The organism is Streptomyces sp. NPDC088810, assembly GCF_044750305.1.
GTDB lineage: Bacteria > Actinomycetota > Actinomycetes > Streptomycetales > Streptomycetaceae > Streptomyces.
In genome coordinates this window covers 1,226,534-1,452,639 of record NZ_JBIVJQ010000001.1, presented here as the reverse complement: position 1 = coordinate 1,452,639, position 226,106 = coordinate 1,226,534, and the positions used below count along the sequence as shown (strand labels likewise).

At 71.9% G+C, this 226,106-nt stretch carries 199 protein-coding genes, 3 pseudogenes and 1 riboswitch (2 of these 203 running past the window's edge); of the genes and pseudogenes, 85 read left to right on the top strand and 117 right to left on the bottom strand.

Annotated features, from left to right (window positions below):
* The 3 genes in view from ACIP4Y_RS06640 to ACIP4Y_RS06630 are tightly spaced (each overlapping or abutting the next) and all read right to left on the bottom strand, a layout consistent with a single transcriptional unit that may run on beyond the window.
* On the bottom strand, positions 1 to 2,674 hold the 5' portion of the coding sequence (locus ACIP4Y_RS06640) for an Eco57I restriction-modification methylase domain-containing protein (protein ID WP_401388519.1). 1,745 nt of this gene lie to the left of the window's left edge; 2,674 of the gene's 4,419 nt are visible here — the first part of the coding sequence; the start codon lies at positions 2,672 to 2,674; its stop codon lies off the left edge, out of view.
* Positions 2,671 to 5,670: a helicase-related protein gene (locus ACIP4Y_RS06635; RefSeq protein WP_401388516.1), complete on the bottom strand. Its 3,000-nt coding sequence runs from the start codon at positions 5,668 to 5,670 to the stop codon at positions 2,671 to 2,673. Before ACIP4Y_RS06635 ends, ACIP4Y_RS06640 begins: the two co-directional genes overlap by 4 nt.
* Complete coding sequence (locus ACIP4Y_RS06630) at positions 5,667 to 10,907, bottom strand: DEAD/DEAH box helicase (RefSeq protein ID WP_401388513.1); 5,241 nt, start codon at positions 10,905 to 10,907, stop codon at positions 5,667 to 5,669. Before ACIP4Y_RS06630 ends, ACIP4Y_RS06635 begins: the two co-directional genes overlap by 4 nt.
* Before the next feature lie 279 nt (positions 10,908 to 11,186).
* On the opposite strand from ACIP4Y_RS06630, the gene ACIP4Y_RS06625 reads away from it, so the two are divergent.
* From ACIP4Y_RS06625 to tyrS, 3 genes are all read left to right on the top strand, one after another.
* Positions 11,187 to 12,710 carry a TldD/PmbA family protein gene (locus tag ACIP4Y_RS06625; RefSeq protein ID WP_401388510.1) on the top strand — a complete coding sequence of 508 codons (1,524 nt, stop codon included), beginning with the start codon at positions 11,187 to 11,189 and terminating at the stop codon, positions 12,708 to 12,710.
* Positions 12,707 to 14,101, top strand: coding sequence for a metallopeptidase TldD-related protein (locus tag ACIP4Y_RS06620; protein ID WP_401388507.1), 1,395 nt, complete (start codon positions 12,707 to 12,709; stop codon positions 14,099 to 14,101). The genes ACIP4Y_RS06625 and ACIP4Y_RS06620 overlap by 4 nt, the downstream gene beginning before the upstream one ends.
* Before the next feature lie 66 nt (positions 14,102 to 14,167).
* Positions 14,168 to 15,436, top strand: coding sequence for a tyrosine--tRNA ligase (gene tyrS, locus ACIP4Y_RS06615; RefSeq protein WP_401388505.1), 1,269 nt, complete (start codon positions 14,168 to 14,170; stop codon positions 15,434 to 15,436).
* Between the two features lie 70 nt (positions 15,437 to 15,506).
* On the opposite strand, the gene ACIP4Y_RS06610 is transcribed toward tyrS, so the two are convergent.
* Positions 15,507 to 15,788, bottom strand: a complete 282-nt coding sequence (locus ACIP4Y_RS06610; protein WP_401388502.1) for a GlsB/YeaQ/YmgE family stress response membrane protein — start codon at positions 15,786 to 15,788, stop codon at positions 15,507 to 15,509.
* Between the two features lie 241 nt (positions 15,789 to 16,029).
* On the opposite strand from ACIP4Y_RS06610, the gene ACIP4Y_RS06605 reads away from it, so the two are divergent.
* Together ACIP4Y_RS06605 and ACIP4Y_RS06600 are read left to right on the top strand one after the other, a co-directional pair.
* Complete coding sequence (locus ACIP4Y_RS06605; RefSeq protein ID WP_401388499.1) at positions 16,030 to 16,482, top strand: DUF3099 domain-containing protein; 453 nt, start codon at positions 16,030 to 16,032, stop codon at positions 16,480 to 16,482.
* 228 nt (positions 16,483 to 16,710) lie between these two features.
* On the top strand, positions 16,711 to 16,935 hold the full coding sequence (locus ACIP4Y_RS06600) for a hypothetical protein (protein WP_401388496.1): 225 nt from the start codon (positions 16,711 to 16,713) through the stop codon (positions 16,933 to 16,935).
* 3 nt (positions 16,936 to 16,938) lie between these two features.
* Here ACIP4Y_RS06600 and ACIP4Y_RS06595 read toward each other — a convergent pair whose 3' ends face one another.
* The 8 genes from ACIP4Y_RS06595 to ACIP4Y_RS06560 form a co-directional block, all read right to left on the bottom strand.
* Positions 16,939 to 17,931: a beta-ketoacyl-ACP synthase III gene (locus ACIP4Y_RS06595; protein ID WP_401388494.1), complete on the bottom strand. Its 993-nt coding sequence runs from the start codon at positions 17,929 to 17,931 to the stop codon at positions 16,939 to 16,941.
* Positions 17,932 to 18,187: 256 nt separating this feature from the next.
* A complete protein-coding gene (locus ACIP4Y_RS06590) occupies positions 18,188 to 19,405 on the bottom strand; it encodes a beta-ketoacyl-[acyl-carrier-protein] synthase family protein (RefSeq protein WP_401388491.1) in 1,218 nt (405 codons plus the stop codon).
* Complete coding sequence (locus tag ACIP4Y_RS06585; protein ID WP_358648154.1) at positions 19,402 to 19,656, bottom strand: phosphopantetheine-binding protein; 255 nt, start codon at positions 19,654 to 19,656, stop codon at positions 19,402 to 19,404. Before ACIP4Y_RS06585 ends, ACIP4Y_RS06590 begins: the two co-directional genes overlap by 4 nt.
* Positions 19,657 to 19,729: 73 nt before the next feature.
* Positions 19,730 to 20,773: a TauD/TfdA family dioxygenase gene (locus ACIP4Y_RS06580; protein WP_401388488.1), complete on the bottom strand. Its 1,044-nt coding sequence runs from the start codon at positions 20,771 to 20,773 to the stop codon at positions 19,730 to 19,732.
* On the bottom strand, positions 20,770 to 21,768 hold the full coding sequence (locus ACIP4Y_RS06575; RefSeq protein WP_401388485.1) for a ThiF family adenylyltransferase: 999 nt from the start codon (positions 21,766 to 21,768) through the stop codon (positions 20,770 to 20,772). Before ACIP4Y_RS06575 ends, ACIP4Y_RS06580 begins: the two co-directional genes overlap by 4 nt.
* The gene (locus tag ACIP4Y_RS06570; protein ID WP_401388482.1) at positions 21,765 to 22,649 is read right to left on the bottom strand and encodes a hypothetical protein; all 885 of its coding nucleotides are present in this window, start codon (positions 22,647 to 22,649) and stop codon (positions 21,765 to 21,767) included. Before ACIP4Y_RS06570 ends, ACIP4Y_RS06575 begins: the two co-directional genes overlap by 4 nt.
* Positions 22,646 to 23,857, bottom strand: a complete 1,212-nt coding sequence (locus tag ACIP4Y_RS06565; protein WP_401388479.1) for an acyl-CoA dehydrogenase family protein — start codon at positions 23,855 to 23,857, stop codon at positions 22,646 to 22,648. Before ACIP4Y_RS06565 ends, ACIP4Y_RS06570 begins: the two co-directional genes overlap by 4 nt.
* Before the next feature lie 23 nt (positions 23,858 to 23,880).
* A complete protein-coding gene (locus ACIP4Y_RS06560; protein ID WP_401388477.1) occupies positions 23,881 to 24,201 on the bottom strand; it encodes a hypothetical protein in 321 nt (106 codons plus the stop codon).
* Between the two features lie 127 nt (positions 24,202 to 24,328).
* Between ACIP4Y_RS06560 and ACIP4Y_RS06555 the strand changes: the two genes are divergently transcribed.
* On the top strand, positions 24,329 to 24,760 hold the full coding sequence (locus ACIP4Y_RS06555; RefSeq protein WP_358648160.1) for a helix-turn-helix domain-containing protein: 432 nt from the start codon (positions 24,329 to 24,331) through the stop codon (positions 24,758 to 24,760).
* A gap of 88 nt (positions 24,761 to 24,848) precedes the next feature.
* Here the strand turns inward: ACIP4Y_RS06555 and ACIP4Y_RS06550 are convergent, their stop codons facing one another.
* From ACIP4Y_RS06550 to ACIP4Y_RS06540, 3 genes are read right to left on the bottom strand one after another with little or no spacing between them, the layout of a single operon-like run.
* Complete coding sequence (locus ACIP4Y_RS06550; protein WP_358644316.1) at positions 24,849 to 25,013, bottom strand: hypothetical protein; 165 nt, start codon at positions 25,011 to 25,013, stop codon at positions 24,849 to 24,851.
* A gap of 39 nt (positions 25,014 to 25,052) precedes the next feature.
* Entirely contained in the window at positions 25,053 to 26,411 is a 1,359-nt protein-coding gene (locus tag ACIP4Y_RS06545; RefSeq protein ID WP_401388473.1) for an amidase, read from the bottom strand.
* A 13-nt stretch (positions 26,412 to 26,424) separates the two neighbouring features.
* Positions 26,425 to 27,867, bottom strand: coding sequence for an MFS transporter (locus ACIP4Y_RS06540; protein WP_401388470.1), 1,443 nt, complete (start codon positions 27,865 to 27,867; stop codon positions 26,425 to 26,427).
* Positions 27,868 to 27,948: 81 nt separating this feature from the next.
* Here ACIP4Y_RS06540 and ACIP4Y_RS06535 point away from each other — a divergent pair, with 81 nt between their 5' ends.
* Positions 27,949 to 28,362 carry a MarR family winged helix-turn-helix transcriptional regulator gene (locus tag ACIP4Y_RS06535; RefSeq protein WP_401388467.1) on the top strand — a complete coding sequence of 138 codons (414 nt, stop codon included), beginning with the start codon at positions 27,949 to 27,951 and terminating at the stop codon, positions 28,360 to 28,362.
* Positions 28,363 to 28,541: 179 nt separating this feature from the next.
* On the opposite strand, the gene moaA is transcribed toward ACIP4Y_RS06535, so the two are convergent.
* The 3 genes from moaA to ACIP4Y_RS06520 all read right to left on the bottom strand — a co-directional run bounded on the left by moaA (position 28,542) and on the right by ACIP4Y_RS06520 (position 31,682).
* Entirely contained in the window at positions 28,542 to 29,531 is a 990-nt protein-coding gene (gene moaA, locus ACIP4Y_RS06530) for a GTP 3',8-cyclase MoaA (RefSeq protein WP_401388465.1), read from the bottom strand.
* A 172-nt stretch (positions 29,532 to 29,703) separates the two neighbouring features.
* A complete protein-coding gene (locus tag ACIP4Y_RS06525; protein ID WP_401388462.1) occupies positions 29,704 to 31,329 on the bottom strand; it encodes a cation acetate symporter in 1,626 nt (541 codons plus the stop codon).
* Entirely contained in the window at positions 31,326 to 31,682 is a 357-nt protein-coding gene (locus tag ACIP4Y_RS06520) for a DUF485 domain-containing protein (protein ID WP_358644304.1), read from the bottom strand. Before ACIP4Y_RS06520 ends, ACIP4Y_RS06525 begins: the two co-directional genes overlap by 4 nt.
* Before the next feature lie 284 nt (positions 31,683 to 31,966).
* On the opposite strand from ACIP4Y_RS06520, the gene ACIP4Y_RS06515 reads away from it, so the two are divergent.
* Both ACIP4Y_RS06515 and ACIP4Y_RS06510 read left to right on the top strand, forming a co-directional pair.
* Positions 31,967 to 33,493: a S8 family peptidase gene (locus ACIP4Y_RS06515; protein WP_401388459.1), complete on the top strand. Its 1,527-nt coding sequence runs from the start codon at positions 31,967 to 31,969 to the stop codon at positions 33,491 to 33,493.
* Between the two features lie 71 nt (positions 33,494 to 33,564).
* Positions 33,565 to 34,941, top strand: coding sequence for a CoA transferase (locus ACIP4Y_RS06510; protein ID WP_401388456.1), 1,377 nt, complete (start codon positions 33,565 to 33,567; stop codon positions 34,939 to 34,941).
* A 63-nt stretch (positions 34,942 to 35,004) separates the two neighbouring features.
* Here ACIP4Y_RS06510 and ACIP4Y_RS06505 read toward each other — a convergent pair whose 3' ends face one another.
* The gene (locus tag ACIP4Y_RS06505) at positions 35,005 to 36,048 is read right to left on the bottom strand and encodes a zinc-dependent alcohol dehydrogenase family protein (protein ID WP_401388453.1); all 1,044 of its coding nucleotides are present in this window, start codon (positions 36,046 to 36,048) and stop codon (positions 35,005 to 35,007) included.
* 166 nt (positions 36,049 to 36,214) lie between these two features.
* Between ACIP4Y_RS06505 and ACIP4Y_RS06500 the strand changes: the two genes are divergently transcribed.
* Positions 36,215 to 39,283, top strand: coding sequence for an NACHT domain-containing protein (locus ACIP4Y_RS06500; RefSeq protein WP_401388451.1), 3,069 nt, complete (start codon positions 36,215 to 36,217; stop codon positions 39,281 to 39,283).
* 8 nt (positions 39,284 to 39,291) lie between these two features.
* Here the strand turns inward: ACIP4Y_RS06500 and ACIP4Y_RS06495 are convergent, their stop codons facing one another.
* On the bottom strand, positions 39,292 to 40,002 hold the full coding sequence (locus ACIP4Y_RS06495; protein WP_358644323.1) for a VIT family protein: 711 nt from the start codon (positions 40,000 to 40,002) through the stop codon (positions 39,292 to 39,294).
* 194 nt (positions 40,003 to 40,196) lie between these two features.
* Here ACIP4Y_RS06495 and ACIP4Y_RS06490 point away from each other — a divergent pair, with 194 nt between their 5' ends.
* The 5 genes from ACIP4Y_RS06490 (at position 40,197) to ACIP4Y_RS06470 (ending at position 44,969) form a co-directional block, all read left to right on the top strand.
* A complete protein-coding gene (locus tag ACIP4Y_RS06490; protein ID WP_358644297.1) occupies positions 40,197 to 41,180 on the top strand; it encodes a DEDDh family exonuclease in 984 nt (327 codons plus the stop codon).
* A gap of 79 nt (positions 41,181 to 41,259) precedes the next feature.
* Positions 41,260 to 41,493: a hypothetical protein gene (locus ACIP4Y_RS06485; RefSeq protein WP_358644295.1), complete on the top strand. Its 234-nt coding sequence runs from the start codon at positions 41,260 to 41,262 to the stop codon at positions 41,491 to 41,493.
* Between the two features lie 16 nt (positions 41,494 to 41,509).
* Positions 41,510 to 42,340 (top strand): SURF1 family protein, encoded by an 831-nt coding sequence (locus ACIP4Y_RS06480; protein WP_401388447.1) that lies wholly within the window; start codon positions 41,510 to 41,512, stop codon positions 42,338 to 42,340.
* 83 nt (positions 42,341 to 42,423) lie between these two features.
* Entirely contained in the window at positions 42,424 to 44,208 is a 1,785-nt protein-coding gene (locus ACIP4Y_RS06475) for a glycoside hydrolase family 15 protein (protein WP_401388444.1), read from the top strand.
* A 5-nt stretch (positions 44,209 to 44,213) separates the two neighbouring features.
* Positions 44,214 to 44,969: an SDR family oxidoreductase gene (locus ACIP4Y_RS06470; RefSeq protein WP_401388441.1), complete on the top strand. Its 756-nt coding sequence runs from the start codon at positions 44,214 to 44,216 to the stop codon at positions 44,967 to 44,969.
* A gap of 168 nt (positions 44,970 to 45,137) precedes the next feature.
* Here ACIP4Y_RS06470 and ACIP4Y_RS06465 read toward each other — a convergent pair whose 3' ends face one another.
* From ACIP4Y_RS06465 to ACIP4Y_RS06450, 4 genes are all read right to left on the bottom strand, one after another.
* Positions 45,138 to 45,941: an enoyl-CoA hydratase/isomerase family protein gene (locus ACIP4Y_RS06465; protein WP_358644288.1), complete on the bottom strand. Its 804-nt coding sequence runs from the start codon at positions 45,939 to 45,941 to the stop codon at positions 45,138 to 45,140.
* A 117-nt stretch (positions 45,942 to 46,058) separates the two neighbouring features.
* Positions 46,059 to 46,280: a helix-turn-helix domain-containing protein gene (locus ACIP4Y_RS06460; protein WP_004002281.1), complete on the bottom strand. Its 222-nt coding sequence runs from the start codon at positions 46,278 to 46,280 to the stop codon at positions 46,059 to 46,061.
* Positions 46,281 to 46,615: 335 nt separating this feature from the next.
* Positions 46,616 to 48,214, bottom strand: coding sequence for a ribosomal protection-like ABC-F family protein (gene abc-f, locus ACIP4Y_RS06455; protein WP_401388437.1), 1,599 nt, complete (start codon positions 48,212 to 48,214; stop codon positions 46,616 to 46,618).
* Between the two features lie 93 nt (positions 48,215 to 48,307).
* Positions 48,308 to 49,009 (bottom strand): hypothetical protein, encoded by a 702-nt coding sequence (locus ACIP4Y_RS06450; RefSeq protein WP_401388434.1) that lies wholly within the window; start codon positions 49,007 to 49,009, stop codon positions 48,308 to 48,310.
* 213 nt (positions 49,010 to 49,222) lie between these two features.
* Here ACIP4Y_RS06450 and ACIP4Y_RS06445 point away from each other — a divergent pair, with 213 nt between their 5' ends.
* Positions 49,223 to 49,639, top strand: coding sequence for a VOC family protein (locus tag ACIP4Y_RS06445; protein ID WP_358644283.1), 417 nt, complete (start codon positions 49,223 to 49,225; stop codon positions 49,637 to 49,639).
* A 16-nt stretch (positions 49,640 to 49,655) separates the two neighbouring features.
* On the opposite strand, the gene ACIP4Y_RS06440 is transcribed toward ACIP4Y_RS06445, so the two are convergent.
* The 3 genes from ACIP4Y_RS06440 to ACIP4Y_RS06430 form a co-directional block, all read right to left on the bottom strand.
* A complete protein-coding gene (locus ACIP4Y_RS06440; protein ID WP_401388431.1) occupies positions 49,656 to 51,074 on the bottom strand; it encodes a hypothetical protein in 1,419 nt (472 codons plus the stop codon).
* Between the two features lie 175 nt (positions 51,075 to 51,249).
* Entirely contained in the window at positions 51,250 to 52,377 is a 1,128-nt protein-coding gene (locus ACIP4Y_RS06435; RefSeq protein ID WP_401388708.1) for an alpha/beta hydrolase, read from the bottom strand.
* Between the two features lie 202 nt (positions 52,378 to 52,579).
* Complete coding sequence (locus tag ACIP4Y_RS06430) at positions 52,580 to 53,281, bottom strand: class II aldolase/adducin family protein (protein WP_401388428.1); 702 nt, start codon at positions 53,279 to 53,281, stop codon at positions 52,580 to 52,582.
* 201 nt (positions 53,282 to 53,482) lie between these two features.
* Here ACIP4Y_RS06430 and ACIP4Y_RS06425 point away from each other — a divergent pair, with 201 nt between their 5' ends.
* The 10 genes from ACIP4Y_RS06425 to cobI all read left to right on the top strand — a co-directional run bounded on the left by ACIP4Y_RS06425 (position 53,483) and on the right by cobI (position 67,179).
* Positions 53,483 to 54,355, top strand: a complete 873-nt coding sequence (locus ACIP4Y_RS06425) for a lysozyme (RefSeq protein ID WP_401388426.1) — start codon at positions 53,483 to 53,485, stop codon at positions 54,353 to 54,355.
* A gap of 143 nt (positions 54,356 to 54,498) precedes the next feature.
* Positions 54,499 to 55,752, top strand: a complete 1,254-nt coding sequence (locus ACIP4Y_RS06420; RefSeq protein ID WP_401388423.1) for an anion permease — start codon at positions 54,499 to 54,501, stop codon at positions 55,750 to 55,752.
* A gap of 31 nt (positions 55,753 to 55,783) precedes the next feature.
* Positions 55,784 to 56,011 carry a hypothetical protein gene (locus tag ACIP4Y_RS06415; RefSeq protein ID WP_358644273.1) on the top strand — a complete coding sequence of 76 codons (228 nt, stop codon included), beginning with the start codon at positions 55,784 to 55,786 and terminating at the stop codon, positions 56,009 to 56,011.
* Between the two features lie 125 nt (positions 56,012 to 56,136).
* Positions 56,137 to 56,279, top strand: a riboswitch (cobalamin riboswitch).
* Between the two features lie 100 nt (positions 56,280 to 56,379).
* Positions 56,380 to 57,324: a cobalamin biosynthesis protein gene (locus ACIP4Y_RS06410; protein WP_358644271.1), complete on the top strand. Its 945-nt coding sequence runs from the start codon at positions 56,380 to 56,382 to the stop codon at positions 57,322 to 57,324.
* Positions 57,321 to 58,829: a cobyric acid synthase gene (locus ACIP4Y_RS06405; protein ID WP_401388419.1), complete on the top strand. Its 1,509-nt coding sequence runs from the start codon at positions 57,321 to 57,323 to the stop codon at positions 58,827 to 58,829. The genes ACIP4Y_RS06410 and ACIP4Y_RS06405 overlap by 4 nt, the downstream gene beginning before the upstream one ends.
* Positions 58,826 to 62,476 (top strand): cobaltochelatase subunit CobN, encoded by a 3,651-nt coding sequence (gene cobN, locus ACIP4Y_RS06400; protein ID WP_401388416.1) that lies wholly within the window; start codon positions 58,826 to 58,828, stop codon positions 62,474 to 62,476. The genes ACIP4Y_RS06405 and cobN overlap by 4 nt, the downstream gene beginning before the upstream one ends.
* The gene (locus ACIP4Y_RS06395; protein WP_401388413.1) at positions 62,473 to 64,464 is read left to right on the top strand and encodes a putative cobaltochelatase; all 1,992 of its coding nucleotides are present in this window, start codon (positions 62,473 to 62,475) and stop codon (positions 64,462 to 64,464) included. Before cobN ends, ACIP4Y_RS06395 begins: the two co-directional genes overlap by 4 nt.
* Positions 64,464 to 65,063: a cob(I)yrinic acid a,c-diamide adenosyltransferase gene (gene cobO / locus ACIP4Y_RS06390; RefSeq protein WP_356150824.1), complete on the top strand. Its 600-nt coding sequence runs from the start codon at positions 64,464 to 64,466 to the stop codon at positions 65,061 to 65,063. The genes ACIP4Y_RS06395 and cobO overlap by 1 nt, the downstream gene beginning before the upstream one ends.
* Positions 65,057 to 66,433: a cobyrinate a,c-diamide synthase gene (locus ACIP4Y_RS06385; protein WP_401388410.1), complete on the top strand. Its 1,377-nt coding sequence runs from the start codon at positions 65,057 to 65,059 to the stop codon at positions 66,431 to 66,433. The genes cobO and ACIP4Y_RS06385 overlap by 7 nt, the downstream gene beginning before the upstream one ends.
* Complete coding sequence (gene cobI / locus ACIP4Y_RS06380; protein WP_401388407.1) at positions 66,430 to 67,179, top strand: precorrin-2 C(20)-methyltransferase; 750 nt, start codon at positions 66,430 to 66,432, stop codon at positions 67,177 to 67,179. The genes ACIP4Y_RS06385 and cobI overlap by 4 nt, the downstream gene beginning before the upstream one ends.
* A gap of 11 nt (positions 67,180 to 67,190) precedes the next feature.
* On the opposite strand, the gene ACIP4Y_RS06375 is transcribed toward cobI, so the two are convergent.
* Complete coding sequence (locus ACIP4Y_RS06375) at positions 67,191 to 67,919, bottom strand: ZIP family metal transporter (protein ID WP_401388404.1); 729 nt, start codon at positions 67,917 to 67,919, stop codon at positions 67,191 to 67,193.
* Positions 67,920 to 68,001: 82 nt separating this feature from the next.
* Between ACIP4Y_RS06375 and cobM the strand changes: the two genes are divergently transcribed.
* From cobM to cobC, 5 genes are all read left to right on the top strand, one after another.
* Positions 68,002 to 68,820: a precorrin-4 C(11)-methyltransferase gene (gene cobM, locus ACIP4Y_RS06370; RefSeq protein WP_358644256.1), complete on the top strand. Its 819-nt coding sequence runs from the start codon at positions 68,002 to 68,004 to the stop codon at positions 68,818 to 68,820.
* A complete protein-coding gene (gene cbiE / locus ACIP4Y_RS06365; protein WP_401388401.1) occupies positions 68,817 to 70,052 on the top strand; it encodes a precorrin-6y C5,15-methyltransferase (decarboxylating) subunit CbiE in 1,236 nt (411 codons plus the stop codon). The genes cobM and cbiE overlap by 4 nt, the downstream gene beginning before the upstream one ends.
* On the top strand, positions 70,049 to 71,752 hold the full coding sequence (cobJ, locus tag ACIP4Y_RS06360; protein WP_401388398.1) for a precorrin-3B C(17)-methyltransferase: 1,704 nt from the start codon (positions 70,049 to 70,051) through the stop codon (positions 71,750 to 71,752). The genes cbiE and cobJ overlap by 4 nt, the downstream gene beginning before the upstream one ends.
* Before the next feature lie 61 nt (positions 71,753 to 71,813).
* Positions 71,814 to 72,725 carry a sirohydrochlorin chelatase gene (locus ACIP4Y_RS06355; protein WP_401388395.1) on the top strand — a complete coding sequence of 304 codons (912 nt, stop codon included), beginning with the start codon at positions 71,814 to 71,816 and terminating at the stop codon, positions 72,723 to 72,725.
* Positions 72,715 to 73,809 carry an Rv2231c family pyridoxal phosphate-dependent protein CobC gene (cobC, locus tag ACIP4Y_RS06350; protein WP_401388392.1) on the top strand — a complete coding sequence of 365 codons (1,095 nt, stop codon included), beginning with the start codon at positions 72,715 to 72,717 and terminating at the stop codon, positions 73,807 to 73,809. The genes ACIP4Y_RS06355 and cobC overlap by 11 nt, the downstream gene beginning before the upstream one ends.
* Positions 73,810 to 73,843: 34 nt before the next feature.
* Here the strand turns inward: cobC and ACIP4Y_RS06345 are convergent, their stop codons facing one another.
* From ACIP4Y_RS06345 to ACIP4Y_RS06325, 5 genes are all read right to left on the bottom strand, one after another.
* Complete coding sequence (locus tag ACIP4Y_RS06345) at positions 73,844 to 74,752, bottom strand: SCO1860 family LAETG-anchored protein (RefSeq protein ID WP_401388389.1); 909 nt, start codon at positions 74,750 to 74,752, stop codon at positions 73,844 to 73,846.
* Between the two features lie 143 nt (positions 74,753 to 74,895).
* Positions 74,896 to 75,987, bottom strand: a complete 1,092-nt coding sequence (locus ACIP4Y_RS06340; protein WP_401388386.1) for an amidohydrolase family protein — start codon at positions 75,985 to 75,987, stop codon at positions 74,896 to 74,898.
* A gap of 18 nt (positions 75,988 to 76,005) precedes the next feature.
* Positions 76,006 to 76,800: an amino acid ABC transporter ATP-binding protein gene (locus ACIP4Y_RS06335; RefSeq protein ID WP_401388383.1), complete on the bottom strand. Its 795-nt coding sequence runs from the start codon at positions 76,798 to 76,800 to the stop codon at positions 76,006 to 76,008.
* Positions 76,797 to 77,630, bottom strand: a complete 834-nt coding sequence (locus tag ACIP4Y_RS06330; protein WP_358644240.1) for an amino acid ABC transporter permease — start codon at positions 77,628 to 77,630, stop codon at positions 76,797 to 76,799. The genes ACIP4Y_RS06335 and ACIP4Y_RS06330 overlap by 4 nt, the downstream gene beginning before the upstream one ends.
* Positions 77,627 to 78,475: a transporter substrate-binding domain-containing protein gene (locus ACIP4Y_RS06325; protein WP_358644238.1), complete on the bottom strand. Its 849-nt coding sequence runs from the start codon at positions 78,473 to 78,475 to the stop codon at positions 77,627 to 77,629. The genes ACIP4Y_RS06330 and ACIP4Y_RS06325 overlap by 4 nt, the downstream gene beginning before the upstream one ends.
* Before the next feature lie 138 nt (positions 78,476 to 78,613).
* Between ACIP4Y_RS06325 and ACIP4Y_RS06320 the strand changes: the two genes are divergently transcribed.
* The 5 genes from ACIP4Y_RS06320 (at position 78,614) to thpD (ending at position 83,176) form a co-directional block, all read left to right on the top strand.
* Positions 78,614 to 79,714, top strand: a complete 1,101-nt coding sequence (locus ACIP4Y_RS06320; RefSeq protein WP_401388379.1) for a pyridoxal-phosphate-dependent aminotransferase family protein — start codon at positions 78,614 to 78,616, stop codon at positions 79,712 to 79,714.
* A gap of 330 nt (positions 79,715 to 80,044) precedes the next feature.
* A complete protein-coding gene (gene ectA / locus ACIP4Y_RS06315; RefSeq protein WP_401388376.1) occupies positions 80,045 to 80,563 on the top strand; it encodes a diaminobutyrate acetyltransferase in 519 nt (172 codons plus the stop codon).
* 13 nt (positions 80,564 to 80,576) lie between these two features.
* Positions 80,577 to 81,848, top strand: coding sequence for a diaminobutyrate--2-oxoglutarate transaminase (gene ectB / locus ACIP4Y_RS06310; RefSeq protein WP_401388373.1), 1,272 nt, complete (start codon positions 80,577 to 80,579; stop codon positions 81,846 to 81,848).
* A gap of 23 nt (positions 81,849 to 81,871) precedes the next feature.
* Entirely contained in the window at positions 81,872 to 82,276 is a 405-nt protein-coding gene (locus tag ACIP4Y_RS06305; RefSeq protein WP_401388369.1) for an ectoine synthase, read from the top strand.
* Positions 82,277 to 82,282: 6 nt separating this feature from the next.
* Positions 82,283 to 83,176, top strand: coding sequence for an ectoine hydroxylase (thpD, locus tag ACIP4Y_RS06300; protein ID WP_358644228.1), 894 nt, complete (start codon positions 82,283 to 82,285; stop codon positions 83,174 to 83,176).
* Between the two features lie 65 nt (positions 83,177 to 83,241).
* On the opposite strand, the gene ACIP4Y_RS06295 is transcribed toward thpD, so the two are convergent.
* The 5 genes from ACIP4Y_RS06295 to ACIP4Y_RS06275 form a co-directional block, all read right to left on the bottom strand.
* Complete coding sequence (locus tag ACIP4Y_RS06295; RefSeq protein WP_401388366.1) at positions 83,242 to 84,303, bottom strand: aminotransferase class V-fold PLP-dependent enzyme; 1,062 nt, start codon at positions 84,301 to 84,303, stop codon at positions 83,242 to 83,244.
* Between the two features lie 95 nt (positions 84,304 to 84,398).
* Positions 84,399 to 85,118 (bottom strand): DsbA family oxidoreductase, encoded by a 720-nt coding sequence (locus ACIP4Y_RS06290; protein ID WP_358644224.1) that lies wholly within the window; start codon positions 85,116 to 85,118, stop codon positions 84,399 to 84,401.
* A 75-nt stretch (positions 85,119 to 85,193) separates the two neighbouring features.
* Positions 85,194 to 85,700, bottom strand: coding sequence for a GNAT family N-acetyltransferase (locus tag ACIP4Y_RS06285; RefSeq protein WP_401388363.1), 507 nt, complete (start codon positions 85,698 to 85,700; stop codon positions 85,194 to 85,196).
* Positions 85,701 to 86,155: 455 nt separating this feature from the next.
* Entirely contained in the window at positions 86,156 to 86,767 is a 612-nt protein-coding gene (locus tag ACIP4Y_RS06280; RefSeq protein WP_401388360.1) for a DUF1349 domain-containing protein, read from the bottom strand.
* Positions 86,764 to 88,293: an aldehyde dehydrogenase (NADP(+)) gene (locus ACIP4Y_RS06275; RefSeq protein ID WP_358644219.1), complete on the bottom strand. Its 1,530-nt coding sequence runs from the start codon at positions 88,291 to 88,293 to the stop codon at positions 86,764 to 86,766. The genes ACIP4Y_RS06280 and ACIP4Y_RS06275 overlap by 4 nt, the downstream gene beginning before the upstream one ends.
* A 107-nt stretch (positions 88,294 to 88,400) precedes the next feature.
* Here ACIP4Y_RS06275 and ACIP4Y_RS06270 point away from each other — a divergent pair, with 107 nt between their 5' ends.
* The 3 genes from ACIP4Y_RS06270 (at position 88,401) to ACIP4Y_RS06260 (ending at position 91,193) form a co-directional block, all read left to right on the top strand.
* Positions 88,401 to 89,174, top strand: a complete 774-nt coding sequence (locus ACIP4Y_RS06270; protein WP_358644217.1) for an IclR family transcriptional regulator — start codon at positions 88,401 to 88,403, stop codon at positions 89,172 to 89,174.
* 25 nt (positions 89,175 to 89,199) lie between these two features.
* A complete protein-coding gene (locus ACIP4Y_RS06265; protein WP_401388356.1) occupies positions 89,200 to 89,673 on the top strand; it encodes a GNAT family N-acetyltransferase in 474 nt (157 codons plus the stop codon).
* Positions 89,674 to 89,738: 65 nt separating this feature from the next.
* A complete protein-coding gene (locus tag ACIP4Y_RS06260) occupies positions 89,739 to 91,193 on the top strand; it encodes a peptidoglycan D,D-transpeptidase FtsI family protein (protein WP_401388353.1) in 1,455 nt (484 codons plus the stop codon).
* Positions 91,194 to 91,253: 60 nt separating this feature from the next.
* Here the strand turns inward: ACIP4Y_RS06260 and ACIP4Y_RS06255 are convergent, their stop codons facing one another.
* Positions 91,254 to 92,651 carry an NCS2 family permease gene (locus ACIP4Y_RS06255; protein WP_401388350.1) on the bottom strand — a complete coding sequence of 466 codons (1,398 nt, stop codon included), beginning with the start codon at positions 92,649 to 92,651 and terminating at the stop codon, positions 91,254 to 91,256.
* A 247-nt stretch (positions 92,652 to 92,898) separates the two neighbouring features.
* Here ACIP4Y_RS06255 and ACIP4Y_RS06250 point away from each other — a divergent pair, with 247 nt between their 5' ends.
* Positions 92,899 to 93,468 (top strand): SigE family RNA polymerase sigma factor, encoded by a 570-nt coding sequence (locus tag ACIP4Y_RS06250; protein ID WP_358644209.1) that lies wholly within the window; start codon positions 92,899 to 92,901, stop codon positions 93,466 to 93,468.
* Entirely contained in the window at positions 93,465 to 94,322 is an 858-nt protein-coding gene (locus tag ACIP4Y_RS06245; RefSeq protein ID WP_401388347.1) for a hypothetical protein, read from the top strand. Before ACIP4Y_RS06250 ends, ACIP4Y_RS06245 begins: the two co-directional genes overlap by 4 nt.
* Before the next feature lie 73 nt (positions 94,323 to 94,395).
* Here the strand turns inward: ACIP4Y_RS06245 and ACIP4Y_RS06240 are convergent, their stop codons facing one another.
* Entirely contained in the window at positions 94,396 to 95,550 is a 1,155-nt protein-coding gene (locus ACIP4Y_RS06240; RefSeq protein WP_401388344.1) for a right-handed parallel beta-helix repeat-containing protein, read from the bottom strand.
* A gap of 199 nt (positions 95,551 to 95,749) precedes the next feature.
* Here ACIP4Y_RS06240 and ACIP4Y_RS06235 point away from each other — a divergent pair.
* Positions 95,750 to 96,784: pseudogene (locus ACIP4Y_RS06235) on the top strand (glycoside hydrolase family 43 protein); the annotation flags it as partial.
* Between the two features lie 9 nt (positions 96,785 to 96,793).
* Here ACIP4Y_RS06235 and ACIP4Y_RS06230 read toward each other — a convergent pair.
* A complete protein-coding gene (locus tag ACIP4Y_RS06230) occupies positions 96,794 to 97,591 on the bottom strand; it encodes an HAD family acid phosphatase (protein WP_401388342.1) in 798 nt (265 codons plus the stop codon).
* A gap of 212 nt (positions 97,592 to 97,803) precedes the next feature.
* Between ACIP4Y_RS06230 and ACIP4Y_RS06225 the strand changes: the two genes are divergently transcribed.
* From ACIP4Y_RS06225 to ACIP4Y_RS06210, 4 genes are all read left to right on the top strand, one after another.
* On the top strand, positions 97,804 to 98,169 hold the full coding sequence (locus ACIP4Y_RS06225; protein ID WP_401388339.1) for a hypothetical protein: 366 nt from the start codon (positions 97,804 to 97,806) through the stop codon (positions 98,167 to 98,169).
* Positions 98,153 to 102,466, top strand: a complete 4,314-nt coding sequence (locus ACIP4Y_RS06220) for a DUF6531 domain-containing protein (protein ID WP_401388336.1) — start codon at positions 98,153 to 98,155, stop codon at positions 102,464 to 102,466. The genes ACIP4Y_RS06225 and ACIP4Y_RS06220 overlap by 17 nt, the downstream gene beginning before the upstream one ends.
* Complete coding sequence (locus tag ACIP4Y_RS06215) at positions 102,466 to 102,678, top strand: hypothetical protein (protein WP_358646298.1); 213 nt, start codon at positions 102,466 to 102,468, stop codon at positions 102,676 to 102,678. The genes ACIP4Y_RS06220 and ACIP4Y_RS06215 overlap by 1 nt, the downstream gene beginning before the upstream one ends.
* Positions 102,679 to 102,846: 168 nt before the next feature.
* Entirely contained in the window at positions 102,847 to 103,305 is a 459-nt protein-coding gene (locus tag ACIP4Y_RS06210; protein ID WP_358646296.1) for a hypothetical protein, read from the top strand.
* Positions 103,306 to 103,315: 10 nt separating this feature from the next.
* Here ACIP4Y_RS06210 and ACIP4Y_RS06205 read toward each other — a convergent pair.
* From ACIP4Y_RS06205 to ACIP4Y_RS06120, 18 genes and pseudogenes are all read right to left on the bottom strand, one after another.
* A pseudogene (locus ACIP4Y_RS06205) lies at positions 103,316 to 104,217 on the bottom strand (pectinesterase family protein).
* Entirely contained in the window at positions 104,217 to 105,317 is a 1,101-nt protein-coding gene (locus ACIP4Y_RS06200; protein ID WP_401388332.1) for a pectinesterase family protein, read from the bottom strand. Before ACIP4Y_RS06200 ends, ACIP4Y_RS06205 begins: the two are co-directional and overlap by 1 nt.
* A gap of 49 nt (positions 105,318 to 105,366) precedes the next feature.
* A complete protein-coding gene (locus ACIP4Y_RS06195; RefSeq protein ID WP_401388329.1) occupies positions 105,367 to 106,653 on the bottom strand; it encodes a polysaccharide lyase family 1 protein in 1,287 nt (428 codons plus the stop codon).
* A 56-nt stretch (positions 106,654 to 106,709) separates the two neighbouring features.
* Entirely contained in the window at positions 106,710 to 107,489 is a 780-nt protein-coding gene (locus ACIP4Y_RS06190) for a rhamnogalacturonan acetylesterase (RefSeq protein ID WP_401388326.1), read from the bottom strand.
* Between the two features lie 106 nt (positions 107,490 to 107,595).
* Positions 107,596 to 108,939, bottom strand: coding sequence for an ABC transporter substrate-binding protein (locus tag ACIP4Y_RS06185; RefSeq protein ID WP_401388323.1), 1,344 nt, complete (start codon positions 108,937 to 108,939; stop codon positions 107,596 to 107,598).
* Positions 108,940 to 109,099: 160 nt separating this feature from the next.
* Positions 109,100 to 110,647: a family 43 glycosylhydrolase gene (locus tag ACIP4Y_RS06180; protein ID WP_401388320.1), complete on the bottom strand. Its 1,548-nt coding sequence runs from the start codon at positions 110,645 to 110,647 to the stop codon at positions 109,100 to 109,102.
* Positions 110,644 to 111,525, bottom strand: coding sequence for a PmoA family protein (locus ACIP4Y_RS06175; protein WP_401388317.1), 882 nt, complete (start codon positions 111,523 to 111,525; stop codon positions 110,644 to 110,646). Before ACIP4Y_RS06175 ends, ACIP4Y_RS06180 begins: the two co-directional genes overlap by 4 nt.
* The gene (locus ACIP4Y_RS06170) at positions 111,522 to 112,664 is read right to left on the bottom strand and encodes a Gfo/Idh/MocA family protein (protein WP_401388314.1); all 1,143 of its coding nucleotides are present in this window, start codon (positions 112,662 to 112,664) and stop codon (positions 111,522 to 111,524) included. Before ACIP4Y_RS06170 ends, ACIP4Y_RS06175 begins: the two co-directional genes overlap by 4 nt.
* A complete protein-coding gene (locus ACIP4Y_RS06165; protein WP_401388311.1) occupies positions 112,661 to 112,816 on the bottom strand; it encodes a hypothetical protein in 156 nt (51 codons plus the stop codon). The genes ACIP4Y_RS06170 and ACIP4Y_RS06165 overlap by 4 nt, the downstream gene beginning before the upstream one ends.
* Positions 112,813 to 113,697, bottom strand: coding sequence for a carbohydrate ABC transporter permease (locus ACIP4Y_RS06160; protein WP_401388308.1), 885 nt, complete (start codon positions 113,695 to 113,697; stop codon positions 112,813 to 112,815). Before ACIP4Y_RS06160 ends, ACIP4Y_RS06165 begins: the two co-directional genes overlap by 4 nt.
* A complete protein-coding gene (locus tag ACIP4Y_RS06155) occupies positions 113,694 to 114,629 on the bottom strand; it encodes a carbohydrate ABC transporter permease (protein ID WP_401388305.1) in 936 nt (311 codons plus the stop codon). The genes ACIP4Y_RS06160 and ACIP4Y_RS06155 overlap by 4 nt, the downstream gene beginning before the upstream one ends.
* Positions 114,630 to 114,721: 92 nt before the next feature.
* Entirely contained in the window at positions 114,722 to 116,455 is a 1,734-nt protein-coding gene (gene araD / locus ACIP4Y_RS06150; RefSeq protein ID WP_401388302.1) for an L-arabinonate dehydratase, read from the bottom strand.
* Entirely contained in the window at positions 116,452 to 117,363 is a 912-nt protein-coding gene (locus tag ACIP4Y_RS06145; protein WP_401388299.1) for a dihydrodipicolinate synthase family protein, read from the bottom strand. Before ACIP4Y_RS06145 ends, araD begins: the two co-directional genes overlap by 4 nt.
* Complete coding sequence (locus tag ACIP4Y_RS06140; protein WP_401388296.1) at positions 117,360 to 118,016, bottom strand: GntR family transcriptional regulator; 657 nt, start codon at positions 118,014 to 118,016, stop codon at positions 117,360 to 117,362. The genes ACIP4Y_RS06145 and ACIP4Y_RS06140 overlap by 4 nt, the downstream gene beginning before the upstream one ends.
* Positions 118,017 to 118,135: 119 nt before the next feature.
* Positions 118,136 to 118,888, bottom strand: a complete 753-nt coding sequence (locus ACIP4Y_RS06135) for an MBL fold metallo-hydrolase (RefSeq protein ID WP_401388293.1) — start codon at positions 118,886 to 118,888, stop codon at positions 118,136 to 118,138.
* Positions 118,889 to 118,937: 49 nt separating this feature from the next.
* Positions 118,938 to 119,201: a hypothetical protein gene (locus ACIP4Y_RS06130; RefSeq protein ID WP_358646268.1), complete on the bottom strand. Its 264-nt coding sequence runs from the start codon at positions 119,199 to 119,201 to the stop codon at positions 118,938 to 118,940.
* A 38-nt stretch (positions 119,202 to 119,239) separates the two neighbouring features.
* On the bottom strand, positions 119,240 to 119,545 hold the full coding sequence (locus ACIP4Y_RS06125; RefSeq protein ID WP_358646266.1) for a hypothetical protein: 306 nt from the start codon (positions 119,543 to 119,545) through the stop codon (positions 119,240 to 119,242).
* 93 nt (positions 119,546 to 119,638) lie between these two features.
* Positions 119,639 to 120,247, bottom strand: coding sequence for a TIGR03086 family metal-binding protein (locus tag ACIP4Y_RS06120; RefSeq protein ID WP_358646264.1), 609 nt, complete (start codon positions 120,245 to 120,247; stop codon positions 119,639 to 119,641).
* Positions 120,248 to 120,383: 136 nt separating this feature from the next.
* On the opposite strand from ACIP4Y_RS06120, the gene ACIP4Y_RS06115 reads away from it, so the two are divergent.
* A complete protein-coding gene (locus ACIP4Y_RS06115) occupies positions 120,384 to 121,616 on the top strand; it encodes an MFS transporter (protein WP_401388289.1) in 1,233 nt (410 codons plus the stop codon).
* Here the strand turns inward: ACIP4Y_RS06115 and ACIP4Y_RS06110 are convergent.
* The gene (locus tag ACIP4Y_RS06110) at positions 121,553 to 122,716 is read right to left on the bottom strand and encodes a hypothetical protein (RefSeq protein ID WP_401388286.1); all 1,164 of its coding nucleotides are present in this window, start codon (positions 122,714 to 122,716) and stop codon (positions 121,553 to 121,555) included. The two genes, ACIP4Y_RS06115 and ACIP4Y_RS06110, sit on opposite strands and share 64 nt — an antisense overlap.
* Positions 122,713 to 123,654: a 5-dehydro-4-deoxyglucarate dehydratase gene (locus ACIP4Y_RS06105; RefSeq protein WP_401388283.1), complete on the bottom strand. Its 942-nt coding sequence runs from the start codon at positions 123,652 to 123,654 to the stop codon at positions 122,713 to 122,715. Before ACIP4Y_RS06105 ends, ACIP4Y_RS06110 begins: the two co-directional genes overlap by 4 nt.
* A gap of 226 nt (positions 123,655 to 123,880) precedes the next feature.
* On the opposite strand from ACIP4Y_RS06105, the gene ACIP4Y_RS06100 reads away from it, so the two are divergent.
* The 7 genes from ACIP4Y_RS06100 (at position 123,881) to ACIP4Y_RS06070 (ending at position 131,205) form a co-directional block, all read left to right on the top strand.
* Complete coding sequence (locus tag ACIP4Y_RS06100) at positions 123,881 to 124,690, top strand: NAD-dependent epimerase/dehydratase family protein (protein ID WP_401388280.1); 810 nt, start codon at positions 123,881 to 123,883, stop codon at positions 124,688 to 124,690.
* Between the two features lie 283 nt (positions 124,691 to 124,973).
* Positions 124,974 to 125,744 (top strand): DeoR/GlpR family DNA-binding transcription regulator, encoded by a 771-nt coding sequence (locus ACIP4Y_RS06095; RefSeq protein WP_401388277.1) that lies wholly within the window; start codon positions 124,974 to 124,976, stop codon positions 125,742 to 125,744.
* A gap of 87 nt (positions 125,745 to 125,831) precedes the next feature.
* Positions 125,832 to 127,202 carry an ABC transporter substrate-binding protein gene (locus tag ACIP4Y_RS06090; RefSeq protein WP_401388274.1) on the top strand — a complete coding sequence of 457 codons (1,371 nt, stop codon included), beginning with the start codon at positions 125,832 to 125,834 and terminating at the stop codon, positions 127,200 to 127,202.
* The gene (locus ACIP4Y_RS06085) at positions 127,199 to 128,137 is read left to right on the top strand and encodes a carbohydrate ABC transporter permease (RefSeq protein WP_401388271.1); all 939 of its coding nucleotides are present in this window, start codon (positions 127,199 to 127,201) and stop codon (positions 128,135 to 128,137) included. Before ACIP4Y_RS06090 ends, ACIP4Y_RS06085 begins: the two co-directional genes overlap by 4 nt.
* Positions 128,134 to 128,958, top strand: a complete 825-nt coding sequence (locus tag ACIP4Y_RS06080; RefSeq protein ID WP_358646248.1) for a carbohydrate ABC transporter permease — start codon at positions 128,134 to 128,136, stop codon at positions 128,956 to 128,958. The genes ACIP4Y_RS06085 and ACIP4Y_RS06080 overlap by 4 nt, the downstream gene beginning before the upstream one ends.
* A complete protein-coding gene (locus ACIP4Y_RS06075; RefSeq protein WP_401388268.1) occupies positions 128,955 to 129,944 on the top strand; it encodes a zinc-dependent alcohol dehydrogenase family protein in 990 nt (329 codons plus the stop codon). Before ACIP4Y_RS06080 ends, ACIP4Y_RS06075 begins: the two co-directional genes overlap by 4 nt.
* 82 nt (positions 129,945 to 130,026) lie before the next feature.
* Entirely contained in the window at positions 130,027 to 131,205 is a 1,179-nt protein-coding gene (locus tag ACIP4Y_RS06070) for a TerD family protein (protein ID WP_401388265.1), read from the top strand.
* 669 nt (positions 131,206 to 131,874) lie between these two features.
* Here ACIP4Y_RS06070 and ACIP4Y_RS06065 read toward each other — a convergent pair.
* The 4 genes from ACIP4Y_RS06065 to ACIP4Y_RS06050 form a co-directional block, all read right to left on the bottom strand.
* Positions 131,875 to 132,447 (bottom strand): TetR/AcrR family transcriptional regulator, encoded by a 573-nt coding sequence (locus ACIP4Y_RS06065; protein WP_401388262.1) that lies wholly within the window; start codon positions 132,445 to 132,447, stop codon positions 131,875 to 131,877.
* A gap of 67 nt (positions 132,448 to 132,514) precedes the next feature.
* On the bottom strand, positions 132,515 to 134,095 hold the full coding sequence (locus tag ACIP4Y_RS06060) for a TROVE domain-containing protein (RefSeq protein ID WP_401388259.1): 1,581 nt from the start codon (positions 134,093 to 134,095) through the stop codon (positions 132,515 to 132,517).
* 498 nt (positions 134,096 to 134,593) lie between these two features.
* The gene (locus ACIP4Y_RS06055; protein ID WP_401388256.1) at positions 134,594 to 136,045 is read right to left on the bottom strand and encodes an alkaline phosphatase PhoX; all 1,452 of its coding nucleotides are present in this window, start codon (positions 136,043 to 136,045) and stop codon (positions 134,594 to 134,596) included.
* Positions 136,046 to 136,372: 327 nt separating this feature from the next.
* Positions 136,373 to 137,800 (bottom strand): hypothetical protein, encoded by a 1,428-nt coding sequence (locus ACIP4Y_RS06050; protein WP_401388253.1) that lies wholly within the window; start codon positions 137,798 to 137,800, stop codon positions 136,373 to 136,375.
* Positions 137,801 to 138,065: 265 nt separating this feature from the next.
* Between ACIP4Y_RS06050 and ACIP4Y_RS06045 the strand changes: the two genes are divergently transcribed.
* The gene (locus ACIP4Y_RS06045; protein ID WP_401388250.1) at positions 138,066 to 139,892 is read left to right on the top strand and encodes an endonuclease/exonuclease/phosphatase family protein; all 1,827 of its coding nucleotides are present in this window, start codon (positions 138,066 to 138,068) and stop codon (positions 139,890 to 139,892) included.
* Between the two features lie 54 nt (positions 139,893 to 139,946).
* Here ACIP4Y_RS06045 and ACIP4Y_RS06040 read toward each other — a convergent pair whose 3' ends face one another.
* The 4 genes from ACIP4Y_RS06040 to ACIP4Y_RS06025 are packed head-to-tail and all read right to left on the bottom strand — an operon-like array spanning position 139,947 to position 141,800.
* Positions 139,947 to 140,480, bottom strand: coding sequence for a DUF3618 domain-containing protein (locus ACIP4Y_RS06040; RefSeq protein ID WP_401388247.1), 534 nt, complete (start codon positions 140,478 to 140,480; stop codon positions 139,947 to 139,949).
* Positions 140,477 to 140,896: a phage holin family protein gene (locus ACIP4Y_RS06035; protein ID WP_358648278.1), complete on the bottom strand. Its 420-nt coding sequence runs from the start codon at positions 140,894 to 140,896 to the stop codon at positions 140,477 to 140,479. Before ACIP4Y_RS06035 ends, ACIP4Y_RS06040 begins: the two co-directional genes overlap by 4 nt.
* A 53-nt stretch (positions 140,897 to 140,949) precedes the next feature.
* The gene (locus ACIP4Y_RS06030) at positions 140,950 to 141,654 is read right to left on the bottom strand and encodes a hypothetical protein (protein ID WP_401388243.1); all 705 of its coding nucleotides are present in this window, start codon (positions 141,652 to 141,654) and stop codon (positions 140,950 to 140,952) included.
* Entirely contained in the window at positions 141,651 to 141,800 is a 150-nt protein-coding gene (locus tag ACIP4Y_RS06025) for a hypothetical protein (RefSeq protein WP_401388240.1), read from the bottom strand. The genes ACIP4Y_RS06030 and ACIP4Y_RS06025 overlap by 4 nt, the downstream gene beginning before the upstream one ends.
* 172 nt (positions 141,801 to 141,972) lie before the next feature.
* Between ACIP4Y_RS06025 and dapA the strand changes: the two genes are divergently transcribed.
* The gene (gene dapA / locus ACIP4Y_RS06020; RefSeq protein WP_401388237.1) at positions 141,973 to 142,872 is read left to right on the top strand and encodes a 4-hydroxy-tetrahydrodipicolinate synthase; all 900 of its coding nucleotides are present in this window, start codon (positions 141,973 to 141,975) and stop codon (positions 142,870 to 142,872) included.
* A gap of 23 nt (positions 142,873 to 142,895) precedes the next feature.
* On the opposite strand, the gene ACIP4Y_RS06015 is transcribed toward dapA, so the two are convergent.
* The 5 genes and pseudogenes from ACIP4Y_RS06015 to ACIP4Y_RS05995 all read right to left on the bottom strand — a co-directional run.
* On the bottom strand, positions 142,896 to 144,140 hold the full coding sequence (locus ACIP4Y_RS06015) for a WD40 repeat domain-containing protein (RefSeq protein WP_401388234.1): 1,245 nt from the start codon (positions 144,138 to 144,140) through the stop codon (positions 142,896 to 142,898).
* Complete coding sequence (locus tag ACIP4Y_RS06010) at positions 144,137 to 144,688, bottom strand: SigE family RNA polymerase sigma factor (RefSeq protein WP_401388231.1); 552 nt, start codon at positions 144,686 to 144,688, stop codon at positions 144,137 to 144,139. The genes ACIP4Y_RS06015 and ACIP4Y_RS06010 overlap by 4 nt, the downstream gene beginning before the upstream one ends.
* Before the next feature lie 180 nt (positions 144,689 to 144,868).
* Positions 144,869 to 145,855, bottom strand: coding sequence for a 2,3,4,5-tetrahydropyridine-2,6-dicarboxylate N-succinyltransferase (gene dapD / locus ACIP4Y_RS06005; protein ID WP_358648273.1), 987 nt, complete (start codon positions 145,853 to 145,855; stop codon positions 144,869 to 144,871).
* Between the two features lie 64 nt (positions 145,856 to 145,919).
* Positions 145,920 to 146,456, bottom strand: a complete 537-nt coding sequence (locus ACIP4Y_RS06000) for a TetR/AcrR family transcriptional regulator (protein WP_401388227.1) — start codon at positions 146,454 to 146,456, stop codon at positions 145,920 to 145,922.
* Positions 146,456 to 146,593 (bottom strand): annotated as a pseudogene (locus tag ACIP4Y_RS05995) (QacE family quaternary ammonium compound efflux SMR transporter); the annotation flags it as partial. The pseudogene ACIP4Y_RS05995 and the gene ACIP4Y_RS06000, both read right to left, overlap by 1 nt.
* A gap of 135 nt (positions 146,594 to 146,728) precedes the next feature.
* Between ACIP4Y_RS05995 and ACIP4Y_RS05990 the strand changes: the two are divergent.
* On the top strand, positions 146,729 to 147,466 hold the full coding sequence (locus ACIP4Y_RS05990) for an AbfB domain-containing protein (protein ID WP_401388224.1): 738 nt from the start codon (positions 146,729 to 146,731) through the stop codon (positions 147,464 to 147,466).
* A 55-nt stretch (positions 147,467 to 147,521) separates the two neighbouring features.
* On the opposite strand, the gene ACIP4Y_RS05985 is transcribed toward ACIP4Y_RS05990, so the two are convergent.
* The 8 genes from ACIP4Y_RS05985 to ACIP4Y_RS05950 are packed head-to-tail and all read right to left on the bottom strand — an operon-like array spanning position 147,522 to position 154,073.
* Positions 147,522 to 147,854 (bottom strand): metal-sulfur cluster assembly factor, encoded by a 333-nt coding sequence (locus tag ACIP4Y_RS05985; RefSeq protein ID WP_208031583.1) that lies wholly within the window; start codon positions 147,852 to 147,854, stop codon positions 147,522 to 147,524.
* Positions 147,851 to 148,318 (bottom strand): Fe-S cluster assembly sulfur transfer protein SufU, encoded by a 468-nt coding sequence (gene sufU / locus ACIP4Y_RS05980; RefSeq protein ID WP_401388221.1) that lies wholly within the window; start codon positions 148,316 to 148,318, stop codon positions 147,851 to 147,853. Before sufU ends, ACIP4Y_RS05985 begins: the two co-directional genes overlap by 4 nt.
* An 18-nt stretch (positions 148,319 to 148,336) precedes the next feature.
* Positions 148,337 to 149,593 carry a cysteine desulfurase gene (locus tag ACIP4Y_RS05975; protein WP_401388218.1) on the bottom strand — a complete coding sequence of 419 codons (1,257 nt, stop codon included), beginning with the start codon at positions 149,591 to 149,593 and terminating at the stop codon, positions 148,337 to 148,339.
* Positions 149,590 to 150,354, bottom strand: coding sequence for a Fe-S cluster assembly ATPase SufC (gene sufC / locus ACIP4Y_RS05970; RefSeq protein WP_401388215.1), 765 nt, complete (start codon positions 150,352 to 150,354; stop codon positions 149,590 to 149,592). Before sufC ends, ACIP4Y_RS05975 begins: the two co-directional genes overlap by 4 nt.
* Before the next feature lie 7 nt (positions 150,355 to 150,361).
* Positions 150,362 to 150,685 (bottom strand): non-heme iron oxygenase ferredoxin subunit, encoded by a 324-nt coding sequence (locus tag ACIP4Y_RS05965; protein ID WP_358639984.1) that lies wholly within the window; start codon positions 150,683 to 150,685, stop codon positions 150,362 to 150,364.
* The gene (gene sufD, locus ACIP4Y_RS05960; RefSeq protein WP_401388211.1) at positions 150,682 to 151,866 is read right to left on the bottom strand and encodes a Fe-S cluster assembly protein SufD; all 1,185 of its coding nucleotides are present in this window, start codon (positions 151,864 to 151,866) and stop codon (positions 150,682 to 150,684) included. Before sufD ends, ACIP4Y_RS05965 begins: the two co-directional genes overlap by 4 nt.
* Before the next feature lie 54 nt (positions 151,867 to 151,920).
* Positions 151,921 to 153,342, bottom strand: coding sequence for a Fe-S cluster assembly protein SufB (sufB, locus tag ACIP4Y_RS05955; protein WP_358639980.1), 1,422 nt, complete (start codon positions 153,340 to 153,342; stop codon positions 151,921 to 151,923).
* Positions 153,339 to 154,073 (bottom strand): helix-turn-helix transcriptional regulator, encoded by a 735-nt coding sequence (locus ACIP4Y_RS05950; protein WP_401388208.1) that lies wholly within the window; start codon positions 154,071 to 154,073, stop codon positions 153,339 to 153,341. The genes sufB and ACIP4Y_RS05950 overlap by 4 nt, the downstream gene beginning before the upstream one ends.
* A 184-nt stretch (positions 154,074 to 154,257) precedes the next feature.
* Between ACIP4Y_RS05950 and ACIP4Y_RS05945 the strand changes: the two genes are divergently transcribed.
* The 4 genes from ACIP4Y_RS05945 to ACIP4Y_RS05930 are packed head-to-tail and all read left to right on the top strand — an operon-like array spanning position 154,258 to position 157,862.
* Positions 154,258 to 155,073 (top strand): aminoglycoside N(3)-acetyltransferase, encoded by an 816-nt coding sequence (locus ACIP4Y_RS05945; protein ID WP_401388205.1) that lies wholly within the window; start codon positions 154,258 to 154,260, stop codon positions 155,071 to 155,073.
* Positions 155,074 to 155,104: 31 nt separating this feature from the next.
* Positions 155,105 to 156,028 (top strand): ABC transporter ATP-binding protein, encoded by a 924-nt coding sequence (locus ACIP4Y_RS05940; protein ID WP_401388202.1) that lies wholly within the window; start codon positions 155,105 to 155,107, stop codon positions 156,026 to 156,028.
* Positions 156,029 to 156,075: 47 nt separating this feature from the next.
* A complete protein-coding gene (locus ACIP4Y_RS05935; RefSeq protein WP_401388705.1) occupies positions 156,076 to 156,792 on the top strand; it encodes an ABC transporter permease in 717 nt (238 codons plus the stop codon).
* A 59-nt stretch (positions 156,793 to 156,851) separates the two neighbouring features.
* Complete coding sequence (locus ACIP4Y_RS05930) at positions 156,852 to 157,862, top strand: heme A synthase (RefSeq protein ID WP_401388199.1); 1,011 nt, start codon at positions 156,852 to 156,854, stop codon at positions 157,860 to 157,862.
* Position 157,863: 1 nt separating this feature from the next.
* On the opposite strand, the gene ACIP4Y_RS05925 is transcribed toward ACIP4Y_RS05930, so the two are convergent.
* The 4 genes from ACIP4Y_RS05925 to ACIP4Y_RS05910 all read right to left on the bottom strand — a co-directional run bounded on the left by ACIP4Y_RS05925 (position 157,864) and on the right by ACIP4Y_RS05910 (position 161,241).
* Positions 157,864 to 158,604: a nucleotidyltransferase gene (locus tag ACIP4Y_RS05925; protein WP_401388196.1), complete on the bottom strand. Its 741-nt coding sequence runs from the start codon at positions 158,602 to 158,604 to the stop codon at positions 157,864 to 157,866.
* Positions 158,605 to 158,643: 39 nt separating this feature from the next.
* Positions 158,644 to 159,750 (bottom strand): amidohydrolase family protein, encoded by a 1,107-nt coding sequence (locus ACIP4Y_RS05920; RefSeq protein WP_401388193.1) that lies wholly within the window; start codon positions 159,748 to 159,750, stop codon positions 158,644 to 158,646.
* A 132-nt stretch (positions 159,751 to 159,882) separates the two neighbouring features.
* Positions 159,883 to 160,203 carry a hypothetical protein gene (locus ACIP4Y_RS05915; RefSeq protein WP_401388190.1) on the bottom strand — a complete coding sequence of 107 codons (321 nt, stop codon included), beginning with the start codon at positions 160,201 to 160,203 and terminating at the stop codon, positions 159,883 to 159,885.
* A 69-nt stretch (positions 160,204 to 160,272) separates the two neighbouring features.
* Positions 160,273 to 161,241, bottom strand: coding sequence for a heme o synthase (locus ACIP4Y_RS05910; RefSeq protein ID WP_358639965.1), 969 nt, complete (start codon positions 161,239 to 161,241; stop codon positions 160,273 to 160,275).
* Between the two features lie 363 nt (positions 161,242 to 161,604).
* Here ACIP4Y_RS05910 and tkt point away from each other — a divergent pair, with 363 nt between their 5' ends.
* From tkt to pgl, 5 genes are read left to right on the top strand one after another with little or no spacing between them, the layout of a single operon-like run.
* Positions 161,605 to 163,692, top strand: coding sequence for a transketolase (tkt, locus tag ACIP4Y_RS05905; protein ID WP_401388188.1), 2,088 nt, complete (start codon positions 161,605 to 161,607; stop codon positions 163,690 to 163,692).
* Between the two features lie 33 nt (positions 163,693 to 163,725).
* Positions 163,726 to 164,844 carry a transaldolase gene (gene tal, locus ACIP4Y_RS05900; RefSeq protein ID WP_401388185.1) on the top strand — a complete coding sequence of 373 codons (1,119 nt, stop codon included), beginning with the start codon at positions 163,726 to 163,728 and terminating at the stop codon, positions 164,842 to 164,844.
* Between the two features lies 1 nt (position 164,845).
* A complete protein-coding gene (gene zwf, locus ACIP4Y_RS05895; protein ID WP_358639959.1) occupies positions 164,846 to 166,384 on the top strand; it encodes a glucose-6-phosphate dehydrogenase in 1,539 nt (512 codons plus the stop codon).
* Entirely contained in the window at positions 166,381 to 167,445 is a 1,065-nt protein-coding gene (gene opcA, locus ACIP4Y_RS05890) for a glucose-6-phosphate dehydrogenase assembly protein OpcA (protein ID WP_401388182.1), read from the top strand. The genes zwf and opcA overlap by 4 nt, the downstream gene beginning before the upstream one ends.
* Positions 167,442 to 168,224, top strand: coding sequence for a 6-phosphogluconolactonase (gene pgl / locus ACIP4Y_RS05885; protein ID WP_401388179.1), 783 nt, complete (start codon positions 167,442 to 167,444; stop codon positions 168,222 to 168,224). Before opcA ends, pgl begins: the two co-directional genes overlap by 4 nt.
* Positions 168,225 to 168,271: 47 nt before the next feature.
* On the opposite strand, the gene ACIP4Y_RS05880 is transcribed toward pgl, so the two are convergent.
* From ACIP4Y_RS05880 to ACIP4Y_RS05860, 5 genes are all read right to left on the bottom strand, one after another.
* Complete coding sequence (locus ACIP4Y_RS05880) at positions 168,272 to 169,111, bottom strand: carbohydrate ABC transporter permease (RefSeq protein ID WP_358639954.1); 840 nt, start codon at positions 169,109 to 169,111, stop codon at positions 168,272 to 168,274.
* A gap of 24 nt (positions 169,112 to 169,135) precedes the next feature.
* Positions 169,136 to 170,488, bottom strand: a complete 1,353-nt coding sequence (locus tag ACIP4Y_RS05875; protein ID WP_401388176.1) for an ABC transporter permease subunit — start codon at positions 170,486 to 170,488, stop codon at positions 169,136 to 169,138.
* An 11-nt stretch (positions 170,489 to 170,499) separates the two neighbouring features.
* A complete protein-coding gene (locus ACIP4Y_RS05870) occupies positions 170,500 to 171,825 on the bottom strand; it encodes an ABC transporter substrate-binding protein (protein ID WP_401388173.1) in 1,326 nt (441 codons plus the stop codon).
* A gap of 28 nt (positions 171,826 to 171,853) precedes the next feature.
* The gene (locus ACIP4Y_RS05865) at positions 171,854 to 173,500 is read right to left on the bottom strand and encodes a glycoside hydrolase family 13 protein (RefSeq protein WP_401388170.1); all 1,647 of its coding nucleotides are present in this window, start codon (positions 173,498 to 173,500) and stop codon (positions 171,854 to 171,856) included.
* A gap of 131 nt (positions 173,501 to 173,631) precedes the next feature.
* Entirely contained in the window at positions 173,632 to 174,903 is a 1,272-nt protein-coding gene (locus tag ACIP4Y_RS05860; RefSeq protein WP_401388167.1) for an ABC transporter substrate-binding protein, read from the bottom strand.
* 133 nt (positions 174,904 to 175,036) lie between these two features.
* Here ACIP4Y_RS05860 and ACIP4Y_RS05855 point away from each other — a divergent pair, with 133 nt between their 5' ends.
* The 3 genes from ACIP4Y_RS05855 to ACIP4Y_RS05845 are packed head-to-tail and all read left to right on the top strand — an operon-like array spanning position 175,037 to position 178,595.
* Complete coding sequence (locus tag ACIP4Y_RS05855) at positions 175,037 to 175,543, top strand: PadR family transcriptional regulator (RefSeq protein ID WP_358639944.1); 507 nt, start codon at positions 175,037 to 175,039, stop codon at positions 175,541 to 175,543.
* The gene (locus ACIP4Y_RS05850) at positions 175,540 to 176,292 is read left to right on the top strand and encodes an ABC transporter ATP-binding protein (protein ID WP_358639942.1); all 753 of its coding nucleotides are present in this window, start codon (positions 175,540 to 175,542) and stop codon (positions 176,290 to 176,292) included. The genes ACIP4Y_RS05855 and ACIP4Y_RS05850 overlap by 4 nt, the downstream gene beginning before the upstream one ends.
* Before the next feature lie 20 nt (positions 176,293 to 176,312).
* Positions 176,313 to 178,595 carry an ABC transporter permease gene (locus ACIP4Y_RS05845; protein ID WP_401388702.1) on the top strand — a complete coding sequence of 761 codons (2,283 nt, stop codon included), beginning with the start codon at positions 176,313 to 176,315 and terminating at the stop codon, positions 178,593 to 178,595.
* A 69-nt stretch (positions 178,596 to 178,664) separates the two neighbouring features.
* Here the strand turns inward: ACIP4Y_RS05845 and pgi are convergent, their stop codons facing one another.
* The 12 genes from pgi to uvrC form a co-directional block, all read right to left on the bottom strand.
* Positions 178,665 to 180,317 (bottom strand): glucose-6-phosphate isomerase, encoded by a 1,653-nt coding sequence (gene pgi / locus ACIP4Y_RS05840; protein ID WP_401388162.1) that lies wholly within the window; start codon positions 180,315 to 180,317, stop codon positions 178,665 to 178,667.
* A 52-nt stretch (positions 180,318 to 180,369) separates the two neighbouring features.
* Positions 180,370 to 181,647: an MFS transporter gene (locus ACIP4Y_RS05835; RefSeq protein WP_401388159.1), complete on the bottom strand. Its 1,278-nt coding sequence runs from the start codon at positions 181,645 to 181,647 to the stop codon at positions 180,370 to 180,372.
* Between the two features lie 122 nt (positions 181,648 to 181,769).
* The gene (locus ACIP4Y_RS05830; RefSeq protein ID WP_003976875.1) at positions 181,770 to 182,105 is read right to left on the bottom strand and encodes an RNA polymerase-binding protein RbpA; all 336 of its coding nucleotides are present in this window, start codon (positions 182,103 to 182,105) and stop codon (positions 181,770 to 181,772) included.
* 204 nt (positions 182,106 to 182,309) lie between these two features.
* Positions 182,310 to 182,546, bottom strand: coding sequence for a preprotein translocase subunit SecG (gene secG, locus ACIP4Y_RS05825; RefSeq protein ID WP_358639936.1), 237 nt, complete (start codon positions 182,544 to 182,546; stop codon positions 182,310 to 182,312).
* Positions 182,547 to 182,654: 108 nt separating this feature from the next.
* Positions 182,655 to 183,431, bottom strand: a complete 777-nt coding sequence (gene tpiA, locus ACIP4Y_RS05820) for a triose-phosphate isomerase (protein ID WP_401388156.1) — start codon at positions 183,429 to 183,431, stop codon at positions 182,655 to 182,657.
* 6 nt (positions 183,432 to 183,437) lie between these two features.
* Positions 183,438 to 184,649, bottom strand: a complete 1,212-nt coding sequence (locus tag ACIP4Y_RS05815; protein ID WP_401388153.1) for a phosphoglycerate kinase — start codon at positions 184,647 to 184,649, stop codon at positions 183,438 to 183,440.
* A 133-nt stretch (positions 184,650 to 184,782) separates the two neighbouring features.
* Positions 184,783 to 185,790 (bottom strand): type I glyceraldehyde-3-phosphate dehydrogenase, encoded by a 1,008-nt coding sequence (gene gap, locus ACIP4Y_RS05810; RefSeq protein ID WP_358639930.1) that lies wholly within the window; start codon positions 185,788 to 185,790, stop codon positions 184,783 to 184,785.
* A gap of 298 nt (positions 185,791 to 186,088) precedes the next feature.
* Positions 186,089 to 189,043, bottom strand: coding sequence for a M14 family zinc carboxypeptidase (locus tag ACIP4Y_RS05805; protein WP_401388150.1), 2,955 nt, complete (start codon positions 189,041 to 189,043; stop codon positions 186,089 to 186,091).
* Positions 189,044 to 189,195: 152 nt separating this feature from the next.
* The gene (whiA, locus tag ACIP4Y_RS05800; RefSeq protein WP_030583311.1) at positions 189,196 to 190,185 is read right to left on the bottom strand and encodes a DNA-binding protein WhiA; all 990 of its coding nucleotides are present in this window, start codon (positions 190,183 to 190,185) and stop codon (positions 189,196 to 189,198) included.
* On the bottom strand, positions 190,176 to 191,243 hold the full coding sequence (gene yvcK, locus ACIP4Y_RS05795) for a uridine diphosphate-N-acetylglucosamine-binding protein YvcK (protein WP_358639926.1): 1,068 nt from the start codon (positions 191,241 to 191,243) through the stop codon (positions 190,176 to 190,178). The genes whiA and yvcK overlap by 10 nt, the downstream gene beginning before the upstream one ends.
* The gene (gene rapZ / locus ACIP4Y_RS05790) at positions 191,240 to 192,283 is read right to left on the bottom strand and encodes an RNase adapter RapZ (protein ID WP_358639924.1); all 1,044 of its coding nucleotides are present in this window, start codon (positions 192,281 to 192,283) and stop codon (positions 191,240 to 191,242) included. Before rapZ ends, yvcK begins: the two co-directional genes overlap by 4 nt.
* Complete coding sequence (gene uvrC / locus ACIP4Y_RS05785) at positions 192,280 to 194,469, bottom strand: excinuclease ABC subunit UvrC (protein ID WP_401388145.1); 2,190 nt, start codon at positions 194,467 to 194,469, stop codon at positions 192,280 to 192,282. Before uvrC ends, rapZ begins: the two co-directional genes overlap by 4 nt.
* Before the next feature lie 515 nt (positions 194,470 to 194,984).
* Between uvrC and ACIP4Y_RS05780 the strand changes: the two genes are divergently transcribed.
* Positions 194,985 to 195,932, top strand: coding sequence for a hypothetical protein (locus ACIP4Y_RS05780; protein ID WP_401388142.1), 948 nt, complete (start codon positions 194,985 to 194,987; stop codon positions 195,930 to 195,932).
* Positions 195,933 to 196,010: 78 nt separating this feature from the next.
* On the opposite strand, the gene ACIP4Y_RS05775 is transcribed toward ACIP4Y_RS05780, so the two are convergent.
* A complete protein-coding gene (locus tag ACIP4Y_RS05775) occupies positions 196,011 to 196,439 on the bottom strand; it encodes a Rieske (2Fe-2S) protein (RefSeq protein ID WP_401388139.1) in 429 nt (142 codons plus the stop codon).
* Positions 196,440 to 196,778: 339 nt separating this feature from the next.
* On the opposite strand from ACIP4Y_RS05775, the gene ACIP4Y_RS05770 reads away from it, so the two are divergent.
* Both ACIP4Y_RS05770 and ACIP4Y_RS05765 read left to right on the top strand, forming a co-directional pair.
* On the top strand, positions 196,779 to 197,909 hold the full coding sequence (locus ACIP4Y_RS05770; protein ID WP_401388136.1) for a LacI family DNA-binding transcriptional regulator: 1,131 nt from the start codon (positions 196,779 to 196,781) through the stop codon (positions 197,907 to 197,909).
* Complete coding sequence (locus ACIP4Y_RS05765) at positions 197,906 to 198,826, top strand: carbohydrate kinase (RefSeq protein ID WP_401388133.1); 921 nt, start codon at positions 197,906 to 197,908, stop codon at positions 198,824 to 198,826. The genes ACIP4Y_RS05770 and ACIP4Y_RS05765 overlap by 4 nt, the downstream gene beginning before the upstream one ends.
* Positions 198,827 to 198,996: 170 nt before the next feature.
* On the opposite strand, the gene uvrA is transcribed toward ACIP4Y_RS05765, so the two are convergent.
* The gene (gene uvrA, locus ACIP4Y_RS05760) at positions 198,997 to 202,023 is read right to left on the bottom strand and encodes an excinuclease ABC subunit UvrA (RefSeq protein ID WP_358639912.1); all 3,027 of its coding nucleotides are present in this window, start codon (positions 202,021 to 202,023) and stop codon (positions 198,997 to 198,999) included.
* A gap of 224 nt (positions 202,024 to 202,247) precedes the next feature.
* Here uvrA and ACIP4Y_RS05755 point away from each other — a divergent pair, with 224 nt between their 5' ends.
* The 5 genes from ACIP4Y_RS05755 to ACIP4Y_RS05735 all read left to right on the top strand — a co-directional run bounded on the left by ACIP4Y_RS05755 (position 202,248) and on the right by ACIP4Y_RS05735 (position 206,783).
* On the top strand, positions 202,248 to 202,934 hold the full coding sequence (locus tag ACIP4Y_RS05755) for a maleylpyruvate isomerase family mycothiol-dependent enzyme (protein WP_401388130.1): 687 nt from the start codon (positions 202,248 to 202,250) through the stop codon (positions 202,932 to 202,934).
* A gap of 104 nt (positions 202,935 to 203,038) precedes the next feature.
* Positions 203,039 to 203,695: an MBL fold metallo-hydrolase gene (locus ACIP4Y_RS05750; RefSeq protein WP_401388127.1), complete on the top strand. Its 657-nt coding sequence runs from the start codon at positions 203,039 to 203,041 to the stop codon at positions 203,693 to 203,695.
* A 481-nt stretch (positions 203,696 to 204,176) separates the two neighbouring features.
* Positions 204,177 to 205,061, top strand: a complete 885-nt coding sequence (locus tag ACIP4Y_RS05745; protein ID WP_401388124.1) for an ABC transporter substrate-binding protein — start codon at positions 204,177 to 204,179, stop codon at positions 205,059 to 205,061.
* A complete protein-coding gene (locus tag ACIP4Y_RS05740) occupies positions 205,058 to 205,987 on the top strand; it encodes an amino acid ABC transporter permease (protein WP_401388121.1) in 930 nt (309 codons plus the stop codon). The genes ACIP4Y_RS05745 and ACIP4Y_RS05740 overlap by 4 nt, the downstream gene beginning before the upstream one ends.
* A gap of 67 nt (positions 205,988 to 206,054) precedes the next feature.
* Entirely contained in the window at positions 206,055 to 206,783 is a 729-nt protein-coding gene (locus ACIP4Y_RS05735; protein ID WP_358639994.1) for an amino acid ABC transporter ATP-binding protein, read from the top strand.
* 16 nt (positions 206,784 to 206,799) lie between these two features.
* Here the strand turns inward: ACIP4Y_RS05735 and aroQ are convergent, their stop codons facing one another.
* Complete coding sequence (gene aroQ / locus ACIP4Y_RS05730; RefSeq protein ID WP_401388118.1) at positions 206,800 to 207,273, bottom strand: type II 3-dehydroquinate dehydratase; 474 nt, start codon at positions 207,271 to 207,273, stop codon at positions 206,800 to 206,802.
* A gap of 210 nt (positions 207,274 to 207,483) precedes the next feature.
* On the opposite strand from aroQ, the gene ACIP4Y_RS05725 reads away from it, so the two are divergent.
* On the top strand, positions 207,484 to 208,755 hold the full coding sequence (locus ACIP4Y_RS05725) for an MFS transporter (protein ID WP_401388699.1): 1,272 nt from the start codon (positions 207,484 to 207,486) through the stop codon (positions 208,753 to 208,755).
* A gap of 26 nt (positions 208,756 to 208,781) precedes the next feature.
* Here the strand turns inward: ACIP4Y_RS05725 and ACIP4Y_RS05720 are convergent, their stop codons facing one another.
* The 6 genes from ACIP4Y_RS05720 to ACIP4Y_RS05695 form a co-directional block, all read right to left on the bottom strand.
* A complete protein-coding gene (locus tag ACIP4Y_RS05720) occupies positions 208,782 to 209,882 on the bottom strand; it encodes a calcium:proton antiporter (protein ID WP_401388115.1) in 1,101 nt (366 codons plus the stop codon).
* Between the two features lie 160 nt (positions 209,883 to 210,042).
* Positions 210,043 to 211,044, bottom strand: a complete 1,002-nt coding sequence (locus ACIP4Y_RS05715; protein WP_401388696.1) for a TerC/Alx family metal homeostasis membrane protein — start codon at positions 211,042 to 211,044, stop codon at positions 210,043 to 210,045.
* A gap of 224 nt (positions 211,045 to 211,268) precedes the next feature.
* Positions 211,269 to 213,182, bottom strand: coding sequence for a TerD family protein (locus ACIP4Y_RS05710; protein ID WP_401388112.1), 1,914 nt, complete (start codon positions 213,180 to 213,182; stop codon positions 211,269 to 211,271).
* Between the two features lie 65 nt (positions 213,183 to 213,247).
* Positions 213,248 to 213,826, bottom strand: coding sequence for a TerD family protein (locus ACIP4Y_RS05705; RefSeq protein WP_401388109.1), 579 nt, complete (start codon positions 213,824 to 213,826; stop codon positions 213,248 to 213,250).
* A gap of 173 nt (positions 213,827 to 213,999) precedes the next feature.
* Complete coding sequence (gene uvrB, locus ACIP4Y_RS05700; protein WP_401388106.1) at positions 214,000 to 216,138, bottom strand: excinuclease ABC subunit UvrB; 2,139 nt, start codon at positions 216,136 to 216,138, stop codon at positions 214,000 to 214,002.
* A gap of 40 nt (positions 216,139 to 216,178) precedes the next feature.
* Positions 216,179 to 217,057 carry an MHYT domain-containing protein gene (locus ACIP4Y_RS05695; protein WP_401388103.1) on the bottom strand — a complete coding sequence of 293 codons (879 nt, stop codon included), beginning with the start codon at positions 217,055 to 217,057 and terminating at the stop codon, positions 216,179 to 216,181.
* Between the two features lie 277 nt (positions 217,058 to 217,334).
* On the opposite strand from ACIP4Y_RS05695, the gene ACIP4Y_RS05690 reads away from it, so the two are divergent.
* Together ACIP4Y_RS05690 and ACIP4Y_RS05685 are read left to right on the top strand one after the other, a co-directional pair.
* Positions 217,335 to 218,207: a glycerophosphodiester phosphodiesterase gene (locus ACIP4Y_RS05690; RefSeq protein ID WP_401388100.1), complete on the top strand. Its 873-nt coding sequence runs from the start codon at positions 217,335 to 217,337 to the stop codon at positions 218,205 to 218,207.
* A 41-nt stretch (positions 218,208 to 218,248) separates the two neighbouring features.
* Entirely contained in the window at positions 218,249 to 218,803 is a 555-nt protein-coding gene (locus ACIP4Y_RS05685; RefSeq protein ID WP_401388097.1) for a methylated-DNA--[protein]-cysteine S-methyltransferase, read from the top strand.
* A gap of 14 nt (positions 218,804 to 218,817) precedes the next feature.
* On the opposite strand, the gene ACIP4Y_RS05680 is transcribed toward ACIP4Y_RS05685, so the two are convergent.
* Positions 218,818 to 219,249, bottom strand: a complete 432-nt coding sequence (locus ACIP4Y_RS05680; RefSeq protein ID WP_401388094.1) for a VOC family protein — start codon at positions 219,247 to 219,249, stop codon at positions 218,818 to 218,820.
* Positions 219,250 to 219,348: 99 nt separating this feature from the next.
* On the opposite strand from ACIP4Y_RS05680, the gene ACIP4Y_RS05675 reads away from it, so the two are divergent.
* Together ACIP4Y_RS05675 and ACIP4Y_RS05670 are read left to right on the top strand one after the other, a co-directional pair.
* Positions 219,349 to 220,257: a pseudouridine-5'-phosphate glycosidase gene (locus ACIP4Y_RS05675; protein ID WP_401388091.1), complete on the top strand. Its 909-nt coding sequence runs from the start codon at positions 219,349 to 219,351 to the stop codon at positions 220,255 to 220,257.
* On the top strand, positions 220,254 to 221,177 hold the full coding sequence (locus tag ACIP4Y_RS05670) for a carbohydrate kinase family protein (protein WP_401388088.1): 924 nt from the start codon (positions 220,254 to 220,256) through the stop codon (positions 221,175 to 221,177). The genes ACIP4Y_RS05675 and ACIP4Y_RS05670 overlap by 4 nt, the downstream gene beginning before the upstream one ends.
* Positions 221,178 to 221,350: 173 nt before the next feature.
* Here the strand turns inward: ACIP4Y_RS05670 and ACIP4Y_RS05665 are convergent, their stop codons facing one another.
* Positions 221,351 to 222,145, bottom strand: coding sequence for a methyltransferase (locus tag ACIP4Y_RS05665; RefSeq protein ID WP_401388085.1), 795 nt, complete (start codon positions 222,143 to 222,145; stop codon positions 221,351 to 221,353).
* A gap of 176 nt (positions 222,146 to 222,321) precedes the next feature.
* On the opposite strand from ACIP4Y_RS05665, the gene corA reads away from it, so the two are divergent.
* Complete coding sequence (corA, locus tag ACIP4Y_RS05660; protein WP_401388082.1) at positions 222,322 to 223,449, top strand: magnesium/cobalt transporter CorA; 1,128 nt, start codon at positions 222,322 to 222,324, stop codon at positions 223,447 to 223,449.
* 67 nt (positions 223,450 to 223,516) lie between these two features.
* Here corA and ACIP4Y_RS05655 read toward each other — a convergent pair whose 3' ends face one another.
* From ACIP4Y_RS05655 to ACIP4Y_RS05645, 3 genes are all read right to left on the bottom strand, one after another.
* Complete coding sequence (locus ACIP4Y_RS05655) at positions 223,517 to 223,930, bottom strand: PPOX class F420-dependent oxidoreductase (RefSeq protein WP_401388079.1); 414 nt, start codon at positions 223,928 to 223,930, stop codon at positions 223,517 to 223,519.
* Positions 223,931 to 224,013: 83 nt separating this feature from the next.
* Complete coding sequence (locus tag ACIP4Y_RS05650; RefSeq protein WP_401388076.1) at positions 224,014 to 224,646, bottom strand: uridine kinase; 633 nt, start codon at positions 224,644 to 224,646, stop codon at positions 224,014 to 224,016.
* Between the two features lie 271 nt (positions 224,647 to 224,917).
* Entirely contained in the window at positions 224,918 to 225,043 is a 126-nt protein-coding gene (locus tag ACIP4Y_RS05645; RefSeq protein ID WP_401388073.1) for a hypothetical protein, read from the bottom strand.
* A 114-nt stretch (positions 225,044 to 225,157) separates the two neighbouring features.
* On the opposite strand from ACIP4Y_RS05645, the gene ACIP4Y_RS05640 reads away from it, so the two are divergent.
* Positions 225,158 to 225,856 carry a DUF2293 domain-containing protein gene (locus ACIP4Y_RS05640; RefSeq protein WP_401388070.1) on the top strand — a complete coding sequence of 233 codons (699 nt, stop codon included), beginning with the start codon at positions 225,158 to 225,160 and terminating at the stop codon, positions 225,854 to 225,856.
* A gap of 159 nt (positions 225,857 to 226,015) precedes the next feature.
* Positions 226,016 to 226,106, top strand: the beginning of a protein-coding gene (locus ACIP4Y_RS05635; protein WP_401388693.1) for a DUF1772 domain-containing protein. 389 nt of this gene lie beyond the right edge of the window; the window shows 91 of its 480 coding nt (coding positions 1-91); the start codon lies at positions 226,016 to 226,018; its stop codon lies off the right edge, out of view.

Below are 226,106 nucleotides of genomic sequence, written 5' to 3'. Positions count from 1 at the left end.
CGCCCTCGTTCGGCCGGCCCTCCTCGTCCACGCTCGTGGCCAGCGCCTCGATCATGCGGTCGCGGATGCTGGCCGTGCTCGCCGCGGCGATCTCCTCGTCCCGCGCCGCGAACCACTCCTTCTTCTGGATCTTGACCCGCTCCCAGGGCGGATTGCCCAGGACCGCGTCGAAGCCTCCCTGCCAGCCGGTCTCCGGGTTGACGTCCGTGGCGTCGCCGTCCTCCACTCGGAAGACGCGCGGGAACTCCAGGTGCCAGTGGAAGAACTGGTTGCGGCGGACGATGTCCCGCAGCATCGTCTCGGCCGCCTCCTCCTCCAGCGGCCGGTCCTCCTTGTCCTTCTCCACGGCCCGCAGCACGTTGTTGGTGATCGCCGTGGGCGCGCCCTTGTGCTTCGGCCAGAGGAAGGACGCGCACCAGACGTCCGCGACGCGCTTCATGTGCCGCAGTTCGGGCTGCTTCTCGAACTCGCGGTGGGCGCGCGCGTGCTGGCGCACCTCGGCGAGACTGTGGTCGCCGATCTTCGCGACCTTCTCCGCTTCCACCCGCACGGTCGCGGTGCTGGTCCGCACGCCCCTCTCGGCGAACGGGAGCTGCTCCGCGCCCTTTCGTTCCTGGTCGTTCTGCTGACGCAGTTTGGTGACGACCGACTGCTCGTCGCCCTCCAGCTTCTCGAAGGCACCATTCGGGATGCCCCGCTCCAGAACGGCCGGGGTGGCGCCCAGCAGGGCGTTCCCCGTCTTGATCCGGTCGTCGAGGTACGCAAGCGGCTCGCCCGGAGTCAGGGACTCCAGCCACAGCGACACCTTCGCCAGTTCGGCGGCGAGCGGGTTGATGTCGACGCCGTGGACGCAGTGCCGTACGACCTTGGCCATCGCCTCGCGGACCCGCTCCGGTGCCGGCTGGCTTTCACCATGCATCATCTGCGCGTACCGCAGGGCGATACGCCGGGCCGCGGCCACCAGGAAGTGGCCCGAGCCACAGGACGGATCCACGAAGTTGATCCGCAGGAGGTGGTCCGGGATACCCGACGCCGCATACCGCTCTATGACCGGGTCTAGGGCGTTGTCCAGCAGCTTCTCGATCAGAGACGACGGGGTGTAGTAGGAGCCCGTCAGCTTGCGCTTGTTGCCCGCGACGAGGTCCTTGAGTTCGAACAGCTCGTTCTCCGGCTCGCGCGCGGGAACGAGTTCCAGCAGGGACTCGTAGACGCTGCCCAGTTCCTCGGCGCCCAGGTGGCGGTAGTCGACCCTGGTCGTCCGGCCTTTGTCCTTGATGCGGGACAGCAGACGTACGGCTTCCAGCAGACGCTCGTTGGGGAGCTTCGCGGCGCGGAGGGGCTCGGAGCCGCCGGGCAGGCGGGTGGGCTGGGCCTGCGGATCGATCTCGTTGGGCTCGGGCAGGTAATACAGGCCGCCGAGTTCCGGAAGCGCCAGTGTCGGTTCGCCCCCATCCGTACCGAGGGCGTTGAGGACGCGGACCAGGCCCTGCCACAGGTCGGTGTGGTGGTCGCCCTTGCGGCGGGAGGCGATGCGACGCAGGCGGGCGGTGGAGAAGTAGAGGTTGTAGCGCTCGCGGGCCGCCTGGTTCGCCTTCACCTCTGCCTTGGTGGCCCTGCTGCCCGGGTGTACGAGCAGGGCGTCGCGGTCCTCGGCGACGAAGAGGAAGATCAGCTGGTAGGCGAGGCGCAGCAGTTCGTGGTGGAAGTCGTCCAGGGCGCGGCGGCCGCCGGTCGTGATCGCCTCGGCCAGGGCCGGGTTGTTCTGGAGGAAGCCGGTGCCGAGGATGTTCAGCGCCTTCGCGACCTGGTCGCGGAGCAGGTTGCGGGAGCGGATGCCGGTCTCGACGGCGAAGTCCCGCCACCACTCCAGGCGGCAGTCCGCCGGGGTGAGCTTGATGTCTTCGGGAGCGGTGTCCGCGGTCTCCTCGACCTCGGTTGCTTCCTCCGGCTCCTCTTCGGTCTCCTCGGTGGCGGCCGTAGCCCTGCGCTTCTTCTCCGGCTTGGGCACCAGCTCCAGGCGGGAGGCGTGCAGCAGCGCGTACATCAGCAGGAAGTCGGAGAAGTCGCCGCCGCCGAAGATCGCTTCGAGGTCGAACTCAACGTAGGCGGAACCGACAAGGGCCGTGGAGTCGCGCAGCAGGCGCAGGACGCGGCCGTTGGAGAGGATGCCCCACAGGTGGTCCGGGGAGGCGTTGAGCAGCTCCTGCATCATCGACTGGGGGACGCGGGAACTGCCCGCCGACCAGCGGTCGAGCGGGGTGGTCCAGCCGAGGAGGTGGACGGGGAGGTGGTCCTGCCACTGGTGGCTGACCTGATACGGCTCACGGCGGCCGGGCAGCCGGATGCCGCCGCGGCGGGCGGGGAGGCGGCCGTAGCCCAGTTCCTCCAGGAGGGTCAGCAGCCAGACGCGGGTCGCCTTGGTGGGGTCGGCCTTCCCGTCGAGTTCCTTCAGCTCCTCCTGGAGGGAGGTGTACGCGGCACGCAGCGCGTTCCACTTGCGGCTGGCGGCGTCCTCGATGCGTACGCCACGGCCAAGGCCGTAGTCGGCGGGGGCGCTGCCGGGCAGCTCGGGGTCACCGGCGCGGATCTTGCCGAGGAGGTCGGCGGAGAGCAGACCGCCCTCGACGCGGACGGCGGCGGAGGCGGGGAGGCGGTCGGGGGCGAGGGCGGTCACCGGTCTCCTCCGGAAGCGGGCTGCTGTGCGGCCGGGACACTGAGGTACACGTACACACCGAGGAGGTCCGGGGCGCCGGACGGCTGGACGTCGATGCGGCGTACGGCGGCGGCGCCACGCTCGCGGCCGCGCTGGCCGGCGGCCTCGCGGACCCGCTGGTGGGCCTCGCGCAGGCGGTCCGCGAGGAGCAGCCCGCGGGCGGCCAGGTGGTCGTGGATCTCGTCGTCGTCGAGTTCGGCGGCGGCCCGGGCGGCCTGCTGGTCGCGCAGCGCGGGCAGAGTGTTCAGGTCGGGGGTGGCGGTGAGCAGGGCAGCGGTCTCCTCGTCGGACAGCCAGGCGCGGCGGCCGTCGTCGCCGGTGCGCCAGGCGAGGACCTGGGCGTCGTCGGCGACCAGGACGCGCGGGTCGTCGCTCGCCTTGCGGCCGGGCAGGGTCAGGCGGAAGCGGTAGCGGGCGAGCAGCAGGACCGTGCGGCGGTCCACGGCGGCGGTGCGGATCACGCCGAGACGCCGTGCCGGGCGCTCCTCGGGCGGCAGGGTGGTGTCGACGGCCGCGTCGAGGAGGTAGCGGGCGAGGGCGCGCACGGCGGGATCGGTGCGGGACAGGGCGTGTTCGCCGCGGGCGACGGGGAGGTCCTCGCGGAAGACCAGGTCACGGGCCGCCGTCTTGGCGCGGCCCTTCGCCTGCGCCCTGGGTGCGCTGCCCGGCGCCGCAGTCTGATCGCCGTCTTCGTAGAAGCCGAGGGCGTGTTTGAGACCGGTGGGCAGCGGGTCGACGGGGGCCTTGAAGCCGCGGTCGCGGGCGTCACCGATCGGCTGGGCACCTAGTTGGGCCAGGGCCTCGCGGGCGAACGTGGCGATGTCGCCAGGATCGCCCAACGCCTGCCGGAGTGCGGTCAGTTCGGCCTCCACCTCCTCGGGGCGCAGGCCGGAGTGGGCGAACTTGGTGAGCACCTTCGACTCGCGTTCGGCGGCCGACTCCCACTCCTTGTGCAGGGCCTCGCGGGCCTGGCCGAAGTCGGGGTCGTTCTCGAAGTCGAGGGTGAGCTGGCCCTCGGGCTGCTTGCCGCGCAGCAGCAGCGCGCTGGCGAGGGCTTCGAGGACGCCCCGGCCCTGGTCGGGGACGAGGACGGCGACACCGGTCTGGTCGGCGATGTCCTTGTGCTTCTGGATGAGGACCTTCAGGACGAGGCCGTCGATGCCGGTGTCCGTGTCGTAGACGGTGATCTCGCGGACACGGCGGCGGGGCTGGCCGAACCGGTCGACGCGGCCCGCGCGCTGGAGGTGGCGGGTGGGGTTCCAGGACAGGTCGTAGTGGATGACGGCGCCGAAGTGCTCCTGGAGGTTGACACCCTCGGAGAGGCAGTCGGTGGCGACCAGGACGTGTCGGCCGCGCCGGGCGGTCAGCTCGTCGACGCGGGCCTGCCGGGCGTCGGGATGGAGGGTGCCGGTGACCGCCTCCACGCTTGCGCTGCGGCCCAGCTCCTCTTTGAGGTACTGGGCCACGTACTCGGCGGTGGGGATGTAGTGGCAGAAGACGATGGGGTCGTATCCGTCGACCAGCTGCCGTTTGACCCGGTCGACGAGGGTGCGCAGTTTGGCGTCCGTCTCAAGGCCGGCCAGGGCGTCCGCCCGTTCGGCGAAGTCGGCGAGTGCCTTGGCCTCACCCGTGCGTCCGCCGGCGGTGTTCTCCTCGTCGGGGAGCGATCCGGGCACCACGTCCATGCCCTCGGCGGTCTCATCGTCGGTGAGCTCGAACGCGGCGGCCCGGCCCAGCTTGTCCGCCTCGGCCGGGGTGCGGGTGGCGGCGATCAGGGAGCGGGTGCGCAGGGTCGCGGCGGCCGCGGCGGGTGAGGACAGCACGCAGCGCAGCAGGGTGAGCGCCGTCCACCAGGACATGCGCTGGTGGTGGTCGCCGCCGGGACCGCGCACCTGCTGGCGGGTGTAGGCGAGGATGTCGGCGACGAAGCGCGCGTAGTCGGGGTCGAGGCGGTAGAGGGCGTCCTGGGTGTCCCGGTCCTCGGGGAAGGGTGTTTCCTGCCCGACGTACCGCTTGATGTCGTGGCGCCGGCGCTGCACGAAGTGGCGGGCCAGTTTATCGCGGTCGGCGGACCGGGTGGTGTCCAGCGTGCGCAGGGAGGGGTCGAGGAGCCCGGTGAGTTTGGCGAAGGCCTGGGGGTCGCCGCTGTGCGGGGTGGCGGTGACCAGAATGAGGTGGCGGTCGCGCTCGGTGCGGTCGGCGAGCGCCGACAGCAGCTCGTACCGCTTCTGCTGCTCGTTGCCGCCCGTGCCGACACATGTGTGCGCCTCGTCGACGATGAGGATGTCGGGGCAGTGGCGGCGGAACGCGTCGCGGCGCTCGTCCTGCTTGATGAAGTCCGTGGAGACGACGGTGACCGGGTAGTGGTCGAAGATCGACCGGCCGGGGTCGTCGATCGCCTTCTGCAGTCGCGCGGCCGTGGACGGCAGGACCAGCTCCGGCTCCATGCCGAACTTGTCGCGCAGCTCGCGCTGCCACTGCTCCGCGAGCGAGGGCGAGCAGAGCACGGTCATGTTGCGGGCCGAGCCCTGCTCCATGAGCTCCTTGGCGATCAGCGCGGACTCGACGGTCTTGCCGATACCGACGTCGTCGCCGATGAGGAGCCGTACGGGGTCCATGCGCAGCGCCATCATCAGCGGCACCAGCTGGTACTGGCGGGGTTCGACGGCGACGGCGTTCAGGGACCGGAAGGGGCCGGCGCCGGCGGTCGAGGCGATGCGCAGGGCGGTGCGCAGCAAGGAAGCGGAGGCGAAGTCACCAGCCTCGCCGGGCACGGCCTCAGGGCGGCCGAAGCCCGGCTCGCAGACCTCGTCGGGGAAAAGGGCGGCGACGAACTCGCGGTCTCCGTCCAGGGGCTGGGCGAGGACCAGGTCCTCGGTGGTGCCCGGCAGGACGACCCAGTCGCGGTCCCTGGCGCGCACCAGGGTGCCGGGCACGCGGCCGGTCGTGGTGCTCATCGGTCGCCTCCCCTGTGGTCGCGGCCGATGCCGAAGACGTCCGGGTATGCGCGCACGGTGTCCTTCCAGTCGGGTTCGGCTCCGGCCCTGATCACCAGCCAGCCGTCGTCCATCATGCGGTACTCGTCCTGCTCTCCGAGCCGTTGGGCGCCGTCGTACTCCAGGAAGACGGCGACCTCCGCGCCGGGGAGGTGGTAGACCGCGTCCGCGATGTCGGTGGCGGTCTCATCGGGGACCCTGTGTCCGCCGTCCGCGAGAAGGCGTACGAACGCCTCGACGGGGGTGTCGGGAGCCGAGTCCCTGCGCGGGACGGGTGCCTTCGAGGGTTCCGGACGGGACTCGTCCCCGGTGCGGGACCGGGCGAGCGCCACCAACCACGGCGCGGCGCGGTGCCGGTCGATACGCCGGTGGAAGCCCTGGTTGGAGTAGGACAGCAGGCAGTCGTAGCAGCCCAGTTCGCAGCGTTCAGGTGCGCCCTCCGCCCGGTCGAGGTCCTTGCCATCCTCGTCGTAGTGGATGATCCGCAAAGCCTCCTGCGCCACCAGTTTGAGCGCGTTCTGGTCGTCGTACAGTCGGCGCAGTACGCCCGCGCCACCCTCGGCGCTCTCGACGAACAGGGTCCGGCCGCGTCGCTCGGCGTCCGGCAGGTCCTCGCTCTCGAGCTCGGAGTCCTCCAGCTGGAAGTGTGCCTCGATGCCGCGCTCCAGGGCGTAGCGGAGGGAGATTGCGGTGATGTCGTCGACCGGCTCGGCCAGTCTCAGGACGGCGATGTTTTTGGTGTCCTGGGCATAGGGGATGACCTGAAGGGTGCGCTGCGCCCGGTCGAAGGACGCCAGGGACTCCTCCTCCGTGGATTCCTCCTGGGCCATGCGGGCGGCCTTGCCTTCCGAAAGCCACTTACCGGTGACCGGGTCCAGCCAGAAGCCCTGGCCCGAACGGTCCTTGGCGTCCCGTTTGCGGTAGCCGAGGTTCAGGACGCGGACGTTGGCGGAGTCCCCGTAGGCGACCTCTGCCAGGAGATCTCCGTCCGCGCCGCGCACCTGGGCCTCGTACACGCCGCCCGGTGCGTACCGGTAGACCGTCCGCAGGTGGAAGCCGCGCTTGAGTCGTTCCTCCTCGTCGGAGGAGATGCGCCGGCGCGGCTCCGCGTGCACCTGCGTGAGCTGCATCAGCTTCGGCAGAGTGCGGTGGAGCGGGACAGCACAGTTCTCACAGCGGTCGGCGCCCTCGACCCGGTCGTGCCAGTAGCCACAGGCCTCGCACAACCTGATGTCGCTGGTGGCCACCTGTCCGGGGCGGTCGCCCATGGGAACCGTTACGCGGTCGATGGTGTAGCGGTTGCCCTCGTGGTAGATCAGCGCGCCGGGCCCGAACTCGCCGATCGCAATGAAGCGGGGCCGCTGGATATAGGCGCCGTTGCGCTGACCGTACATGCCGGACGAACGCTCTCCGGGCACGTACGCCGCCAGCGGCAGCCGGGGGAAGGAGTAGCCGGGCAGGAATCCCTCGGAGGCGAAGTACCGGTAGGTGTAGAAGTCGCTGTACGACTCGCTGTCGGCCTCGTTACGCAACAGCTTCAGCTGGTTCTCGGCCTCGGCGCGCCGGCCGGCGGCGATGTCGCGGTCCCTCCGACTGAGGGACAGGTCATTGGCCCGGCGGTGCTGCTGTTCGACCTCGGTACGTGCGGTGCGGTAGAGGCGGCGCCAGCGTTCGCACGCGGCGTCGAGGCTGCCCAGCGCCTGGCGGACCGTGCGCTCCACCCAGCCGTCGTGCCACCAGGAGGCGTCGGCCAATTCTTTTTCACGGAGCGGTGCGAGCACCTCGGTGGCCCGGCCGATGGCGCGGAGCCGAGCGGTCTCGCTGTCCAGGTCGTTCCGCACCCGTGGCAGGAGGTTCAGCGGCCACCGCCCGTCCGGGGCCACGGTCTCGGCGTCGAGCACGTCCGTGAGCCGGCTGCCGAGGTGCACACCCGTCTCGGCGAGCCAGATCGAGTGGACGTGGGAGCGGATCAGCTCCTCGTTGGCGAGGTCGAGGCGGGGCGGGGTGACGCTGCCGGACACCATGAGACCGGGACGGCGGAAGTAGTACTGGTCGTGGGGTGATCCGGTCGAGCAGTACGTGGTGACGAGCGCGGGCCTGCCCCCGCGGCCCGCGCGCCCGGAACGCTGTGCGTAGTTGGCCGGGGTCGGCGGAACGTTGCGCATGCCGACCGCGTTCAGCTCGTCGATGTCGACGCCCAGCTCCATCGTCGGGGAGCAGTAAAGGATTTCCAGGTCACCGTCCCGGAACGCATCCTCCCGGAGGCGGCGAACCGTGGAGTCGACCTGCGCGGTGTGCTCGTGCGCCCGTATGCCGGTGAGTCCCGCGGACCCGGCACGGTACAGGTCGCGGAAGTACGGGTTGACGCGGACGTCGGCCTCCGCGTCGGTCACCTTGCGCACCGGGTCGGGCTCGGGCTTCGTACCGTCGCCCGGGAGCCAGCGCAAGGCGGAGGCACGCAGCTGGTGGCCGTAGGAGCCGTCGCGCTCCTCCTGGACTACAGCGAGCAGCCCGCACTCGCGCAGCACGCGCATCAGGTCCCTGATGACGGCGTCGGCGTCGGCGACGGAGATGCGCTTGCCGGCCTGGCCCGGCAGGGCGGAGAACTGGCCGATACGACGGAGGTAACGGCCGTACGCGCCGCGACCGCTGAGGTACACCGCGTCGGACGCGGTGCCGGTCCGGCCGGGGCCCGCGTAGGCTCGGCGCTCACGGACCCGGGGCTCGCGTGAAGTGATGGCCCAGGGAGCGACCAGATGTGTCTCGCTGATCCTGCCGAGCCGGTCGAAGCCTTCCTGGGTGAGGCAGTCCACCTCCACCGCGAGGGAGCGCCGCAGTTCGTCGAGGATGTGGCGGCACAGCTGTTCACGGTGGGCGGCCGTGTCGCCGGTGAGGAGGGGATGGCAGCCTTCCCAGGAAGCGGTGTCGGCCGCGATCTCGGCGAGGGACGTGTAGTCGAAGCGCAGCAGGCCGGTCTGGGAGAGGTTGGGCATGGTGACACGCCAGCCGCGTTCCAGGTCTGCGTAGACGCGGTACGCGAGCACGTCGCGCAGTGCCGACTGGGCGAGGTCGCGCTGGTGGAAGCGGGCGGTCGGCACCTTGGCGTAGGTGTCCAGCGGGAGGGACAGAGCGTCGAACACGGCCTGGGGCAGCCCGTCGTGCGTGAGTCCCTGCTCCCCCACCGCCGCCAGGGCCCGGTACAGGGCCCCGCGCACCTGGCTGACCAAGGCGAAGTCGTTGAAATGGCCGGCCTGGAGGCTGGCGTCCTGACGGTTGTCGACGAAGGTCAGGAGTTTGCGGGCCTTCTTCGTCAGGTCGGACTGCTCGCGCAGAGAACGTACGACTCGGGAGCTGATGAGCGAGACGGCGGAACTGCGGCCCTCCGCGGAGAAAGTGCCCAGCTTGGCGAGATCCTTGAGCCGCAGTTGCTCGTACGAGGTGCGGCAGTGCAGGCAGAAACGGAACGGGGCGGCGATCCACCACGCACGCAGCCCGGTGCCAGGCTCGGTGAGACGGCCGTCAGCGCCGATCCACACCTCCTGCGGGAGGTCCCCGGACCGGGCCTTGAGGACCGCGGACTGGCCGTCTTCGTCCGTCTCGACCCAGCTGGCCGGAAGTCGCTGGAACACGGCTTCCTTGTCGTCCGCGTCCGGCCAGGGGCGGTCGTCGCTGACGTAGAGGAAGCCGTCACCGTCGGCGGCTGGGGCGTCCGGGTCCTCCCGTGCCTCGAACACCCTGCCCTCGTGCTCGGCGGGACGGGTGACCACCAGGTACTCCTTGCCACAGTCACGGCAGAAGTGGAGGGGGACGAGTGGCTTGTCACGGTGGTCGGGGACGCGGATCTGGTATTGGCTGGTGAGGTGGCGGACGCCGGGAGACTCGAAGCTTGTGTAGACGGTGTCGCCCTTGGACAGGAACTGGTGGAGCCGAAAGGCGAACAGAGGCCTTTCCAGCTCCGGGTGCCTGACCTTCGCTCCGACGTGCAGCACGTTCTCGATGGCTCGGTGACAGTCCTCGGCGGGCTCACCGCTGGCCTCGGCGAGCAGGGCGGCGGCCTGCGGGATGGTGAGCGGAGGGCGGCGGACGAGTCGGCCGCTGGGCTCCTCGACGGCCAGGCCCACGGTGTCCTCGACCCAGACGGCGAGGGGGTCGCGGCTCAGGGCCGCGTACTCGGCAGGAAGCTCGTGGGGCGTGGCGGCCGCGCGGCGCACGGCGTCGGCGAGCGGCTCACGGGGATGGACTCCGGGCACGGCGTCGGCACCGGGATCGGTCGAGCGCTCCAGGGTTTCACCGATGACACGGTCCGGGCGGATCTTCGTGCCGAATAGACGTGAGGCTACGCCGGCGATCTCCTCCCGGGCCTCGGCGAACGTGACGCCCGTGGCCATTGTGGCAGATGTGCCGATGCACTGGAGGTCCGGTGCTTCGCACGCGTCCCGCAGCCGGCGGACGAGCAGGGCCACATCGGCGCCCTGACGCCCCCGGTAGGTGTGCAGCTCGTCGAGGGCCAGGAAGCGCAGTCCGCGGGCGGCGCCGATCAGTTCCCGGCGCTCGTCGGGGCGGGTGAGGAGATACTCCAGCATCACATAGTTGGTGAGAAGGATGTCCGGCTTCTTCCGCAGGACCTGGAGTTTCTGCTCGGCGTCCTCCTGGCCGGTGTACCGCGCGAAGGTCACCTTGCGGCGGTCGTCCGGGATGCCCCAGGTGAGGTACTTCTCCAGCTCGTGAAGCTGGCTGTTGGCCAGCGCGTTCATGGGGTAGACGATGATCGCCGAGATGCCGTCGGGATTCGGGTCCTGCAGCACATGGTGGACGATCGGCACGATGTAGGTCAGGCTCTTACCCGAGCCGGTGCCCGTGGTGAGCACGTATGAGTCCCCGCGGTCGGCGGCGACGATGGCCTCACGCTGGTGCTCGTGCAGAGAGAGGGTGCGGCTGCCCGGGTCGTTCGGATGTTTCTTGTGCCGGAAGTACTCCCTGCACATCGGGTGAAGCAGGCCGTCGTCGCACATGGCCGCCACGGTTCCGCCGCTGCGGAAGGTCGGGTTCAGGGCCAGCTTGGGGTCGGGCCAGCGAGTCTTGCGCTCGCGCTCGTCGGCCAGATGACGCTCGATGGCCTGGTCCCGCACGGCGACGAGGGCGCTGGTGAACGCCTTGTACTCGGCGATGAGGTCGTGATGGACACCGAAGACGTCCATGAGCCGGCCGGTCCCCCTTGAGTTCTGTACCACTGCTTGCCCGCATGCTCCGTCCCCTGGAGCCGCCCGTCGGCCGGAGGACGTACCACGCAACCAAGCCACCTTACTGCCCAGCCGGACCACCTTTGCCAGGGCTTTCACACACGGTGCGGCTCAGAACTTCACCCCCTCTGTCCCGGCCGAAAAGCGCGCGTATTTTTTCCCGGGAGTGTGAGCAGCGATACATGATTCACTTCCTGCAAAGGCCACCACAGCCAAGCGCCCGAAGGGATCCCACCGGTGCCCCACGAAGTTGATCATTCATTCCTGGCGCTCCCTCTGCGCGCCCTCGCCGACGCTGCGCTCGCACGCGCGCGTGCGCTGGGCGCCGAGCACGCGGACTTCCGGTTCGAGCGGGTGCGCAGCGCCGCCTGGCGGCTGCGGGACGGCAAGCCCGCCGGATCCTCGGACACCACCGACCTCGGGTACGCGGTCCGGGTGGTGCACGGCGGTACGTGGGGTTTCGCCTCCGGGGTGGATCTGACCATGGACGCCGCCGCCCGGGTCGCCTCGCAGGCGGTGGCGATGGCCAGGCTGTCCGCGCAGGTGATCAAGGCCGCCGGGTCCGAGGAGCAGGTGGAGCTGGCCGACGAGCCGGTGCACGCCGACAGGACGTGGGTGTCCTCGTACGAGATCGACCCGTTCTCGGTGCCGGACGAGGAGAAGTCCGCCCTGCTCGCGGAGTGGAGCAACCGGCTGCTGGCCGCGAACGGCATCGACCATGTGGACGCCTCGCTGCTCACCGTCCACGAGAACAAGTTCTACGCCGACACGGCCGGGACCGTGACGACCCAGCAGCGGGTGCGGCTGCATCCGCAGCTGACGGCGGTGTCGGTCGACGAGTCCAGCGGCGAGTTCGACTCGATGCGCACCCTCGCCCCGCCGGTGGGCCGCGGCTGGGAGTACCTGACCGGGACCGGCTGGGACTGGGACGGCGAGCTGGAGCGGATCCCGGAGCTGCTCGCCGAGAAGATGCGGGCGCCGAGCGTCGAGCCGGGCCTGTACGACCTGGTGATCGACCCGTCCAACCTGTGGCTGACCATCCACGAGTCCATCGGCCACGCCACCGAGCTGGACCGCGCCCTCGGCTACGAGGCGGCCTACGCGGGCACCTCCTTCGCCACCTTCGACCAGCTGGGCAAGCTGCGGTACGGCTCCGAGCTGATGAACGTCACCGGCGACCGCACCGCCGAGCACGGCCTCGCCACCATCGGGTACGACGACGAGGGCGTCGAGGCGCAGTCCTGGGACCTGGTGAAGGACGGCACGCTGGTCGGCTACCAGCTGGACCGGCGGATCGCCCGGCTGACCGGGTTCGAGCGGTCCAACGGGTGCGCGTACGCCGACTCGCCGGCGCATGTGCCGGTGCAGCGGATGGCCAACGTGTCCCTGCGTCCGGATCCGGCCGGACTGTCGACGGAGGACCTGATCGGCGGCGTCGACCGAGGCATCTATGTCGTCGGCGACCGTTCGTGGTCGATTGACATGCAAAGGTACAATTTTCAATTCACCGGCCAGCGCTTCTTCCGGATCGAGAACGGGCGGATCACCGGGCAGCTGAAGGACGTCGCCTACCAGGCCACGACCACGGACTTCTGGGGCTCCATGGCCGCCGTCGGCGGACCGCAGACGTACGTACTCGGCGGTGCCTTCAACTGCGGCAAGGCCCAGCCGGGCCAGGTGGCCGCCGTGTCGCACGGGTGCCCGTCCGCCCTCTTCAGGGGCGTCAACATCCTCAACACCACGCAGGAGGCCGGTCGATGAGCGCCCGTACCCACAAGCCGTACGAGGTCGTCGAGCAGGCGCTCGCGCTGTCCCGCGCCGACGGCTGCGTCGTCATCGCCGACGAGCACTCCACCGCCAACCTGCGCTGGGCGGGCAACGCGCTCACCACCAACGGCGTGACCCGGGGCCGTACGCTCACCGTGATCGCGACCGTGGACGGCGCGCAGGGCACCGCCTCCGGTGTGGTGTCCCGGTCCGCGGTCACCGCGGACGAGCTGGAGCCGCTGGTGCGGGCCGCCGAGGCCGCCGCGCGCGGCGCCGGGCCCGCCGAGGACGCGCAGCCGCTGGTCGGCGGGGTGCCGGACTCCCCCGACTTCACGGACGCGCCCGCCGAGACCTCCTCCGCCGTGTTCGCCGACTTCGCCCCGGCCCTCGGCGAGGCCTTCGCACGCGCGCGTGCGGGCGGCCGGGAGCTGTACGGTTTCGCCAACCACGAGCTGGTGTCGACGTACCTGGGGACGTCCACCGGGCTGCGCCTCCGGCACGACCAGCCCACCGGCACGCTGGAGCTGAACGCCAAGTCGCCGGACCGCACCCGCTCGGCGTGGACCGGCCGGTCCACCCGGGACTTCAAGGACGTCGACCCTGGCGCGCTCGACGCCGAGCTGGCCGTACGGCTCGGCTGGGCGGAGCGGCGGGTGGAGCTGCCCGCGGGCCGCTACGAGACGCTGCTGCCGCCCACCGCCGTGGCGGACCTGCTGATCTACCAGCTGTGGTCGGCGTCGGGCCGGGACGCGGCCGAGGGCCGGACGGTGTTCTCCAGTCCCGGCGGCGGCACCCGGGTCGGCGAGCGGCTGAGCGAGCTGCCGCTGACCCTGCGCAGCGACCCGAACGAGCCCGGTCTGGAGTGCCCGCCCTTCGTCGTCGCCCACTCCTCCGGCGGCGACCAGTCGGTGTTCGACAACGGGCTGCCGACCCACGCCACCGAGTGGATCGACCAGGGCGTGCTCAAGCACCTGACCACCACCCGGCACAGCGCGGGCCTGACCGGGCTGCCGGTCGCCCCGGTGCTCGGCAACCTGATCCTGGACGGCGGGGACGACCGCTCCCTGGCGGAGATGGTCGCGGGCACCGAGCGCGGGCTGCTGCTGACCTGCCTGTGGTACATCCGCGAGGTCGACCCGGCGACGCTGCTGCTGACGGGCCTGACCCGGGACGGCGTCTATCTCGTGGAGAACGGCGAGGTGACCGGGGAGGTGAACAATTTCCGGTTCAACGAGTCGCCGGTGAACCTGCTGGGCCGGGCCACGGAGGCCGGACGGACGGAGAAGACGCTGCCGCGCGAGTGGAGCGACTGGTTCACCCGGGCCGCGATGCCCGCGCTGCGCATCCCCGATTTCAACATGAGCTCTGTCAGTCAGGGCGTATAACCTCGTAGGCGTTCGTGGTCGGGTGTCACCCGGCTGCCCGAAGATCACCAAGGAGACACGAGAACCGTGACGGACATCGTCGACGAGCTGAAGTGGCGGGGGCTCATCGCCCTCTCCACGGACGAGGACGCACTGCGCAAGGCGTTCGCGGACGGCCCCGTCACGTTCTATTGCGGCTTCGACCCGACCGCGCCCAGTCTGCACCTCGGCAACCTGGTGCAGATCCTGACGATGCGCCGCATCCAGGAGGCGGGAAACCGTCCGCTGGCGCTGGTCGGCGGCGCCACGGGTCTCATCGGCGACCCGAAGCCCACGGCCGAGCGCACGCTGAACGCGCCGGAGGTCGTGGCCGGCTGGGTGGAGCGGCTGCGCGCGCAGATCGAGCCGCTGCTCCACTTCGACGGGCCGAACGCCGCGGTGATGGTCAACAACCTGGACTGGACCCAGGGCCTGTCGGCCATCGAGTTCCTGCGGGACATCGGCAAGCACTTCCGGGTCAACAAGATGATCGCCAAGGAGGCCGTCTCCCGGCGGCTCAACTCCGACGCGGGCATCAGCTACACCGAGTTCAGCTACCAGATCCTGCAGGGCATGGACTTCCTGGAGCTGTACCGGCGGCACGGCTGCACGCTGCAGACCGGCGGCAGCGACCAGTGGGGCAACCTCACCTCGGGCACGGACCTGATCCACCGGGTCGAGCCGGAGGCCGTGGTGCACGCGCTGGGCACCCCGCTGATCACCAAGGCGGACGGCACCAAGTTCGGCAAGACCGAGTCCGGCACGGTGTGGCTGGACCCCGAGATGACCACGCCGTACGCGTTCTACCAGTTCTGGGTCAACGCGGACGACCGGGACGTCTCCAAGTTCCTGCGCATCTTCAGCTTCCGGTCCCGTGAGGAGATCGAGGAGCTGGAGCGGCAGACGCAGGAGCGTCCGCAGGCCCGGGCGGCGCAGCGGGCGCTGGCCGAGGAGCTGACGACGCTGGTGCACGGCGCCGACCAGACGGCCGCGGTGGTCGCCGCCTCCCGTGCCCTGTTCGGGCAGGGCGAGCTGGCTGACCTGGACGAGCGGACGCTGGCGGCGGCGCTGGCCGAGGTGCCGAACGTCCGGGTCACCGAGCTGGCTCCGGTGGTGGACCTGTTCGCCGAGGTCGGGCTCGTCGCCAGCAAGTCCGCTGCGCGGCGGACCGTGAAGGAGGGCGGGGCGTACGTGAACAACGTGAAGGTGGTGGGCGAGGACGCCGTGCCGGCCGCCGGGGATCTGATTCACGGGCGGTGGCTGGTGCTGCGGCGCGGGAAGAAGAATCTGGCTGCCGTGGAGGTCACGGGCGCCTGAGCGTCGTAGGGGCGTGGGGTGGCCGGCGACTGCCTTGTGACGGGTCGTCCGGGGCCCCGCGCCCCGCAGGTCAGGCCCGCTGGTGCTTCCTCTTGCCCAGCGTCGCCATGTACAGGGCGTCCACCGCCGCGACGATGACGATCGCGGCCACGAGCTGGAAGATGTGCCGGCTCCAGTCGATGCCCGGCGTCGCCTCCACGCCGACCGCGCGGGCGACCGCGTTGCCCACGATGGCGCCCAGCATGCCGCAGATGGTGGTCAGCCACAGGGGGCTGTGCTGCTTGCCCGGAATGACCGCCTTGGCGATAAGGCCCAGCACGAATCCCACGATGATCGCCCACAACCAGCCCATGGCTGCCTCCTCGTACGGCTCGACGTGAGCATTACGGCCAGTGTGGTCGGCTGCGCCGTACGGCGCATGTCGGGTTGCCCCGTACGCGGCAGGGCCGGAGTCGTCGCAGGCAGGGGGGCGACCCGGTCTCGTGGCCGGCAGGGGCGCGGCGTACCGTGGGAGGTGTCCCGCTCCGGTTCCCCGCCGGGTGTGGACGAGGGTGCGGGCCGGGGAGTCCGATGCGGGCGGATGGTGGAATGTGATGCGGAAACAGCACGGCGGGAACGTCCAGGTGTTCCGGATCACCGGTGCCCGGACCGGACTCGCCGAGGATGTCCGGGGCCGGCAGCGGCGCTATGTGATCTCGATGTCGATCCGTACGGTGTCGGTGATCCTCGCGGCCTCGCTGTGGAACGTCGAGCGGCACGTCGCGATCGTCGCGCTGGTGCTCGGTGCGGTTCTCCCCTATATCGCCGTGGTGGTCGCCAACGCGGGCCGGGAGCGGCCGCCGTCCCTTCCGTCGACGTTCGTCACCACGCCGATGCGGCCGATGATCGCGCCGTCCGGGGCCGAGGAGGAAAGCGACACCGCGCGGGAGTCCGTGCGCGAGTCCGAACGAAAGTCCGCACCGCGTCCCGAACCGCAGCCCGCGCCGGAGGACGTGCCGCCGGGCCCCTCGGCCGGAGTTCGTGGTGAGCGCCCCGACCCGCTCTGAGCACGCTGAGCGCCCGGTGGAAGCGGAACGCGACCCTACGGCAAGCTCAAGAAAGGCTCAGATCAATCCTGCTGTTCCGGTGCCGGGCGATGGGGTAGCCGTGACATACTGCGTACGCGCTCCGCATCCCCCGTCGGAGCGATGGACCGACGCCGGGCAGCTCCCCCCGTGGCTGCCCGGCGTCGCCGTTTTCACGCACCTTCACGAGACGAACCCGAGACGAAACCCGTGAGTGACGAGACCCCGATCTGCTCCGCCAAGGGCTGCCGTGCCGCCGCCGTGTGGGTGCTGGCGTGGAACAACCCGAAGATCCACACGCCGGAGCGGCGCAAGACGTGGCTGGCCTGCGAGGAACACCGCGAGCATCTGTCGCAGTTCCTCGGGGTGCGCGGGTTCCTGAAGGACGTCGTGCTGCTGGCGGAGTGGCAGGCGACCGAGGACGCCCGCGGCTGACGGCTACCCCGGCGAGCCGTGCACCGGCCGGGTGCCCGACCAGGTGAGGGCGGAGGAGCCCCAGGTCAGGCCGCCGCCGAAGGCGGTGAGGACCAGCCGGTCGCCGCGCTTGATGCGGTGCTGGTCCGCCGCCCAGGCCAGGGCCAGCGGAATGGACGCGGCGGCGGTGTTGCCCACGTCCTCGATGTTGGCGACCACCCGGTCCTCCGGCAGACCCAGCCGTTTGGCGACGGACCTCAGGATGCGGATGTTCGCCTGATGGCCGACGAACGCGTCGATGTCACCGGCCTGCCAGCCGACCGACTTGGCGACCCGCAGGGCCGAGTCGGTCATGGCGGGCACGGCCTGTACGTACACCTCGCGGCCCCGCATCCGCAGATACCGTTCGCCGCGCGGAACGGCGATCAGATGCCGGCCGTTGCCGTCGCTGCCGAGGTCGTGGTCGAGTACGGCCCCGGGGTCGGAGCGGCTGCCCTGTTCGAGGTGCACGGCGCCCGCGCCGTCGCCGAAGATGATGGCCGTGCCGCGGTCGCCGGGGTCGACGATCGTGGAGTACAGCTCCGCTCCGATCACCAGGGCGCTCCGGCAGGTTCCCGCGCTGATCATGGACGAGGCGACGGACAGCGCGTAGACGAAGCCGGAGCACACCGCGGCCAGGTCGAACGCGGCGGCCCCGGTGAGGCCCAGGGCGGAGGCGACGCGGGGTGCCGTGGCGGGACACGCCTGGTCGGGCGTGGTCGTGGCCACGACCACCAGGTCACAGGCGGTGCGCTCCGCGGACGTCAGCGCGGCCCGGGCCGCGGCCGTGGCGAGGTCGGACGTCGCGGTGCCCGGCGCGGCGATGCGGCGGCGGGCTATGCCGGTGCGTTCGTGGATCCAGGCGTGCGAGGTGTCGAGATGCCGGGCGAGGTCGTCATTGGTGACGATCCGGTCCGGCAGGCATGTCCCGAGGCCGGTGACGACGGCGCAGCGATCGTTCGGGGGCTGGGTTCTCATCGATGTCCTCACGGGTCGGCGGCGGGGTGGGCCTGCGGTCGCGGTCGTAGATCAGGCCGATGATTTCGGGCAGTGTGATGAAGGCGAACTCCTGGGCCGCCTGGGCGGGTTGGTTCATGGGGTGCTCCGGGGCCGTCCCTGCGGACGGGGCGGGGGGCGAGTCGCGTTCGCCCGGCCGGCCGGTACCGGACAGCGCACCGGCCGGGACCGGCCGGCCGAGCCGTGCCGCTCGTCGCCTGGGCGGGACGGCGGCGGATCAGACGCCCATCACCAGGGCGCAGTTGACGCCGCCGAATCCGAGGGAGTTGCTGACGGCGACCCGGGGCTGCTGGTGCCTCTCGCTGCCGAGGACCAGGTCCAGGCCCTCGAGTTCCGGGTCCACCGCCGGGGTGTGCGCGGTCGGGGGTACGACGCCGGTGGTCAGGGTGCGCAGGGTGAGCACGGCTTCGACGGCTCCGGCCGCGCCCAGGGAGTGCCCGAGGACACCCTTGTTGGCGGTGACGGACGGGCCGTGCGGGAACAGCTTCGTGATGAGCCGGGCCTCCATGCGGTCGTTGTGCGGCGTCGACGTGCCGTGGGCGTTGACGTGGTCGACGTCCCCCGGGGCGAGCCCGGCGTCCTCCAGCGCCGTGCGCAGTGCCGCCTCCGCCCCGGCGCCGTCGGGATGCGGCTGCACGGGATGGTGGGCGTCGGTCGTGAAGCCGTAGCCGAGGATCCTGCCGAGGTCGGGTGCCCCTCGGCGGCGCGCCGCGTCCTCCCGCTCCAGCACCACTGCCGCGGCCCCCTCGGAGAGGACGAAGCCGGAGCGGTCGGCGGCGAACGGACGTGAGGCGTCGGCGGCGAAGCTGTCCGACAGGGCGCCCATCGCGGCGAACCCGGCGGCGACGACGGGTACGACCCCTGCGTCGGTCCCGCAGGCGACGACGGTGTCGCATGTCCCGGCGCGGATCAGATCGCGGGCCACGCCGATGGCGACCGCCCCGGACGCGCAGGCCGCGACCACGGTGTGGCTCGGTCCGGTGATGTGGTGGCGGATGGCGAGCGTCCCGGCCGCCATGTTCATCAGGGACCGCGGGTGCAGGTAGGGGGAGACGGTGTCGGCTCCCCGCTCGTCCAGCCGGGTCTGGGCCGCGGTCATGGTGCCGACGCCGCCCAGCCCGCATCCCACGACGATGCCGACCCGGCGGCCGTCCCAGGTGCCGGGGTCCAGGCCGGACTCGGCGATCGCCTCGTCCACGGCGACGAGGGCATAGCGCATGAACGGGTCCAGGTGCGCGGTTCCCCTGCCGGGCAGGATGTCGGAGCCGAAGGCCGGCACGGACAGGCAGTGGCGTTCGGGGCGGTCGGCGGGCCGGGAGGCGGGACCGGTGAGGGTCCGGGCGTCGCGGACCGCCTTCCAGGTCTCGTCGACGCCGGCACCGGCCGGGGTGACCATGCCGGTGCCGGTGACGACGATCGCGGCGGAGGCGCTCATGCCGCCCGCTCGGCGCCCTGGGCCGCCACCACCAGGTCGGCCAGGCCGGAGACCGTCAGGGAACCCATGCTGGCCTCCTCGTCACCGAGGTCGGCTCCGGTCTCCTCCTTGATGCGCACGATGAGTTCGGCGATCGCCAGCGAGTCCAGGTCCAGCTCCGCCAGGGTGGCGTCGCCGGTCGCCTGGTCCGCGTCGACCTCCAGGTCCTCCACGAGGATCCGGGTGAGGGTCGCCTGCATTCCTTCGCTCACGGGATGGGTCCTTTCGTACGGCCAGCAGGGCTGGTGGGGCTTGCGGAGTGTGGGATGCGCGGGGTCCGGGTGCTCAGACGGATGCGACCGTCGGGGACAGCCGCGGGTCGCCGGCCGTGACCACCGGCCGGTGGCTGCGTCCGCCGGTGAGCCGGTCGTTGACGGGGCGCAGGTCGGCGAGGGCGAAGGACCGGCGCAGCCACCGGTCGTCGCCGTCGTAGCGCGGGGCGAAGCCGCTGCGGCCGTGGACCGCGTGCCGGTTGTCCACGACGATCAGGTCGCCGGGGCGCAGCACCAGGCCCTTGAGCGTGCCGAGCATGGCCCGTTCCAGCTGGTCCAGTGCGGCCTGTGCGCGGGGGGTCTGAGCGATCGTGCCGTGGAAGTCGACCCGCAGTTCGGGGCTCTCGGCGGGGCCGGTGAGCACCGGCATCGGGTCGGTCAGCACCTCGACCGACTCGTCGGGTACGAAGGAGGTGCTGAACCGGGTGCGGAACTCCGGCCGGCGCAGTGCCGCGACGGTGTCGGGGTCAAGGTGCGGCAGGATGTCCAGGATGCCGCTGGTGACCGTGGCCGCCACCCGGTCGTGGTCCTCGCGCAGGCAGATCAGGCTGAGGAAGTGCGGCGGGTTCGGGTGGAAGCCGTCCTCGGTGTGCAGTTCCAGGAGGACCGAGCCGCTGTTCTCCTGGCGTTCCTCGGCGCCGCGCTTCGGGCACACGTCCTGCACCAGGTGCCCGGACTTCTCGTCGCTGTAGGAGAAGGAGCGTCCCAGCACCGACATGACCATGAGCTGGCTGAGCGTGGCCACCGGCACCTCGGTCCAGGCCGGTTCCTTCTCCACCACGTCCGGGGTGGGCGGCAGGGTGCCCACCGGAAGGCCCGACAACAGCAGGGACCCGCTGGGGTTCCCTTCGTCCCGGAACGCGATCAGGGCCTTGCGGACCGCCGGGGGCAGGACCGACGCCGCGATCTCCACGGCGTGCAGCAGGTCCGTGTCGTGCAGCGAGCAGTCCGCGTACTCGTGGGCGATCCGCAGCGCCTCCCGTTCGATCTGCCGGGACTCCTCACCGTCGAGACCGATACCCGCCCCACGTATGTCCGTGTAGCGGAATTCCGTCATGCTGTTCTTCCCTCCCTGAGTGTGCTGGTGCTTCCCCGTGCCAGCCGGCGTGCGGCCCGGTAGACCGGCGCGGGAGCGAAGCCGTGGAAGGCCTGCTCGGCGGGCAGCCGGGCCAGGAACCGGACCCGTTCCAGCCGGCGGGCCAGGTCGTCGACGAGGCGGCGGCCGGGGGTCATCGCGATGTGGTGCACGTCCACCGCGACCGTGCGGGGCAGCTTCCGCCCGGCCACCAGTACGTTCACCATGTGCACGGCCAGCGAGCCGAACTGGGTGGCCGCCTCGGCCAGTTGCGGCACGCTGTAGTCCGGCCTGCGCAGCCCGGACCGCAGTTCGCGGTACATCTCCGCCGGGATGTACGCGCGCGGGGCGATACGGAAGATGACCTCCCAGGTGGCCAGGCGCTCCTCGTCGCCCGGCAGCAGCTCTCCGTCGAAGATCCTCCGGATCTGCCGGTAGTCGAAGACCTGGGCGGCGAGCATGCCTGCCATGTCCCACCCGGTCACCAGGGGTTTGCGCTGCCGGCAGGCCTCCTGGTGCAGGCGCACCTTCGCGGCCAGTCCGGTCGGCGTGGTGACGTCCACGCCGTCGACGATGACGTCGGCCTGCTCGACCAGTTTTTCGGCGTTGGCCCGGGTGACACCGTCCGGGACGACCTCGACGTCGACGTGCGGGTTGATGCCGCGCAGGGCGCGGGCACCGACCTCCGCCTTGTTGCGGCCCAGGTCGTCGACGGTGGCGTGCTGCCGGTTGAGGTTGTTCAGTTCGTACGTGCCCACGTCCGCGAGGACGAAGTGCTGGTATCCCGTGCGTCCGAGGGGCTGGACGGTGGCCCCGCCGATGGAGCCGCAGCCGGCCACCAGCAGGCGGGTGCGGCGGATCCGGGCCTGCAGGTCCGCGGGGATCAGCCCGCGGTTGCGCTGGGTCAGGCAGGCGTAGAACGTGTCCTCGTCCAGTTCCCGGGCCTGCTGCGGGCTGTCGACGTCCGGCGTGGTCATGCGGCTGCCTCCAGGTGCGCGGTGAGCCGGGCCCGCACCGATCCGGTCTCCCCCGACGTGAGCACCGACGTCAGGAAGTCCAGGGTGGGCCGCAGCCTGCAGTCGTCCGTCAGGATGAACGGGTACGAGCGCTCCCGCTGGTCCCACAGGGGCGCGAAGAGGTCCGACGGGTCGGGCGGGAGCGGGACGGTGTCCTCCAGGATCCGGGTGCGGAAGCCGAGCAGTCCGAGCTGGTGGATCGCCCCGGTCTTCTTGCCGTCGCCGACGATCGCCCCGCCCGGCTGCTCCAGCACCCCGAGGCAGGCGTGCGCCCAGGCCAGGTACACCCACCAGGGGACCGAGGCCGCGGCCGGGGACCGGGGCATGGCCCAGTCGCGGACCAGGCGCTTGCCCTCGCCGACCGCGGACGCGGGGGTTCCCGGGGTGAGGTGGTCGGCCAGGCGGATGCCGTAGTCCCGTTCGACGACGAAGGGGCGGTGGGCGGGGTCGTCCAGGCGGGTGCCGTCGGGGTCCCGGGAGACGGCGAGCGTTCCGTAGCCCCTGAGGCGACCGGTGTCCCGCTCCAGCACGAGGGTGTGGAAGTCCCGCCGGGCCTGCTCGTCGTGGGGCTCGTACCGCAGCTCCCGGGCCGCCACCGCCGCCGCGTCCACCCAGCCGCGCTGCAGGTACTGCACCAGGCGGAAGGTGTAGACGAGGTCCAGCAGTCGTTCCGGCAGCTGCCCGCCCCTGAGGGTCAGCACGAGCAGACCCTCGGGGCTGACGGCCCGGTAGACGGGGTCACCGGTCACCGCGGCCTCCACGTCCGGCAGCCGCAGTTCGGCGTACTCCCGCAGCAGCAGGTCCTTGTAGTCGTCCGCGGAGAGGGCGGAGGTGACGGTCACCGGACCCCCGGAACGTCGAACAGCTCGTCGGTGATGACGAGGGCGAGTGCCTCGGGGGTGCCCTCGTAGATCCGGGGGCCGTAGGCGTCGCGCAGGACGCGGTCCATGCCGTCGCCGCGCTGGAAGGCCTGGGCACCGATCAGCGCCATGGCCGCGTCGGCGTTGTCGATGGCGGCACGGTCGGCGACCAGCTTGGCGACCGCCGGTTCGTAGGCGGGCGTCGGCAGCACCTGGTCCGCCTTGGCCGCGGCGTCGAGGTAGAGCGCCCGCGAGGCGGAGACCCGGGCCGCCATGTCGGCGAGTTTGCGGGCGGACATCTGGTGCTCGTACAGCAGCCGGCCGCCCTGCCTGCGTTCCCCGCACCAGGCGACGGCCCGTTCCAGGGCGTGCCGGGCGATGCCGGTGGCGACGGCGGCGCAGCTGACGCGGGTCAGGTTGCCGACCGCCACGTTGAGGTCCCATCCGCCGCGCTCGTCGCCGATGACGTTCTCCTCGGGGACGCGGGCGTCGGTGAAGACCAGCTCGCCGGCGGGGGCGGTGCGGTAGCCGACCTTGTCGTGGATCTCGCCGCGCTGGACGCCGTCCTGCTCCAGTTCGGTGACGAAGCAGGTCAGGCCGGTGGAGCCGGGGTCGCCCTCGATGTTGGCCATGACGGTGGCGTAGGTCGCGACCGGGGCGTTGGTGATGTAGCGCTTGGTGCCGTTGAGGAGGTACTCGTTCCCGGAGCGGCGTGCGCTCGTCATGTCCTGGGCGTGGACGGCCTGTTGCGGCAGCACGAGGTCGGTGCCGTTGCGCTCCTCGGCCACCGCGTTGCAGGCGAGCACGGGTTCGTCGCCGAGGAAGGGCGACAGGTACTTCTCCTGCAGCCGGGCGTCGCCGCACACCAGCAGCGGGGTCTGGAAGAGTCCGGTGGCGCCGAAGATCAGGGCCATGCCGGGGTCGGCGGCGGCGAGTTCCTCCAGGACCATGGCCAGGGCGAGCTGGCTCAGTCCGAGGCCGCCGATCTCCCGGGGGAGCGCCATCCGCAGCAGCCCGATGGAGTGGCCCTCCCGGACGGTCGCCCAGTCGACCTGGCCCTTCTCGATGCCGTCCCGTTCGGCGGCGCCGGGTGCGACCACCTCGCGCGCGAATTCGGCCACCTTGCGCAGGGTTTCGGCTTCGTGGCTCTGGAGCTGGGGGTGGTCGGTGGGAGAGTGCGTGAACGTCATGGTTCTTCCTCGTCTCGGGGCGTTCAGTGGTCGAGCCGGAACGTCGCCAGGGCGTGCCCGAAGGCGATGGTCTGCATCACGGGGCCGTGTGCGGTGAAGCGCCGGCCCGTCAGGGAGCGCAGGAAGCTGCGCCGGCCGTCGGTTATGTCCCGCAGGTCGGACCAGTTGATCTTCAGCACGTGGGTGGGCGTCGCGTCGGTCTCCCGGCCCTGCGGATCGAGTACGACGTCGACGTCGGGGTCGGAGAGGACGAAACGGACGGTGGCACCTGCGGAGTTCCAGGCGGAAGAGGCTCGGGCGGCCTCGGAGAGGGCACTCTTCACCTGGAGCGGAGAAGTCGTCATGCCGGTCCCTTCATTGAGCGTCTGACGGGAACCGGTTGTACCCGAAGGCAGTGGCGCACTTCACCGTGACGAACTAACGTCCGGCTCATATGATTACGCCGAGGTAACTGCCCACTACGGGGGAAAAGTGGACAAGCAGACATGTCCTGCTCGTCTTGTGTTCAGCCGTATTGGCGAGCGATGGACCATGCCGGTATGCGGCCACATAGGCCGCGGCGTGACGAGATTCAGTGATCTGCGCGCGGCACTGCGCGGGGTCTCCGCCAAGGTCCTGTCCGAGACACTGGTCAGGCTGGAGCGGGACGGATTGATAGAACGTCGGGTCACCGACGACCGGCCGCCGAGCGTGACGTATCACCTCACACCACTGGGCGAAAGCCTGTTGCAGGTGGTGCAGTCCCTGGTGGACTGGTCGGCGGAATACACACCTCTGATCGAGGAGGCGAGACGCTTGTACGACGCCCGGAATTCCCTGGAACTCCCGACGCTCGGGACGGTTGAACGCCCATCTCGGAGAACCGTTTCCACGGCGCGCTTTTCAGCGGGGGAAAGACGGTAATGATCAAGGAAACGCAAAAGTAACGAGTCCCGGTACGACACAGGGGTCCGTTCAGGCGGTGCGCCTGAACGGACCCCTGGCTACAGGGTTACCGGCCGGTTCCGCTCTGCGGTGCCAGGCCCGCCCGGACCGGCCGGGCGACCTCGCAGGGAACCTCCCGCAACACCGCGGTGAGCTGCTCCACCACCTGGGCCGCCGCGGCCACGGCGCCCCGGTCCTCGTCGGTGAGCTGCTCAAGCTGACTGATCGTCATCTCTCTTCTCCTGTCCCACCTGTGGCGCAGGCGCCCGCCCTACACCGCGGGGCGCCGGCGGTGGTGATCGGTGAGGCGCTGGAAGGCGCTCGCGACGGCGATGACCCGGTCCTCGCGCCAGTGGGGGCCCACGATCGACATCGACAGGGGCAGGCCGTCCTCGGTGAAGCCGATCGGTACGACCGCGACGGGATGCCCCGTGACGCTCCATGCCGTGGTGTGCATGGACCCCAGATAGGTCGACGGGTCCAGCGGGTGCATCCCGTCCAGCACCGGCGCGCCGAGGTGGCACGTGGGCGTGACGAGTACGTCGAACTCGTCGAAGAGCGCCTGGACTTGCCGGGCCAGGGCGTCCCGGAGCCGCTGGGCGCGCAGGTAGTCGCGGGAGGTGATGGACTCGCCGGCCGCGAACACCCAGCGGGCTCCGCGGCCGTAGCGCGCCCAGTCCCGGACCAGGCTGTCGTGGTGGATCTCGTGGGCCTCCGCCAGCATGAGCACGTTGCCGACCACGTTGAGCAGCGGATAGGCGGGCACCTCGACGGTCGAACGGCGCACCCCGAGGCCGTCCAGGTCGCGCAACGCGCGCTCGAAGACGGCCGGCTGGGCGGGGTCGACACCGGCGTCCGCGTGCGCCTCCAGGGTGTCCACGCCGATGCGCAGGCCGGCGACGTCCGCGTCCAGCGCGGCGATCCAGTCGCCGACGGGCTCCGCGGCGGCGAACGGGTCGCCGTCCGGGTCGGGGCCGGCCATGACCTGCAGCAGGCGGGCGCACAGGTCGACGGAGCCGGCGATCGGGCCCACCGTGTCCAGCGACGGCGCGAGCGGGTAGGTCCCCGTGGTGGGCACCCGGCCACGGGTGGCCTTCAGGCCCGTGGCGCCCGTGTAGGCGGCCGGGATACGCAGGCTGCCCGTGGTGTCGGTGGCGATCGCGGCGTCGAAGCAGCCGGTCATCACGCCGCTGCCCGAGCCGGAGCTCGACCCGCCGGCCCAGCGGTCCGTGTTCCACGGATTGCGGCTGACGGGCCCCGGACCGGTGCCGTCCTGGACGCCGAGGGCGTACTCCATCGTGGCGGTCTTGCCGACGACGACCGCTCCGGCGCGTTTGAGCCGGGAGATCACCGTGGCCTCGGGCTGGCCCTCGGGCCAGGCGGCCAGGGCGACACGGCTCTGTGCGGTGGTGGGGGCGGAGGACTCGAAGATGACGTCCTTCACGCCCAGGGTCACCCCGGTGAGCGGGCCCTGCCGGGGGTGGTTCCGGTGGGCCTCCAGGGCTTCGTCGTGCAGCGGCGTCACGAAGACGCCGAGCTTCCCGTCGACCGCGTCGGACGCTCGGCGGGAGCGTTCGACGGCTTCCTCGACGCGGTCGTGGAGGTCCGTGGATGCGGTAACGGTGGTCACGCACGCGCCCCTTTCAGGACCGCTGGGCGGCCGGCTGGGCGGAACGGGTCAGGTGCCGCAGGACCAGCGCCACGACGAAGGCGACGGCGGCGCAGATGCACAGGGCGAGGAAGCCGTGGCCGACACCGGTGGTCGTCGCGTCGGCGGCGGACGCGCCCGAACCGGTCTCGTGGCGGACGGTGGTCGTCAGGACGGTGCCGATGACGGCGATGCCGAGGGCGGCACCGGTCTGGTTGAACGTGTTGAGCAGTCCCGAGCCGACGCCGGACTCCTGCAGCCGCACATGGGAGCTGCCGATCCCGTACAGGGGGACGAAGCAGCTGGGCAGACCGGCACCGATGACGGCCAGCGCGAGGACGGTCACGGCCACACTGGAGGTTCCGGTCGCGAGCACGCCCGCGCCGATCAGCTGTGCGACGACACCCGAGAGGTAGAGGCCGCCGGGGCCGAGCGCGGTGACCAGCTTGGGCACGACGAGGGCGACGACGAGCGAGGCCAGGCCCATCGGCAGCAGCGACAGACCGGCGGCCAGTGCGCTCATGCCGTGCGCCTTCTGGAAGTAGATGCTGGCCAGGTAGGAGCTGCTGATCATCACCGCGGCGGCGAGCAGCAGACCGATGCTGGCGAGCCAGTAGGTCGGGATGCGCAGCAGGTGCAGCGGCAGCAGGGGGTCGCTCTCGGACAGCTCCACCACGGTCAGCACGGTGAGCAGCACCGCGGCCACACCGATGCTGATCCAGGCGGCCGGGGTGGTCATGCCGTCCTGGAGCCGGATCAGCCCGTACGACAGTCCCGCCAGGCCCGCGGTGGCCAGGGCCGCGGTGGGGATGCGCAGGGGGCGCGAGGTCGTCGCGGACAGGGGCGGCACGGCGCGCAGCGCGCCCGCGAAGGCGGCGGCACCCACCGGGATGTTGATCAGGAACGCCCAGCGCCAGCTGATCGCCGTCACGATGAGGCCGCCCAGCACCACACCGATGGTGGCGCCGAGCACGCCGAGGCCGCTCCAGACGGTGAGGGCGATCTTGCGCTGCTGCGGGAGCTGATAGACGGCCAGGACGATCGAGAGGGCCGCGGCCGACAGCAGCGCGGCGCCCAGGCCCTGCACGGCCCGGCCCGTCACCAGGAGTTCCTCGTTGCCCGCCAGTCCGCACAGTACCGACGCGACCGTGAAGAGCGTCAGCCCGGTGAGGAACGAGCGCCGGCGGCCGAGCACGTCGGCGACGCGGCCGCCGAACAACAGAAGACTGCCGTACATCAGCACGTAGGCGCTGATCGTCCACTGCAGTGCCGACGGGCCTGCCGGCAGGTCGGCGCCGATGGACGGCAGCGCCACGTTCACCACCGTCGAGTCGAGCATGACCATCAACTGGGCCACACCCACCACGGCCATCGGGGTCCAGGGGGCGGGCGCCTGCTGGTGCTGTCCGGTCTCCGCCTCGGAGATCGTTTCAGTCATCGTGAGCCTCCTTCCGCCGAGGAAGGTACATGTATGCGAATGAATCGACAAGCCGGGGACGGTGAACTTAGACTCATGGGCGTGGTGAACTCTCTTGGCGACCAGTGGCTGTCCTGCGTACGCGTCACCGCGCGCATGAACCAGGCGGTCGAACGAGCTCTGTCCGACCGGCACAACCTCTGCGTGAGCGCCTACGAAGTCATGGACGTGATGTGGCACGAGCGCGGCTGGATCCGCTCGGGAGAGCTCAGCTCCCGGTCCTCGCGCAGCCAGCCCCAGGTCTCCCGGCTGCTGACCCAGATGGTCGACGCGGGCTATGCGGCACGCAAACCGTCCCCCGGGGACGGCCGCGGTTCGCTGGTCCGGCTGACGCCGTCCGGGCGCGCCTTGTTCCGCGAGGCCAGCGAGACGGTGGAGGGCATCCTGGCCGGGCTGACCGCCGGGGACGCCGACGCCCGGGCACTGGTGCACCCCACCCTTCCGCAGGCGGGCTGACGCACCTGGTCACCGCGGCCGGCGCCCGCTCACCGAGCCACCGCCGACGGTCATTCCCCCGCGGCCGTCGGCGGTTCCGCCTGTCCGCGGTGGCGCGGGACGCGCGGTGAGAGAAGCCGAGCCGGTCAGCGGGTCCGCGCGAGCCGACGGCACGGCCCGGTCCGGCACGGGCAGCGGTGCTAGCCGCCGATCGCCGACATGGGGCGGTCCGGCTGGACGAAGGCGGGGTCGTCCAGGCCCGCGCCGGCCTTCTTGCCCCACATCGCGAGCTTCCAGATCCGGGCGATCTCCTCGTCCGGGGCGCCCGAGCGCAGGGCCGCGCGCAGGTCGGTCTCCTCGGTGGCGAACAGACACGTGCGTATCTGGCCGTCGGCGGTGAGGCGGGTGCGGTCGCAGGCGGCGCAGAACGGCCGGGTGACCGAGGCGATCACGCCGACCCGGTGCGGGCCGCCGTCCACCAGCCAGCGCTCCGCGGGTGCCGAGCCGCGCTCGTCCGCGCCCTCGGGGGTGAGGTCGAAGCGGGTGCGCAGGGAGGCGAGGATGTCGCCGGCGGTGACCATGCCCTCGCGCTTCCAGCCGTGCTGGGCGTCCAGGGGCATCTGCTCGATGAAGCGCAGTTCGTAGTCGTGCTCCACCGCCCAGGCGAGCAGGTCCGGGGCCTCGTCGTCGTTCAGGCCCGGCATCAGGACCGAGTTGACCTTGACGGGGTTCAGCCCGGCCTCGCGGGCCGCTTCCAGGCCTTCCAGGACGTCCTTGTGGCGGTCACGGCGGGTGAGGGCCTTGAAGACGTCCGGGCGGAGGGTGTCCAGGGAGACGTTGACCCGGTCCAGGCCGGCCGCCTTCAGGGCGGCCGCGGTGCGCCTGAGGCCGATGCCGTTGGTGGTGAGGGACATCTGCGGGCGCGGGGTGAGGGCCGCGACGCGCTCGACGATGCCGACCAGGCCCGGGCGCAGCAGCGGCTCGCCGCCGGTGAAGCGGACCTCCTCGATGCCGAGCGTGCGGACCGCGATGTCGATGAGCCGGACGATCTCGTCGTCCGTGAGCAGGTCGGGCTTGGCCAGCCACTGCAGTCCTTCCTCGGGCATGCAGTAGGTGCAGCGCAGGTTGCAGCGGTCGGTCAGCGAAACCCTCAGGTCGGTGGCCACTCGGCCGTAGGTGTCGATGAGCACGTGGGCCCCCTCCCTCTCCCGGTCACCTGATTCTCGGTCGGGCGTGCATCGCCCGTCACTTGCGAGCCTACGTGACGCCGGTGACAACGACAGCGACCGATCCCACGAGGTGGGACGCGACCGCGTCGTAGGACCGTACAGTCCCGTACGACGCGGTCGTCCGTAGAAGCCGTCAGTGGGCTCCGGTGCCGGTCAGGGACCGCACCTCCAGCTCCGCGTACTTGCCCGCGTCCGGGGTCTCCTTCGACAGCAGGGTGCCCACGACGCCGAGCAGGAAGCCGACCGGGATGGAGATGATGCCGGGGTTCTCCAGCGGGAACCAGTGGAAGTCGACGCCGGGGAACATCGAGGTCGGCTTGCCGGATACCACCGGGGAGAACAGCACCAGGCCGACCGCGGTGACCAGGCCGCCGTAGATCGACCACAGGGCGCCCGAGGTGGTGAACCGCTTCCAGAACAGGCTGTAGAGGATGGTCGGCAGGTTGGCGGAGGCGGCGACCGCGAAGGCGAGGGCGACCAGGCCGGCCACGTTCAGGTCGCGGGCCAGGGCGCCGAGGACGATCGAGACCGCGCCGATGCCGACGGTCGCCCAGCGGGCCGCGCCGATCTCCTGCTTCTCGGTGGCCTGGCCCTTCTTGATGACGTTCGCGTAGATGTCGTGGGCGAACGAGGACGACGAGGCCAGGGTCAGTCCGGCGACCACCGCGAGGATGGTGGCGAAGGCGACCGCGGAGATCGTGGCGAGCAGGATGGCTCCCCAGTCGGAGTCGACGCCGCCCAGGTGGAGCGCCAGGAGGGGGGCCGCCGTGTTGCCCGCCTTGTTGGAGGCGATGATCTCGTCCGGTTTGATCAGCGCGGCGGCGCCGAAGCCGAGGGCGAGGGTCATCAGGTAGAAGGCGCCGATCAGGCCGATCGCCCAGATGACGGACTTCCGGGCGGCCTTGGCGGTGGGGACCGTGTAGAAGCGGATCAGGATGTGCGGCAGGCCGGCGGTGCCCAGGACCAGGGCGATGCCGAGCGAGATGAAGTCCAGCTTGGTGGTGCCGGTGGCGCCGTACTTCAGTCCGGGCTCCAGGAAGGCGCTGCCCTTGCCGCTGTTGTCGGCGGCCTTGCCGAGCAGGTCCGAGATGTTGAAGTCGAACTTGAGCAGGACCAGGAAGGTCAGCAGCAGGGCGCCGACGATCAGCAGGACCGCCTTGACCATCTGGACCCAGGTGGTGCCCTTCATGCCGCCGATGGTGACGTACACGATCATCAGCACGCCGACCAGGGCGACGATGCCGATCTTGCCGCCGTCGCTGGTGATGCCGAGGAGCAGGGAGACGAGGACGCCGGCGCCGGCCATCTGGGCCAGCAGGTAGAAGATCGACACGACGATCGTGGAGGTGCCGGCGGCCGTGCGGACGGGGCGCTGGCGCATCCGGTAGGCAAGCACGTCGCCCATCGTGTAGCGGCCGGAGTTGCGCAGCGGCTCGGCGACCAGGAGCAGCGCGACCAGCCAGGCGACGAGGAAGCCGATGGAGTACAGGAAGCCGTCGTAGCCGAACAGGGCGATGGCGCCGGCGATGCCGAGGAAGGACGCGGCGGACATGTAGTCGCCGGAGACGGCGAGGCCGTTCTGGAAACCGGTGAACTGCCGTCCGCCGGCGTAGAAGTCGGCGGCGTCCTTGGTCTGCCGGCCGGCCCAGACGGTGATGACGAGGGTCGCGGCGACGAACACCGCGAACAGGGTGATGATCAGCGTCCGGTGCTCGCCGGCCTCGCCGGCGGCGAGCAGGGTGTGCTGAACGGGGCTCATGCTCCGCCCTCCATCCGGGACTTGATGGCCTCGGCCTTGGGGTCGAGCCGGGCGGCGGCGCGCCGCGCGTACCACCAGGCGATGAGGAACGTGGTGAGGAACTGGGCGAGGCCCAGGACGAGGGCCACGTTGACGTTGCCGGCCACCTTGGTGCCCATGAAGTCGCCCGCGTAGTTCGACAGCAGGACGTACAGCAGGTACCAGGCGATGAAGGCGATGGTCAGGGGGAAGGCGAAGGAGCGGTGGGCGCGGCGCAGTTCACCGAACTCCGCGCTCTGCTGCACCTCGGTGAACTCCTCGGTGGAGGGAAGGGAAGCTTGGGGTTTCGCGGGTGGCGGTGTCTCGGTAGCCACGGGCTCTCCTCGCGTCACGGACATGCGCTGTCTGGCCTCACAGGACCGGGGTCACGTTACCGCTAGTCGCAGGTCGACTCCGCTGTGTGATCCCCGCAGAGGGCCGCGGCTGTGCCGGGCCCTCCGTCCACGGTCACGGCGCCGCGCGCGGAGCGGTTCAAGTCCGTCGAGCCCTTTCGGAGATCGGGCGCGGCAGATAGCTTCGGCCTGCACCACCCGTCATGTACCTGCCCGAACACGACCGTGTTCCGGGCGGTTCCGTATCCGGATGATGTGGAGATCCCATGGCTCATCTGCGCTCCAGACGCCGCCTCGCGCTCGCCGTGCCGGTCGTGCTGTCGCTGACCGCCTCGCTCGGCTTCCTGCCGTCGGCGGCATCGGCGGCGCCCGCCGCCGGCACGGTGGCGCGGGCGGCGGACGGCCCGAACCTCGCCTACGTGGTCAACACCCGTACCGACCGCCGCACGATCGAGTCCGTGCGGCGGGAGATTGCGCGCAACGGCGGTACGGTCGTCGCCACTTACGACCGGATCGGCGTCATCGTCGTCCACTCCGCGAACCCGGACTTCGGCGCGCGGATGCGTGCGGTGCGCGGGGTCGACTCGGCGGGCGCCACCCGTACCGCGCCGCTCAGCGCGGCGAGGACGACGGACGAGGGATCGGCGCAGGTGCTGTCCCGGGCGGAGCAGGCGCGGCTCGCGTCGAGCGCGGCGGCCGGCGAGGAGCCGCTGGAGGCGGACCAGTGGGACCTGCGGGCGATCGGCGCCGACCGGGCCGCGCGGATCAACCCGGGCAGCCGGAACGTGACGGTCGGTGTCATCGACACGGGCGTCGACGACACCCACCCGGACATCGCCCCGAACTTCTCCGCGTCCCAGTCGGCGAGCTGCGTGAGCGGCAAGGCGGACACGACGTACGGCGCGTGGCGGCCGGCGGACGCCGACCACTACCACGGCACCCATGTCGCCGGTGAGATAGCCGCCGCCCGCAACGGCATAGGCGTGGCCGGTGTGGCGCCGGGCGTGAAGGTCGCGGGCATCACGGTGGCGCAGCCGGACGCGACCTCGCTGTTCTATCCGGAGAGCGTGGTCTGCGCGTTCGTGTTCGCCGCGGACCACGGCATCGAGATCACCAACAACAGCTACTACGTGGACCCGTGGCTGTACAACTGCATGGACGACCCCGATCAGCGTGCCATCGTTGACGCGGTCAACCGGGCCCAGCTGTACGCCCAGCGCAAGGGCACGCTCAACGTCGCCTCGGCGGGCAACTCCAACCACGACCTGGACGCCGACGCGATCGTGGACGACTCCAGCCCCGACGACTCGACGGCCCAGACCCGCACGATCGACCCGCACGAGTGCTTCGACGTGCCGACCCAGCTGCCCGGTGTGGTGACCGTGAGCGCCGTGGGCGTGAAGGGCACCAAGTCGTACTACTCCAGCTACGGCCGGGGCGTCGTCGACGTCGCGGGCCCGGGCGGCGACAAGTACCAGATCCCGGACACGCCGTCGAAGAACGGCCGCATCCTGTCCACCATGCCGAACAACCAGTACGGCTTCCTGCAGGGCACCTCGATGGCCTCGCCGCACGTGGCCGCGGTGGCCGCGCTGCTCAAGTCGGCCCATCCGCACGCCACTCCGGCGCAGCTGCAGGCCCTGCTGAAGGCGGAGGCGGACAACCCGGGCTGCCCGGCGGAGCCGTACGACGGAGACGGGGACGGGGTCGTGGACGCGACCTGCGTCGGCGGCAAGCGGGTGAACGGCTTCTACGGCTTCGGTGTCGTCAACGCTCTGCGCGCGGTGAAGTAACACGCGTCGACGCTTCACTCTGCGGTGCCGAGGCATAAATATTGATCCAATCAATACTGCATAGTGAAGTCATGACTGCGATCAATGATGCGTGGGCGGCCGTCGGCGGGCAGCCCGGTCCGCTGTCCCGGATCTCGGCCGTCGTCGGCCGGAACACCCTCGCGGCGGAGCTGCCCGTACGGGAGCTGGCACGCGCGTGCGTGGCCGCGTGCGCGCTGGCCGCCGCCGAGCTGGGGGCGCGGCGGGCCGGGCTCGCGGAGGTGCCGGCGGTCACCGTGGACGACGGCGCGGTGGCCGCCGCCTTCCACAGCGAGCGGCTCCTCCGGGTCGACGGACGGGCGCCGGACGTCTTCGCGCCGCTGTCGCGGTTCTGGCGCACGGCCGACGGCTGGGTGCGCACCCACGCCAACTACCCGCACCACCGGGCCCGGCTGCTCGGCGCGCTGGGCCTGCCGGCGGACGCCTCGGCGGAGGAGGTCGCCGGCCGGCTCGCCGAGCGCTCCGCCCGGGAGACCGAGGAGGCCGTCTACGGCGCCGGCGGTCTCGCGGTGGCCCTGCGCACCCCCGAGCAGTGGCAGGCGCACCCGCAGGCCGCCGAGGTGGCCGCCCGGCCGCTGGTGGAGCGGGTACGGCTGGACGCGGCTCCCGCGCGCGTGCCGGCGCCCCTGGACCCGGCCGCCGCTGCCCTGCTCCCGGCCGCCGGGCTGCGGGTGCTGGACCTGACCCGGGTGCTGGCGGGCCCGGTCGCCACCCGCATCCTGGCCCTGCTGGGCGCGGACGTCCTGCGCGTGGACGCGCCGTGGCTGCCGGAACTGCCGGACCAGCAGGCCGACACGGGCTTCGGCAAGCGGTCCGCCGTGCTCGACCTGGCCGCCGGCCGGGACACCTTCGAGGAGCTGCTGAGCACGGCCGACGTCGTGGTGACCGGGTACCGGCCGGGCGCCCTGGACCGGTTCGGGCTCACACCGCACGCGCTGGCCGAACGGCGCCCCGGACTGGTCGTCGCCCAGGTGTCGGCGTGGGGCGGCTACGGACCGTGGGGCGGGCGGCGCGGCTTCGACAGCCTGGTACAGGTCGCGACCGGCATCGCGGTGACCGAGGGGACGGCGGAACGGCCCGGTGCGCTGCCCGCGCAGGCCTTGGACCACGGCACCGGCTACCTGCTGGCGGCGGCCGTGCTGCGGGCCCTGACCGAGCAGTCGTACGAGGGCGGGAGCCGGCTGGTCCGGCTGGCGCTGGCCCGGACCGCCCGCTGGCTGACGGACGGCATCCGGCCGGACCCGGCCGAGGGCGCACCGTACCCGGGCCCGGACGCCTGGCTGGCCGAGACGGACAGCCCGCTGGGCCGGCTGCGGCACGCCCGGCCGCCCGTGTCCTTCACCGGCGGTCCCACCGCCTGGGCCCGGCCTCCGGTGCCCTGGGGTTCGGACCCGGCCGTGTGGCGGTGAGATTGACGACGTTGATTCAGCTGTTGACGCCGTCCATGGTGTGGACACCGCCGGTGCTGTCGGTCATGCGGTCACCAGCACCTTGAGCGCGGTGCGTTCGTCCATGGCCTTGTAGCCGGCGGGTACACCCTCGAGGCCGACGGTCATGTCGAACACCGGGGAGGGGTCGATCCTGCCGTCGAGCACGTCGGGCAGCAGGTCGGGGATGTAGGCGCGGACCGGGGCGACGCCGCCGCGCAGGGCGATGTTCCGGTCGAACATCACGCCGAGGTCCAGGCCGGTGCCGCTGCCGTGGGGCACGCCCACGAAGCCGATGGCGCCGCCGTCACGGGTGATGCCGACGGCCGTGCGCATGGACTGCTCGGTGCCGACCGCCTCCACGACGCAGTGGGCGCCCTGCCCGCGGGTCAGCTCGCGGACGGCCTCGACGGCCGCGTCCCCGCGCTCGGCGACCACGTCGGTGGCGCCGAACCGGCGCGCGATGTCGGTACGCACCTCGTGCCGGCCGAGCGCGATGATCCGCTCGGCGCCGAGCCGCTTGGCCGCCAGGACGGCGCACAGGCCGACCGCGCCGTCACCGACGACCGCGACCGTGGCGCCGGGCCGGACGCCCGCGCCGAGGGCGGCGTGGTGACCGGTGCCGAGGACGTCGGACAGGGTCAGCAGGGCGGACAGCAGGCGCTCGTCGGAGGCCGCGTCCTTGGGCAGCCGCACCAGGGTGCCGTCGGCGAACGGCACGCGGACGGCCTCGCCCTGGCCGCCGTCGTAGCCGACCGAGCCCCAGAAGCCGCCGTGCTCGCAGGACGTCGTCAGACCCTCGCGGCAGTAGGCACAGACGCCGTCGGACCACATGAAGGGCGCGACCACCAGGTCGCCACGGTGGACGGTGCCCACGTCGGAGCCGGTCTCCTCCACGACGCCGAGGAACTCGTGCCCGATCCGCTGCCCCGGCTGCCGGGCCGCCTCGCCCCGGTACGCCCACAGGTCGCTGCCGCAGATGCAGGCCCGCAGCACCCGCACGACGGCGTCGGTGGGCAACTGCACCACGGGCTCGGGCACGTCCTCCACACGCATGTCGTACGGGGCGTGGATGGTGGTGGCGCGCATGGCGGGGATCCTTCTCGTGCGGGGTCGTGCGAGGTCGGGGGTGCGCCCGGGGGTGTGCGCCCTTCACGGTACGTCGCCTCCCGCGCGGGTCGCTCGGCGAGGTGCCGTGGCCCGGCACAAGGGGCCGGTTCTACGATGCGGCAGGCGAAACGGGGAGGGGGCCGGGATGCACGGACTGGAGACTCTGCTGCTCCGGCTGGCGACGACCGTGGCGTCGTCGGCCGCGAAGTCGCTGTTCGCCGCGAAACCGGGAGCGGGACTGGTGCCGGACCGGGTCCGGCCGCTGCCCGGGCCGGCGGGCCCGGAGAAGCTGGCGCGGGTGCTGGCGGAACGGATCTCCTCCCGGTACGCGACGCTGCCGGAGCACGAGCGGCTCGCGGCCATGACCGCCGTGCAGGACACGTTCGCGGTGGCGGGTCCGCTGGACGCCGGCCGGCTCTTCGCCGCCGACCTGGATCCCGGGCGGCTGGCGGCGGAGCTGGAGCGTCCGCCGGCCGGTCTCGCCGAACGGGGGCGTGATCTCTACGGCGAACTGCTCGCACTGTGCTGCGCGCACATCGTGGAACAACTCACCGCCGAACCGTCGTTCCCGGCACGGGCGGCGGTGGAGCAGACCCGCCGGTCCGGGGCGCTGCTGCGGCAGCGGACCGGCTCCGCAGAGGCGGGCTTCCTCGGGTTCGAACAGCGGTACGCGGACTTCGTCGCCGAGGCGCACTCCCGGCTGGAGCTCTACGGGGTCACGCTGGGCGACCGGCGTCGTGCCGAGTGGCCGCTGGAGAAGGCGTACCTGTCCCTCGGGGTGACCGGACAGCACCGGTACGAGCCGCACGCCGAGGGGGTCGGTGCGGCGCCGCCGGCCGTGCGGGTGGAACAGGCGCTGGCGGACTGCCACCGGCTCGTGCTGCGGGGGCAGGCCGGGTCCGGCAAGTCGACCCTGCTGCAGTGGCTGGCGCTGAACGCGGCCCGGCGCAGTTTCGGCGCCGAGCTGGCGGACTGGAACCGCTGCGTGCCCTTCGTACTGCGGCTGAGGGCCTTCAACACACCGGAGGGCCTGCCGATGCCGGAGGAGTTCCTGCCGGCCGCCGGGGTGCCGTTACGGGCGCCGGAGGGGTGGACCGAGGAACTGCTCGCCGCCGGGCGTGCGCTGGTCCTGGTGGACGGGGTGGACGAGGTGCCGCAGCGGCTGCGCGGCCGTACCGAGCACTGGCTCCGGTCGCTGATCACCGCTTTCCCGGAGGCGCGGTACGTGGTGACGACCCGCCCCTCGGCGGTGCCGGACGGCTGGCTGGCGACGCAGGGCTTCAGCACGCACACCCTGCTGCCGATGGACCGGGACGACATCAAGGCGTTCGTCCGGCACTGGCACGAGGCGGCGCGGCGGGAATGCCCGTCGGACGGCGAGCGGGACCTGCTGGACCGGTACGAGGAGAGTCTGCACGAGGCGGTGAGCACCCGCCGTGACCTGGGCCGGCTCGCCACCAACCCCCTGATGTGCGCCTTGCTGTGCGCCCTGAACCGCGACCGGCGCATGCATCTGCCCCGGGCCCGCAAGGAGTTGTACGACGCCGCCCTGGACATGCTGCTGGTGCGGCGGGACACCGAGCGGGAGATCACCTCGGTCGAGGGACTCGTGCTGTCCCGGGACGAGCAGACGGCGCTGCTCCAGCGGCTGGCCTACTGGCTGATCCGCAACGGGCAGGCGGAGGCCGCCCGGCAGGACGTCGTCGGGATGCTGGACGAGTGGCTGGCCGCGATGCCGCAGGTGCGGGGGCAGGGGGACGCCGAGCAGGTCTTCACCCACCTGCTGAACCGCAGCGGACTGCTGCGCGAACCGGTGCCGGGTGCCGTCGACTTCGTCCACCGCACCTTCCAGGACTACCTGGGTGCGAAAGCGGCCGTCGAGGCCCGGGACTTCGGCGTGCTGGTCCGCAACGCGCACGACGACCAGTGGGACGACGTCGTACGGATGGCGGTGGGGCACGCGCGCGTGGAGGAACGCGGCCGGCTGCTGCGGCAGTTGCTCCGGCGTGCGGACCGGACGGCGCGCCACCGGGAGCGGCTGGTCCTGCTCGCGGCGGCGAGCCTGGAGCACGCGCCGGAGCTGGATCCGGTGGTACGCGCGGAGGTGGAGGAGCGGGCCGGTGCGCTGATGCCGCCGTACACCTCCAAGCAGGCCGAAGCGCTCGCCCGGGCCGGGGAACTGGTGCTGGAACTGCTGCCCGGGCCGGAGGGGCTGACGGAGCGCGAGGCCGGCGCGGTGGTCCGTACCGCGCGGTTGATCGGGGGCGACGCGGCGCTGCGGGTGATCTCGCGGTTCCGCGCGGACCGGCGTCCACGGGTGCTCTCGGAACTGGACTCCGCCTGGGAGTCGTTCGACACCGGGGAGTACTTCGAAGCGGTGCTCGAGGAGGGCGGCGGCGAAGGACAGATCCTGAACGTACGCGACGCCGAGGCCTTGGCGCTGGTCCCCCGGCTCCCCCGGCTCATGGGGCTGAACCTGATCGGCGACCACGGTCTGCCCTCCGAGGCCCTGGAGAACGAGAACCTGGAGTTCCTGGGGCTCGCCCGGAACGGGGTGGTCAGTGACCTGACACCGCTGAGGGGGCTGCCGCGGCTGCGTGAGCTGTCCCTCAACCAGTGCCCGTCCGTCACCGATCTGCGTCCGCTGTCCGGCCTGCCCCTGACCATGATCTACCTGTCCGGCTTCGACAACGGGTTCTCGCTGGCGCCGCTGGCGGACCTGCCCGAACTGCGCCGCCTGTCGTTGGACTTCCTCCCTGCGGAAAGGAGTCTGGACCAGCTGTCCTTTGCACCTCGGCTCACGGGCCTCGGCTTCTTCAGGCAGGCCGCTGTCACCCGGCTGACCGGGCTTGCGGACCTCACCGAGTTGACCTGGCTCACCGTCAACGAAGACCACCAATACCGGGCCTTTCTCGCGGCCGGGGTCTTCTCTCCCCTGGAGACTCTGCAGGTCCTCGACGTCCCCCATGTCGACCTCGCCGAGCTGGTGCCCCATCAGGGACTGACGGCGATCTATCTGGGCAAGGCCATCCAGGTGGACCACATCGGGGCACTGGCCGAGCTTCCCAGACTGACGCGCGTCGAGTTCAGTCGCTGCGGCCCGCTCGACCTCAGGCCGCTCGCCGGCCTGGACGGCGTACGCGTCCAGCTCTACGACTGCGAGCACGTCCTCGGCGCCGAGCTGTTCCCGCGCGAGCGGCTGATCATGGACTGACCAGCCGGTCACACCCCCGCCGCCCCCAGCAGGCTCCCCGCCCCGTAGGTCACCCCCATCGCCAGCGCCCCGCCCGCCACATTGCGCAGCACCGCCCGCTTCGGGTCCGCCGCGCCGAGGCGGGCGCTGGACCAGCCGGTGAGAGCGAGCGCGGCCAGGACGGAGACGACGGTGACGGTGAGGCGCCAGCCGGCCGGGGGCAGGACGATGGCCAGCAGGGGCAGCAGCGCGCCCGCGGTGAACGACAGGAAGCTCGCCCAGGCCGCGTTCCAGGGGTTGGTCAGCTCGTCCGGGTCGATGCCCAGCTCCACGCGCGCGTGGGCCTTCAGCGCGTCCCGCGCGGTGAGCTGTTCGGCGGCCTCGCGGGCCACGTCGTGGGACAGGCCGCGCGCCTCCAGCAGGTCGGTCAGCTCCCGCAGTTCGGCCTCCGGCTGCTCGCGCAGCTCCCGTTTCTCCAGGGCCAGCGCGGCCATCTCGGAGTCGCGCTGGGTGGACACGGAGACGTACTCGCCGGCCGCCATGGACATCGAGCCGGCGAGCAGGCCGGCCAGTCCGGCGGTGAGCAGGGCGGCCCGGCTCCCGGTCGCGCCGGCCACACCGACGACCAGGCCCGCGGTGGAGACGATGCCGTCGTTCGCGCCGAGCACGGCCGCGCGGAGCCAGTTCAGCCGGGAGCCGAGGGCGCCGCCGTGGGCCTCGTCGTGGGTGGGTTCCGTCACAGCAGGGAGGATCCCACCCCGGCGGTGACGGCCGCCGTACCGACGCCCCCGCGCCGAACACCGGGGCTCCGCCGGTACTTCTGCCTCTCGGGTACGCGCGCGTGTGCGGTGGCCGAGCAGGAGGGCGAGCCCGTCGACCGAGGCCGGGACCTGAGGGACCGCGTTGTCAGTCGTGGCCCGTATCCTCAATGACCATGCTCGAAGACCGTGCGACCGCAGTGTCCTCCCCCACTCAGTGGCCGGCCGTGTATCCGAAGGGATACGCGGTCGTTGACGTGGAGACCACCGGCCTGGCCCGGGACGACCGGATCATCTCCGCGGCCGTCTACCGGCTGGACGCGCGCGGCGAGGTCGAGGACCACTGGTACACGCTGGTCAACCCGGAGCGGGATCCGGGACCGGTGTGGATACACGGTCTGACGAGCGATGTCCTCGAAGGCGCTCCGCTGTTCGGGGACATCGCCGAGGAGTTCGCCGCCCGTCTGGACGGCCGGGTGCTCGTCGCGCACAACGCCGTCTTCGACTGGCAGATGATCGCGCGGGAGTACGCGCGCGTGCGGCGCGAGGCGCCGGTGCGGCAACGGCTGTGCACCATCGCGCTGTCGAAGGAACTGGGGCTGCCGCTGCCCAACCACAAGCTGGAGTCGCTGGCGGCGCACTTCGGGGTCGTACAGCAGCGGGCGCACCACGCGCTGGACGACGCGCGCGTGCTGGCGGAGGCGTTCCGGCCGAGTCTGCGGGCCGCGGCGGAGAGCGGTGTGCGGCTGCCGCTGCTGGAGTGCCGGCCGCTGACGGAGTGGTCGGACCGGCCGGTGCCCCGGCAGTCGTCGGGTGGCTACGGCGCCTACCGGACGAGCAGTTGGCGCCCGTCCCGCAAAAGGCCTGCATGCCCCCATCCCAACCCAGGCCGCTACGAAGACGGCAAACGCCTCAAACAGGGCATGCGGGTGGCCTTCTCCGGTGACACCTCGACCGAGCGGGAGCTGCTGGAGGACCGCGCCACCGAGGCCGGGCTGCACGTCGCCACCAGCATCTCCCGGCTGACCAGCCTGCTGGTGACCAACGACCCCGACTCGGGCACGTCGAAGACGGTCAAGGCCCGGCAGTACGGCACACCGATCGTGGACGAGGCCGCGTTCGGGCAGCTGCTGAGGGATGTCGAGCCCGCCGACGAGTGATCGTACGAATGAGTGATTGGCACACGACTCACCCGGGAGCCGCTCGCCCTCGCCCCGCCGACGGCTCACCCTGTGGCGCATGGCGAAATGTGAAGTCTGCGGCAATGACTACGGAATGACCTTCGAGGTCCACGCCCAGGGTGCAGTTCATGTGTTCGACTGCTTCTCCTGTGCGATCCACCGCATGGCCCCCATCTGCGAGCACTGCCGGGTGCAGATCATCGGCCAGGGCGTGGAGGCCGACGGATCCTTCTACTGCGGCGCCCACTGCGCTCGCGCCGAGGGGAAGGTCGGCATCGTCGACCGGGTGTGACCCGGTACCCGCCTGAATGCACCCCACGGCCCGGAGGTACCGTCGTGGGGTGCACCGTTACCGCTTCCTGTTGTCCCGCCAGTGGGTGATCCTCACGCTCGTCGCGATCGCGCTGATCCCGACGATGATCCGGCTGGGTTTCTGGCAGCAGCACCGGTACGAGGAGCGCACCGCCCGCAACGACCTGGTCTCCGCCGCGCTGCACGCCGAGCCGGTCCCGGTCGAGCGGCTGACCTCGCCCGGGCACACCGTGACCCGCAGCGAGAAGTACCGCACGGTCACCGCGACCGGCACCTTCGACACCGCGAAGGAGGTCGTGGTCCGGCGCCGCACGAACTCCGACGGCGAGGTCGGCTTCCACGTCCTCACCCCCTTCGTCCTCGACGACGGCAAGGTGCTGCTCGTCAACCGCGGGTGGATCCCCGCGAACGGCGCGCAGACCGCCTTCCCCGAGGTCCCCGCCCCGCCGGCCGGCCGGACCACCGTCACCGGGCGGCTGATGGCCGACGAGACCACCGCGGCGAGCGGCATCAAGAACGTCGAGGGCCTGCCCGACCGGCAGATCATGCTGATCAACAGCGCCGAGGAGGCACGGCGGCTCGGCGCGCGGGTGCTCGGCGGCTACATCCAGCAGACGGCGCCCGCGGCCAAGGGCGGCTCCCCGGAGCAGATCTCCGACCCGGGCAGCGAGGACGCCCCGCTGAACTACGCGTACATGATCCAGTGGTGGCTGTTCGCGGCGGCCGTCCCGGTCGGCTGGTGGTTCCTGGTGCGGCGGGAGATCCGCGACCGGGAGGAGGCCGCGGCGGAGCGGCAGCCGGAGGAGAGCGCACCGGCCGCGGTCTGAGCGCGCTCCTTTGCCGCGCGCCGGCGTCACTCCCCCGGCGCACCACCTGATTGGCCCCCTGGTGCGCCGGGAAACCGCATTCCGTGAACGCGCGCATCGAGGACTACGCCCTCATCGGGGACGAGCAGGCCGCGGCCCTGGTCGGCAAGGACGGCTCGATCGACTGGCTGTGCCTGCCGCGCTTCGACTCCGGAGCCTGCTTCGCCCGGCTGCTGGGCGACGAGGATCACGGCTCCTGGCGCATCGCGCCCAAGGACGCGGACGTCTGCACCCGCCGGGCCTACCGGTCGGAGACCCTCGTCCTCGACACCGAGTGGGAGACCGACGACGGCACGGTACGCGTCACCGACCTGATGCCGCAGCGCGAGCGCGCCCCCGATCTCGTACGGATCGTGGAAGGCGTCAGCGGCCGGGTCACCGTGCGCAGCACGCTGCGCCTGCGCTTCGACTACGGCTCGATCACGCCGTGGGTGCGCCGCTCGGACGGCCACCGGGTGGCCGTCGCCGGGCCGGACTCCGCGTGGCTGCGCTCCGAACCGCCCGTGCACACCTGGGGCGAGGACTTCGGCACGCACGCGGAGTTCACGGTTGCCGAGGGCGAGCGGGTCGCGTTCGTGCTCACCTGGCACCCCTCGCACGAGAAACGCCCGCCGCTCATCGACCCGTACGAGGCGCTGGAGAGCAGCGTCACCGACTGGCGGCGCTGGGCCCGGCAGTGCACGTACGACGGGCCGTACCGGGACGCCGTCGTCCGCTCCCTGATCACCCTCAAGGCGCTCACCTACGCCCCGACCGGCGGGATCGTCGCCGCGGCGACCACCTCGCTGCCCGAGAAGCCGGGCGGCGTGCGCAACTGGGACTACCGGTACTGCTGGCTGCGCGACTCCACCCTCACCCTCGGCGCGCTGCTCTCCATGGGCTTCGAGGAGGAGGCCGGGGCCTGGCGCGACTGGCTGCTGCGCGCGGTCGCCGGCAATCCGGCCGACCTGCAGATCATGTACGGCGTCGCGGGCGAGCGGCGGCTCGGGGAGACCGAACTGCCCTGGCTGCCCGGCTTCGCCGGCTCCTCCCCCGTGCGCACCGGCAACGGCGCCGTCGACCAGCTCCAGCTCGACGTGTACGGCGAGGTGATGGACTCGCTGTCGCTGGCCCGCGCCGCGGGCCTGCCCACCAAGCCGCACATGTGGGCCCTGCAGCGCTCGCTGATGACGTTCCTGGAGACGGCGTGGCGGCAGCCGGACGAGGGCCTGTGGGAGGTGCGCGGCGGCCGGCGCCAGTTCGTGCACTCCAAGGTGATGGTGTGGGTGGCCGCCGACCGGGCCGTGACGACCCTGGAGCGGCACCCGGAGCTGCGCGGCGACCTGGAGGGCTGGCGCACACTGCGGGACGAGGTGCACCGGGAGGTGTGCGAGAAAGGCTTCGACCCGGACCGGAACACCTTCACCCAGTACTACGGCTCCCGGGAACTCGACGCCGCGCTGCTGCTCATCCCGCGCGTCGGGTTCCTGCCGCCGGACGACCCGCGGGTGGTCGGCACGGTCGACGCGATCCGCGCCGAACTCGGCCAGGGCGGCTTCCTGCGCCGCTACGACACCGAGGACTCGGTGGTGGACGGGCTGCCGGGCGGCGAGGGCGCCTTCCTCGCCTGCTCGTTCTGGCTGGCCGACGCGCTGCATCTGACCGGCCGGACGAAGGAGGCGCGGGAACTGTTCGACCGGCTGGTGGGCCTGTGCAACGACGTGGGGCTGCTGGCCGAGGAGTACGACCCCGTCCACGGCTGTCAGCTGGGCAACTTCCCGCAGGCGTTCAGCCACATCGGCCTGGTGAACACCGCCCTCACCCTGTACGGGGACGACGAGGCAGGATAGGACCCATGGATCTTGGACTGAAGGACCGGGTGTACGTCGTCACCGGAGCCACCCGCGGGCTGGGCAACGCCGCCGCGCGGCAACTCCTCGCCGACGGGGCGAAGGTGGTCGTCACCGGGCGGGACGAGAAGCAGGTCGCCGACGCCGCCGCGGAACTGGGCCCGGACGCGGCGGGCGTGGCCGCGGACAACGCCGACGCACAGGCCCCCGAGCGGCTGATCGCCGCCGCGCGTGAGCACTTCGGCGGCTTCCACGGGGTGCTGGTGAGCGTGGGCGGGCCGCCGCCGGGGTTCGTCGCCGACAACACCGACGAGCAGTGGCGCGCCGCGTTCGAGTCGGTGTTCCTCGGCGCGGTACGGCTCGCCCGCGCGGCGGCGGCCGAGCTGGACGAGGGCGGTGCCATCGGGTTCGTGCTGTCCGGGTCGGTGCACGAGCCGATCCCCGGGCTGACCATCTCCAACGGGCTGCGGCCCGGGCTCGCCGGCTTCGCCAAGTCCCTCGCCGACGAGCTGGGGCCGCGCGGGATCCGGGTGGTGGGGCTGCTGCCCGGGCGGATCGACACGGACCGCATGCGCGACCTGGACGGGCGGTCCGCTGACCCGGAGGCCACCCGGGCGGCGAACGAGTCCCGGATCCCGCTGCGCAGGTACGGGGCGCCCGAGGAGTTCGGAAGGGTGGCGGCGTTCCTGCTGTCCCCGGCGGCTTCCTACGTGACGGGGGTCATGGTGCCGGTGGACGGCGGGACGCGGCACGGGTTCTGACGGCCGTCGAGACCGCCGTCGCGGAGGCAGCCCTGGCCGTTCCCGGGACCGGACACGGTCAGGAGCACGCCGGCGCGACCCACCGGGCCGTGCATGTGGCCCGGCAGGTCCGTGCGGCCGTACCGGACGCCGTGCCGGAGCGGCCGGGTCACAGCAGCGGCTGACGGGCTACTCGCCGAGGCCGGCCAGGTCCCGCAGGCGTCGGGCCTGCGCGGCGCGCTCGGCCGCGCGCTGTTCGTCGTACGTGCGATCCACGGCACCACGGAGCAGCGCCTTGGTCTCCACGACCGCGTCCCGCGGCGCGGCCAGCAACGCCGCCGCCAAGTCACGTACCGCCCCGTCCAGTTCGGCCGCGGGCACCGCGAGGTTGGCCAGCCCGCTCGACACCGCCTCCTCGGCCCCGACGAACCGCCCGGTCGCGCAGATCTCCAGCGCGCGGGCGTATCCGACGAGCCCGACCAGCGGGTGCGTGCCGGTCAGGTCGGGTACGAGGCCGAGGCTGGTCTCGCGCATGGCGAACTGCACGTCGTCGGCGACGACCCGCAGGTCGCAGCCGAGCGCGAGCTGGAAACCGGCCCCGATGGCATGTCCCTGGACAGCGGCGATGGACACGATGTCGGTCCGCCGCCACCAGGTGAACGCCTCCTGGTACTCGGCGATGGTCGCGTCGAGCCCGGCGTCGTCACGGCGCGCGAGTTCGATGAAGGACGGCTCGCCCGGGATCCCCTCCGGGGTGAACATCTGACGGTCCAGCCCGGCGGAGAAGGACTTGCCCTCGCCACGCAGCACGACGACGCGAACGGAGCCCGGCAGCAGCCGCCCGGCCTCGGCGAGCGCCCGCCACAGGGCGGGGCTCTGCGCATTGCGCTTGGCCGGGTTGGTCAGCGTCACCGTGGCGAGCGTGTCGTCGACGGTGAGCCGTACGCCGTCCTTGTCGAGTGCGGGAGCGAGGTCCTGCTCGGGCGAAGCCATGGGGCGCCTCCGATGGGTGCGGTCAGCAGAGCAAAGCTAAGTGACTGCACAGTAACCACCCGGCCGGTCGGTCTCCCGACCGGGTGGCCACCATCGAAGCCGATGGGCCGCCCGGAGTCAGGACGAAGCGGCCTTCTTACCGCGGGTCGCTCCGCCACGCCCACGCAGCGTGACGCCCGACTCGCTCAGCATCCGGTGCACGAAGCCATACGAGCGGCCGGTCTCCTCGGCCAGCGCCCGGATGCTCGCACCGGAGTCGTACTTCTTCTTCAGGTCTGCCGCGAGCTTGTCGCGCGCGGCGCCGGTCACCCGGCTGCCCTTCTTCAGAGTCTCGGCCACCCGTGCCTCCTCATGGGAAGTGCGCTCTGGTCTCCTCATGATCACCCCTCGCGGGCGTGATGGCCACCCATTCGGCAAGGTCCGTGAGACATCGTTGTGACGACAGGAGCGGATCCCCACAAGCGGAATAAGGGATTCCGAGGGGTGCGGTCCACGGCTCCGTGCGAGCGGATTCGCGAAGTGCCAGGTCAGGAAGGCAAAACGGCCGATCCCCCGACTGTCGGGGGATCGGCCGGAAAATCCGTGTACGACACACCCCGGTACGAGGAGATCTCACACAGATGATGGATCACGAGTGGGCCGAATGATCCATACTCAGTGGATCAGTCTTTCGATCACGCCAGGGCGACGAGATCCGCGTAGTCGGAGCCCCACAGGTCCTCGACGCCGTCCGGCAGCAGGATGATCCGCTCCGGCTGGAGCGCCTCGACCGCGCCCTCGTCGTGGGTGACGAGGACGACCGCGCCCTTGTAGGTGCGCAGGGCGCCGAGGATCTCCTCGCGGCTGGCCGGGTCCAGGTTGTTGGTCGGCTCGTCGAGGAGCAGCACGTTCGCCGAGGAGACCACCAGGGTCGCGAGGGCGAGACGGGTCTTCTCGCCGCCGGAGAGAACCCCGGCCGGCTTGTCGACGTCGTCGCCGGAGAACAGGAACGAGCCCAGCACCTTGCGGACCTCGACCAGGTCCATGTCGGGGGCGGCCGAGCGCATGTTCTCCAGGACCGTGCGGTCGGCGTCCAGGGTCTCGTGCTCCTGCGCGTAGTAGCCGAGCTTGAGCCCGTGACCGGGGACGACCTGTCCGGTGTCCGGCTGCTCCACGCCCGCGAGCAGCCGCAGCAGCGTGGTCTTGCCGGCGCCGTTGAGGCCCAGGATGACCACCCGGGAGCCCTTGTCGATGGCGAGGTCGACGTCGGTGAAGATCTCCAGCGAGCCGTACGACTTCGACAGGCCCTCGGCCGTCAGCGGGGTCTTGCCGCAGGGCGCGGGCTCCGGGAAGCGGAGCTTGGCGACCTTGTCGGACATCCGGACCGCATCCAGGCCCGCGAGGAGCTTGTCGGCCCGGCGCGCCATGTTCTGCGCGGCGACGGTCTTGGTCGCCTTGGCCCGCATCTTGTCGGCCTGCGAGTGCAGCGCGGCGGCCTTCTTCTCGGCGTTGGCCCGCTCGCGCTTGCGGCGCTTCTCGTCGGCCTCGCGCTGCTGCTGGTACAGCTTCCAGCCCATGTTGTAGATGTCGATCGCGGACCGGTTCGCGTCCAGGTAGAACACCTTGTTGACGACGGTCTCCACGAGGTCGACGTCGTGGGAGATCACGATGAAGCCGCCGCGGTAGGTCTTCAGGTAGTCCCGCAGCCAGATGATCGAGTCCGCGTCGAGGTGGTTGGTCGGCTCGTCGAGCAGCAGGGTGTCGGCGTCCGAGAACAGGATCCGGGCCAGTTCGATACGGCGGCGCTGACCGCCGGAGAGCGTGTGCAGCGGCTGGCCGAGCACCCGGTCGGGCAGGTTCAGCGCGGCGGCGATGGTGGCGGCCTCGGCCTCGGCGGAGTACCCGCCCTTGGTGAGGAACTCCGTCTCCTGGCGCTCGTACTGCTTCAGCGCCTTCTCACGGGTGGACCCCTTGCCGTTGGCGATGCGCTCCTCGTTCTCGCGCATCTTGCGGATCAGTACGTCGAGGCCGCGCGCGGAGAGGATGCGGTCGCGGGCGAGGACGTCGAGGTCGCCGGTGCGGGGGTCCTGCGGGAGGTAACCGACCTCGCCGGAGCGGGTGATCTGGCCGGCGGCCGGGATGCCCTCGCCGGCCAGGCACTTCGTCAGGGTGGTCTTGCCCGCGCCGTTACGGCCGACGAGGCCGATGCGGTCGCCCTTGGCGACACGGAAGCTGGCGTTCTCGATGAGGACGCGCGCACCGGCGCGCAGCTCGATACCGGAGGCGGAAATCAAGGACAGACTCCAGGGCGTACAGGGGTTGGCGGGTGGGCGGCTGAGGACGTTCCCGCCGTCTAATGCGCGAGGAGAATGGCCATGGGAACAAGTCTAACGGGGCCGGGCAAGCGGTTTTTCTGCGTCCAGGTGTCCGGGGTGGGGGCCGGGAGGCGGGCCGGGGAGATCGTTGCCCAGCGGGGTGCGGCCGGGCGCGATCCGGCCCAGGTGGTCCAGGGCCACGAGCTGGCCGGTCCAGGCGCTGTCCGCGCACGGCTGGGCGAGCAGCAGGGCCGTGCCCCGCCGTACGGCGCCCTCGGGCCGGAACGCGCAGCCCTGCCGGGCGGGCAGCACCCAGCGCAGATCGCCGTCGGCGGTGCGGTACGCGGTGACCCGGCGCGGGGTGACGACCGCGAGGATGCCGCGGCCCAGGGGGCGCAGGACGCCGGTGCCGCCCTGGTCCGGCAGCCACTCGGCGGCGTCGGGCAGGGCCCGGTGCCAGCGCACCGAGCGGCCGTCGGTGTCGGTGAGCAGCCCGTCGTCCCAGAGCGCGATCACCTCCCCGCGCGCGGGGAGCACGGAGACGGGACGGTGTCCCGCGCGCGCGTAGCGCCACCGCAGGGCCCCGGTACGGCTGTCGTAGCCGGCCACGGCGCCGTCGTGCGTCTCCCAGGCCCGGGTGTCCGGGTGCGGCCCGCCGGGCAGGAGCCGGTCGCCGTAGGGGGCGGGCCGCGCGTGCCGGGCCAGGCCGAGCAGGCCGAGAGCGACGACGGCCGCGAGGAGGGCGGCGACCAGACGGTGTGGTGGAAAGGCCACCTTGCCCCCTTGGTACCGACTGGAATCCACCGTCCCGGATCAGGCGCAGAGCGTAGTCACCGGCGGCCCGGCGGGCGGAGCGGCCGGGCGGGCCGGAACCGGAAGTCCCTCGTTCGGCGGCGGGCGGTGCGGCCCGCCGTGCCGGGGCGTTGTCAGTGGTGCCTGCAAGACTCGAGGAGCACGGCGCAACCGATGCACGAAGGAGTGATCGGCATGGCAGGCACGGGTGGCGGCGCACGGCCGAGCATCTATCCCACGCTGCTCTACGCGGACGCCAGGGCGGCGATCAGGCAGCTCACGGAGGCCCTCGGCTTCACCGAGCTGTCGGTGTACGAGACGCAGGACGGCAAGGTGATGCACGCCGAGCTGGTCCAGGGCAGCGGCGCGGTGATGATCGGCTCCAAGGGCCGCGGCGGCCTCTTCGACACGGCGATGAAGGACGCCGGACCCGCCGGGGTGTACGTCGTGGTGGACGACGTGGACGCGCACCACCAGCGGGCCGTGGAACACGGGGTGGAGATCCTGATGCCCCCGACGGACCAGGACTACGGCTCGCGGGACTACATGGCCCGGGACGCCGAGGGGAACGTCTGGAGCTTCGGGACCTACGCCCCGGAGATCGGCGGCTGAGCCGCTCCCCGGCCGCTCATCCCCCGGTGTGCACCTGGAAGGCGGCCCGGCGGACGGCCTTGGCCAGGGCCGGGTCGGGGTGCGCGGCGGCGAGCGCGACCAGGACCTGCACGGTGCGCGGGTGGCCGACGGCGCGGACCTCGTCGAGCAGCTGGGGCACGGTGGGCTGCACCGCGGACTCCAGGTGCCGGACCAGCATCGGCGCCTCGCCGTGGTCGGCGACGGCGGCGGCGGTGTCCACCCACAGCCAGGTGGCCTCCTCCCGGGTGAGCACCTCGTGGGCGTCCTCCGGGTCGATCCCGTCGTGCTCGGCGAGCCACAGCAGCGCGTACGGCCGCAGGGCCGGCTCGTCGACCACGGCCCGCACGTCGGGCTCGGCGGGGGCGCCGACGACGCGCAGCGCCTCGAAGGCCAGGCCGCGCAGCAGGGCGTCGTCGCCGCGGGCGGCGCCGATCAGCTCGGTGACGGCGCTGCCGACGGGGCGGGCGGCGAGCCAGGCGCGGTACTCGGCGCGGGCCGCGTTGGGGCGGAGCTGGGCGCAGCCGCGGAGCATGTCCTCGGCGGACTGCTCGATGTTGCCGGCGGGGCTCTGCGCGGCCACGCAGATCTGCTCCAGCTTGACCCACACCGCCCAGCTGCCCAGCGGGGTGAGGGTGGCCTGGCCGTCGCCGTAGGTGAGGGCGCCGACGGAGGCGAGGGCGCGCAGCGCCCAGTCGAGCAGCGGGGCGAGCGGGGCGTCCTCGGCCGGCGCGGGGTCCGCGGGGCGCGGGGTGCCGGCGGGCTGTCCGGTGCCGGGCTCGTAGGCGACCTCGCAGCGTTCGGTGCGCAGTTCGGTGACCCGCTGCTGGAGCAGGTCGAGCAGCTGCTCGACCGGGACGGGGCCGGCGGAGAGCTGGAGGAAGGAGAGCACCTGGGGCATGGCCGAGACGACCTCGGCGACGGCGGCCGGCTCGTGCCCGTCGGGTTCGGGGCAGGCGAGCGACCAGGCGTCGAAGAGGGCGACCCAGCCGCGCAGTACGGCGCTGTCGTCGCGGTCCCAGGCGCGCAGCCGCCAGCCGGGGCGCGCGCTGTCGCCGTGCACCTCGACGAGTCCGGCGAGGCGGGCGGTGTCCCAGTCGGCGCGGATCTGAGCGACACTCAGGCCCAGTTCGGCGGCGGCGCGTTCCGCGGTGGCGTCGGACAGGGTGGCCTTGCCGTCGGCGGTGGCGCCGGCGCGGCCGGGGCCGAGTGCGGCGTCGGCCCAGCGGGCGACGCGGGCCGCGCCGGCCAGACCGGTGCGGGCCATTCCGGCCAGTTCGGCGGGGGCGGGTGTGCCCTCCGGCGGCCGGGGTGCGGGGCGCCGTGGGCGCCGCTGGTTCACAGCTCTGGGGGCGGCGGCCAGGGGTCGCGGTCGGACGAGTCGAAGCCTGGAGTCGCGCGGGATACGGGACGTCACGGGTGCAGTCTTCCGGTTGACGGTCCGAAAACCCAAACGGAATGTCACCGCGGGCGACGGGGCTGGCCAAGGCACGGGGTCCGGGACGGGCCGCGGCGACGTGATCGAGCCAGCCGTACGGCTTTAAACGGAATGCTTCGCGCCGGTACCGGCGGGCCTTGGTGCCGTCAGCGGGTCACATCAGCGGGGTGAGGAACCGGCGCAGGCGTTCCTCGTACTCGGCCGGGTCCGCGTTCCACATCGCCGCGTGCGGGGCGTGCTCGACGGTGTGCAGGGCGACGACGTCGGCGCGGCGCCGGGCGAGCCGGCGGGAGAACTCCCAGGGGGCGACCTGGTCCTGCGGGCCGTGCACGATCAGGGTGGGCACCCGGAGCCGGTCGGGGTCGACGATCTCGGCGACCCGGTCGGCGTGCAGCCCGGCCCGGCCCTGTGCGGCCCGCACGGCGAGCGGCAGCAGCGGCTGCGGGGTGTGCCGGGCCCTGGCCAGGGCCCGCAGGGTGGCCTCCCAGCTGAGCACCGGCGAGTCCAGGACGAGTCCGGCGATGCGGTCGCGGACCGCGGAGTGCTCGGCGGCGCGCAGGGCCATGGTGGCGCCGGTGGACCAGCCGAGCAGGACGACCCGGCGGGCGCCGCGGCCGACGGCGTAGCGGATCGCCGCCTCGACGTCCCGCCACTCGGTCTCGCCGAGGTGGTTCAGCCCGTCCGGCGACCGCGGGGCGCCGGGGTCGCCGCGGTAGGCGAGGGCGAGGACCGGCAGCCGGCGGCGGTGCAGGAAGCTCATGACGTTCAGGGCGTGCTCCCGGGTGGCGCCGAGGCCGTGCACGGCGATCACCCAGGTGTCCCGGTGGCCCGGCACGAACCAGGCGGGCAGGGCGCCGAGGGCCCCGGGCACGTCGACGTCCTCGTGGTCCAGGCCGAGGGCCGTGTGCGGGTTGCCGACGTACACGTTCGGGGTGAGCCACGCCGCGTCGCCGGGGGCGAAGGTGCCGTGGGTGACGCGTTCCAGGCGGCGTACGACGGTGTCGGCGCTGTGCGTGGCCGCCTCCAGGACGGGGCCGACGACCGCGTGGGAGCCGTCGCCGGCGAGGCCGTAGGTGCCGGGGCGCAGCGCGGCCAGGTCGCGGGTGAGCGCGATCTGGCCGGCGCCCGCGCGGTGCACGGTGAGGCGGGGCTCGGTGGGCAGGGGCCGGCCCGGCGGTGCCTTCAGTGCGGCGTCGCTGGCGAGCCGGCCGGCGACCACGGAAGCCGTGCCGGCGGCCAGGACCGCGGTGAGCGCGGTGGCGGTCGCCTTCACAGTGCGCACGGGTCCAGTGTCGGCGGGGTTGCGGGCGGCGGCCAGCGGAAGCGCGGACCGCACGGGTGCGGGCGGTTTCGGCACCGCCGGGTGGCCACGCCGCCACTGGGCGCCGACGCGACGGATGGAGCCGAGCCGGCTCGCACCGCTGCTGCGGAGCAGGGCGAGCGGAGTCGGCAGGGGGCGGAACGGGTTGCTGCTCGGCAAGGGGTCACCTCCGTTGGCCGTATCCCTTCAAGCGTTCCCCGGCCTCGGCGACTTGTGCCTCCGTCAGCAGGGACGGTGTCAGGCCCGGCACCGAGGACGCCGTCAGCCACAGGCGGCACATCCACTCCAGCTGGGCGGTGCGGTCGTAGGCCTGGTCGAGGGTGGTGCCGTAGGTGATCGTGCCGTGGTTCTGCAGCAGGCAGCCGGAGCGGCCGGTGAGGGCGCGGAGCATGTTCCCGGCCAGTTCGTCGGTGCCGTAGGGGGCGTAGGGGGCGACCCTGATCGGGCCGCCGAGGGCGCCGGCCATGTAGTGCACCGGCGGCAGTTCGGTCACGAGCGTGGAGACGGCGGTCGCGTGCACGGCGTGGGTGTGGACGACGGCGCGGGCGTCGGTGGTGCGGTAGACGGCGAGGTGCATGGGCAGCTCGCTGGTCGGCACGAGCGTGCCGAGCACCTGGCGTCCGGTGAGGTCGACGCCGGTGAGGTCGGCGGGGGTGAGCCGGTCGTAGGGGACGCCCGACGGGGTGACCAGCACGAGGTCACCGATGCGCGCGGAGACGTTGCCGGAGGTGCCGACGACCAGCCCGTCGGCGACGGTCCGGCGCGCCGTCGCGACCACGTCCGCCCACAGCCGTGCCACGTCCTGATTCCCGGCCTGGTGCCCGGCCTGGTGTGTGTCGTCCGTGTTCCGCAGCGGTTCAGCCATGCGGTGATCCTGCCAGCCGGACCGGGCGGTGAGCGGGCGGGATCGGTCGCTTCCGCGCAAACCGTACGGCCGAACGGGCGGATCCGGCCACGAAACGCTCGGAAGGGGCCCGGATGCGGTGATCGTCGGGCCTTCAATGGCCTCTCTTGCCCACGGGACGATCGCCGCCGCCCGCGGTCGTCCGCCACCCCGGGGAGACGCATGGCCCGCGAACGCACCCTTGTCCGCCGCCGCGCCGGTGTCCTCGCGGCGGTCACGGCGGCCCTCGCCCTCGCGGGCACCGCACCCGCGTCGGCCGGGCCGGCGGGACCCGGCGAGCCGGCAGGGCAAGCCGAGGCAGCCGGAACCTCACAGCCGACCGGAACCCGGCAGGCAGCCGAAACGTCACAGCACGCCGGAGCCTCCCGGTTCGCCGGTCTGTGGACGCTCGCCGCCGCGCTGCCCCGGGGGCACGACGTCTCGTCCCACCAGAAGCGCGTCGACTGGGCCGCCGCCGCGGCGAAGGGCGCCCGGTTCGTGTACGTCAAGGCGACCGAGTCCACGACCTACCGCAATCCCTACTTCTCCGGGCAGTACTCCGGCGCCCGCAAGGCCGGCCTGCTGCGCGGCGCGTACCATTTCGCCCTGCCCGACCGGTCCTCCGGCACCCGGCAGGCGGCGTACTTCGTGCGGCACGGCGGCGACTGGCGGGCGGACGGCTGGACGCTGCCGCCCGCGCTGGACATGGAGTACGACCCGTACAGCACGCAACACAAGTGCTACGGGCTGGGCAAGGCCCGGATGGTCCGCTGGATCCGGTCCTTCAGCGACGAGATCAAGCGGGAGACCGGCCGCCGTCCGGTGATCTACACCACGACCCAGTGGTGGAAGCTGTGCACCGGGAACAGCCGCGCCTTCTCCTCCTCGAACCCCCTGTGGATCGCCCGGCACGGCACCTCGCGGCCGGGAACGCTGCCGGGCGGCTGGCACTACTGGACGTTCTGGCAGTACGCCACCACGGGCCGGCTGCCGGGTGACCAGAATCTCTTCAACGGCTCCCTGAGCCGGCTGCAGATCCTGGCGCGGGGCCGGTAGCCAAGCGGCGCCTGGGGCGAGGGACACAAGCGGAATCTCTCGCGCGCGTTACTGACACCCTCGCGCCCGCCTCAGTTCATCTTCCGTTCACCCAGGTTGCCTACGTTCGACCAGCCAATGACCTCGAACGATTGCCTGGGTAAATGGAAAGCTTCTCGCTGATCCTCGCGATAGTGGTCGTCACCGCTCTCGCGTTCGATTTCACGAACGGTTTCCACGACACCGCGAACGCGATGGCCACCACCATCTCCACAGGCGCCCTGAAGCCGAAGATCGCGGTGACCATGTCCGCCGTCCTCAATCTTGTGGGCGCCTTCCTCTCCGTGGAGGTCGCGAACACGATCTCCAAGGGTCTCGTCGACGAGACCGGCATCCGTCCCGAGGTCATCTTCGCCGCCCTGGTCGGCGCGATCCTCTGGAACCTGCTGACCTGGCTGGTGGGCCTGCCCTCCAGCTCCTCGCACGCCCTGATGGGCGGCCTGGTCGGCGCCACCGTCGCCTCCGCCGGCTTCGGCGCCGTCCACGGTGACGTCCTGGTCACCAAGGTGCTGCTGCCGGCCGTCGCCGCGCCGATCGTCGCGGGCCTGGCCTCGCTGCTGGCCACCCGGTTCTCCTACGGCATCGGCGGGACCGCGGACGGCGAGGCCACCCGCAAGGGCTACCGCGCCGGCCAGATCGCCTCCGCCGGCCTGGTCTCCCTGGCCCACGGCACCAACGACGCCCAGAAGACGATGGGCATCATCACCCTCGCCCTCGTGGCCGGCGGCTCGCTCGCCCCCGGCTCGAACCCTCCCACCTGGGTGATCCTCTCCGCCGGCCTGGCCATCGCGCTCGGCACCTACATCGGCGGCTGGCGCATCATCCGCACCATGGGCAAGGGCCTGACCGACCTGGAGCCGCGCCAGGGCTTCGCCGCGCAGACCAGCGCCGCGACCGCCATCCTGGCCTCCTCGCACCTCGGCTTCTCCCTCTCCACCACGCACGTCGTCTCCGGCTCGGTGATGGGCGCGGGCCTGGGCCGCAAGGGCGGTGTGGTCCGCTGGTCCACCGCGACCCGCATGTTCGTCGCCTGGGCGCTGACCCTGCCGGCCGCCGCGCTGGTCGGCGCCGGTGCCGAGTTCGTCACCGGCCTGGGTGACTGGGGCACCGCCGTCGTCGCCGTCTTCCTCGTCGCCGCGAGCGCCGCGATCTGGAAGATCTCCCGCCGCGAGGTCGTCGACCACACCAACGTGGTCGAGGAGACCGACGAGCCGGCCGGCGTGGTCACCACCGCCATCGCCGCCGTGATCCCGCCGCCCACCGGCACGGTCGCCGCCGATCTGGACCTCGCGTTCCCGCAGCAGACCACCGCCCCCGCCGAACCGGCCACGGCCAGCCCGCCGGCCGCCGCGGTCTGACCCCGAGCACCCGGTTACCGAAGGAAGCACTATGAAGATCGACTGGGCAGCCCTGGGCTCCGTGTTCGGCGTCAGCCTCGTGGTCACGGTGGGCCTGGTGGCCCTGTTCACCCTCGGCATCGCGGGCCTGAACCGCCGCGAGAAGGCCGTGGCGCAGGGCGGCTCCGCCGGCCTCGCCGTCACCGGCGCCTACCTCTGCTTCGCGGCGTGCGCGGCGGCGGTGGCGTACGGCATCAACCTGATCGTGGCCAAGGCCTGACCGATCCACCCAAAGGCTCCCCTCCCCGCGGAGGGGAGCCTTTGCCGTAGCCCCGAACGGCCCGCACGCCCCGCGGTGTGGGGATCGGCACACTCTCCCCTCCCAGGTCAAAGGCAAGTTGACGGCCGTTCCGGGGGCGTGGTGGACTGCCCGGGCCATGTACGGCGGCAGGAGAGGAAGCCGGTGCGAATCCGGCGCGGTCCCGCCACTGTCACCGGGGAATGAACCCCGGGAGCCAGGAACTCTCACCGCCGATTCACGTCGAACCAGGGCGCGGACACCCTGAGTGAGGACACATATCGCCATGCTCGGCTGCCCATCGAGGACCCGTACCAGGCCCGTTCCCGTCCCCACGGCCGGTTGAGCCGATGGGTGCCGATCGCACATACGCGTACGGCGCCGCCGCCGGCGTCCTGGGGGACCTGCTTCTCGGCGATCCGCGCCGCGGGCATCCCGTCGCCGCGTTCGGCCGGGCGGCGGGCGCCGTGGAAGGCGCGTTGTGGCACGACCACCGCGGCTGGGGCGCCCTGCACACCGCCGTGTGCGCCGGCGGCGCCGTCGCGCTCGGGGCGCTGGCCGCGCGTGCCGTACGCCCCTCCCGTACCGCCTCCGTCGCGCTGACCGCCGCCGCCACCTGGGCCGTCGTGGGCGGCACCTCGCTCGCCCGGGAGGCCCGCACGATCGGGCGCGCGCTGGAGTCCGGGGACGTCGAGGCGGCCCGGGCGCGGCTGCCCCACCTGTGCGGCCGGGACCCGCAGGCGCTGGACGCCGACGGCATCGCCCGGGCCGTGGTCGAGTCGGTCGCGGAGAACACCTCCGACGCGGTGGTGGGCGCCCTCGTGTGGGGCGCGGCGGCCGGGGTTCCGGGGCTCCTCGGCTTCCGGGCGGTCAACACCCTGGACGCGATGGTGGGTCACAGGTCGCCCCGCTTCCGGCGCTTCGGCTGGGCCGCCGCCCGCCTCGACGACGTCGCCGGCTGGCCGGGGGCCCGGCTGACCGCCGTACTCGCCGCCGCGGCCGGACCGGATCCGCGGGGCGCCCTGCGCGCCTGGAAGGCCGACGCGCGCCGGCACCCGAGCCCCAACGCCGGGCCCGTGGAGGCCTCCTTCGCGGGTGCCCTCGGCGTCCGCCTGGGCGGGACGCTCTCCTACGGCGGCCGGGTCGAGCACCGCCCGGTGCTCAACGGCGCCACCGGACGGCCGGTCCGGGTCACCGACATCGACCGGGCCGTACGGCTCTCCCGCCGCGTCGGCCTGCTCGCCCTCGGCAGCACGCTCGCCGTGCGCCGACTGCTGAAAGGACGCGGGAAGTGAACGGTGGTCTCCTCGTCGCCGGCACAACCTCCGACGCCGGCAAGAGCGTCGTGACGGCCGGTATCTGCCGCTGGCTGGTCCGCCAGGGCGTGAAGGTCGCGCCGTTCAAGGCCCAGAACATGTCCCTCAATTCGTTCGTGACGCGCGAGGGCGCCGAGATCGGCCGGGCGCAGGCGATGCAGGCCCAGGCCTGCCGGATCGAGCCGACCGCGCTGATGAACCCGGTGCTGCTCAAGCCCGGCGGCGAGCAGAGCAGCCAGGTGGTGCTGCTCGGCAAGCCGGTGGGCGAGCTGAGCGCGCGCGGGTACCACGGCGGGCGCCAGCAGCGGCTGCTGGGCACGGTGCTGGACTGCCTGGCCGAGTTGCGGGGCACGTATGACGCGGTGATCTGTGAGGGGGCGGGCAGCCCGGCCGAGATCAACCTGCGGCGGACCGACATCGTCAACATGGGGATCGCGCGCAACGCGCGGCTGCCCGTGCTCGTCGTGGGCGACATCGACCGCGGGGGTGTCTTCGCGTCCTTCTTCGGCACGGTCGCCCTGCTCTCGCCGGAGGACCAGGAGCTGATCGCCGGGTTCCTGGTGAACAAGTTCCGCGGCGACGTCTCCCTGCTGGAGCCCGGCCTGGACATGCTCCGGGATCTCACCGGACGGCGGACGTACGGTGTGCTGCCCTTCCGGCACGGGCTCGGCATCGATGAGGAGGACGGGCTGCGGGTGTCGCTGCGGGGCACCGTACGGGAGTCCACGGTCACGCCCCCGGTCGGCGAGGACGTGCTGCGGGTCGCCGTGTGCGCGATCCCGCTGATGTCCAACTTCACCGACGTGGACGCGCTGGCCGCCGAACCGGGTGTCGTGGTGCGGTTCGTGGACCGGCCGGAGGAGCTGGCGGACGCCGACCTCGTGGTGGTCCCGGGCACGCGCGGGACCGTACGGGCGCTCCAGTGGCTGCGGGAGCGGGGGCTGGCCGACGCCCTCGTCCGGCGGGCCGCGGAAGGGCGCCCGGTCCTCGGCATCTGCGGCGGCTTCCAGATCCTCGGCGAGCACATCGAGGACGAGGTCGAGTCCCGCGCCGGAGCCGTCCACGGCCTCGGCGTGCTGCCCGTCCGGGTGCGCTTCGCCCGCGAGAAGACCCTCACCCGGCCCAGCGGCGAAGCCCTGGGCGAGCGGGTCGACGGCTACGAGATCCACCACGGCGTGGCCGCCGTCGAGGGCGGCGAACCCTTCCTGGACGGCTGCCGGGTCGGCCAGACCTGGGGCACCCACTGGCACGGATCGCTGGAGTCCGACGGCTTCCGGCGGGCCTTCCTGCGCGAGGTGGCCGCCGCAGCGGGCCGCCGCTTCGTGCCCGCGCCCGGCACCTCCTTCGCCGCGCTGCGCGAGGAGCAGCTCGACCGGCTCGGCGACCTGATCGAACAGCACGCGGACACGGACGCGCTCTGGCGGCTCATCGAGTCGGGCGCGCCGCAAGGACTGCCTTTCATTCCACCGGGAGCGCCCGCATGAGCACAGTGTTGTTGTTGTCGACCGCCGACACGGATCTGCTGGCGGCCCGGGCCTCCGGCGCCGGTTACCGTATCGGCAACCCCACCCGGGTCGACGTCGCCGAGGAACTGCCGGGCCTGATCGAGGGCGCGGACCTGGCCGTCGTACGGCTGCTGGGCGGCAAGCGGGCCTGGGAGGACGGGCTGGCCGCGCTGAAGGCGGCCGGCATCCCGACCGTGCTGCTGGGCGGCGAGGCCGTGCCGGACGCCGAGCTGATGGCCGAGTCGTCGGTGCCGGCCGGTGTGGTCGCGGAGGCGCTGAAGTACCTGGTCGAGGGCGGCCCCGCGAACCTGCTGGAGCTGTCCCGGTTCCTGTCGGACACCGTGCTGCTGACCGGCGAGGGCTTCGAGGAGCCGCGCAGGATGCCGGAGTTCGGTGTGCACGGCTCGTACGGGATCCGGGACGGCCGTCCGACCGTGGGCGTGCTGTTCTACCGGGCGCACGAACTGAGCGGGAACACCGCCTTCGTGGACACCCTGTGCGCGGCGATCGAGGCGCAGGGCGCCAACGCCCTGCCGGTGTACTGCGGTTCGCTGCGCGGCGCGGACCCCGGGCTGTACGAGCTGCTGGGCCGGGCCGACGCGCTGGTGGCCACCGTGCTCGCGGCCGGCGGCACGCACGCCTCGCAGGCGTCGGCGGGCGGCGACGAGGAGTCCTGGGACATCGGCGCGCTCGCCGACCTGAACGTCCCGGTGCTCCAAGGGCTGTGCCTCACCTCCTCGCGGGCCGCGTGGGAGGAGTCCGACGCGGCCCTGTCCCCCATGGACGCGGCGATGCAGGTCGCGATCCCGGAGTTCGACGGCCGGCTGATCACCGTTCCGTTCTCCTTCAAGGAGCAGGGCCCCGACGAGGTCCCGGTCTACGTCGCCGACCCCGAGCGGGCCGCCCGCGTGGCCGGGATCGCCGTCCGGCACGCCCGGCTCAGGCACAAGCCGAACGCCGAGAAGCGGATCGCCCTGGTCTTCACGGCGTACCCGACGAAGCACTCCCGGGTCGGCAACGCGGTCGGCCTGGACACGCCCGCGTCGGCGGTACGGGTGCTGGACGCGCTGCGGGACGCCGGGTACGTGGTCGAGGGGCACCCCGACAACGGCGACGAGCTGATCCACCGGCTCATCGACGCGGGCGGCCACGACGTCGAGTGGCTGACCGAGGAACAGCTGGCCGCAGCGCCCGCACGGGTGCCGCTGGCCGACTACCGGACGTGGTTCGAGAAGCTCGACCCGGAACTCAAGGACGCCATGCGGGAGGCGTGGGGCGAGCCGCCGGGCTCCCTCTACGTCGACGGCGACGACATCGTGCTGGCCTCGCTGCAGTTCGGGAACGTCGTCGTGATGATCCAGCCGCCGCGCGGCTTCGGGGAGAACCCGATCGCGATCTACCACGACCCGGACATGCCGCCGTCGCACCACTACATGGCGGCGTACAGGTGGCTGGAGAACTCGTTCGGCGCCGACGCGATCGTGCACATGGGCAAGCACGGCACCATGGAGTGGCTGCCGGGCAAGGGCCTCGGCCTGAGCGCCGGCTGCGCGCCGGACGCGGTCCTCGGCGACCTGCCGCTGATCTACCCGTTCATCGTCAACGACCCCGGCGAGGGCACCCAGGCCAAGCGGCGCGGGCACGCCACGGTGGTCGACCACCTGGTGCCGCCGATGGCCCGCGCGGACACCTACGGCGACCTGGCCAAGCTGGAGCAGCTGCTGGACGAGTACGCGCTCGTCTCCGACCTGGACCCGGTGAAGGCCCCGGCGGTCCGCGCCCAGATCTGGACGCTGGTCAAGGCGGCCGAACTCCACCACGACCTGCACGTGGACGAGCAGCCGGACGACGACGCGTTCGACGAGTTCGTCATGCACATCGACGGCTACCTGTGCGAGATCAAGGACGTGCAGATCCGGGACGGCCTGCACATCCTGGGCGGCGGACCGGTCGGCGAGCCGCGGGTGAACCTGGTGCTCGCGGTGCTGCGGGCGTCCCAGGTATGGGGCGGGCAGGCGAACGCGCTGCCGGGGCTGCGGGCCTCGCTGGCACAGCACTTCGGGCTGGTGGAGAAGGAGCTGCTGGCCGAGCCCGGAGCGCCGGTGAAGGTGCCGGTGGAGCTGTCGGACCTGGTCGACGGCCCGGCGCGGACCGCCGCCGACGCGATCGACCTGCTGGAGCAGCTGTGCCGGCGGATCGCCGAGGCGATGGAGTCCCGGGCGTGGGACGGCGCGGCCGTGCACGGCGTTCTGCGGGACGTCCTCGGCGCCGAACTCCCCGAGGCCGTCGCGGTGCTGGAGTTCGCCTGCGCGGAGGTCGTCCCGCGGCTGGCCCGTACGACGGACGAGATCGGGCACATCCTCAGGGCGCTGGACGGCGGTTACGTCCCCGCCGGCCCGTCGGGCTCCCCGACCCGCGGCCTGGTCAACGTCCTGCCGACCGGCCGCAACTTCTACTCCGTCGACCCCAAGGCCATTCCCTCCCGCCTGAGCTGGGAGGTCGGCCAGTCGCTCGCGGACTCGCTGGTGCAGCGGTATCTGAGTGACACCGGGGAGTACCCCAAGTCCGTCGGCCTGACAGTGTGGGGCACGTCCGCGATGCGCACGCAGGGCGACGACATCGCCGAGATCCTGGCGCTGCTGGGCTGCCGCCCGGTGTGGGACGACGCCTCGCGCCGGGTGACCGGCTTCGAGGTGATCCCCCTGGCCGAGCTGGGACGCCCGCGCATCGACGTCACCGTCCGGATCTCCGGGTTCTTCCGGGACGCGTTCCCGCATGTGGTCGGGCTGATCGACGACGCGGTGCGGGCGGTGGCGGAGCTGGACGAGCCGGCCGGGCAGAACTTCGTCCGGGCGCACGTGGACGAGGACAGCGCCGGGCACGGCGACCGGCGCCGGGCCACGGCCCGCATCTTCGGCTCCAAGCCGGGCGCGTACGGCGCCGGTCTGCTGCCGCTGATCGACGCCCGCAACTGGCGCAGCGACGCCGACCTCGCCGAGGTGTACGCGGTGTGGGGCGGCTACGCGTACGGGCGGGGGCTCGACGGGCGGGCGGCGCGCGGGGACATGGAGACCGCGTTCAAGCGGATCGCCGTCGCCGCGAAGAACGTCGACACCCGCGAGCACGACCTGGTCGACGCCGACGACTACTTCCAGTACCACGGCGGCATGGTCGCCATGGTCCGGCACCTGACCGGTGCCAACCCCGAGGCCTACGTGGGCGATTCGGCCGTACCGGACCAGGTGAAGACCCGCACGCTCGGCGAGGAGACGCACCGCGTCTTCCGCGCCCGCGTGGTCAACCCGCGCTGGATGGCGGCCATGCGCCGGCACGGCTACAAGGGCGCCTTCGAGATGGCGGCGACCGTGGACTACCTGTTCGGCTACGACGCGACGGCCGGCGTGGTCGACGACTGGATGTACGAGAAGCTGAGCGCGGAGTACGTCTTCGACCCGGAGAACCGGGACTTCATGAAGAAGTCCAACCCGTGGGCGCTGCGCGGCATCACCGAGCGCCTGCTGGAGGCGGCGGACCGCGGCCTGTGGGCGGAGCCCGACGCGGACACGCTGGAGCGGCTGCGCGCCACCTACCTGGAGCTCGAAGGCGACTTGGAGGGCGACCAGTGACCACCCCCTTCCCCTTTACGGCCGTCGTCGGCCAGGACGATCTGCGGCTCGCGCTGCTGCTGAACGCCGTGTCACCGGCGGTCGGCGGTGTGCTGGTGCGCGGCGAGAAGGGCACCGCGAAGTCCACGGCGGTACGGGCGCTGTCGGCGCTGCTGCCGGCGGTCGCCGTGGTGCCCGGCTGCCGTTTCTCGTGCGACCCGGCCGCCCCGGACCCGGGGTGCCCGGACGGGCCGCACGAGGCCGGCCCCGGCACCGAGCGCCCCGCGCGGATGGTCGAGCTGCCCGTGGGCGCCTCCGAGGACCGGCTGGTCGGCGCGCTGGACATCGAGCGGGCGCTCGCGGAGGGTGTGAAGGCCTTCGAGCCGGGCCTGCTGGCCGACGCGCACCGCGGGATCCTGTACGTCGACGAGGTCAACCTGCTCCACGACCACCTGGTGGACCTGCTGCTGGACGCGGCGGCGATGGGTGCGTCGTACGTGGAGCGCGAGGGCGTGTCCGTTCGGCATGCCGCGAAGTTCCTGCTCGTCGGCACCATGAACCCCGAAGAGGGTGAGCTGCGGCCGCAGTTGCTGGACCGGTTCGGGCTGACCGTGGAGGTCGCGGCCTCGCGGGAGCCCGACCAGCGCGTGGAGGTCGTCCGGCGCCGGCTGGCGTACGACGACGACCCCGCCGCCTTCGCCGCGCGGTGGGCGGAGGAAGAGGCAGCCGTACGGCGGCGGATCGTGGCGGCGCGGGAGTTGCTGCCGCAGGTGCGGCTGGGTGACGGGGCGCTGCGGCAGATCGCGGCGACCTGTGCCGCCTTCGAGGTGGACGGCATGCGCGCCGACATCGTGATGGCGCGGACCGCGACGGCGCTGGCCGCGTGGGCCGGGCGGACCGATGTGCTCGCGGAGGATGTACGGCAGGCCGCCCTGCTCGCGCTGCCGCACCGGCGCCGGCGGAACCCGTTCGACGCTCCGGGCCTGGACGAGGACAAGCTGGACGAGACGCTGGAGGAGTTCTCCGGCGAGTCCCCCGACGACGATCCGGACCCCGACGGTCCCGGTGGGGGCGGTGGGCAGCCGGCGCCCGACAGCGGTCCCCAGGGCGACGGCGCCGGCGACGCGCGGCCCGAGGCCGGTGAGGGCGGGCAGCCACAGGCGTCCGGCGGGCAGGAGCAGTCGGCCGTACGGGCCGCCGAGCCGTTCCGTGCCAGGGTGCTGAGTGTGCCGGGCATCGGTGAGGGTGCCGCCGGGCGGCGCTCGCGGGCCCGGACCGAGCACGGGCGGACCACCGGGGCCCGGCGGCCCCAGGGGGCGCTGACCAAGCTGCACCTGGCCGCGACCGTGCAGGCCGCCGCGCCGCACCAGCGGGCGCGGGGCCGGTCCGGGCCGGGGCTGGTGGTCCGGCGGGACGATCTGCGGCAGGCGACCCGGGAGGGACGTGAGGGCAACCTCGTGCTGTTCGTGGTGGACGCCTCCGGGTCGATGGCCGCGAGGCAGCGGATGAGCGCCGTGAAGGGCGCCGTGCTGTCGCTGCTGCTCGACGCCTACCAGCGGCGGGACAAGGTGGGTCTGGTGACCTTCCGCGGCTCGGCGGCCGATGTCGCGCTGCCGCCTACGTCCTCCGTCGATGCCGCCGCCGCGCGGCTGGAGTCGCTGCCGACCGGGGGGCGTACGCCGCTCGCGGCGGGGCTGCTCAAGGCGCACGAGGTGCTGCGCGTGGAGCGGCTGCGGGATCCGGCGCGGCGGCCGCTGGTGGTCGTGGTGACCGACGGCCGGGCCACCGGCGGCCCCGAGCCGGTCGCCCTCGCGGGGCGTGCGGCGCGGCTGTTCGCGGCCGAGCAGGTCGCCTCGGTGGTGGTGGACTGCGAGTCGGGGCCGGTGCGGCTCGGGCTCGCCGGGCAGCTGGCCGGCGAGCTGGGCGGTACGGCCGTGACGTTGGACGAGCTGCGGGCGGACTCGATCGCCGGGCTGGTGAAGGGAATGCAGAGCGGGAGGGCCGCGTAATGCCGCAAGGACAGCCGAGTGTCGTACCGGACGACGGTCTGACGACCCGCCAGCGCCGGAACCGGCCGCTGGTCGTCGTGCACACGGGCGTCGGCAAGGGCAAGTCCACCGCCGCGTTCGGGCTCGCGCTGCGCGCCTGGAACCAGGGGTGGCCCATCGGGGTGTTCCAGTTCGTCAAGTCGGCGAAGTGGAAGGTCGGCGAGGAGAACGCGCTGCGGGTGCTCGGCGCCTCCGGCGAGGGCGGCACCGTCGACTGGCACAAGATGGGCGAGGGCTGGTCGTGGGTCCAGCGGGACGCCCAGATGGACAACGAGGAGAAGGCCCGCGAGGGCTGGGAGCAGGTCAAGCGGGACCTGGCCGCGGAGACGTACCGGCTGTACGTGCTGGACGAGTTCGCGTACCCGATGCACTGGGGCTGGGTCGACACCGACGAGGTCGTGGAGGTGCTGCGGAACCGGCCCGGTACCCAGCATGTCGTGATCACCGGGCGGAACGCGCCGGAGAAGCTGGTGGACTTCGCCGACCTCGTCACCGACATGTCCAAGGTCAAGCACCCCATGGACGTGGGGCAGAAGGGCCAGAAGGGCATCGAGTGGTGACGTCCGTTCCCCGGCTGGTCATCGCCGCGCCCTCCTCGGGCAGCGGCAAGACCACCGTCGCCACGGGGCTGATGGCCGCGTTCGCCGCGCGGGGGCTCGCCGTGTCCCCGCACAAGGTCGGGCCGGACTACATCGACCCGGGGTACCACGCCCTCGCGACCGGGCGGGCGGGGCGCAACCTGGACGCGTACCTGTGCGGGCCGGAGCTGGTCGCTCCGCTGTTCCTGCACGGGGCGCGGGGGTGCGACCTGGCCGTGGTCGAGGGTGTGATGGGGCTGTACGACGGGGCCGCCGGGGAAGGCGAGCTGGCGTCCACCGCGCATGTCGCCAAGCTGCTGCGGGCGCCGGTGGTGCTCGTCGTGGACGCGTCGTCGCAGTCGCGGTCGGTGGCGGCGCTGGTGCACGGGTTCGCGTCCTGGGATCCGGAGGTGCGGGTCGGGGGCGTGATCCTGAACAAGGTGGGGTCCGATCGGCACGAGGCGCTGCTGCGGGATGCGCTGGATGCCTCCGGCGTGCCGGTGCTGGGTGTGCTGCGGCGGGCGGCTCGGGTGGAGACGCCGTCGCGGCATCTGGGGCTGGTGCCGGTCGCCGAGCGGCGCCCCGCTGCGGTGGAGGCTGTGGCGGCGATGGGTGCGCAGGTGGCTCAGGGGTGTGACCTGGCCGCGTTGGAGGGGCTTGCCCGTAGTGCCGGTGCCCTCCCGGGGAGCCCCGCCCCCTGGACCCCCGTTCGCCCACCCGCCGACTCGACTCGGTCGGCCGGGAAGCGAGCGCCTGTCGTCGCCGTAGCCGGCGGGCCGGCCTTCACCTTCTCCTATGCCGAGCACACCGAGCTGCTCGCCTCCGCCGGTGCCGAGGTGGTCCCCTTCGATCCGCTCCACGACGAGCAACTGCCTGACGGCACCGCCGGGTTGGTCATCGGGGGCGGCTTCCCCGAGGTGTACGCCGCCGAGCTGTCCGCCAACGAGCCACTGCGCAAGGCCGTCGCGGACCTCGCGCTCTCCGGCGCCCCCGTGGCCGCCGAATGTGCCGGACTGCTCTACCTCTGCCGGGAGCTGGACGGCCGGCCCATGTGCGGGGTGCTCGACGCCACCGCCCGGATGAGTGAACGGCTCACCCTGGGCTACCGGGACGCCGTGGCCGTCGGCGACAGTGTGCTCGCGGCGGCCGGGACGCGCATGCGGGGGCACGAGTTCCACCGCACGGTCGTCGAGCCCGGCGCCGGTGCCGCTCCCGCCTGGGGTGTGCGCGCCCCGGTGCGGCGGGTCGAAGGTTTCGTACAGCAGGGCGTGCACGCGAGTTATCTGCACACGCACTGGGCGTCCGAGCCCGGTGTCGCCCGTCGGTTCGTGGAGAGGTGCCGGACGTCATGAGCAGCACGCTGGTCGGAGTCGGGGTCGGTCCCGGTGATCCGGAGCTGGTGACCGTCAAGGGGGTCAACGCGCTGCGGGCCGCCGATGTCGTCGTCGTACCCGTCATGGCTGCAGATGACGGAAAAGACGGCGGGGAGCCGGGGCGGGCCGAGGCGACGGTGCTGCACTACGTTCCCGCGGAGAAGGTCGTCCGGGTGGTGTTCGCGCTGAACGAGCGGACCGACCGGGCGCGGCGGGAGGCGGCCTGGGACGCGGCCGGTGCCCGGGTCGCCGAGCTGCTCGCCCGGCACGGGTCCGTCGCGTTCGCCACCATCGGCGACCCGAACGTGTACTCGACGTTCACCTATCTGGCGCACACCATCGCGGAGCTGGTACCGGGTGTCGTCGTGGAGACCGTGCCCGGGATCACCGCCATGCAGGATCTCGCGGCGCGGTCGGGGGCCGTGCTGACCGAGGGCACCGAGCCGCTCACCCTCGTACCGGTGACGGCCGGGTCGGCCGTGCTGAAGGAGGCGCTGGCCGGGCCGGGGACCGTGGTGGCGTATAAGTTCGGGCGGCAGGCCGCCGAGGTGGCCGAGGCGCTGGCGGAGAACGGGCGGCTCCAGGACGCCGTGTGGGGGTCGGCGCTGGGGCTGCCGGAGGAGTCGGTGCGGCCGGCCGCCGAGCTGGACGGGACGCCGCTGCCGTATCTGTCGACGCTGATCGCGCCCCCGCGGCGGGACGGCGGGCGGGGCGGGAAGCTGTGACACCGCCCGGGTCACCCCGTGAGACTCACCACCAGCCACATGAAGGCCACGCCCGCGACCGTGCACAGCAGGGTCGAACGGGCGGGGTGCTCGTGGTGGGCCTCGGGGAGGATCTCGGCCGCGGCGAGGTACAGCAGTGCGCCGCCGAACAGGGCGAGATAGCCGCCGAGGACGTGCTCCGGGATGGTGAGGAACGCGGACGCGGCGGCTCCGGCGACGGGCGCGACGGCGTCCGCGAAGAGCATGGCGAGGGCCTTGCGGCGGGCGTTGCCGTACAGGCTGGTGAGGGTGAAGGTGTTGAAGCCGTCCGCGAAGTCGTGGGCGATGACGGCGAGTGCGACCGCGGTGCCCATACCGCCGCCCACCTGGAACGACGCGCCGATCGCCACGCCGTCCATCAGGCTGTGCCCCACCATCGCCGCGGCCGCCGTCAGGCCCACCTCGGGGGCCCGGTGGTCGTGTTCGTCGGCGCCGTGGGCGGCGCGGCGGGCCGCCAGCAGGCGTTCCACCAGATGGGCGAGGAGGAAGCCGGCCAGGAACAGCAGGAGCGCGGCCGGGACGCCCTGGACCTCGGTGCCCGCCGCCCGGAGCGCCTCCGGCAGCAGGTCCAGGCCGACCACGCCCAGCATCAGCCCGCCGGCCAGGCCCAGGACCAGATGGCGGCGGTCGGTCACGCGCTGTGCCGTCCAGCCGCCGGCCAGCGTCATCAGGAACGCGCCGAGCGCGACGAAGACCGCCATAGGCCCTTGCTATCGGATCGACCCGCGTTCCCGCACGTCCGACAGCAACAACCGCAGTACTCGTAGGAGAGGACCGATTCCCATGGCCGAAGCCCCCACCGGCAAGGTGACCTTCGTCGGTGCCGGCCCCGGCGCCGCCGATCTGCTGACGTTCCGCGCCGCACGGGCCATCGCCGAGGCCGACGTGGTGATCTGGGCCGCGAGCCTGGTCCAGGCGGAGGTCCTCGACCACGCTCGCGAGGACGCCGAGATCCTGGACTCGGCGACCATGTCCCTGGAGGACGTCGTCGCCGTGTACCGACGTGCGTTCGAGGAGGGGCTGCAGGTCGCCCGGATCCACTCCGGCGACCCGGCCCTGTGGGGCGGCACGCAGGAGCAGCTGGACCGCTGCCACGAGATCGGCATCGCGACCGAGGTCGTCCCGGGTGTGTCGTCCTTCTCTGCGGTGGCCGCGCTCGCGCAGCGCGAGCTGACGATCCCGGAGGTCGCGCAGTCCGTGGTGCTGACCCGGCTGGGCGGCGGCAAGACGCCGATGCCGCCCGGCGAGGAGGTGCGCGAGTTCGCCCGGCACGGCACCACGATGGCGGTCTTCCTGTCGGCGGCGCGCAGCGGGCAGCTGGTGCGCGAGCTGCTGGAGGGCGGCTATCCGACGGACACCCCGGTGGTCGTCGCCTACCAGGCGACCTGGCCGGAGGAGCTGGTCGCGAAGTGCACGATCGGCACGCTGGAGGAGACGGTCAAGGAGCACAAGCTCTGGAAGCACACGCTGTTCCTGGTCGGCCCGGCGCTGGATGCCCGCGGGACGCGGTCGCACCTGTACCACCCGGGTCACTTCCACGGCTACCGGAAGGCCGACCCGGAGGCGCGGCGGGCGCTGCGCGAGCAGAGGGCGAAGAGTTGATCACGGTCGTCGGTACGGGGACGGGGGCGCCCGTTCCCGAGGACGTCCTCGCGGGTGCCGCACTGGTCGTCGGCGGCCGCCGGCACCTGGACGCGGCCCGGCTGCCGGACGGGGCGGAGCGGGTGGTGCTCGGCCCGCTGGCGCCCGCGCTGGAGACCATCGCCGGGTACGCCGGCAAGGAACTGCCGGTGGTCGTGCTGGCGTCCGGGGACCCTGGGTTCTTCGGGATCGTGCGGGCCCTGGCCGAGCGGTTCGGGTCCGGGCTGCTGGACGTGCGGCCGGGGGTGTCCTCCGTGGCCACCGCCTTCGCCCGGATCGGGCTGCCCTGGGACGACGCGGTCGTCGTCAGCGCGCACGGCCGGGACCTGCGGACGGCGGTGAACGTGTGCCGGGCGCGGCCGAAGGTGGCCGTGCTGACCGGGCCGGGCGCGGGTCCCGCCGAGCTGGGGGCCGCGCTCCCCGGCGACCGGACCCTGGTCGTGGCGAGCGCGCTCGGCGATCCGGAGCGGGAGCGCGTGGAGCGGGTGACGGCCGCCGAGGCGGCGGCCCGGGACTGGGGTACGGCGGTGAGCGTGGTGCTGTGCCTGGACGGGGCACGGGCGCTCGGTGCGGTGCGGACGGTGGCCGGGGTGCCCGGGACGCCGGACCGGTGGGCCCTGGAGGAGGACGAGTTCGCGCACCGGGACTCGATGATCACCAAGTTCGAGGTGCGGGCGCTGGCCCTGGCCCGGCTGGGGCCGCGCCTGGGCGACCTGGTGTGGGACGTGGGCGCCGGGTCGGGCTCGGTCGCGGTGGAGTGCGCGCGGCTCGGTGCCGCCGTCGTCGCCGTCGAGAAGACCCCGGACGGGGTGGCGCGCATCCGTGCCAACGCGGACGCCCACGGCGTCGCCGTGGAGGTGGTGCACGGCTCGGCGCCGGAGGCCCTGGCGGGGCTGGCCGGTGATCCCGACGCGGTGTTCGTCGGCGGCGGGGGCCGGGAGCTGCCCGCCGTGGTGACCGCGTGCGCGGGGCGGGCCCGGCGGACCGTGGTCGTCGCCATGGCCGCACTCGACCGGGTACCGGCGGCGCGCGAGGCGCTGACGGGTGCCGGGTTCACCTGTGACGGGGTGCTGTTGCAGTCCTCGCGGCTGGCGCCGCTGCCGGGGGACGTGACCCGGCTGGCGGCCACCAATCCTGTGTTCCTGCTGTGGGGCGTGCGCACCCCGGCGTCTAGTGAAGGAGTTGCCCAGTGATCGGCCTCATTTCCGCCACGGCGGCGGGAGCGGCGGCGCGGGACCGGCTGGCCGCGGCCTGGCCGGACCGGACGCGCGTGTACGAGGGTCCCGTCGGGGAGGCCGTACGGGCCGCGTTCGCCGAGTGCGAGCAGCTGGTGTGCTTCCTGGCGACGGGCGCGGTGGTACGGCTGCTCGCGCCGCTGCTCGGTGACAAGGCGGCCGACCCGGGCGTGGTCTGCGTGGACGAGGGCGGCAGGTTCGCGGTCTCGCTGGTCGGCGGGCACGGCGGCGGCGCCAACGAGCTCGCCCGCGAGGTCGGGGAGTTGCTGGGCGCCGAGCCGGTGGTGACGACCGCGACGGACTCCGCCGGGATGCCGGGTCTGGACACGCTCGGGCTGCCGTACGAGGGTGCGGTCGCCGCGGTCTCCCGGGCGCTGCTGGACGGCGAACCGGTCGCGCTGGAGGCGGAGGTGGCGTGGCCGCTGCCGCCGCTGCCGGTCGCGCCGCAGGGGTCGTACACGATCCGGCTCACCGACCGGGCCGTGCCCGCCGGCGAGCGGGAGGTGCTGCTCAGGCCGCCGTCGCTGGTGGTCGGGGTCGGCGCGTCGAAGGGCGCGCCGGCCGAGGAGATCCTCGCCCTGGTCGAGGAGGCGCTGTGGGAGGCGGGGCTGTCGCCGCGGTCGGTCGGCGAGCTGGCCACCGTGGACGCCAAGGCGGAGGAGCCCGGAGTCGTGGCCGCCGCCGAGCGGCTCGGGGTGCCCCTGGTGACGTACTCGGCCGAGGAGCTGGCGGGCGTGGCGGTGCCGAATCCGTCGGCGGCGCCGCTCGCGGCCGTCGGCACCCCGTCGGTCGCCGAGGCCGCCGCCCTGGTGCGCGGCGGTGAACTCCTCGTGCCCAAGCGGAAGTCCGAGCGTGCCGACGGGCAGCCGGCGATGGCGACCTGTGCCGTGGTACGGCGGCCGGCGCGCGGGCGGCTCGCGGTGGTCGGGCTCGGGCCGGGCGCCCGGGACCTGCTCACCCCGCGGGCGGCGGCCGAGCTGCGGCGGGCCTCGGTGCTGGTCGGGCTCGACCAGTACGTGGACCAGATCCGCGACCTGCTGCGGCCCGGCACCCGGGTGCTGGAGTCGGGGCTCGGCGCGGAGGAGGAGCGGGCCCGTACGGCGGTCGCGGAGGCCCGCACGGGGCAGGCGGTGGCACTGATCGGCAGCGGGGACGCGGGCGTGTACGCCATGGCCTCCCCGGCGCTCGCCGAGGCGTCCGACGACATCGACGTGGTCGGGGTGCCCGGGGTGACGGCCGCGCTGGCCGCCGGGGCGATCCTCGGCGCGCCGCTGGGCCACGACCACGTGTCCATCAGCCTGTCCGACCTGCACACGCCGTGGGAGGTCATCGAGCGCCGGGTGCGCGCGGCGGCCGAGGCGGACCTCGTCGTCACCTTCTACAACCCGCGCTCCCGGGGCCGCGACTGGCAGCTTCCCAAGGCCCTCGCGATCCTCGGCGAGCACCGGGCACCGGCCACGCCCGTCGGCGTCGTCCGCAACGCCTCCCGGCCGGACGAGTCCAGCCGGGTCACCACGCTCGCCGGACTCGACCCGGCGACCGTCGACATGATGACGGTCGTCACCGTGGGCAACACCGCGACCCGGACCGTGGCGGGGCGCATGGTGACCCCGCGCGGCTACCGCTGGCAGGAGAGCACCCGGGAGGAGAGCCGGTGACCCTGGCCCTCCCCGCCCCGCTGTCCCTGCCGTACCCGTCCGTTTCGTCTGAGGAGATCTCGTGACCACCCCGCCCGCCCTGCTCATCGCCGGACACGGCACCCGTGACGACGCCGGAGCCGAGGCGTTCCGCGACTTCGTCCGGGAGCTGGGGCGCCGCCACCCCGGGCTGCCCGTCGCCGGCGGCTTCATCGAACTGTCCCCGCCGCCGCTGGGCGAGGCCGTCACCGAGCTGGTCGAGCAGGGCGTACGCCGGTTCGCCGCCGTGCCGCTGATGCTGGTGTCCGCCGGGCACGCCAAGGGTGACATCCCGGCCGCGCTGGCCCGGGAGCAGGAGCGCCACCCGGGCATCTCGTACACCTACGGCCGCCCGCTGGGCCCGCACCCGGCGCTGCTGAGCGTGCTGGAGCGGCGGCTGGACGAGGCGCTCGGCGGCACGGACCGCTCGGAGGCGACCGTGCTGCTGGTCGGGCGCGGCTCGACCGACCCCGACGCCAACGCCGAGGTGTTCAAGGCGGCCCGGCTGCTGTGGGAGGGGCGTGGCTACGCCGGGGTGGAGACGGCGTTCGTGTCGCTGGCGGCGCCTGACGTGCCGAGCGGCCTGGACCGGTGCGTGGCGCTGGGCGCGAAGCGGGTCGTCGTGCTGCCGTACTTCCTGTTCACCGGCATCCTGCCGGACCGGGTGCGGCAGCAGACCGAGGGCTGGGCCGCCGCCCACCCGGAGACCGACGTGCGGTCGGCCGACGTCATCGGGCCCGAGCCGGAGCTGCTGGACCTGGTGATGGAGCGGTACGAGGAGGCCGTCAAGGGCGATCTGCGCATGAACTGCGACTCGTGCGTGTACCGGATCGCGCTGCCGGGCTTCGAGGACAAGGTGGGGCTGCCGCAGCAGCCGCACTTCCACCCGGACGACGACGACCACCACCACGGGCACCACCATCACGGGGGGCACTCGCACAGCCATGCGCACTGAAGCGACCGGCGGGTCCGGGCACGATCTGCGGCACCACGGGGACGCCGAAGTGCGGGACGACGGGGCCGCGTTGGTCGACCTCGCCGTCAACGTCCGTGCGGACACGCCCCCGGCGTGGCTGCGGGAGGAGATCGCCGGCTCGCTGTCGTCCCTCGCGGCCTACCCGGACGGGCGGGCCGCACGAGCGGCGGTGGCGGCGCGGCACGGGCTGCCGGTGGAGCGGGTGCTGCTGACGGCGGGGGCGGCGGAGGCGTTCGTGCTGCTCGCCCGCGCGCTGAAGGTGCGCCGGCCGGTCGTGGTGCATCCGCAGTTCACGGAGCCGGAGGCCGCGCTGCGGGACGCCGGGCACAGCGTGGACCGGGTGCTGCTGCGGGAGGAGGACGGGTTCCGGCTGGACCCGGTGGCGGTGCCGGAGGACGCCGACCTGGTGGTCATCGGCAATCCCACCAATCCGACGTCCGTGCTGCACCCGGCGGAGACGATCGTCCGGCTCGCCCGGCCCGGGCGGACGCTGGTGGTGGACGAGGCGTTCATGGACGCGGTGCCGGGTGAGCGGGAGGCGCTGGCCGGGCGGACCGGGGTGCCGGGGCTCGTCGTGCTGCGCAGCCTCACCAAGACCTGGGGGCTGGCCGGGCTGCGCATCGGGTACGTGCTGGCCGCGCCCGAGATCATCGTCGAGCTGGAGCGGGCCCAGCCGCTGTGGCCGGTGTCCACGCCGGCGCTGGCCGCTGCACGGGCCTGCGTGGCGCCGCGCGCGCTGGCCGAGGCGGGGCACGCGGCGCACCGCATCGCCGGGGACCGGGCCCATCTGGTGGCCGGACTGGCCGCGTTCGCTTCTCGCGGAGTGCGGGTGGTGGAGCCAGCGGAGGGCCCGTTCGTACTGGTCCGCATGCCGGACGCGGCAGACGTACGGCGACGGTTGCGGGAGCTGGGTTACGCGGTGCGGCGGGGTGACACGTTTCCCGGGCTCGACGCGGACTGGATACGCGTGGCTGTACGGGACCGCGCGACAACGAACGCCTTCCTGAAAGCCCTGTCGACCACACTGATCCCGCCCGCCCACCCACCTGCCCCGCCCGGCTGAGAGACGAGGTCCTGGGGGCGGGGAGCGCGAGGCGTCAGTTCCTCCTGCGGCGGGCCACCGTCACCGCTCCGCCGCCCACCAGCAGCAGGGCCAGCGCGCCGCCCGCGAGGTACGGGGTCGCCGAGTCGCCACCGGTCTCGGCGAGGCCGGGCTCGGCGGCGCCGCCCTGGGGACGGGGGCCGGCGGCCGGGTCGTGGCTCGGCACCGGCGTGCCGGTGGGCGCGGCCATCGGGGACTCGCAGGTGGCCTTGGCCAGGGTGACCGTGCCCTCGACGTCGGCCACGTTGAGCTTCAAGGGATTGACGGAGACCTTCAGTTCGAGGGCGGTCGCCGCGGCCGTCCGGGTCGTGGTGCGCCGCTGGGAGAGGTCGAGGCGGACCTCGCCGACACCGGGCACCTTCACCTCGACCGGGCCGCCGGCGGTGAGGGTGACGCGCTTGCCGAGGACGGTGACGGCCCCGAGGACGTTCGCGGCGGCGGTGGGGGCCTTGCCGACCGCGCAGGTCGCCTCGGCGGTGACCGTCTCGGCCTCGATCAGGGACAGCAGGGGCAGGCCGGGCAGGTGCAGCCGGGCGTGGGCGACCCGGACCGAGCCCTCGGCCCGCTGCTTGTTCACCGTGGCCCGGGCCTCGGCGACGTCCGCGTCGAGGACGGTGAACGGTTTGCCGCCGTTCACGCCGTCGAGCCGGGCGGACAGCGCGGTCCGGTCGGCGCTCCGCGGTGCCTGGACCGCGTTGAGGGAGACCGCGAGCGGGACGTTCACGGTCTTGTCGAGCAGGGACACGTCGAGCCCGGTGCGCAGGACGGTGGCGGAGGCGCGACCGTGGTCGCCGGTCGCGTGCGCGGCGCCCGCGCCCAGGACCGCGGGCGCCGCGGTGAGGGCGGTGACCGTCGCGAGCGCGGCGAGACGGCGTGCGGGCACGCGGAAGTAGTTGCTGTTCAAGGCGGTGGGACCCCCAGACGGAACATGCTTGGGACCCGTCAACCTTGTCCCCGGTGTGGGTGAACGGTCAGCGTTCCAGGGCTACTTCACCCAAACGTGGTTTCCCCGCACGATCATTCGAGGAAGCGGCATCACGGGCACGTCTACTCGACGACACGCCCGTTCAGCACCACCCGTCGCGGCGCCGCCAGCACCCGTACGTCGGCCCGGGGATCGGCCTCGTACACCACGAGGTCGGCCGGGGCGCCCTCCTCCAGGCCGGGCCGGCCGAGCCAGCTGCGGGCGGCCCAGCTGGTGGCGGCGAGGGCGTCGACCGGCGGGATGCCGGCGGTGACCAGTTCGGCCACCTCCTCGGCGACCAGGCCGTGGGCCAGTGAGCCGCCGGCGTCCGTGCCGGCGAAGACCGGGATGCCGGCGTCGTAGGCGGCGCGGACGGTGTCGTAGCGCCGCTCGTGCAGCCGGCGCATGTGCGCGGACCAACGCGGGAACCTCTTGTCGCCGCCGTCGGCGAGCCGCGGGAAGGTGGCGATGTTGACGAGGGTGGGGACGATCGCGACGCCCCGCTCGGCGAACAGCGGGATCAGGTCCTCGGTGAGGCCGGTCGCGTGCTCGATGCAGTCGATGCCCGCCTCGACCAGGTCGCGCAGGGAGTTCTCGGCGAAGCAGTGGGCGGTGACGCGGGCGCCGAGCCGGTGGGCCTCGGCGATCGCCGCCTCCACCGCCTCGCGCGGCCAGCAGGGGGCGAGGTCGCCGAGGTCTCGGTCGATCCAGTCGCCGACCAGCTTGACCCAGCCGTCGCCGCGCCGGGCCTCCTGGTGGACGTAGGCGACGAGGTCGTCCGGCTCGATCTCCCAGGCGTAGTTGCGGATGTAGCGGCGGGTGCGGGCGATGTGCCGGCCCGCCCGGATGATCTTCGGCAGGTCGTCCCGGTCGTCGATCCAGCGGGTGTCGGAGGGCGAGCCCGCGTCCCGGATCAGCAGGGTGCCCGTTCCCCGGTCGGTGAGCGCCTGCTTCTCGGCGGTGTCCGCGTCGACCGGGCCCTCGGCGCCCAGGCCCACGTGGCAGTGCGCGTCGACCAGGCCGGGCAGCACCCAGCCCTCGACCGTGGTGATGTCGCGGGCGCCGGCGGGACGGTCGTAGGAGATCCGCCCGCCGACCACCCACAGCTCGTCCCGGACGTCCTCGGGCCCCGCCAGGACCCTGCCCCTCAGGTGCAGCACCGCGCCATCGCTCATGCACCGCACCTTAACGACCTACGGCTCGGACTTCCCCACCTGGTCGGAGGTCTCCTCCTCCACCTCGGCCATCGCCGGGTCGAGCAGGCGGGACAAGAAGTGCCGGGTGCGCTCGTGCTGCGGGTCGCCGATCACCCGGTCCGGGCTGCCGTCCTCGACGATCACGCCGCCGTCCATGAAGACGACCCGGTCGGCGACCTCGCGGGCGAAGGTCATCTCGTGGGTGACGACCATCATCGTCATGCCCTCCTGCGCGAGCCGGCGCATGACGGCGAGGACGTCGCCGACCAGCTCCGGGTCGAGCGCGGAGGTCGGCTCGTCGAAGAGCATCACCTCGGGGCCCATGGCGAGCGCGCGGGCGATGGCGACGCGCTGCTGCTGGCCGCCGGAGAGGGAGGACGGGTAGGCGTCCGCCTTCTCCGAGAGGCCGACGCGGGCGAGGTTCTCGGCGGCGACGCGCGCGGCCGTCGCCTTGTCCCGCCCGAGGACCCGGCGCTGGGGCAGCGTGAGGTTCTCGGTGACGTTCAGGTGCGGGAAGAGGTTGAACTGCTGGAAGACCATGCCGATGCGGCGGCGTACGGCGTCGATGTCGACGTCGGGGTCGGTCACCTCGGTGCCGCCGACGAAGACCTGGCCCTTGGTGGGCTCCTCCAGCAGGTTCACGCAGCGCAGCAGCGTCGACTTGCCGGAGCCGGAGGGGCCGATGACGCAGACGACCTCGCCCTGGCCGATCTCCAGGTCGATGCCGCGCAGCACCTCGTTGTCGCCGAAGGACTTGTGCAGTCCGCGGACCTCGATCTCCGGGCGGCTCACCGGATCGCCTCCTGGGCCTTGGTTTCCATACGGCGGACGACGAAGCTGAGCGGGATGGTGACCAGCAGGTAGCACAGGCCCGCAACCAGGATCGGCGTGGAGTTGGCGGTCGTACTGGCGAGGTCGCGGCCGAACTTGGACAGTTCCCGCTCCTCCAGGGTGACGCCGAGGAACAGCACCAGCGAGGAGTCCTTGAAGAGCAGGACGAGTTCGTTGGTGAGCGGCGGCAGGATGATCCGGAAGGCCTGCGGGATGATGATGGAGACCATGGCCCTGGCGGGCGAGAAGCCGAGCGAACGGGCCGCCTCCATCTGCCCCTTGGGCACCGCCTGGATGCCGGCCCGGATGGTCTCGGCCATGTAGGCGGCCGAGACCAGGCCGAGCGCGATGGCGACCTTTCCGTAGGTGCCGCCCGGGATCTGCGTGCCCGGGAAGGCGAGCGGGACGGCCACGCCGACGAAGATGAAGATCAGCAGGGCGGGCAGACCGCGGAAGATCTCGATGTAGACGCCCGCCAGCCACCGGTACGGGCCCACGGAGGACAGCCGCATCAGCGCGATGACCATGCCGAGGACCAGGCCGACGACGAAGCCGGACAGCGTGTAGAGCACGGTGTTCTTCAGCGCCAGCGTGATGACGTCCGGGAACATCTGGCGGGCGATGTCCGCCTGGGCGAACTGGTTCTGCAGCCGGCCCCAGTCCGCCGTGACCGCGAAGGCGATCACGGCGGCGGCGAAGACGGCGTACTGCACGCCCCGCGAGATGCTGCGCTTCTGGCGCCGGGTCAGTCCCTTTTTCTTCGGTTGCAGTCGTACGTCCGTGTCGGTCATGAGGCGGCGGGGGAGGCCACGGACGGGTTGTACGGGCCGATCCACTTCTCGTAGATCTTCTTGTACGTGCCGTCGGCCTTGGCGTCCTTGAGGGCCTTGTTGACGGCGTCGAGCAGCGCCTTGTTGCCCTTCTTGACGGTGAAGCCGTACTGCTCACCGGTCTTGAGGTTGTCGACGACCTTGAACTTGTCCGCGTTGGCCTTGTCCTTCAGCCAGCCCTGGACGACCGGGTAGTCGATGACGACGGCCTGGACCTGGCCGGTGCGCAGACCGTTGAGGACCGCGTCGGAGGACTCGAAGGAGATCGGGTCGTAGCCCTTGCCCTTGACGTAGTCCTCGCCGGTGGTCTGCGCCTGGGCGCCGAGCTTCTTGCCCTTGGCCTTGACGTCGGCGAGCGAGTTGATGCCGCTGCTCTTGTCGACGAGGACGGCCTGGGTGGCCTCGAAGTACGGGTCGGAGAAGTCGACGTTCTTCTTGCGCTCGGCGGTGATGGTCATGCCGGCGGCGGCCAGGTCGCACTCGCCGGAGTTCAGGAAGGCGCCGGTCTTGAAGTTCTCGAAGGGCGTGTCGAGGATCTGCTGCTTGACGCCGAGATCCTTGGCGACCAGGTCGATGAGGGAGACGTCGAAGCCCTGCACCTTGCCGTTCACCTCGGACTGGAACGGCGGGTAGGGCAGGTGGGTGCAGGTGGTCAGCTGGCCGGCCTTGGCGAGGTGGACGCCCTTGACGGTGGTCTTGCCGCTCCCCGAGTCGCTGGAGGAGCAGCCGGCCGCGACGAGCGCGAGTGCGGCGGTCGCGGTGGTGGCGGCCAGAAGGCGGGTCCGGCGCCCTGCGAGCGTTTTCATGGGGAGATCTCCTGTGGGGGAACTGTGGCTTCTGATTATAAGGAAGGGTTTGAGTCTCTCAAATCAAACCGATGGCTACGAGGGCTTTCGACCTAAGATCGGTGGAGTCGACCTCCCGAGAGCGAAGAGAGCACCGCCGTGACCCACCCCTTCCTCGACCTGCCCCCGCTCACCGCCGGGCGTTTCGCCGCCATCGAGGACGGGGTGGCCCGGCTGCTGGACACCCGGCAGGACGTCCTGATCACGCAGGGCGAGGCGCTGCTGCCGCTGGAGGGCGCGATCCGCGCGGCGGCCGGTCCGGGCACGGTGGCCCTGAACGTGATCACGGGCCCGTACGGCCAGACCTTCGGCACCTGGCTGCGCGACGCCGGCGCCACGGTGTACGACCTCTCCGTCCCCTTCCACACGGCGGTGAGCGCCGAGCAGATCCGGGAGGCGTTCGCCGAGCACCCGGAGATCGACTTCGTGTCGCTGGTGCACGCGGAGGCGGCGACCGGCAACACCAACCCGGTCGCGGAGATCGGCGAGGTGGTACGGGCGCAGGGTGCCCTCTTCTACCTGGACGCGGTGGCCTCCGTGGGCGCGGAGCCGGTGCTGCCGGACGCGTGGGGCGTGGACCTGTGCGTGATCGGGGCGCAGAAGGCCATGGGCGGGCCGGCGGGGGTGTCGGCGATCTCGGTGAGCGAGCGGGCGTGGGCCCGGATGGCCGCCAACCCGAACGCCCCGCGCCGCTCCTACCTCTCCCTGCTGGACTGGAAGGAGCGCTGGATCGACGCGGGCCGCAAGGCGCTGCCGCACGCTCCGGCCCAGCTGGAGATGCTGGCGCTCCAGGCGTGTCTGGAGCGGATCGAGTCGGCCGGCCTGGAGACGGTGATGGCCCGGCACCGGCGCGCCGCGCTGGCCGCGCGGGCGGGTGCGGTGGCGCTGGGCGGGGGCCTGGAACCGTACGTGTACGAGGAGCGGGACGCGGCGCCGGTCGCCACGACCCTGCGGGTGCCGTCCGGGGTGGTGGCCTCGGACCTGGTGGCCCGCGCCCTGGCGGCCGACCCGGCGCTGCCGCTGGCGGCGGGGGGCGGCGCCCTGGCGAAGGAGATGATCCGCGTCAACCACTACGGTCCCGACGCGACGCAGGCCGCGGTCCGGGACTCCCTGGCGGCACTGGGCGCGGCGCTCACCGAGCAGGGTCTGCCGGTGGACCCGGCCGCCGCCCGGCGGGCCGTGGAGAACGCATGGCGGTGATCAGCAACCGGTAATCACCCCGGAACGCACCGAAAACGGCTCGCGCACACCACGCGGGCCGTTTTCGCATCTTGAATTCCAATTACTTTCACAATCTCCGCCAATTCTGCGGACGATAGCTTCCCGTCTTCTTCTGCCCGCTTTTTGCAGAGCTAAACAGGAGAGTTTGCCGACCGATTTCCGACGGTTTCCGGCCTGTGACAGAGTCCACAGCAAGGGGGCTTTGTACCGATTTTCCCGGGGGCATTCCGGACATATCGCCGAAGCGGCGCGCGACCCCGGCAACCACTCCCGTGCATTTTCGAATTCGCCTCGCTAAATTCGTGCCGCATGACTGCCGCACCAGCAGACCTGCTCATAGAACAGCCGGCGACGACCGACGGAGCCGCGCTCTGGCGTCTCGCCAAGGACTCGAAAACCCTGGATCTGAACTCCTCCTACAGCTATCTGCTGTGGTGCCGGGACTTCGCCGGCACCTCGGCGGTGGCGCGCGGCGTGGACGGGGAGCCGGTCGGCTTCGTCACCGGATACCTGCGGCCGGACCGCCCCCGCACCCTGCTCGTCTGGCAGGTGGCCGTCGACCCCGGGCACCGGGGCCTCGGCATCGCCGCCCGATTGCTGGACGGGCTGACCGCCCGGCTCACCGCCGAGCGCGGCATCACCGAGCTGGAGACCACCATCACACCCGGCAACACCGGTTCCGAGCGGCTGTTCACCTCGTTCGCCGAGCGGCACGGCGCCGGGGTCACCCGCGAGGTGCTGTTCCCCGCCGGCCTGTTCCCGGACGGCCCGCACGACCCCGAAGTCCTCTACCGCATCGGCCCGCTGACCGACTTCACCGCCCACTGAGGAGCGATTCACCGTGACCATCACCCAGCCCGACCTCAGCGTCTTCGAGACCCTGGAGTCCGAGGTGCGCAGCTACTGCCGCGGCTGGCCCACCGTCTTCGACCGTGCGCAGGGCAGCCGGATGTACGACGAGGACGGTCATGCGTACCTCGACTTCTTCGCCGGTGCCGGATCGCTCAACTACGGTCACAACAACCCCGTGCTCAAACGGGCGTTGATCGACTATCTGGAGCGTGACGGCGTCACGCACGGTCTGGACATGTCGACCACGGCGAAGCGGTCGTTCCTGCGGGCCTTCCAGGACCTGGTCCTGCGCCCGCGTGACCTGCCGTACAAGGTCATGTTCCCGGGCCCGACGGGCACCAACGCCGTGGAGTCGGCGCTGAAGCTGGCGCGGAAGGTGAAGGGGCGCGAGGCGATCGTGTCGTTCACCAACGCCTTCCACGGCATGTCGCTCGGGTCGCTGGCCGTGACCGGCAACGCCTTCAAGCGGGCCGGTGCCGGCATCCCGCTGGTGCACGGCACGCCCATGCCGTTCGACAACTACTTCGACGGCACGGTCCCGGACTTCCTGTGGTTCGAGCGGCTGCTGGAGGACCAGGGGTCCGGGCTGAACAGGCCGGCCGCGGTGATCGTGGAGACGGTGCAGGGCGAGGGCGGCATCAACGTCGCCCGCCTGGAGTGGCTGCGCGCGCTGAAGGAGCTGTGCGAGCGGCAGGACATGCTGCTGATCGTCGACGACATCCAGATGGGCTGCGGCCGTACCGGCGCCTTCTTCTCCTTCGAGGAGGCCGGGATCACCCCGGACATCGTCACCGTGTCGAAGTCGATCAGCGGTTACGGGCTGCCGATGTCGCTGTGCCTGTTCAAGCCCGAGCTGGACGTGTGGGAGCCGGGCGAGCACAACGGCACCTTCCGCGGCAACAACCCTGCCTTCGTCACCGCCACCGCCGCCCTGGAGACCTACTGGGCCGACGGCTCCGCCATGGAGAAGCAGACCCGCGCCCGCGGCGAGCAGGTCGAGCAGGCCCTCATCTCGATCACCGAGGAGAACCTCGCCGATGTGAAGGAGTACCGCGGGCGCGGACTCGTGTGGGGCCTGGAGTTCCTCGACAAGGAGCGGGCCTCGCGGGTCGCGCGCCGCGCCTTCGACCTGGGGCTGCTCATCGAGACGTCCGGCCCCGAGGGCGAGGTCGTCAAGCTGCTGCCCGCCCTCACCATCACCCCCGACGAGCTGGACGAAGGCCTGAGCGTCCTCGCCCGCGCCGTCCGGGAAACCGCCTGACAGCAAGGAGGAAACGCACCCCCATGATCGTCCGATCCTTCAAGGACATCGAAGGCACCGACCGGCACGTCAGAGCGAAGTCCGGCACCTGGGAGAGCAAGCGGATCGTCCTCGCCAAGGAGCGGGTCGGTTTCTCCCTGCACGAAACGATTCTCTACGCCGGGACCGAGACGTCGATGTGGTACGCCAACCACATCGAGGCCGTCGTCTGCACCCGGGGCGAGGCCGAACTCACCGACCTCGAGGCCGGGAAGACGTACACCATCACCCCCGGCACCATGTACCTCCTCGACGGGCACGAGCGGCACACGCTGCGCGTCAAGGAGGACTTCCACTGCCTGTGCGTGTTCAACCCGCCGGTCACCGGCCGGGAGGACCACGACGAGAACGGCGTCTACCCGCTGCTCACCGAGCCCGAGGAGGTGTGACACACGATGACCACTGCCATCGTCACCGATCTGTACCCCACCCGCGGCACCGGCGAGGTGACCGTCCCCCGCCAGGATCCGGTCGTCTGGGGCTCCCCGGACACCCCCGGCCCGATCCCGGCCACCGACCTCCAGGCGTACGAGCGGGACGGCTTCCTCGCCGTCGACCAGCTGATCACCCCGGACGAGGTCGAGGTGTACCGGCGTGAGCTGGACCGGCTGGTCGCCGACCCGGCGATCCGCGCCGACGAGCGCTCCATCGTCGAGCCGAAGTCCCAGGAGATCCGCTCGGTCTTCGAGGTGCACCGGATCAGCGAGGTGTTCGCGAAGCTGGTCCGCGATCCGCGCGTGGTCGGACGGGCCCGGCAGATCCTCGGTTCGGACGTGTACGTCCACCAGTCCCGGATCAACGTCAAGCCGGGCTTCGGCGCGAGCGGCTTCTACTGGCACTCGGACTTCGAGACCTGGCACGCCGAGGACGGCCTGCCCAACATGCGCACGGTCTCCGTCTCGATCGCGCTGACCGAGAACTACGACACCAACGGCGGCCTGATGATCATGCCGGGTTCGCACAAGACGTTCCTGGGCTGCGCCGGCGCCACGCCGAAGGACAACTACAAGAAGTCCCTGCAGATGCAGGACGCGGGCACGCCGTCGGACGAGGCGCTGACCGCGCTGGCGAGCGAGTACGGCATCCGGCTGTTCACCGGCAAGGCCGGCTCGGCGACCTGGTTCGACTGCAACTGCATGCACGGCTCCGGCGACAACATCACGCCGTTCCCGCGCAGCAACGTCTTCATCGTGTTCAACAGCGTGGAGAACACGGCGGTGGAGCCGTTCGCGGCGCCGGTGCGCCGGCCGGAGTTCATCGGGGCCAGGGACTTCACCCCGGTGCGCTAGCCGCCCCCCCGAAACACCGGGCCGGGGCCTCCTCGTGTGGGACGGGAGGCCCCGGCCCGGTCATGTCAGCCGGACAGCGCGTCCAGCAACCGGTCCACGTCCGCGGCCGTGGTGTAGAGGTGGAAGGCCGCGCGCAGGTTGCCGGCGCGGTCGGAGACCTCGATGCCCGCCTCGCTCAGCTCCGGCTGGCGGAAGCCGAGTCCGGGGACGGAGACGATCGCCGAGCCGGGGGCGGCCACCGGCTCGTGGCCGAGGTCGGCGAGCCCCGCCCGGAACCTCTCGGCGAGGGCGACGTCGTGGGCGTGCACGGCGTCCACGCCGAGTTCCTCGATCAGTTCCAGTGAGCGCCGCAGCCCCGCGTAGGTGAACAGGGCGTGGGTGAGGTCGAACCGCCGGGCGGAGTGGGCGAGTTCGGTGACCGGGCCGTAGCAGCTGTCCCACGGCTTCTCCGCCGCGACCCAGCCCGCGAGCAGCGGGGTCAGGCCGCCGAAGTCCTCGGGAACGGTGAGGAAAGCCGCGCCGTGCGGGCCGAGCAGCCACTTGAAGGTGACGGCGGCGGTGAAGTCGTAGGCGTCCGCGTCCATCGGCAGCCAGCCGGCGGCCTGGGAGAAGTCGACGTACGTGCGGGCGCCGTGGGCGCGGGCGGCCTCGCGCAGGGCGGGCAGGTCGGCGATCCGCCCGTCGGCGGACTGGGCGGCGCTGACCGCGACCAGCGCGGTGCCCGGGCGGACGGACTCCGCGATCCGCTCCAGCGGGACCGCGCGGACCTTGAGGTCGCCGCGGACGTGGAAGGGGTTGAGCACGGAGGTGAAGTCGTCCTCGGCGGTGAGCACTTCGGCGCCCGCGGGCAGCGAGGCGGCGATCACGCCGGTGTGCGCGGCGACCGAGGCGCCCGCCGCGACCCGGGTGGCCGGGACGCCGGCGAGCCGGGCGAACGCGGCCCGGCTCGCCTCCACGTCCTCGTACAGCGAGGTCAACGGGCGGCCTTCGGCCCGCAGCAGCGCCGCCTCCTGGAGGGCGGCGACGGCGCGGGCGGGCAGCAGGCCGTTGCTCGCGGTGTTGAGGTAGCTGCTCTTCGGACTGAACTCGGCGCGGACGAGGCTCTCGAACGTCTCCGTGGTCTCCATGGGTCCACTCTGCGGCCCAGGGAACTACCCGTCCATTGCGAACTTTTACGTGGTTCCTCTTAGCGGCTCTTATACGACCGCCCCGACCTGCGCTTTCAGCCGTGCTGCGGCACCGCGCACCCGTCCGGCCCGCAGGCTGCGGCGTCACCCTGGTCGACCGGCTTCAGCGGGGAGCGCTCGCCCCAGGCCTGGGTCAGCGCCTGGGTGAAGACCTCGGCGGGCTGGGCGCCGGAGACGCCGTACGTGCGGTCGAGGACGAAGAACGGCACACCGGTGGCGCCGAGCCGGGCGGCCTCGCGCTCGTCGGCGCGGACCTCGTCGGCGTACGCGTCCGGGTCGGCGAGCACCGCGCGGGCGGCCTCGGCGTCCAGGCCGGCCTCGGCGGCCAGCTCCACCAGGCGTGTGTCGCCCTCGGTGAAGAGGGACCGCTCCTCGGCGAAGTTCGCCCGGTAGAGGAGCTGGATCAGCTGGTCCTGCCGGCCGTGCTCCTTGGCGAAGTGCAGCAGGCGGTGCATGTCGAAGGTGTTGCCGTGGTCGCGGCCCCGGGTGCGGTAGTCCAGGCCCTCGGCGGCGGCCTGGGCGCCCAGGTTGTCCTCGCCGGCCTGGGCCTGCGCCTCGCTCATGCCGTACTTCCTGGTCAGCATGGTGATGACCGGCTGGACGTCGCCCTTGGCGCGGTCCGGGTCCAGCTCGAAGGAGCGGTGCACCACCTCGACCTGCTCGCGGTGCGGGAAGGCAGCCAGCGCCCTCTCGAAGCGGGCCTTGCCCACGTAGCACCAGGGGCAGGCGATGTCGCTCCAGATCTCGACGCGCATGTCTTCGGCTCTCTCCGGGTCGTACGGGTGCGGGGGCTCTCCCCGGCCGGTACGTGAACGTTCAAGCAGGCCGTTTCATTCCCGGGGCGGCACGGCGAAGTGCAGGAAGAGGTGGTGGTCGTCGTCGGCGGGCGGGTTCGCGGGGTCCGGGAGCCAGCCCTGGCGGGCGTAGAAGGCCTGGGCGCGCCGGTTGTCCACGTGGACGTCGAGGACGGCCCGGCTCCTGCCCTCGGCGCGCCACTGCTCGACGCAGGCCGCGTGCAGGGCCCTGCCGATGCCGCGGCGCCAGCGGTCGGGGTCGACGTGGAACTGGTACAGCTTGACCGTGTCGGCGGGGCCGTCCTCCGGGGGCCGGAAGGAGGCGATGCCGGTGATCGCGCCCTCCTCCACGACGCAGAGCACCTGCCCGTCGGGGCGCTCCACGGCGCCGCGCCAGGCGGCGGCCCAGTCGATGCCGTCGTCCGGCAGGCCGTCGGGGTAGTACGTCGAGCGGGCCCTGCGGTGCAGTGCGGCGATCTGCTCGGCCTCGGCGGGCAGGGCGGTACGGATCACGCGGGCGCCCCTGACACGGTCGTTGATCATGCAGCGGAGGACGCGACCGCCCGCTGCCCGGTTCCCGGGCGGCTGGACTGCGCCCGGCAGGCGCTCGGGGTGCGGCCGGTGCCGCCGCCCGCGGTCCCGGCAGGCGCTCGGGATCAGGCCGGCCGGTGTGACGGGCCGGGCGGGCGCATCCAGCGCGCCGGGGAACTGCCGGAGACCGCCCGACCGCCCGTGGACCGGACGGCCGCCGCCCGCGGTCCCGGCACCACCGGCTCCCTCCGCGCCCGCCGGGCCCGCAGTGCGACGACGCCGGTACGCCCGCCGGGCCGGCGGCCGACCTCGTGAAGCCGAAGGCGCCCGGCCGTGCCGCCGGACGCGGTGCCGGCCGAGCGGGCCGGCACGGCGGCCCGGGAGGGCCGGGGACCGCGGGGCCCCGGAGTGCCGCTGAACGGCGGGAACGCGGGGCGAGTTCGGCCAGTTCGCCCCGGCCCCGCTCCTCAGCTGCCGTCTCGCAGGCCGGCCGGTGCGCCGGCCCGGAAGGCGATGCGGTCGTACGTCACCGCGCACCCCTCCCCCACCGGCGACTGGGCCATGAACCCGACGAGAACCGCGCCGGTCTCCTTCTCCTCACCGAGGGTGAAGAGCCGGACGAAGGTCCAGCGCTCCCCGTCCAGGGAGGCGTGGAAGGCGAAGGCCCGCCCGGTCCGGCTGACCCGCAGCCACACCGCATCCCCGTCCACCGTGAAGGAGTTGGCGTCGTCGGAGTGCCCCCGGGTGACCACCGTGCAGACGGTCGGCACGTCCGGGGAGTACTCCAGACACAGCTTCGCCCAGGCCCGCTCGCCGGCATGGACGTACAGCACCCCGGCGTCGAAGGCGGCACGGAACTGCACGGTGACCCGCGCGACGAACTGGAAGTCCCCCTCGGGCGCCCCGAGCAACCGGGGCGCGTCCGACGTGGGTTCGAGACCTTCCCCGGTGGGCGGCACGAACCGGTCCTGCCGAGCCCCGGCCGACCCCGTCAGCACACCGTCCGTATAGGACCAGCCGCCGTCCGGACCGTAGGCCCTGAGCGGGAAGGGCAGTTCAGGAAGCTCCCACTCCGTCACCGCTCCAGGACCCCGTTGAACCGCCGCGGAAGCCCCAGGGGGTTGTCGTCCTTCAGCTCGGCCGGCAGCAGGGCCTCGGGCGCATTCTGGTACGCGACGGGCCGAAGCCACCGCTCGACAGCCGTACCACCCACCGAAGTGGACGTCGAGGTGGTCGCGGGGTACGGCCCCCCGTGATGCTGGGCCGGCGCCACGGCGACACCCGTCGGCCAGCCGTTGACCAGCACCCGCCCGGCCAACGGCGTCAACTCGGCGAGCAGCTCCGGCCCCCGCCCTTGCCCCGCGGCCTCCTCGGAGGACACCTGAACGGTCGCCGTGAGGTTGCCCGGCAGGCGCGACAGCACCGTCGTCGCCTCGGCCTCGGACGCATAGCGGGCCACCACGGTGACCGGCCCGAAGCACTCCTCGAGCAGCAGGTCGTACGCCCCCTCCTCGCACAGCTTCTCCGCCGGCACCGTGAGGAACCCCGCGCTGACCGAGTGCTCGCCGCCCGCGCCCGGGGTGACCGGCGCGTCCACGTCCGGGAGCTGCGCCCGCTCGGCCACGCCGGCGATGAAGTTGTCCCGCATGCGGTGGTCGAGCAGCACCCCGGCGTCGGTGTCGCTGACGGCGTCGGTCAGGGACTTCACCAGCCGGTCGCCCGCCGCGCCGGACGGCACCAGCACCAGGCCGGGCTTGACGCAGAACTGGCCCACACCGAGGGTCATCGACCCGGCGAGCCCGCCGCCGATCTCCTCGGCCCGCTCGGCCGCGGCGGCCTCGGTGACCAGGACCGGGTTCAGCGAACCCAGCTCGCCGTGGAACGGGATCGGCACCGGACGCGCGGCGGCGGCGTCGAAGAGGGCCCGGCCGCCCCGCACCGAGCCGGTGAAGCCGGCCGCGGCGACCAGCGGGTGCTTGATCAGTTCGACGCCCGCCTCGAAGCCGTGCACGAGGCCGACCACGCCCTCGGGGATGCCGTGTTCGGCGGCGGCCCGGCGCAGCACCTTGGCGACCAGCTCGGACAGGCCCGGGTGGTCGGGGTGGGACTTGACCACGACCGGGCAGCCCGCGGCCAGCGCGCTCGCGGTGTCACCGCCGGCGACGGAGAAGGCGAAGGGGAAGTTGGAGGCGGAGTAGACGGCGACGACGCCGAGCGGCACCTTGTAACGACGCAGGTCCGGGATGGGCGGGGTGGCCGTGTCGTCGGGGTGGTTGATGATGACGTCGAGGAAGGCGCCCTCGTCGACGATGTCGGCGAAGGCCCGCAACTGGTACGTGGTCCGGGCGAGTTCGCCGGTCAGCCGGGCCGGACCGAGCGCGGTCTCGGCGTCGGCGGTCTCGACCAGACCGTCCCGGGCCGCGTCCAGGCCCGCGGCGGCCGAGCGCAGGAAGGCGGCGCGGACCGTGCGGTCGGCCAGGGCACCGCGCGCGGCGTGGGCCGCCCGGACCGCCGCGTCCACCTCCTGGGCTGTGGCCTCCACCGCAACCTGTTCACGCTGCTTCCCGGTGCGCGGGTCGACACTCCAGACTGGTGCTGCTGCCACCGCGGGTCCCTCCCGGCGTTCGATATACTGAACACCGTCTCTGATCGTGAATATGCTGCTCGGAGACTATATAACTCAGTCCTCGTCGAACGAAGGGGTCAAGGGCGATGACGGCAGCCGACACAGGCGGCGGGGCGCAGGTCAAGTCCGCGGTACGGACCGTGGAACTGCTCGAGTTCTTCGCGGGCAAGCCCGGTATGCACTCCCTCGCGGCCGTCCAGGAGGCCGTGGGATACCCCAAGTCCAGCCTCTACATGCTGCTGCGCACCCTCGTGGAGCTGGGCTGGGTGGAGACGGACGCGACGGGCACGCGGTACGGCATCGGGGTGCGGGCGCTGCTGGTCGGTACGTCGTACATCGACGGCGACGAGGTGGTGGCCGCCGCCCGCCCGACCCTGGACCGGCTCTCCGACGACACCACGGAGACCATCCACCTGGCCCGGCTCGACGGGACCAACGTGGTCTACCTCGCCACCCGCCAGTCCCAGCACTACCTGCGCCCCTTCACCCGCGTCGGCCGCCGGCTCCCGGCCCACTCGACCTCGCTCGGCAAGGCGATCCTCGCCACCTACACCGACGAGCAGGTCCGCAAACTCCTCCCGGAGACGCTGCCCGCGCTCACCGAGAACACCGTCACCGACCGGGAGCGGCTCATCGAGGAGCTGCACCAGATCCGGGAGCAGGGCTTCGCGGTCGACCGCGAGGAGAACACCCTGGGCCTGCGCTGCTTCGGCGTGGCGATCCCGTACCGCACGCCCGCGCGCGACGCCATCAGCTGCTCGGTGCCGGTGGCCCGGCTCACCCCCGCCCACGAGCAGATGATCAAGGACGCGCTGTTCGACGCGCGCGACCGGCTGACGCTGGCGACCCGCAGGCTCTGAGCCCCGGGGCCGTAGGCTCGGCGGCATGGACATCACGCTGCGGGCCGTGGAGGACGACGATCTGGCCGTGTTCCACCGGCAGATGACCGACCCGGAGGCCGCCCGGATGGCCGCCTTCGGCCCGGAGGATGCGTACGACCGGGAGGCCTTCGCGGCGTACTGGCAGCGCCTGCGGAACTCCTCCGACGTGCTGCGCACGGTCCTGGCCGACGGGGAGGTGGCCGGCAGCGCGGCCGTCTACGGAGTGGCCGGCGAGCGCGAGGTGACGTACTGGATCGACCGCGCGTACTGGGGCCGGGGCGTGGCGACGGCCGCGCTGCGGGCCCTGCTCGCCGAGGTCCCGGAACGGCCCCTGTACGCGCGGGCGGCGGCCGACAACGGCGCGTCGCTGCGCGTGCTGGAGAAGTGCGGCTTCCGCGAGGCGGCCCGGGCCCGGGGGTACGCGAACGCGCGGGGCCGGGAGATCGAGGAGGTCGTGCTGGTGCTGCCCGCTTCCTGAACACCGGATGAGAAAACCGGGCGTACGGGAACGATCCCCCCGGTCCCGATCGTCTCTCCAGCGGGATGAACAAGACGATCAGGCGGGCGTCCGTCTTCGCGCTGCTGCTCGTGCTCGCCCTGCTGGTCAGGGCGACATGGCTGCAGTTCTACGACGGCAAGGCCCTCGCGGACGACAACGACAACCGGCGGAACGCGATCGCGACCTACTCGCGGCCCCTCGGGAACATCGTCGTGGCCGGAGACGCGATCACCGGCTCGGCGCGGACGAAGGGAAGCGACCTCGCGTACAAGCGGACGTACAAGGACGGCAAGCTGTACGCGGCGGTGACGGGCTACGCCTCGCAGGCCTACGCCCCCACCCAGCTGGAGGGTGTCTACAAGGACCTGCTCAACGGCACGGACAACCGGCTGCGGACGGTGCTGGACACCGTCACCGGGGAGCGGGCCGAGCCGGGCGACGTGCTCACGACGATCGACCCGGCCGTGCAGAAGGCGGCCTACCGCGCGCTGGGCGGCAACAAGGGCGCGGCCGTCGCGATCGACCCGAAGACCGGCAAGATCCTCGCGGTGGTGTCGACGCCGTCGTACGACCCCTCCTCGCTCACCGACGCGAACACGGCCGGCACGGCCTGGAAGGCGCTCAACGCCGACAAGGAAAAGCCGCTCACCAACCGCGCGCTGCGCCAGCCGCTGCCGCCGGGCTCGACGTTCAAGCTGGTCGTCGCCGCCGCCGCGCTGGAGGACGGGCTGTACGAGAACGTGGACGAGCCCACCGACAGCCCCGATCCGTACATCATGCCCGGCACCGTGCGCGAGCTGCCGAACGAGAGCAAGTCGGCGCCGTGCAAGAACGCCTCGATCCGGGTCGCCCTGCGGTACTCGTGCAACAACGTCTTCGGTCACATGGCCGTCGAGCTGGGGCAGGACAAGGTCAGGGCCATGGCCGAGAAGTTCGGCTTCAACAACGACAAGCAGGACGTGCCGGTGCGGGCCTACCCGAGCGTCTACCCCTCCGGCATGGACAAGGCCCAGACGGCCCTGTCCGGCATCGGCCAGTTCGACGTCACGGCCACCCCGCTGCAGATGGCCATGGTCTCCGCGGCCATCGCCAACGGCGGCAAGCTGGTATCGCCCCACATGGTCTCGCAGATCACCGACAGCGGCGGTGACGTGCTGGAGGACTACGACGACAGCGCGGACACGACGGAGATCGTCAGCTCCACCACCGCCAAGCAGCTCCAGTCGGCCATGGAGACGGTGGTCAAGGACGGCACCGGCACGAACGCGCTGATCGACGGGGTGACCGTCGGCGGCAAGACCGGCACCGCCCAGCACGGCGAGAACAACAGCAAGACGCCGTACGCCTGGTTCACCTCCTACGGCAAGTCCGGCAGCAACGGCAAGGAGGTGGCCGTCGCCGTGATGGTGGAGCAGTCGGACGGGGCGCGGTCCGAGGTCAGCGGCAACGGGCTGGCGGCACCGGTCGCCAGGGCGATGATGCAGGCCGCGCTCAAGTAGCGCGGCGGAGGGGCCGTTCCGCGTTCCGGTGAACGTCCCCCTCCGCCTCGTCTGACGACCTCACCTCACTCCGAGGATCTGCTCCACGGGATCGATCGCGAAGTACACCAGGAACAGCGCCGACACCCCCCACAGCAGCCAGTTGACCTCCCGCGCCTTGCCCAGCACCGTCTTGATGACGACGTAGGACAGGAAGCCGGCGCCGATCCCGTCGGTGATGGAGTACGTGAACGGCATCGCGGCGATGGTGAGGAACGCCGGGACGGCGATCTCGTACCGGTCCCAGTCGATGTGCTTGACGTGGGTCATCATCAGGAAGCCGACGGCGATCAGTGCGGGCGCCGCCGCCTGGAGCGGGACGATGGTGAGCAGCGGTGTGAGGAAGAGGGCAAGGCCGAAGAGGCCGCCGGTGACCAGGTTGGCGAAGCCGGTCCGGGCGCCCTCGCCGACGCCGGCCGCGGACTCGATGTAGGCGGTGTTGGAGGAGGCCGAGCCGACACCGCCGGCGACGGCCGCGGCGCCGTCGATGAACAGCACCCGGCCGATGCCGGGCACCTGCCCCTCCTCGTCCAGCAGTCCGGCCTCCGCGGTGATGCCGACGATGGTGCCCATGGCGTCGAAGAAGTCCGACAGGATGAGGGTGAAGACCAGCAGGACGGCGGTGAGGACCCCCGCCTCGGCGAAGCCGCCGAACAGGCTGAAGTGACCGACCAGCCCGAAGTCCGGGGCCGCGACCATCGTGTCCGGGACCTTGGGCGTGGTCAGGCCCCAGCTCCTGATGTCGGCGACGGCGTTGATGACGATCGCGACGACGGTCATCGTCACGATGCTGATGAGGATCGCGCCCTTCACCTTCCGGGCGAGCAGCGCCAGGGTGAGCAGCACGCCGAGGCAGAAGACCAGCACCGGCCAGCCGGTGAGCCGGCCGACGGCGCCGAGCTGGACCGGCACGGTGGTGTGGGCGGCGTCCGGTATACGGCTGACGAACCCGGCGTCCACGAAGCCGATGAAGGCGATGAACAGGCCGATGCCGACGCCGATGGCCTGCTTCAGCTGCTGCGGGATCGCGTTCATGATCGCTTCCCGGAGGCCGGTGAGGACCAGGAGGCAGATGACGAGGCCTTCGAGGACGACCAGGCCCATCGCGTCCGCCCAGCTCATCAGCGGGGCGAGCTGGAAGGCGACGACGGCGTTGAGGCCGAGGCCGGCGGCGATGGCGAGCGGCAGGTTTCCGCCGACGCCCATGACGACCGTCATCACACAGGCCACCAGCGCGGTGGCGGTGACGAGTTGACCGGTGTCCAGGGCGTGGCCGTACTTGTCCTTCGCGCTGCCGAGGATGATCGGATTCAGGACAAGGATGTACGCCATGGTGAAGAACGTGGCGAAGCCGCCGCGTATCTCGCGTCCGAGCGTGGATCCCCGCTCGGAGATCCTGAAGTACCGGTCGACGGACATGGTCCCACTCCTCGTCACCTGATGATCAGTGTGCGGATGCTGGCTGGATTGTTCCCTCGTCGAACCCGGTTCAGGTTTTCTCCGTGTTACGTAATCGGGTTCGGTCTGCCATACGACGTCCGACCCCCCGTACGAGCACGTCAAACGATCACTGCTACGCTTCCGGATCTCCGTCCGGGCCCTCTCCCGGACCCTCGCATGTCATTCACATGACACACACAGAGCGCGCATCGAGAAGAGGTCACCCGTGGGCACAGTCGTCGACGACGCAGCCTCCGTGGAGTTCCATGCCTTCTTCGAACGGCACTACGCCGAACTCGCCCGCTTCGCCCACCTGTTGACCGGTGAGGCCGACGCAGCCGACGACCTGGCGGCGGACGCGCTGCTGGCGCTGTGGCACCGCTGGGACCGGGTGCGCGCGGCCGACCACCCGGTGGCGTACGCGCGGGGCGTGGTCGCCAACCTGGCCCGCACCCGGATCCGCGGCGCGGTGCGCGAGCGGCGACGGATCGCGCTGTTCTGGCCGCGCGGCGAGGAGCGGACCGAGAACCCGGACGTCGCCGGTGTGGTGGACGTCCAGGGGGCGCTGCGCCGGCTGCCGTTCCGGAAACGGGCGTGCGTGGTGCTCCGGCACGCGTTCGACCTGTCGGAGAAGGACACCGCGCTCGCGCTCGGCATCTCGGTGGGTACGGTTAAGAGCCAGACGTCCAAGGGCATGGCCGAACTGCAGCGGCTGCTCGGCCCGCAGGGCGACCCGCGGCGGGTGCACGCGGCGATGGCGGCCCGGGCCGGTGAGAGCGGAGGAAGGAACCGATGAGGCAGCAGGACGTGCACGACGAGCTGCGCGCCCGGCTGCACGAGGCGGCCGGGGCCCACGAACCCGACCGCGCGCGCATCCTGGCCCGGGTGGAGCGCGGCATGGCCGCGGGGTCCCGCCCCGACCACCGGGCCGAACGCCCGCCGGTGTTCGGCTGGGTCCGGGTGGTCACCGCGACGGCCGCGGTCGCCGGTGTGCTCGCGGTCGGGGGCTACGCGGTGGCGTCCGCGGTGAAGGACGACCCGCCGGCGCGGCAGACCGTGGCGGTGTCGCCGACCCCCTCGCGGTCCCCGGCCCCGACGACCCGTCCCCCCTCCCACACCGCCGACCCGGCGCCGAGCAAGGGCGCCGGGCAGCCGTCCCGCACACCGGGTTCCTCCCCCTCCCGTACGCCGGACGGCACCGCCCCGGCGCGGCCGCCGGTGGCGCGCGCCGAGCAGGACGGTCCCCTGTGGTCGGACGGCTCGGTGGACCCGCACAGCAACGAGTTCTGGGCGCAGAGCAATCTGACCCTCAAGACGTCCGAGCCGTTGTCGTCCCTGACGGTCGAGTTGCAGGTCGCCCAGACCGGCGGGGTCACCTCGACCGGCGCGTGGCGTTCGCTGCCGGAGGGGGACTTCAGCCAGAGCGTGGCGGAGAAGGACGGCTTTGTCGTCTACACCTGGACGCTGAAGCAGGGCCGTACGGTGCCGGCGGGGCAGTGGGTGTTCGCGGGGCAGTACGACCATACGCGCGGGGGGCGGGACGCGGGCGCCGACAGGTATGTCATGACCGCGGTGGCCGGGGGGCGTACGTATGCGGTGACCGGTGGCTTTGCCGTGCATGCGCAGGACCGCTCGGGTGGTGACTCGTAAGCGACCGGGGAGTTCCCCACGCCCCTGAAGGGGCGCGGGGAACTGCGCGACCAGCCACGACGAACCCCTGGACTCAATCCATCGTCGCCCCTACGGCGCTGGACCCCGTGGCCAGGAACACGGTGGCCGGCAACGCACCGCCGGCGCCCCGCGCCCCGTACGCACTCGCCGCGTCCGTCGACTTGAAAGCGGGCGTGCTCACCCCGCGGTCCCAGTTGTTGGCGGCGGAGACGGTGTGGGAACCCAGCTTCGCCTGGCCGCCCTTGTTGCCCACGGCCAGGTTGCGGGCCAGGCGGGCCTTGCCGGTCCCGAAGAAGTAGCCCGTCTGGGCGTTGGCGTAGGCGGTGTTGCGGTTGAGCACGATCGCCCCGGTGTTGGAGTTCTCGGTGAACCCGTTCAGGGTGTTGCCCCAGGCCGCGTCGTCGTTGACGACGTGGGCGGCCGAGGCCCCGCCGCCGCCCAGCTTGAAGCCGTTGCCGTTGCCCTCGAAGGCGGAGTCGTTCCAGCGGTTCCTGCCGTTGCCGAAGGCCCAGCTGTGCTCGATGGTGACGGGCGAGGAGAACTGCCAGAGGTCGAGTCCGTCGTCGGAGTTGTGGTAGAGGCGGGCGCCGGTGATCCTGTTGCCGGCGCCGGAGCCGAACTTGACGGCGATGCCGTCGGCGTTCTGGCCGTGCCCGGAGGCGTCGTAGTTGCCGTAACTGTCCAGGTTCCGCACGAGGTTGTTCACCGTGTTGTCGCCGCGCAGGGTGAACCCGGAGTCGCCGTTGTCCGCGGTGACGAGGTTCTCGAAGACGCCTCCGGTGGAGGAGGTGACGACGAAGCCCTGGGCCGGGGACCTCTGGAAGGTGAGGTTCTGCACGGTCCAGTAGCTGCCGTAGATGCCGGCGAGCCAGGAGCCGGCGGGCAGCTTCGAGCCGTCGATCCTCACCTTCTCGCTGCCGTGGGCCTTCAGCGTGATCCGGTTCGAACGGGTGCCACTGGCCGTGGACTTGAGGGTGGCGGTCGGGTAGTAGGTGCCGCCCCGCACCTGGATGACGGTGCCGGGGGTGGCGTTCCTGACCGCCGACTCCAGCTGGGCGGTGGTGGACACGGTGACCGTGGCCGTGGCGGCCTGGGCACCGCCGTCGGACAGGCCGAGGCAGACGCCGCCGGCCCCTGCGGCGACAGCCACCGCGGCGGCGATCGAGAGGGTGCGGGTCCTGCGGTGGCGTCCGGTGCTCTGCCGCACGGGGCGTTCCTTTCGTAGGGGGCGTGACGGGTTCCGGTCGCCGCCGTGACCGGAACGGGTTGCCGGGCCCCCGGGCAAACGACCGAAACTTTCGGCCGCCCCCCGCGGACGCACACCGATTGACGTCGCGCGCCCCACTGGTGACACTCCCAGAACGAACAGCACCCAACAGAAACCCTCACGCTCACACAGGACGGTCATGCGTCTCAGAACCCTGCTGGTCCCGCTCCTCGCACTCCTCCTCGCCCTGGTGGCCGCCCCGCCCGGCTCCGCCGACGCCGCCCGGTCCAAGTACGCCGGCTATCTGTTCGTCTACTTCACCGGCGAGGGCACGGCCGACGGCGAGCAGATCCGCTACGCGCTCAGCCAGGGCAACGACCCGCTGCACTGGCGGGAGCTGAACGGCGGGCAGCCGGTGCTGACCTCGACCATCGGGGAGAAGGGCCTGCGCGACCCGTTCGTGATCCGCTCCCCCAAGGGCGACAGGTTCTACCTCATCGCCACCGACCTGCGGATGTACCGCAACAGCAGCGGCAGCTGGGACTACGTCCAGCGGCACGGCAGCAAGTCGGTCATGGTGTGGGAGTCCACCGACCTGGTCCACTGGACCGACCAGCGGCTGGTGAAGGTGGCGCCCGACAGCGCGGGCAACACCTGGGCGCCGGAGGCCTACTGGGACAGCCGGCTGCACGAGTACGTGGTCTTCTGGGCGTCGAAGCTGTACGCCGCCGACGACCCGGACCACACCGGCTCCACCTACAACCGCATGCTCTACGCGACGACCAAGGACTTCCGCACCTTCAGCGCGCCCAAGGTCTGGGACGACCCCGGTTACTCGGTCATCGACTCGACGGTCATCAAGGACAAGGGGACGTACTACCGCTTCACCAAGGACGAGCGGGACCCGTCCTCCAGCTCGCCCTGCTCGAAGTTCATCACCGCGGAGAAGTCGCGGAACCTGACCGACTCGTCGTACGACTTCGTCGCCGACTGTGTCGGCAGCGGTGCCCTCGCGCGCGGCGAGGGGCCGACCGTCTTCAAGTCGAACACCGAGAAGAAGTGGTACCTGTTCATCGACGAGTACGGCCTGCGCGGGTACGTGCCGTTCGAGACCACCGACCTCGCCTCCGGCAAGTGGACGCAGTCCACCGACTACGCACTGCCCGCCAGCCCCCGTCACGGCACGGTGCTGCCGGTGACGGGGGCCGAGTACGAGCGGCTGCTCAGGACGTACGGATAGGGCTCAGCTGACGAAGTACGTCGGGTTCGGCAGCTTGTACGTGCGGTTCGCGTGACCGCCGTCCAGGTCCGAGTACTGGTCGCCGAAGTTGGCGATGATCTCGTAGCCCAGGTCGTCCTCGATGTGCTTGCGCGTCCCGGACTTGTACTGCACGGTCGTGCAGTTCCAGGTGCCGGGGACGGCGCAGTCCTTCAGGTAGGCCGGCGGGTTGGCCTTGTCCTTGAGGAACATGTGGTCGGCGTCGAGGTTCACATCGGCGCCGACCTTCTTCAGGTTCTCCACTGCGGCGGCGCGCTGGGCCTCGCTCAGACCGGAGTTGTAGAAGACCTCGACGCCCTTGGACTCGGCGTACCGGACCAGCTCCGGGCTGCCGAAGACGGCCGGGCGGTCGGCCTTGTTCACGTAGTCGTTCCACGTGGTGGAGTTGTACGTGTAGTTGGTGCGCTTCTCGTAGTCGAGGCTGAGCAGCAGCGTGTCGTCGATGTCGAAGACGACGGCCGGCTTCTCGCCCTTGTGCTGCGCCTTGCGGGCCGCCTTGTTTATGTAGCGCTTGGCGTCGGCGTCGATGTGCGCCAGGTCCTTGGCGTACGGGCTGTCCGGGGACGCCTGGTAGACGCCGTTGCTGTCGGCGGTGGTGCCGTAGTAGGTGTCGATGTCCTTCACCAGGAGCCCGATGTTGTACGGCTCGTGGGTGGAGTTCGCCGTCGACTGACCGGCGGTGGCCGCACCCGCGCCGTACAGCGCCGCACCGGCGACGACACAGGCGGCACCGGCCGCGACCGCCTTGAGGGACTTCCGCATGGATTCTCCGGATCTGGTGGATGAGAGTGATGTACCAGGTCACGGACTGTCTACGCGCATCACACACGCACGGCGAGCCCTGTTACCCGATCGATACGCACGCCGTGCCGCGCACTCACCCGGAGGATTGCCGTCCGATTACCTTCGCATGACGCTCCTTTGACGCGGCGGCCCTATCGTCGGATACCGCGACTGCGAACGGGGGTTCACCGGTGGGCGATGGCAAGGTGCCCGGCAAGGTCCTGGACATCAAGACCGCCGACATCAAGGCGGCGGCTCCGGCCTTCCATCAGGGCGCCATCGATCTGAGCAAGGCGCTGACCACGCTGATCCAGACCCTGGACGGCCTGGGTGAGCCCTGGGGCCACGACGAGCAGGGCGACAAGTTCGGCAACGCCTACAAGCCGCAGCAGAAGAAGATCGAGAGCGCGGCGGGCATCCTGGTGCTCGGTCTGACGAGCATTCACGAGGCCATGGTGGACCTCTCGGACGGGCACGTGGACAACGACAAGCTCATCGCCGGCATGTTCACCCAGGTGAAGACCCCCAAGCAGAGCGACGGTGCCGGTGAGCGTTGAGGACAAGGCCCGCCACATCCTTCTGAAGCTGGGTCTGTGGTGGCCCGAGGCCGACTCCGGCAAGCTGAGGGACGCGGCGAAGGCCTGGAGGGCCTTCGCCGATTCGGTGGACGACGTCCGCGCTCCCGTGCACCGCAGCGCGTCCTCGATCATCCACAACAACACCGGTGAGTCGATCGAGGCGTTCGACAAGTTCTGGGGCCGCTACGCCAAGGACCAGGACGGCGGCTGGCTGAGCGACCTCGCCAAGTCCTCGCGGGAGATGGCCAAGGCGCTGGAGAAGTTCGCCGACGCCATCGACGACGCGATCAACAAACTGTGGACGCAGATCGGCATCGACGCGGCCGTGATCGCGGGCGGGGTGGCGCTGGCCTTCTTCACCGCGGGCCTGGCCTCCGGGGCTGCCGTCGCGGCGGCGGACGCGGTCATCGAGTTCGGCGCCACGATGGGCATCGCGGTCTCCACGACCGTGGCCGAGATCGCCGCGGGCACCCTGGTCGCCGCCGCGTTCGGCGGGGTCGAGTCGGTCGCCGTGGACCTCGCCGTGGCCCAGCCGCTGAAGATGGCGACCGGTCTGCAGCACGGCTTCAGCCTGGACGAGGTCAACCAGGCCGCCAAGGACGGCATGATCTTCGGCGGCGCGCTCGGGGCGGGCGGCGGCGTGCTGAAGGCGAGCATGGAAGGCGGACTCGCCGACACCACCCCGCTGCTGCTGCGCCCGCCCTCGCTCCGCCCCGACCTGGTGGAACTGGGCCCGGCCGCCCGCAACGCCGAACGCACCCCCTGCGTGGGCGAGCCGATCGACGTGGCGACCGGCGCGATGCTGATGACGCAGACCGACCTGGCCCTGCCGGGCAGCCTGCCCCTGCATTTCACGCGCACCCACCTGTCCTCCTACCGGGGTGGCGTCTGCTTCGGCCCGACCTGGATCTCCACCCTGGACGAGTGCCTCCAGATCGACGGCGAGGGAGTCGTCTTCGCGGCGGCCGACGGTATGCGCCTGGTCTACCCGGTACCGGAACCCGGCGTCCCCACGATGCCGGCCAAGGGCCCGCGCTGGCCGTTGGAGTGGGACGGCAAGCCGGACGGTGCGATGACGGTCACCGACCCGGCGACCGGCGTGAGGCGTACCTTCGCCGCCCCCGTCCCCTCCCCGTCCTTCGGCGTCTTCCACCTGGCCCTGGACTCCTGGACCGACCGCAACGGCAACCGCATCGACGTCGAACGCGACAACGAGGGCCTTCCGTTCGGCCTCCGCCACTCCGGCGGCTACTACGTCGCCGTCGACACCCAGGGCCCCCGCATCACCGCCCTGCGCCTGCTGGACGAACCGCCGTCCCGCTACCGCCCCGGCACCGCGCCCGACGAGGGCACGGTGGTGATGCGCTACGGATACGACAGCGCCGGCAACCTCACCGAGGTCGTCAACTCCAGCGGCGAGCCCCTCCGTTTCACCTACGACGCCGAGGGCCGCGTCACCCGCTGGACCGACCGCAACGGCACCTGGTTCTCCTACGTCTACGACGACCGTGGCCGGGTGACCCGCACCGAGGGCGTCGACGGCATCCTCTCCGGGACGCTGACGTACGACGACGCGGAACGCACCACGACCTACACCGATTCCCAAGGCCATGTCTCGGTCCACCGGTACGACGCCAACGGGCTGGTGGTGGAGAAGACCGACCCGCTCGGCCACGTCACGCGCACGGAATGGGACGAGTACGGCGCCAAGCCCCTCGCCGTCACCGACCCACTGGGCCACACCACGCGCTACACCTACGACGACACCGGCAACCTCACCGGCCTCACCCTCCCCGATGGCGCGAAGGCCCATGCGGAGTACAACGCGCTCGGCCTGCCGACGAAAGTCGTCGAGCCGGGCGGGGCGATCTGGCGGCACACCTACGACGAGCGTGGCAACCTGCTCGTCACCACGGACCCGACCGGCGCCGAGACCCGGTATACGAACGACGCGGCGGGCCGCCCCACAGCGATCACGAACGCACTCGGGCACACCCGAACCGTGGCCTACGACGCGGCGGGCCTGCCCATCTCCCTGACGGATGAGCTGGGCCACACGACAACGATCCGCCGCGATACCTGCGGGCGGGTGATCGGGGTGACCGATCCGCTGGGCCACACCACACGCTTGGGCTGGACCATGGAGGGCAAGCCGTCCTGGCGGGAGCAGCCCGGTGGCAGCCGCGAGTCATGGACCTGGGATGCCGAGGGCAACCTGCTCGGTTACACGGATGCGGCGGGCAACACGACCCACCACACGGCCACTCGTTTCGACGTCCCCGCCACCCGGTCGGAGCCGGACGGCGGGCACTACGCGTTCTCGTACGACACGGAACTGCGGCTGACAGGCGTCACCAACCCGGAGGGCCGGACCTGGTCGTACACCTACGATGAAGCCGGCCGCCTGGTGGCCGAGACGGACTTCAACGGCCGCACGCTGACGTACACGCACGACGCGGCGGGTCGGCTGGTTTCGCGTACCAACGGAGCCGGGGAGACGTTGAGCTTCGTCCGGGACGCGGCGGGCCGTGTCGTGGAGCAGCGAGCCGGCACCGGTGAGACGACGACTTTCCAGTACGGAGCGGACGGACTGCTTGCCCGGGCGGTCAACCGAGACGCCGAGGTGACCTTCGCCAGGGACGCTCTCGGGCGCACTCTCACAGAAGCGGTCGACGGCCGGGTCATGGCTTACGCCTATGACCCCCTGGGCCGCTGCGTCCGCCGCGAGACTCCCTCCGGACTGGCCTCACGGTGGACATATGATGCCGCCGGGCGGCCCTCGGAACTTCGCTCGGACGCGGGATCCCTGACCTTCACCCATGATGCGGCGGGACACGAGACGGAGCGCCGTCTCGGCTCCGATGTCCTGCTGACCCAGACGTGGGACGCTGCAGGCCGTCTGGTCCTCCAGTCCCTCACCGCCGGTTCAGCCGATGCGCAGAGCCTTCTTCAACACCGCGTCTACGCCTACCGCGGCGACGGCTATCTGACGGAGATCCGCGAGCTCACCACAGGTACCCGGCGTTTCGACCTGGATGCGACGGGCCGCGTGACGGGCGTACGCGCCCACGGCTGGTCGGAGACATATGCCTACGATCAAGTCGGCAACTTGGTGCAGGCAACGGCACCCGGTCACGACTCCGCCGGGGAACGCGATTTCAACGGCACCCTCGTACGCCGTGCGGGTGGCACCACCTATCAGCACGACGCCCAGGGACGCCTGGTCCGCAGAATCCGCAAGCTGCTCAACGGACAGACCCGGACCTGGACGTACGTCTGGGACGCCGAGGACCGCCTCGTCGAGGCCGGCACGCCGGATGGCGAACGGTGGAGGTACGCATACGATCCGCTCGGGCGCCGCCTGCGCAAGTACCGCCTGACGGAGGACGGATCGCAGGCCGATCGCACCGACTTCTCCTGGGACGACACCAGGTTGGCGGAGCAAACCGCCCCGGACGGCAAGGTGACCACCTGGGACTACGAGCCCGGCACCCACCGGCCGATCGCCCAGACCGATCACCGGCGCTCAGCCGTCGGACGGGACGCCTCGATCCTCGCCCGGCTGGCAGAGGAGTCGGCACCCGGCCACGCGACCGTGTTCCAAGCAGTCGTGACGGATGCCGTCGGCACGCCCACCGAGCTCGTCACCGGCGAGGGCGAGACGACATGGCAGAGCCGCACGACTCTGTGGGGCACCCCCCTCGCCGGCCTGGCCGAGTCCTCCACCGCCGACTGTCCGCTGCGCTTCCCAGGTCAGTACGCCGACGCCGAGACCGGCCTGCGGTACAACTACTTCCGCTACTACGACCCCGAGACGGCCTGCTACCTCAGCCAGGACCCCTTGGGTCTCAAACCGGGCCCCAACCCCTCGGCGTACATCCGCCATCCCGGGACCTGGTCGGACCCGCTGGGTCTGTACGGATGTGAGCTGGAGGACCTCGGGGGCGGTTGGTACCGCTCACCCGAAGGACTGGACTACGGTCCGGGGTCTGCCGAGGGCCACCGCATCACCCACGTCATGCAGCACACCCGTGAGAACCCCGCGAAACCCGCTCACGGAGTCTTCGACACGGGCGACAAGGGCGTGCTGGAAACGGTCGACGAAGCATGGGGCCGGCGCGCTATGGCGGTGTCGGTCAACCAGCAGGGCGCTCGTTCCACATACATCATCCCGATGGGCCGGCAGGTGGGTTACAACCCCGGAGAAGAATATGTTTCGATCACCGTCGAACACGGCAACGAAGTGATCACGGCCTTCCCGAGGAGCTGGAACTGATGGACAAGGTCGCCTGCGCGCACTGCGGCCAGGACTGGGTGCGCTGCTACGAGCGCAAGGACACGGGTCAGAAGTTCTTTCTCTGCCCCGAGTGCGAATCCGTCTGGGACCTGGAGGACGACCTTCGCGAGGACACAGACATGTATCTGAGCGAGTACCTTCTGACCGGGGACCCCGCGAAGGACTGGGAGATCATCACTCCGTGCGGCTGAGGGTGGGGGCGCTGACGATGGAAGACACCGAGCACGCTGCCATGCCTGCCCTGATCCGGTGGTGGCCATGAAGCCTCTCGAACGGAACTCCCCGATCCGGACCTCGTCACCGTGTCGGTGCGGTGAGACACCGCGTGCGTGCGCGGTGAGGCGGAGAGGACTGCGGGCATGAGATTCGTCGAGGCCCACTGGCACGGCTCCGGATTCTTCGTGGACCCGTCCGCCTACCTGGCCGAACTTCCTCGCCTGCGCGGCGTACTCCCGCCGGGTGCCTGGGCCTTCGTCTCGGAGCCGGGGCACTACGACATCCCCCGCGCCGACCGATGCGTCAAGGACCTGGAGCTGGCCGGGATCCGTCCGGCGACCGACAAGAGCGGGCGGCTGGTGCTGGAGTTCGCACCGAACCGGTTCAAGCACGAATCGGGGCTGCGTCTCAGCTATACGGGGGTGCGGCACTTCTCCATCGACTACGCGCATTCCATCGACTGGATGGCAGTCGACACGGTGCTCCTCGACGAGATCCTCCCGGATGAGGACGGCGGCTGTGTGCACGAGATCGCGCTGACCGATGCCAGGATCACGGTCCGCTGTCAGGATCTGGAGGCGGTATGGGGCGGCGCGGGGTGATGCCGGCCGGTCAGCGGGGGTTCCAGTCGCCGAGGCAGGCCGCCGGGGTGAGCTGGGGGCGGTGGGCGGGGACGCTGATCACCGCACCGGGACCGGTGTTGCGGTACTCCGCGAAGCGCATCTCTCGTACGACGGCACCCACGGCCGGGCCAGCTTGTACGCCCCGTCCTCCGCTCCGGAGGTGAACCGGCAGCGGACGGCGAGCATGCCGTGCGGGTCGGCCCGGGCGGTGGAGGGCGCGGACACCATGCCCTCGGGGGTGAAGCCCACGTCCCGCGGGAGGGTGTGGAAGCGGCAGTGGTCGAACACCGCCGTCGCCCGGCCGAAGACGAAGTCGACGTCTCCCTCGATGTGGCAGTGCCGGAAGTACTGCCGGTCGAAGGCGCCCAGGGCCGTGGTGTCCGTGAACAGGGTGTCCTGGTGGGCCAGGAACCGGACGTTCTCGGCACGGGTGCGGTCGCCGGTGAGACAGGCGGCGACGGCCTGGGTGCCGGTGATGTCGGGGTGGTCGGCGCGCAGCCAGTCGTTGGCGAGGGTGAGGTCGCGCAGGGTCAGTCCGGGGGCGGCCGAGCTGAAGGTGGCCGAGCCGGGCGGTGCCGTAGGTGCCCGAACCGTCCGGTTTCGGCGAGCCGTTGGCGTTGTCGTACACGATGACCACGTCCCGGGGGTCGCCCGTGACCCCGCGCAGGGTCAGCTCCGCTGTCGAGGCGGGTACGTCGACGACCTCGCGGTACGTCCCCGGGTGCAGCAGGAGTGTCCAGCCGTGACCGGTGACGGCGTCCACGGCGGCCTGCACGGAGTCGCCGGGGCGGATGTGCAGGACCCGGCGGTGGTCGCGGGCGAAGGCGTCCGGGGTGCCGAGCGCCAGCGCGCCGCCGGCGAGGCCCCGAGGAGGGTGCGTCTGCGGAGCATCAGCCCTCCTTCCACGGCGTCCAGTCGCCGAGCCAGTCCGCCCTGGTCGCCGAGGCGGCCTGCTCGTCGGTCAGCTGGGGGCGGTTCTCCGGGACGGTGACGGCGGCGCCGGGGCCGGTGTCGCGGTACTCGGCGAAGCGCTGGTCCTGCCAGGGGTGGGCCGCCGACATGTTCGTGTAGGGGGCGTCCGCGTCGATGCCGGGGCCGAGCCAGGTGTCGCGGACGGTGAGCATGGGGCGGGCGGTGGGGTCGGAGCCGGGAACCCAGGGTCGGGCCAGCTTGTAGGAGGCGTCCGGGGCCTCGCTGCTGACACGGCTGCGGGTGACCAGGTAGCCGCGCGGGTTGGCGGCGGCCGTGGAGGGCGCGAAGACGAAGCCGTAGGGCGCCGCGGCCAGGTCGGTCCGGTTCAGGGTGCGGAAGTGGCAGTGCTCGTACACGGCGGCGGCCCGCCCGAAGACGAAGTCGACGTCTCCCTCGGCGTAGCAGTGCGCGTAGTACTGGCGGGCGAAGACGCCGAGGGCCGTGGAGTCGGCGTACAGGGTGTCCTGGTGGCCGAGGAAGCGGCAGTGCAGGAAGGCGCTGCGGTCGCCCTGGGCCTTCAGGGCGACGGCCTGGGTGCCGCTGATGTCCGGGTGGTCGGCGCGCAGCCAGTCGTTGGCGAAGGTGATCCAGCGGGCGGTGAACCCGTCGGCCTGCACGGTGGTCGTCGCCGAGCCGCTGGTGCCGTAGGTGCCGCCGCCGGGCTTGGGGGTGCCGGCCGCGTTGTCGTACACGATCACGACGTCCCGGGGGTTCTCGGAGGCGCCGATCCAGGTCATCTCCGTACGGCCGGCGTCGACGGCGACCGTCTCCCGGTAGCTGCCGGGGGCGATCACCAGGGTCCGGCCGCTGCCGGTGGCCGCGGTGACCGCGGCACGCACGGAGGTGAAGTCGCCGCGGCCGTGCGGGTCGACGTACAGGGTGCCCGGGGTGAGGCGGCGGGCCGGGGAGCCGTAGCGGCCGAACGGGCGGGTGCGGGCGAATGCCGGGGCGGACGCCAGGGCGGGCGCGGCGGCGGCCCCGGCGCTCGCGGTGAGGAATCCCCGTCTGGAGAGGGGCACGGCTGTACTCCTTCGGGTGAAGAGGGGGCCGGGGTCCGGCCCCCTCGTGTCAGCGCAGGTGTCCGGCGCCCGCGCAGTGGTCGACGAGGCCGGGGACAGCCTGCGGCCGGTCGACCCTGGTCCGCAGGACGGGCGTCCACCCGGCGCCGGACTGGAGGATCTCGCCGGGCACGTCCGCGTTGTGGACGGCGATGAGGTCCGTCGGCCGGCCGTTGACGTAGTTGTCGCCGGCGGTGACCGGTGCCTCCTTCCATTTCTTCAGCACCGAGCCGGCCCGGACGCCGTCGGGCAGGGTGAACGCGTTGTGCTCGGCGACCAGCTGGGACTCCATGCCGATCCCGTAGCTGTAGGAGTAGCCGTCGCCGGCCACGAAGTGGTTGTTGTACGAGTCGACCTGACCGAAGCGGACGCGCGGGGCCCGCTCGACCAGGTTGCGGAACAGGTTGTGGTGGAAGGTGACCTTCAGGTGCCCGCGGTCGACGGCGGCCGTGGAGGCGCCGTCGCTGTTGCCGACGAGGATCGTCTTGTCGTGGTCCTCGAAGACGTTCCAGGAGGCGGTGACGTAGTCGGCGCCCTTGACGACGTCCAGCTCGCCGTCGTGCTGTTCGTAGATCCGGCCGTAGTACGACGGCAGGGTGCTGTCCGGGTGCTCCCCGTCGGTGAAGGTGTTGTGGTCCATCCACACATGGGTCGAGCCGTAGACGACGGCGCTGTCGTACTCGGAGTTCCAGTTGCCGTCGGCGGTGTCGGTCGGGTCCCACTGCGGGAAGCAGTCCAGGGGGCTCTCGAAGGCCAGGTTGCGGACGATGACGTTGTCGACGCCCTTGATCTGCAGGCTGGCGCCCTTGAAGCCGGCGTTCCGGCCGACGCCGATGATGGTGGTGTTGGCCGGGACGTTCGCCTTGACGAAGGCGTCCTGCTGGGCGGCGGAGGCGCGGCGCAGGCCCTCGGGGCTGTTGCCGGGCTCGCCGTCGAGGTTCTTGGTACGGCCCCACACCGCCGGGTCGTAGGTCTTCAGATAGGTGGCGAAGTCGTACCCGGGCACGGCGAACGAGTCGCAGCCCGGCCCGTCGGCGTCGATCGTGCCCTTGACCCGGACGATCTTCGGCGCGCTGCCGCCGTCGGCCAGGGCGGCCTTGAACTGCTCCCAGGTGGTGACGGTGTACACGTGCGCGGGGTCAGCGGCGGCTCCGCCGGTCGTGCCGCTGCCGTACGCCGCCCAGCCGTCCTTGGCGGGCAGCACCTGCCGGTCGGGGCCGGTCCGGTGGACGGACTGCGCGGACGCGGTACCGGTGACGGCGAGGACGAGGGCCGTGCTGCCCACCAGGGCGCTCATGATTCGTCCATGACATTTCTGTGTACGCACTGTGCGGCTCTCCTCCGTGACGAAGCTCAGGATGCGGGTGCGGGCGGCCAGGTGATCCAGGACGCCGGGACGTCCTCGTGCAGCCGTACGACGTCGGGCCGGGCCAGCACCCGGGTGCGCAGCAGCTCCTGCGCCACCAGCCGGGCCACGGCAATGGCGCCCGGCGGGTTGAAGTGCGTGTTGTCCTGCTCGGTGGCGGTCCAGTTGAAGTAGGTCTTCGTCTCCTCCGCCCCGAGCCGCTGCCACAGCGCGAGCGACAGCGCCTCGATGTCGAGCAGCGGGACCTTCTGCTGACCGGCCAGCGCCCGCATGGCCGCCGGGTAGTCGCCGTGGGTCGGCTGGGCGTTGCCGTCGGCGTCGAATCTGCGACGCTCCACGGGGGTGGCGAGGACAGGCCGGGCTCCGCGGGACCGGGCCCCGTCGATGTACAGCCGCAGGTACTGCTGGTACGTCGTCCACGGCTCGGTGTACCGGGCGGGATCGGTGGCCTTCTCGTCGTTGTGCGCGAACTGGACGACCAGCAGGTCGCCGGGGCGGATGTCCGCGAGGATCGCGTCCAGCCTTCCCTCGTCCACGAAGCTCTTCGAACTCCGGCCGTTCACGGCGTGGTTGGCGACCTTCACCTCCGTGCGGAGGAAGAAGGGAACCGCCATTCCCCACCCGGTCTCGGGAGCGGCGTCGGCGTATTTCTGTGCGGCGGTGGAATCGCCGGCGATATGGAGCGTGCGGGATGTACGACGGGAACGTCCGGCCAGAGGAACGGCAGCGAGTGCAGCGGACGTGACCTGTCTACGCGTGAGGGACACGATCGGTGCCTTTCCGACGCAGGGGAACTCTCAGGGGGGCGCGGGGAACTGCGCTACCGGCCACAACGGGCCCGCAGTTCCCCGCGAACGGAAACCACCCGAGCTGTCAGTGGTTCTTCTTCCAGTCGGCCTGCGCAGCGTTGAGCTGGTCGGCCAGCGTGTCCAGGAACTCCTTCGCGCTCATCTTCCCGAGCAGCACCTTCTGGAAGTTCGGCTCGTTGTCGGCCTTGGAGATCGTGTTCCAGTCGGGCAGGTAGTAAGGCAACTGAACGATCTTCGTGTCGCCCCCGTTCAGCGCCTCGGCCGCCAGCTTCGTCGGCTCGGCCTGCTGGATCCACGCGTCCTTGGCCGCGTCGGTGTTCGCCGGGACCTGCCCCGCCGCCTCGTTGAACTTGGAGTTCTCCTTGGCCGAGACGGCGAACTCGATGAACTTCCAGGCGGCCGCCTTGTTCTTGCTCGACCTGAACAGGCTGAGACCGTCCACCGGGTTGGAGACCTGCACCCGGGTGCCGTCGTCCAGCGTGGGGTTCGGAATGCCCCGGAACCTGTCCTTGCCGAGCGCCTTCAAGTGGTCCTGGTACGAGCCCAGGTTGTGGCTCAGCATGCCGATCGTGCCGCTGTCCCACTGGGCGACCATCTTGGTGAAGTCGTTGTTCACGTCGGCGGACGGGGTGTCCTTCTTGTAGAGCGCGACGTACTTCTCGAGAGCGGCCACGTTCTTGGGGTCGTTGACGGTGGTCTTGTCGCCGTTCCAGAACGACGTGATCCCGGTCTGGCCGTACACCGCGTCCAGGGCCGGCGCGATGGCGCCCTCGCCGCCGCGGATGGTGAAGCCGAACTGGTTCCTGCCCTTGTTCGTGAGCTTGTCGGCGGCCTCGTAGAACTTCGGCCAGGTGGCCGGCGCGTCCAGGCCGGCCTTCTCGAACAGGTCGGTCCGGTACCACAGCGTGCCGTTGTTCGCGGAGGTCGGCACCTGGTACAGCGTGTCCCCGCCGCCCGCCGCCTTGCTGACGTCGATCAGGTTCCGGCTCAGCTTTCCGTTGAGCGAGCTCTTCGCCAGCCGGCCGTCCAGCGGCTCCAGCGCGCCCTGGGCCCCGACCTCGGCGAGCATCGCGGTGCCCACACCGCCGACGTCCGGCAGGCCGCCGCCCTGGATGGCGGTGTCGTACTTGGACTGGGCGCTGGCCGCCGGGATGCCGACGTACTTGACCTTGATGTCCGGGTACTCGTTCTCGAAGTCGGCGATGATCTGCTTCCAGATGTCGGTGCGGACACCGCCGTTGTTGTCCCAGAAGGTGATCGTGCCCTTGCCGGAACCCTCGTTCCCCTCCTCCCCCGCGCTGCCGCTGCCGTCGTCGCCGCAGGCGGTGGCGGTCAGCGCGAGGACGGAGCCCAGGGCGACGGCCAGGGCGGCGCGCCTGCTTCTGCGGATGCGGATGCTGCTTGTCATGGTCGGCTCTCTTCTTCTGGATCCAACGGTGATGCGGCTGTGGGGGGAAGGCTTCAGCGGCCGATCCGCTGCTGCGGGCCGGAGAAGTGCCCTTCGGGAACTTCGGGACCGGGGACTCCGGGTCCGGGGACTCCGGGTCCGGGGACTCCGGGTCCGGGGGCTACAGATGCGGGGGGTGCAGGTCCGGGGGCCCCGGGTCCGGTGACTTCAAGGGCGTGATCCGGAACCGGGTGAACGTCGCGGCCCCCGCGGACCCCGGTCCCTCCGGTGCGACGGCGAACAGGCCGAGCAGGGCGCCGACCCAGCGCCAGGGCGTGGCCGCGAAGACGGGCCCGGACGGGCGCAGGCCGCCCCCGACGTCGTACCGGAAACGGCAGCGCGCCCCGGCCCCGGCCTCGATCCGCAGCCGCGCCCGTCCCCCGGGCGCCGGGCAGGCCACCCCGGCGTCGCGCTCCCGGTCGGCGACCGCCTCCGCGAACCGGTGCACGAGCCGGACCGTCCCGTCGGCCCCGCGCTCCAGACCGATCCACGAGAAGGCGTCCCCGAGCACCACGAGCCCCGCCCGCGCGCCCGGCTCGGTGCCGTCCAGCCGCAGCTCGACCTCGACCGCGCTCGGCCGGCCGGGCAGCCGCTGGGTGAGGACGTTCGGCAGTTTCCGCGGGTCGTGGGCGTCGGCCGAGCGGACGCAGGTCAGCCGCAGCCCGTCGCCGGAGTGCTGGGTGGCCCAGCCGTCGCCCGGGTTGGCGGTCCACTGCCACTGCCGGCCGTACCGGCCGCCGGGGAAGTCGTCGTCGGTGGCGGGCGCGGCGGGCGGCTGCGGCGGGAGGTCCGGCCGCCGGTGTACGGCGACGGGGGCGCCCTCGTCGCCGAGGACCGGCCAGCCGTCCGGGCCCCAGCGCATCGGCTGGAGGTGGACGACCCGGCCGTGGGCGCCGCGCTGCTGGAAGTGCAGGAACCAGTCCTCGCCGGCCGCGGTGCGCACCCAGCCGCCCTGGTGCGGCCCGTTGACGTCGGTGTCCCCCTGCTCCAGGACGATCCGTTCCTCGTACGGGCCGAAGAAGCCGCGCGAGCGGAACGCGCCCTGCCAGCCGGTCTCCACTCCCCCGGCGGGCGCGAGGATCCAGAACCAGCCGTCGTGCCGGTAGAGCTTGGGCCCTTCCAGAGTGAACCAGCCGGGGATGCGGTCCCCGTCGACGATCACCTTGCCCTCGTCGAGCAGCGAGGTGCCGTCGGGGTGCATCCGGTGGCCGGTGAGGCGGTTCTTGACGCCGGAGCGGGACCTGGCCCAGGCGTGCACGAGGTAGGCCTCGCCGGTCTCGTCGTCCCACAGCGGGCACGGGTCGATCAGGCCCTTGCCCGCCTTGACCAGGTGCGGGCGGGTCCAGGGGCCCCTGACCTCGGGCGCGTTGACCTGGAGGATCCCGTGGTCCGGGTCGCCCCAGAAGATCCAGAAGCGGTCGTCGTGGTGGCGGATGGACGGCGCCCAGACCCCGCAGTCGTGCCGGGGCCGGGCGAACTCCTCCGCCGGTTCCAGGCGTTCCAGGGCGTGGCCGACGAGCGTCCAGTCGACCAGGTTCCGCGAGTGCAGCAGGGGCAGTCCGGGGGCGCGGCCGAAGCTGGAGGCGGTGAGGTAGAAGTCGTCGCCGACGCGGACGACGTCCGGGTCGGACCAGTCGGCGTTCAGAACCGGGTTGGTGTAGGTGCTCACTGGGCCACCGCCTTGCGGACCAGGGCCGCCGCCTCGTTCCGGGCCAGGGCGCCGTCGGCGACGACCGTGACGATCCGGCGTACGACGGTCCCGCCGGGCGCGACGGTCAGCCGCCCGGAGTGCGCCAGGGAGGACCCCACTCCCGGGTACTCGGCGGCCCGGACGAACCACGGGTCCCGGCGGGTGTCCTCGGTGGCCCCGGCGAAGACCAGCGTCCAGCCTCCCCCGCCCTCGGCTCCGCTCGAGTGCGGGGACCCCCGTCCGGCCAGCGCCAGCCAGTCGGCGCGGGTGCCGTGCACCCCGGCCTCGCCGTCCCGGTCGGCGGTGAACACCTCCGGTGCGGCCGCCTCCTTGCGGGCCCGCCAGAAGAAGCCGCCGTAGGCCGCGCCGGGCCGGCCGTTGGTGGCGGGGCTGCCGATCGACAGTGGCGCTGCGGTGACGTTGGTGAGGGAGAAGGTGAAGTCCAGCGCCCACGCCCGGTCGGTGAGTCCGGTGGCCGCGACGGTACGGCGCTCGCGCAGCAGCTCTGCGCCGGCGGCGACCCAGCGCAACTCCTCCACGAAGCCGTCGGGGTCGCGGAGCTGGAAACCGGTGTGCCGCTGGGCGCCGTGGTTGTCGAGTTCGGTCGGACCCCGGTCGCGGACGAAGGTCCGGCCGCCCCAGAAGTTGTGCCCCTCGACGTCGGGAACGGCGACACCGACGCCGAGGTGGTGTGCGTGGTCGGCGGGGCTCACTTCGGTGACCGCCGTGCCGGCCAGGGTGGTGACGGGGTGCAGGAAGGGGCGCGGGGCGAGCCGGGCGGGCAGTTCCGGCCGGGTGACGTAGCGGCCGACCGGGCGGCCCGCGACCCGCAGCACCAGGCTGTCGGAGGAGGTCATCGGGTGCTCACCTCGTTCGGCAGGGCCCAGGAGGCGCCCAGTTCGGAGTAGAGGGCGAGGGTGTCGGCGGCCGCGGCGACCAGGCCGTCGACGCCGGGCACGATCCGGCGGTGTTCGGCGGGCAGCAGCCGCCAGGCGTGCTCGGGCAGCGGCGCCGGGTCGGGGGCGGTCCGAACGGCCTCGACGACCCGCATGAAGGCGCCGGTCTCGTCCGGCGGGACCAGCAGCGCGGTGCCGCCGTCCAGGTGGTCGACGAGGTTCTCCAGCAGGTCCGTGCGGCCGTACTCGGTCTCCTCCGGGCCGTGGCCGGTGCGCTGGAGCAGCACCCGGTCCTGCTTGTACCAGAAGGTGATCCGGCCGCTGCTGCCGTGCACCACCAGGTAGGGCTCCCCGGGGTGTTCGGCGCACAGGGTCGCCGCGACCGTGACCGGTCCGTGCGGGGTGCGGACGCGGACGCAGGAGGTGTCGTCGGACTCGATGGCGTTGGCGCGCAGCAGCTCGGTCTCGATGCCGGTGACGTCCTCGGCGCGGGTGGCACCGAGCAGCGCGAGACCGGTGGCGACGGCGTGTGCGAGGGGGTTGGTGAGGACCCCGTCGACCACGTCGGCGCCGTTCAGCCGGCGCCGGCCCGCCCAGGGCGCCCGCCGGTAGTAGGCCTCGCCCCGGGCCCAGGCCCCGGCCCCGCCGACCCCGACCACCTCGCCGATCGCGCCCTCGGCGACGAGCCGCCGGATGGCGGGCAGCGCGTGCGAGCCGAGTGACTGGAAGCCGATCTGGCAGGCCACCCCGGCCTGCGCGACCCCGTCGGCCATGCGGCGGAACTCGGCGTAGGAGGGCGCGGGCGGCTTCTCCAGCAGCAGGTGCACCCCGCGCGCGGCGGCGGTGAGGGCCAGGTCGGTGTGGGTGGGGATCGGGGTGCAGACGAGGGCGATCCGGGCGCCGGTGGCGTCCAGGAGCGCGCCGAGGTCGGCGGACTGCTCGGGCGTGCCGAGTCCGTCGGGGATCTCCGCCTCGGTCAGCGGGGTCAGTTCGCAGATCCCGGCCAGCCGTACGAGTCCCGCGGCCTGGAGCCGGCGGATGTTGGCCAGGTGCCAGCGGCCGTGGCCGCGGGCGCCCGCGAGGACGACGGGTACGCTCACGGGAGCCTCCCCGCGCCCACGCCGCGCGCCACCCCGCGGTCGGCCACCGCGGCGCTGTCGGTCTTCCCTTGCGGGGTGGGCGTCCAGCCGACGCCGGCCGTCAGGTCGCGCCGGCCCGGCAGCGCTGCCGTGAGGGTTGCACGCAGTCTCATCCCTTCACCGCCCCCGCGCTGAACCCGGTGATCAGCCACTTCTGGATGAAGGCGAACACGATCACCACCGGTACGGCCGCGATGATGCCGCCGGCCGCCAGGGCGCCCAGGTCGACGCTGTCCGAGCTCATCAGGGTGTTCAGGCCGACCGGGATGGTCTGCTTGCTCTGGTCGGACAGGAACATCAGGGCGAACAGGAAGTGGTTCCAGGCGTGCACGAAGGCGAAGGAGCCGACGGCGATCAGCCCGGGCCGCAGCAGCGGCAGCACGACGATCCGGAAGGCGGTGAACCGGTTGCAGCCGTCCACCCAGGCGGCCTCCTCCAGGGAGTACGGCACGTTCCGGATGAACCCGCTGATCAGGATCATCGACAGCGGCAGCTGGAAGACGGTCTCGGCGATGATGACACTGCCCAGGGAGTTGATCATCGACAGCTTGGCGAAGATCTGGAACAGCGGCACCAGCAGCAGCGCGCCCGGCACGAACTGGGAGCACAGCAGGGCCAGCATGAAGCCGCGCTTGAGCCGGAAGTCGAAGCGGGCGAGCGCGTAGCCGCCGGCCAGGGCGACCACGGTGGTCAGCACCAGGGTGGCGAGGCCGACGTAGACGCTGTTGGCGAAGTAGGTGCCGAAGGTGCGCTCGGTCCACACCTTCTCGAAGTGCTCGAAGGTCATCGGCCAGGGCACCAGCGAGGTGGAGCCGGCCGGGCGGAGCGCGAAGAGCAGGATCCAGTAGAACGGGATCAGGGTGAAGAGGAGGTAGACGGTCAAGGGGACGTAGATCTGCCAGCGCGGGACCTCGTCCCAGGCGCGGCGCTTCCCGCCGGGCCGGACGGGCTCGTCCGCGACCCGCTCGGGTGCGGGAGCGATCTCGGTGATCACTTGGAGTCGCCTCCGAACTTGCTCAGCCGCAGATAGACGATCGAGCAGAAGAGCAGGATCACGAACGCCACCGTGGTCAGTGCGGAGGCGTAGCCGAAGTTGTGGGCGTCGACGCTGGTGTTGGCGATGTAGAGGGGCAGGGTCGTGGTCTCCCCGGCGGGCCCGCCGCCCGTCAGCGTGTACAGCAGGTCGACGTTGTTGAACTCCCACACCGCGCGCAGCAGCGTGGACAGGACGATGGCGTCCTTCAGGTGGGGCAGGGTGATGTGCCAGAACTGCTTGAGCCGGCTCGCCCCGTCGACCTCGGCGGCCTCGTACAGGTCCCGGGAGACGGACTGGAGGTCGGCGAGGATGAGGATCGCGAAGAACGGCACCCCGCGCCACAGGTCGGCGGCCACCGCGGCCGGGAACACGGTGGAGGTGTCCGACAGCCAGCTGGCGCCGTAGGAGCCGATGCCCGCGTCCGCCAGGTAACGGGTGATGCCCGTCTGGGAGTTGTACAGCAGCACCCAGATCGCGGAGGTCAGCACGCCCGAGACGGCCCAGGGCGAGAAGACGAGCGCGCGGCCCAGTGCCCGCCCGACGAAGGTCTGGTTGACGATGAGCGCCAGCGCCAGGCCGAAGAGCAGCTGCAGCCCGACCTCCACCACGACCCACTTGGCGCTGAAGGTCAGCGTGTCCCAGAACTGGGGGTCGTGGGCGAAGGCCTGGGTGAAGTTGTCGAGGCCCGCGAAACCGTTCCGCCACGGCTTGGTGGGGTTGTAGTTCTGCAGGCTGTAGTAGAAGACGCTGAGCACCGGGTAGGCGATGAAGCCCAGCATCAGCAGGCCCGCCGGGGCGATCAGCAGGTACGGCAGCCTGCGCGGGGTCGCGGAGGCACGGCGCCGCCGGGGTGGCGCGGGCGGTTTCGCCACGGCTGCGGCTTGGGCCATGACTGTTCTCCGTTTCGCAGTGGGGCGGTCACAACGGGCGCAGGAAGCGCTTGCTGCATGGACATGCGTGAGTTTCGGTACTGCGGGGGGCGTCAGCCGGCGTACGGGTCCGGCACCGTGCCCGGGCGGGCCAGGAACTCGAAGTCGCAGCCGGTGTCGGCCTGGGTGATCTGCTCGTTGTAGAGGGCGCCGTAGCCGCGCTCGTACCGGGCCGGCGGCGGGGTCCACCCGGCCCGCCTGCGGTCCAGCTCCGCGTCGTCCACGTGGAGATGGAGGCTGCGGGCCTCGACGTCCAGGGTGATGAGGTCCCCGGTGCGCACCAGGGCCAGCGGGCCGCCGACGTACGACTCCGGGGCGACGTGCAGGACGCAGGCGCCGTAACTCGTGCCGCTCATGCGGGCGTCGGAGATCCGGACCATGTCCCGCACGCCCTGCTTGAGCAGGTGGTCCGGGATCGGCAGCATGCCGTACTCGGGCATGCCCGGGCCGCCCTTGGGGCCGGCGTTGCGCAGCACCAGGACGTGGTCGGCGGTGATGCCGAGCGCCGGGTCGTTGATGGTGCGCTGCATGGTCCGGTAGTCGTCGAAGACGACGGCCGGACCGGTGTGCTTGAGCAGGTGGGGCTCGGCGGCGATGTGCTTGATGACCGCGCCGTCCGGGCACAGGTTGCCGCGCAGTACGGCGACCCCGCCCTCGCTCGCGACCGGGTTCTCCCGGGTGCGGATGACGTCGTCGTGGTGCACCCGGGCGCCCTGGAGCTGCTCGCGCAGGGTGTCGTGCGACACCGTCGGCCGGTCCAGGTGGAGCAGGTCGGTGATCCGGGAGAGGAAGCCGGGCAGGCCGCCGGCGAAGTGGAAGTCCTCCATCAGGTACGTCCGGCCGCCGGGGCGGACGTTGGCGAGGACCGGGACCGTGCGGGCGATGCGGTCGAAGTCGTCCAGGGTGAGCCGGACGCCCGCCCGGCCGGCCATGGCGATCAGGTGGATCACGGCGTTGGTGGAGCCGCCGAGCCCGAGCACGGTGGTGACCGCGTCCTCGAAGGCCTCGGGGTTGAGGATGTCGGACAGCGTGCGGTCCCGGTGGACCAGTTCGACGGCGGTCAGGCCCGCCCGCGCCGCCATCCGGTCGTGCCCGGAGTCCACCGCCGGGATGCTGGACGCCCCCGGCACGGTCACCCCGAGCGCCTCGGCCGCGGCGGTGAGCGTGGAGGCCGTGCCCATCGTCATGCAGTGGCCCGGCGAGCGGGCCAGGCCGCTCTCCAGCTCGGCCATCTCGCAGTCGCCGATGAGGCCGGCCCGCTTGTCGTCCCAGTACTTCCACATGTCGGTGCCGGAGCCGAGGACCTCGCCGCGCCAGTGGCCCGGCAGCATGGGGCCGGCCGGTACGAAGACGGCGGGCAGGCCGACGGAGGCGGCGCCCATCAGCAGCGCGGGCGTGGACTTGTCGCAGCCTCCCATCAGCACCGCGCCGTCGACCGGGTAGGAGCGCAGCAGCTCCTCGGTCTCCATGGCGAGCAGGTTGCGGTAGAGCATGGGGGTCGGCTTCTGGAAGGTCTCGCTCAGGGTGGAGACCGGGAACTCCAGCGGGAAGCCGCCCGCCTGCCACACCCCGCGCTTGACGGCCTGGGCGCGGTCGCGGAGGTGGACGTGGCAGGGGTTGATGTCGGACCAGGTGTTGAGGATCGCGATGACCGGCTTGCCGAGGTGCTCCTCGGGCAGGTAGCCGAGCTGGCGGGTGCGGGCGCGGTGGCTGAAGGAGCGGAGCCCGTCGGTGCCGTACCACTGGTGGCTGCGCAGGTCCTCGGGCTTCTTGCGGGGTGCGTTCATATGGACCACCCGGCGGCGATGGCGGCGACCTCGGCGCGCTCGTCCTCGGGCAGCGGCCTGCTCGGCGGGCGGACGTCCCGGCGGCACAGGCCGAGTGCGGCGAGGGCCTCCTTGACGACGGTGACGTTGTTGGCGTTGCCGTGCGCGGCGCGCAGGTCCTCGAAGCGGCGGATCTGCTCCCACACCTTCATGGCGGCCGGGTAGTCGCCGGCGCGCAGCGCTTCGATCATGTTGAGCGAGACGGCCGGGGCGACGTTCACCAGTCCGGAGGTGAAGCCGCTGGCGCCGGCGGAGAAGTAGGAGGGGGCGTACGGTTCGGCGAGGCCGGCGACCCAGACGAAGCGCTCCAGGCCCGCGTCCCGGGCGAAGGCGGCGAACCGGGCGGCGTCCGGGACGGCGTACTTGACGCCGATGACGTTCGGGCAGTGGTCGGCGAGTTCGGCGAGCCGGGCCCCGGGCAGCTGGGCGTTGCGCAGGTAGGGCACCACGCCCAGGTCGGGGACGGCCTCGGCGATGGCGCGGTGGTAGTCGACCCAGCCGGCCGCCGACACGTACGGGTGCACCGGCTGGTGGACCATGACCATGGCGGCGCCGAGGTCACGGGCGTGCCGGGCGGAGGCGATCGCGGTGGGCAGGTCGTGCCCGACGCCGACCAGCAGGGTGGCGCGGTCGCCGGCCTCCTCGACGGTCAGCTCGGTGACGAGGCGGCGCTCTTCGGGGGTGAGGGCGTAGAACTCGCCGGTGTTGCCGTTGGGGGTGAGGGTGGTGATCCCGCCGTCGAGCACGCGACGCAGCAGGGCCCGGTGGGCGTCCTGGTCGACGGAGCCGTCCTCGGCGAAGGGGGTCACCGGGATGGCCACCACGTCGGCCAGGGCCGCCCGTTGGGTCTCGAACGTCACGCTGCTCATTTCTGACCTTCCTCAGGGAGGGGCTCGGGGAACGCACGGCGTACGAAGGACGCGATGTGGGCGCGCAGGGCGTGTGCGGCGCCGTCCGCGTCGCCGTCCAGCGCGAGCCGCAGGATCTCACGGTGCTCGGCGGCCTCCCGGTCCCAGGAGGGGTCGGCGGACCAGGCGACGGCGGAGACGAGGGCGGCCTGGTCGCGGACCTCGTCCAGCATCCGGCCGAGCAGCGGGTTGCCGCACGGCAGGTAGAGGGCGCGGTGGAACTCCCGGTTGGCGAGGGAGCGTTCGGCGGTGTCGGTGGCGGTGTCGGCGCGGGTGAGCGCGTCCCGGGCGGCGTCGAGGGAGGCGCCTCGGGCGACGGCCCGGCGCAGCGCCTCGGGTTCGAGCAGCAGCCGCACGTCGTAGACCTCGCGCGCCATGTCCGCGTCCACCATGCGCACCGTGACGCCCTTGTACTGGCTCATCACGACCAGCCCGGTCCCGGCGAGCGTCTTCAGCGCCTCCCGCACCGGGGTCTTGGACACCCCGAACTGCGCGGCCAGTTCCGTCTCGACCAGGGGCTGACCGGGCGTCAGCTGCCCGGTGAGGATGCGGTGTTTGATCGCGTCGAGCACGTACTGCGTGCGGGACGGGATCGGGGTGGGCACAGAGGTCATGCGGCCCTCTCGGATCTCACATATCGCGTCTCATATATGACGTACGAAGTACGACGCGTTGACGGTAGGAGGGGACCCGTGTTTCGTCAATGCTTGCGACAAGGCAACATGAGGTGCCCTCAGACGCTGTGGATGTCGCCCTCGACGGCGGTGAACGTGGGCCGGCCGGATGCGGCGGCGGCCCGGGCGGTGGCCGACTCGCGGGTGAGCGTGGGGCCGACATGGGTGACGAGCAGCTCCCGCACCCGCGCCTCACGGGCGATACCGCCGGCGTCCTCCGGTGTCAGATGGACCTGTTCGCCTTCGCGACGGACGTCGATGTCGGCCTCGCACAGGAACAGGTCGGCGCGGGCGGCGAGTTCGGTGAGTGCGGGGCAGGGGCCGCTGTCTCCCGAGTACGCGACCACACTGCCCTGGCACTCCGCGCGCAGCCCGTACGCCTCGGTGCCGTGGGCGACGGCGCGGGCGCTCAGGCGGAGGTTCCAGTGCCGGGCCTCATGGCCGTCGTACAGGTCGCGGAAGTCGAAGACGCTCTTCAGGAAGTCGACGTCCGGCCGCCCGAAGAAGCCGGCCAGCCGGCGGGCGCAGCCCGGCGGCGCGTACACCGGGACCGGCGCGGGCGGGGTCATCCCGCCGAAGGCGAAGGCGTAGGCGGCGGCGAGGAGGTCGGCGCTGTGGTCGGCGTGCAGATGGGAGATCCAGATCGCGGCGAGGCGCGCCGGATCCGTGTGCCGCTGCAACGCGGCGAACGTGCCGGGCCCCGCGTCCACCCACACCTCCGCGCCCGCGCCGGACAGCAGATACCCGGAGCAGGGCCGGTCGGGTCCCGGGTGGGGCGAGGCGGTACCGAGGACGGTGAGGGTGAGCGGCATGGGCCAGAGGGTACGCCGCCCCGTTCGGGCCGCCCGGCCACGGCACGGGTCAGATCTCCATCACCGCGTCGCAGTCCGGGCACACCACGGAGGCGTACTCGTCGGGGTACCAGGGCTCCCCCGGGGCCCCGGGCGGCGTCGGACGCGCTCTGGCCATGGCGAAGGTGTCCTTGCCGCACAGGGTCCGCGGGCCGGCCGCGTCCGGGCGGCCCGGGGCCGCGGGCGCCGCGTGCACCCTGCGGGGGAGCCGTTCGGCGTCGGGCGGCCCGGCCGCGGGCTGCTCCGGCTCGTACACGACGACGATCCCGCTCATGTCTCCACCGTAGGCGCGGCGGCCCGGACCAGCCGCGGTCAGCCGCGGGTGGTGCTGGGCAGGGTGAGTTCGCGGCCGCGGTAGAAGCCCTCGCGCTCCTCGGCGACGTACGGGGCCATGGCCTCCCGCCGCTGCGCCTCCGATTCGGAGCCCCGCCACGCGTCGCACGACTCCCGGGAGTCCCAGAACGACACCCCGGTGACCTCCTGTCCGTCCTCGGACCAGTACGCGTAGGCCCGGTGCAGGCCCTGCGGTGCGGGCTCCGGGCGCCACGCCCTCTCGAAGTCCTCCAGCGTGCCCGGCTGAAGGCGGCGCGTCGTCACCCACACGTAGTGCTCCTGCATGGCGGCTTCCTCCGTACCCGTTCGGCGTGCCCCCTCTCAGGGTCACCGTAGGCCCGACGCGCCGCTTCCGCCGCCCGGCGACCGCCGGCCGGCTCAGGCCCCCGCCGCCCGGGACCGGGCCCGGTGCGGCCACGCCGGGTCCCGGCCGCTCAGGCCCACCGCGCGGTCCAGCAGCGGCGCGTCCGCGGGGACCGGGACGGCGGGGCCGAAGATGCCGCCGCCGCGGGTGGGGTCGTCCGCCACGGCCCGCAGGAAGGCGAAGGCCGAGTCGAGGGCGGCCGGGTCGGGGGTGTAGGCCTGGCCGGTGGCGCGGGCGAGGTCCCAGGCGTGGATGACCAGCTCGTCGGCGACGACGGCACCGGCGACCGCGCCCGGCAGGTCCACCCCGCCGGCGCGGGTGTCGCCGGTCCAGGCGGCCGGGTCGCGCCAGGCCTCGGCCAGCTCCTCCAGCGCCTCGGGCAGCCGCTCGCGCCAGCCGGGGCCGATGTCCGGCAGGGCGGCGGTCGGGCTGGTGTCGGTCGTCGTACCGAGGTGCTTGCGGGCGGCGTCCCGGAAGGCCACGGAGAGCACCAGCAGATGGCCCAGCAGGTTGCGCACCCCGAGGTCCGGGCACGGTGTGGCGGCGGTCAGCTCCTCGTCGGTCACGGACGCGGCGAGCCGCGCCACGATCCGGGTCTGGGGACCGAGGTCCACCATGGTCATGACGTACTCCTTCACGGTCGCGTTTCCCGTTCGAAGGGGTGACCGGCCGGCGCCCGGAAACTCATCGGTGCCGCGCCGGAAAGCTGGGCATCTTCCCGATACCGGGGCCCCTGCCTTAGGCGCACGATGACCGGGCATGACGACTTCCCTGACCGTGTCCCGCGTGCTGCGGGACCGCAACGCGGGGCTGTACCTCACCGCCCTGGCGGTGTCCGGCTTCGGCACCTCCTCGCTGTGGCTGGCGTCGGGCGTGTGGGTCAAGGACCTCACGGGGTCCGACGGCCTGGCCGCGGTGTCCATGCTGGCGATGTGCGCGCCCACCCTGGCCGGCCCCGCCCTGGGCACACTCGCCGACCGGTACCGCCGAAAGCCCCTGCTCATCGCCCTGAACCTGGGCCTCGCCGCGCTGCTCCCCACCCTCTTCACCGTCGACTCCCCCGGCCGTCTGTGGCTGCTGTTCGCCGTGCTGTTCCTGTACGGCACCGCCGGTGCCGTCTCCGACGCCGCCGAGTCGGCGCTGGTCACCGCCGTGGTCGGCCCGGACCTCCTCGGGGACGTCAACGGGCTGCGGATGGCCCTGACGGAGGGCATGAAGCTCGTCGCCCCGCTGACCGGCGCGGGCCTCTACACGATGTACGGCGGCCCGGCCGTGGCCTGCCTGGACGCCGTCACCTTCCTGCTCGCGGCCGGGCTGTGCGGCCTGCTGCGGGTGCGTGAGGAGCGGCCCGCCCGGCCGGCCGGGAGCCGGCGGCAGCAGACCGCGGAGGGCATCCGGCACCTGTGGGGCCACCCCGTGCTGCGCCCGCTGGTCGGGGCGGGCGGTACGGCCATGCTGCTGACCGCGCTGGCCGGCACGACGGTGTACGCCGTGGCCGACCGCCTCGGCCACTCCCCCGCCTACGCGGGCGTGCTGTACGCCGCCCAGGGTGCCGGCTCGGTGACCGCCGGGCTGCTCGCCGGACCGGCGCTGCGGCGGCTGGGCGCCCGGCGGTTCGCGGCGGCCGGGATCGCGCTGACCGGGGCCGCGGTGGTGGCGCGGGCGGTGCCGTGGGACCCGGTGGCGCTGGCCACCGGCGTGGCGTGCGGCCTCGGCCTGCCCTGTGTGCTGATCGCCGCGTTCACCGCGGTGCAGCAGGAGACCCCCGGCCCGCTGCTCGGCCGGGTGACGGCCACCGCGAACACCCTGGTCTTCGCCCCGACCGTGCTCGGCCTCGCCGTCGGGGCCGGCCTGGTCGAGCTGGCCGGCCCCGGGCTGCTGCTGCCGCTCTGCGGCGGGGCGCTGCTGCTGACGGCGCTGGCGCTGCTTCAGCGCGCGGCGAGCGCCTCCCGTACCGCCGCGACGTCCCCGTCCGACGCCAGCCCGGCGTGATACAGCCGCAGTTCCGTCGCGCCGTCGGCACGCGCGCGTGCCGCGTCCGCCGCGAGCGTGCCGGGGCTGCCGCCCATGCCGGAGACGACCGTGAGGTTGGCGGCCAGCACCGTCCCTTCCCGGGTGTGCCCGGCGAACGGCGCCAGCAGGGCCGTACCGCCGGTGCAGGGCACCACCACGCCGTCGGCCACGGACAGGATGTGGGCGGGGTCGACGCCCGGGTTGGGGCCGCAGTGGTAGGAGACGGGGTCGGCGTGCAGCAGGACCTGGAATCCGTCCGGGGCGGCGGCGCGTACGGCGGCGACGGCCTCCTCCTGGAGGCTGCGGGCGGTGGTGTCGCGCCACGCGCGCGTGGCGGCCGCCGTGTCCTGCCCGAGGAGCTTCTCCACCGTCGGCCAGCCCTCGTCGCCGCCCGCGCCCCGCCACAGCGGTTCCAGCGCCTCGCGCACGGCCGCGGCCAGCGCGTCGGCGTCCAGGCCCTGCGCGCCGTAGCCGGCCCGGCAGGACGGGCAGAAGCACAGGGACATCAGGTACTGCCCGGCGTCCCCGAGACCGACGCCGGCCGTCTTGTCGTGGGCGTGCAGGTGCTGGAGCCCGTACCAGCCGAGGGACTCCAGTTCCGTGCCGTGCGCGCCGGGGCGTACGGCGGCCTCGGCGGCCAGGTCGATGAGGTACGCGCGGGTGGCGGGCTGGGCGATGCAGGGCGCCCACGGGTAGCGGTCGCCGTAGGCGTTGACGACCGAGGTGTCCGGGTGTTCGGCGCCCAGGCGGGAGTTGTGGGCGAGGACGACCCAGGTGTGCACCTCCAGGCCGGCCGCGGCGAGCGCTTCGGCGGCCTCGCCGTAGGCGTTGCCGGGGGCCCAGCGGCCGGCGGGGTAGGGCCGCAGGCCGCGGCCCGCCCAGCGGTCGCCCGGCGGGTAGAGCACGGCCGCGTACTCGGCGGTGACGATGCGGTGGCGGGGGTGGCGCGGGGTCAGCGCGCGGGTGGAGTGGTAGGCGGCGGCGAGGGTGATCTGTTCGACGCCGAGTCCGGCGATGCGGGCGGGGGCCTCGGGGTCGCCGTTGACGTCCCAGGGGTAGACGAACGCCGATGCCTTCACGCGTCCTCCTCCAGCAGGGCGTGGCCGCGCTCGATCAGCTGGGCGAGCTGTTTGACGTGCTCCTCGGCCGGCTCGTGCAGCGGGGGCCGGACCTCGCCGACGTCCAGGCCGCGCAGCCGCACCCCGGCCTTGACGAGGGAGACGGCGTATCCGCGGCCCTGGGCGCGCAGTTCCACGAACGGGCGGTAGAAGCCGTCCAGGAGGCGGTGCGCGACGGGCAGGTCGCCGCTCTCCAGGGCGCGGTGGAAGGCGAGCGCGATCTCCGGCACGAAGCAGAACACCGCCGAGGAGTACAGGGTGATGCCGAGGGCGCGGTAGGCGAGCTGGGTCTGCTCGGCGGTGGGCAGCCCGTTGAAGTACAGGAAGTCGCCGGGGGCCTCGGTGCGGACGGCGCTGACGACGCGCTGCATGAGGTCGAGGTCGCCGAGGCCGTCCTTGAGGCCGATGATGCCCTCGCTGCGGGCCAGTTCGACCACGGTCGGCGGGGTGAAGACGGCGTTGTCGCGCTGGTAGACGATCACCGGCAGGCCGGTGGCCGCGGCGACCTCCCGGTAGTGCCGCAGCAGGCCCTCCTGGCCGGCGAGCACGAGGTACGGCGGCATGGCGAGGAGGCCGTCGGCGCCCGCGTCCGCGGCGAGGCGCGCGTAGCGGACGGCGAGCGCGGTACCGTAGCCGGCGCCCGCGACGACCGGGACGCGCCCCTCGGCCGCCTCGACGGCCGCCCGGACCGAGGCCTCGAACTCCTCCGGCAGCAGCGCGTGGAACTCCCCGGTGCCGCAGCAGGCGAAGACGGCGGCGGCACCGGCCGCGACACCGCGGCGCACGTGGGTGCGGTAGACGTCCAGGTCGAGTGAGCCGTCGGGGCCGTAGGCCGTGACGGGGAAGAAGAGCGGCCCGCTCGGGTCGCGGAGCCGGGCGGCGAGAGGGGCTGGCGTCACGGGCGCTCCCTGTCGGTGCATGCTTCTGATCGGCGTCCATATTTCTGAACGACCTCACGCTACGGGCCGCGATCGGAGCGGGTCAAGCGCACGAACGGGCAACACAGCAGCGGATTTCCGCGTGTCAGGGCACACTTGACGAGGCATGCGACGGCTCCCTAGCGTGTCCACGCATGTGAATACCGTCCACGCATGCGGCCGCCGAGGACCTCAAGGAGATCGAAGGATGCCCGCTCCCCGCACGATCCTGCTCACCGGCGCCGCCGGCGGGCTCGGCACCCTGATGCGGTCCCTGCTGCCGGAGTACGGCTACACGCTGCGCCTGTTCGACGTGCGGCCCGTCAAGGGCGAGCCCGACGCGATCACCGCGGACCTCACCGACCCGGAGGCGGTGCGCCAGGCCGTGCGGGGCGTGGACGCGGTCCTGCACCTGGCGGGGATCTCCCTGGAGGCACCCTTCGAGAAGATCCTGAAGTCGAACATCGAGGGCACCTACAACCTGTACGAGGCCGCCCGCCAGGAGGGCGTGCCGCGGATCGTCTTCGCCTCCTCCAACCACGCCGTGGGCTTCACCCCGGCCCCGCGCGCGGGCGAGCCGCCGATCCCCGTCGACACCCCGCGCCGCCCGGACACCTTCTACGGCCTGTCGAAGTCCTTCGGCGAGGACCTGGCCCAGCTCTACTGGGACAAGCACGGCCTGGAGACCGTCTCCGTGCGCATCGGCTCCTGCTTCCCGGAGCCCACCAGCGTCCGGATGCTCTCGGTGTGGATGAGCCCGGCGGACGGCGCCCGCCTCTTCCACGCGGCCCTGACCGCCCGGGAGGTCGGCCACACGGTCGTCTACGGCTCCTCCGCCAACACCCGCCTGTGGTGGGACCTGAGCAGCGCGCGGGCGCTGGGCTACGAGCCGCAGGACGACTCCGAGCCGTACGCCGAGAAGCTGATCGCCGAGCAGGGCGAGCTGGACCCGGAGAACCCGGCCCACAGCCACCTGGGCGGGCACTTCGTGAACGACCCGCCCATCTGGCCGTACTGAGCTTCCTCCGGCCGCCGGGTGGCTCCCGGCGGCCGGAAACGATCGTCCACGCGCGCGGGCGGGCACCGAACGGGCCCGCCCGCCGCCGTGTCCGGGCATCCGCGGTGCCCGATCCCACCCGGCCCCGGACAGCCGCGCAGGTCCGCGCCGGGCACGGCTCCTGCGAAGCGGGCGCAAGCGGGCACAAGCGGGCCCGCAACAGGCCTGGTCAGCGGCGCGCACCGGCGGTAGAACTTCCCCCATGGGCCCGATCGGGCAGTGCCACAGGGAAGTGGGTGACGACATGACCACCAGGACGGCGGAAGAACGCCAGCGCGAGATCGTGCGGGCCGCCCGCGCCACCGGCTCGGTCGACGTCACCGCGCTCGCCGCCGCACTGGGCGTGGCCAAGGAGACCATCCGGCGCGACCTGCGCGCCCTGGAGGACCACGGCCTGGTCCGCCGCACCCACGGCGGCGCGTACCCGGTGGAGAGCGCCGGCTTCGAGACGACGCTCGCCTTCCGCGCCACCAGCCATGTGCCCGAGAAGCGCCGGATCGCCGCCGCGGCGGCCGGGCTGCTCGGGGACGCCGAGACCGTCTTCGTCGACGAGGGCTTCACCCCGCAGCTCATCGCCGAGGCACTGCCCAGGGACCGGCCGCTGACCGTGGTCACCGCGTCCCTGCCGGTCGCGGGCGCCCTGGCGGAGGCGGACCACGTCTGCGTCCTGCTGCTCGGCGGCCGGGTCCGCCCGGGCACCCTGGCCACCGTCGACCACTGGACGACCAGGATGCTGGCCGGCTTCGTGATCGACCTGGCCTACATCGGCGCCAACGGCATCTCCCGCGAGCACGGCCTGACCACCCCCGACCCGGCCGTCAGCGAGGTCAAGGCGCAGGCCGTCCGGGCCGCCCGCCGTACGGTCTTCGCGGGGGTGCACACCAAGTTCGGCGCGGTCAGCTTCTGCCGGTTCGCCGAGGTCGGCGCGCTGGAGGCGATCGTGACCAGCACCCTGTTCCCGGCCGCCGAGGCCCACCGCTACTCCCTGCTGGGCCCGCAGGTCATCCGGGTCTGATCGTCAACTCCTCCACCTTTGCTGGGCGTTCCACACCTCCGGGCGCCCCTTATGTCCCCGTACTCCCCATACCTCCAGGAGCGATCCATGCGCACCCCGAGCCGACGGAGGCCGCGAGCCACGCTCGTCCTGGCCGCCGCAGGGACGCTGCTCGCCCCGCTGCTCTCCGGCTGCTGGGCCGGCGCCGGCGGGACCGGTTCCGGCGGCGACTCCATCAACGTGCTGATGGTCAACAACCCCCAGATGACCGAGCTGCAGAAGCTGACCGCCGCCCACTTCACCAAGGACACCGGCATCAAGGTCAACTTCACGGTGCTGCCCGAGAACGACGTCCGCGACAAGATCAGCCAGGACTTCGCCAACCAGGCCGGCCAGTACGACGTGGCCACCCTGTCCAACTACGAGATACCGATCTACGCCCGCAACGGCTGGCTGCACGAGATGAACTCGTACGTGGCGAAGGACCCGTCGTACGACGAGCAGGACGTGCTGAAACCGATGCGCCAGTCCCTCACCGGCGACGACGGCAAGCTCTACGGGCAGCCGTTCTACGGCGAGTCGTCCTTCCTCATGTACCGCAAGGACGTGTTCGCGGCGAAGGGCCTGACCATGCCCGACCGTCCCACCTGGCAGCAGGTCGCCGACCTGGCCGCGCGGGCGGACGGCGCCCGGCCCGGCATGCGGGGCATCTGCCTGCGCGGTCTGCCCGGCTGGGGCGAGCTGATGGCACCGCTCACGACGGTCGTGAACACCTTCGGCGGCACCTGGTTCGACAAGGGCTGGAAGGCGCGGCTGGACTCCCCGGCCTTCGAGGAGGCGACGAAGTTCTACGTCGGCCTGGTCCGCGAGCACGGCGAGTCCGGCGCCGCCCAGTCCGGCTTCGCCGAGTGCCTGAACAACATGACCCAGGGCAAGGTCGCCATGTGGTACGACGCCACCTCCGCGGCCGGACTGCTGGAGGCGGCCGGCTCCCCGGTCAAGGGCAAGCTCGGCTACGCCCCGGCTCCCGTCGAGCGCACCGAGTCCTCCGGCTGGCTCTACACCTGGGCCTGGGGCATCCAGCAGGCCTCCCGCAACCCCGGCAAGGCCTGGAAGTTCGTCTCCTGGGCGTCGGGCAAGGGCTACGAGCAGCTGGTCGGCGAGACGAGCGGCTGGTCGAACGTCCCCGCGGGCAAGCGCGCGTCGACCTACACCAACGCCGACTACCGAGCGTCGGCCGCCGCGTTCCAGGAGATGACCAAGGAGGCCATCGAGAGCGCCCGGCCGAACGACCCCGGGGTGCAGCCGCGCCCCGCACCCGGCATCCAGTTCGTCGGCATCCCCGAGTTCACCGACCTCGGCACCAGGGTCTCCCAGGAGATCAGCGCGGCCATCGCCGGACGCCAGTCCGTCGACTCGGCCCTGAAGAAATCGCAGGCGCTCGCCGAGAAGATCTCCAAGGAGTACGAGGGACGATGACAGCGACGACCACGGCCCCCCGCACGGTCACTCCCGCACGGACGGTCAGGCAGCCCTCGGCCCGGCTGCGCGCCTGGGCCACCCGGGCCCCGCTGCTGCCCGCCCTCGTCTTCATGATCGTGGTGACCCAGCTGCCGTTCGTGGCCACGCTGGTGATCTCCTTCTTCGACTGGAACGCCCTCTACCCCAAGGCGCGCCACTTCACCGGCCTGGACAACTACCGCCAGGTGCTGACCGACGCGGACCTGCGCCACTCGGTGTGGACGACCGTGCTGCTCACGGCGGCGGTGGTGCTCGCCAGCCTGGTCCTGGGCCTCGCGCTGGCGCTGCTGCTGGACCGGAGGTTCCGCGGCCGGGGCATCGTCCGCACCCTGCTCATCGCGCCCTTCCTGGTGGTGCCGGTGGCCGCGGCCCTGCTCTGGAAGCATGTGCTCTACAACCCTGAATACGGCTTGTTGAACGGCTTGCTGCACTCGGTGGGCGGCCCACAGCCGGACTGGGTCTCGCGCACCCCGCTGCTCGCGGTCGAGGCCTCCCTGGTGTGGCAGTGGACGCCGTTCATGATGCTGATCCTGCTGGCGGGGCTGCAGAGCCGGGACCAGCAGCAGATCGAGGCCGCCCGGGTCGACGGCGCCGGCGACTGGCAGATCTTCCGCCATCTGACCCTGCCCCACCTGCGCCGCTACCTGGAACTGGGCGCGCTGCTGGGCTCGATCTACATCGTCCAGAACTTCGACGCGGTCTTCACGATCACGTCCGGCGGCCTGGGCACCGCCAACCTGCCGTACACCGTCTACCAGAGCTTCTACCAGGCCCACGAGAACGGCCTGGCCTCGGCCGCCGGCGTCCTGGTGGTCATCGGCTCGATCGTCATCGCGACCTTCGCCCTGCGCGTGGTGTCGTCCCTGTTCCGCGAGGAGGTGTCCCGCGCATGAACGCGCTGCGCCGGGGCGGGCCCGGCCTGGTGGCCTGGCTGGCCGGAATCGTCTTCTTCCTGCCCATCGCCTGGATGGCCCTGACGTCCTTCCACTCCGAGGCGGACGCGGCGACGAACCCGCCGTCCTTCGCCGCCTCCCTGACCCTCGACGGCTACCGCGAGTTCTTCGGCACCGGCGGCGGGGCGAGCCCCTGGCCCGCGCTGGTCAACTCCGCGGTGGCGTCGGTCGCCTCGACCCTGCTCGTCCTCGTGCTGGCCCTGCCGGCCGCCTACGCGCTGTCGATCCGGCCGGTGAAGAAGTGGACGGACGTCCTGTTCTTCTTCCTCTCGACGAAGATGCTGCCGGCCGTGGCGGGCCTGCTGCCGATCTACCTGTTCGCCAAGAACGCCGGGATGCTCGACGACATCTGGCTGCTGGTCGTCCTCTACACCTCCATGAACCTGCCGATCGCGGTGTGGATGATGCAGTCGTTCCTCGCCGAGGTGCCGGTCGCCGTCATCGAGGCGGCGCGGGTGGACGGCGCCCGGCTGCCGACGGTCCTCGCACGCGTGGTCGCCCCGATCGCCCTGCCCGGCATCGCCGCCACCGCCCTGATCTGCTTCATCTTCAGCTGGAACGAACTGCTCTTCGCCCGGGTCCTGACGGGCGTGGTCGCCGAGACCGCCCCCGTCTTCCTGACCGGCTTCATCACCAGCCAGGGCCTGTTCCTGGCCAAGGTGTGCGCCGCGTCGCTCGTCATCTCCCTGCCGGTGCTCGCCGCGGGGTTCGCCGCCCAGGACAAGCTGGTCCAGGGCCTGTCGTTGGGAGCCGTGAAATGAAGGCCGCCGTCATCGAGTCCGTGGGCCGTGCCGTCGTCACCGAGGTCCCGGACCCGACGCCGGGCCCGCGCGAGGTCGTCGTCGAAGTGGCGGCCTGCGGGCTGTGCGGCACGGATCTGCACATCCTCCAGGGCGAGTTCGCGCCCAAGCTGCCGATCGTGCCCGGGCACGAGTTCGCGGGCGAGGTCGTCGGGGTCGGCACCCGGGTCACCGAGGTGTCCGTCGGCGACCGGGTGGCCGTCGACCCGTCCCTGTACTGCCACGAGTGCCGGTACTGCCGCACCGGCCACAACAACCTGTGCGAGCGGTGGGCCGCGATCGGTGTGACGACGGCGGGCGGCGCGGCGCGGTACGCGCTCGCCCCGGTCGCCAACTGCGTGAAGCTGCCCGAGCACGTGCGCACCGAGGACGCGGCCCTGGTGGAGCCGCTGTCCTGTGCGGTGCGCGGCTACGACGTCCTGCGCGCCCGCCTCGGCGCGCACGTGCTGATCTACGGCTCCGGGACCATGGGCCTGATGATGCTGGAGCTGGCCAAGCGGACCGGCGCGGCGAGCGTGGACGTGGTCGACGTGAACCCGGCCCGGCTGGAGACGGCCCGGCAGCTCGGCGTGTCGGGCGCGGCGGGCAGCGCGGACGAGCTGGACCGGCCGCAGGGCTGGGACGTGGTGGTGGACGCCACCGGCAACGCGGCGGCGATCCAGGACGGCCTGGACCGGGTGGCCAAGGCGGGTACGTTCCTTCAGTTCGGGGTGGCCGACTACGCGACGCGGGTGATGATCGACCCGTACCGGATCTACAACCAGGAGATCACGATCACCGGTTCAATGGCGGTGCTGCACAGCTTCGAGCGGGCGGCGGAGCTGTTCGCGAACGGGGTGCTGGACCCGGGCGTCTTCATCAGCGACCGGCTTCCGCTGGAGCGGTACCCGCAGGCGCTGGAGCAGTTCGCGGCGGGGGTGGGGCGGAAGATCGTGGTCGTGCCGTAGGCCGTTCGGCGGGTGAGGGGAACCCGTTCGGCCGGTAAGGGAACGGTAAAGCGGTGTCGTTCGTTCACCCGGCATGACAGCTATGACCCCTGGCTCGAACATCCCTCTCTCGACCGCGCGTGTGACGGTGGACGTCTCCGCCCCGGTGCGGCTCGACGTGTCGGGCCTGCTGCTCACCGGCGACGGCAAGGTGCGCTCCGACGACGATTTCATCTTCTACAACCAGCCGAGCGGCCCCGGCGTGACCTACCGGTCGGGTGGCGGTACGGCTCCGGACGCGGTCACGGTGGACACCGCCGCCGTACCGCCGGAGATCGAGAAGATCGTCGTCACGGCCAGCCCGGACGCGGCCGGCCAGACCTTCCAGGGCATCGAGCCGACGGCCACGATCCGGGACGCGGACGGCGGGGCCGTGCTGGCGACGTTCACCCCGCCGCAGCTCGGTACGGAGACCGCGCTGGTGGTCGTGGAGATCTACCGCCGGGCCGGCCAGTGGAAGGCCCGGGCCGTCGGGCAGGGGTACGCCAACGGACTCGCGGGTATCGCGACCGACTTCGGCGTGACGGTGGAGGAGCCGGCCGCGGCCCCGGCCCCGGCCGTCCCGGTGGCCCCGCCGGTCCCCGTGGCCCCCGCGGCCCCGCCGCAGCCGGTGGCGCCGCCGCCCCCTCCGGCGCCGGGCGCCGGGAAGATCAACCTGGACAAGGGCCGGGTCAGCCTGCAGAAGAACCAGACCGTGTCCCTCGTCAAGGGCGGCCGGCCGCTGCTGTCCCAGGTGCGGATGGGGCTCGGCTGGGAGCCGGCGTTCCGGGGCAAGGACATCGACCTCGACGCCTCGGTCATCGCCTACGGCCCGCAGCGCAACCACATCGACAGCTGCTACTTCGGCAAGCTGACGATCCTGAACGGCGCGGTCCGGCACTCCGGGGACAACCTGACCGGCGAGGGCGGGGGCGACGACGAGGTCATCACGGTCGACCTCGGCCGGCTCCCCCAGGAGGTCACCGGCCTGGTCTTCACGGTCAACTCCTTCTCCGGCCAGAAGTTCACGGAGGTCGCCAAGGCCTACTGCCGCCTGGTCGACGCGGCCACCGACGAGGAACTGGCCCGCTTCGACCTCACCGGCGCCGAGCCCCAGACCGGCGTCCTGATGGCCAAGCTCATCCGCCAGTTCTCCGGCGAGTGGGACATGACAGCCCTGGGCACCTTCGTCAAGGCCCGCACAGTCCGCAACATGACCGACCCGGGCGCCCGAGCCCTGTAACGGGGGCCGCGAGCACCCTCCGGGGGCCTGCCGACCAACGCACCGCCGCCGCAGACACCGCGCCGCGCTCCCGTCGACCGACGGCCACCGCCAACACCGCGCCGCCACAGCGGGCAGGCCTGCGCGGGGCAACAGGCCAACGCGCCCCGCCGCCAACACCGCGCCGCTGCCGGCCAGCGGGCAGTCCTGCCGAGGGGCTGCCATCAACGCGCCGTCGCCGCGGGCACTCCTACGCGGGGCTCCCGGCCAACGCACCGCCGCCGGCAACACCGCGCCGCTGGCCTGCCCGCGGCCGGCGCTGCGGGCAGCCATGCCGGTGCCGGCCGGCGGCCCTCGCTGCGGGCAGCCATGCCGCTTGGGCGGGCAGTCCTGCGGGGAGGCTGCCGACCAACGCACCGCCGCCGCAGACACCGCGCCGCGCTCCCGTCGACCGACGGCCACCGCCAACACCGCGCCGCCACAGCGGGCAGGCCTGCGCGGGGCAACAGGCCAACGCACCGCCGCCGGCAACACCGCGCCGCTGGCCGGCCCGCGGCCGGCGCTGCGGGCAGCCATGCCGGTGCCGGCCGGCGGCCCTCGCTGCGGGCAGTCGTGCTGCTGGGGCGGCGCGGGTGGGCGCGGCGGCACCACGTCGGCGTGGGCCCCCGCCCGGCCCCAGCCGGCCGCGCCTCAGGCGGAGCGCAGTCCCTCCGCCAGCAGTGCCAGATAGCGCCGGATCTCCCGGTCCCCCGCCCCCGCCGACTCCGCCGCCGTCGCCACCCCGTGCGCCAACCGCAGCACCTCGACCGGCTCCAGATCCCGACGCAGCGTCCCCTCCGCCTGCGCCGCCACCACCAGCCGCTCCACCGCCCCCTTCACCACGGTCCCGCACACCGTCAGCGCCGCCGTCCCGCCGTCCTCCGTCACCGCCGAGCTGAGCAGCGCCTTCATCCCCCGCGCCTGAAGCGTGCGGACCGCCAGCTCGTACAGCCACTCCATGAGCGCCTCGCCCGGCGGCAGCTGAGCGGCCAGCTCGTCGGCACGCACCCCGAGCGCCTCGATCCGGTCCACGTACGCCGCCTCCAGCAGCGCCCGCCGGGTCGGGAAGTGCCGGTACAGCGTGCCGGAGCCGACGCCCGCCCGCTTGGCGATGTCGTCGAGTGACGCGTTCTCCCCACGCTCGGCGAAGGCCTCCGCCGCCACCTTCAGCAACCGCTCGTAGTTGCGCCGAGCGTCCGCGCGCATGGGCCTGCCCTGCGTCATCCACCCACTCCTCGACCGACCGGGGACCCTCTCCGCATCCTACGGGCCGAGGAGGAGGGGACAACGCTCAGGCGAGCCAGGGCCAGTTCCCGTTCCGGCCGCTCTCCAGCAGCGGGATCATGCGGAACGCGCTGTCGGACAGTCCGCCGAAGGTGTGCCGGTTCCCGGTGCCCGACGGACCGTGGCCCGCCCGGTAGCCCTCCAGGTTCCAGGTGTAGACCGGGACGTCGGCCGGGATCCGGGAGGTCGGGTCGCCGTGCCGGTTCGGGGCGTACTGCTCGTCGGTGACGATCAGCACCCGGTCGTGCCGCTCGTAGTGCCGGCGCACCGCCTCCGTGGTGTCGGTGCCGCCCAGGTCGCCGAAGCGCTCCAGGACCTTCAGCACCGACTCGCCCTTGCGGAACGTGACCTTCTCGCTGGTGGAGCCGAACTGCACGAGATCGGCGTCCGCCGCCCGCAGCGCGAGGGCGGTGCCGAAGACCGCCGCCGCGTCGGCGCGGCTGAGCCGGGACCGCTCGGACACCCGCGACCAGAACATCGAACCGGAACGGTCGACCAGCACGAGGGTACGGCCCGGCAGCGCGGGCACGTTGGCCAGCGAGTGGCCGAGCGCCTGCTCCAGCGGGTAGGACCAGCGCAGCGAGGGCGCGTGCTGGTACGCGGCCAGGTAGCGGAAGGGGAACTGCCGCGAGCGGCGCACCTCCTGCGGATCGCTGATCCGCGCCGCGACCCGGGCGGCTACCTCGTCCGACACCCCGGCCTCGTCGAAGTTGCGCAGGTTGCGGACCAGGGCCATCGCGCCCATGGACGGGATCACGGCCTCCCAGGCCGCCTTGTCCATCGGCCCCTGGAGCCAGCCGGCCAGCGCCTCCCAGGTGATGCCGGCCGCCGCCAGCCGCTCGGCACCGTCGGGCGAGGTGACGACCGCCCGCCGCTGCTCGACGGGCAGCGCCATCAGCTCGCGGTGCAGGGTGAGGGCGGAGAGCGACGCGGGCGGCACGGCGGTGTCCGGGTGGTGCCGCCGGTCGAGCGCGTAACCGAACAGGTCGCCCTGCCACGGCTTGTCCGGGTCCGGCGAGGCGTGCACCAGGTTGAGGACGTCGCCGAAGCGGTAGCCCTTGGACGCGGTGTCGTACTTGAGCAGCGACCGGACGTGGTAGAGCCGTCGTACGGCGTCGGCGATGCCGCGCTTGACGGGCTTGGGGACCGCGCGCCCGTGCGTCGACGTCCAGTAGGCGAGCAGTTCGCCGGGCTCGTCCGGGCGCTGCAGCACGGAGGCCACGACCTGCCGGTTGGACGGGCCGTCGGTCGCGCCGGCGGCCAGCCGCGCGTGCACGTACTCGGCGGCGCCGACGAGCGCGGCCGTCCGCATGTTGCCCTCGCCGCGCAGCCAGCCGAGCAGGCCGGCCGTCCACTCCGGGTCGCTGACGGCGAGGTGGCGGACGAGGCGGGTGAACCGGTCGTCGCGGGCCTCGGCGCTCTCGTAGAAGGTGTCCGCCAGGAAGTGGGACACGGCCAGCAGGAACAGCTCCGAGCGCGCGTCGCGCTCGTGGCCCCGGCCGCCCTCGTGGGTCCGCAGGGTGCGGCCCGTGGAGGTCACGGCCGACGTCGGCCGCGCCTTCGCGGTACGCGTGTTGAATCGCGCCATGGTGAATTCCCCCGAATTCGCTTGGGTTTCGGAGGGAGGCGCGGCAAATGGAGGGTGTCCGAGGTCAGGAGTCGGCGGCGGACTTTACCCAGGTGCTCTGCCGATTGAGCTACACCGACCCGAAGTCGATGACGGGACTCGAACCCGCAACCGCCCGATCCAATGAAGTAACCGCTGCCTGCGCACCGGACACCCACCATGTGCCACGCCTCCCGAGATCACGTCGGCGGCGGTTGTGGATTCTCTGGGAAAGAAGTAACCGCAGCCTGCGCACCGGGAGGTGCATGAAGTTTTCGGTGTCCAGAGATCGAGGTCGGCGGAACCGACGTATGGTGCTCTGCCTCTGAGCTACACCGGCATGTCGGAGCCGGTGGCGGGACTCGAACCCGCGGCCTCCCCGTTATGAGCGGAAGTAGGTCCTGCCTGTCGCACCTGGACGAGGATCACTCTAGGAGGGGAGCCGCGGGACGGGCGAGCGAATTAATCACCGCACGGAGTTCAGTCGCACTTCTGGCGCTTCCAGGGGCCGGTGATGGCGAGCATGATGCCGGGCGTCTGGATGTTGGCGAACAGGGTCCTGCCGTCGGGCGAGAAGGTGACGCCGGTGAACTCGCTGTATTCGGGCTCCTCCGCGGTGCCGATGTTCAGCTCGTTGCGGGCGATGGGGTACGTCCGGCCGCTCTCGGTGGCGCCGAACAGGTGCTGGACGCCCTCGCCGTCCTCGGCGATGACCAGGCCGCCGTACGGGGAGACGGTGATGTTGTCCGGGCCGTCGAAGGTGCCGTCCTTGGCGGGCTCCGGGTTGACGCCGAGCAGCACCTTCAGGGTCAGGGTGCGGCGCTTGGGGTCGTAGAACCAGACCTGGCCGTCGTGCTGGACCGGGCTCTCCTGGCGGGCGTAGGAGGAGACGACGTAGACGCCGCCGTCGCCCCACCACATGCCCTCCAGCTTGCGGGCCCGGGTGACCTGGCCGTCGGTGAACTGCTTGCGCACCGAGACGGTCTTGGCGTCACGGTCGGGGACGTCCACCCAGTCGACGCCGTACACGGTGCCGGCCTTGGTGGCGCGGGAGAGGTCGTCCACGAACTGGCCGCCGGAGTCGAAGCACTTGAACGCCTGGAGCACGCCCGCGTCGTCGGCGAGGGTGCGCAGCTTGCCGCGGCCGTGGCGGAAGCCCTCCGGCGGGGTCCAGCGGTAGAACAGGCCGTTGGGTCCTGAGGCGTCCTCGGTGAGGTAGAGGTGGCCGCGCTTGGGGTCGACGACGACGGCCTCGTGGGCGTAGCGGCCCAGGGCCTTGACGGGCTTGGGGTCGCGGTTGGCGCGGCGGTCCTCGGGGTCGACCTCGAAGACGTAGCCGTGGTCCTTGGTGAAGCCGTTCCTGCCGGCCTTGTCCTCGGTCTCCTCGCAAGTCAGCCAGGTGCCCCACGGGGTGCTGCCACCGGCGCAGTTGGTGGCGGTGCCGGCGATGCCCACCCACTCGGCGACCTCGCCGCCGCGGCGGACCTCGACCACCGTGCAGCCGCCGGCCGCCGCGGGGTCGTAGACGAGGCCCTCGGTGAGCGGCACCGGGTGCGGCCACTGGGCGCGGGCGCCGGCCAGCTCGTGGTTGTTGACGAGCAGGGTGGTGCCGCGCGGGCCGGCGAAGGTGGCGGTGCCGTCGTGGTTGGACGGGGTGAACTCGCCGGACTCCAGCTTGGTCCTGCCGCTGTAGGTGATGATCTTGTACGAGAAGCCTGCGGGCAGGGCGAGGATGCCGGCCGGGTCGGGGATCAGCGGGCCGTAGCCGACGCCGCGGTGGCCCCCGTGCGCGGACGCGGCCTCGGCGTTCTCGGTGTCCGTGGCGGCAAGGGCGTTCGGCGCGGTGGCGAGAGCGCCGACGCTGCCCGCCAGGGCGACCCCGGCACCGGTGATCGCGGATTTCGTGGCGAAGTCCCTGCGGGTGAGCGACATGGTGTCTCCTGTGACGACGGTTGCAGTCCGTGGAGGGTGGGGGGCCTCGGTTCGGCGCACACGCTCCCGCCCGCCCGTGAACGCGAGTTGAACGCCGGACCACTACCAGGGCGCCCGTTCCATGAACCCGTATGCACCGCCCCATGACCGTCCCAAGCACCGGCCACGCGCCGCACCGGTCACCTACCGCACCGAACACCACCGCCCGGCCTGCCCGGCGCGCAGCTCCTCACGGAGGGCCGTGGGCAGGGTGCGGAGGCACAGGCCGCGCACCGGAACCGCCCACCACGGCCCCTCGCTGCCCCGGCCCCGCTCACCCCCAAGCGCTCACCCGCCCTGCTGGGACCGTGCCTTGAACGCGGCCTTGCGGGCCTCCTTGGCGACCTTCTTGTCCGGGTGCAGCCGGCCCATCGCGTCCAGCACCTCGGCGGTGGCGGGGTGCTCCACCCGCCAGGCCGCCGCGAAGAAGCCGCTGTGCTGGGCGGCCAGCCCCTCCACCAGGGCCTGGAGTTCCTCGGAGTTGCCCTCGGCGGCCAGCTGGGCGGCGAGCGTGTCGACGGTCAGCCAGAACACCATCTCCTGGGACGGTGCCGGCACCCCGGCGGCGCCCCGCTCGCTCAGCCACACCCGGGCGAGCCCGCCGAGTTCGGGGTCGTCCAGCACCTCCCGCAGCGCGGGTTCGGCCTCGGCGCCCACCAGCGACAGCGCCTGCTGGCAGCGCAGCCGGCGCAGCGGGGCCCCGGCGTCCGCGCCGCGGGCCGCCGCCAGCAACTCCCGTGCCGCGGCTAGCGGTTCGCGGCGGGCGAGCCACTGCTCGGTCTCGGCCCGCGCGGCGGACTGGCCGAACCGGGCGGTGCCGTCGAGCAGCACGTCCGCGCCCTTGTCGGCGAGGTCCCCGACGACCGGCGCCTCGAACCCGGCCTCCAGCAGCCGCGCCCGCATCCCGTACACGCCGAGCGGGGTGAGCCGGACCATGCCGTAGCGGGAGACGTCGGTGTCGTCCGCCGGCGCCGCGGGCTCCTCGTCGGGGTCGGCCATCAGCGCCTCGTCCACCGGCTGGTAGGCCACGAGCCCGACCGGCTCCAGCACCCGGAACTGGTCGTCCAGCCGCATCATGGCATCGGAGACCTGCTCCAGGACGTCGTTGGTGGGCTCGCCCATGTCGTCGGGCACGAGCATGGAGGCGGCGAGGGCGGGCAGCGGGACGGGTCCGTCGCCGGCGCCGTCCTCACTGACGGTCAGCAGGTAGAGGTTGCCGAGGACGCCGTCGAGGAACTCCGCCTCGGCCTCCGGGTCCCAGTCGAGTGACGAGAAATCGACCTCTCCGCCGTCGTCGAGCGCGTCGACCAGGTCGTCCAGATCGGGGACGGCCGCGTCGGCGAGGACGGTCTCCAGGGCGGCCAGCCACACGGTGAGCACGTCCCGCGGGGAGCCGCCGGTGAGCAGCTTCAGCTCCTCCCCCGTCCGGACGGTGCCGGCCTCCTCGTCCACGATCTCCACCAGGCCGGTGTCCACCGCGACCCGCCAGGCCTCACTGGCGTACGCGGCGGCGTCGTCGCCGGCCAGTCCGAGCAGCTCGGCGGCGGCCGGCAGCTGCTCCTCGGCCAGCCCGCCGCCGGCGTCCACGCGGGTGTCGGGCCCGGCCCAGCGGGCGAGGCGGGCGGCCCGGGACAGCAACGGCGTGGACAGCGCGGCGCGCGCCAGCTCCGCTTCGGGGTGCAGCCGTACGGGCGGCAGGGGGGAGCTGTCTGACATCGGCTGGTTCTCCTCGGACCGTGAACGGGCTCAGCCGCTCAGCCTAGACGGATTTCCACCCATGCCGCCCGGTTCATCTCCCCGTAAGCATCCGTACCTGGCCGAAACCTTGACAACTCCCCGGGCCAGGCAGGAGATTGACGCGCGTAGAAGTTGGGGGGACAACTGTTCACTCGGCTCTACGCGTGTCACAGAGGGCTACGAGTCCCGCACGCTCCCGTTCCACCCTCGTCCCGGCGCATCGTCACGTCCCCGGAGGGATCCCTTGCCGAGCAGGTCTTCCGCGCGCCTCGCCGCGCTCACCGTCGCCGCCGTCTGCAGCGCGGCGTCCACCATCGCCCTCACCTCGCCCGCGCACGCCGACTCGGTGCGCGTCCACGACATCCAGGGCACGACCCGGATATCCCCGTTCGCCGGGCAGAAGGTGACGGACGTGCCCGGCATCGTCACGGCCACGCGCACGTACGGCTCGTCCAAGGGCTTCTGGCTCCAGGACCCGACCCCGGACGCCAACCCGGCCACCAGTGAGGGCGTCTTCGTCTTCACCAGCTCCACCCCCAAGGTCGCGGTCGGCGACGCGGTGACGGTCACCGGAACGGTCTCGGAGTACGTCCCGGGCGGCACCTCCTCCGGCAACCAGTCGGTCACGGAGATCACCAAGCCGGCCGTCACCACCGTTTCCACCGGCAACCCGGTCCCGGCGCCGGTCGTCGTCGACGAGGACGCGGTGCCGGACGCGTACGCCCCCCAGGGCGACTCCGCCGCGGCCAACTCGGTCAACGGCCTCACCCTGGACCCGTCGGCGTACGCCCTGGACTACTACGAGTCCCTGGAGGGCATGAACGTCCAGGTCGCCGACGTCCGCGTGGTCACGGCGACCGACCCGTACAGCGAGCTGTGGGTCACCGTGAAGCCGTGGGAGCACCGCAGCCGCCGCGGCGGCACGGTCTACGGCTCCTACGACTCCCAGAACACCGGCCGGCTCCAGATCCAGTCGCTGGGCGCCACCGCCGACTTCCCGAAGGCGGACGTCGGCGACACCCTGGAGGGCACCACCACCGGCCCGCTGGACTTCAACCAGTTCGGCGGCTACACCCTCGTCGCCGCCAAGCTCGGCACGCTGGCCAGCGGGGGCCTGGAGCGCGAGACGACGCAGAAGCAGTCGAGCCGCGAGCTGGCGGTGGCGACGTACAACGTCGAGAACCTCGACCCGTCGGACGCCACCTTCGACAAGCACGCCTCCGCGATCGTGCACAACCTCCAGTCGCCCGACATCGTGTCCCTGGAGGAGATCCAGGACAACAACGGCGCCAAGGACGACGGCACGGTCGACGCGAACGAGACCGTGACCAAGCTGATCGACGCGATCGTCGCGGCGGGCGGCCCGAAGTACGACTGGCGCTCGGTCAACCCGGTCAACGACCAGGACGGCGGCGAGCCCGGCGGCAACATCCGCCAGGTGTTCCTGTTCAACCCCGAGCGGGTGTCCTTCGTGGACCGCGCGGGCGGCGACTCGACCACCGCGGTCGGCGTCGCCAAGGTGCACGGCAAGGCGCAGCTGACGGTCTCCCCGGGCCGGATCGACCCGGCGAACGCGGCCTGGAACAACAGCCGCAAGCCGCTCGCGGGCGAGTTCGTCTTCCGCGGCAAGACCGTCTTCGTGATCGCCAACCACCTCAACTCCAAGGGCGGCGACCAGGGGCTGACCGCGCAGTACCAGCCGCCGGTGCGCAGCTCGGAGATCCAGCGGCACGCCCAGGCGACCGAGGTGAACGCGTTCGTCAAGGACATCCTGTCCGTGCAGAAGAACGCGAACGTCATCGCGCTCGGCGACATGAACGACTTCGAGTTCTCCGGTACCACGAAGATCCTCGAGGGTGACGGCGAGCTGTGGTCGGCGATCAAGTCGCTGCCGAAGAGCGAGCGGTACAGCTACGACTACCAGGGCAACCAGCAGGTCCTGGACCAGATCCTGATCAGCCCGGCGATCCGCCGCGGGTGCGACGTCGACTACGACAGCGTGCACATCAACGCGGAGTTCCACGACCAGATCAGCGACCACGACCCGCAGGTGCTGCGGTTCCGTCCGTGACCCGGCGGCGGGACCGGCCGGACGCGCCGTCCGGCCGGTCCCGCCGTTGCGGTGTCACTGCCCGCGGTCGATCCGGCGCCAGACAACGGCGGCACCGACGACGGCGGCGGCCGCCGCGCCCAGGACGAGCGCCGGCCGCGGATGCCGCAGTGCGGCACCCACGGCGGACCGCACCGGCCGCGGCACCCGCGCGTCGTGCTCCATGGCGTGCCCGGCGTGCACGGCCCGGTCCTGCAGGGTGTGCCGGCCGTGTCCGGCCCGCTCCTGCACCAGCTGGCCGGCCTTCGCCATCCGTTCCTGGGCGGTGTGACCGGCCCGCGTGGCGCGGTCCTGCACCAGGTGCCCCGCCTTGGTCGCCCGGTCCTGCACGCCGTGCCCCGCCTGGGCGGCTCCGGCGCGCAGCTGGACGGTCATGGCACCGGCCTTGTCCCGCAGGTCGGCGGCCCGGGCGCGGGCCCGGCCCTTCACATCGGCCCGGCCGACCAGCTGGGCGACGGTGTCGCCGAGCTGGCTCCGGGTGTGTTCGATCTGCTGCCGCAGCTCGTCGGGGCCCTTGGCGCCCGTGCCGTGCGGCTTCCTTTGCGTCATCGGTGTGCCCTTTCCCTGATGGCGTCGACGTCCGCCCTGACGCTGCCGAGCGTCTCCTCGGGTGTGGGCGGAGCGGCGCGGCGCAGCTGGGCGCGTCCGGTCGCGGCCAGGAGGCCGGCCACGGCGAAGAACACCGCGGCCACGACCAGTGCCGCCGCCCATACGGGCAGCGCCAGGGAGAGTGCGGCGGTGGCCGCTCCGGCCAGGATGATCAACCCGACGTAGCCGACGGCGCCGGCGGCGCCCAGCAGTCCGCCGCCGCGTCCGGCCCGGCGGCCCTTCTCGGCCAGCTCCTCCTTGGCGAGGGCGATCTCCTGCCGCAGCAGCCGGGTGAGCTGTTCTGTGGCCCGGCTGACGAGTTCACCCGTGGAGGGGTGCCCGTCGGCCGCGGGCCGGGTGTGCGAGGTCACGGTCACGGCGTTCCGCCTCCTCTCTGTGCGGAACGTCCGGGTACCCGGACCGAGGGTCCTCACCCCTGTCCGGCGCCTCCGGTCCCGCGGTCGCCGAGGCGCGCGAGTTGGGACTGGAACCAGTCGAGGCGCGCCTGCAACAGGGCTGCCTCGGCGACGAGTTCGGGGACGCCCAGCTCGGCGGCGGGCGTCAACTCGGTGTCAGGGCCCGGCGGACCGCCCGTACCCACGGCACCCGCGAGCACGCGCAGGCCCTGCCCGGCCAGCCGGGCGAACCCGGCGAGCGAGACGGACGGACGCCCGCGCAGGCAGCCCGCGCAGGCGGGGGCCAGTGCCCGCCAGCCGGGCCGGCCCCAGCCGGCGTCGGCCAGGGCGACGGCGCCGGCGCCGCAGCCGCAGGGGCCGGCCGTGACCGTGCGCACCCGCTGCCGGGCGTAGCGGTAGCCGCGTTCGAAGCGGATGTAGGCGCCGAGGACGGAGACCTCCAGCAGGACGGCCGCGCGGTGTTCGGCGGTGCACAGCAGCGCCTCGGCGGCGGCCCGGTCGTGCACGCAGTGGAAGCCGCAGTCGCACCGGCGCGCGGGCGGGCGGTGCCGCAGGCCGTAGACGCAGGAGGCGTCGTCGAGGACGGCGTACGGCAGCGCGCCGCCGAGCGACACACCGGTGAACCCGGCCCGGGTGCCGTCCTGGGACACCACCGGGTGGGCGATCTTGTAGCCGGTCGGCGGCTCCGTCGGGCGTTCCGCCGGGAGCCGCAGCCTCATCGGGCGGCCGGGACCTCTTCGCGGGCCGGCTCCGCCGCCTGCGTGCGGAGGGTCTCCTCGGTGCTTCGCGGCTCCTCCTCGGGCACGAGGTGGGCGAGCGGTCGCTCCTCGGCGACCCCGGTGGCCAGTGCCTTGCCCAGCTTCATGGCGCCTCCCATGACCTGACGTCGGTGACCCTCCGGCCATAGTGACCCATCGGGTGCCGAGTTGGACATAGGGCCTCCGGCCGCATCCCCTACAAAAGATTAGTGAATCTTAGTGATGTCTCGTAGGAAAATTAAGTGGAGCTTCACCAAGGGGCGCGCCGAGACTACTCCCATGACGAATACCCGCAAGGCCGCTCCCTTCGGCCGCACGCTCTGCGCCATGATCACGCCGTTCACCGAGGCGGGCGCCCTCGACCTGGACGGCGCCCGGCGGCTGGCCGCGCACCTGGTGGCGCAGGGCTGCGACGGCCTGGTCCTCAGCGGCACCACGGGCGAGTCGCCCACCACCACCGACGAGGAGAAGGCCCGGCTGGTCGCGGCCGTACGGGAGGCGGTCGGCGACCGGGCCGCGCTGGTCGCGGGCGTGGGCACGTCCGACACCCGGCACACGGTGGAGCTGGCGCTCGCGGCCGCGAAGGCGGGCGCCGACGGCGTCCTGGTGGTGACGCCGTACTACAGCCGGCCCCCGCAGGAGGCGGTGGCCGCCCACTTCCTGGAGATCGCCGACGCGAGCGAGCTGCCGGTGATGCTCTACGACATCCCGGGCCGCACCGGCACCCGGATCGCACCGGACACGATGATCCGGCTCGCCCGGCACCCACGGATCGTGGCCGTCAAGGACTGCTCCTACGACTTCCTCGGCACGCAGAAGGTGCTTGCACGGACGGAGTTGGCGTACTACGCGGGCTGCGACGAGCACATACTGGCGCTGTACGCGGTCGGCGCGGCGGGCTGTGTGAGCACGGTCGCGAACGCCGTGCCGGACCGGGTCGCCGCGATCCTGGCCGCGTTCGACGCCGGCGACACCGACCGGGCGGCCGCACTCCAGCTGGCCCTCACGCCGTTGACCGAGGCGATGATGGACGCGGGCCTGCCCGGCACGGTCACCGCGAAGGCCCTGCTGGCCCGCCTCGGTCTGCCCGCGGGACCGGTCCGCGCACCGCTGCTGCCCGCCGGCCGGGAGACGGCCGACGGGCTGGTGACGGTGTACGAGGCGCTCGCCGCGGGCTGATCCGCGGCGGACCGGGACCGGCGTCAGCGGCGGGTGAAGACGGGCTCCCACGGCTGCCGCGGCTCGGCGGCCCCGGCCGGCTCCTGGACGCCGCTGAGCGGTACGACCTTGTCGCTGCCGAGCGTGACCAGCACGAGCCGGGGGCGGTACTCCTCCTCCAGGCTCGTCACCCGTTCCCAGGCGATCAGGTGCCTGTCGTCGGCCCAGACGAGCAGGTGGCCTCCGCGGACCTTGGTGATCTCCTTGCCCGTACGGGGATCACGGACGGAGGAGTAGGACCTGCCGGGCGAGCCGGCGACCTCCTTCGTCAGGCCGAGGGCGGCGAGCCTGCCGCTCGGGGACAGCCGCGCGGGGACGTCCGACCGCAGGTGCTGCTCGTCCGCGGGCGCGGCGACCTTGTTGCCCTGGAGGTCGTAGAACTGCTGCAGGCCGTCCCGGCCGCCGATGTACTGCGCGTACACGAGCCCGCCGGTGCGGCTGAAGGCGAAGTCCGCGCGCGAGGCGCTGTCGCGGTCGGGTGCCACCCGGCTCCAGGAGCCCGTGCCGGAGGCCACGTCGAGGTCGTAGAACCCCGACCGGCTGGACTGTCCGAACCGGGCCGCCCACATCCACGCGGCCCTGCCGTCGGTGGTGTGCACCTTTTCCCTGGTCCGCAGATCGGGGTTCTCGTCGTACGTCGTCGCGACGAGCCTCGTGCCGTCGGACGAGAACGCGAGCCCGCCGACGCCGTGCCGGACCGGGATCCACCGCTCGACCTCCCCCGTCGCGAGGTCGAGCAGGCCGATCCGGTGCGCGGGCAGGTCCCGCTCCAGCACGGCGGCGGTCTTCAGGCCGGGAGCGACGGCGACGAAGGACCAGCGGGAGTCCTTCTCGTACTTTCCGCTCCCCGGGTCGAGCAGCCAGTAGGTGCGCGCCCAGACGGCCCGGTTCCCGGTCAGCCGCTTCGCCTCCGCGGTGTAGTAGGCGGCCAGCACCGCGTCCCCGGCTCCGATCAGCTCGCGCGGCGGCGACTGGTCCGGGTGGGCCCGGACACCGCCGGAGTCCAGCACCCCGGACGGCCGTACATCGGCCTTGTGGCCAAAGTCCAGCAGCGGCACCCCGACGGCGATCGCGACCACGGCGGCGGTGGCCGCGGCGACCGAGGCCAGCCTGCGGGTACGGCGGCGCCGGCGCACCCCGAGCACCCGGTCGGCGAACCCCGCCGGCACCGGCGGCTCCCGGTCGGCCTGCTCCCGCAGCGCCTCGCGCACGAGTTCCTCCACGTTCACGGACGCACCTCCACGGGCGAGAAGTCACGGGACGGCTGCTGCGGCCGGGGATCCACCGCCGCCAGCTCGGGCGCCAGCTCGCGGAGCCTGGCCAGCGAGCGGTGGGTGGTGGACCGTACGGTGCCCACGGAGCAGCCCAGGATGCGGGCCACCTCGGCCTCCGGCAGGTCCTCGAAGTAGCGCAGCACCAGCATGGTCCGCTGGCGGGCGGTGAGCCGGGACAGGGCCGTGCGCAGCACCAGCCGCAGCTCGGCGGCGCCCGCGGCGTCCGGGACCCGGCCGGGCTCCGGCGGCTCGGCCACGGTGACCTCGCGCCGCCGCCACTTCAGCCGCCAGCGGCTGATCTGCTGCCGGTACAGGACCTGCCGGACGTACGCCTCGGGCTCGTCGATCCGCTGCCACCGGCCGGCCGCCTTGACCAGCGCGTTCTGCAACAGGTCCTCGGCGGCGTGCCGGTCGCCGCCGGACAGCAGCACGGCGGTCCTCAGCAGCGCGGTCGACCTCCCGGCCACGAACTCCCGGAAACTCTCCTGCGCTTCGGCATCCATCGTCACCTTCTCTTTTCCCCGGGCCGCACCCGAACCTCCGGCCCCCGCACCCCTCCTGACGCGCCCACCGGAGCGTCGCTATGCCTGCCCCCGGAAAGAAATCCGGGCCGCCGACCGTGCGACCGACGAAGAAGCGCCCTTCACCGTGAGGTGAAGGGCGCTTCGGACGTGCCGGATACGTCAGTTGTGGCTGTGCAGGATGTCGTTCAGGCCGCCCCAGACCGCGTTGTTCGGGCGGGCCTCGACCGTGCCGGTGACCGAGTTGCGGCGGAAGAGGATGTTCGAGGCGCCGTTCAGCTCGCGGGCCTTGACGATCTGGCCGTCGGGCATGGTGACGCGGGTGCCCGCGGTGATGTACAGGCCCGCCTCGACCACGCACTCGTCGCCGAGCGCGATGCCGACGCCCGCCTCGGCGCCGACCAGGCAGCGCTCCCCGATGGAGATGATCACGTTGCCGCCGCCGGACAGGGTGCCCATGGTGGAGGCGCCGCCGCCGATGTCGGAGCCGTCGCCGACGACGACACCCGCGGAGATCCGGCCCTCGACCATGGAGGTGCCGAGCGTGCCGGCGTTGAAGTTGACGAAGCCCTCGTGCATGACCGTGGTGCCGGCCGCGAGGTGCGCGCCGAGGCGGACCCGGTCGGCGTCGGCGATGCGCACGCCCTTGGGGGCGACGTAGTCCGTCATGCGCGGGAACTTGTCGATCGAGGTCACCTGGAGGTGCAGGCCCTCGGCGCGGGCGTTCAGGCGCACCTTTTCGATGTCGTCCACGGCGACCGGGCCGAGCGAGGTCCAGGCGACGTTGGCGAGGTGGCCGAAGATGCCGTCCAGGTTCTGGCCGTGCGGCTTGACCAGGCGGTGCGAGAGCAGGTGCAGGCGCAGGTAGACGTCGTGCGCGTCGATCGGCTTCTCGTCCAGCGAGGCGATGACCGTGCGGACCGCGACCACCTCGACGCCCCGGCGGGCGTCCGGGCCGATCGCCGCGGTCGCGCCGCCGCCCAGCAGCTGGGCCGCCTGCTCGGCGGTCAGCCGCTCGGTGCCGGCCGGGCCCGGCGCCTCGACCAGCTCGGGGGCCGGGAACCAGGTGTCGAGAACGGTGCCGTCGGAGGCGATCGTGGCGAGGCCGGCGGCGACGGCGCCGGTGGTACGGGTTGCAGAGTCGGTCATGGAAGAAAACCTAACGTGGGCGGGGTGGTGAGGGCGAACCGCGTCTCACGTGCCGGGCGCCGGTTCAGGGGATCAGCCGAGCCAGTGCGGCGCGCGCGTACTCCTCGTCGTAGGAACCGCCCGTCAGCAGCACCTGGAGGCAGATGCCGTCCATCAGCGCGAGCAGGGCGCGCGCGGTGACCGGGTCCGTGCGGCGGGCCAGCAGCGCCGCCGCCCGCTCGGTCCACTCGGCGGCGACGGGACGCAGCGCGGGGCGGCGCAGCGCCGCCAGGTACAGCTCGTACTCCAGCTCCACGCCGGTGCGCTCGCCCGCCAGCCACTCCCCGAGCGCCCGGGCGAGGTCGGCGGCGAGGTCGCCCCCGCCGCCGCCCTCCGGCAGCAGCTCGGCCAGCACCCCGCCGAACCCCTCGTTCGACTGCCGCAGCGCTGCCACCAGCAGTTCCTCCAGGGTGGCGAAGTGGTACGTCGTGGAGCCGAGCGGTACGTCCGCCTCGGCGGCGACCGTGCGGTGGCTCAGCCCGGCGATGCCGTCCCGGCCGACCACGCGGATCGCCGCGTCGATGATCCGCTGCCGGCGCTCGGGGTCGTACCGGCGGGGCATCAGTGCGCCGCTCCGCCCAGGTCCAGCACCACGACTCCCCCGATGATCAGCAGGATCCCGGCGGCCTTCGCCGGGTTCAGCCCCTCGCCGAACAGCAGCAGGCCGAGGACGGCGATGGTCGCGGTGCCCACACCGGACTGGCGCCGGCGAGCAGCAGGTATCCCATGTGTACGAGCGTACACAACGGCTGCGTACGGCCGTACACAACGAGAAAGTTTCACTTTCATAGAAACCGCTCGCAGGCGGCCCCGGCTCCACTACTGTGCGGGCCCGTGTCCGAAACCACCCCCCGCACCCGAAGACTCGGGCTGGCCGCCGCACTGGCCCTGGCAGTCGCCGCCGCCTGCGTGACCGTGACCGCCCTGAACGACCGGCCCACGGAGACGAAGGCCACCGCCCCGGCGACGCCGCCCGACAACGGCCCCGGTCTGCTCTCCTTCGCCTCCCCGTCCACCCCGCCGGCGAACACACCGGCTCCCGCGAGGAACCGCACGGCCCCGCCCCCGCCCTCCGCCCCCGAGTCCCCCGCCCACCCGAAGCACACGCCGGCCAAGTCGCCGTCACCCAGGACCAGTTCGCCCCGTGCGGCGGAGCGCGGGACGTCCGTCCGCTCCCTCAACTACCCCGACCGCTACTGGCACATCAGCGACGGCCTGGTGAAGCTCGACCCCGTCAGCTCGGCCGCGGACCGCCGCGCCGCCACCTTCACGCGCGTCAAGGGCCTTGCCGACGCCCGCTGTTACTCCTTCACCACGGCCGACGGCGGCTACCTGCGCCACCGCAGCTTCCTGCTCCGCGCCGAACCCGCGGACGGCACGCCCCTGTTCCAGCAGGACGCCACGTTCTGCCCCCGCCCCTCCGCCTCCCCCGGCGCCGTGATGCTGGAGTCGGTCAACTACCCCGGCCGCTTCCTGCGCCACCGGAACTTCCAGCTGAAACTGGACCCGTACCAGAACACCGGTCTCTACCGGTCCGACTCGGCCTTCCTGCTGGTGGACGGGCTGGCCTGAACACACGGAAGCGGCGGCACCCGGCAGGTGCCGCCGCTTTCCGCACACGGTGGGATCAGACGTTGAACCCGAGCGCCCGCAGCTGTTCGCGGCCGTCGTCCGTGATCTTGTCCGGGCCCCACGGCGGCATCCAGACCCAGTTGATGCGCAGCTCGTTGACCAGGCCGTCGGTGGCGGACTTGGCCTGGTCCTCGATGACGTCCGTCAGCGGGCAGGCCGCCGAGGTCAGGGTCATGTCCACGGTCGCGACGTTGGAGTCGTCGATGTGGATGCCGTAGATCAGGCCGAGGTTGACGACGTCGATGCCCAGCTCGGGGTCGACGACGTCCATCAGGGCCTCGCGGAGCTCCTCCTCCGAGGCCGGCTTCATCTCGACGGTGTCGCTCATGCGGTCTTCCTTTCGGCTTCGGCGCCACCCAGCGCCTGGGCCGTCGCGTCCTTCCACGCCATCCAGCTCAGGAGGGCGCACTTGACCCGCGCGGGGTACTTGGAGACACCGGCGAACGCGACCGCGTCCTCCAGGACCTCCTCCATCGCGTCGTCGGGCTCGATCTTGCCCTTGGACTGCATCAGCTCCAGGAAGGTCTCCTGGATCTTCCGCGCCTCGGCGAGGTCCTTGCCGACCAGCAGCTCGTTCAGCACGGAGGCGGAGGCCTGGCTGATGGAGCAGCCCTGGCCCTCGTAGGAGACGTCCTCGATCGTCGTGCCGTCGTACTTCACGCGCAGGGTGATCTCGTCGCCGCACGTCGGGTTCACGTGGTGCACCTCGGCGTCGCCATCCCGCAAGCCCCGCCCGTGCGGGTTCTTGTAGTGGTCCAGGATGACGTCCTGGTACATCGAGTCCAGCTTCACGGTTTCAGCTCACGCCTCTCAGCCGAAGAAGTTCCGTACGTGCTCCAGCCCCTCGACCAGTGCGTCGATCTCGGCCGGCGTGGAGTACAGATAGAACGACGCTCGCGTGGTCGCAGGAATTCCGTAGCGGAGGCAGACCGGACGGGCGCAGTGGTGGCCGACGCGGACCGCGATGCCCTGCTCGTCGAGGACCTGGCCCACGTCGTGCGGGTGGATGTCCCCGAGGGTGAAGGAGATCGCCGCCCCGCGGTCCTCGGCCGTCGTCGGACCGATGATCCGCAGGTCCGGGACCTCGGCCAGGCGCTGCACCGCGTACTCCGTCAGCGCGTGCTCATGGGCGAGGATCCTGTCCATGCCGATCGACTGGAGGTAGTCGATCGCCGCGCCGAGGCCGACCGCCTGGGCGATCGGAGGCGTGCCCGCCTCGAACTTGTGCGGCGCCGGCGCATAGGTGGACGAGTGCATCGAGACCGTCTCGATCATCTCGCCGCCGCCGAGGAACGGCGGCAGGTCCTCCAGCAGCTCCTGGCGGCCCCACAGGACGCCGATGCCGGTCGGGCCGCACATCTTGTGACCGGTGAAGGCCACGAAGTCGGCCTGCAGGGCCTGCACGTCCAGCGGCATGTGCGGGGCGGCCTGGGAGGCGTCGATGCAGACGAGGGCGCCGACCTCCTGGGCGCGGCGGATGATCGTCTCGACCGGGTTGACCGTGCCCAGGATGTTCGACACCAGCACGAAGGAGACGATCTTCGTCTTCTCGGTGATGACCTCGTCGATGTTGGACAGGTCCAGCCGGCCGTCGTCGGTGAGACCGAACCACTTCAGCTTCGCACCCGTGCGCTGCGCCAGCAGCTGCCACGGCACGATGTTGGAGTGGTGCTCCATCTCCGTGATGACGATCTCGGTCTCATGGTCCACCCGGTAGGGCTCGTCGGCCCAGCCCAGCATGTTCGCCACGAGGTTCAGCGACTCGGAGGCGTTCTTGGTGAAGATCACCTCGTCGCGGCTCGGCGCGTTGATGAACGCGGCGACCTTGTCGCGCGCGCCCTCGTACAGCGCCGTGGCCTCCTCGGCGAGCACATGCACACCGCGGTGGACGTTGGCGTTGTAGCGCTCGTAGTACTCGCTCAGGGCGTCCAGCACCTGGCGCGGCTTCTGGGAGGTCGCCGCGTTGTCCAGGTACACGAGCTTCTTGCCGTCGTGGACCAGCCGGTCCAGGACGGGGAAGTCCTTGCGGATCGCCTCGGTGTCGAGGAGGCCCGGCAGCTGTGTCACGCGGATGCGCCACCCTTCGTGTATGCCTCGTAGCCCTCGTCCTCCAGCTTGTCGGCGAGCTCGGCACCGCCGGACTCAACGATCCGGCCGGCGGAGAAGACGTGGACGAAGTCGGGCTTGATGTAGCGCAGGATGCGCGTGTAGTGCGTGATCAGCAGGGTGCCGACCTCGCCGGTCTCACGGACGCGGTTGACGCCCTCGGAGACGATGCGGAGCGCGTCGACGTCCAGGCCGGAGTCGGTCTCGTCCAGGATCGCGACCTTCGGCCTGAGCAGCTCCAGCTGGAGGATCTCGTGGCGCTTCTTCTCACCGCCGGAGAAGCCCTCGTTCACGTTGCGCTCGGCGAAGGACGGGTCCATGTTGAGGCGCTCCATGGCCTCCTTGACCTCCTTCACCCAGGTGCGCAGCTTGGGGGCCTCGCCGCGGATGGCGGTGGCGGAGGTGCGCAGGAAGTTGGAGACCGAGACGCCGGGGACCTCGACCGGGTACTGCATCGCCAGGAACAGGCCCGCGCGGGCGCGCTCGTCGACGGACATCTCCAGGACGTCCTCGCCGTCGAGCAGCACGGTGCCGCCCGTGATCGTGTACTTCGGGTGACCCGCGAGCGAGTAGGCGAGGGTCGACTTGCCGGAGCCGTTGGGGCCCATGATGGCGTGCGTCTCCCCCTGCTTCACGGTGAGGTCGACGCCCTTGAGGATCTCCTTCGTGGCGTTGTCGGCCTCGACGGTGACGTGCAGGTCTCGGATTTCAAGCGTTGCCATGGGTGCCTCAGGACTCCTGGGTGAGGGAGACGAGAACGTCGTCCCCTTCGATCTTTACGGGGTATACGGGGACGGGGCGCGTCGCGGGGAGGCCGGACGGCTTACCGGTGCGCAGGTCGAAGCTGGAGCCGTGCAGCCAGCACTCGATCTGGCAGTCCTCCACCTCGCCCTCGGAGAGGGAGACGTTCGCGTGCGAGCAGATGTCGTGGATCGCGAACACCTCGCCCTCGGTCTTCACGACCGAGACCGGCGTGCCGTCGAGTTCCACCCGCTTCGGGGTGTCCTCCTCCAGCTCGCTCAGCCCACAGGCGCGTACGAATGCGCCGCTCATGCGACCGACGCCTCCAGCTCTTCGTCGATCCTGGCGATCAGACGCTCCTCGATGTCCGCGACGCCGATCTGCTGGACCAGTTCCGCGAAGAAGCCGCGGACGACGAGGCGGCGGGCCTCGTACTCCGGGATGCCTCGGGCCATCAGGTAGAAGAGCTGCTCGTCGTCGAAGCGGCCGGTGGCGGAGGCGTGGCCGGCGCCGACGATCTCGCCGGTCTCGATCTCCAGGTTCGGCACCGAGTCGACCCGGGCGCCGTCGGTGAGGACCAGGTTGCGGTTCATCTCGTACGTGTCGGTGCCCTCGGCCTTGGCCTCGATGAGCACGTCGCCGATCCACACCGCGTGGGCGTTGTCGCCCTGGAGCGCGCCCTTGTAGGCCACGTTCGACTTGCAGTGCGGGGTGTTGTGGTCGACCAGCAGGCGGTGCTCCTGGTGCTGGCCGGCGTCGGTGAAGTACAGGCCGAAGAGCTCGGCCTCGCCGCCGGTGCCGGCGTAGGCGACGCGCGGGTGGAGGCGTACGAGGTCGCCACCGAAGGTGACCACGAACGACTTGAGGGTGGCGTCCCGGCCGATCAGCGCGTTGTGCTGGCCGACGTGGACGGCCTTGTCGTCCCAGTCCTGGACGGAGACGACGGTCAGCTTGGCGCCGTCGCCCAGGATGTAGTCGACGTTGGCGGCGAGGACGGCGTCACCGGTGTGGTCGATGACGACGACGGCCTCGGCGAAGGCTCCGAGCTCGACGACCTGGTGGCCGTAGGCGACCCCGCCCTCGCCGTGCACGGCGATGCGGATCGGCTCGGTGAGCACCGTCTCCTTGGGGACGGTGACCACGCCGGCCTTCTCGAACGCCGAGTACGCCTGGGCGGCGACGCGGTCCACCGGGGTGCCCGCCTTGCCCAGCCGCGCGTCGTCGCGGCCCACGGTCTCGACGGTCACGCCCTCGGGGGCCTGGACGTCCACCTTCACACCGTCGCCGGTCGCGACCGCCGTGCCGTCGTGCAGCCCGCGCAGCCGCTCCAGCGGCGTGAACCGCCACTCCTCCTCGCGGCCGTGGGGGACGGGGAAGTCCGCCACGTCGAAGGACGGGGGCGCGCTCATGCGCGTGGCGACGGTCGACTCGGCGGCCACCGCGATCTGGCCGGCGGTGGTGGAGCCCACCGGGATGTTCTGAGCCTCAGCCATGGCTGTCGTAGTGCTCTCTCTGTGAGTAAGACGTGTGCTGACCGATGGGGCGGGTTAGCCGACCGCGCCTTCCATCTGCAGCTCGATCAGCCGGTTGAGTTCGAGGGCGTACTCCATGGGCAGCTCCTTGGCGATCGGCTCGACGAAGCCGCGCACGATCATCGCCATCGCCTCGAACTCGCTCAGACCGCGGCTCATCAGGTAGAAGAGCTGGTCCTCGGAGACCTTGGAGACGGTCGCCTCGTGGCCCATGGACACGTCGTCCTCACGGACGTCCACGTAGGGGTACGTGTCGGAGCGGGAGATGGTGTCGACGAGCAGCGCGTCGCACAGCACGTTCGACTTCGAGCCGTGGGCGCCCTCGCCGATCTCCACCAGACCACGGTAGGAGGTACGGCCGCCACCACGCGCCACGGACTTCGAGACGATGTTGGAGGACGTGTTCGGCGCCATGTGGACCATCTTGGAACCGGCGTCCTGGTGCTGCCCCTCGCCCGCGAAGGCGATGGACAGGGTCTCGCCCTTGGCGTGCTCGCCCATCAGGTAGACGGCCGGGTACTTCATCGTCACCTTGGAGCCGATGTTGCCGTCGATCCACTCCATGGTCGCGCCCTCGTAGGCCACGGCGCGCTTGGTGACCAGGTTGTAGACGTTGTTCGACCAGTTCTGGATGGTCGTGTAGCGGCAGCGGGCGTTCTTCTTGACGATGATCTCGACGACCGCCGAGTGCAGCGAGTCCGACTTGTAGATCGGGGCCGTACAACCCTCGACGTAGTGCACGTAGGCACCCTCGTCGACGATGATCAGGGTCCGCTCGAACTGGCCCATGTTCTCCGTGTTGATGCGGAAGTAGGCCTGGAGCGGGATCTCGACGTGCACGCCCGGCGGGACGTAGATGAAGGAGCCGCCGGACCACACGGCGGTGTTCAGCGCGGCGAACTTGTTGTCACCGGCCGGGATGACCGTGCCGAAGTACTCCTTGAAGAGCTCCGGGTGCTCCTTCAGCGCGGTGTCGGTGTCGAGGAAGATGACGCCCTGCTCCTCCAGGTCCTCGCGGATCTGGTGGTAGACGACCTCCGACTCGTACTGGGCGGCGACACCGGCGACGAGGCGCTGCTTCTCGGCCTCCGGGATGCCCAGCTTGTCGTAGGTGTTCTTGATGTCCTCGGGCAGGTCCTCCCAGGACTCCGCCTGCTTCTCCGTGGAGCGCACGAAGTACTTGATGTTGTCGAAGTCGATGCCCGAGAGGTCGGATCCCCAGTTCGGCATCGGCTTCTTCTCGAAGAGCTTCAGGCCCTTCAGGCGCAGCTTGGTCATCCACTCCGGCTCGGACTTCTTGCCCGAGATGTCGCGGACGACGTCCTCGTTGAGGCCGCGCCTGGCAGAGGCACCGGCCACGTCGGAGTCGGCCCAGCCGTATTCGTACTTGCCCAGGCCCTCGAGTTCGGGGTGGGCAGTCTCCGTGGGGAGAGTCATGCGGGGTTCCTCCCGGCCGTGCTTGCAGGTGCGTCAGTGGAAATCTTGGGGATGAACGTCGTGCAGACGCCGTCGCCGTGCGCGATGGTCGCCAGTCGCTGAACGTGGGTTCCCAGCAGCTCGGCGAAGATCTCCGTCTCCGCCTCGCACAGCTGCGGGAACTGTTCCGCGACGTGGGCGACCGGGCAGTGGTGCTGGCAGAGCTGCTCGCCGACCGGTGCGCTGCGCGCCGTAGCAGCGTACCCGTCGACACTCAAGGCCTTGGCCAGCGCTTCGGCGCGTTTGTCGGGCGTCACGGTCTCGATCGCCTTGCGGTACGCGCTCGCCTGGGCGGCGATCCGGGCGCGGGCGAAGGCGGCGACCGCCTCGGGGCCGCCCTCCCGCTCGGCGATCCAGCGCAGCGCGTCCGCGGCGAGCTTGTCGTACGACTGGTCGAAGGCGTCCCGGCCGCAGTCCGTGAGCGCGAAGACCTTGGCGGGGCGGCCGCGCGTGCGCGTGCCGTACACCCGCTGTTCGCGGGCCTCCACGACGTCGTCGGCGACCAGCGCGTCCAGGTGACGCCGGACGGCCGCCTGGGTGAGTCCCAGCCGGCCGGCGAGTTCGGCGACGGTCGACGGACCGTGGTCCAGGATGGACCGCGCGACCCGGTTGCGCGTGGAGCGCTCACCGGTCGCTAGCTCCTCCTGGGGGGCACCCGTGGGGGTCTCCCGAGCCTCGCCGACGTTTTTCACAACGCCATTGTTGCGTAATTCCGCGAAGCCTGACAAGCGCCGTCCGGATCACCGGACGGTGCCCTGCGTCACTTAGGCATACCTAATCCGACCTGGGGAAACGATCTTTTGATCGATCGTTTCCCGGTCTCTCCGCAGCCGATTTCGGTAGCGCCCCGCCGCCCCGTCGGGAAGACTCCGAACCATGTCCGCACCCCCTCCGACCGGCCCTCTTGTCACCCGCGACACCCTCGCGGCCGGCTTGCGTCTGCTCGGTGTCGAGACTGGCGAGACCCTCCTCGTGCATTCCTCGCTCAGCTCCCTCGGCTGGGTGAACGGCGGCGCGGTCGCCGTCGTCCAGGCCCTCCTCGACGCGCTGGGCCCCTCCGGCACGCTCGTCGTCCCCACCCAGACCGGCGACCAGTCCGATCCGGCCGTTTGGGGGAATCCGCCGGTGCCCGCGCAATGGTGGGACCGGATCCGCGCCACCATGCCCCCGTACGACCCCCTGATCACCCCTTCGCGCGGGGTCGGCGTCATTCCCGAGACCGTGCGCACCTGGCCCGGCGCCCTGCGCAGCGCGCACCCGCAGACCTCCTTCGCCGCGCTCGGCCCGCGCGCTGGGGAGATCACCGAGGGCCACGCCCCCGACTGCCGGCTCGGGGAGCAGAGCCCCCTGGCCCGGCTGGAGAAGCTGGGCGCCCGGGTGCTGCTGCTCGGCGCGGGCTACGCGGCCTGCACCGCCTTCCACCTCGCCGAGTACCGGATACCCGCGCCCCGCGTGGAGGTCGGCCGGCCCGCTCCGGGCGGCGGCTGGGAGACCGTAGTCGAGGTCTCGATCACCTCCGACCGGTTCGACGAGCTGGGGCACGACTACGAACGGGACCGGCCCGTCGTACGCGGCACGGTGGGCGCGGCGGACGTCCGGCTGTTCCCGCTGGCGGACGCCGTGGCCTACGCCGAACGGTGGCTGCCGCTGCACCGGCCCCGTGCGGAGGACTTCGGCCACCCCCACGCCTGAGGGGCAAGCGGTCTCCCTAGACTCTGGTGCCATGCGAAGTGAGCCCGTGGTCCAAATCCAGGCCCTGGTGAAGCGGTACGGCCCGAAGACCGCGGTGGACGGCCTCGACCTGGTGGCCGAAGCGGGCGTGACCGCCGTACTCGGCCCCAACGGAGCGGGGAAGACGACCACGGTCGAGACCTGCGAGGGGTACCGGAAGCCGGACTCCGGCACGGTGCGCGTCCTGGGCCTCGACCCCGTCCGCGACTCCGCCGAGCTGCGGCCCCGCATCGGCGTGATGCTCCAGTCCGGCGGTGTCTACTCGGGCGCCCGCGCCGGCGAGATGCTGCGGCACGTCGCGAAGCTGCACGCGCACCCGCTGGACGTCGACGCCCTCGTCGAACGCCTCGGCCTCGGCTCCTGCGGCCGGACCAGCTACCGGCGACTCTCCGGCGGCCAGCAGCAGCGGCTCGCGCTCGCCATGGCCGTCGTGGGCCGCCCGGAACTGGTCTTCCTGGACGAGCCGACCGCCGGCCTCGACCCGCAGGCCCGCCGCGCCACCTGGGACCTGGTCAGGGACCTGCGGGCCGACGGCGTCTCGGTGATCCTCACCACGCACCACATGGACGAGGCCGAGCAGCTCGCCGACGACGTCGCGATCATCGACGGCGGCCGGGTCATCGCCCAGGGTTCCCCGGAGGAGCTGTGCAAGGGCGGCGCCGAGAACACCCTGCGCTTCTCCGGCCGCCCCGGCCTCGACGTCGGCTCCCTGCTCAAGGCGCTCCCCGCCGACTGCACGGCCGCCGAGCTGACCCCGGGCTCCTACCGGGTCGTCGGCAAGATCGACCCCCAGCTGCTGGCCACGGTCACCTCCTGGTGCGCCCAGCACGGGGTGATGCCGGACCGGATCTCGGTGGAGCGGCACACCCTGGAGGACGTCTTTCTGGAGCTGACCGGCAAGGAGCTGCGCTCGTGACCGTTGGTACGTACACCCCGAAGCCGGGTGCCGCGCCGCTGCCCCGCATGATCGCGGCGCAGGCGGCCCTGGAGACCAGAATGCTGCTGCGCAACGGCGAGCAGCTGCTGCTGACGGTGGTCATCCCGACCCTGCTGCTGGTCCTCTTCAGCTCGGTCGACATCGTGGACACCGGCAAGGGTGCGGCCGTCGACTTCCTCGCCCCCGGCATCCTGGCGCTGGCCGTGATGTCGACGGCGTTCACCGGCCAGGCCATCGCCACCGGCTTCGAGCGCCGCTACGGCGTGCTGAAGCGGCTGGCCTCCTCGCCACTGCCCCGCTGGGGCCTGATGACCGCCAAGACGGTGTCCGTCCTGGTCACGGAGATCCTCCAGGTCGCCCTGCTGACCGTCATCGCCTTCGCGCTGGGCTGGTCGCCGCACGGCAACCCGGCGGCCGTCCTGCTCCTGCTGCTCCTGGGCACGGCCGCCTTCTCCGGGCTCGGCCTGCTGATGGCGGGCACGCTCAAGGCCGAGGCCACGCTGGCCGCGGCCAATCTGGTCTTCCTGCTGCTCCTCGTGGGCGGCGGGGTCATCGTGCCGCTGGAGAAGTTCGGCTCGACGGGGCAGCACGTGCTCGGTCTGCTGCCGATCTCCGCCCTGTCGGACGGCCTGCGGGACGTGCTTCAGCACGGTGCCGGCACGCCCTGGGCCGACCTGGGGATCCTCGCCGTCTGGGCGGTGGCCGGACTGGCCGCTGCCGGGAAGTTCTTCCGCTGGGAGTGACCAGCGCCGCACCCCCGGAGGGCGACCCTCGTGAACGCGTGCACAAGCGGCGGCCTACCATGGTGCGCGTGCCCCAGCTGAACCGCGCCGACGCCCAAGCCGCCCTGCGCAACCCGCTCGCCTTCATCGCCGACCGCTGGACCCCGGACCCCCGGACCGTCCGGCGGGCTGCGCTCGCCGCGCTCGTGATGTCGGTCGTCATCGTCGTCACCGGCGGCGCCGTCCGCCTCACCGGCTCGGGCCTCGGCTGCCCGACCTGGCCCACCTGCACCGACGACTCGCTGACCACCACCCGGGCCATGGGCTTTCACGGGGTCATCGAGTTCGGCAACCGCATGCTGACGTACGTGCTGTGCGCGGCCGTCGGCTGGGCGATCATCGCGGTCCGGTCCGAGAAGCCGTGGCGGCGCAGCCTGACCCGGCTGGGCTGGGCCCAGTTCTGGGTGGTCATGGGCAACGCGGTGCTCGGTGGCATCGTCGTCCTGGTCGGCCTCAACCCGTACACGGTCGCCGCGCACTTCCTGCTCTCCACGGCGCTGATCGCCATCGCGACCGTGATGTGGCAGCGCACCCGGGAGGGCGACGGGGCGCCGCGTCCGCTGGTCGGCACGGCGGTGCAGCAGCTGGTGTGGTTCCTGGTGGCCGCGTCCGTGCTGCTCATCGCGGTCGGCACGGTGGTGACCGGGGCCGGTCCGCACGCCGGCGACTCCAGCGAGGTCGAGCGCATCCCGATCGACTGGGAGACGGTCTCCAAGCTGCACGCGGTGCTCGCCTGGATCGTCGTGACGCTGACGTTCGCCCTGTGGTTCGTCCTGAAGGCGGTCGACGCCCCGCCCGGCCCCCTGGCGCGGACGCGGGAGCTGTTCGTGATCCTGCTGTGCCAGGGAGCCGTGGGCTACGTCCAGTACTTCACCCACCTGCCGGAGGCGCTGGTGGCCGCGCACATGCTCGGCTCCACCGTGATGTGGATCTGGGTGCTGCGGGTGCTGCTGTCGTTGCGCGAACGCCCGGGGGCCGGCCTGGACCTGCCGGGCCCCCCGGCCGAGGTGGCGGTCGGCACGCGCGCGTGAGTCACCCGTACGCGGTGATCAACGCGTCGATCGCGGGCCCCAGAAACGCTCGGGTCGTGCCGGCCCGGTGGGTGAGCCAGTCGTCGGTGGGCGGGGCCGGGGCGTCGTAGCGGCGTCGGGCGATGTCGTCGACGACCTCGGCGGGAGCGCCGAGGGACGGGAGTTCGGCGAGGGCCTCCCGCTTGGTGATCAGCCGGCCGTCGCGGAGGGTCACGGTGGCCCGGGCGAAGGTCAGCAGACCGAGGTCGACCCAGATGTCCTGTCGCCACAGCCGGGCCCTGTCCACCGCGGGCCGCCAGAAGTCGCGCTGGTCGCGTACGACGAAGTCGACGAGCTGGCGGTCCGGTACCGGCGGCAGCAGCGCGTCCGGCGCCGCTCCGTGCAGCACACGCCCGAAGTCGTGCAGCTCGCGCCGGGTGACGGGGGTGACGCTGCGGCGCCGCAGACCGTTGTGCGCCCAGGTCAGGTGCCGCCGCCCGGGGTCGGCCAGCGTGGCCGGTGTCGGATAGCTGCAGTGGAGCTTCGCGGCGAGCGGCCCGGCGGCGCGCAGCCGGTGGTGCAGGGCCGCCACCTGCCAGGCCCGTCCCGGCCCGAGCGGCCCGGGCAGGACGGCGATGAGGTCGAGGTCGCTGCGCCCCTCCTGGTAGTCGCCGCCGGCCAGGGAGCCGTGGGCCCAGAGGGCGAGGGGACGTAAGGGCACGAGGCCGCGCAGGAAGGCGTCGAGCAGCGTGTCGGTCGGCATCGCACCAGTCTGTACAGTGCGGCACGCCCCGTACACCCCTTACTCCAGCCCGTACACCCGGCGCGCGTTGTCCGCCGCGATCAGCCGGGCCACCCGCTGGGCGTCCTCCAGGGACCAGGCGCCCTCCGCTGCCCAGCCGCCCAGCACCCGGCCCAGGGCCTCCCGGAAGAGGCGGGCGCCGACGACGTGCAGCTCGGGCAGGCCCTGGGCGCCGGTGGAGAAGAGGATCTTGCCGAAGGGGGCCAGTTCCAGGGTCTCGGCGAGGACCGTGGCCGCCCGGGCGCCGGTGCGCACCAGCGCGGCGCCCGAGTCGACGTAGACGTGCGGGAAGACCCCGGCCAGGTGGGCGGCGTGGCGGTGGTACGGGTAGCCGTGCAGCAGGATCAGGTCGGTGCCGAGGCCGGCGGTGGCCCGGACGAAGTCGGTGAGCAGCACCGGGTCCGTGCGGTCGATGCGGGAGCCGGGCTCGCCGAGGCCGGCGTGCAGTTGCAGGGGCAGGCCCGAGGCGACCGCGATCCACAGCAGGTGGCGCAGCAGCACGGCGTCCGTGAGCGGGCCGCCGACCCGCCGCCCGGCCAGCCAGCGGCCCGCCGCGCCCCGCACCTCCCCGGGCCCCGGCGGCTCGGGCGCGAGGGCCAGGCCGTGCCGCAGCCCCGCGACGGAGGTGAAGGCGACGGCGGTCGCCGCGGCCCCGTGCACCGACTCGGCGAGGTTGGCCAGGAAGGACTCGACGGTGCCGGAGGTGTCGGCGACCTGCTCGGCGAGCGGCTCCAGCCGGATGATCTCGTGGGCCCGGGCCGCCGCCGCGGAGGCCAGTTCGGCGGGACCGGTGAGGTCGCCCGGCAGGCCCGAGTCGACCAGGTACGTCGTGATGCCGCTGCCGCGCAGCAGCCGGCGGCCCGCCTCCACGGCGCCCAGTTCCCGGCGCCGGGCCAGATAGCGGGCGGGCGGGCAGTGCGGTTCCAGGCCGAGCAGGGGCGGGCACCAGCGCCGTACGGCGAAGCCGGTCTGGGTGTCGAAGAGGGTGGTGCCCGGGGCCGGTGGTCCCTCGGTGCGGGCCAGCTGGGCCTCGAAGGTGCCGAGGCCCAGTTCCGTCCGCAGTACGCCGTGGCAGTACTGGTCCACGAGGGACGGCGTCTCGATCATCCCGGCCTCCCCACGTCCGCTGGCTTTGACCGGCCTAACGGGTGAACGGGGTGTGAGGTCGCGGATGAGAGCGGGACTGTTCGCAGTCGGCCGGCTGCGGGCCGGCCCGGGTCGCGCCCGGTTGACGCGTGGTCAGCCGCCGACCTGGATACCGGCCATCCGCTTCCACTCGTACGGGCCCGTCTGCACCTTGGCCGCGAACTCGCCGTCGAAGGACTCGTGGACGGTGATGCCGGCCTTCTCCACCGCCTGCCGGGCGATCTCGGTGCTGGGCGCCACCAGGTCGCCCCAGCCGCCGTCCTCGCCGACGAGGACGATGCGGGCGCCGCGTTCGCCGATGTGGGCCACCTGGCCCTCCGCGCCGCCGTGCGCCTTCGCGAAGGCGCTGATCCGGTGGGCGAGCCGGGACACCTTGCGCTCGGCCCGCGCGTCAACCTGCTGCGTGTCTGCCATGCCCAGGATGCTACCGACGGGTAGATCAGCTGGCGAGATCGGGGCTCTGTGACATACGCCCGCCGCGCGTCAGCGCAGGAACGGGTCCACCGCGATCGCCACGAACAGCAGGGACACATAGGTGATGGACCAGTGGAAGAGCCGCATCTCCTTCAGCTTGGCGCCCGTGACCTCGGCCTTGGCCCGGTTCTGCAGGGAGTGCGCCTCCCACAGCCACCAGCCGCCCGAGGCCAGGGCGACGGCCGTGTAGAACCAGCCGGTGTAGCCGAGCGGGGTGAGCAGCAGGGAGACGGCGACCATCACCCAGCTGTAGATGACGATCTGCCGGGCGACGACCTTGTTGGACGCGATGACCGGCAGCATCGGCACGCCCACGCGCGCGTAGTCCTCCCTGACCTTCATGGACAGCGGCCAGTAGTGCGGCGGCGTCCAGAAGAAGATCACCAGGAAGAGGACGAGCGGCGCCCAGGAGAGCGAGTTCGTCACGGCCGACCAGCCGATCAGTACCGGCATGCAGCCCGCGATGCCACCCCACACGATGTTCTGCGACGTACGCCGCTTGAGGATCATCGTGTAGACGACGACGTAGAAGAGGAGGGCCCCGAGCGAGAGCCAGGCGCTCAGCCAGTTGACGGTGAGGCCGAACAGCAGCGTCGAGACGACGGCCAGGGTGATGCCGAAGGCCAGGCACTCGCGCGGGCTGACCATGCCGGTCACCAGGGGCCGCTGCGAGGTGCGGTCCATCAGGGCGTCGATGTCCCGGTCGATGTACATGTTGAGCGCGTTGGCGCCGCCCGCGGACAGATAGCCGCCGACGCAGGTGAGCAGGACCAGCCCGAGGTCGGGCACGCCCTGCTGCGCCAGGAACATCACCGGAACGGTGGTGATGAGCAGCAGCTCGATGATCCGCGGCTTGGTCAGCGCCACGAACGCCTTGACACGGGCCCCGAACGGCCGGTGAACCGGGCTTTGGCTCGCACCGAGCGCACCCGCTGGACGGGATTCGACGGCCGTCACGCACACCCCTGACAGAGACATCCCAGCGAGCCTCCCGGTGTGAGGTCCCGGTAAGGGCTCGCGCGTACCACGCCACTTTAGACGTTGCCCATACCCCGGCCTTCGCGGGGGTGGGGTCGTGTTGGAGCGCGCCCCATAAGAGGGGAGCGGGCACTCGATTGAGCGCTCAGATGACCGCCTCCGTATTCATGTGCCGAACGGCTCGTCGGCCAGTCGGGAGGCGGATCGCACCGAGTCCCGGCAGTCTGGAAACACTCGAAAAAACGCACGTCCTTACGGGGGTAGGCTCGACAGCGGCCGGTGGGCGCCAAGCCCGCCGGCGGCCGGGTGGGCGCATGCCCCGACGACCGGCGACCGACATGTGGAGAGGAGCCCTGACCCAGGGTGAGCACCAAGCCGACCACCACAGACCTTGAGTGGACCGAGCTGGACCAGCGGGCCGTGGACACCGCCCGTGTCCTGGCCGCAGACGCCGTACAGAAGGTCGGCAACGGCCATCCCGGTACGGCGATGAGCCTGGCCCCGGCCGCCTACACCCTCTTCCAGAAGGTGATGCGGCACGACCCGTCCGACCCCGAGTGGGTGGGGCGCGACCGTTTCGTGCTGTCCGCCGGCCACTCGTCCCTGACCCTCTACACCCAGCTCTACCTGGCCGGCTTCGGCCTGGAGCTGGACGACCTGAAGGCGTTCCGCACGTGGGGTTCGAAGACCCCGGGTCACCCGGAGTACGGGCACACCAAGGGTGTCGAGACCACCACGGGCCCGCTGGGCCAGGGTGTGGCCAACGCGGTGGGCATGGCGATGGCGGCCCGCTACGAGCGCGGCCTGTTCGACCCCGAGGCCCCGCAGGGCGAGTCCCCGTTCGACCACTTCGTCTACTGCATCGCCGGTGACGGCTGTCTCCAGGAGGGCATCTCCGCCGAGGCGTCCTCGCTGGCCGGCCACCAGAAGCTGGGCAACCTGATCCTGCTGTGGGACGACAACCACATCTCGATCGAGGGCGACACGGAGACGGCCGTCTCCGAGGACACCGTCAAGCGGTACGAGGCCTACGGCTGGCACGTGCAGCGGGTGGAGGCCAAGGCCGACGGCGACCTGGACCCGCAGGCGATCTTCGCCGCGATCCAGGAGGCGAAGAAGGTCACGGACAGGCCGTCCTTCATCGCGATGCGCTCGATCATCGCCTGGCCGGCCCCGAACGCGCAGAACACCGAGGCCGCGCACGGCTCGGCGCTGGGCGAGGAGGAGGTCGCGGCCACCAAGCGCGTCCTCGGCTTCGACCCGGAGCAGAGCTTCGAGGTCGCCGACGAGGTCATCGCGCACACCCGCAAGGCGCTGGAGCGGGGTGCCGAGGCGAAGGCGGAGTGGGAGAAGTCCCTCCAGGTGTGGCGCGAGGCCAACCCGGAGCGGGCCGCCGAGTTCGACCGGATCAGCAAGGGCGAGCTCCCCACCGGCTGGGAGGAGAAGATCCCGGTCTTCGAGCCCGGCAAGGGCATCGCAACGCGTGCCGCGTCCGGCAAGGTGCTGCAGGCGCTCGGCGCGGTCATCCCCGAGCTGTGGGGCGGCTCCGCCGACCTCGCCGGCTCGAACAACACCACGATCGACAAGGACAGCTCGTTCCTGCCCGAGGGCAACCCGCTGCCGGAGGCCAACCCGTACGGCCGCACGATCCACTTCGGTATCCGCGAGCACTCCATGGGCGCGGAGCTGAACGGCATCACCCTGCACGGCAACACCCGTGTCTACGGCGGCACCTTCCTCGTCTTCTCCGACTACATGCGCAACGCCGTGCGCCTGTCGGCCCTGATGCACCTGCCGGTGACGTACGTGTGGACGCACGACTCCATCGGTCTGGGCGAGGACGGCCCGACTCACCAGCCGGTCGAGCACCTGGCCTCGCTGCGCGCGATCCCGGGTCTGAACATCGTGCGTCCGGCGGACGCCAACGAGACGGCCATCGCCTGGCGCGAGATCCTCAAGCGCTGGACCAAGGAGTTCGGCAAGGGCCAGCCGCACGGCCTGGCGCTCACCCGCCAGGGCGTGCCGGCGTACGAGCCGAACGAGGACGCCGCTCGTGGCGGTTACGTCCTGTTCGAGGCCGACGGCGGCGAGGCGCAGGTCGTCCTGATCGCCACCGGTTCCGAGGTGCACGTGGCCGTCGAGGCGCGTGAGCGGCTCCAGGCCGACGGCGTGCCCACGCGGGTCGTCTCGATGCCGTGCGTGGAGTGGTTCGAGCAGCAGGACCAGGGGTACCGGGACTCCGTGCTGCCGCCGTCCGTGAAGGCCCGGGTCGCCGTGGAGGCGGGCGTCGGCCTGACCTGGCACAAGTACGTGGGGGACGCCGGCCGCATCGTTTCCCTGGAGCACTTCGGTGCTTCCGCCGATGCCAAGGTGCTCTTCAAGGAGTTCGGCTTCACCGCGGAGAACGTGGCCGCGAAGGCGCGGGAATCCCTCGCCGACGCCCAGCGCTGACGCTCACATACGACACGTAGGAGATGTAATTCCATGACAGACGCACTCAAGCGCCTCTCCGAGGAAGGCGTCGCGATCTGGCTGGACGACCTGTCGCGCAAGCGGATCACGTCCGGCAACCTCGCCGAGCTGATCGACCAGCAGCACGTCGTGGGCGTCACCACCAACCCGACGATCTTCCAGAAGGCGATCGCGCAGGGCGACGGCTACGACCAGCAGCTGTCGGATCTCGCCGCCCGCAAGGTCACGGTCGAAGAGGCCATCCGCATGATCACGACGGCGGACGTCCGCGACGCCGCCGACATCCTGCGCCCGGTCTTCGACGCCACGAACGGCCAGGACGGCCGGGTCTCCATCGAGGTCGACCCCCGTCTCGCGCACAACGAGCACGCCACGGTCGCCGAGGCCAAGCAGCTGGCCTGGCTGGTGGACCGCCCGAACACCCTCATCAAGATCCCGGCCACCATGGCGGGCATCCCGGCGATCACCGAGGTCATCGGCCTCGGTATCAGCGTCAACGTCACGCTGATCTTCTCGCTGGAGCGCTACCGGGCGGTCATGGACGCCTACCTGAGCGGCCTGGAGAAGGCCAAGGAGCGCGGCCTGGACCTGTCCAAGATCCACTCGGTGGCGTCCTTCTTCGTGTCCCGCGTGGACACCGAGATCGACAAGCGGCTGGACTCGATCGGCACCGACGAGGCCAAGGCGCTGCGCGGCAAGGCCGCCGTCGCCAACGCGCGGCTGGCGTACCAGGCGTACGAGGAGGTCTTCTCCTCGGACCGCTGGAGCGCGCTGGAGAACGCGGGCGCGAACAAGCAGCGTCCGCTGTGGGCCTCGACCGGCGTGAAGGACCCGGCGTACCCGGACACCCTGTACGTCACCGAGCTGGTCGCCCCGAACACGGTCAACACCATGCCGGAGGCCACGCTGGAGGCCACCGAGGACCACGGTGAGATCACCGGCGACACCATCGCCGGCACCTACGAGCAGGCGCGCGCCGACCTCGACGCGCTGGAGAAGCTCGGCATCGCGTACGACGACGTCGTGCAGGTGCTGGAGGACGAGGGCGTCGAGAAGTTCGAGGCGTCCTGGAACGACCTGCTCAAGTCGACCCAGGCGGAGCTCGAGCGCCTCGCCCCTTCGGAGGGCTGAGTTGTCACCCGTTTCCGGTTCCGGAGCGAACCCGCTTCGTGACCCGGCCGACCGACGGCTCCCGCGTATCGCGGGGCCGTCGGGCCTGGTCATCTTCGGGGTCACGGGCGACCTGTCGCGCAAGAAGCTGATGCCCGCGGTGTACGACCTCGCCAACCGGGGCCTGCTGCCGCCGGGCTTCTCGCTGGTGGGCTTCGCCCGCCGCGACTGGGAGCACGAGGACTTCGCCGAGGTCGTCCACGACGCGGTCAAGGAGCACTCGCGCACTCCCTTCCGTGAGGAGGTCTGGCAGCAGCTCATCCAGGGGATGCGCTTCGTGCAGGGCACCTTCGACGACGACGAGGCGTTCGACCGGCTGCGTGCCACCATCGAGGAGCTGGACAAGGCCCAGGGCACGGGCGGGAACTTCGCCTTCTACCTGTCGGTGCCGCCGCGCTCCTTCCCGGTGGTCATCCAGCAGCTGAAGAAGCACGGTCTGGCCGACCAGACCGGCGGGTCCTGGCGGCGCGCGGTCATCGAGAAGCCGTTCGGGCACGACCTGGCGTCGGCCGAGGAGCTGAACAAGGTCGTGCACGAGGTGTTCGAGCCGGACCAGGTGTTCCGGATCGACCACTACCTCGGCAAGGAGACCGTCCAGAACATCCTGGCCCTGCGCTTCGCCAACACGATGTTCGAGCCGATCTGGAACCGGTCCTTCGTGGACCACGTGCAGATCACGATGGCCGAGGACATCGGCATCGGCGGCCGGGCCGGCTACTACGACGGCATCGGCGCCGCCCGGGACGTCATCCAGAACCACCTGCTCCAGCTCATGGCCCTCACCGCCATGGAGGAGCCCGCCTCCTTCGACGCGGACGCGCTGGCCGCGGAGAAGGAGAAGGTGCTCGGCGCCGTCCGGCTGCCGAAGGACCTGGGCGCCAACACCGTGCGCGGTCAGTACGCGGCGGGCTGGCAGGGCGGCCAGAAGGTCATCGGCTACCTCGAAGAGGAGGGCATCGACCCGAAGTCGAAGACCGACACCTACGCCGCGGTCAAGCTGGAGGTCGACAACCGCCGCTGGGCGGGCGTCCCCTTCTACCTGCGCACCGGCAAGCGCCTCGGCCGCCGGGTGACGGAGATCGCGGTCGTCTTCCAGCGGGCCCCGCACTCCCCGTTCGACACGACGGCGACGGAGGAGCTGGGCCAGAACGCGATCGTCATCCGCGTCCAGCCGGACGAGGGCGTCACGGTCCGCTTCGGCTCCAAGGTGCCGGGCACCTCGATGGAGATCCGGGACGTCTCCATGGACTTCGCCTACGGCGAGTCGTTCACGGAGTCCAGCCCGGAGGCGTACGAGCGGCTGATCCTGGACGTGCTGCTGGGCGACGCCAACCTCTTCCCGCGCACGGAGGAGGTCGAGCTGTCCTGGAAGATCCTCGACCCGATCGAGGAGTACTGGGACAAGCACGGCAGGCCCGCGCAGTACAAGTCGGGCACCTGGGGTCCCGTGGAGGCGGACGAGATGCTCGCACGAGACGGACGGAGCTGGCGGCGGCCATGAAGATAGACCTGACCGACACCACCGCCGGAGAGATCAACAAGGCGCTCGTGCAGGGCCGCCGCGCCATCGGCACGCCCGCCGTCGGCATGGTCCTCACCCTCGTCATCGTCACCGACGAGGAGAATGCCTACGACTCCCTGAAGGCCTCCAACGACGCCTCGCGCGAGCACCCCTCGCGCACGCTGGTGGTCATCAAGCGGGTCTCGCGTTCGCCGCGCGACCGTACGTCCTCGCGTCTCGACGCCGAGGTGCGGGTGGGCGCGGACGCGGGCACCGGCGAGACGGTCGTCCTGCGTCTGTACGGCGAGGCCGCCGATCACGCCGACTCGGTGGTCCTGCCGCTGCTCCTGCCGGACGCCCCGGTGGTCGTGTGGTGGCCGGTGAACGCCCCACTCGACCCGGCGAAGGACCCGCTGGGCGCGCTCGCCCAGCGCCGGGTCACCGACACCTACGCCGCCGAGGAGCCGGTGCGGGAGCTGTCCGCCCGTGCCTCGGCCTACACGCCCGGCGACACCGACCTGTCCTGGACCCGGATCACGCCGTGGCGCTCGATGCTGGCGGCGGCCCTGGACCAGGTCACCTGTGAGGTGCAGGCCGTCGAGGTGGAGGGCGAGGAGTTCAACCCGAGCTGTGAGCTGCTGGCGATGTGGCTCGCGGACCGGCTGGACGTCCCCGTGAAGCGTTCGCTGTCCTCCGGACCCGGTCTGACGGCGGTCCGCATGGACACCAGCCAGGGCCCGATCGTGCTGGACCGGGCCGACGGCTCGCTGGCCACGCTCTCCATCGAGGGCCAGCCGGCCCGCGCGGTGGCGCTGAAGCGGCGGGACACCGCCGAGCTGATCGCGGAGGAGCTGCGCCGGCTGGACCCGGACGACACCTACGCGTCGGCGCTGCGCTACGGCGTGGAGCGGCTGAACACGGTTCCGCAGCAGGCGTCCGGGGCCCCGGCCGAGCCGGTCGCGGAACCGGAACCGGTCGAGGAAGCGGCCAAGGCCCCCGCGAAGAAGGCGGCGGCCAAGACCGCGAAGAAGGCACCGGCGAGGAAGGCGGCGGCGAAGTGAGCACTCCGCAGCTGGTCGTCCACCACGACAAGGAGCTGATGGCGCAGGCCGCCGCGGCCCGCCTGATCACGAAGATCGTGGACGCGCAGGCCTCCCGGGGCACCGCGTCCGTGGTCCTCACGGGCGGCCGCAACGGCAACGGCCTGCTGGCAGCGCTGGCGGCGGCTCCCGCCCGGGACGCCATCGACTGGGGCCGGCTCGACCTGTGGTGGGGCGACGAGCGCTACCTCCCCGAGGGCGACCCCGAACGCAATGTCACGCAGGCCCGCGAGGTCCTGCTGGACTCGGTGCCGCTGGACCCGGAGCGCGTGCACGCCATGCCCGCCTCCGACGGCCCGTACGGTACGGACGTCGACGCGGCGGCCGAGGCGTACGCCGCGGAGCTGGCGAAGGCGGCAGGCCCGGAGAACCACGGCGCGGTGCCCACCTTCGACGTCCTGATGCTGGGCGTCGGCCCGGACACCCATGTGGCCTCGCTCTTCCCCGAGCTGCCCGCGGTCCGGGAGACGGAGCGCACGGTGGTCGGCGTCCACGGCGCCCCGAAGCCGCCGCCCACCCGGATCTCCCTGACCCTCCCGGCGATCCGCGCGGCCCGCGAGGTCTGGCTCCTCGCGGCCGGCGAGGACAAGGCGGAGGCCGCGGCCATCGCCCTGTCGGGCGCGGGCGAGATCCAGGCGCCGGCGGCGGGCGCGTACGGCCGCTCGCGCACCCTGTGGCTCCTGGACTCGGCGGCGGCCTCGCAGCTGCCGAGGTCGCTGTATCCGCCGGCGTCTCCGTGACGCTCGGAGCGGTGTCACCGCGGCGGGGGCTTCGGCCCCCGCCGCGGTCATTTCACCGACCCTGCCATCACGCCCTGCACGAAGTGCCGCTGGAAGGCGAAGAACACCACGACCGGCACGATCAGGGACAGGAACGCGCCCGGGGCGAGGACGTCGATGTTGCTGCCGAACTGGCGGATCTGGGACTGCAGTTCCACGGTCAGCGGCTGGGCGGAGCTGTCCGCGAAGAGCAGGGCGACCAGCATGTCGTTCCAGACCCACAGGAACTGGAAGATGGCGAGCGAGGCGAGCGCCGGGCGGCCCACCGGCAGGACGAGCCGGGTGAAGATGCGCCACTCGCTGCCGCCGTCCATCCGGGCCGCCTCCAGCATCTCCTTCGGGATGTCCGCGAAGTAGTTGCGGAGCAGGAAGACGGCGAAGGGCAGACCGTAGGCGACGTGGAAGAGGACGACCCCGGGGATCGTGCCGAACAGGCCCAGCGCGCCGAAGAGTTTGGCGACGGGCAGCAGGCCGATCTGCACCGGCACCACCAACAGGGCCACCACCAGCAGGAACAGGGGCTCCCGCAGCGGGAAGTCCAGCCAGGCGAAGGCGTATCCGGCGAGGGCGGCGATGACGACGACCAGGGTGGTGGCCGGCACCGAGATCAGCACCGTGTTCCAGAAGGCCTGCGTCATGCCGGAGTTCTTCAGCAGCGCCGCGTAGTTGTCGAAGGACAGCTGGCCGGGGCTCGCCAGCGTCGTCCACCAGCCGCCCTTCGCGGTGTCCTGGGCCGAGCGCAGGGAGGACACGAACAGTCCGGCCAGCGGGGTCAGCCAGACCAGCCCGATGACCACCAGGAAGGCCTGCACCAGGCCGCTGCCCAGGCCGCGCCTGATCGCGTTCATCGCTGACTCCTCATCGCTGACTCCTCATCGTTGGCTCTGTCGGAAACGGCGGACGTTGAAGACCATCGCGGGGATCACCAGGAGCAGGAGCAGCACACCGAGGGCGCTGCCGAGGCCCTGGTCGTTGCCGCCGCCGAAGGAGACCAGCCACATCTGGGTGGCGAGGACGGTGGCGTCCTCCTGCACCGGGCCGGGCGCGATGATGTAGACGAGGTCGAAGACCTTCATCACGTTGATCACGAGGGTCACGAAGACGACCGTGAGCACGGGCGCGAGCAGCGGCACGGTGATCCGGCGGAAGATCTGCCACTCGTTCGCGCCGTCCATCCGGGCCGCCTCCAGCGCGTCCCGGGGCAGTGTGGAGAGGCCGGCGCCGATCAGGACCATCGCGAAGCCGGTCCAGATCCACAGGTAGGCGCCGATGATCGCCGGGGTCACCAGGGTCGGGCCGAGCCAGGAGATGCCCTGGTAGGGCGGGGCGAAGTTCGACTCGGGCAGTTTCACCGTGTACGCGCCGCGCTCCAGCCCGGAGAAGCGGAAGGAGCCGTCGGCGGCGGTCGTGGTGCTCGCGACCGTCTTCCCGTCGCGCACCGCCTGGACCGTCATGCCGGGCAGGCCGCTCTCCTTGGGGTCGACCGCGCCCTGTTTTCCGCCGCCGCCGGGGGTGAAGTCCAGGTAGACGACACCGCGCAGTTCGCCGGGCGCGGCCTTCCGGCCGGCCGCCGTGCGGGCGGGTGAGGCGTTGCCGGGCAGGTCCTTGGGCAGGACACCGACCATCGGGAGCGCCACCGAGTCGCCCGCCGCGGCCGTCGCCCGGTAGGAGCCGTCCCGGTCCTGGGTGAGCAGGCCGGTGCGGCCGCGGGCGGTCGGGTAGGTCGACGTGCCCTGGAAGGCGTCGTGGACCGAGACGACGGCCGCGTTCAGCACGCCCTTGTCCGGGTCCTCGTCGTAGGCGAGCCGGAAGATGATGCCGGCGGCGAGGAAGGACACCGCCATCGGCATGAACAGCAGCAGTTTGAAGGCGGTCGCCCAGCGGACCTTCTCCACCAGGACGGCCAGGATCAGGCCGAGGCCGGTGAGCAGGGCGGGGGCGACGACGACCCAGATGGTGGTGTTGCGGATGGCCTTCAGGGTGGCCGGGTCCCGGAACATCTCGGCGTAGTTGGCGCCGCCGACGAACCGGGTGCCGGAGGCGTCGAAGAAGCTGCGGCCGACGGAGAACAGCACCGGGTAGACGACGAGGGCTCCGAGCAGGAGCAGCGCGGGGAAGACGAAGAGCAGGGCGATGAGCCGGCCGCGCCGCCGGCCGCGGCGCGCGGGCGCCGGGCCGGCGGCCCGCGGGCCCGCCTGCTGCTTCTCGACAGTGGTGGCGGTCATGGTGCTGCCGCTCAGTCCTGGTAGGCCTTGGCCGCCGCGGCTTCCAGCTTCGCCGCGGTGCCCTTCGGGTCCGACGGGTCGCGCAGGAAGTCCTGGAGCAGCTTCCACTCGCCGGCCCCCTTGGTGCCGCCGAAGGCCGCCGGCGCCTGGTCGGACATGTCGAAGCGGACCGAGGCCCCGGCACCGACCAGGGACTTGGCGGTGGCACGGGTGACGTCGTCGCCGTACGCGGAGAGGTCCAGCTTCTTGTTCGGGGACAGGAAGCCGCCGGCCTTCGCCCAGACGGCCGCGGCCTCCGGGGTGGCGAGGTACTCCAGGAGCTTCATGCCGGCCTTGGCGTTCTTGGCGTCCTTGAGGACGACGGCCGCGTCACCGCCGCTGACCACCGGGGCGGTGCCGCCGTCGACCGCGGGGAAGGGGAAGAAGTCGGCGTCCTTGCCGATGCTCCTGCCGTACTGGTCGTGGGCGACGCCGGCGACGAAGTCGCCCTCGTAGACCATGCCGGCCTCGGGCTTGGGCCCGAAGACCTTCTCCACGGAGCCGGGGAAGTCGGTGTTCAGGGCCCCCTTCTGGCCGCCCGCGATCAGCTGCTTGTCCTTGAACAGCTTGCCGAGGGTGGTGAGCGCCTTCACCACGGTCGGGTCGGTCCACTTGAGCTTGTGGGCGGCGAGGGCGTCGTACTTCTCGGGGCCGGCCTGGGAGAGGTAGACGTTCTCGAACCAGTCGGTGAGGGTCCAGCCGTCCTGTCCGGCGACGGCGAAGGCGGCGAGTCCGGAGTCGGAGACGGTGTGCCCGGCCTTGAGCAGGTCGGCGTACGTCTTAGGGGGCTGGACACCGGCCTGGGTGAGGGCGTCGGGGCTGTACCAGACCGTCGACTTGTGGGCGGCCTTGAAGTAGAGGCCGTACAGGGTGCCGTCGACGCTGCCGTACTTCTTCCACACCGGCGCGTAGTCGGCGTCGATGGTCTGCTGCGCGGTCGGCGAGAGCGGCTTCAGCCAGCCCTTCTCGGCGAACTGCTGCAGGACGCCGACCTGCGGGACCATCACGACGTCGGGAGCGTTGCCGCCCTCGATCTTGCTGCCGACGACGGTGGAGACGTTGTCGCCGGTCGACACGAACTGGGTCTTGGCGCCGGTCTTCTCCGTGAACGCGTCCAGGACCTTCTGGAAGTTCTTCTGCTCGCTGCCGGACCAGACGCCGGCGACGGTGACGGTCTGGCCGCTCAGGGCCTTGTCGCCGCCGCCGGCGGAGACGTCCCCTCCGCCGCAGGCGGTGGCGCCGAGGGCGAGCGTGAGGGCGATGCAGCTGGTGAGCAGGGTCGTGCGTCGTCGCATCATCGTTGATGTCCCTTCAAGAGGCGGTGGATCAGAGGTCGTTCAGCCACCAGGCCGCCGTGGCGCCGGGCAGGACGCCGGGCGGGCAGGAGCCGCTGGACAGCAGGGGGGTTCCGGAGACCGGCGCGGGCGTGGGGGCCGTACCGAAGTTGACGGCGCAGACCAGGCCGTCACCGCGGACGAAGGCGAGGACGCCCGGCGGGGTGTCCAGCCACTCCAGCGGGCCCTCGCCCAGCTGGGGCAGGGTCTTGCGCAGGTGCAGGCCCTCCCGGTACAGGTGCCAGAACGAGCGGGTGTCGGCGAGGGCGCGGTCGGTGGCGTACTCGGCGAAGTACTCGGGCTGCGGCAGCCAGGGCTTGGCGCCCTCGGCCCCGGAGGTGAAGCCGAACGGGGAGGCCTGCCCGGACCAGGGCAGCGGCACCCGGCACCCGTCCCGGATCCGGGCGCGGCTGCCGGTGCGCCGGAAGATCGGGTCGGTGAGCACGTCGTCGGGCAGGTCGACGACCTCGGGAAGCCCCAGTTCCTCGCCCTGGTAGATGTACGCGGCTCCGGGCAGCGCCAGCATCAGCAGTGCGGCGGCGCGGGCGCGGGCGGGGCCGAGTCCGCTGCCCTCGGGGGCGGGTTCGCCGTAGCGGGTGACGGTGCGGACCTGGTCGTGGTTGTTGAGGACCCAGGTGACCGTGGAGCCGGTGCCGGCGATGTCCTGCATGGCCTCGGAGATGACCTTGCGGAAGGCGTCGGCGTCCCAGGCGGCGCCGAGCAGGTCGAAGAAGAAGGCCTGGTGGAGCTCGTCGGGGCGCACGTACAGGGCGTGTTCGCGGGCGGTGGGGACGGAGACCTCGCCGACGAGCAGGCGTTCGCGGCCGTCCCGGGCGCCGTACTCCTCGCAGATGGCGCGCCAGCGGCGCCACACCTCGTGCACCTCGGGCTGGTTCCAGGCGAGCGGGTTGACCGAGTCGCGGGTGCGGGCGTCGGCCTCCGGGTCGTCGGAGTCGGGCAGGTCCGGGTGCTTGAACAGGCCGGCGGCTACGTCGATGCGGAAGCCGTCCACGCCCCGGTCGAGCCAGAACCGCAGGATGCGGTCGAACTCGTCGGGGATCTCGGGGTTGCGCCAGTTCCAGTCGGGCTGCTCGGGCGTGAACATGTGCAGGTACCACTGGCCGTCGGCGACGCGGGTCCAGGCCGGGCCGCCGAACATGGCGTGCCAGTTGTTGGGCGGCTCGCTGCCGTCGGGGCCGCGGCCGTCGGCGAAGTGGAAACGGGCGCGGGCCGGGCTGCCGGGGGCGCTGTCGAGGGCCTCGCGGAACCAGGGGTGCTCGCTGGAGCAGTGGTTCGGGACGATGTCGAGGAGCACCTTGATGCCGAGCCGCCGGGCCGCCGCCATCAGCAGGTCGAACTCGGCGAGGTCGCCGAAGACCGGGTCGACGCCGCGGTAGTCGGCGACGTCGTAGCCGTGGTCGTGCTGCGGCGAGGGGTAGAACGGGCTCAGCCAGATCCCGTCGACGCCGAGCTTCTTCAGGTACGGCAGCCCGGCCCGGACGCCCGCGAGGTCGCCGATGCCGTCGCCGGTGCTGTCCAGGAAGCTGCGGACGTAGACCTGGTAGATCACGGCGTCCCGCCACCAATGATGCCTGTTCAACCCTGTGGAACCTGTCTCTGAAAGGGGGCTGTTATGCATGCATGTTAGGTAGGCGGCGCGCACAGGTGTCAACGAAGTGAACAGAAGATACTGGCGGGTTGGGCTCGCAAACGCCGACAAATCACCCCAAGACGGCGACAGTCGTGATGGTGGCGTTACTTAACAAGTAACTAGCGGCGGGCGATGGCGTCGAGTTCGCGTGCCAGCCGGCGCACGGCCTGCCCGGGCGTCTGGCGCCCGGTGAGCGCGTCCTGCACGACCGCCTGCACGACCAGGCTGACCTGGTCGTAGTGCGGGCTCTTGGGGCGCGGCCGGGCGGTGAGCACGGCGGTGCGCAGGGTCGGCAGATAGGGGAACCGCTTGATGAGCGCGGGGTCCTCGTAGAGCCCGGCGCGTACGGGCGGCAGTGCGCCCCGCGTGAGCACCTGGCGCTGCACGGGCGCGCTGGTGAGGTAGGCGATCAGGCGCGCGGCGGAGTCCGGGTGCCGGGCGTGGGAGTTGACCGCGAGGTTGGAGCCGCCGAGGACGCTCGTCCCCGGGCCGTGGGGGCCGGGCAGCGGTACCGCGCCGATCCGGCCGGCGACCTTCGAGCCCCGTTCCGAGGCGACGGCGTAGGCGTAGGGCCAGTTGCGCAGGAAGAGCAGCCTGCCGTCCTGGAAGGCCTGTTTGGACTCCTCCTCCTTGTAGGTCAGCGCCCGTTTCGGGATCCAGCCCTCGCGCAGGCCGCGGGCGAGGAAGCCGATGCCCTCGCGGGCGGCGGCCGAGTCGACGGTGACCCGGGTGCCCTCGCCGCCGAGGATGGTGCCGCCCGCCGAGTACACCGCCTCGGCCGCGTTCACGGTCAGACCCTCGTAGGGCAGGAACTGGCCCGCGTAGCCGTCGAGCCCGTACTTCGGCGCGAGGGTCTTCGCGTCGCGCTCCAGCTCGGCCCAGGTGTGCGGCGGGGACACGCCTTCCTTGGCGAGAATGTCCTTGCGATACAGGAGAAGTCCGGCATTCGTGACGTACGGGACGGCATACAGCCGGCCGTCGTACGTGGCCGTGTCCACGACCGGCGGCAGGAAGCTGTCCAGCGGGAAGCGGTCGCGGGGCAGCGGGCGGATCCAGCCGGCGGCTGCGAACTCCGAGGTCCAGTCGACGTCGATGTTCAGCACGTCGAACCGGCCCCGGTCGCCGCCGCGCAGGTCGGTCGTCATCTGCGCGTGCGTCTCGTCGGCCGAGTCCGGCAGCTCGACCAGGGTGACCTTCTCGCCGGGATGCGTGCGGTTCCAGCCCTGGAGCAGCGGGCCGAGATAGCCGGTGAGGTCACCGGCGGTGGCCAGGGTGAGCGGCCCGCGGCCGACACCGGCCGCCTCGTCGGCGCGGGCGCCGGAGGTGACGTACCCGGTCAGGATCACCACGAGAACCAGAAGGCCCCTACCGGCGGCGCGTATCCACCGCATAGGTTCCTCCCTGTACACCGGCACCACGGGCACCCTTGCCCACCCTCGTCCGAGGACCGAGGCCATGTATACCCGTTAGGTATGCGCGATACTAGGGCCTGGAGCACATGGAGCAGACAGGAGGACAGCACGAGTGCGCCTGCCCCTCCTGGCACTCCTGGCCCGCGGCCCGGCCCACGGCTACGAGCTGAAGCAGGACCTTGAGCAACTGCTGGGCGCCGCGTACCCTCAGCCGAACGTCGGCCAGATCTACGTCACCCTCGGCCGCCTGGAGAAAACCGGGCTGATCGCGGGCGAGGACGTCGAGCAGTCCAGCCGGCCCAACAAGAAGGTCTACCACCTCACCGAGGCCGGGCGTGAGGCGCTGCGCGTCTGGTTCGAGGAGACCGAGGACGAGCCGCGGGTGCGGGACGAGTTCTTCATGAAGCTCGCCCTGGCCCCGCAGACCGGTCTCGCCGACCAGATCGCCCTCATCAACCGGCAGCGGCGCCAGTACCTCAACACCATGCGCGACCTGTCGAAACTGGCCGCGGCCGAGAACCGGGACAACCGAATCGCCCAGCTGCTGATCGAGGGCGCGATGCTGCACCTGCAGGCCGACCTCGACTGGCTGGAGCGGTGCCAGGAGGAACTGGAATGACCGAGCACCCCGCTCCGGTGCTGCGCGCCGAGGGTCTGGTGAAGACCCACCACGGCGAGGGCGCGCCCGCGCACGCCGTGCGCGGGGTGGACCTGAGCGTGGCCCGCGGCGAGTTCGTGGCGATCACCGGGCCGTCCGGAGCCGGCAAGTCCACGCTGCTGCACCTGCTCGGCGGGCTGCAGCGGCCGGACGCGGGCAGCGTCTGGCTCGACGGCCGGTGCACGGACTCCTTCAGCGAGGCCCGCTGGGCCGTGGAGCGCCGCAAGGCCATCGGGATCGTCTTCCAGTTCTTCAACCTGGTGTCGAACCTGTCCGTCGCCGACAACGTCGAGCTGCCCGCGCTGCTGGCCGGCGTCCCGCCGAAGAAGGCCCGCGCCGAGCGGGAGGCGCTCCTGGCCGAGCTGGGCCTGGAGGGCAAGGAGCGCAGCATGCCGGGCGAGCTGTCCGGCGGCGAGCAGCAGCGGGTCGCGCTGGCCCGGGCGCTGGTCAACCATCCGCCGCTGCTGCTCGCCGACGAGCCGGCCGGCAGCCTGGACAGCAAGGGCACCCGCGAGGTGACGCGGCTGCTGTCCCGCTTCCACGCACGCGGCCAGAGCATCGTCCTGGTCACCCACGACGCCCGGCTGGCCAGCGCCGCGGACCGGGTGATCAGCTTCTTCGACGGCCGCATAGCCGACGACGCGACCCTGGACGCGACGCCGTCGCCCCGGCGGGGCGGTATCTCCGGGGTGCTGGAGCTGAGGGACTGACCGTGCCGGACCTGAGGGACATGCGGGCCACGTTGCGCTGGGCGCACTCCGATCTGCGGACGCACCGCGGCGAGGCGCTCTTCCTGGTGCTGGCCACCGCCGGCATAGTCGCCTCCCTGCTGCTCGCCACCGCCCTGTTCGGCTACGCCACCAACCCCTGGCAGCGGACCTTCGCAGAGGCACGCGGGGCCCACGTGTGGCTGCACACCGCGCCGTCCGCCGACGCCCGGAAGCTGGCCCGGCTCGACGGCGTCACCTCCGTCGCCGGGCCCTACCGCACCGAGTCCGCCACCGTCGCAGCCCGTGGCACCCGCGCCTTTGTGGAACTGCGCGGCACCCCGCGCCCGCCCGCCGTCGGCCGGCCCCTGCTCACCACCGGACGCTGGCTGGATCCGGCCGCACCGGACGGGGTGGTGCTGGAGAGCAGCCTCGCCCGCGCCCTGCTGGCCGAGCCCGGCGACACCCTGACCCTGCCCGGCACCGCCCGCACCCTCACCGTCGAGGGCATCGCGGACAGCGCCGAACCCCCGTACCGCCCCGGCGAGCAGCCGGGCCTGGTGTGGGCACTGCCCTCCGCGGTGCGCGCCCCGGCCGGCCAGGTCATCGGGCTGCGACTCGACAATCCCGCCGACACCGACTACGCCGTCCAGCGCGCCGTCACCGTGCTGGGTGCCGGCGCGGTCGGCGAGGTCTCCACCTGGCAGCAGGCCCGCGCCGAGGCCCAAGGCACGGGCCGGCTGCTCGGCCAGGTGCTCGGACTGTTCGGCCTGGGCGCTCTGATCGCCGCCGGGTTCGCGGTGCACGGCGCGATCGCCACCCGCATCCGCGGGCACCTGCGCGACCTGTCGGTACTCAAGGCGATCGGCTTCACGCCCGGCCAGGTCGTACGGATCTTCCTGCTCCAGCACCTGGCGTACGCCCTGCTCGGGGCCGTGGCCGCGGCGGCGCTCACCGAGGGGCTGGGCAGCCGGGTCCCGGGACGGCTCGGGGACGCGGTGGGGGTGTGGCAGGGGCTGCCCGGGCACAGCCTGGCGCTGTGCGCGGTGCCGGCCGGCGCGGTGCTGTTCATCGGCCTGACCACCGGGCTCGCGGCCTGGCGGGCGGGCCGGGTGCCGCCGGTTCCGGTGCCGCGCCCGGCCGCGCCGAAGGGCGGAGGACTGACCGGTCCGGCCCGGCGGGCGCTCGGCCTGCGGCTGCCGGCCGCGCTGGTCCTCGGCTGCCACAAGGCGTTCGCCGGGCGCGGCCGGTCACTGGCCACCGTGGCCCGGCTGACCCTGCCGCTGCTGCTGATCGTCGTGGCGCTCAGCGCCTGGACCACGCTCGACCGCTTCCACAGCAGCCCCGAGCGGGTGGGGCTGCCGACGACGCTCACGGTCCGCTCGGACGGCGCCCTGGACGCGTCCGGCGTACGGTCGGTGCTCACCCGCGAGTCCCGGGTCCGCGCCGCCTACCCGGGCGTCGAGGTGGCCGCGCTGGTCCCCGGCCAGACCGGCACCATCGCCCTGCGGGGCGTCGGCACCCGCGCCGAGCCCTACCCCTACGCCCTCGCCGAGGGCCGCGCCGCCCGCGGACCGGACGAGGCGGTGGCCGGCCAGGGCCTGCTCGACCTGCTGCACGCGCGGGTCGGCGACTGGGTGCGGATGACGGTGGGCGACCGGCCGCAGATCCTGCACATCGTGGGCCGCACCCTCGAACCGCGCAACGCCGGCCGGGTCGTGACCACCTCCCTGGACACCCTCCGCGAGAACGACCCCGGGCTGGCCCCCGCCTTCTACGAACTGCGGCTGCGCCCCGGCGCCGACCCGCACCGCGTGGCCGCCGCGCTCGCCTCGGCCGGCCGCGGCCACCTGGAGGTGCACCCCGTGACGAACCCCGCCGACGGGCTGTCCCCGCTGCGCGGTGTCGTCGCCGGACTGATCGCCGTCCTGGCCCTCATCGGTCTGGTCGAGCTGCTCACCGCGATCGGCGGCAGCGTCCGCGAGGGCGAGCGGGACGTGCTGGCGCTCCGGGCGATCGGCATGTCCCCCCGGCAGATCACCGCGATCACGGTGACGGCGACGAGCTGTACGGCCCTGGCGGCGGTCGTCGCCGGCACGGCGCTGGGGCTGCCGCTGGCCCGCCGGCTGATCGACGCCCAGGGCGGCTCCAGCGGCATCGGCGCCGGAATCGCCCAGTCCCCCTCCCCCGGCCTGCTGCTCCTGCTGGGCACGTCCGCCGTACTGGGCGCGGCGGCCCTGGCCACGCTGCCGGCGACCCGCTCGGCCCGCCGCCGCCTCGCGGACACGTTGAGCGCCGTGGGCTGAGCGGGGGCTCGAGCGGGCGGACCGAGCCGGGAGCGGTGGCTGTGCCGGTGAGGGTGGCCCGTATCCGGTTCAGCTCCGGCCGCGCAGCTCCCGGTACGTGGCGACCAGCGCCCTGGTCGACGCGTCCAGGCCGGGGACCTCGGCGCCCTCGGTGAGCGCGGGCTCGACCCGCTTGGCGAGGACCTTGCCCAGCTCCACGCCCCACTGGTCGAAGGAGTCGATGTTCCACACCGCGCCCTGCACGAACACCTTGTGCTCGTAGAGGGCGACGAGCTGGCCGAGCACGGACGGGGTCAGCTCGCGGGCGAGGATCGTGGTGGTCGGCCGGTTGCCCTGGAAGGTCTTGTGCGCGACCAGCTCCTCGGGCACGCCCTCCGCGCGGACCTCCTCCGCCGTCTTGCCGAAGGCGAGCGCCTGGGTCTGGGCGAAGAAGTTGGCCATCAACAGGTCGTGCTGCGCCTTGAGTTCACCGCTCAGCTCGGCGACCGGCTCGGCGAAGCCGATGAAGTCCGCCGGGATCAGCCTGGTGCCCTGGTGGATCAACTGGTAGTAGGCGTGCTGCCCGTTGGTGCCGGGCGTGCCCCACACCACCGGCCCGGTCTGCCACTCGACCTGCCTGCCGTCACGGGCGACGTGCTTGCCGTTGGACTCCATGTCCAGCTGCTGGAGGTAGGCGGTGAACCTGGAGAGGTAGTGGCTGTACGGCAGCACGGCGTGCGACTGGGCGTCGTGGAAGTTGTCGTACCAGATGCCCAGCAGGCCCAGCAGCAGAGGGACGTTGGCCTCGGCGGGCGCGGTGCGGAAGTGGTCGTCGACGATCCGGAAACCGTCGAGCATCTCGCGGAAGCGGTCCGGGCCGATGGCGATCATCAGGGACAGGCCGATCGCGGAGTCGTACGAGTACCGGCCGCCGACCCAGTCCCAGAACTCGAACATGTTGGCCGTGTCGATACCGAACTCGGCGACCTTCTCGGCGTTCGTGGACAGCGCGACGAAGTGCCTGGCCACCGCCGCCTTGTCGCCGAGCGCGGCCAGCAGCCACTTGCGCGCGGAGGTCGCGTTGGTGATGGTCTCGATGGTGGTGAAGGTCTTGGAGGCGATGATGAACAGCGTCTCCGCCGGGTCCAGGTCCCGGGTGGCCTCGTGCAGGTCGGCGCCGTCCACGTTGGACACGAAGCGGACGGTGAGGTCGCGGTCGGTGAAGCTGCGCAGCACCTCGTAGGCCATCGCGGGGCCGAGGTCGGAACCGCCGATGCCGACGTTGACGACGTTCTTGATGCGCTTGCCGGTGTGGCCGGTCCACTCGCCGGAGCGGACCCGCTCGGCGAAGTCGCTCATCCTGTCGAGCACGGCGTGCACGGCCGGGACCACGTTCTCACCGTCGACCTCGATGACGGCGTCGCGCGGGGCGCGCAGCGCGGTGTGCAGCACGGCCCGGTTCTCGGTGACGTTGATCTTCTCGCCGCGGAACATGGCGTCCCTGAGGCCGAAGACGTCCGTCGCCGCGGCCAGCTCGCGCAGCAGCCGCAGCGTCTCGTCGGTGACCAGGTGCTTCGAGTAGTCGATGTACAGGTCGCCGACCTGGAGCGTGTACCCGGTGCCGCGCGCGGGATCGGCGGCGAACAGGTCCCTCAGATGGGTGTCCGCCAGCTCCTCCCGGTGCTTGGCGAGCGCGGTCCATTCGGGCGTCTGGTTGAGCCTGGTACGGCCGTCTGCGTTCATATCCGACTTCAGCCTTCTTTCGTGCCTGTCCCAGCTGTTCCAACCTAATTGATCACCGCACGGTGTGAGCCGTGGTGACGCCGTCTTCCGGCGCGACAACAGGTACGTCCGCCGTGCGGACCGGTATCAGCGAGACGACGGACAGGACGAAGAACGCGGCCGTGAGCAGGGCCGGTGTGTTGGGCCCCCAGGCCGTGGCCACGGCACCGCCGAGGAGCGCGCCCACCGGGGCCCCCGCGACGGCCAGGGTGCGGAAGGCCGAGCCGACCCGGCCGAGCAGCTCGGAGGGGGTGCGTTGCTGCATCAGGGTGGTGGAGTTGACGTTCCACAGCATGCCCATGAACCCGAAGACCGCGAGAGCGGCCATCAGGACGGCCAGGCTGCGCACGGCGCCCATGACGACGAGGGCGCCGATCTGCACGGTGCCGGCGAGCAGCACGGTGCGCAGGGCGCCGATCCGGGCCGTGATCCGCCGGTTCGCGACTCCCCCGGCCAGGCCGCCGACGGTGTAGGCGGTGGCCGCCGCCGCGTATCCGCCGCTGCCCGCGTCCAGCCAGCCGGTCACGAGGACCACCAGGGTGGCGATCAGGGCACCCATGCCGACGTTGCACAGGGCCGTGGAGGCGCACAGCCCGCGCAGGGGCCGGTCGTGCCACAGGGTGCGCAGTCCCTCGGCAATGTCCCGGCGCAGGGTGCCGCCCGCCGGTCTCGGCGCGCGCTCGGCTGCGCCGGTGCGCAGGGACGCGACCAGCGCGGCGGCCACGAGGAAGGTGGCCGCGTCGGCCGCGAAGGGCACGGCCGCCCCCGCGGCGATCAGGACCGGCAGGGCGGGCGCCCCGAGCAGACCGCCGGTGATCTTCTGCCCGGTCAGCAGCCGGGCGTTGGCACCGCCCAGTGCCTCCCGGTCCACCAGCGCCGGCAGCAGGGCGGTGGCGGCGTTGTCGAAGAGTGTCTGAAGGGTGGTCAGCGTGAAGGCGAGCACGATGAGCAGGGCGACCGAGGCGTGCCCCAGGGCGACGACCACCGCGAAGGAGGCGACGAGGAGTCCGCGTACCGCGTCCACCGTCCACATCGCCCGCCTCTGGTCCACGCGGTCGGCGACCGCCCCGCCGAGCAGTCCGAAGACGATCCACGGCAGGTAGCCGCAGGCGGTCACGGCGGCGATGAGCAGGGGCCGGTCGGTCAGCGAGGCGGCGAGCAACGGCAGCGCGGCCGTACGCAGCGCGTCACCGAAGCTGGAGAGCACGGCGGCGCTCCACAGCCGCCCGAAACCTCCGCGCCACGCGGGCGCACACCTCTCCCCCACCCCGGCTGTCCCGACCGTTGTCACAACTCCCCCTCACGGTTCCCGCCTTCACGAAAACCGTAGAGGGCACCACTGACAATCAGTCGGCGCCGAGCGGCGGATACGGCTCCGGCCAGGCGCCCGCGGGCACCCGGCCGGTGAAAGTCCTAGATCTCGCCGCGCAGTTTGGCGAGCGCTTCGGCGAGGATCGCCTCGCCGTCCGCGTCGCTGCGCCGCTCCCGCACGTACGCGAGGTGCGTCTTGTACGGCTCGGTGCGCGGCGGGTCCGGCGGGTTGTCCCGGTCCTGGCCGGCCGGGAAGCCGCAGCGCGGGCAGTCCCAGGTCTCGGGAACCTGCGCGTCGCTGGCGAAGCTGGGCTGCGTCTCGTGCCCGTTGGAGCACCAGAAGGAGATGCGCAGACGCGGCGCGGACTCGCCGCGCTCGGCCTCGCCCATCGGCCCCGCCCCGACCCGGCTTCCTCGGATCGCGTTGCCACTTGCCACGGTCGTAACTCCCTGCGTGATGGTGCCGCGAAGCGAGTCGGCGTTTCGCTTCGCTGCGAGCGCCTCAGTCTACGTAAGGCCCAACGCGCGTCCAGTGATTGGAGTTACCGGCCCCCCATATCCAGACGCAAGCCCCATGATAGGCCGCGCTCAGGGGCGCGTACCGAACATGGGGCTTTACGAGCGGAATGTGCTGTTCGCGTGTCAGCTGGTCGTCTTCATCAGCATGCCGAGGACGATGATGCACGCGAACCACAGCAGGCCCACCACGATGGTGATCCGGTCGAGGTTGCGCTCGGCGACCGAGGAGCCGCCGACGGAGGACTGCATGCCGCCGCCGAACATGTCGGAGAGGCCGCCGCCCTTCCCCTTGTGCATCAGCACCAGCAGCATCAGCAGCAGGCTGAAGATGATCAGGGCGATCGAGAACCCCAAAACCACGGCTGGACCAACTTCCTCGGATTCGGATGGACGACGGGGGCACAGCACCTCGGCTGTGCCCCCGCAAGAGTACGACGTATCGCGGCTACCGCCTACTCACCACCAGGATCACTGGTCGCGGAAGCGCACGATCTTGACGAACTCGTCGGCGTCCAGCGAGGCACCGCCGATCAGGGCGCCGTCGATGTCGGCCTTGGCCATGATCTCGGCGACGTTGCCGGACTTCACGGAGCCGCCGTACTGGATGCGGATCTTGTCGGCCACGTCCTGCGAGTACAGCTCGGCGAGCTTGGCGCGGATGGCGGCGCAGACCTCCTGGGCGTCGTCGGCGCCGCAGACCTGGCCGGTGCCGATGGCCCAGACGGGCTCGTAGGCGATCACGATCGTCTCGGCCTGCTCGGCGGGCAGGTCCTTCAGCCCGCCCTCGATCTGGGCGAGGGTGTGGGTGACGTGGTTGCCGGCCTGGCGGACGTCCAGTTCCTCGCCGACGCACAGGATCGGGGTCAGGCCGTGCTTGTAGGCCGCCTTGACCTTGGCGTTGACGATCTCGTCGGTCTCCTGGTGGTACTGGCGGCGCTCGGAGTGGCCGATGACCACGTAGGTGCACTTGAGCTTGGCCAGCATCGGGCCGGAGATCTCGCCCGTGTAGGCGCCGGAGTCGTGCCGGGAGATGTCCTGGGCGCCGTACTTGATCTTGAGCTTGTCGCCGTCGACCAGGGTCTGCACCGAGCGCAGGTCGGTGAAGGGGGGCAGGACGGCGACCTCGACGGCCTCGTAGTCCTTGTCGGCCAGGGCGAAGGCGAGCTTCTGGACGTGTGCGATGGCCTCGAGGTGGTTGAGGTTCATCTTCCAGTTGCCCGCCATCAGCGGCGTGCGGGTCGTCATGCGGGGTCAGTCCTCCAGTGCGGCAAGGCCGGGGAGCGTCTTGCCCTCGAGGTATTCGAGGGAGGCGCCGCCACCGGTCGAGATGTGGCCGAACGCGTTCTCGTCGAAGCCGAGCGTACGCACGGCCGCGGCGGAGTCGCCGCCACCGACGACGCTGAAGCCGTCCGAGTCGACGAGCGCCTGGGCGACCGCCTTGGTGCCCTCGGCGTAGTCGGGGTGCTCGAAGACGCCCATGGGACCGTTCCAGAAGACGGTCGCGGCGTCGGCGAGCTTCGAGGCGTAGAGCTCTCGGGTCTTCGGGCCGATGTCCAGGCCCTCCTGGTCGGCGGGGATCTTGTCCGCGTCGACCACGGTGTTCTCGGTGGGCGCCTTGGTCTTCAGGTCCGGGAACTCCCGGGAGACCACGACGTCGACGGGCAGTACCAGCTCCACGCCCTGCTTCTCGGCGCGCTCCAGGTACTCGGTGACGGCCGGGATCTGGTCCTCCTGCAGGAGGGAGATGCCGACCTCGTAGCCCTTGGCCTTGAGGAAGGTGTAGGCCATGCCACCGCCGATGAGCAGCCGGTCGGCCTTGCCGAGCAGCTGGTCGATGACGGCGAGCTTGTCGGAGACCTTGGCGCCGCCGAGCGCGACGACGTAGGGGCGCTTGACGTCCTCGGTGAGCTTCTTCAGGACGCCGACCTCGGTGGCGATCAGGTAGCCGGCGTAGTGCGGCAGCCGGGCCGGGAGGTCGTAGACGGAGGCGTGCCCCCGGTGGACCGCGCCGAAGCCGTCGCCGACGTAGACGTCGGCGAGGGCGGCCAGCCGGTCGGCGAACTCGCCGCGCTCGGCGTCGTCCTTGGCGGTCTCGCCGGGGTTGAAGCGCAGGTTCTCGAGGACCGCGACCTGCCCGGGCTGGAGGCCGTCGACGGCGTCGTGGGCGGCCGGGCCGACGGTGTCCTGGGCGAAGGCGACCGGGGCACCGAGGAGTTCACCGAGGCGCTCGGCGGCGGGCAGCAGCGAGAAGGCGGGGTCCGGGGCGCCCTTGGGGCGGCCCAGGTGCGAGGCGACGACCACCTTGGCGCCGGCGTCGGCGAGGGCCTTGATGGTCGGCAGGACGGCGCGGATGCGGCCGTCGTCGGTGATCGTCCCGTCGGCCAGCGGCACGTTGAGGTCGGCGCGGACGAAGACCCGCTTGCCGCTCACGCCGTCGGCGAGAAGTTCGTCGATCGTCTTCATTGAGTGGACTCCTACAGGAGGGCTCGTGGTGCACCTGATCGTAAAAGGACGTGGTCAGTACGTGGGACAGGGCCCGGACAGCGCGGCGGTGCGCTGCACGGGCCCTGCTCTCACTTCGGGGTCCTGCTGGCGATCAGAGCTGGTTGCCGACGAAGACCGTGAGGTCGACGAGGCGGTTGGAGTAGCCCCACTCGTTGTCGTACCAGCCGATGACCTTCACGTTCTTGCCCTCCTGGACCATGGTCAGGGAGGAGTCGAAGGTGCAGGAGGCCGGGGCGTTGACGATGTCGGAGGAGACGATCTGGTCCTCGGTGTAGTCGAGGAGGCCCTTCAGCTCACCCTCGGCGGCCTTCTGGAAGGCGGCGTTGACCTCTTCCTTGGTGACCTCGCGGCCGAGCTCCACGACCAGGTCGGTGACCGAGCCGGTCGGGACCGGGACGCGCATGGCGATGCCGTCCAGCTTGCCCTTGAGCTGCGGCAGGACCAGGGCGGTGGCCTTGGCGGCACCGGTGGTGGTCGGGATGATGTTCTCGGCGGCGGCACGGGCGCGGCGCAGGTCCTTGTGCGGGAAGTCCAGGATGCGCTGGTCGTTCGTGTACGCGTGCACCGTGGTCATCAGACCCTTGACGATGCCGAAGTTCTCGTCGAGGACCTTCGCCATCGGCGCCACACAGTTGGTGGTGCAGGAGGCGTTGGAGATGACGTGGTGGTTCGCCGGGTCGTACTTGTCCTGGTTGACGCCCATCACGATGGTGATGTCCTCGTCCTTGGCCGGAGCCGAGATGAGGACCTTCTTGGCGCCGCCGGCGATGTGCTTCGCGGCGTCTTCCTTCTTGGTGAAGATGCCGGTGGACTCGATGACGATGTCGACGCCCAGTTCGCCCCAGGGGATGTCCGCCGGGTTGCGCTCGGACAGCACCTTGATGGTGTGACCGTCGACCGTGATGGTGTCGGCGGTGTGGGAGACCTCCTGCTTGAGGCGACCCAGGATCGTGTCGTACTTGAGCAGGTGAGCGGTGGTCGCGGTGTCACCCAGGTCGTTGACAGCCACAACCTCGATGTCCGCCCCCTGCTCCAGCAGCGCGCGGAAGTAGTTACGCCCGATGCGGCCGAAGCCGTTGATGCCTACGCGGATCGTCACGAACCGATCTCCTCGTTGGTACGCCGGCCATGCGGTGCCGGCGAGCTCTGTTTGGGATGTCCCCGACCACCACCGACCCTACCTCTCTGAGAGCCCCGAGGTGACATCGAGATGTCCCATACACGGGCAGGCGGTCCGTACCCGCCAGTAGGGGTACGGACCGCCTCGGATCGGCAGCGGTTTCATCCCTATTCATTACGGAATGCGGGGCACTTCTGACGCTTCTTTCACTCGTTCGTGAGCGGGTCGGCTCACTTGTCGAGTACCCCGTTCGCGCACCGTTGAGAGGGGGTTCCGCTCACCTGTCGAGCGCGTCGTACGCCTTCCGCAGCAGAGCCGCCCGGTCGGCCGCCGACGGCACCTGCTCCAGGCCGAATCCGAGCAGCACGGTGTCGTCCGTGGTGACCGCTCCGTAGGTCTGGAACAGGGTTCCGGTGCGCGTCCAGTCCTTCAGCACCGCCGGGCTGCCGACGGGCGGTCCGGCCGCCTTCCAGGCGCCCAGGGACGACTCGAAGCCCTCGGTCTCCCGCGCCGCGCCGCTCACGACCAGCGAGGCGTCGTCGGCGAGGACACCGTGCCCGCCGGTGCCGGGGTCGGTGATGTAGCCGATCGAGACCTCGACGGACTTGCCGGCGTACGCGCTCAGGTCGAAGCTCACCTGCTGCCAGCCGGCGGAGCTGCCGGTGAGGCTGTGCCAGGAACCGGTGGTGCCGGTGGCGGTGCAGGCGTTGCCCGTCAGCGTCAGGTAGTGCTTCAGCCACGGGTGCTCGCCGATCAGGAAGCCGGCCCCGCAGTCCTCCGGCACGGTCGTCGCCGTGGCCCCACCGGCCTCCGGCAGGGTCGTCCAGTCGTCGGCGCCCACGGTGTGCGCCTCGACCACCGCGTGGTCGTAGCCGGGCTCCGTGTCCCACAGCAGGCGGGTGCTCAGGGCCGGCCTGTCGGCCGCGGTCACACCGGTGAGGTTGATGGTGCGGGTGAGGCGCTTGTAGGCGTCGTCGGTGTGCACGGCGGCCGCCATGGCGGAGCCCGCGTACGGCCCGTACGGGTTGACGGTCCCGGCGAAGGTGCCCGCACCCGCGCTCTTGAACTGCGGGTACGCGGCGACCGGCAGCTCCTCGGAGGTGACGCCGTAGGTACCGGCCTTGTCCAGCGGGTTGCCGGGCGCGTCGCCGAGGGCGCCGGTGAAGCCGCCGAGCGCACCGGAGCCGGTGAAGCCGGTGGCCCCCTTGGTCGACGTCCGGCTGTAGGCGCCCAGGTAGTACTGGCTGAAGTCGTCGGACAGGGTGCCGTCGCCGAGGTCGACGCTGCCGCCGGCCAACTCGCCGGCCTCGACCAGCCTGCCGCCCTCGTTGAGGTAGGCGCGCAGCTGGAGCTGGGTGGCGTTGGCGGGGCCGTTCGCGCCGGAGTAGTGCACGACCGTCCGGAAGTGCTTCAGCACGCCGAGCGCGTCCGGGGCGCCCTGCGTGGCCACGTCCCACACGAGGGCCCGGTGCCCCGCGGCCTTCAGCGCGCCCACGTACGTCTGGGCCTGTGTGGCGGCCGTGCCCTCCTCGGCGACCACGAGGGTGTCGGCCGCGGGCCGCTTCGCGACCGTGTAGGTGAAGTGGGCGCTGGAGGCCTTCTTCCCGCCCCTGGTCCTGCCGGTGAACCACACCTCGACCTTGTCGCCCGGCTCGCCGTCCTTCACCTTGGCGCGGTACTCGTCGAAGTAGAGGTCGTCCGCACCGCCGTAGGTCTCCCCGCCCCGCCAGTGCCTCAACGCCTGGCCGCGCGTACGGCCGCCGTTGACGCGGTACTTGAGTTCCTTGTCCCGGACCGCCTTGCGGACGACGACCGAGACCTCCTGGTCCGCGCCCCGGGAGTACGACGTCGAGAACGCGGCCGGAGTGAAGTCGGCGGCGCTCAGCCCGACCGAGGAGGCCGGCTTGTCGGGGTGTACGGCGGTCTCGGCGACGGAGAGCGCGAACGGGACGTTCTTGGCGAACTCCTGTTGGATCAGCTTCTCGTCGTCGGGGAAGTTGAAGACCGACTGGCAGTCCTGGCTCTTCCAGGCGTCCCCCGGGTCGAGGTCGGAGGCGGTCTGGCAGGTCGACATCTCTGGGGTGAACATCGCCATCCCGTTGACGTTCGACGCGTGGCCGTCCGCCTCGCCGTTGGTGGTGTACAGCTCCGAGGAGACCTGCGGGTGGTAGCCCGGGACGGCGGAGTTGCCGGGCGTGCCGGCCAGCGCCTTGTAGAGGACGTCGTCGGGGGTGGGCGTAGCCACCTGCCAGCCGACGCCGTAGAGGAGGAGTTCGGCGGCGGAGTGGTAGTTGATGCCGTAGCGGAAGCCGATGCGCTTCTCGAAGCCGTCCAGTGCCTTGGTCTCGGGCTCGGACCCGGGGCTCGCGCCGCGGTAGGTCTGGCTGGTGGGGTTGGGGGACGAACCCTCGTCGTCGTAGCCCCACTTGTAGCGGAAGTTGCGGTTCAGGTCGACGCCGTCACCCGTGCTGATGACGCCGTCGCCGTTGACGTCCCGCAGGTTCTTGCGCCACAGACGGGTGCCGGAGTCCTTGAAGGTGTAGTCGTAGCCGTCGGGGTTGGCCGAGAGGACGAACCACAGCTCCGTCGAGTCGACGATCTTCTTGACGCGCTTGTCGGTCCTGTAGTGGTCCAGGTAGTAGTGCATCAGTCGCCGGGTCATCTCCGGCGTGATCCACTCGCGCGCGTGCTGGTTGGACATGTACAGCACGGAGGGCTTGGAGCCGTCCTTCGACTTCTTCGCGTTCCTGGTCAGTTTGAGCGCGAGGATGTCCTGGCCCTTGACGGTCCTGCCGATGGACTCGACCTTCGTGAGGCCGGGGTGGGCCCGGGCGGTGCGGAGGATCTCCTGCTTGAGCCCGCCGCTGCCGCTGTACGGGCGGAACACGCCCTGCGCGGCGTCCTCGACCCGGGCCTCCGCCCGGGCGGACAGGGAGTGCTCGGTGAGGGTGACGCCCTGCTTGCGCAGCTGCGCGGCCTGCTTGTCGGTGAGGTAGACCTCCACCCGGGTCCTGCCGCCCGCGGCGGCCTGCTCACCGAGTTCGTGTCCGTCCTGGCCGGCCTTGAGCAGCAGGGGTACCTGCTGCTTGGTGACCTCGGCGCGGAAGACCTTGACCTCGTCCGGTCCGGAGGGTGCCGGGCTCGCGCTCTGTGCCTGGGCTGTGGGTGCAAGGCTCGCTCCGCCGATCAGAAGCGCGCCGACAGCGAGGATCGATCTCGCTCTGTGTCTCATGAACCCCCCTAGCGGTGGTCCGCCACAGCGGCGAACAGGTTGCCAGGCTCATGTCACTTCATGATCGAGTCAAGAGCGCCTCACGGACACGCGAACGCCGGTGCCGACCACCCGATCGGAGGACGGCACCGGCGAGTTGACGCCCCGTCCGGTCAGCCGGCGAGGTTGTCCGCGAGCTCCTCGGAGAGGTTCGCCTCCGTGCCCGGGATGCCCAGGTCGGCGGCGCGCTTGTCGGCCATCGCCAGCAGCCGGCGGATACGGCCCGCGACCGCGTCCTTCGTCAGCGGCGGGTCGGCGAGCGCGCCCAGCTCCTCCAGGGAGGCCTGCTTGTGCTCCATGCGCAGCCGGCCGGCGGCCGCGAGGTGCTCGGGCACCTCGTCGCCCAGGATCTCCAGGGCGCGCTGAACCCGCGCCCCGGCGGCCACGGCGGCACGGGCCGAACGGCGCAGGTTGGCGTCGTCGAAGTTGGCGAGCCGGTTGGCCGTGGCCCGCACCTCGCGGCGCATCCGGCGCTCCTCCCAGGCCAGCACCGACTCGTGGGCGCCCAGCCGGGTGAGCAGGGCGCCGATCGCGTCACCGTCACGGACGACCACCCGGTCCACCCCGCGCACCTCGCGGGCCTTCGCGGCGATCGACAGTCTGCGGGCCGCCCCGACCAGCGCGAGCGCCGCCTCCGGGCCCGGGCAGGTCACCTCCAGAGAGGAGGAGCGGCCGGGCTCGGTGAGCGAGCCGTGCGCCAGGAAGGCTCCGCGCCAGGCCGCCTCCGCGTCACAGGTGGCCCCGGAGACCACCTGCGGGGGCAGCCCGCGGATCGGCCGGCCCCGCCCGTCGACCAGACCGGTCTGCCGGGCCAGCTGGTCACCGCCCGCGACGACCCGTACGACGTACCGCGAGCCGCGGCGCAGTCCGCCGGGCGCCATCACGATCAGCTCGGAGCTGTGCCCGAAGATCTCCAGGATGTCCCGCTTGAGCCGGCGCGCCGCCATCGCGGTGTCCAGCTCCGCCTCGATCACGATGCGCCCGCTCACCAGGTGGAGGCCGCCGGCGAACCGCAGGATGGCGGAGACCTCCGCCTTCCTGCAGCAGGTCCGGGTGACGGGGAGCCGGGAGATCTCGTCCTTCACCGCTGCCGTCATCGCCATGGGCCGATCCTTCCATGCATCCGAAAAATACGGTCGTACGCGGCGGCCAACAGCTCCGGGTCGTGCCGGGGGGAACCGTCGGGCCTGGCCACCGGCGCCAGCTCGACCGCGGCTCCCAGCCGCTTGGCGGCCTCGGTGAGCGAGTCGCGGTCGGGCACGGCGGCCTCGTCGGCCAGCACCACGTCCAGGGCGAGTTTAGGGGCGTGTCGCCCCAAAACCTCCAAATGACGCTGCGGGGAGAAGCCCTCGGTTTCTCCCGGCTGCGGCGCCAGGTTGAGGGAGAGCACACGGCGTGCCTTGGTCTCGGTGAGGGCGTCCAGCAGCTCCGGGACCAGCAGGTGTGGGATGACCGAGGAGAACCAGGAGCCGGGACCGAGCACCACCCAGTCCGCGTCCAGCACCGCGGCCACCGCCTCGGGGACGGCGGGCGGGTCGTGCGGCACGAGATGGACCGACTGCACCTCGCCGGGCGTCAGGGCCACGGTCGCCTGCCCGCGCACCGTGTCCACGTCCTCGGGGCGCTCCGGGTCGTGCCCCTTGACCAGGGCCTGCAGCTCCAGCGGTACGGCCGACATGGGCAGCACCCGCCCGTGTGCGCCGAGCAGCTTGCCGACCAGGTCCAGGGCCTGCACATGGTCGCCGAGCTGCTCCCACAGGGCGACGATCAGCAGGTTGCCGACCGCGTGGTCGTGCAGGTCGCCCTGGGACTGGAAGCGGTGCTGGATGACCCGGGCCCAGGTCTGGCCCCAGTCGTCGTCGCCGCACAGCGCGGCCAGCGCCTTGCGCAGGTCGCCGGGCGGCAGCACGCCCAGCTCGTCGCGCAGGCGCCCGCTGGATCCGCCGTCGTCGGCGACGGTGACGACGGCGGTGAGATCGCCGGTGATCCGGCGCAGCGCGGCGAGCGACGCGGACAGGCCCATGCCGCCGCCGAGCGCGACCACCTTGGGCTGGGCGCCACGCCGGCGCGGCCGGCCCCCGCGGGCCTCGGCCGGGCGGCCGGCACGCGCGTCGGGCACCATCCGGCGCAGCCTGCCCAGCCGCGGTGTACGTCCCGTCATTCCCGTCCCATGTCCCGGTGCACGACCACCGTCTCCACGCCCTCGGCCGCGAGGCGCGCGGCGAGCTTCTCCGACATCGCGACCGAGCGGTGCTTGCCGCCCGTACAGCCGATGGCGATGGTCACGTAGCGCTTGCCCTCGCGCCGGTAGCCGGCCGCGATGAGCCGCAGCAGTTCGGCGTACCGGTCGAGGAACTCCTTCGCGCCGGGCTGGTTGAAGACATAGGCGGCGACCTCCTCGTTGAGGCCGGTGTAGGGGCGCAGCTCCGGAACCCAGTGCGGGTTGGGCAGGAACCGCATGTCCGCGACCAGGTCGGCGTCGACCGGGAGGCCGTACTTGAAGCCGAAGGACATCACGGTGGCCCGCAGCTCGGGCTCCTCCTCGCCGGCGAACTGGGCGTCCATCTTGGCGCGCAGCTCGTGCACGTTGAGGCTGGAGGTGTCGATCACCAGGTCGGCGTCGCCGCGCAGCTCGCGCAGCAGCTCCCGCTCGGCGGCGATGCCGTCCACGATGCGCCCGTCGCCCTGGAGCGGGTGCGGGCGGCGCACCGACTCGAAGCGGCGGACCAGGGCCTCGTCGGAGGACTCCAGGAAGACGATCCGCCGGGTGACGCCCCGGGTGTCCAGGTCGGCGAGGGACTCGCGCAGGTTGTCGAAGAAGCGCCGGCCGCGCACGTCGACGACGACCGCGATCCGCGCCACGTTGCCCTGCGAGCGGGCTCCCAGCTCCACCATGGTGGGGATGAGGGCGGGCGGCAGGTTGTCCACGACGAACCAGCCGAGGTCCTCCAGACACTTCGCGGCCGTGGACCGGCCGGCCCCGGACATGCCGGAGATGATCACCAGCTCGGGGATGGCCGCCTCGGGGGCCCCGGCTGTCTCGCTGCCCGTACTCACCTGTGCTCCGTTGTCCTGGCCCGTGGGCCGGCCGGTGTCCTGCCGGCTGGTGTCCTGGCCGGTGTCGTGCCGGACGACATCGTCGCCCGTGGCGCCGTGCGCCTGATCTCGTTGTGCTGTCGGCTGTGCGTCGTGCTCGGTCATGTCTCCTGCCCCCGTCGTTCGTCCGGGGCGCCCGCGGTCACGGGCTCCCCCGAGGGATCCCCCGTCGTGTCGGGTTCCTCGTCCTCAATGATCTCTCCGGTCGCCGTGTTCACGGCGGGTGCGGCCGGGGCCGCCTGGGCGAGGGCCACCGCGATGGTCTCGGCCGTCTTCCGGCCTATCCCGGGCACTTCCTGGATCTGCTCGATTGTGGCGGACCGCAGCTTCTTCACCGAGCCGAAATACTTGATGAGCGCCTGTTTGCGGGTCTCGCCGAGGCCGGGGACGTCGTCCAGCGGGCCGGCCCGGAAGCGCTTGGCCCGCTTGGTGCGCTGGTAGGTGATCGCGAACCGGTGGGCCTCGTCGCGGACGCGCTGGAGCAGGTAGAGACCCTCGCTGGTGCGGGGCAGAACCACCGGGTCGTCCTCGCCGGGCACCCAGACCTCCTCCAGGCGCTTGGCGAGGCCGCAGACGGCGATGTCGTCGATGCCCAGCTCGTCCAGGGCGCGCCGGGCCGCCGCGACCTGCGGCTGACCACCGTCGACCACCACGAGCTGGGGCGGGTAGGCGAACTTCCTGGGGCGGCCGTCGTCGTCCTTGAGGGAGTCGGTGAGCACCTCCGTACCGGTGAGCGCGGCGTCGCCGTCGGCGAGGGAGACCGGGTTGCCAAGGCCGTCGGCGGAGGGGGCCGCTGTGTCAGAGCCGTGGGTTGCGGTGCCACCGGCGCCGGAGGCGACGTCGGTGCCGGAGGCGTCGGCGGAGGTGCCGTCGGCCCACTCCCCGGTCCGCTCCTTCTCGGCGAGGTAGCGCCGGAAGCGCCGGGTGATCACCTCGTGCATGGAGCGGACGTCGTCCTGGCCGGCGAAGCCCTTGATCTGGAAGCGGCGGTACTCGCTCTTGCGCTGCAGACCGTCCTCGAAGACGACCATGGAGGCCACCACGTCGTCGCCCTGGAGGTGCGAGATGTCGTAGCACTCGATGCGCAGCGGGGCGCTGTCCAGGTCGAGGGCCTCGGCGATCTCCTCCAGGGCGCGCGAGCGCGTGGTCAGGTCGGAGGCACGCTTGGTCTTGTGCAGCGCGAGGGCCTGCTGGGCGTTGCGCTGCACGGTCTCCATCAGCGCCTTCTTGTCGCCGCGCTGCGGGATGCGCAGCGACACGTTCGACCCGCGGCGGCCGGTCAGCCACTCCTGGACCGGCTCGACCGGCTCGGGCAGCGCCGGGACCAGCACCTCCTTGGGGACCGCGTCCCCGCTCTCCTCGCCGTAGAGCTGCTGCAGCGCGTGCTCGACGAGGGCGCCGGTGGTGACCTCCTCGACCTTGTCGGTCACCCAGCCGCGCTGACCGCGTACCCGGCCGCCGCGCACGTGGAAGATCTGCAGGGCCGCCTCCAGCTCGTCCTCGGCGACGGCGATGAGGTCGGCGTCGGTCGCGTCGGCGAGCACGACCGCGTTCTTCTCCATGGCCTTCTTCAGGGCCCCGATGTCGTCGCGCAGACGGGCCGCCCGCTCGTACTCCATCTCCTCGGCCGCCTCCATCATCTGCTTCTCCAGACGGCGGAGGTAGGTGCCGGTGCGGCCGGCCATGAAGTCGCAGAAGTCCTCGGCCAGCTCCTGGTGGTCCTCGGGAGTGATCCGGCCGACGCAGGGGGCGGAGCACTTGCCGATGTAGCCGAGCAGGCAGGGGCGGCCGGTGCGGGCGGCGTTCTTGAAGACGCCCGCCGAGCAGGTGCGCACCGGGAACACGCGCAGCAGCAGGTCGACGGTGTCCCGGATGGCCCACGCGTGCGCGTACGGCCCGAAATACCGCACGCCCTTCTTCTTGTGACCCCGCATCACCTGCACGCGCGGGAACTGCTCGCTCATCGTGACCGCGAGGTACGGGTAGCTCTTGTCGTCGCGGTACTTGACGTTGAACCGGGGGTCGTACTCCTTGATCCAGGAGTACTCCAGCTGCAGCGCCTCCACCTCCGTGGACACCACGGTCCACTCCACGGACGCGGCGGTGGTCACCATGCTCCGGGTGCGCGGGTGCAGGTTCGCCAGGTCCTGGAAGTAGTTCGCCAGGCGCTGGCGCAGGCTTTTCGCCTTTCCGACGTAGATCACCCGGCGGTGCTCGTCGCGGAACCTGTACACCCCGGGAGAGTCCGGGATGTCTCCCGGCCTGGGGCGGTAGCTGGAGGGGTCGGCCATGTCTCACACCCTACTAACGAGCACCGACACCGCGTCGGGCCTGTGGACAGTCCCGGGCGGACGGGGCCCCAGTCGCCGGGCCGGAGGTATTCCCCTCTCCCGGGCATCCCCCGGGCAGGCAGCCCCCGGGGCGGGCGGCACACCCCTCCTCGGCGCCCCGAGCCGCGCCGTCGGCACACCCGACGGTCGCGTTCCGGCCATGCCGGGAACGTGTCGCTTGTCACCGTCTCCCGGTCGAGGCCCTTGATCAGGCCCACGGCGTCCCGCGCGGGGCACCTCCCCCGTCCGTCGAACGGCAGGGTCCGGCCAGTCGTCCGGAACAGGCGGGTCCGAGGTGTTGTCGGGTTCTGGTCAACACGCTTCAATGCGGGGGAACTCGGGGCCCGTACACACATGCGTACGGGCGCGCGGCGTGCCCGGCCACGGGCGTCCGCGGCGCCCACGGGGGTGGCCCCGCACACCCGCACAGGCGGTCTGACCAGCCGTAGCGACACTTCACAGAAAGGCCCCTCGGCATGCGGCATGCCACAGAGCACGCGGACGTCCCCACCGCGGAACTGGACACGGCCCTGCGCGGCGGCCCCTTCCACGTGGCGCTGCGCGCCGCGATCGCCGCACGCGGGCTGCCGCTCCAGCGCGTGCAGCACCATCTGTCGCGCCACGGGGTCAAAGTGGGCGTCACCAGCCTGAGTTACTGGCAACAGGGCGCCCGCCGCCCCCAGCGCCCCGAGTCGCTGCGCGCCGTACGGGCACTGGAGGAGATCCTCCAGCTGCCGGACGAGTCCCTGATCCGGCTGCTCGCCGAGTCCGACGAGCACACGACGGCCGGCCGTCCGGCGGGCCGCTCCTACCGCTCCCTGATCGAGGCCTCCGATGTCGTGGACCGGCTCACCACCGACCTCGGCCGGCCCCTGGACGGCGGACTGCACACCCTGGGCCACCACGAGTGCGTCCGGATCGGCGCCCGGCGCGAACTGGCGAGCCGCGAGGCCCACCACATCGTGCGCGCCCACCGCGACGGCGTCGACCGCTTCGTCGCCGTGCACCACGGCGACCCTGGCTGCGACCCGCGCCGCATCACCGTGCACGCCCTGGAGAACTGCCGCACCGGCCGTCTCCACTGGGACCAGGACACCGGGGTCCTGGTCGCCGAGCTGCTCTTCGGCACCCGGCTGGGCTCCGGCGACACCTTCCTCTTCCGGTACGCCATCGAGGACGGCACGGCCGGGCCCTCCCCCGAGTATCTCCAGCGGTTCGGCTGCCCCGGTGGCCAGTACGCGCTCCAGGTGCGCTTCGACACGGCCGCCCTGCCGGTGCGCTGCCACCGCTTCACCCAGCACTCGGCGGCGGCCCCTCGCAGCGGCCGGCAGGAACTGCCCGTGACCGGCCCTCACCACTCAGCCCACGTGGTCGAGCCGCGGATCCGGCCGGGCATCGTGGGGATCGCCTGGGACTGGGAGTAAGCGGTCCCTCGCGCCCCCGCCCGCCGAGGCGCAGCCCCTGGCGCTGAGACCGTAGCCCCCGGCCCCGCGGCTCTCCGGTCAGTCCGCCGGACCGGCGACGATCCTGCCGTTCGCGGCCTTCACCGACAGTTCGTTCAGGGGCACGGTGGCCGGCGCCTGGACCACCTTGCCCGACACGGCATCGAACTCGCTGCCGTGGCAGGGGCAGATCAGGGTCGTTCCCTGCAGCTTGTTGATGGGGCACCCCGCGTGCGTGCAGATGGTGCTGTACGCCTTCAGCCTGCCGTCCTCATCGCGGCTGACCACGACGTTGTGGTCCCGGTAGAGCTTGGCCCCACCCTTGGCGACCTCGCTCTCGGCGCCGAGGTCGACCGGCGCGGTCGGGGCGGCCGCGGCCGCACCCCTCCCGCCCGGGCCCGAACACGCGGCCAGGCCGAGCCCGGCGACCGGGGCGGCAGCGGCCCCTCGAAGGACGGTACGGCGGCTCGCGGAGGATCGGGCGGGCATCTGCTACTCCACTGGTCAAGGGGTGTGCAGGGCGACGATACCCGGACAGAGGGGTCGGGCTGGGTGCCAGGGGAGGTGGAGTTCGAGGCGCCGGCGGGACTGGAGCGCCGGGTGGGACGAAGTCCTCTGGGCGTAGTCGAAGTCGGCCGGGCGGTGTTTGTCGGCGTCGTGTGGGCCGGCAGAACAGGAAGTCGACGTAAACGCTTGCGTAAGCGTTTACGCGAGCCGGGGGGATGGGATAGCGTCCCGGCCGGAGGGCTGGAAGACCGCAAGACGCAGGCGGTTCGCACTCGCCGGCTTATCGACTTGTCGGCTTGTCGACTCAGGAAAGGGAGCGCGATGGCCACCATGGCGGATGTCGCCCGGAGCGCCGGAGTCTCCGTGGCCACCGTCTCCCACGTCCTCAACGGCACGCGTCCGGTACTCCCCCACACCCGCCAGGCGGTGCTCGACGCCGTCGACTCCCTGGGCTACACCCCCAACACCCTGGCCCGCTCCCTGGTGACCTCGCGCACCCGCTCCATCGGCCTCGCGGTGTCCGCCATCAGCAATCCGTACTTCACCGAGATCCTGCAGGGTGTCGAGGCCGCTGCCCTGGAGGCGGGCTACAGCCTGCTCATCGCCGACCCGCACGACGACCCCCGGCACGAGCGCAAGGTCGTCCAGCTCCTCCATGAGCGCCGGGTGGACGGCATGATCATCGCCCCGTCCGCGGACCCCGGTGACCTCGTCGGCTATCTGCGCCGCCACGCGGTACCGACGGTGTTCCTGGACCGGCTGGTCGACGCCAGCGTGCCGGAGGATGTCCCGCCGGGCGACGGTGCGGGTGGCGCCGCCGCCCTCGGCGCACCGGGTTTCGACCAGGTCTGTGCGGAAAGCGCCGCGCCGACGGCCCTGCTCGTCACCCACCTCGCCGAACTGGGGCACCGCCGGATCGCCCTGGTCGCCGGCCTGCCCGGGCTCAGCACCACCAGTGAGCGCGTCTCCGGCTACCAGGAGGGCCTCGCCGCCGCTGGTCTGGCGTACGACGAACGCCTCCTCGTCTCCGGCAACTCCGAGTCCGCCGGTGCCGAGCGGGCCACGGCCGCCCTGCTCGGCCTGCCCGATCCGCCCACCGCCCTCGTCACCGCCAACAACGCGATGACCATCGGGGCCCTGCGCGCGCTGCGCCGGCACGGCCGGTCCGTGCCGGACGACCTCGCCCTGTGCTGCTTCGACGACTTCGCCTGGGCCGACCTGTTCTCGCCCCGGCTGACCGCCATCGCCCAGCCCAGCCGGGAGCTGGGCGCCCATGCCGTCCGGGTGCTCCTGGACCGGCTGGCCGAGCCGGACCGTCCGGCCCGCACGCTCCGGCTGCCGTGCACATTCGTCCACCGCACGTCCTGCGGCTGCCCGGAGGAGCCGGGCCCCGCCGGGGCGGACGGGCACACCGCGTCATCCACGCTGTCCGAGAGGGGAACCGCCACGTGATCGTCGTCGCCGGTGAGGCACTGATCGACCTGGTACCGCAGGGCCCCGGGGCCCTCGCGGGCCTGAAGCCGGCGCTCGGCGGCGGCCCGTACAACACCGCCGTGGCCCTCGGCCGGCTCGGCTCCCCCACCGCCTTCTGCTCCCGGACGTCGGACGACGCCTTCGGCGAGGCCCTGCTCGACGGGCTGCGGCGGGCCGGCGTCGACGTGTCCGGGGTGCAGCGGGGGCCGGAGCCGACCACCCTCGCCGTCGCCACGATCGACGCCGCCGGCTCGGCCGCCTACTCCTTCTATGTCGACGGCACCGCCGACCGTCTGTTCACAGCCCCCGCCGCGCTCCCCGCCGGTACGCGCGCGGTGTCCTTCGGCACCTGCTCGCTCGTCCTGGAACCGGGGGCGAGCGCCTACGAGGAGCTGATGCGTGCCGCTGCCGGGCAGGGGCTCTTCACCGCGCTGGACCCCAACATCCGGGCGGGGCTGATCCCGGACGCGGACGCCTACCGGGCGCGTTTCAAGAGCTGGCTGCCTTCGGTGACGCTGCTGAAGCTGTCCGCGGAGGATGCGGCGTGGCTCGGTGGCAGCCCGCGCGAGTGGCTGGCCGCGGGACCGGCGGCCGTGGTGGTCACGCGGGGCGGCGACGGTCTGACCGTGTTCACCCGGGACGGCGGGGAAATTTCCGTGCCGGGTGAGAAGGTCGATGTCGTGGACACCATCGGAGCCGGTGACACGGTGAACGCGGCTCTGCTGCACGGACTGGCCGTCCGGGAAGCGCTGTCTCCGGAAGCGCTCGCCGCCCTCGGGACGGAGGGCTGGACACGGCTGCTGCGCTTCGCGGCCCGGGCGGCGGCGATCACCTGCTCGCGGGCGGGGGCCGAGCCGCCGTACGCGGCGGAGCTGGGTGCGGCGACCGCTCTCTGAGCGGCTGTTTTCCCTGTGCTGTTGACAAGGTACGGCCGGGCCTGCGGTGTACGGGGGCCTGTCGGACCGCTGGACCGGGCTGGCTGATAGTGGAACGAGCGGCGCCCCGCAGGGAGTTCCCGCGGGGCGCCGGATTTTTGATGTGTCGTCAGGACTGCTCCGAAGCGATGTCAGGCCTTGCGGGCCCGCGTCGTCTTCTTCGCGGGCGTCGCCTTCTTCGTGGCCGTTGCGGCCTTCTTGGTCGGCGTGCTGTTGGCCTTGGCCGTCACCGTCTTCCTCGCCGGCGACTTGGCCGCGGCCGTCTTCCGGGCCGTACCGCCACGCTGTGCCGGGACCGGCTCGGCGTCGCTGATGCGGTCGGCGCCGAGGATCTCGCGCAGGAACTTGCCCGTGTGGCTCGCCGGAACCCCGGCGACCTCCTCCGGCGTGCCCTCCGCGACCACCAGGCCACCGCCGGCGCCGCCCTCGGGGCCCATGTCCACGATCCAGTCGGCGGTCTTGATCACGTCGAGGTTGTGCTCGATGACGATGACCGTGTTGCCCTTCTCGACGAGCCCGCCGAGGACCTTGAGCAGCTTGCTGATGTCCTCGAAGTGCAGACCGGTGGTCGGCTCGTCCAGGACGTAGACCGTGCGTCCGGTGGACCGCTTCTGCAGTTCGCTGGCGAGCTTGACGCGCTGCGCCTCACCACCGGAGAGGGTGGTGGCGGACTGGCCGAGGCGGACGTACCCGAGGCCGACGTCGTGCAGCGTCCTCAGGTGGCGGGAGATCGCCGGCACCGCCTCGAAGAAGTGCATGGCCTCCTCGATCGGCATGTTCAGGACCTCGGCGATGGACTTGCCCTTGTAGTGGACCTCCAGGGTCTCCCGGTTGTACCGGGCGCCGTGGCAGACCTCGCACGGGACGTAGACGTCCGGGAGGAAGTTCATCTCGATCTTGATCGTGCCGTCGCCCGCGCAGTTCTCGCAGCGACCGCCCTTGACGTTGAAGGAGAAGCGACCGGGCAGGTAGCCCCGGACCTTCGCCTCGGTGGTCTCGGCGAACAGCTTGCGGATGTGGTCGAAGACACCGGTGTACGTGGCCGGGTTGGACCGCGGGGTGCGGCCGATCGGCGACTGGTCGACGTGCACGACCTTGTCGACCAGGTCGTCGCCGTCCACGCGCGTGTGCCGTCCGGGGACGGCCCGGGCGCCGTTCAGCTCGCGGGCCAGGTGCGTGTACAGGATGTCGTTGACCAGGGTCGACTTGCCGGAGCCGGAGACACCGGTGACGGCCGTGAACACGCCCAGCGGGAAGGACACGTCGATGTCCTGCAGGTTGTTCTCCCGGGCGCCGTGCACGGTGAGCTGCCGGGACGGGTCACGGGGGCGGCGCACGTCCGGGAGCGGGATCGACTTGCGGCCCGCGAGGTAGGCGCCGGTCTGCGACTCGGTGTTGGCCAGCAGCTCCTTCAGGGAGCCGCTGTGCACGACCTTGCCGCCGTGCTCGCCGGCGCCGGGGCCGATGTCCACGATCCAGTCGGCGACCTTGATGGTGTCCTCGTCGTGCTCCACGACGATGAGCGTGTTGCCCATGTCGCGCAGGCGGACCAGGGTCTCGATCAGGCGGTGGTTGTCCCGCTGGTGCAGGCCGATGGACGGCTCGTCCAGGACGTACAGGACGCCGACGAGGCCGGAGCCGATCTGGGTGGCCAGGCGGATGCGCTGGGCCTCGCCGCCGGAGAGGGTGCCGGCCGCGCGGTTGAGCGAGAGGTAGTCCAGGCCGACGTCGACCAGGAACCGCAGCCGCTCGTTGACCTCCTTCAGGACCCGCTCGGCGATCTTCTTGTCGCGGGCGTTCAGCTTCAGTTCGCCCAGGAAGTCCGCGCAGTCGCTGATCGACATCGCGGCGACCTCGGCGATCGACTTGTCCATGATCGTCACCGCGAGGACGATCGGCTTCAGGCGCGTGCCCTCGCAGGAGGGGCAGGGCACCTCGCGCATGTAGCCCTCGAAGCGCTCCCGGCTGGCGTCGCTCTCGGCCTCGCTGTGCCGGCGCTTGACGAAGGGCACCGCGCCCTCGAACGGGGTGGTGTAGACGCGTTCGCGGCCGTACCGGTTGCGGTAGCGCACCTCGATCTGGGTCCTGTGGCCGTGGAGCAGGGCCTTCTTGGCGCGCTGCGGCAGCCCTGCGAAGGGGATGTCCGTGCGGAAGCCGAGGGCGTCCGCGAGGGCGCCGATCAGGCGGCCGAAGTAGTCCTTGGTGTGCCCGTGGGACCAGGGGTGGATGGCGCCCTCGTCCAGGGACTTGTCCTCGTCCGGGACGATCAGCTCCGGGTCGACCTCCATGCGCGTGCCGATGCCGGTGCATTCGGGGCAGGCGCCGAAGGGCGAGTTGAAGGAGAAGGAGCGCGGCTCCAGCTCCTCGAAGGACAGGTCGTCGTACGGGCAGTACAGGTGCTCCGAGTACATGCGCTCGCGCTCGGGGTCGTCCTCGGGGAGGTCGACGAAGTCGAGCACGACCATGCCGCCGGACAGGCCGAGGGCGGTCTCCACGGAGTCGGTGAGGCGGCGCTTGGCGGAGTCCTTCACCGTGAGGCGGTCCACGACCACCTCGATGGTGTGCTTCTCCTGCTTCTTCAGGACCGGCGGTTCGGACAGCTGGACGGTCTGACCGTCCACGCGCGCGCGGGAGTAGCCCTTGGTCTGGAGGTCGGCGAAGAGGTCGACGAACTCGCCCTTGCGCTCGCGCACCAGCGGGGACAGCACCTGGAAGCGGCTCCCCTCCGGCAGCTCCAGGACCCTGTCCACGATGGCCTGCGGCGACTGGCGCGAGATCGGACGGCCGCACTCGGGGCAGTGCGGCTTGCCGATGCGCGCGAAGAGCAGACGCAGGTAGTCGTAGACCTCGGTGATCGTGCCGACCGTCGAGCGCGGGTTGCGCGAGGTCGACTTCTGGTCGATGGAGACCGCCGGGGAGAGGCCCTCGATGAAGTCGACGTCGGGCTTGTCCATCTGGCCGAGGAACTGCCGTGCGTACGAGGAGAGCGACTCCACGTAGCGGCGCTGGCCCTCCGCGAAGATCGTGTCGAAGGCCAGGGAGGACTTGCCCGACCCGGACAGGCCCGTGAAGACGATGAGCGAGTCACGAGGCAGGTCGAGCGAGACATTCTTCAGGTTGTGCTCGCGCGCGCCACGGACGATGAGACGGTCGGCCACGCCGGTCCGCACCTTTCTTGAGAGAAGTGACAGGGGCGGGGCCCCCGTGCTTCTTCAGACTAGGGGGAGCCACTGACAACGCCGGTCGGATTGCCCGGTTGCATAACAACCCCCGGCCATCCAGCATGCCCGACGCCGCCCTCGACCATATAGCACGTGCATTCGATTTGCGGTCGAGGTTCACCACCTTCACCCAAAGGTGTGACCCGGCTAGGGTCAGCAGCATGATTGATCACGCTCATGACCTGGCCTGTGTACGGCAAGCGACCGAGCGGCTGCTCACCGCGGTCGCGAAAATGGACAACGCCTCGCTCGCCGAGCCGTCACGGCTCCCGGGCTGGAGCCGCGGACACGTCCTCGCCCACCTCGCCCGGAACGCGGACGCGCTCGTGAACGTCCTCCAGGGCCGTCCCATGTACGTCAGCGCCGAGGCGCGGGACGCCGACATCGAGCGGGACGCCGCGCGGTCCGTGGAGGTCCAGGCCGCCGACCTCCGGGAGAGCGCGGCCCGCTTCCAGGCGGCCGGGGACGAGCCCGCGGACTGGACGCGGACGGTGGAGCTGCGCAACGGGGTCACCGACTCCGCGTCCCGGGTGCCGTTCCGCCGGTGGGTGGAGGTGGAGCTGCACCACGTCGACCTCGGGGTCGGGTACGAGCTCGAGGATCTCCCGGCCGAGTTCCTGGAGCGGGAGACCGGCTTCCTCGCGGACCGGTTCTCCGGGCACTCCGACGTCCCGGCGACCCGCCTCACGGACGGCACGCGCGGGTGGAGCACGGGGCGCGCGGCGGACAAGCCCGAGATCGCGGTCACCGGCCGGCCGGCGGACCTGGTGGGCTGGCTCGCCGGGCGCCGCGACGGGGCGGCGCTGGAGGTGCGGGGCGGGACCCTGCCGAAGCTGCCTCCGCTGTAGATCGTCCGGGCCGCCTCCGCTGCCGCCTCCCGTGCCGGACGACGACCGTCCGCGGGCCCGTGCGGACGGCCGCCCACCGGGGCTTCCGCTATAGGCTGGCCGCCATGACGTACTCCGGAGAGGTCAAGGTCGGCGGACCGGCGGATGTGCACGAGCTGAAAGACCTGATGATCACCAAGATCGCGGTCGGCCCGATGGACAACAACGCCTATCTGCTGCGCTGCCGGGCCACCGACGAGCAGCTCCTGATCGACGCCGCCAACCAGGCGGAGACGCTCCTCGGCATGATCGGTGACGACGGCATCGCGTCCGTCGTCACCACGCATCAGCACGGCGACCACTGGCAGGCGCTCGCCCAGGTGGTCGCTGCCACGGGCGCGCGTACGTACGCCGGCCGGGACGACGCCCCCGGCATCCCGGTGCCCACCGACGTCCTCGTCGACGACGGCGACGTCATCCGGGTGGGGCGCGTGGAGCTCACCGCCCGGCATCTGGTCGGGCACACGCCCGGTTCGATCGCGCTGGTCTACGACGACCCGCACGGCCACCCGCACGTCTTCACCGGCGACTGCCTCTTCCCCGGCGGTGTCGGCAACACGCGCAAGGACCCGAAGGCGTTCGCCAGGCTGATCCACGACGTGGAGACGAAGATCTTCGACGTGCTGCCGGACGAGACGTGGATCTACCCGGGGCACGGCAACGACACCACGCTGGGCGCGGAACGGCCGCATCTGCCGGAGTGGCACGCGCGCGGGTGGTGAGCGGGCGGCTGCCGGGCCGGGAGCGTCCGTGGGCGCTCACGGGTGTGCCGCAGGCGGACGCGCGGCTTTCGTGCACGCACCCGGCACCCCAGGAAGCGCCCCGCGCTCCGGCGCACAGGCCGTACGCGCGCCCCGCGCAGGGAAGTTGCACGCGCCGGGCGCACTCCTCGTCCGCCCGCCCGGCGTGCACCACCCCGCGCGCGCCCCGTGTGAACCTTTCGCACGCACCGGGCCCCCGTGCGCACTCCCGGAGAGCTGTCGCGCGCAGTCAACTGGTAGCAGCCCCGCACAGGACGACGGCTCCTGAGCGGTAGGGGCCGCCGGTCTCCAACCCCGCCCTCGGCCGGCGGCCCAGGCCCGAGCACACACGCGCGCGGGCCGCACGCAGCCGCGTTCACACGGCCGCAACACCCGTTCCCAGTATGCGGACAACTACCGCTGTGACCTGGACAAACGCGGAGTTCGCTGCCACTCTCCCGCCATGCATGCTGCCCCTCGCGCCCTGCGCCGCGCCCTCGCCGCGGTCACCGTAGCCCTGCTCGCCACCGCTGTCGGCTGTGCTCCGCAGCCCGAGGAGAACGCGTCGGCCGCCCCGTCCGGTTCGGCCGCGAGGAGCTGCGCCAAGGGCAAGCTCGCCACCAAGACGTCCGGGAAGCTGACGGTCGCGACGGACGAACCGGCGTACGAGCCCTGGTTCGAGGACGACAAGCCCGCCAACGGCAAGGGCTTCGAGTCGGCCGTCGCCTACGCCGTGGCCAAGCAGCTGGGATACGACAAGAGTGCGGTCGTCTGGCAGAGCGTGCCGTTCAACAAGGCGTTCGCGCCGGGGGTCAAGGACTTCGACTTCGACATCAACCAGGTGTCGATCAGCGCCGAGCGCAAGAAGGCCGTGGACTTCTCCTCCGGCTACTACGACGTGCGCCAGGCCGTCATCGCGCTGAAGGGCAGCAAGGCCGCCGAGGCGACGAGCATCGCGGATCTGAAGAAGCTGAAGCTGGGCGCCCAGGTCGGCACCACAAGCCTCGACTACATCAGCGACGTGGTGAAGCCGGCCCGTCAGGCAGCCGTCTACGCCAAGAACGACCAGGCCAAGTCCGCCCTGAAGAACGGGCAGGTCGACGCCATCGTCACCGACCTGCCGACCGCGTTCTACATCACCGCGGCCGAGGTGACGGACGCGAAGATCGTCGGCCAGTTCGAGAACCAGGGCGGCACGCCCGAGCAGTTCGGGCTCGTGCTGGACAAGGGCAGCGCGCTGACCTCGTGCGTGACCACGGCCGTCGACGCCCTGCGCAAGGACGGCACGCTGGCCGGCATCGAGAAGCAGTGGCTCTCGGACGCCGTCGACGCCCCGGTGCTCAAGTGACCGTCACCAAGGGCGAGTCGGCCCGGGAGGGGGCGGACGACGAAGACGACGTGTCCCAGGGCGCCGGCCTCTCCGCCGACGGCTACGTACCGTCCGAACGGCGGCTGGCGCGCGAGCGCTACCGACGCGCGCGGGCCCGCCGCGCCACGGCGATCGCGGCCCTGTCGACCCTCGTCACGGCCGCCGTGCTCTACCTCGTCGTCGTCCACGCACCGGGCTGGCCGCGCACCAAGGAGACCTTCTTCAGCGCGCACTACGCGCGCGAGGCGTTCCCGAAGGTCCTCGAAGGGCTGTGGCTGAACGTCCGCCTGCTGCTGATCTGCGGTGCCGCCGTCCTGGTCCTCGGCATGCTGATCGCCGTCGCGCGGACCCTGCGCGGCCCGGTCTTCTTCCCGCTCCGGGTGCTGGCGGCGGCGTACACCGACTTCTTCCGTGGTCTGCCGCTGATCATCAACCTGATGATCGTGGTCCTCGGTGTGCCGGCGCTGCGGCTGCAAGGCGTCACGGTCGATCCGGTGCTGCTCGGCGGTACGGCGCTGACGCTGACGTACTCGGCGTACGTGGCGGAGGTGTTCCGTGCCGGCATCGAGTCCATCCATCCCTCGCAGCGCGCGGCGGCCCGCTCGCTGGGCCTGACCAACCGGCAGGCCCTGCGCTACGTCGTCCTGCCGCAGGCGGTGCGCCGCCAGGTGCCGCCGCTGCTCAACGACCTGGTGTCGCTGCAGAAGGACACCGGTCTGGTGTCCATCGGGGGTGCGGTGGACGCCGTACGGGCGGCCGACATCATCGTGGGCCGCAGTCTGAACTACACGCCGTACATCGTCGCGGGGCTGGTGTTCGTCGCGCTGACCATCCCGATGACCCGGTTCACCGACTGGGTGACGGCCCGGATGGACCGGCGGCGGGCCCAGGGAGGGTCCCTGTGAGCGCCCGGGGAGGAGCCCTGTGAGCACGACGGAGAGCACGCCCGTGAGCAATGCGCCCGTCCTGCGGATGGAGTCGGTCCGCAAGACCTTCGGCGGCTCGGTCGTCCTGCGGGACGTCGATCTGGAGGTCGCCCCGCACACGGTGACCGCGCTGATCGGCGCCTCCGGGTCGGGCAAGTCGACGCTGCTGCGCTGTGCCAACCTCCTGGAGGACATCGACGACGGCGCCATCTGGCTGGACGGCGAGGAGATCACCGACCCGCGTACGGACCAGGACGCGGTACGGCGCCGGATCGGCGTCGTCTTCCAGGCGTACAACCTCTTCCCGCACATGACCGTGCTCGACAACATCACGCTCGCGCCACGCCGGGTGCACGGCGTCTCCCGCGCGGAGGCCGAGGAGCGGGCCAGGGAGCTGCTGGAGCGCCTCGGACTGGCGGGCAAGGCGGATGCCTACCCGGACCGGCTCAGCGGCGGACAGCAGCAGCGTGTGGCGATCGTGCGGGCCCTTGCGGTGCGGCCCCGGCTGTTGCTGCTGGACGAGATCACGGCCGCGCTCGACCCGGAACTCGTGGGCGAGGTGCTGGACGTGGTCCGCGGCCTGAAGGACGAGGGCATGACCATGGTGCTGGCGACGCACGAGATGGGCTTCGCACGGGACGTCGCCGACCAGGTGTGCTTCCTGGACGGCGGGGTCGTGCTGGAGCGCGGCAGCGCCGAGCAGGTCTTCGGCGAACCGCGGCAGGAGCGCACCCGGCGCTTTCTGCGGCGGATCGTGGAGGCGGGCCGGCTGTAGTCCCGCACGCGGGAGGTCAGGCTTCCGTCGATGTCGCCCCGGCCAAGGCCGCGACCCGCTGCACGCCGAAGACGTAGCCCTGCACGCCGCACCCGGCGATCACGCCGTCGGCGCGCAGCGAGACGTAGGAGTGGTGCCGGAACGGTTCACGCTGGTGGATGTTGGAGATGTGCACCTCCAGCACGGGCAAGCCGTCACAGGTGTTGAGGGCGTCCAGGATGGCGACCGACGTGTGCGAGTAGGCGCCCGGGTTGATGACGATCCCGCAGTGGTTCAGCCGCGCCTCGTGGATCCAGTCGACCAGTTCGCCCTCGTGGTTGGACTGCCGGAAGTCCACCGTGCCGCCGTGCGCGGCCGCCGCCTCGGCACACAGCGCCTCCACGTCGGCCAGCGTGTCCTTGCCGTAGATCTCGGGCTGGCGCTGGCCGAGCAGATTCAGGTTGGGCCCGTTGAGGATCATGATCGGGGCGTTGGCCAGGGTGCGGGGCACGGTTCCTCCGGTCGGTTCGGGGCGGTGCGGCTACGACCGCTGCTCGCACCCGGTCTATCACGCCGACCAGGGCGGACAGCGGGCCGTGCGAGCCGGTCGCCCGGGCGCGCGCTCCGGTCCCGTGATCACCTCCGCACGCCCCCGTAACCCGTGATCACCAGGGGTAGTTGACGCGGCATGCACCGTGTACGCACCGTAAGCACCCCCTCCATGCCGCGGCTCGCCGCCGCCTCCCTGGTCGGCACAGCGATCGAGTTCTACGACTTCTTCGTGTACGGGACCGCGGCGGCCCTGGTTCTGGGGCCGCTGTTCTTCCCGACGTTCTCGCCGCTCGCCGGGACGCTGGCGGCGTTCGCGACGTTCGGGGTGGGGTTCGTGGCCCGGCCGCTGGGCTCGGTGCTGTTCGGCCACCTCGGGGACCGGCGCGGCCGACGGCCGGTGCTCGTCGTCTCCCTGCTGCTGACCGGCGCCTCGACGGTCGCGGTCGGCTGTGTGCCGTCCTACGGCACCCTCGGCACGGCCGCGCCCGTGTTGCTGCTCGTGCTGCGCTTCCTGCAGGGGCTGGGGCTCGGCGGGGAGTGGGGCGGGGCGGTGCTGCTGACCGCCGAACACGCTCCCGCCCATCGGCGTGCCCTGTGGGCGAGCTTCCCCCAGGTGGGGCCGGCGCTCGGCTTCGTCCTGGCCAACGGGGTGATGCTCGCGCTGTCGGCGGCCCTGTCCGACGCGGAGTTCGCGCGCTGGGGCTGGCGCGTGCCGTTCTGGGCGGCCGGCGCGCTGGCGCTGGCAGGCCTGTGGCTGCGTTCGTCCCTCGCGGAGAGCCCCCGGTTCCTGGAGATCGACGACCACGCGCGCGTGCCGCTCGTCGAGGTCGTACGGCACCACGGGCGGCTGGTGCTGCTGACGGCGGGGGCGCTGGCGGTCGGCTACGCGGTGTTCTACGCGGTGACGACCTGGTCGCTGGCGTATGCGACGGAACGGCTCGGCGTGAGCCGTACGGTCATGCTGGTGTGCGTCATGGGCGCGGTGGTCGTGAAGGGCGCGCTGACTCCTCTCGCGGCACTGTTGGGCGACCGCTACGGGCGTCGGCCGATGTGTCTGACGGGGTGCGCGGCCTGCGTGCTGTGGATGCTGCCGATGGTGGCGCTGCTGTCGACCGGCGAGCCGCTGCTGATGTTCCTCGCCATCCTGGGTGCCCTGCTCGCCTTCGTCATCATGTTCGCGGTGATCGCCGCCTATCTGCCCGAGCTGTACGAGCCCCGGGTGCGTTGCACGGGCGCCGCCGTGGGCTACAACCTCGGCGGTGTCCTCGGCGGCGCCCTCACCCCGATCGTGGCCACGGCACTCGCCGAGCAGGGCGGACGGGTCCCGTGGGGCGTCGGCGTGTATCTGACGTGCATCGCGCTGATCAGCCTGGTGTGTTTCGCGCTGCTGCCGGAGACGCGGCCGGTGCCCGTGCCGGCCGTGGAGCCGGTCGGGAGCTGACCTCACGCGCCGGCCAGGACCGCCGACTAGGGGTTGATCGCCAGTTCCAGGTAGGCCGCGAACAGCACCAGGTGGACACCGCCCTGCAGCGGTGTGGCCCGGCCCGGCACCACGGTCAGGGAACTGACCACCACGGTCAGCGCGAGCAGCAGCATGTGGGTGGAGCCGAGGCCGAGGACGAGCGGCCCGGACAGCCACACGGAGGCGAGCGCCACGGCCGGGATGGTCAGGCCGATGCTGGCCATCGCGGAGCCGAGGGCGAGGTTGAGGCTGGTCTGCACCCGGTCGCGGCGGGCGGAGCGCAGCGCGGCGATGGTCTCGGGCAGCAGGACGAGCAAGGCGATGATCACACCGACGACGGCATGGTGCAGACCCGCCGCGGCCACGCCCGACTCGATCGTGGGTGACACCCCCTTGGCCAGGCCGACCACGCCGATCAGGGCCAGTGCGAGCAGAGCGAGGCTGGTCCAGGCGGTGCGCGCGGAGGGGGGCCGGGCGTGGTCGTCGACGGTGATGACTTCGCCCTGCCGGGTGATGGGCAGGAAGTAGTCGCGGTGGCGCACGGTCTGGGTGGCCACGAACAGCGCGTACAGGACCAGTGAGGACAGCGCGGCGAAGGTCAGCTGGACGGTGGAGAACTCCGGTCCGGGCTTGCTCGTGGTGAACGTCGGCAGCACCAGGCTGAGAGTGGCCAGCGTCGCCACGGTCGCCAGCGCCGCGCCGGTGCCCTCGGGGTTGAAGACCGCCGTGCCGTGCCGCAGGGAGGCGACCAGCAGGCTGATCCCGACGACACCGTTGCAGGTGATCATCACAGCGGCGAAGACGGTGTCCCGGGCCAGGGTGGAACTCTTGGCGCCGCCGTCGGCCATGAGGGTGACGATGAGGGCCACTTCGATGATCGTGACGGCGATGGCGAGCACCAGTGAGCCGAAGGGCTCGCCGACCCGGTGGGCGACCACCTCGGCGTGGTGCACCGCCGCCAGGACGGACCCTGCGAGTACGACGGTCACCAGGGCGACGATCACGCCGGGCAGGTCCCGGCCCCAGGTGAGGGCCAGCAGGACGACCGCGAACACCGGCACGAGGATCGTCCATGAACGGGTGAGCGACCGGAGCCGAGTGATCATGCGGCGATGGTCGCAGAGGCCTACAGGGTTCGCATTCCGTTCTTTTCGGATACCTCTCGTCCTTTCCGGTGCGGGGCCCGGTGCCGGTGGGACCGGGCCCCGCGTCGGGACGAGCACCCGCTAGGGGCTACGTGAGATCGCGGGCTCCCACGACGCAGCCTCAGGCATCGACGCTGTCCTTCCGGGCGCCCCCGCCGCCGGCGCGCTCCGCCTCGGCGGCGGCCTGCTTCCGGGAGGCCAGCAGGCTGGTGACCGTGGTGATGGCGAGGACCGCGCAGATCACCCCGAGCGAGACCGGGATGCTGATCTCGGGCACGTGGACACCGGACTCGTGCAGGGCGTGCAGCACCAGTTTCACGCCGATGAAGCCGAGGATGATCGACAGCCCGTACGAGAGGTGGACCAGCTTCTTGAGCAGCCCGCCGATGAGGAAGTACAGCTGGCGCAGACCCATCAGGGCGAAGGCGTTGGCGGTGAAGACGATGTACGGGTCCTGGGTCAGTCCGAAGATCGCGGGGATGGAGTCCAGGGCGAACAGCACGTCCGTGGTGCCGATGGCGAGCATCACGACCAGCATCGGGGTCATGACGCGCTTGCCGTTCTGCTGGATCCACAGCTTGGTGCCGTGGTAACGGTCCGCCACGCCGAACTTGCGCTCCGCGGCCTTCAGCAGCTTGTTCTCCTCGTACTCCTCGTCATCCTCGTCCGCGCGGGCGTCCTGTACGAGCTTCCAGGCGGTCCAGATCAGGAAGGCGCCGAAGAGGTAGAACACCCAGGAGAAGCTGGCGATGATGGCGGCCCCGGCGGCGATGAAGACGGCCCGCAGGACCAGGGCTATGAGGACGCCGACGAGCAGGACGCGCTGCTGGTACTGGGTGGGCACAGCGAACTTCGCCATGATCAGGACGAAGACGAAGAGGTTGTCGACGCTCAGTGACTTCTCGGTGATGAAGCCCGCGAAGAACTCGCCGGCCGGCTGTCCGCCGCCGAAGACGAGAAGGCCGAGGCCGAAGAGGCCGGCCAGGGCGACCCAGACGACCGTCCAGATACCCGCTTCCTTGATCGACACCTCATGCGGCTTACGACCGATGAAGAAGTCGATTGCGATCAGGGCGGCGAGGCCCACGATGGTGAGGACCCACAGGCCCATGGAGACTTCCACTGCACCCTCCGGCATGACGAGACGGCAAACACATCAGCGTTGTCGCTGCCGGAGGTCTCTTCCACCCGGGATGGGCCGACGCCCCGGGACCGGAACCGGTCCGTACTGACGAGTGCGCCGCAGTCAGGGAGTACTCCCCTCCGTACGGAAAACAGTACTCCAATCACCAAGGAAAGGTAAAGCAAAAAGCAAAAGAAGCACCAAATTTGCTGGTCAGAGCGGCTTTACCAACGCTTGGCACCAGCCCTGGCCACCTCGGTGAGCACCTCCTGCAGGATCCGGCTCCCGTGCGGGGGGAGCGAGGGTTCGTACGTCCAGGCGTGCCCGATCCACGGATCGGCGAGGTGGTCGTCGGGCAGCGGGGTGAGTCGCAGCAGCGAACGCCACAACGGATCGAGCAAGGGGCCGTGGGCGGCGGCGTCCTCACGGTCGGCGACCAGCAGCAGGTGTACGCCGACGGCCGGGCCGTCGTCGGCGAGAAAGCGGAGCCGGGCCACCGACCGGTCGTCGAAGCCGTGCGGGAAGTCGTTGACGATCAGGAGCTGCCGAGCGGTGTCCACGTCGGCCGGCAGCGACTCGGCCGCGCCGCCGCGCACTGCCATCTGCACCAGGTCGACCCGCCGGGTGAGCCGTTCCAGCGTCTGCGAGACCCCCGCTGCCCCCGTCGCGGGCGGCGCCGCGAGGACTCCGGCCTCCGTCAGCGGCAGCAGTGCCTGGGTGCCGGCACCGGCCGGGTCGATGACCTGCACGGCGAACGCCCCGGGCGGGTGTACGGCGAGCAGGCGCGCCGCGAGGGCGACCGCCACCGCCATGGCCGGCTGCCGTAGCCCGGCGGGGTCCGGTACACGCTCGTCGGCCGCCGGTGCCGGACCGCTGTCGATCCACAGACCTCGTTCCAGCGGCATCCTGACCAGCAGGGGGATGCGCAGTGCCGCGCTCTCGGGGAGGTGGAGGTCGCCGAGCCGGAGGGCCATCGGCGGTTCGGCAGGGAGCCGGTACCTGTGCCAGACGGGGCTGTCCCAGCGGGCGTAGGCGGGCGGGAGCGCCGGTTCGACCACCTCGGCCTCGGCGGTGAGCTGGGCCAGGTCGCGGTCGAGGGCCGCGCGCGCCTGGTCGGCCAGGAGGGCGCGGCGAGCGTGGGCCGCCTCCCGGGCGGCGTCGCCCGCCGAGCCGAGCCGCTGCCGTGGATCGGCGAGTGCCTGGTCCAGCTCCTTCTCCAGGCGGGAGTCGGCGAAGTCGACGGCACTGCGGTAGGCGGCCGTGGTGCGGGCCAGGTCCTCGAACATGCCCCAGACCTGGTTGTACAGCCGCTCCTCCATCGACCAGCCCGCGGCGTCTCCGGCAATGGGCTGCGCGGGCTGACCGTCGGCGGCCGACGGGGGCGGGGAGGGGATGCCGTGGGTGCGGTGGGGATGCGTGTAGTCGACCGGCCCGCCGGGACGCTGGGGACCGGGGCCGCCGTCGCCACGGTTCTCCGGGCCGTACGGTCGGGGCCGCTGCACCGGCCCGGCGGTGGCGGTGGCCCGGGAAGCGGACGCGGTGGTCCGCGGGTCGGGACCGGCCGCCGGCATGGTTGTCGCGCCGGGCGGGCCGGGGGTCGCCGCCTCCTGGATGACCGTCGCCAGGTCGGCGGCGTCGCTCAGACCCTTGTCGGCGAGGAGTGCGGGAAGACCGCCCGCGTAGCCCTGGCCCAGCGCCCGCACTTTCCAGGCGCCCTGTCTGCGGTACAGCTCCAGGGCGATGACGGCCGTCTCGGCGTCCAGGCCGGTGACGGTGTAGGAGGCGAGTTCGGTGCCGTCCATGCCGTTGACCGTGGTGTGCGGGGCCGGGGCGGCTCCGAAGCGGGGTGCGACCGCGGTGTCGGCGGGCAGGGCCAGGAACACGTCGACACGGTGTACGGCCTCGGGCAGGGCGGCCAGGTCGACGGCCAGGCGGTGCTCGGCGGCGGCCTGCCGGGGCGCCTCGACCCCGGGCGGTGCGGGGGCGCCGGGGCGGGCCACCCACTGGCGGCCGTGGATCGTGCCGTGCTCGTCGCCGAGTGTGGCTCCGGCCAGGACCGGCACCCCGGCCGAGATCCGGATCTCCAGCCGGACCTGGGCCAGAGGGTGGTTCTGCCCCCGCACCAGCTCAGCCGCCATCGCCGCCGCCCCCCTGTGTCGTTCTGCCGTGCGTGCCGCGCCAGGTGCGAGCGGACGGTCCGGTCCTAGAGGTGCGACACGATCGTCGGCATCAGGTCCTGGAAGGTGCGTCCGTTGGCCGGGGCACCGATGGCGGTCATCGTCCAGCCGGAGCCCGCCCGGTGCACCTTGGCCATGATCTGGGCGGTGTACTCGCCGCCGCCGGCCAGGGTGTAGCGGGCGAGCTCCTGGCCGTTGGTCTCGTCGACGAGCCGGCAGAACGCGTTCTGCACCTCGTGGAAGGTCTGTCCGGTGAAGGAGTTCACCGTGAAGACGATCTGATCGATGTGGACCGGGACGCGCTGCAGATCCACCAGGATCGCCTCGTCGTCCCCGCCCTGGCCGGCGCCGCCGATGAGGTTGTCACCGGTGTGGCGCACGGAACCGTCGTCGCTCACCAGGTGACGGAAGAAGACGACGTCCTTGGGCTCCGTGCCGGCGAACAGGACCGCCGAGGCGTCCAGGTCGATCTCGCGGGTGCGCGAGCCGAACAGGCCGCGCCGCTTCGCCGCCTGCCAGCCGAGCCCCATGCGGACCGCGGTCAGGGTGGCCCCGTCCTTCTTCTCCAGGCTGATGGCCTGACCCTTGGACAAGTTGACGGACACGACTGAATCCCCTCTCGACGCTCCCCTGTTGCCGCACCGGGCTGTCGCTGCGCACCGCGCGGTTGCTCAGCACCCTACGCACGGCCGCCGACAGTGCCGACCCTCGGCTCGCGCTTTGTGTCGGTGTTGCAACACTTGGCGCTTATGCCGAGGTCCGGCACCGGAGCGGAGGCTCAGGCGAGGCCCGCCTCCCGCATCTGGCGCAGCTCCTTCTTCATCTCGGAGACCTCGTCGCGCAGCCGGGCCGCGATCTCGAACTGCAGCTCCGCGGCGGCGGCGCGCATGCGTTCGGTCATCTCCTCGATCTGCTCGGCCAGTTCGGCCGCCGGACGGTCCGTGGGCACCGCCTTGCCCTTGGCGGCCTTGCCGGCCTTCGCGCCCTTGGCCGCCTTGTCGCCGAGCGCCGGGACGGGCGCCTTCGCGGCCTTGCCGTCCTTCGTCTTGCGGTAACCGGAGCCGAGAAGCTGTTCGGTGTCGATCTCCTCGCGGGCGATCTGCGCGACGATGTCGTTGATCTTCTTGCGCAGGGGCTGGGGGTCGATGCCGTTCGCCTTGTTGTAGGCGACCTGCTTCTCCCGGCGGCGGTTGGTCTCCTCGATGGCCTTCTCCATCGCCGGGGTGATCTTGTCGGCGTACATGTGGACCTGGCCGGAGACGTTGCGCGCCGCGCGGCCGATGGTCTGGATCAACGAGGTGCCCGAGCGGAGGAAGCCCTCCTTGTCGGCGTCGAGGATCGCCACCAGGGACACCTCGGGCAGGTCGAGGCCCTCACGGAGGAGGTTGATGCCGACCAGGACGTCGTACTCACCGGAGCGCAGCTCGCGCAGCAGCTCCACGCGGCGCAGAGTGTCGACGTCGCTGTGCAGATAGCGCACCTGGATGCCGAGTTCCAGGAAGTAGTCGGTGAGGTCCTCGGCCATCTTCTTGGTCAGCGTGGTGACGAGGACCCGCTCGTCCTTCTCGGTGCGCTTGCGGATCTCGTGCACCAGGTCGTCGATCTGCCCCTCGGTGGGCTTGACCACGACCTCCGGGTCGACCAGGCCGGTCGGGCGGATGATCTGCTCGACGACGCCGTCCGAGCGGGACAGCTCGTAGGTGCCCGGGGTGGCCGACAGGTAGACGGTCTGCCCGATGCGCTCCTGGAACTCCTCCCACTTCAGGGGGCGGTTGTCCAGGGCGGAGGGCAGGCGGAAGCCGTGGTCCACGAGGGTGCGCTTGCGGGAGGCGTCGCCCTCGTACATCGCGCCGATCTGCGGGACGGTGACGTGCGACTCGTCGATGACGAGCAGGAAGTCGTCCGGGAAGTAGTCCAGCAGGGTGTTGGGCGGGGAGCCGGGCAGACGGCCGTCGAAGTGCATCGAGTAGTTCTCGACACCCGAGCAGGTGCCGATCTGGCGGAGCATCTCGATGTCGTACGTGGTGCGCATCCGCAGCCGCTGGGCCTCCAGGAGCTTGCCCTGCTTCTCCAGCTCGGCCAGCCGCTCCCCCAGCTCCTTCTCGATGTCGTTGACGGCCCGCTCCATGCGCTCGGGGCCGGCGACGTAATGGGAGGCGGGGAAGACGTAGAGCTGCTGGTCGTCGCTGATGATCTCGCCGGTGAGCGGGTGAAGCGTGGAGAGCGCCTCGATCTCGTCGCCGAACATCTCGATGCGGACGGCCAGCTCCTCGTAGACCGGGAAGATCTCGATGGTGTCGCCGCGGACCCGGAAGGTGCCGCGGCTGAAGGCCATGTCGTTGCGCGTGTACTGGATGTCGACGAAGCGGCGCAGCAGCTCGTCCCGGTCGATCTCGTCGCCGACTCTCAGGGGGACCATCCGGTCCACGTACTCCTGCGGGGTACCGAGGCCGTAGATGCAGGACACCGAGGCCACCACGATGACGTCGCGGCGGGTGAGCAGCGAGTTCGTCGCCGAGTGGCGCAGGCGCTCGACCTCCTCGTTGATCGAGGAGTCCTTCTCGATGTAGGTGTCCGACTGCGGGACGTAGGCCTCGGGCTGGTAGTAGTCGTAGTACGAGACGAAGTACTCGACCGCGTTGTTCGGCAGCAGCTCGCGGAACTCGTTGGCCAGCTGCGCGGCCAGCGTCTTGTTCGGCGCCATCACGAGGGTGGGGCGCTGGAGCTTCTCGATCATCCACGCGGTGGTGGCGGACTTGCCGGTGCCGGTCGCGCCCAGGAGGACGACGTCCTTCTCACCGGCCTCGATGCGTTTGGCCAGCTCGGCGATGGCCGCCGGCTGGTCGCCGCTGGGCTGGTAGGAGCTGACGACCTCGAAGGGCGCCACCGTGCGTTCGATGTGGGAAACGGGCCGCATGACATCCACCGTACGACCCCGCACTGACAACGGGTTCCGATCAGCGGTTCTGCGGGGTGCGGGAGTGGTGGTGCTCGGGCCGGCGGGCCGGCCCGCGGCCCTCGTGGAGGGCGGGGCGGCGGTCGGTGTGCGAGGCGACGGCGGCGGCCGGGACGCCCGGTTTGTGCTCGACGGGCGTCCGCTGGGGCCGGCCCATGATCATGAGCGGGTCGACGATCACGACGACGCCGGCGAGGAGCAGGAAGGCGAGCGGGCCGATCAGCATCGGCGCGAGCACGGACGCCGCGGGCGCGCCTCCGCTGGTGTGGGCGCCACCGTCGAGGTGGACGCCGAGGGCGGCCATGCCGGTGTAGTGCATGCCGCTGACCGCGAGCCCCATGACGAGACTCGCTCCCACGCTCCACAGGAAGCCCCGCACCTGGCCGGCGGCCCACAGGGCGGCGGTGGCGGCCACGACCGCTATGACGACGGAGGCCGCGACGGTGAGCGTGTTGTAGGTGAACCGCCCGTGGAAGCGGACGCCGGCCATCCCCAGGTAGTGCATGGAGGCGACGCCCAGACCGGTGATCGTGCCGCCGGTGAACAGGGGTGTGCCGGTGGCGCCCCGGTAGCCGACGATGAAGATCCCGGCGCCGACCATGACGATGGCAAGGCCGAGGCTCGCGTAGGTGATCGGCTTGTCGTAGTGGATCGGCGTCTCCTCGATGGTGAAGCCCATCATGGCGACGAAGTGCATGGTCCAGATGCCGGAGCCGATGGCCGCCGAGCCGAGGGCCAGCCAGGCGGGCCGCCAGGAGTGCGTGACCAGCAGGGACCGTGTGGTGCAGCGCAGGCCGAGGGCGCCGCCCAGGCACGCCATCAGGTAGGCCACCAACGGGGTGACGGCCCCGTAACTGAATCCGTCGACCGTGCCTTGCATCCGCGGCTGCCCTTCCGCCTTCTTGCGTCCCGGAATACCTGAATATGCCCCCGTCCCAGGACCGCGCGGGCGGTCAGGGTTGTCGCAGAGAGTATGACCCCTACCGGAATGGTCGAACGATTTTCCGGCAAAGAAACACGGCCTTGCCGCAGTTGTGCGGTACCGGTGAGCGGACTTGGACAGCACCATTCAATCTGTGGTCATCGTGCGCCCGGTGCCGTTGACCGTCTGCTGTCAGTCTGGTGCTGTCGGTGTTCGCTCGATGCGAGGAGGACGCATGTACGCGCGCGTAGTCGCCGCCACCGTCGCCGCGGCCCTGGGGACGGCGGCGGCTCTGCTGAGCCCCACCTCCGATGCCCGGGCGCGCGAGATTTGCGTGCCGACGGTGATCGCCCACCGGGGCGCCTCCGCCTACGCGCCCGAGAACACGCTGGCCGCCATCGACAAGGCCGCCCAGCTGGGCTTCTCCTGGGTCGAGAACGACGTCCAGCGCACCAAGGACGGCGAACTGGTCGTCCTGCACGACGACAGTCTGCAGCGCACCACGGACGTCGAGCAGGTCTTCCCCGGCCGGGCTCCCTGGAGGGTGCGGGACTTCACCGCCGCCGAGATCGCCCGGCTGGACGCGGGCAGCTGGTTCTCCCCCGCCTACGCGGGCGTGCGCGTGCCGACGCTGGAGCAGTACGTGCGCCGGGTCGAGCACAATCACGAGAAGCTGCTCCTGGAGATCAAGAACCCCGAGCTGTACCCGGGCATCGAGCAGCAGACGCTGAAGGTCCTCGGCAACGAGGGCTGGCTGGACCGCCGGCACCTGGGGCGGCTGGTCGTGCAGAGCTTCAGCGCCGACAGCGTGCGGACCGTGCACGAGCTGAAGCCCGCGGTGATCACCGCTTATCTCGGCACCCCCACCGTGGCGCAGCTGCACCGGTTCGCGCGCTTCACCGATCTGGTCAACCCCTCGTACGGGTCGCTGTCCCGCTGGTACGTCGCGGCCGTGCACGCCTTCGAGGGGCCGCACGGCAGGCCGCTTCGAATGTTCGCCTGGACGGTGGACGACGCGGCCACCGCCCGCAAAGCAGCCGGCTACGGGATCGACGGGATCATCACCAACAAGCCCGACGTGGTGCGGGCGGCGCTGGGTTCGCACTGAGTCCGGCGGGCGTTGTCAGTGGCGGGTCGTACCGTGGGCGCATGGACAGCCATGGGCAGGATGAGCAGCGGGTCGCGTGGGCCGTCGTGGGCACGGACATCGGCCCGCTGATGCTGGCCGCGACCCGCGACGGCCTGGTCAACGTCGTCTTCCACGCCTCGGACGCGGTGCGCGACCGGGCACTGGAGCGGCTGGCCGCCCGGCTGGGCGGCCGGCCCGTGGAGGATCCGGACTCGCCGTTGCTGACGGAGCCGATACGCCAGCTGCGGGCGTACTTCGCGGGCGAGCGGCACGACTTCGACCTGCCGCTGGACTGGTCGCTGATCTCCGGGTTCAACCGGCAGGTCCTGCGCGAACTGGCTTCCGGTGTGCCGTACGGCACCGTGGTGGGGTACGGCGATCTGGCCGGGCGGGTCGGGCAGCCCGGCGGTGCGCAGGCGGTCGGGGCGGCGATGGGGGCGAATCCGCTGCCGGTGGTCGTGCCGTGCCATCGGGTGGTGGAGAGCGACGGCGGCATCGGCGGTTTCGGGGGCGGGCTGGAGACCAAGCGGAAGCTGCTCGCCCTGGAGGGTGTGCTGCCCGAGCCGCTGTTCTGACCGGCCCGGGGCGGCTAGTCGTCGTAGTGCCGGGCCTCGAAGACGTTGCCGTCGGGGTCGCGGAAGTAGAAGCTGCGCGTGGCGTCGCCGCGGGCGCCGGACAGCCCGTGGTCGATGTCCGAGACCGGGACGCCGTGCTTCTCCAGGCGGGCGCGCAGGGCGTCGAAGGCGTCGGCCGGCAGGGACAGGCAGACGTGATTGACCGGGTGGCCCGCGCTGTCGGCGGAGCCGGGCAGCATCCTCATCCGTTCCACGAAGGTGTGCGGGGCGAGGTCGAGGATGGTCTCCTCGTTGACGCGTACGGAGGGGAACGACACCTTCCCCTGCACGAACTCGGCGACCTTCATCGGTTCCAGTCCGACGGCCGTCTGGTAGAAGACGGCCGCTGCCACCGGGTCGGCCACCCACAGGACGACGTGGTCGAGGCGCGTGGTGTTGTTCGTCATGTGACCCAGGCTGGTGGCCACCCCCACAGGCCACAAGCGTTTAGCCACGGCCGGCGCCCGCCAGAGATGAGGAAGGACCGACGGACAGGAGGCGGGCACGTGGTGCTGGTGGTGTCGGAAGAAGTCCGCGAGGCGATCGACGCGCAACGGCCGGTGGTGGCCCTGGAGTCCACGATCATCGCGCACGGCCTGCCCCGCCCGCGCAACCTGCAGGTGGCGCTGGAGCTGGAGGAGGCGGTCCGGCGCGAGGGTGCCGTACCGGCGACCATCGCCGTGCTCGACGGGCGGCCCCGGGTCGGTCTGGACAAGCAGCAGCTGGAGCGGGTCGCGAACGAGGACGGCATCCGCAAGCTGGGCCATCGTGATCTGCCGCTCGCGGTGGCGGCGGGGGCGAGCGGGGCGACCACCGTGTCGGCGACGGCGCAGCTGGCGGCGCTGGCCGGCGTCCGGGTGTTCGCCACCGGCGGCCTGGGCGGTGTGCACCGCGAGTGGACGGTGACCCAGGACGAGTCGGCGGACCTGGGGCTGCTGGCGCGCACCCGGATCACGGTGGTGTGCGCCGGCGTGAAGTCGATCCTGGACGTTCCGGCGACGCTGCAGCGGCTGGAGACGCTGGGTGTGGCCGTCGCCGGATACGGCACGGACCGGTTCCCCGGCTTCTATCTGTCGGACTCGGGGCATCCGGTCGACTGGCGGCTGGACAGCCCGGAGCAGGTCGCCGCCGCCATGCGCGCCCAGGACGGGCTGGACGCGCCGGAGTCGGCGCTGATCGTCGCCCATCCCGTCCCGGAGGCGGAACAACTCGATCCGGAGCTGCACGCGCGTGTGCTCGCGGACGCGCTGCGCGCCTGCGGGGAGCAGGGGGTCACCGGGCAGGCGGTGACTCCGTTCCTGCTGGACTACCTGGTCCGGCACACGGACGGTGCCTCGCTGAGCGCCAACCTGGCGGCGGTGCGCGGCAACGTACGGCTGGCGGCGCGGATCGCCACGGCGTGGACCCGGGGGTGACCGCGGGCCGGAACGGAGCGCTGCTGGTCGTCGGGGACGTGGTCACGGACGTGGTCGCCCGGCACCGGGGGCCGCTCGCGGGCGGCACCGACACGGCCGCCGTGATCCGGACGCTGCCGGGCGGCGCGGGCGCCAACGTGGCCTGCTGGGCCGCTCACGCGGGCTGCGCGGACGTACGGCTGCTGGGGCGGGTGGGCGCGGACGCCGCAGTGTGGCACGAGCGGGAGCTGGTCGCGGCCGGGGTGCGGCCCTCGCTCGTGGTGGACGCGGAGGCGGCGACCGGGATGGTGATCTGCCTCGTCGACACCCGTGCGGCGGCCGAGCGGACGTTCCTGACGGACAGTGGGGCCTCCTTGCGGTTGAGCCCCGCCGACTGGTCGGACACGCTGCTCGACGGGGTGGCCCGGCTGCATCTGTCGGGCTATCTGCTGTTCACGGAGCCAAGCCGGGCGCTCGCCGAGACGGCGCTCACGGCGGCATGCGCGCGGGGTGTGCCGGTCAGCCTGGACCCGGCGTCGGCCGGCTTCCTGGTGGAGCTGGGGGTGGACCGTTTCCTAACGTTCGCGGAAAGGCTGGACCTGCTGCTGCCCAGCCGTGACGAGGCCTGTCTGCTGACCGGACTGCCGGATCCGGCGGACGCGGCGGCCAAGTTGAGCCGGGTCGTGCCGCTGGTGGTGGCCAAGGCGGGTGCGGAGGGGGCACTGGTGGCCCGTTCCGGAGCCGTGGTGGCCCGGGTCCCGGCCGTACCGGCGGCGCCCCGGGACACCACAGGCGCGGGTGACGCCTTCACCGGCGCGTTCCTCGCCGCCCTGCTGGCGGGTGCGGGCCCGGAGGAGGCGGCGGCACAGGGGTGCCGGGCGGGCGCGGAGGCGGTACGGCGGGTGGGGGGCAGACCGCCGCATCTGGGGAGCGGGGGGTAGGGGGCGCCCCGAGCGCGGGTGGCGCCCCACCGCTGAAGTGCTCGGCCGACGGCGGCTCGTGCGGTCCCGGTCAGCAGCAGTCGCTGCTGCTCGCGACTCGCCACTCGTCACTCGCCACTCGCCGCCGACAGCTGAAACGATCCGGCGCCCCTGCGGGCCACCCGCACCGCCGGCTACTCCTTGCGACCCCATGCCGAGATCATCGGTGCGGTGGTCAGGTCCATCGTGCCCGCCTCCACATTGGCCAGGTGCTGCTCGATCTCCGCGTCGGTGGCCAGGCCGGCGGCGACGAGCCGGTCACGGATCTGACGGACCGTCGCGAGCTCCAGCGCCGTGCAGGCGGGCGAGGCCACGGGGAAGTACGCGTCCGCCTGGACCTCGTGCAGGCCTGCCTCGCGGAGCAGCCGCGGGAGTTTACGGCCGTAGGAGAGGTCGGCGCCGCGGTCGGCGAGGAGCTTGCGGAAGCCCTGGCGCAGCCGGTTGGCGAGCCGCTGCTCGGGGCCGAACTCGTCGGGGCAGGTCAGGGGCTGGAGGGCGGGGTCTGCATCCTCGATCAGCAGTCGGCCGCCCGGACGCAGAGCCTTGATCATGGACCGCAACGCCCGTTCCCGGTCGGGTACGTGGACGAGGACCAGCCGTGCGTGGACCAGGTCGAAGTCTTCACCCGGCGGCTCCTCGGCGCCCACGTCGTGGACGCGGACCTCCACCGGCGGGCGGTCTGCGGCGGTGAGCCGGGAGGTGTCGATGTCGGTGGCGACGACCTGACCGGAGGGCCCCACCTTCTCGGCGAGCCAGGACACGACGGAGGCTCCGCCGGCCCCGACTTCCCAGCAGCGCCAGCCGGGACCGATGCCGAGTCCTTCGAGGTGCCGGAAGGTCGTGGGGTCGAAGAGCGCGGTGAAGGCGTCGAAGCGTTCGCCCGCCTCGTTCTGCCGGTTGTCCAGGAGGTACCCGTCCGATCGCGTCATGCCCCGATCATCCCGGTCAGTCGGCTCTCGCGACCCGGTCGCCCCGTCGTCCACAGGCGGGAACCAAGCGGAACTCCCTGTTCACACAGGCTTGCCCGCGCTTTGCCGGAGACTGGCAGACTTGCCGGGCAAGGCGCGAAAGCGTTGAGCGAGGGGATCCACGCGAGGAGATCCAGATGTCCATGGCAGGGAATCTGCGCAAGGTCACGGGGCTGGGCAGGGTCGGCGGCCTGCGCAAGGTGGCACGGCTGGCCCGGCGTCGGCCGCGCGTGGACCTGAGCCATCCCGCCAGGTCGCCGCTGGGCTCGTCGGTGGTGAACTGCGTGACGTATCAGGACGGCGTGCGCGTGCCCGGGTGCGCCGATCTGGTGGATGCGGTGCGGCTGGTGCGCAAGACCGGCGAGGGCTTCGTCTGGCTCGGGTTGCACGAGCCGACGGACCGTGAGTTCGCGGGCATCGCCGAGCTGTTCGACCTGCACCCGCTGGCGGTGGAGGACGCGGTCGAGGCACATCAGCGGCCGAAGCTGGAGCACTACGGGGACACGCTCTTCGCGGTGTTCAAGACCGTCTGCTATGTGGAGCACGAGCAGTTGACGGCGACCAGCGAGGTGGTGGACACCGGCGAGATCATGGTGTTCGTCGGCACGGACTTCGTGATCACGGTGCGGCACGGCCGGCACGGCTCGCTGGGCCCGCTGCGCGAGGAACTGGAGGCGGACCCGCAGCAGCTCGCCAAGGGACCGGCCGCGGTGCTGCACGCGATCGCGGACCATGTGGTCGACGACTACTTGAGCGTCACGGACGCGGTGCAGGCCGACATCGACCAGGTGGAGACGGAGGTGTTCTCGGAGAACGGCGCGCGTCTGGACCCGGGCCGCATCTACCAGATGAAGCGTGAACTGCTGGAGCTGAAACGGGCGGTGGTGCCGCTGGGCCGCCCGGTGGAGGACCTGGCCACCCGGCCGATACGGGTCGTCGCACCGGAAATCCAGGCGTACTTCCGGGATGTGCTCGACCATCTGACCCGGGTCAAGGAACAGATCGCCGCGTTCGACGAGCTGCTCAACTCCATCCTGCAGGCACATCTCGCGCAGGTGACCGTGGCGCAGAACGAGGACATGCGGAAGATCACGGCCTGGGCCGCGGTGATCGCCGTGCCGACGATGGTGTGCGGGGTGTACGGCATGAACTTCGACCACATGCCGGAGTTGCACTGGTCGTTCGGGTACCCGCTGGTCATGGCGGTGATGGCAACAGCGTGCCTGGTGTTGTACCGGGGCTTCCGGCGCAACGGCTGGCTCTGAGCGGCGGGGCCGGGGGCTATGGGGCGCCGGTTCCCGGCAGCCGCGCGGGCTCGGCGGTACGCCTCGGTCAGGCCGAGAAGGACACGACCTTCTGCGGGACGATCCTGACGATCACGCGGACCTCGTCGTCGTTCTCGGCCGGCGGGTCGATGCCGAGGTACTTGTGGGATAGCTCGTGCGGGAGCCGCTTGCCCTCGTCCGGCAGGATCTCGGCGACACCCCGGATCTCGGCCGAGTGATAGGGGTTCGCCAGGTCGAACACCGAGAGGCTGATACGCGGGTCGCGGCGGAGGTTGCGGACCTTCTGGCGGTGCTCGACGGACGAGAAGAGCACGCTGTCGCCCTCGCGTTTGATCCAGACCACGGAGTTCTGCGGAGCGCCGTCGGGGCCGAGCGTGGCGACGCCGGCGAAGTTCTTGCCGTCCAGCAGGGCACGCAGGGAGTCGTCGAATGTGACAGAGGAGGCCGGTGAGGTAGTCATGCCACTCACACTAGTTACATGCAGGCGCATGTAAAGGGGTTTGGCTGAAACGCCTGGCCGGACATCCGGACGGCACACGCGGATCAGCCGCTCCAGGCGGGGTGGCGCGGGTCGTCGGCGCGTACCAGGACGTCCGCCGTTCCGGCCGGGTCGGCCTCGGCCTCGTAGCGCTCGAAGGCGGGCAGGGTCCAGTGGTCGGCCTCGGGGGTGCGGCGGCGCAGGGCGCCCGGGGAGAGAAGGAGGTGCACGGTCAGGTCGAAGGGGAACCAGTGGCGCAGCAGGAGGGGGCCGTGGAGCAACAGAATCCCGCCCGGCGGGAGGTGAACGTAGGGGCTGCGGGTGGCCCGGTCCGTGGCCGGATCCCACAGGTCGGGCAGGACCCGTCCGTTGCCTCCGGGGTCGAGCGGGCCGAAGACCTCGCGCCACAGGGCGCCCGTGTCGAACCAGCCGCTGTAGTACGACTCCGCGTCCCGCCGCCCGTGCTCCAGACGGAGAGAGGCGGGGCGCAGGAAGCCCTCGGTGCCGATCACGAGGGAGGGCCGGCCGCGCACCCGCAGGGCCTCCGCGACGCGCCCGGCGAGGTCTGCCGGCTGGGCGGCCGGGGCACCGTCGAAAGCGACGCGCGGCCAGGCCCCTCCGTCGGCCGGCGCCGCACCGGCCAGCCGGTCGGCAAGCCGCTCGGCCAGCCGGTCCCAGGTGATCGCTTCGAGTCGCACAGGCCCCATGATGCCGGGTGGCCGGGGAGAGCGGCGGGGGTGTCCGCGCTGGAGACGGTGATGTGGGGGGCGTGAGGGAGGCTGGGACGGTCCCGGGCCAGGCGGCGAGGTGGGTCAGGTGAGGCGCTCGGCTGTGCGGCGGGCCGCGAGCAGCGCGGGGAGGCGGGTTTCGCTCCCGGCGCGGGCCGCATCGAGAAGGGGATCGGAGTGCAGCCGAGCGGAGTGAGGGCGTATTCGACGCGGGGCGGATTCTCGTCGTAGGCGGTACGGGTCACCAGGCCGTCGCGCTCCATAGCGCGCAGGTCTCGCTGACCTTGGGCGTGACGGTCTCGCGCGGGGCCCGCAGCTCGCCGGAGCGGCGGCGGTGGTCGACGAGACAGAGCAACCGGTAGGGCACCGAACGCGGGTGTCGGTGTTCAGCTTCCAGAGGGAGGAGGGTGGGTGACACCCGGGCGAGGACAAGCACGGGCGGGCGTGGGAGGCGGGGGCGAGGGCGGGGAAAGTACCGCGTATGGTGCTTCCCGCAACTCCCCGCTTCCCCGGTCGGCTTGTCGTCGTCCAGGCGCTGAAGCGCAAGCGGTGTGCCCGCTGCCGACGGGGCCCGCTGTCGCTGCTGGTGCTGGCGGACGGGGCACCGTGGTGCCTGGTCTGTGCCGATCTAGGGCACCTGGTGTTCCTGCCGCGCGGCGACACGGCCCTGACCCGCAGGTCGCGGGAGGAAAGCTCACTGTCGGCGGTGGTGGTGCGGTTCAACCGGCGCAAGAGCCGCTACGAACGCCAGGGCCTGCTCGTGGAGGAGGCCGCGCTGGCCCGGGCGGAGGCCCGGTGTCTGGCGGACGCCGAGGCGCGGCGTCGGCGGCGGGCGCGGGACGCGCGGCGCAGGGCAGCGGAGGACGAGCGGTTCGTGGCGGCGTTCGCGGCCGAGATCCTGCGGCTGTTCCCCGGTTGTCCGGCCGAGCGGGCCCGGGCGATCGCGGCCCACGCGTCGGTTCGGGGCAGCGGCCGCGTCGGGCGCAGCGCGGCGGGGCGGGCGCTGACCGAGGGGGCGGTGACCTCGGCGGTCGTGGCGGGCGTGCGGCATGTGGACACGCCGTACGACCAGCTGCTGATGCGCGGGGTGCCGTGGAACGAGGCTCGACGTCGGATCGCCCCGGCGGTGGAGCGGGTGCTGCGGGCGTGGCAAGGGGCCGGGGAGGAGGACGCGGGCTGAGGGGTGCGGGAAGCAAGGAGGTGCTCAGGGCGCTGAGGTGAGGGGTGCGGTTTCGGGGCATGTGTGGTCGCGGGGCTCGCTCCGCCCCGGCCGGGTTCCGGGCCGGGCTTTCACCGGGGTGAGGGGCCTGACCGAATGGAGCGGAATGGGGGCGTGGAGATGATCGACGGGCCGTTCTTCGTACTGGTCGTGGTGGGGATCCTCGGGACCGGGCTGGTGGCCGGTGTCTTCTGTGGGTTCTCGACCTTCG

What these genes read in the sequence shown, in the direction of transcription:
- ACIP4Y_RS06055 (WP_401388256.1), bottom strand. Translation starts at nt 136,045, where the DNA reads ATGTCGCTCACCCGCAGGGACTTCGCCACGAAATCCGCGATCACCGGT.
- ACIP4Y_RS06090 (WP_401388274.1), top strand. Translation starts at nt 125,832, where the DNA reads ATGCGCACCCCGAGCCGACGGAGGCCGCGAGCCACGCTCGTCCTGGCC.
- ACIP4Y_RS05665 (WP_401388085.1), bottom strand. Translation starts at nt 222,145, where the DNA reads ATGACGCGATCGGACGGGTACCTCCTGGACAACCGGCAGAACGAGGCG.
- ACIP4Y_RS06485 (WP_358644295.1), top strand. Translation starts at nt 41,260, where the DNA reads ATGGCGAAATGTGAAGTCTGCGGCAATGACTACGGAATGACCTTCGAG.
- ACIP4Y_RS06445 (WP_358644283.1), top strand. Translation starts at nt 49,223, where the DNA reads ATGGCAGGCACGGGTGGCGGCGCACGGCCGAGCATCTATCCCACGCTG.
- ACIP4Y_RS06295 (WP_401388366.1), bottom strand. Translation starts at nt 84,303, where the DNA reads ATGGAGACCACGGAGACGTTCGAGAGCCTCGTCCGCGCCGAGTTCAGT.
- ACIP4Y_RS05930 (WP_401388199.1), top strand. Translation starts at nt 156,852, where the DNA reads ATGGTGCGCGTGCCCCAGCTGAACCGCGCCGACGCCCAAGCCGCCCTG.
- ACIP4Y_RS06580 (WP_401388488.1), bottom strand. Translation starts at nt 20,773, where the DNA reads ATGACGGAATTCCGCTACACGGACATACGTGGGGCGGGTATCGGTCTC.
- ACIP4Y_RS06330 (WP_358644240.1), bottom strand. Translation starts at nt 77,630, where the DNA reads ATGACCGACACGGACGTACGACTGCAACCGAAGAAAAAGGGACTGACC.
- ACIP4Y_RS06265 (WP_401388356.1), top strand. Translation starts at nt 89,200, where the DNA reads ATGGACATCACGCTGCGGGCCGTGGAGGACGACGATCTGGCCGTGTTC.
- ACIP4Y_RS05770 (WP_401388136.1), top strand. Translation starts at nt 196,779, where the DNA reads ATGGCCACCATGGCGGATGTCGCCCGGAGCGCCGGAGTCTCCGTGGCC.
- ACIP4Y_RS06125 (WP_358646266.1), bottom strand. Translation starts at nt 119,545, where the DNA reads ATGCAGGAGCACTACGTGTGGGTGACGACGCGCCGCCTTCAGCCGGGC.
- ACIP4Y_RS05910 (WP_358639965.1), bottom strand. Translation starts at nt 161,241, where the DNA reads ATGTCTCTGTCAGGGGTGTGCGTGACGGCCGTCGAATCCCGTCCAGCG.
- ACIP4Y_RS06425 (WP_401388426.1), top strand. Translation starts at nt 53,483, where the DNA reads ATGGCCCGCGAACGCACCCTTGTCCGCCGCCGCGCCGGTGTCCTCGCG.
- ACIP4Y_RS06540 (WP_401388470.1), bottom strand. Translation starts at nt 27,867, where the DNA reads ATGACTGAAACGATCTCCGAGGCGGAGACCGGACAGCACCAGCAGGCG.
- ACIP4Y_RS06120 (WP_358646264.1), bottom strand. Translation starts at nt 120,247, where the DNA reads ATGACCATGGTGGACCTCGGTCCCCAGACCCGGATCGTGGCGCGGCTC.
- ACIP4Y_RS05880 (WP_358639954.1), bottom strand. Translation starts at nt 169,111, where the DNA reads ATGAACGCGATCAGGCGCGGCCTGGGCAGCGGCCTGGTGCAGGCCTTC.
- ACIP4Y_RS05935 (WP_401388705.1), top strand. Translation starts at nt 156,076, where the DNA reads ATGATCGCGGCGCAGGCGGCCCTGGAGACCAGAATGCTGCTGCGCAAC.
- ACIP4Y_RS06210 (WP_358646296.1), top strand. Translation starts at nt 102,847, where the DNA reads ATGAGATTCGTCGAGGCCCACTGGCACGGCTCCGGATTCTTCGTGGAC.
- ACIP4Y_RS06000 (WP_401388227.1), bottom strand. Translation starts at nt 146,456, where the DNA reads ATGCCCCGCCGGTACGACCCCGAGCGCCGGCAGCGGATCATCGACGCG.
- ACIP4Y_RS05925 (WP_401388196.1), bottom strand. Translation starts at nt 158,604, where the DNA reads ATGCCGACCGACACGCTGCTCGACGCCTTCCTGCGCGGCCTCGTGCCC.
- ACIP4Y_RS06610 (WP_401388502.1), bottom strand. Translation starts at nt 15,788, where the DNA reads ATGGGCTGGTTGTGGGCGATCATCGTGGGATTCGTGCTGGGCCTTATC.
- ACIP4Y_RS05680 (WP_401388094.1), bottom strand. Translation starts at nt 219,249, where the DNA reads ATGACGAACAACACCACGCGCCTCGACCACGTCGTCCTGTGGGTGGCC.
- ACIP4Y_RS06215 (WP_358646298.1), top strand. Translation starts at nt 102,466, where the DNA reads ATGGACAAGGTCGCCTGCGCGCACTGCGGCCAGGACTGGGTGCGCTGC.
- ACIP4Y_RS05725 (WP_401388699.1), top strand. Translation starts at nt 207,484, where the DNA reads ATGCCGCGGCTCGCCGCCGCCTCCCTGGTCGGCACAGCGATCGAGTTC.
- ACIP4Y_RS06115 (WP_401388289.1), top strand. Translation starts at nt 120,384, where the DNA reads ATGACGACTTCCCTGACCGTGTCCCGCGTGCTGCGGGACCGCAACGCG.
- ACIP4Y_RS06065 (WP_401388262.1), bottom strand. Translation starts at nt 132,447, where the DNA reads ATGACGCAGGGCAGGCCCATGCGCGCGGACGCTCGGCGCAACTACGAG.
- ACIP4Y_RS06505 (WP_401388453.1), bottom strand. Translation starts at nt 36,048, where the DNA reads ATGCGCGCCACCACCATCCACGCCCCGTACGACATGCGTGTGGAGGAC.
- ACIP4Y_RS06025 (WP_401388240.1), bottom strand. Translation starts at nt 141,800, where the DNA reads ATGAAGCTGGGCAAGGCACTGGCCACCGGGGTCGCCGAGGAGCGACCG.
- dapA (WP_401388237.1), top strand. Translation starts at nt 141,973, where the DNA reads ATGACGAATACCCGCAAGGCCGCTCCCTTCGGCCGCACGCTCTGCGCC.
- ACIP4Y_RS05870 (WP_401388173.1), bottom strand. Translation starts at nt 171,825, where the DNA reads ATGATGCGACGACGCACGACCCTGCTCACCAGCTGCATCGCCCTCACG.
- corA (WP_401388082.1), top strand. Translation starts at nt 222,322, where the DNA reads ATGTCCATGGCAGGGAATCTGCGCAAGGTCACGGGGCTGGGCAGGGTC.
- ACIP4Y_RS06085 (WP_401388271.1), top strand. Translation starts at nt 127,199, where the DNA reads ATGACAGCGACGACCACGGCCCCCCGCACGGTCACTCCCGCACGGACG.
- sufB (WP_358639980.1), bottom strand. Translation starts at nt 153,342, where the DNA reads ATGACTCTCCCCACGGAGACTGCCCACCCCGAACTCGAGGGCCTGGGC.
- ACIP4Y_RS05710 (WP_401388112.1), bottom strand. Translation starts at nt 213,182, where the DNA reads ATGGCGGCTGAGCTGGTGCGGGGGCAGAACCACCCTCTGGCCCAGGTC.
- ACIP4Y_RS06305 (WP_401388369.1), top strand. Translation starts at nt 81,872, where the DNA reads ATGATCGTCCGATCCTTCAAGGACATCGAAGGCACCGACCGGCACGTC.
- ACIP4Y_RS05745 (WP_401388124.1), top strand. Translation starts at nt 204,177, where the DNA reads ATGCATGCTGCCCCTCGCGCCCTGCGCCGCGCCCTCGCCGCGGTCACC.
- ACIP4Y_RS06525 (WP_401388462.1), bottom strand. Translation starts at nt 31,329, where the DNA reads ATGAGCCCCGTTCAGCACACCCTGCTCGCCGCCGGCGAGGCCGGCGAG.
- ACIP4Y_RS05685 (WP_401388097.1), top strand. Translation starts at nt 218,249, where the DNA reads ATGGACAGCCATGGGCAGGATGAGCAGCGGGTCGCGTGGGCCGTCGTG.
- ACIP4Y_RS05775 (WP_401388139.1), bottom strand. Translation starts at nt 196,439, where the DNA reads ATGCCCGCCCGATCCTCCGCGAGCCGCCGTACCGTCCTTCGAGGGGCC.
- tpiA (WP_401388156.1), bottom strand. Translation starts at nt 183,431, where the DNA reads ATGACGACCCGCACGCCGCTGATGGCGGGCAACTGGAAGATGAACCTC.
- ACIP4Y_RS05920 (WP_401388193.1), bottom strand. Translation starts at nt 159,750, where the DNA reads ATGATCGAGACGCCGTCCCTCGTGGACCAGTACTGCCACGGCGTACTG.
- ACIP4Y_RS06255 (WP_401388350.1), bottom strand. Translation starts at nt 92,651, where the DNA reads ATGTCCGTCGACCGGTACTTCAGGATCTCCGAGCGGGGATCCACGCTC.
- ACIP4Y_RS05655 (WP_401388079.1), bottom strand. Translation starts at nt 223,930, where the DNA reads ATGACTACCTCACCGGCCTCCTCTGTCACATTCGACGACTCCCTGCGT.
- ACIP4Y_RS06040 (WP_401388247.1), bottom strand. Translation starts at nt 140,480, where the DNA reads ATGACGCAAAGGAAGCCGCACGGCACGGGCGCCAAGGGCCCCGACGAG.
- ACIP4Y_RS06635 (WP_401388516.1), bottom strand. Translation starts at nt 5,670, where the DNA reads ATGAGCACCACGACCGGCCGCGTGCCCGGCACCCTGGTGCGCGCCAGG.
- ACIP4Y_RS06375 (WP_401388404.1), bottom strand. Translation starts at nt 67,919, where the DNA reads ATGGCGGTCTTCGTCGCGCTCGGCGCGTTCCTGATGACGCTGGCCGGC.
- ACIP4Y_RS06415 (WP_358644273.1), top strand. Translation starts at nt 55,784, where the DNA reads ATGAAGATCGACTGGGCAGCCCTGGGCTCCGTGTTCGGCGTCAGCCTC.
- yvcK (WP_358639926.1), bottom strand. Translation starts at nt 191,243, where the DNA reads ATGACGGGACGTACACCGCGGCTGGGCAGGCTGCGCCGGATGGTGCCC.
- ACIP4Y_RS06590 (WP_401388491.1), bottom strand. Translation starts at nt 19,405, where the DNA reads ATGAGCGCCTCCGCCGCGATCGTCGTCACCGGCACCGGCATGGTCACC.
- whiA (WP_030583311.1), bottom strand. Translation starts at nt 190,185, where the DNA reads ATGGCGATGACGGCAGCGGTGAAGGACGAGATCTCCCGGCTCCCCGTC.
- ACIP4Y_RS05985 (WP_208031583.1), bottom strand. Translation starts at nt 147,854, where the DNA reads ATGAGCGACACCGTCGAGATGAAGCCGGCCTCGGAGGAGGAGCTCCGC.
- ACIP4Y_RS06050 (WP_401388253.1), bottom strand. Translation starts at nt 137,800, where the DNA reads ATGTCAGACAGCTCCCCCCTGCCGCCCGTACGGCTGCACCCCGAAGCG.
- ACIP4Y_RS06145 (WP_401388299.1), bottom strand. Translation starts at nt 117,363, where the DNA reads ATGAGCAGCGTGACGTTCGAGACCCAACGGGCGGCCCTGGCCGACGTG.
- thpD (WP_358644228.1), top strand. Translation starts at nt 82,283, where the DNA reads ATGACCACTGCCATCGTCACCGATCTGTACCCCACCCGCGGCACCGGC.
- ACIP4Y_RS06560 (WP_401388477.1), bottom strand. Translation starts at nt 24,201, where the DNA reads ATGACGACTTCTCCGCTCCAGGTGAAGAGTGCCCTCTCCGAGGCCGCC.
- ACIP4Y_RS06325 (WP_358644238.1), bottom strand. Translation starts at nt 78,475, where the DNA reads ATGAAAACGCTCGCAGGGCGCCGGACCCGCCTTCTGGCCGCCACCACC.
- tal (WP_401388185.1), top strand. Translation starts at nt 163,726, where the DNA reads ATGACAGACGCACTCAAGCGCCTCTCCGAGGAAGGCGTCGCGATCTGG.
- ACIP4Y_RS06285 (WP_401388363.1), bottom strand. Translation starts at nt 85,700, where the DNA reads ATGATCAACGACCGTGTCAGGGGCGCCCGCGTGATCCGTACCGCCCTG.
- opcA (WP_401388182.1), top strand. Translation starts at nt 166,381, where the DNA reads ATGAAGATAGACCTGACCGACACCACCGCCGGAGAGATCAACAAGGCG.
- ACIP4Y_RS06470 (WP_401388441.1), top strand. Translation starts at nt 44,214, where the DNA reads ATGGATCTTGGACTGAAGGACCGGGTGTACGTCGTCACCGGAGCCACC.
- ACIP4Y_RS06195 (WP_401388329.1), bottom strand. Translation starts at nt 106,653, where the DNA reads ATGAGCGCCCTGGTGGGCAGCACGGCCCTCGTCCTCGCCGTCACCGGT.
- ACIP4Y_RS06185 (WP_401388323.1), bottom strand. Translation starts at nt 108,939, where the DNA reads ATGACAAGCAGCATCCGCATCCGCAGAAGCAGGCGCGCCGCCCTGGCC.
- ACIP4Y_RS06500 (WP_401388451.1), top strand. Translation starts at nt 36,215, where the DNA reads ATGCACGGACTGGAGACTCTGCTGCTCCGGCTGGCGACGACCGTGGCG.
- ACIP4Y_RS06620 (WP_401388507.1), top strand. Translation starts at nt 12,707, where the DNA reads ATGAGCGCCCGTACCCACAAGCCGTACGAGGTCGTCGAGCAGGCGCTC.
- ACIP4Y_RS06030 (WP_401388243.1), bottom strand. Translation starts at nt 141,654, where the DNA reads ATGAGGCTGCGGCTCCCGGCGGAACGCCCGACGGAGCCGCCGACCGGC.
- cobN (WP_401388416.1), top strand. Translation starts at nt 58,826, where the DNA reads ATGAGCACAGTGTTGTTGTTGTCGACCGCCGACACGGATCTGCTGGCG.
- ACIP4Y_RS05780 (WP_401388142.1), top strand. Translation starts at nt 194,985, where the DNA reads ATGCGGCATGCCACAGAGCACGCGGACGTCCCCACCGCGGAACTGGAC.
- ACIP4Y_RS06480 (WP_401388447.1), top strand. Translation starts at nt 41,510, where the DNA reads ATGCACCCCACGGCCCGGAGGTACCGTCGTGGGGTGCACCGTTACCGC.
- ACIP4Y_RS06290 (WP_358644224.1), bottom strand. Translation starts at nt 85,118, where the DNA reads ATGCGCGTCGAGATCTGGAGCGACATCGCCTGCCCCTGGTGCTACGTG.
- ACIP4Y_RS05695 (WP_401388103.1), bottom strand. Translation starts at nt 217,057, where the DNA reads ATGCAAGGCACGGTCGACGGATTCAGTTACGGGGCCGTCACCCCGTTG.
- ACIP4Y_RS06175 (WP_401388317.1), bottom strand. Translation starts at nt 111,525, where the DNA reads ATGACCTCCTCCGACAGCCTGGTGCTGCGGGTCGCGGGCCGCCCGGTC.
- sufC (WP_401388215.1), bottom strand. Translation starts at nt 150,354, where the DNA reads ATGGCAACGCTTGAAATCCGAGACCTGCACGTCACCGTCGAGGCCGAC.
- ACIP4Y_RS05640 (WP_401388070.1), top strand. Translation starts at nt 225,158, where the DNA reads ATGGTGCTTCCCGCAACTCCCCGCTTCCCCGGTCGGCTTGTCGTCGTC.
- ACIP4Y_RS06340 (WP_401388386.1), bottom strand. Translation starts at nt 75,987, where the DNA reads ATGAGCGATGGCGCGGTGCTGCACCTGAGGGGCAGGGTCCTGGCGGGG.
- ACIP4Y_RS06070 (WP_401388265.1), top strand. Translation starts at nt 130,027, where the DNA reads ATGACCCCTGGCTCGAACATCCCTCTCTCGACCGCGCGTGTGACGGTG.
- cobO (WP_356150824.1), top strand. Translation starts at nt 64,464, where the DNA reads ATGCCGCAAGGACAGCCGAGTGTCGTACCGGACGACGGTCTGACGACC.
- ACIP4Y_RS06410 (WP_358644271.1), top strand. Translation starts at nt 56,380, where the DNA reads ATGGGTGCCGATCGCACATACGCGTACGGCGCCGCCGCCGGCGTCCTG.
- ACIP4Y_RS06605 (WP_401388499.1), top strand. Translation starts at nt 16,030, where the DNA reads ATGCGGAAACAGCACGGCGGGAACGTCCAGGTGTTCCGGATCACCGGT.
- ACIP4Y_RS06230 (WP_401388342.1), bottom strand. Translation starts at nt 97,591, where the DNA reads ATGCGGAAGTCCCTCAAGGCGGTCGCGGCCGGTGCCGCCTGTGTCGTC.
- araD (WP_401388302.1), bottom strand. Translation starts at nt 116,455, where the DNA reads ATGAACGCACCCCGCAAGAAGCCCGAGGACCTGCGCAGCCACCAGTGG.
- ACIP4Y_RS05915 (WP_401388190.1), bottom strand. Translation starts at nt 160,203, where the DNA reads ATGGCAGACACGCAGCAGGTTGACGCGCGGGCCGAGCGCAAGGTGTCC.
- ACIP4Y_RS05865 (WP_401388170.1), bottom strand. Translation starts at nt 173,500, where the DNA reads ATGCATAACAGCCCCCTTTCAGAGACAGGTTCCACAGGGTTGAACAGG.
- ACIP4Y_RS06490 (WP_358644297.1), top strand. Translation starts at nt 40,197, where the DNA reads ATGCTCGAAGACCGTGCGACCGCAGTGTCCTCCCCCACTCAGTGGCCG.
- ACIP4Y_RS05875 (WP_401388176.1), bottom strand. Translation starts at nt 170,488, where the DNA reads ATGACCGCCACCACTGTCGAGAAGCAGCAGGCGGGCCCGCGGGCCGCC.
- ACIP4Y_RS06095 (WP_401388277.1), top strand. Translation starts at nt 124,974, where the DNA reads ATGACCACCAGGACGGCGGAAGAACGCCAGCGCGAGATCGTGCGGGCC.
- cobI (WP_401388407.1), top strand. Translation starts at nt 66,430, where the DNA reads ATGAGCAGCACGCTGGTCGGAGTCGGGGTCGGTCCCGGTGATCCGGAG.
- ACIP4Y_RS06630 (WP_401388513.1), bottom strand. Translation starts at nt 10,907, where the DNA reads ATGGACGTCTTCGGTGTCCATCACGACCTCATCGCCGAGTACAAGGCG.
- ACIP4Y_RS06075 (WP_401388268.1), top strand. Translation starts at nt 128,955, where the DNA reads ATGAAGGCCGCCGTCATCGAGTCCGTGGGCCGTGCCGTCGTCACCGAG.
- ACIP4Y_RS05945 (WP_401388205.1), top strand. Translation starts at nt 154,258, where the DNA reads ATGTCCGCACCCCCTCCGACCGGCCCTCTTGTCACCCGCGACACCCTC.
- ACIP4Y_RS05735 (WP_358639994.1), top strand. Translation starts at nt 206,055, where the DNA reads ATGGAGTCGGTCCGCAAGACCTTCGGCGGCTCGGTCGTCCTGCGGGAC.
- ACIP4Y_RS05750 (WP_401388127.1), top strand. Translation starts at nt 203,039, where the DNA reads ATGACGTACTCCGGAGAGGTCAAGGTCGGCGGACCGGCGGATGTGCAC.
- ACIP4Y_RS06080 (WP_358646248.1), top strand. Translation starts at nt 128,134, where the DNA reads ATGAACGCGCTGCGCCGGGGCGGGCCCGGCCTGGTGGCCTGGCTGGCC.
- ACIP4Y_RS06575 (WP_401388485.1), bottom strand. Translation starts at nt 21,768, where the DNA reads ATGACCACGCCGGACGTCGACAGCCCGCAGCAGGCCCGGGAACTGGAC.
- ACIP4Y_RS06010 (WP_401388231.1), bottom strand. Translation starts at nt 144,688, where the DNA reads ATGGATGCCGAAGCGCAGGAGAGTTTCCGGGAGTTCGTGGCCGGGAGG.
- ACIP4Y_RS05805 (WP_401388150.1), bottom strand. Translation starts at nt 189,043, where the DNA reads ATGAGACACAGAGCGAGATCGATCCTCGCTGTCGGCGCGCTTCTGATC.
- cobC (WP_401388392.1), top strand. Translation starts at nt 72,715, where the DNA reads ATGCGCACTGAAGCGACCGGCGGGTCCGGGCACGATCTGCGGCACCAC.
- ACIP4Y_RS06420 (WP_401388423.1), top strand. Translation starts at nt 54,499, where the DNA reads ATGGAAAGCTTCTCGCTGATCCTCGCGATAGTGGTCGTCACCGCTCTC.
- ACIP4Y_RS06270 (WP_358644217.1), top strand. Translation starts at nt 88,401, where the DNA reads ATGACGGCAGCCGACACAGGCGGCGGGGCGCAGGTCAAGTCCGCGGTA.
- ACIP4Y_RS06430 (WP_401388428.1), bottom strand. Translation starts at nt 53,281, where the DNA reads ATGGCTGAACCGCTGCGGAACACGGACGACACACACCAGGCCGGGCAC.
- ACIP4Y_RS06140 (WP_401388296.1), bottom strand. Translation starts at nt 118,016, where the DNA reads ATGACCTCTGTGCCCACCCCGATCCCGTCCCGCACGCAGTACGTGCTC.
- sufD (WP_401388211.1), bottom strand. Translation starts at nt 151,866, where the DNA reads ATGGCTGAGGCTCAGAACATCCCGGTGGGCTCCACCACCGCCGGCCAG.
- ACIP4Y_RS06550 (WP_358644316.1), bottom strand. Translation starts at nt 25,013, where the DNA reads ATGACGATCAGTCAGCTTGAGCAGCTCACCGACGAGGACCGGGGCGCC.
- ACIP4Y_RS06510 (WP_401388456.1), top strand. Translation starts at nt 33,565, where the DNA reads ATGACTGCGATCAATGATGCGTGGGCGGCCGTCGGCGGGCAGCCCGGT.
- dapD (WP_358648273.1), bottom strand. Translation starts at nt 145,855, where the DNA reads ATGACCGACTCTGCAACCCGTACCACCGGCGCCGTCGCCGCCGGCCTC.
- ACIP4Y_RS05850 (WP_358639942.1), top strand. Translation starts at nt 175,540, where the DNA reads ATGACCGAGCACCCCGCTCCGGTGCTGCGCGCCGAGGGTCTGGTGAAG.
- ACIP4Y_RS06060 (WP_401388259.1), bottom strand. Translation starts at nt 134,095, where the DNA reads ATGGCGCGATTCAACACGCGTACCGCGAAGGCGCGGCCGACGTCGGCC.
- ACIP4Y_RS06465 (WP_358644288.1), bottom strand. Translation starts at nt 45,941, where the DNA reads ATGGCTTCGCCCGAGCAGGACCTCGCTCCCGCACTCGACAAGGACGGC.
- ACIP4Y_RS06515 (WP_401388459.1), top strand. Translation starts at nt 31,967, where the DNA reads ATGGCTCATCTGCGCTCCAGACGCCGCCTCGCGCTCGCCGTGCCGGTC.
- ACIP4Y_RS06100 (WP_401388280.1), top strand. Translation starts at nt 123,881, where the DNA reads ATGCCCGCTCCCCGCACGATCCTGCTCACCGGCGCCGCCGGCGGGCTC.
- ACIP4Y_RS05940 (WP_401388202.1), top strand. Translation starts at nt 155,105, where the DNA reads ATGCGAAGTGAGCCCGTGGTCCAAATCCAGGCCCTGGTGAAGCGGTAC.
- ACIP4Y_RS06155 (WP_401388305.1), bottom strand. Translation starts at nt 114,629, where the DNA reads ATGGCCCAAGCCGCAGCCGTGGCGAAACCGCCCGCGCCACCCCGGCGG.
- cobM (WP_358644256.1), top strand. Translation starts at nt 68,002, where the DNA reads ATGGCCGAAGCCCCCACCGGCAAGGTGACCTTCGTCGGTGCCGGCCCC.
- ACIP4Y_RS06260 (WP_401388353.1), top strand. Translation starts at nt 89,739, where the DNA reads ATGAACAAGACGATCAGGCGGGCGTCCGTCTTCGCGCTGCTGCTCGTG.
- ACIP4Y_RS06135 (WP_401388293.1), bottom strand. Translation starts at nt 118,888, where the DNA reads ATGCCGCTCACCCTCACCGTCCTCGGTACCGCCTCGCCCCACCCGGGA.
- ACIP4Y_RS05755 (WP_401388130.1), top strand. Translation starts at nt 202,248, where the DNA reads ATGATTGATCACGCTCATGACCTGGCCTGTGTACGGCAAGCGACCGAG.
- ACIP4Y_RS06165 (WP_401388311.1), bottom strand. Translation starts at nt 112,816, where the DNA reads ATGAGACTGCGTGCAACCCTCACGGCAGCGCTGCCGGGCCGGCGCGAC.
- ACIP4Y_RS06245 (WP_401388347.1), top strand. Translation starts at nt 93,465, where the DNA reads ATGAGGCAGCAGGACGTGCACGACGAGCTGCGCGCCCGGCTGCACGAG.
- ACIP4Y_RS05690 (WP_401388100.1), top strand. Translation starts at nt 217,335, where the DNA reads ATGTACGCGCGCGTAGTCGCCGCCACCGTCGCCGCGGCCCTGGGGACG.
- ACIP4Y_RS06595 (WP_401388494.1), bottom strand. Translation starts at nt 17,931, where the DNA reads ATGAGAACCCAGCCCCCGAACGATCGCTGCGCCGTCGTCACCGGCCTC.
- ACIP4Y_RS05720 (WP_401388115.1), bottom strand. Translation starts at nt 209,882, where the DNA reads ATGATCACTCGGCTCCGGTCGCTCACCCGTTCATGGACGATCCTCGTG.
- uvrC (WP_401388145.1), bottom strand. Translation starts at nt 194,469, where the DNA reads ATGGCCGACCCCTCCAGCTACCGCCCCAGGCCGGGAGACATCCCGGAC.
- rapZ (WP_358639924.1), bottom strand. Translation starts at nt 192,283, where the DNA reads ATGACCGAGCACGACGCACAGCCGACAGCACAACGAGATCAGGCGCAC.
- ACIP4Y_RS05965 (WP_358639984.1), bottom strand. Translation starts at nt 150,685, where the DNA reads ATGAGCGGCGCATTCGTACGCGCCTGTGGGCTGAGCGAGCTGGAGGAG.
- ACIP4Y_RS06565 (WP_401388479.1), bottom strand. Translation starts at nt 23,857, where the DNA reads ATGACGTTCACGCACTCTCCCACCGACCACCCCCAGCTCCAGAGCCAC.
- ectA (WP_401388376.1), top strand. Translation starts at nt 80,045, where the DNA reads ATGACTGCCGCACCAGCAGACCTGCTCATAGAACAGCCGGCGACGACC.
- ACIP4Y_RS06130 (WP_358646268.1), bottom strand. Translation starts at nt 119,201, where the DNA reads ATGAGCGGGATCGTCGTCGTGTACGAGCCGGAGCAGCCCGCGGCCGGG.
- ACIP4Y_RS05860 (WP_401388167.1), bottom strand. Translation starts at nt 174,903, where the DNA reads ATGCGGTGGATACGCGCCGCCGGTAGGGGCCTTCTGGTTCTCGTGGTG.
- ACIP4Y_RS05815 (WP_401388153.1), bottom strand. Translation starts at nt 184,649, where the DNA reads ATGAAGACGATCGACGAACTTCTCGCCGACGGCGTGAGCGGCAAGCGG.
- pgi (WP_401388162.1), bottom strand. Translation starts at nt 180,317, where the DNA reads ATGAACGCAGACGGCCGTACCAGGCTCAACCAGACGCCCGAATGGACC.
- uvrB (WP_401388106.1), bottom strand. Translation starts at nt 216,138, where the DNA reads ATGCGGCCCGTTTCCCACATCGAACGCACGGTGGCGCCCTTCGAGGTC.
- ACIP4Y_RS05845 (WP_401388702.1), top strand. Translation starts at nt 176,313, where the DNA reads ATGCGGGCCACGTTGCGCTGGGCGCACTCCGATCTGCGGACGCACCGC.